This is a genomic window from Micromonospora sp. DT233 (assembly GCF_049841815.1).
GTDB lineage: Bacteria > Actinomycetota > Actinomycetes > Mycobacteriales > Micromonosporaceae > Micromonospora.
Genome location: NZ_JBNCLB010000006.1, coordinates 56,820 through 274,694, shown reverse-complemented (window position 1 = coordinate 274,694; position 217,875 = coordinate 56,820). Strand labels below are relative to the sequence as shown.

Annotated in this window: 170 protein-coding genes, 4 tRNA genes and 2 pseudogenes; 95 read left to right on the top strand and 81 right to left on the bottom strand. The window is 73.6% G+C overall.

Annotation, left to right across the window (positions count from 1 at the left end; translation table 11 throughout):
• The coding region (locus tag ACLQ2V_RS16855) for a hypothetical protein (RefSeq protein ID WP_425719425.1) at positions 1-312 on the bottom strand (312 nt) is incomplete at its 3' end.
• Between the two features lie 213 nt (positions 313-525).
• Between ACLQ2V_RS16855 and ACLQ2V_RS16850 the strand changes: the two genes are divergently transcribed.
• Positions 526-3,198, top strand: coding sequence for a right-handed parallel beta-helix repeat-containing protein (locus ACLQ2V_RS16850; protein WP_425719424.1), 2,673 nt, complete (start codon positions 526-528; stop codon positions 3,196-3,198).
• 59 nt (positions 3,199-3,257) lie between these two features.
• Positions 3,258-3,818 carry a hypothetical protein gene (locus ACLQ2V_RS16845; protein WP_425719423.1) on the top strand — a complete coding sequence of 187 codons (561 nt, stop codon included), beginning with the start codon at positions 3,258-3,260 and terminating at the stop codon, positions 3,816-3,818.
• A 19-nt stretch (positions 3,819-3,837) separates the two neighbouring features.
• On the opposite strand, the gene ACLQ2V_RS16840 is transcribed toward ACLQ2V_RS16845, so the two are convergent.
• The gene (locus ACLQ2V_RS16840; protein WP_425719422.1) at positions 3,838-4,467 is read right to left on the bottom strand and encodes a sigma-70 family RNA polymerase sigma factor; all 630 of its coding nucleotides are present in this window, start codon (positions 4,465-4,467) and stop codon (positions 3,838-3,840) included.
• A gap of 325 nt (positions 4,468-4,792) precedes the next feature.
• Here ACLQ2V_RS16840 and ACLQ2V_RS16835 point away from each other — a divergent pair, with 325 nt between their 5' ends.
• From ACLQ2V_RS16835 to ACLQ2V_RS16825, 3 genes are all read left to right on the top strand, one after another.
• Positions 4,793-6,472 (top strand): transglycosylase SLT domain-containing protein, encoded by a 1,680-nt coding sequence (locus ACLQ2V_RS16835; protein WP_425719421.1) that lies wholly within the window; start codon positions 4,793-4,795, stop codon positions 6,470-6,472.
• A 47-nt stretch (positions 6,473-6,519) separates the two neighbouring features.
• A complete protein-coding gene (locus ACLQ2V_RS16830) occupies positions 6,520-8,310 on the top strand; it encodes a S8 family serine peptidase (protein WP_425719420.1) in 1,791 nt (596 codons plus the stop codon).
• A 139-nt stretch (positions 8,311-8,449) separates the two neighbouring features.
• Positions 8,450-9,532, top strand: a complete 1,083-nt coding sequence (locus ACLQ2V_RS16825; RefSeq protein WP_425719419.1) for a hypothetical protein — start codon at positions 8,450-8,452, stop codon at positions 9,530-9,532.
• 46 nt (positions 9,533-9,578) lie between these two features.
• On the opposite strand, the gene ACLQ2V_RS16820 is transcribed toward ACLQ2V_RS16825, so the two are convergent.
• The 5 genes from ACLQ2V_RS16820 to ACLQ2V_RS16800 form a co-directional block, all read right to left on the bottom strand.
• Positions 9,579-9,965 (bottom strand): nuclear transport factor 2 family protein, encoded by a 387-nt coding sequence (locus ACLQ2V_RS16820; protein WP_425719418.1) that lies wholly within the window; start codon positions 9,963-9,965, stop codon positions 9,579-9,581.
• Positions 9,966-10,039: 74 nt separating this feature from the next.
• The gene (locus ACLQ2V_RS16815) at positions 10,040-13,255 is read right to left on the bottom strand and encodes an amino acid adenylation domain-containing protein (RefSeq protein WP_425719417.1); all 3,216 of its coding nucleotides are present in this window, start codon (positions 13,253-13,255) and stop codon (positions 10,040-10,042) included.
• Positions 13,252-14,022 (bottom strand): amino acid ABC transporter ATP-binding protein, encoded by a 771-nt coding sequence (locus ACLQ2V_RS16810; protein ID WP_425719416.1) that lies wholly within the window; start codon positions 14,020-14,022, stop codon positions 13,252-13,254. Before ACLQ2V_RS16810 ends, ACLQ2V_RS16815 begins: the two co-directional genes overlap by 4 nt.
• Positions 14,023-14,027: 5 nt before the next feature.
• Complete coding sequence (locus ACLQ2V_RS16805; RefSeq protein ID WP_425719415.1) at positions 14,028-14,822, bottom strand: amino acid ABC transporter permease; 795 nt, start codon at positions 14,820-14,822, stop codon at positions 14,028-14,030.
• 79 nt (positions 14,823-14,901) lie between these two features.
• Positions 14,902-15,720: a basic amino acid ABC transporter substrate-binding protein gene (locus tag ACLQ2V_RS16800; RefSeq protein WP_425719414.1), complete on the bottom strand. Its 819-nt coding sequence runs from the start codon at positions 15,718-15,720 to the stop codon at positions 14,902-14,904.
• A gap of 361 nt (positions 15,721-16,081) precedes the next feature.
• On the opposite strand from ACLQ2V_RS16800, the gene ACLQ2V_RS16795 reads away from it, so the two are divergent.
• Both ACLQ2V_RS16795 and ACLQ2V_RS16790 read left to right on the top strand, forming a co-directional pair.
• Complete coding sequence (locus ACLQ2V_RS16795; protein ID WP_425719413.1) at positions 16,082-16,765, top strand: hypothetical protein; 684 nt, start codon at positions 16,082-16,084, stop codon at positions 16,763-16,765.
• A gap of 304 nt (positions 16,766-17,069) precedes the next feature.
• Positions 17,070-17,477, top strand: coding sequence for a DUF3224 domain-containing protein (locus tag ACLQ2V_RS16790; protein ID WP_425719412.1), 408 nt, complete (start codon positions 17,070-17,072; stop codon positions 17,475-17,477).
• 101 nt (positions 17,478-17,578) lie between these two features.
• On the opposite strand, the gene ACLQ2V_RS16785 is transcribed toward ACLQ2V_RS16790, so the two are convergent.
• From ACLQ2V_RS16785 to ACLQ2V_RS16770, 4 genes are all read right to left on the bottom strand, one after another.
• Positions 17,579-17,980 carry a DUF3224 domain-containing protein gene (locus ACLQ2V_RS16785; RefSeq protein ID WP_425719411.1) on the bottom strand — a complete coding sequence of 134 codons (402 nt, stop codon included), beginning with the start codon at positions 17,978-17,980 and terminating at the stop codon, positions 17,579-17,581.
• A gap of 34 nt (positions 17,981-18,014) precedes the next feature.
• Positions 18,015-19,214 carry an NAD(P)/FAD-dependent oxidoreductase gene (locus ACLQ2V_RS16780; RefSeq protein ID WP_425719410.1) on the bottom strand — a complete coding sequence of 400 codons (1,200 nt, stop codon included), beginning with the start codon at positions 19,212-19,214 and terminating at the stop codon, positions 18,015-18,017.
• Positions 19,207-20,715: a class I adenylate-forming enzyme family protein gene (locus ACLQ2V_RS16775; protein WP_425719409.1), complete on the bottom strand. Its 1,509-nt coding sequence runs from the start codon at positions 20,713-20,715 to the stop codon at positions 19,207-19,209. Before ACLQ2V_RS16775 ends, ACLQ2V_RS16780 begins: the two co-directional genes overlap by 8 nt.
• 131 nt (positions 20,716-20,846) lie before the next feature.
• On the bottom strand, positions 20,847-22,619 hold the full coding sequence (locus ACLQ2V_RS16770) for an ArnT family glycosyltransferase (RefSeq protein WP_425719408.1): 1,773 nt from the start codon (positions 22,617-22,619) through the stop codon (positions 20,847-20,849).
• Here ACLQ2V_RS16770 and ACLQ2V_RS16765 point away from each other — a divergent pair.
• From ACLQ2V_RS16765 to ACLQ2V_RS16750, 4 genes are all read left to right on the top strand, one after another.
• A complete protein-coding gene (locus tag ACLQ2V_RS16765; protein WP_425719407.1) occupies positions 22,618-22,854 on the top strand; it encodes a hypothetical protein in 237 nt (78 codons plus the stop codon). The genes ACLQ2V_RS16770 and ACLQ2V_RS16765 overlap by 2 nt on opposite strands.
• Positions 22,855-23,147: 293 nt before the next feature.
• A complete protein-coding gene (locus ACLQ2V_RS16760) occupies positions 23,148-24,437 on the top strand; it encodes a cytochrome P450 family protein (protein WP_425719406.1) in 1,290 nt (429 codons plus the stop codon).
• The gene (locus tag ACLQ2V_RS16755; protein WP_425719405.1) at positions 24,434-25,339 is read left to right on the top strand and encodes a DUF6039 family protein; all 906 of its coding nucleotides are present in this window, start codon (positions 24,434-24,436) and stop codon (positions 25,337-25,339) included. Before ACLQ2V_RS16760 ends, ACLQ2V_RS16755 begins: the two co-directional genes overlap by 4 nt.
• Before the next feature lie 34 nt (positions 25,340-25,373).
• A complete protein-coding gene (locus ACLQ2V_RS16750; protein WP_425719404.1) occupies positions 25,374-26,303 on the top strand; it encodes a DUF6039 family protein in 930 nt (309 codons plus the stop codon).
• A 71-nt stretch (positions 26,304-26,374) separates the two neighbouring features.
• Here the strand turns inward: ACLQ2V_RS16750 and ACLQ2V_RS16745 are convergent, their stop codons facing one another.
• The 3 genes from ACLQ2V_RS16745 to ACLQ2V_RS16735 form a co-directional block, all read right to left on the bottom strand.
• The gene (locus ACLQ2V_RS16745; protein WP_425719403.1) at positions 26,375-27,577 is read right to left on the bottom strand and encodes a cytochrome P450; all 1,203 of its coding nucleotides are present in this window, start codon (positions 27,575-27,577) and stop codon (positions 26,375-26,377) included.
• 66 nt (positions 27,578-27,643) lie between these two features.
• On the bottom strand, positions 27,644-29,341 hold the full coding sequence (locus ACLQ2V_RS16740) for an MFS transporter (protein ID WP_425719402.1): 1,698 nt from the start codon (positions 29,339-29,341) through the stop codon (positions 27,644-27,646).
• Between the two features lie 173 nt (positions 29,342-29,514).
• Positions 29,515-29,883, bottom strand: a complete 369-nt coding sequence (locus ACLQ2V_RS16735; protein ID WP_425719401.1) for a nuclear transport factor 2 family protein — start codon at positions 29,881-29,883, stop codon at positions 29,515-29,517.
• Positions 29,884-30,089: 206 nt separating this feature from the next.
• On the opposite strand from ACLQ2V_RS16735, the gene ACLQ2V_RS16730 reads away from it, so the two are divergent.
• From ACLQ2V_RS16730 to ACLQ2V_RS16660, 15 genes are all read left to right on the top strand, one after another.
• Complete coding sequence (locus tag ACLQ2V_RS16730) at positions 30,090-31,325, top strand: hydroxymethylglutaryl-CoA synthase family protein (RefSeq protein WP_425719400.1); 1,236 nt, start codon at positions 30,090-30,092, stop codon at positions 31,323-31,325.
• Positions 31,316-32,092: an enoyl-CoA hydratase-related protein gene (locus ACLQ2V_RS16725; RefSeq protein ID WP_425719399.1), complete on the top strand. Its 777-nt coding sequence runs from the start codon at positions 31,316-31,318 to the stop codon at positions 32,090-32,092. Before ACLQ2V_RS16730 ends, ACLQ2V_RS16725 begins: the two co-directional genes overlap by 10 nt.
• A 37-nt stretch (positions 32,093-32,129) precedes the next feature.
• Positions 32,130-34,415, top strand: a complete 2,286-nt coding sequence (fabD, locus tag ACLQ2V_RS16720) for an ACP S-malonyltransferase (RefSeq protein ID WP_425719398.1) — start codon at positions 32,130-32,132, stop codon at positions 34,413-34,415.
• A gap of 134 nt (positions 34,416-34,549) precedes the next feature.
• Entirely contained in the window at positions 34,550-36,349 is a 1,800-nt protein-coding gene (locus ACLQ2V_RS16715) for an amino acid adenylation domain-containing protein (RefSeq protein ID WP_425719397.1), read from the top strand.
• Positions 36,346-37,296: a chlorinating enzyme gene (locus tag ACLQ2V_RS16710; RefSeq protein ID WP_425719396.1), complete on the top strand. Its 951-nt coding sequence runs from the start codon at positions 36,346-36,348 to the stop codon at positions 37,294-37,296. The genes ACLQ2V_RS16715 and ACLQ2V_RS16710 overlap by 4 nt, the downstream gene beginning before the upstream one ends.
• 110 nt (positions 37,297-37,406) lie before the next feature.
• The gene (locus ACLQ2V_RS16705) at positions 37,407-38,621 is read left to right on the top strand and encodes an alpha/beta fold hydrolase (protein ID WP_425719395.1); all 1,215 of its coding nucleotides are present in this window, start codon (positions 37,407-37,409) and stop codon (positions 38,619-38,621) included.
• Between the two features lie 337 nt (positions 38,622-38,958).
• Positions 38,959-39,618 carry a Crp/Fnr family transcriptional regulator gene (locus ACLQ2V_RS16700; protein ID WP_425719394.1) on the top strand — a complete coding sequence of 220 codons (660 nt, stop codon included), beginning with the start codon at positions 38,959-38,961 and terminating at the stop codon, positions 39,616-39,618.
• Positions 39,619-39,808: 190 nt separating this feature from the next.
• A complete protein-coding gene (locus tag ACLQ2V_RS16695) occupies positions 39,809-52,783 on the top strand; it encodes an amino acid adenylation domain-containing protein (protein ID WP_425719393.1) in 12,975 nt (4,324 codons plus the stop codon).
• A 40-nt stretch (positions 52,784-52,823) separates the two neighbouring features.
• Positions 52,824-74,597 (top strand): SDR family NAD(P)-dependent oxidoreductase, encoded by a 21,774-nt coding sequence (locus ACLQ2V_RS16690; protein WP_425719392.1) that lies wholly within the window; start codon positions 52,824-52,826, stop codon positions 74,595-74,597.
• A gap of 12 nt (positions 74,598-74,609) precedes the next feature.
• Positions 74,610-75,581, top strand: coding sequence for an LnmK family bifunctional acyltransferase/decarboxylase (locus tag ACLQ2V_RS16685; RefSeq protein WP_425719391.1), 972 nt, complete (start codon positions 74,610-74,612; stop codon positions 75,579-75,581).
• Positions 75,578-75,829, top strand: coding sequence for an acyl carrier protein (locus ACLQ2V_RS16680; protein ID WP_425719390.1), 252 nt, complete (start codon positions 75,578-75,580; stop codon positions 75,827-75,829). Before ACLQ2V_RS16685 ends, ACLQ2V_RS16680 begins: the two co-directional genes overlap by 4 nt.
• Complete coding sequence (locus ACLQ2V_RS16675; protein WP_425719389.1) at positions 75,826-77,088, top strand: hydroxymethylglutaryl-CoA synthase family protein; 1,263 nt, start codon at positions 75,826-75,828, stop codon at positions 77,086-77,088. The genes ACLQ2V_RS16680 and ACLQ2V_RS16675 overlap by 4 nt, the downstream gene beginning before the upstream one ends.
• 11 nt (positions 77,089-77,099) lie before the next feature.
• A complete protein-coding gene (locus ACLQ2V_RS16670) occupies positions 77,100-77,339 on the top strand; it encodes a phosphopantetheine-binding protein (RefSeq protein WP_425719388.1) in 240 nt (79 codons plus the stop codon).
• Positions 77,336-78,580 carry a beta-ketoacyl synthase N-terminal-like domain-containing protein gene (locus ACLQ2V_RS16665; protein ID WP_425719387.1) on the top strand — a complete coding sequence of 415 codons (1,245 nt, stop codon included), beginning with the start codon at positions 77,336-77,338 and terminating at the stop codon, positions 78,578-78,580. The genes ACLQ2V_RS16670 and ACLQ2V_RS16665 overlap by 4 nt, the downstream gene beginning before the upstream one ends.
• Before the next feature lie 33 nt (positions 78,581-78,613).
• Positions 78,614-79,378, top strand: a complete 765-nt coding sequence (locus ACLQ2V_RS16660; RefSeq protein ID WP_425719386.1) for a thioesterase II family protein — start codon at positions 78,614-78,616, stop codon at positions 79,376-79,378.
• Between the two features lie 311 nt (positions 79,379-79,689).
• On the opposite strand, the gene ACLQ2V_RS16655 is transcribed toward ACLQ2V_RS16660, so the two are convergent.
• The 4 genes from ACLQ2V_RS16655 to ACLQ2V_RS16640 all read right to left on the bottom strand — a co-directional run bounded on the left by ACLQ2V_RS16655 (position 79,690) and on the right by ACLQ2V_RS16640 (position 81,173).
• Complete coding sequence (locus ACLQ2V_RS16655) at positions 79,690-79,959, bottom strand: DUF1778 domain-containing protein (protein WP_425719385.1); 270 nt, start codon at positions 79,957-79,959, stop codon at positions 79,690-79,692.
• Positions 79,960-80,029: 70 nt separating this feature from the next.
• Positions 80,030-80,500, bottom strand: coding sequence for a hypothetical protein (locus ACLQ2V_RS16650; RefSeq protein WP_425719384.1), 471 nt, complete (start codon positions 80,498-80,500; stop codon positions 80,030-80,032).
• Positions 80,497-80,805 carry a hypothetical protein gene (locus ACLQ2V_RS16645; protein WP_425719383.1) on the bottom strand — a complete coding sequence of 103 codons (309 nt, stop codon included), beginning with the start codon at positions 80,803-80,805 and terminating at the stop codon, positions 80,497-80,499. Before ACLQ2V_RS16645 ends, ACLQ2V_RS16650 begins: the two co-directional genes overlap by 4 nt.
• Entirely contained in the window at positions 80,802-81,173 is a 372-nt protein-coding gene (locus ACLQ2V_RS16640; RefSeq protein WP_425719382.1) for a hypothetical protein, read from the bottom strand. The genes ACLQ2V_RS16645 and ACLQ2V_RS16640 overlap by 4 nt, the downstream gene beginning before the upstream one ends.
• Before the next feature lie 159 nt (positions 81,174-81,332).
• Between ACLQ2V_RS16640 and ACLQ2V_RS16635 the strand changes: the two genes are divergently transcribed.
• From ACLQ2V_RS16635 to ACLQ2V_RS16615, 5 genes are all read left to right on the top strand, one after another.
• Complete coding sequence (locus ACLQ2V_RS16635; protein WP_425719381.1) at positions 81,333-81,569, top strand: GntR family transcriptional regulator; 237 nt, start codon at positions 81,333-81,335, stop codon at positions 81,567-81,569.
• 200 nt (positions 81,570-81,769) lie between these two features.
• Positions 81,770-82,567 (top strand): ABC transporter ATP-binding protein, encoded by a 798-nt coding sequence (locus tag ACLQ2V_RS16630; protein WP_425719380.1) that lies wholly within the window; start codon positions 81,770-81,772, stop codon positions 82,565-82,567.
• On the top strand, positions 82,564-83,325 hold the full coding sequence (locus ACLQ2V_RS16625) for an ABC transporter permease (protein WP_425719379.1): 762 nt from the start codon (positions 82,564-82,566) through the stop codon (positions 83,323-83,325). The genes ACLQ2V_RS16630 and ACLQ2V_RS16625 overlap by 4 nt, the downstream gene beginning before the upstream one ends.
• Before the next feature lie 47 nt (positions 83,326-83,372).
• Positions 83,373-84,158 carry a MerR family transcriptional regulator gene (locus tag ACLQ2V_RS16620; protein WP_425719474.1) on the top strand — a complete coding sequence of 262 codons (786 nt, stop codon included), beginning with the start codon at positions 83,373-83,375 and terminating at the stop codon, positions 84,156-84,158.
• 135 nt (positions 84,159-84,293) lie between these two features.
• The gene (locus tag ACLQ2V_RS16615; RefSeq protein WP_425719378.1) at positions 84,294-85,601 is read left to right on the top strand and encodes an MFS transporter; all 1,308 of its coding nucleotides are present in this window, start codon (positions 84,294-84,296) and stop codon (positions 85,599-85,601) included.
• A 100-nt stretch (positions 85,602-85,701) separates the two neighbouring features.
• Here ACLQ2V_RS16615 and ACLQ2V_RS16610 read toward each other — a convergent pair whose 3' ends face one another.
• The 8 genes from ACLQ2V_RS16610 to ACLQ2V_RS16575 all read right to left on the bottom strand — a co-directional run bounded on the left by ACLQ2V_RS16610 (position 85,702) and on the right by ACLQ2V_RS16575 (position 95,628).
• The gene (locus ACLQ2V_RS16610) at positions 85,702-86,370 is read right to left on the bottom strand and encodes a DUF305 domain-containing protein (RefSeq protein WP_425719377.1); all 669 of its coding nucleotides are present in this window, start codon (positions 86,368-86,370) and stop codon (positions 85,702-85,704) included.
• Positions 86,371-86,469: 99 nt separating this feature from the next.
• Positions 86,470-87,018 (bottom strand): hypothetical protein, encoded by a 549-nt coding sequence (locus ACLQ2V_RS16605; protein WP_425719376.1) that lies wholly within the window; start codon positions 87,016-87,018, stop codon positions 86,470-86,472.
• A 144-nt stretch (positions 87,019-87,162) separates the two neighbouring features.
• On the bottom strand, positions 87,163-88,269 hold the full coding sequence (locus ACLQ2V_RS16600) for a ricin-type beta-trefoil lectin domain protein (RefSeq protein ID WP_425719375.1): 1,107 nt from the start codon (positions 88,267-88,269) through the stop codon (positions 87,163-87,165).
• Positions 88,270-88,571: 302 nt separating this feature from the next.
• A complete protein-coding gene (locus tag ACLQ2V_RS16595) occupies positions 88,572-89,756 on the bottom strand; it encodes a peptidase M23 (RefSeq protein ID WP_425719374.1) in 1,185 nt (394 codons plus the stop codon).
• Between the two features lie 103 nt (positions 89,757-89,859).
• Positions 89,860-90,474, bottom strand: coding sequence for a hypothetical protein (locus tag ACLQ2V_RS16590; protein ID WP_425719373.1), 615 nt, complete (start codon positions 90,472-90,474; stop codon positions 89,860-89,862).
• Between the two features lie 6 nt (positions 90,475-90,480).
• Positions 90,481-93,936: a protein kinase domain-containing protein gene (locus tag ACLQ2V_RS16585; RefSeq protein ID WP_425719372.1), complete on the bottom strand. Its 3,456-nt coding sequence runs from the start codon at positions 93,934-93,936 to the stop codon at positions 90,481-90,483.
• 8 nt (positions 93,937-93,944) lie between these two features.
• Entirely contained in the window at positions 93,945-94,535 is a 591-nt protein-coding gene (locus ACLQ2V_RS16580) for a DUF7019 family protein (protein ID WP_425719371.1), read from the bottom strand.
• 721 nt (positions 94,536-95,256) lie between these two features.
• A complete protein-coding gene (locus ACLQ2V_RS16575; RefSeq protein ID WP_425719370.1) occupies positions 95,257-95,628 on the bottom strand; it encodes an ArsR/SmtB family transcription factor in 372 nt (123 codons plus the stop codon).
• A 407-nt stretch (positions 95,629-96,035) separates the two neighbouring features.
• On the opposite strand from ACLQ2V_RS16575, the gene ACLQ2V_RS16570 reads away from it, so the two are divergent.
• Positions 96,036-97,343, top strand: coding sequence for a hypothetical protein (locus tag ACLQ2V_RS16570; RefSeq protein ID WP_425719369.1), 1,308 nt, complete (start codon positions 96,036-96,038; stop codon positions 97,341-97,343).
• 83 nt (positions 97,344-97,426) lie between these two features.
• On the opposite strand, the gene ACLQ2V_RS16565 is transcribed toward ACLQ2V_RS16570, so the two are convergent.
• The 7 genes from ACLQ2V_RS16565 to ACLQ2V_RS16535 all read right to left on the bottom strand — a co-directional run bounded on the left by ACLQ2V_RS16565 (position 97,427) and on the right by ACLQ2V_RS16535 (position 102,160).
• Positions 97,427-98,071, bottom strand: coding sequence for a DNA-binding response regulator (locus ACLQ2V_RS16565; protein ID WP_425719368.1), 645 nt, complete (start codon positions 98,069-98,071; stop codon positions 97,427-97,429).
• Positions 98,072-98,085: 14 nt separating this feature from the next.
• Positions 98,086-99,411, bottom strand: coding sequence for a sensor histidine kinase (locus ACLQ2V_RS16560; protein ID WP_425719367.1), 1,326 nt, complete (start codon positions 99,409-99,411; stop codon positions 98,086-98,088).
• Positions 99,412-99,428: 17 nt separating this feature from the next.
• Positions 99,429-100,199 carry an ABC transporter permease subunit gene (locus ACLQ2V_RS16555; protein WP_425719366.1) on the bottom strand — a complete coding sequence of 257 codons (771 nt, stop codon included), beginning with the start codon at positions 100,197-100,199 and terminating at the stop codon, positions 99,429-99,431.
• Complete coding sequence (locus ACLQ2V_RS16550) at positions 100,196-100,921, bottom strand: ABC transporter ATP-binding protein (protein WP_425719365.1); 726 nt, start codon at positions 100,919-100,921, stop codon at positions 100,196-100,198. The genes ACLQ2V_RS16555 and ACLQ2V_RS16550 overlap by 4 nt, the downstream gene beginning before the upstream one ends.
• 211 nt (positions 100,922-101,132) lie before the next feature.
• A tRNA-Arg gene (locus ACLQ2V_RS16545) sits at positions 101,133-101,205 on the bottom strand.
• A 36-nt stretch (positions 101,206-101,241) separates the two neighbouring features.
• Positions 101,242-101,332 (bottom strand) — tRNA-Ser (locus ACLQ2V_RS16540).
• A gap of 570 nt (positions 101,333-101,902) precedes the next feature.
• The gene (locus ACLQ2V_RS16535) at positions 101,903-102,160 is read right to left on the bottom strand and encodes a hypothetical protein (protein WP_425719364.1); all 258 of its coding nucleotides are present in this window, start codon (positions 102,158-102,160) and stop codon (positions 101,903-101,905) included.
• A 58-nt stretch (positions 102,161-102,218) separates the two neighbouring features.
• On the opposite strand from ACLQ2V_RS16535, the gene ACLQ2V_RS16530 reads away from it, so the two are divergent.
• Positions 102,219-103,088 carry a hypothetical protein gene (locus ACLQ2V_RS16530; protein ID WP_425719363.1) on the top strand — a complete coding sequence of 290 codons (870 nt, stop codon included), beginning with the start codon at positions 102,219-102,221 and terminating at the stop codon, positions 103,086-103,088.
• Positions 103,089-103,233: 145 nt separating this feature from the next.
• Here ACLQ2V_RS16530 and ACLQ2V_RS16525 read toward each other — a convergent pair whose 3' ends face one another.
• The gene (locus ACLQ2V_RS16525; RefSeq protein WP_425719362.1) at positions 103,234-104,004 is read right to left on the bottom strand and encodes a CPBP family intramembrane glutamic endopeptidase; all 771 of its coding nucleotides are present in this window, start codon (positions 104,002-104,004) and stop codon (positions 103,234-103,236) included.
• A gap of 166 nt (positions 104,005-104,170) precedes the next feature.
• On the opposite strand from ACLQ2V_RS16525, the gene ACLQ2V_RS16520 reads away from it, so the two are divergent.
• Positions 104,171-105,289 carry a globin domain-containing protein gene (locus ACLQ2V_RS16520; RefSeq protein WP_425719361.1) on the top strand — a complete coding sequence of 373 codons (1,119 nt, stop codon included), beginning with the start codon at positions 104,171-104,173 and terminating at the stop codon, positions 105,287-105,289.
• A gap of 140 nt (positions 105,290-105,429) precedes the next feature.
• Here the strand turns inward: ACLQ2V_RS16520 and ACLQ2V_RS16515 are convergent, their stop codons facing one another.
• On the bottom strand, positions 105,430-106,959 hold the full coding sequence (locus ACLQ2V_RS16515; RefSeq protein ID WP_425719360.1) for a peptide deformylase: 1,530 nt from the start codon (positions 106,957-106,959) through the stop codon (positions 105,430-105,432).
• 322 nt (positions 106,960-107,281) lie between these two features.
• On the opposite strand from ACLQ2V_RS16515, the gene ACLQ2V_RS16510 reads away from it, so the two are divergent.
• Positions 107,282-108,064 (top strand): IucA/IucC family C-terminal-domain containing protein, encoded by a 783-nt coding sequence (locus ACLQ2V_RS16510; protein WP_425719473.1) that lies wholly within the window; start codon positions 107,282-107,284, stop codon positions 108,062-108,064.
• A gap of 100 nt (positions 108,065-108,164) precedes the next feature.
• Here the strand turns inward: ACLQ2V_RS16510 and ACLQ2V_RS16505 are convergent, their stop codons facing one another.
• Positions 108,165-110,051 (bottom strand): hypothetical protein, encoded by a 1,887-nt coding sequence (locus ACLQ2V_RS16505; RefSeq protein ID WP_425719359.1) that lies wholly within the window; start codon positions 110,049-110,051, stop codon positions 108,165-108,167.
• 210 nt (positions 110,052-110,261) lie between these two features.
• Between ACLQ2V_RS16505 and ACLQ2V_RS16500 the strand changes: the two genes are divergently transcribed.
• Entirely contained in the window at positions 110,262-110,972 is a 711-nt protein-coding gene (locus ACLQ2V_RS16500; protein ID WP_425719358.1) for a class I SAM-dependent methyltransferase, read from the top strand.
• A 113-nt stretch (positions 110,973-111,085) separates the two neighbouring features.
• Here ACLQ2V_RS16500 and ACLQ2V_RS16495 read toward each other — a convergent pair whose 3' ends face one another.
• Positions 111,086-111,619 carry a YbhB/YbcL family Raf kinase inhibitor-like protein gene (locus ACLQ2V_RS16495; RefSeq protein ID WP_425719357.1) on the bottom strand — a complete coding sequence of 178 codons (534 nt, stop codon included), beginning with the start codon at positions 111,617-111,619 and terminating at the stop codon, positions 111,086-111,088.
• Between the two features lie 161 nt (positions 111,620-111,780).
• Between ACLQ2V_RS16495 and ACLQ2V_RS16490 the strand changes: the two genes are divergently transcribed.
• Positions 111,781-112,314 carry a hypothetical protein gene (locus tag ACLQ2V_RS16490; protein ID WP_425719356.1) on the top strand — a complete coding sequence of 178 codons (534 nt, stop codon included), beginning with the start codon at positions 111,781-111,783 and terminating at the stop codon, positions 112,312-112,314.
• A gap of 48 nt (positions 112,315-112,362) precedes the next feature.
• Here the strand turns inward: ACLQ2V_RS16490 and ACLQ2V_RS16485 are convergent, their stop codons facing one another.
• The 3 genes from ACLQ2V_RS16485 to ACLQ2V_RS16475 are packed head-to-tail and all read right to left on the bottom strand — an operon-like array spanning position 112,363 to position 114,000.
• The gene (locus ACLQ2V_RS16485; RefSeq protein WP_425719355.1) at positions 112,363-113,595 is read right to left on the bottom strand and encodes a helix-turn-helix domain-containing protein; all 1,233 of its coding nucleotides are present in this window, start codon (positions 113,593-113,595) and stop codon (positions 112,363-112,365) included.
• A complete protein-coding gene (locus ACLQ2V_RS16480; protein WP_425719354.1) occupies positions 113,592-113,738 on the bottom strand; it encodes a hypothetical protein in 147 nt (48 codons plus the stop codon). The genes ACLQ2V_RS16485 and ACLQ2V_RS16480 overlap by 4 nt, the downstream gene beginning before the upstream one ends.
• Positions 113,731-114,000, bottom strand: a complete 270-nt coding sequence (locus ACLQ2V_RS16475; protein WP_425719353.1) for a hypothetical protein — start codon at positions 113,998-114,000, stop codon at positions 113,731-113,733. Before ACLQ2V_RS16475 ends, ACLQ2V_RS16480 begins: the two co-directional genes overlap by 8 nt.
• A gap of 128 nt (positions 114,001-114,128) precedes the next feature.
• Here ACLQ2V_RS16475 and ACLQ2V_RS16470 point away from each other — a divergent pair, with 128 nt between their 5' ends.
• Both ACLQ2V_RS16470 and ACLQ2V_RS16465 read left to right on the top strand, forming a co-directional pair.
• Entirely contained in the window at positions 114,129-114,920 is a 792-nt protein-coding gene (locus tag ACLQ2V_RS16470) for a GntR family transcriptional regulator (RefSeq protein ID WP_425719352.1), read from the top strand.
• Positions 114,917-115,471 (top strand): GNAT family N-acetyltransferase, encoded by a 555-nt coding sequence (locus tag ACLQ2V_RS16465; RefSeq protein ID WP_425719351.1) that lies wholly within the window; start codon positions 114,917-114,919, stop codon positions 115,469-115,471. Before ACLQ2V_RS16470 ends, ACLQ2V_RS16465 begins: the two co-directional genes overlap by 4 nt.
• 167 nt (positions 115,472-115,638) lie before the next feature.
• Here ACLQ2V_RS16465 and ACLQ2V_RS16460 read toward each other — a convergent pair.
• Positions 115,639-115,715 (bottom strand) — tRNA-Ser (locus tag ACLQ2V_RS16460).
• Between the two features lie 371 nt (positions 115,716-116,086).
• On the opposite strand from ACLQ2V_RS16460, the gene ACLQ2V_RS16455 reads away from it, so the two are divergent.
• On the top strand, positions 116,087-116,851 hold the full coding sequence (locus tag ACLQ2V_RS16455; protein WP_425719350.1) for a YbjN domain-containing protein: 765 nt from the start codon (positions 116,087-116,089) through the stop codon (positions 116,849-116,851).
• A 958-nt stretch (positions 116,852-117,809) separates the two neighbouring features.
• On the opposite strand, the gene ACLQ2V_RS16450 is transcribed toward ACLQ2V_RS16455, so the two are convergent.
• Positions 117,810-117,896 (bottom strand) — tRNA-Ser (locus ACLQ2V_RS16450).
• 325 nt (positions 117,897-118,221) lie between these two features.
• Between ACLQ2V_RS16450 and ACLQ2V_RS16445 the strand changes: the two genes are divergently transcribed.
• On the top strand, positions 118,222-119,199 hold the full coding sequence (locus ACLQ2V_RS16445) for an NAD(P)H-quinone oxidoreductase (protein ID WP_425719349.1): 978 nt from the start codon (positions 118,222-118,224) through the stop codon (positions 119,197-119,199).
• Positions 119,200-119,320: 121 nt separating this feature from the next.
• Here the strand turns inward: ACLQ2V_RS16445 and soxR are convergent.
• Positions 119,321-119,752: pseudogene (soxR, locus tag ACLQ2V_RS16440) on the bottom strand (redox-sensitive transcriptional activator SoxR); the annotation flags it as partial.
• An 85-nt stretch (positions 119,753-119,837) separates the two neighbouring features.
• Entirely contained in the window at positions 119,838-120,545 is a 708-nt protein-coding gene (locus ACLQ2V_RS16435) for a glycosyltransferase family 2 protein (RefSeq protein WP_425719348.1), read from the bottom strand.
• Between the two features lie 125 nt (positions 120,546-120,670).
• Between ACLQ2V_RS16435 and ACLQ2V_RS16430 the strand changes: the two genes are divergently transcribed.
• On the top strand, positions 120,671-123,097 hold the full coding sequence (locus ACLQ2V_RS16430; protein WP_425719347.1) for a hypothetical protein: 2,427 nt from the start codon (positions 120,671-120,673) through the stop codon (positions 123,095-123,097).
• 75 nt (positions 123,098-123,172) lie between these two features.
• Here the strand turns inward: ACLQ2V_RS16430 and ACLQ2V_RS16425 are convergent, their stop codons facing one another.
• From ACLQ2V_RS16425 to ACLQ2V_RS16415, 3 genes are all read right to left on the bottom strand, one after another.
• On the bottom strand, positions 123,173-123,682 hold the full coding sequence (locus ACLQ2V_RS16425) for a hypothetical protein (RefSeq protein WP_425719472.1): 510 nt from the start codon (positions 123,680-123,682) through the stop codon (positions 123,173-123,175).
• Positions 123,683-123,793: 111 nt separating this feature from the next.
• Positions 123,794-124,789, bottom strand: a complete 996-nt coding sequence (locus ACLQ2V_RS16420) for a phosphotransferase (protein WP_425719346.1) — start codon at positions 124,787-124,789, stop codon at positions 123,794-123,796.
• Between the two features lie 20 nt (positions 124,790-124,809).
• Complete coding sequence (locus tag ACLQ2V_RS16415; protein WP_425719345.1) at positions 124,810-125,982, bottom strand: thiolase family protein; 1,173 nt, start codon at positions 125,980-125,982, stop codon at positions 124,810-124,812.
• Between the two features lie 129 nt (positions 125,983-126,111).
• On the opposite strand from ACLQ2V_RS16415, the gene ACLQ2V_RS16410 reads away from it, so the two are divergent.
• Entirely contained in the window at positions 126,112-126,558 is a 447-nt protein-coding gene (locus ACLQ2V_RS16410; protein WP_425719344.1) for a PH domain-containing protein, read from the top strand.
• A 259-nt stretch (positions 126,559-126,817) separates the two neighbouring features.
• Here the strand turns inward: ACLQ2V_RS16410 and ACLQ2V_RS16405 are convergent, their stop codons facing one another.
• Positions 126,818-127,729, bottom strand: a complete 912-nt coding sequence (locus tag ACLQ2V_RS16405; protein ID WP_425719343.1) for a rhomboid family intramembrane serine protease — start codon at positions 127,727-127,729, stop codon at positions 126,818-126,820.
• Between the two features lie 65 nt (positions 127,730-127,794).
• Entirely contained in the window at positions 127,795-128,325 is a 531-nt protein-coding gene (locus ACLQ2V_RS16400) for a peptidylprolyl isomerase (protein ID WP_425719342.1), read from the bottom strand.
• Between the two features lie 84 nt (positions 128,326-128,409).
• On the opposite strand from ACLQ2V_RS16400, the gene ACLQ2V_RS16395 reads away from it, so the two are divergent.
• Positions 128,410-129,267, top strand: a complete 858-nt coding sequence (locus ACLQ2V_RS16395) for a hypothetical protein (RefSeq protein ID WP_425719341.1) — start codon at positions 128,410-128,412, stop codon at positions 129,265-129,267.
• A 192-nt stretch (positions 129,268-129,459) separates the two neighbouring features.
• Here the strand turns inward: ACLQ2V_RS16395 and corA are convergent, their stop codons facing one another.
• Positions 129,460-130,602 (bottom strand): magnesium/cobalt transporter CorA, encoded by a 1,143-nt coding sequence (gene corA, locus ACLQ2V_RS16390; protein ID WP_425719471.1) that lies wholly within the window; start codon positions 130,600-130,602, stop codon positions 129,460-129,462.
• 360 nt (positions 130,603-130,962) lie between these two features.
• Complete coding sequence (locus ACLQ2V_RS16385) at positions 130,963-132,057, bottom strand: PLP-dependent aminotransferase family protein (protein WP_425719340.1); 1,095 nt, start codon at positions 132,055-132,057, stop codon at positions 130,963-130,965.
• A 226-nt stretch (positions 132,058-132,283) separates the two neighbouring features.
• On the opposite strand from ACLQ2V_RS16385, the gene ACLQ2V_RS16380 reads away from it, so the two are divergent.
• Both ACLQ2V_RS16380 and ACLQ2V_RS16375 read left to right on the top strand, forming a co-directional pair.
• Positions 132,284-133,114, top strand: coding sequence for a 3'(2'),5'-bisphosphate nucleotidase CysQ (locus ACLQ2V_RS16380; protein ID WP_425719339.1), 831 nt, complete (start codon positions 132,284-132,286; stop codon positions 133,112-133,114).
• 20 nt (positions 133,115-133,134) lie between these two features.
• The gene (locus ACLQ2V_RS16375) at positions 133,135-134,277 is read left to right on the top strand and encodes a hypothetical protein (RefSeq protein ID WP_425719338.1); all 1,143 of its coding nucleotides are present in this window, start codon (positions 133,135-133,137) and stop codon (positions 134,275-134,277) included.
• Positions 134,278-134,344: 67 nt separating this feature from the next.
• On the opposite strand, the gene ACLQ2V_RS16370 is transcribed toward ACLQ2V_RS16375, so the two are convergent.
• Genes ACLQ2V_RS16370 through ACLQ2V_RS16355 form a run of 4 tightly spaced genes read right to left on the bottom strand, consistent with a single transcriptional unit; the run spans position 134,345 to position 137,248 of the window.
• Positions 134,345-135,265, bottom strand: coding sequence for a glycosyltransferase family 2 protein (locus ACLQ2V_RS16370; protein WP_425719337.1), 921 nt, complete (start codon positions 135,263-135,265; stop codon positions 134,345-134,347).
• Positions 135,262-136,227: a sulfotransferase family protein gene (locus ACLQ2V_RS16365; protein WP_425719336.1), complete on the bottom strand. Its 966-nt coding sequence runs from the start codon at positions 136,225-136,227 to the stop codon at positions 135,262-135,264. The genes ACLQ2V_RS16370 and ACLQ2V_RS16365 overlap by 4 nt, the downstream gene beginning before the upstream one ends.
• Complete coding sequence (locus ACLQ2V_RS16360; protein WP_425719470.1) at positions 136,215-136,751, bottom strand: glycosyltransferase; 537 nt, start codon at positions 136,749-136,751, stop codon at positions 136,215-136,217. The genes ACLQ2V_RS16365 and ACLQ2V_RS16360 overlap by 13 nt, the downstream gene beginning before the upstream one ends.
• 56 nt (positions 136,752-136,807) lie before the next feature.
• Positions 136,808-137,248 carry a UDP-N-acetylglucosamine--LPS N-acetylglucosamine transferase gene (locus tag ACLQ2V_RS16355; RefSeq protein WP_425719469.1) on the bottom strand — a complete coding sequence of 147 codons (441 nt, stop codon included), beginning with the start codon at positions 137,246-137,248 and terminating at the stop codon, positions 136,808-136,810.
• 250 nt (positions 137,249-137,498) lie between these two features.
• On the opposite strand from ACLQ2V_RS16355, the gene ACLQ2V_RS16350 reads away from it, so the two are divergent.
• Positions 137,499-138,479 carry a sulfotransferase gene (locus ACLQ2V_RS16350; protein ID WP_425719335.1) on the top strand — a complete coding sequence of 327 codons (981 nt, stop codon included), beginning with the start codon at positions 137,499-137,501 and terminating at the stop codon, positions 138,477-138,479.
• Positions 138,480-138,533: 54 nt separating this feature from the next.
• On the opposite strand, the gene ACLQ2V_RS16345 is transcribed toward ACLQ2V_RS16350, so the two are convergent.
• Positions 138,534-139,466 (bottom strand): hypothetical protein, encoded by a 933-nt coding sequence (locus ACLQ2V_RS16345; RefSeq protein ID WP_425719334.1) that lies wholly within the window; start codon positions 139,464-139,466, stop codon positions 138,534-138,536.
• Between the two features lie 153 nt (positions 139,467-139,619).
• Here ACLQ2V_RS16345 and ACLQ2V_RS16340 point away from each other — a divergent pair, with 153 nt between their 5' ends.
• From ACLQ2V_RS16340 to ACLQ2V_RS16280, 13 genes are all read left to right on the top strand, one after another.
• A complete protein-coding gene (locus ACLQ2V_RS16340) occupies positions 139,620-141,779 on the top strand; it encodes a lipopolysaccharide biosynthesis protein (RefSeq protein ID WP_425719333.1) in 2,160 nt (719 codons plus the stop codon).
• Entirely contained in the window at positions 141,776-142,762 is a 987-nt protein-coding gene (locus ACLQ2V_RS16335) for a DUF3048 domain-containing protein (protein WP_425719332.1), read from the top strand. The genes ACLQ2V_RS16340 and ACLQ2V_RS16335 overlap by 4 nt, the downstream gene beginning before the upstream one ends.
• Entirely contained in the window at positions 142,759-144,246 is a 1,488-nt protein-coding gene (locus ACLQ2V_RS16330; RefSeq protein ID WP_425719331.1) for an O-antigen ligase family protein, read from the top strand. The genes ACLQ2V_RS16335 and ACLQ2V_RS16330 overlap by 4 nt, the downstream gene beginning before the upstream one ends.
• The gene (locus ACLQ2V_RS16325; RefSeq protein ID WP_425719330.1) at positions 144,246-145,475 is read left to right on the top strand and encodes a hypothetical protein; all 1,230 of its coding nucleotides are present in this window, start codon (positions 144,246-144,248) and stop codon (positions 145,473-145,475) included. The genes ACLQ2V_RS16330 and ACLQ2V_RS16325 overlap by 1 nt, the downstream gene beginning before the upstream one ends.
• The gene (locus ACLQ2V_RS16320) at positions 145,472-146,332 is read left to right on the top strand and encodes a sulfotransferase domain-containing protein (RefSeq protein ID WP_425719329.1); all 861 of its coding nucleotides are present in this window, start codon (positions 145,472-145,474) and stop codon (positions 146,330-146,332) included. The genes ACLQ2V_RS16325 and ACLQ2V_RS16320 overlap by 4 nt, the downstream gene beginning before the upstream one ends.
• On the top strand, positions 146,320-147,900 hold the full coding sequence (locus tag ACLQ2V_RS16315) for a polysaccharide biosynthesis C-terminal domain-containing protein (RefSeq protein ID WP_425719328.1): 1,581 nt from the start codon (positions 146,320-146,322) through the stop codon (positions 147,898-147,900). Before ACLQ2V_RS16320 ends, ACLQ2V_RS16315 begins: the two co-directional genes overlap by 13 nt.
• A gap of 65 nt (positions 147,901-147,965) precedes the next feature.
• A complete protein-coding gene (locus ACLQ2V_RS16310) occupies positions 147,966-149,009 on the top strand; it encodes a glycoside hydrolase family 26 protein (RefSeq protein ID WP_425719327.1) in 1,044 nt (347 codons plus the stop codon).
• 142 nt (positions 149,010-149,151) lie between these two features.
• Complete coding sequence (locus tag ACLQ2V_RS16305; RefSeq protein WP_425719326.1) at positions 149,152-151,164, top strand: hypothetical protein; 2,013 nt, start codon at positions 149,152-149,154, stop codon at positions 151,162-151,164.
• Between the two features lie 164 nt (positions 151,165-151,328).
• A complete protein-coding gene (locus ACLQ2V_RS16300; protein ID WP_425719325.1) occupies positions 151,329-151,496 on the top strand; it encodes a hypothetical protein in 168 nt (55 codons plus the stop codon).
• On the top strand, positions 151,493-152,263 hold the full coding sequence (locus ACLQ2V_RS16295) for a hypothetical protein (RefSeq protein WP_425719324.1): 771 nt from the start codon (positions 151,493-151,495) through the stop codon (positions 152,261-152,263). Before ACLQ2V_RS16300 ends, ACLQ2V_RS16295 begins: the two co-directional genes overlap by 4 nt.
• A gap of 80 nt (positions 152,264-152,343) precedes the next feature.
• A complete protein-coding gene (locus ACLQ2V_RS16290; protein WP_425719323.1) occupies positions 152,344-153,075 on the top strand; it encodes a sugar phosphate nucleotidyltransferase in 732 nt (243 codons plus the stop codon).
• Positions 153,063-154,127: an iron-containing alcohol dehydrogenase family protein gene (locus ACLQ2V_RS16285; RefSeq protein WP_425719322.1), complete on the top strand. Its 1,065-nt coding sequence runs from the start codon at positions 153,063-153,065 to the stop codon at positions 154,125-154,127. Before ACLQ2V_RS16290 ends, ACLQ2V_RS16285 begins: the two co-directional genes overlap by 13 nt.
• Positions 154,105-154,827, top strand: a complete 723-nt coding sequence (locus tag ACLQ2V_RS16280; RefSeq protein WP_425719321.1) for a CDP-alcohol phosphatidyltransferase family protein — start codon at positions 154,105-154,107, stop codon at positions 154,825-154,827. The genes ACLQ2V_RS16285 and ACLQ2V_RS16280 overlap by 23 nt, the downstream gene beginning before the upstream one ends.
• Here ACLQ2V_RS16280 and ACLQ2V_RS16275 read toward each other — a convergent pair.
• Positions 154,769-155,176 carry a GNAT family N-acetyltransferase gene (locus tag ACLQ2V_RS16275; protein WP_425719320.1) on the bottom strand — a complete coding sequence of 136 codons (408 nt, stop codon included), beginning with the start codon at positions 155,174-155,176 and terminating at the stop codon, positions 154,769-154,771. The two genes, ACLQ2V_RS16280 and ACLQ2V_RS16275, sit on opposite strands and share 59 nt — an antisense overlap.
• Before the next feature lie 286 nt (positions 155,177-155,462).
• Here ACLQ2V_RS16275 and ACLQ2V_RS16270 point away from each other — a divergent pair, with 286 nt between their 5' ends.
• Complete coding sequence (locus ACLQ2V_RS16270; protein WP_425719319.1) at positions 155,463-156,038, top strand: RNA polymerase sigma factor; 576 nt, start codon at positions 155,463-155,465, stop codon at positions 156,036-156,038.
• A complete protein-coding gene (locus ACLQ2V_RS16265) occupies positions 156,035-157,051 on the top strand; it encodes a hypothetical protein (protein WP_425719318.1) in 1,017 nt (338 codons plus the stop codon). Before ACLQ2V_RS16270 ends, ACLQ2V_RS16265 begins: the two co-directional genes overlap by 4 nt.
• 69 nt (positions 157,052-157,120) lie before the next feature.
• On the opposite strand, the gene ACLQ2V_RS16260 is transcribed toward ACLQ2V_RS16265, so the two are convergent.
• The 4 genes from ACLQ2V_RS16260 to ACLQ2V_RS16245 all read right to left on the bottom strand — a co-directional run bounded on the left by ACLQ2V_RS16260 (position 157,121) and on the right by ACLQ2V_RS16245 (position 161,236).
• On the bottom strand, positions 157,121-157,306 hold the full coding sequence (locus tag ACLQ2V_RS16260; protein ID WP_425719317.1) for a hypothetical protein: 186 nt from the start codon (positions 157,304-157,306) through the stop codon (positions 157,121-157,123).
• A gap of 64 nt (positions 157,307-157,370) precedes the next feature.
• Positions 157,371-158,570 (bottom strand): MFS transporter, encoded by a 1,200-nt coding sequence (locus tag ACLQ2V_RS16255; RefSeq protein ID WP_425719316.1) that lies wholly within the window; start codon positions 158,568-158,570, stop codon positions 157,371-157,373.
• A gap of 438 nt (positions 158,571-159,008) precedes the next feature.
• On the bottom strand, positions 159,009-159,710 hold the full coding sequence (locus tag ACLQ2V_RS16250) for a hypothetical protein (protein WP_425719315.1): 702 nt from the start codon (positions 159,708-159,710) through the stop codon (positions 159,009-159,011).
• A gap of 275 nt (positions 159,711-159,985) precedes the next feature.
• Positions 159,986-161,236 (bottom strand): glycosyltransferase, encoded by a 1,251-nt coding sequence (locus ACLQ2V_RS16245; RefSeq protein WP_425719314.1) that lies wholly within the window; start codon positions 161,234-161,236, stop codon positions 159,986-159,988.
• Positions 161,237-161,260: 24 nt separating this feature from the next.
• Here ACLQ2V_RS16245 and ACLQ2V_RS16240 point away from each other — a divergent pair, with 24 nt between their 5' ends.
• The 10 genes from ACLQ2V_RS16240 to ACLQ2V_RS16195 all read left to right on the top strand — a co-directional run bounded on the left by ACLQ2V_RS16240 (position 161,261) and on the right by ACLQ2V_RS16195 (position 173,044).
• Positions 161,261-162,172 carry an Fpg/Nei family DNA glycosylase gene (locus tag ACLQ2V_RS16240; protein ID WP_425719313.1) on the top strand — a complete coding sequence of 304 codons (912 nt, stop codon included), beginning with the start codon at positions 161,261-161,263 and terminating at the stop codon, positions 162,170-162,172.
• Between the two features lie 273 nt (positions 162,173-162,445).
• A complete protein-coding gene (locus tag ACLQ2V_RS16235; protein ID WP_425719468.1) occupies positions 162,446-164,017 on the top strand; it encodes a sugar transferase in 1,572 nt (523 codons plus the stop codon).
• 51 nt (positions 164,018-164,068) lie between these two features.
• A complete protein-coding gene (locus ACLQ2V_RS16230) occupies positions 164,069-165,292 on the top strand; it encodes a sensor histidine kinase (protein WP_425719312.1) in 1,224 nt (407 codons plus the stop codon).
• The gene (locus ACLQ2V_RS16225; RefSeq protein ID WP_425719311.1) at positions 165,289-166,065 is read left to right on the top strand and encodes a LytR/AlgR family response regulator transcription factor; all 777 of its coding nucleotides are present in this window, start codon (positions 165,289-165,291) and stop codon (positions 166,063-166,065) included. Before ACLQ2V_RS16230 ends, ACLQ2V_RS16225 begins: the two co-directional genes overlap by 4 nt.
• 121 nt (positions 166,066-166,186) lie before the next feature.
• Positions 166,187-166,960, top strand: a complete 774-nt coding sequence (locus tag ACLQ2V_RS16220; RefSeq protein WP_425719467.1) for a DUF5701 family protein — start codon at positions 166,187-166,189, stop codon at positions 166,958-166,960.
• Between the two features lie 262 nt (positions 166,961-167,222).
• Positions 167,223-167,900, top strand: a complete 678-nt coding sequence (locus ACLQ2V_RS16215; protein WP_425719310.1) for a response regulator transcription factor — start codon at positions 167,223-167,225, stop codon at positions 167,898-167,900.
• Positions 167,897-168,955 (top strand): HAMP domain-containing sensor histidine kinase, encoded by a 1,059-nt coding sequence (locus ACLQ2V_RS16210; protein ID WP_425719309.1) that lies wholly within the window; start codon positions 167,897-167,899, stop codon positions 168,953-168,955. The genes ACLQ2V_RS16215 and ACLQ2V_RS16210 overlap by 4 nt, the downstream gene beginning before the upstream one ends.
• A gap of 674 nt (positions 168,956-169,629) precedes the next feature.
• Positions 169,630-170,883, top strand: a complete 1,254-nt coding sequence (locus tag ACLQ2V_RS16205; RefSeq protein WP_425719308.1) for a DUF4153 domain-containing protein — start codon at positions 169,630-169,632, stop codon at positions 170,881-170,883.
• Positions 170,884-170,991: 108 nt separating this feature from the next.
• Positions 170,992-171,381: a hypothetical protein gene (locus ACLQ2V_RS16200; RefSeq protein WP_425719466.1), complete on the top strand. Its 390-nt coding sequence runs from the start codon at positions 170,992-170,994 to the stop codon at positions 171,379-171,381.
• Position 171,382: 1 nt separating this feature from the next.
• Positions 171,383-173,044 (top strand): sodium:solute symporter family transporter, encoded by a 1,662-nt coding sequence (locus ACLQ2V_RS16195; RefSeq protein ID WP_425719307.1) that lies wholly within the window; start codon positions 171,383-171,385, stop codon positions 173,042-173,044.
• A gap of 6 nt (positions 173,045-173,050) precedes the next feature.
• Here the strand turns inward: ACLQ2V_RS16195 and ACLQ2V_RS16190 are convergent, their stop codons facing one another.
• Positions 173,051-173,869, bottom strand: a complete 819-nt coding sequence (locus tag ACLQ2V_RS16190; RefSeq protein ID WP_425719306.1) for a class I SAM-dependent methyltransferase — start codon at positions 173,867-173,869, stop codon at positions 173,051-173,053.
• Positions 173,870-173,884: 15 nt separating this feature from the next.
• Positions 173,885-174,286, bottom strand: a complete 402-nt coding sequence (locus ACLQ2V_RS16185) for a RidA family protein (RefSeq protein WP_425719305.1) — start codon at positions 174,284-174,286, stop codon at positions 173,885-173,887.
• Positions 174,287-174,463: 177 nt separating this feature from the next.
• Here ACLQ2V_RS16185 and ACLQ2V_RS16180 point away from each other — a divergent pair, with 177 nt between their 5' ends.
• Both ACLQ2V_RS16180 and ACLQ2V_RS16175 read left to right on the top strand, forming a co-directional pair.
• Positions 174,464-175,318, top strand: coding sequence for an NAD(P)-dependent oxidoreductase (locus ACLQ2V_RS16180; protein WP_425719304.1), 855 nt, complete (start codon positions 174,464-174,466; stop codon positions 175,316-175,318).
• A gap of 16 nt (positions 175,319-175,334) precedes the next feature.
• On the top strand, positions 175,335-176,288 hold the full coding sequence (locus ACLQ2V_RS16175) for a 3-oxoacyl-ACP synthase III family protein (protein WP_425719303.1): 954 nt from the start codon (positions 175,335-175,337) through the stop codon (positions 176,286-176,288).
• Between the two features lie 6 nt (positions 176,289-176,294).
• On the opposite strand, the gene ACLQ2V_RS16170 is transcribed toward ACLQ2V_RS16175, so the two are convergent.
• The 13 genes from ACLQ2V_RS16170 to ACLQ2V_RS16110 all read right to left on the bottom strand — a co-directional run bounded on the left by ACLQ2V_RS16170 (position 176,295) and on the right by ACLQ2V_RS16110 (position 194,126).
• The gene (locus ACLQ2V_RS16170; RefSeq protein ID WP_425719302.1) at positions 176,295-177,317 is read right to left on the bottom strand and encodes a helix-turn-helix domain-containing protein; all 1,023 of its coding nucleotides are present in this window, start codon (positions 177,315-177,317) and stop codon (positions 176,295-176,297) included.
• Positions 177,318-177,324: 7 nt separating this feature from the next.
• The gene (locus ACLQ2V_RS16165; protein WP_425719301.1) at positions 177,325-178,377 is read right to left on the bottom strand and encodes a MupA/Atu3671 family FMN-dependent luciferase-like monooxygenase; all 1,053 of its coding nucleotides are present in this window, start codon (positions 178,375-178,377) and stop codon (positions 177,325-177,327) included.
• Between the two features lie 5 nt (positions 178,378-178,382).
• On the bottom strand, positions 178,383-179,693 hold the full coding sequence (locus tag ACLQ2V_RS16160; protein WP_425719300.1) for an MFS transporter: 1,311 nt from the start codon (positions 179,691-179,693) through the stop codon (positions 178,383-178,385).
• Complete coding sequence (locus ACLQ2V_RS16155) at positions 179,690-181,249, bottom strand: AMP-binding protein (RefSeq protein ID WP_425719299.1); 1,560 nt, start codon at positions 181,247-181,249, stop codon at positions 179,690-179,692. Before ACLQ2V_RS16155 ends, ACLQ2V_RS16160 begins: the two co-directional genes overlap by 4 nt.
• Positions 181,246-182,361 carry an HAD-IIIC family phosphatase gene (locus ACLQ2V_RS16150; protein ID WP_425719298.1) on the bottom strand — a complete coding sequence of 372 codons (1,116 nt, stop codon included), beginning with the start codon at positions 182,359-182,361 and terminating at the stop codon, positions 181,246-181,248. Before ACLQ2V_RS16150 ends, ACLQ2V_RS16155 begins: the two co-directional genes overlap by 4 nt.
• A 13-nt stretch (positions 182,362-182,374) precedes the next feature.
• A complete protein-coding gene (locus ACLQ2V_RS16145; protein WP_425719297.1) occupies positions 182,375-183,337 on the bottom strand; it encodes a 3-oxoacyl-[acyl-carrier-protein] synthase III C-terminal domain-containing protein in 963 nt (320 codons plus the stop codon).
• Positions 183,334-184,443, bottom strand: coding sequence for an acyl-CoA dehydrogenase family protein (locus ACLQ2V_RS16140; RefSeq protein ID WP_425719296.1), 1,110 nt, complete (start codon positions 184,441-184,443; stop codon positions 183,334-183,336). The genes ACLQ2V_RS16145 and ACLQ2V_RS16140 overlap by 4 nt, the downstream gene beginning before the upstream one ends.
• Positions 184,436-184,717, bottom strand: coding sequence for an acyl carrier protein (locus tag ACLQ2V_RS16135; protein ID WP_425719295.1), 282 nt, complete (start codon positions 184,715-184,717; stop codon positions 184,436-184,438). Before ACLQ2V_RS16135 ends, ACLQ2V_RS16140 begins: the two co-directional genes overlap by 8 nt.
• Complete coding sequence (locus ACLQ2V_RS16130) at positions 184,714-185,562, bottom strand: 3-hydroxyacyl-CoA dehydrogenase family protein (RefSeq protein ID WP_425719294.1); 849 nt, start codon at positions 185,560-185,562, stop codon at positions 184,714-184,716. The genes ACLQ2V_RS16135 and ACLQ2V_RS16130 overlap by 4 nt, the downstream gene beginning before the upstream one ends.
• Positions 185,559-188,984 (bottom strand): thioester reductase domain-containing protein, encoded by a 3,426-nt coding sequence (locus ACLQ2V_RS16125; RefSeq protein ID WP_425719293.1) that lies wholly within the window; start codon positions 188,982-188,984, stop codon positions 185,559-185,561. The genes ACLQ2V_RS16130 and ACLQ2V_RS16125 overlap by 4 nt, the downstream gene beginning before the upstream one ends.
• The gene (locus ACLQ2V_RS16120) at positions 188,981-189,319 is read right to left on the bottom strand and encodes an acyl carrier protein (RefSeq protein WP_425719292.1); all 339 of its coding nucleotides are present in this window, start codon (positions 189,317-189,319) and stop codon (positions 188,981-188,983) included. The genes ACLQ2V_RS16125 and ACLQ2V_RS16120 overlap by 4 nt, the downstream gene beginning before the upstream one ends.
• Entirely contained in the window at positions 189,316-192,279 is a 2,964-nt protein-coding gene (locus ACLQ2V_RS16115; RefSeq protein WP_425719291.1) for a condensation domain-containing protein, read from the bottom strand. The genes ACLQ2V_RS16120 and ACLQ2V_RS16115 overlap by 4 nt, the downstream gene beginning before the upstream one ends.
• Positions 192,280-192,362: 83 nt before the next feature.
• Positions 192,363-194,126, bottom strand: coding sequence for a non-ribosomal peptide synthetase (locus ACLQ2V_RS16110; protein WP_425719290.1), 1,764 nt, complete (start codon positions 194,124-194,126; stop codon positions 192,363-192,365).
• Between the two features lie 589 nt (positions 194,127-194,715).
• Here ACLQ2V_RS16110 and ACLQ2V_RS16105 point away from each other — a divergent pair.
• The 3 genes from ACLQ2V_RS16105 (at position 194,716) to ACLQ2V_RS16095 (ending at position 197,765) form a co-directional block, all read left to right on the top strand.
• Positions 194,716-195,213 (top strand): flavin reductase family protein, encoded by a 498-nt coding sequence (locus ACLQ2V_RS16105; RefSeq protein WP_425719289.1) that lies wholly within the window; start codon positions 194,716-194,718, stop codon positions 195,211-195,213.
• A 114-nt stretch (positions 195,214-195,327) separates the two neighbouring features.
• The gene (locus ACLQ2V_RS16100) at positions 195,328-196,092 is read left to right on the top strand and encodes an ABC transporter ATP-binding protein (protein ID WP_425719288.1); all 765 of its coding nucleotides are present in this window, start codon (positions 195,328-195,330) and stop codon (positions 196,090-196,092) included.
• Positions 196,077-197,765 carry an ABC transporter permease gene (locus tag ACLQ2V_RS16095; RefSeq protein ID WP_425719287.1) on the top strand — a complete coding sequence of 563 codons (1,689 nt, stop codon included), beginning with the start codon at positions 196,077-196,079 and terminating at the stop codon, positions 197,763-197,765. The genes ACLQ2V_RS16100 and ACLQ2V_RS16095 overlap by 16 nt, the downstream gene beginning before the upstream one ends.
• A 16-nt stretch (positions 197,766-197,781) precedes the next feature.
• Here ACLQ2V_RS16095 and ACLQ2V_RS16090 read toward each other — a convergent pair whose 3' ends face one another.
• Complete coding sequence (locus ACLQ2V_RS16090) at positions 197,782-198,030, bottom strand: hypothetical protein (protein ID WP_425719286.1); 249 nt, start codon at positions 198,028-198,030, stop codon at positions 197,782-197,784.
• A 153-nt stretch (positions 198,031-198,183) separates the two neighbouring features.
• On the opposite strand from ACLQ2V_RS16090, the gene ACLQ2V_RS16085 reads away from it, so the two are divergent.
• The 13 genes from ACLQ2V_RS16085 (at position 198,184) to ACLQ2V_RS16025 (ending at position 210,783) form a co-directional block, all read left to right on the top strand.
• Positions 198,184-198,678, top strand: coding sequence for an SRPBCC family protein (locus tag ACLQ2V_RS16085; protein WP_425719285.1), 495 nt, complete (start codon positions 198,184-198,186; stop codon positions 198,676-198,678).
• 58 nt (positions 198,679-198,736) lie between these two features.
• Positions 198,737-199,267: a flavin reductase family protein gene (locus tag ACLQ2V_RS16080; RefSeq protein ID WP_425719284.1), complete on the top strand. Its 531-nt coding sequence runs from the start codon at positions 198,737-198,739 to the stop codon at positions 199,265-199,267.
• Between the two features lie 181 nt (positions 199,268-199,448).
• Entirely contained in the window at positions 199,449-199,850 is a 402-nt protein-coding gene (locus tag ACLQ2V_RS16075) for a DUF485 domain-containing protein (protein ID WP_425719283.1), read from the top strand.
• On the top strand, positions 199,828-201,501 hold the full coding sequence (locus tag ACLQ2V_RS16070; RefSeq protein WP_425719282.1) for a solute symporter family protein: 1,674 nt from the start codon (positions 199,828-199,830) through the stop codon (positions 201,499-201,501). Before ACLQ2V_RS16075 ends, ACLQ2V_RS16070 begins: the two co-directional genes overlap by 23 nt.
• A gap of 180 nt (positions 201,502-201,681) precedes the next feature.
• Entirely contained in the window at positions 201,682-202,659 is a 978-nt protein-coding gene (locus ACLQ2V_RS16065; protein WP_425719281.1) for an NAD-dependent epimerase/dehydratase family protein, read from the top strand.
• 78 nt (positions 202,660-202,737) lie between these two features.
• Positions 202,738-203,970: an LCP family protein gene (locus tag ACLQ2V_RS16060; protein WP_425719280.1), complete on the top strand. Its 1,233-nt coding sequence runs from the start codon at positions 202,738-202,740 to the stop codon at positions 203,968-203,970.
• Between the two features lie 219 nt (positions 203,971-204,189).
• Entirely contained in the window at positions 204,190-205,392 is a 1,203-nt protein-coding gene (locus ACLQ2V_RS16055) for an LCP family protein (RefSeq protein ID WP_425719279.1), read from the top strand.
• A gap of 215 nt (positions 205,393-205,607) precedes the next feature.
• A complete protein-coding gene (locus ACLQ2V_RS16050) occupies positions 205,608-206,573 on the top strand; it encodes an LCP family protein (RefSeq protein ID WP_425719278.1) in 966 nt (321 codons plus the stop codon).
• A 49-nt stretch (positions 206,574-206,622) separates the two neighbouring features.
• Positions 206,623-206,958 (top strand): rhodanese-like domain-containing protein, encoded by a 336-nt coding sequence (locus ACLQ2V_RS16045; protein WP_425719277.1) that lies wholly within the window; start codon positions 206,623-206,625, stop codon positions 206,956-206,958.
• Positions 206,959-206,968: 10 nt separating this feature from the next.
• Positions 206,969-207,754: a glycerophosphodiester phosphodiesterase gene (locus ACLQ2V_RS16040; RefSeq protein ID WP_425719276.1), complete on the top strand. Its 786-nt coding sequence runs from the start codon at positions 206,969-206,971 to the stop codon at positions 207,752-207,754.
• A gap of 104 nt (positions 207,755-207,858) precedes the next feature.
• Positions 207,859-209,313 carry an ATP-binding protein gene (locus tag ACLQ2V_RS16035; RefSeq protein ID WP_425719275.1) on the top strand — a complete coding sequence of 485 codons (1,455 nt, stop codon included), beginning with the start codon at positions 207,859-207,861 and terminating at the stop codon, positions 209,311-209,313.
• Positions 209,314-209,350: 37 nt separating this feature from the next.
• Positions 209,351-209,803 (top strand): ATP-binding protein, encoded by a 453-nt coding sequence (locus ACLQ2V_RS16030; RefSeq protein ID WP_425719274.1) that lies wholly within the window; start codon positions 209,351-209,353, stop codon positions 209,801-209,803.
• Between the two features lie 95 nt (positions 209,804-209,898).
• Positions 209,899-210,783, top strand: a complete 885-nt coding sequence (locus ACLQ2V_RS16025; protein ID WP_425719273.1) for a DUF5926 family protein — start codon at positions 209,899-209,901, stop codon at positions 210,781-210,783.
• A gap of 57 nt (positions 210,784-210,840) precedes the next feature.
• Here ACLQ2V_RS16025 and ACLQ2V_RS16020 read toward each other — a convergent pair whose 3' ends face one another.
• Complete coding sequence (locus ACLQ2V_RS16020; protein WP_425719272.1) at positions 210,841-212,049, bottom strand: arginine deiminase; 1,209 nt, start codon at positions 212,047-212,049, stop codon at positions 210,841-210,843.
• 164 nt (positions 212,050-212,213) lie between these two features.
• Between ACLQ2V_RS16020 and ACLQ2V_RS16015 the strand changes: the two genes are divergently transcribed.
• From ACLQ2V_RS16015 to pheA, 5 genes and pseudogenes are all read left to right on the top strand, one after another.
• Positions 212,214-212,954: a hypothetical protein gene (locus tag ACLQ2V_RS16015; protein ID WP_425719271.1), complete on the top strand. Its 741-nt coding sequence runs from the start codon at positions 212,214-212,216 to the stop codon at positions 212,952-212,954.
• Positions 212,955-213,135: 181 nt separating this feature from the next.
• A complete protein-coding gene (locus ACLQ2V_RS16010) occupies positions 213,136-213,591 on the top strand; it encodes a hypothetical protein (RefSeq protein WP_425719270.1) in 456 nt (151 codons plus the stop codon).
• A 112-nt stretch (positions 213,592-213,703) separates the two neighbouring features.
• On the top strand, positions 213,704-214,087 hold the full coding sequence (locus ACLQ2V_RS16005; RefSeq protein WP_425719269.1) for an ACT domain-containing protein: 384 nt from the start codon (positions 213,704-213,706) through the stop codon (positions 214,085-214,087).
• 223 nt (positions 214,088-214,310) lie between these two features.
• Positions 214,311-214,847: pseudogene (locus ACLQ2V_RS16000) on the top strand (hypothetical protein); the annotation flags it as partial.
• Positions 214,848-215,015: 168 nt separating this feature from the next.
• The gene (gene pheA, locus ACLQ2V_RS15995) at positions 215,016-215,972 is read left to right on the top strand and encodes a prephenate dehydratase (protein WP_425719268.1); all 957 of its coding nucleotides are present in this window, start codon (positions 215,016-215,018) and stop codon (positions 215,970-215,972) included.
• 52 nt (positions 215,973-216,024) lie between these two features.
• Here pheA and ACLQ2V_RS15990 read toward each other — a convergent pair whose 3' ends face one another.
• The 3 genes from ACLQ2V_RS15990 to ACLQ2V_RS15980 form a co-directional block, all read right to left on the bottom strand.
• A complete protein-coding gene (locus tag ACLQ2V_RS15990) occupies positions 216,025-216,747 on the bottom strand; it encodes an AIM24 family protein (RefSeq protein ID WP_425719267.1) in 723 nt (240 codons plus the stop codon).
• An 84-nt stretch (positions 216,748-216,831) separates the two neighbouring features.
• Positions 216,832-217,179, bottom strand: coding sequence for a metallopeptidase family protein (locus tag ACLQ2V_RS15985; protein WP_425719465.1), 348 nt, complete (start codon positions 217,177-217,179; stop codon positions 216,832-216,834).
• Positions 217,180-217,276: 97 nt separating this feature from the next.
• Positions 217,277-217,708, bottom strand: coding sequence for an OsmC family protein (locus tag ACLQ2V_RS15980; RefSeq protein ID WP_425719266.1), 432 nt, complete (start codon positions 217,706-217,708; stop codon positions 217,277-217,279).
• Positions 217,709-217,875 lie beyond the last annotated feature (167 nt).

The following is a 217,875-nucleotide window of genomic DNA, read 5'->3' as shown; positions in this document are numbered from 1 at the left end:
CTCCCGCACCGGATCCCTGCCCGCCGTAAACTCCCGCACCGAACCATCCGGACCCTTAACCGAGAACGACCCATCCGCCCCCCACGAATACACCGACCTCACAGACTCATCATTGCCCACCCACGCATAAATCTCCCGACCATCCGCCCCCACCAACACATGATTACCGTCCGTCGTCGCCACATACTGATCACCGCGATACGTGAACGTCGTCTCCACACCATCGGGCGAGACCTGGCGGATCGCGTTGCCGGACTCGTCGTCGTAGTAGACGGTCGACCCGTCCGGCTTGGTGACCTGCTGAACGGCCATCGACTAGCTCCTCACGAGACCTTGTCATCCGCGCTGGGGGGCGACAGGGCTGGCGCGGGCGCGGGCGCGACTCAGCCTGCCAGACGGTGATGGGGACGCGGCAGTGGCCGATTCGAGCGACCCCGCCGACCCGACGAACGGGACATGAACCATCGCCCGCACGCCGCCGTTTACACGGCCATGACCGCCACCACACCGCCCAGCCTCCCGCCGGTGAGGGGCCGTGGCACCCAACGGGTCGCCGCCCGGGGGTGGGGCAGCCACCGCACCATCACCGCCGCGCTGCGGGCGGCGTCCAGCGGCTCGGTGATCAGCGTGTCCCGGGGCGTCTACCACGAGAACGTCCTGATCGATCGGGACATCAGCATCGTGGCCGACCGCGAGCACGGCCCGGTGGAGCTGGTCTCGACCGACGGGCCGGCCCTGGTCAGCCGGGCAGGCGCGGCCGTGGTGCACGGCCTGACCGTGCGTGGGGCGGTGCACACCAGCGACGGTGCGTTGACGATGGTCGACTGTGACGTGTCGGGCGGCGAGGTGACGGCGGACGGGTGGGCCCGGCCGGTGCTGCGCGACTGCCGCCTCCACTCGACCACGGGTGCCGGGCTGCGGCTGCGCGGGGACGCCCAGGCCGAGGTGGTCGGCTGCGCCATCGAGGAAGTCGACGGCGACGCGGTCGTGGTCACCCAGTCGGCCTCGGCGACGCTGCGTCGCACGACGGTCATCCGCCCGTCCGGCAACGGGGTGGTGGTGTCGGACCGGGCCTCGGTCGAGCTCGACGAGTGCACGGTGACGCACACCGGCGGCGTGGGGGTGCACGCGCAGGAGCAGGCCCGGGTGACGCTGCGCGCGGGGCGGGTCAGCGACACCGCAGGCGACGGCATCCGGCTGGTCGGTGCGCCGCGCGACGCGGACTCCGCCGAGGCGCATCCGGCGGAGGCGGACGCGGGGACGTGCCAGGCCGAGGTGGACGACACCGTCGTCACCCGCAGCGGCGGCAACGGCCTGTCGGCGTACGGGGCGGCGCAGCTCACGGCGCGGCGCGTCAAGGTGGACGACTCGGCGCGCAGCGGCCTGTACGCGCAGTCGGGCGCGCGGGTGGTCCTGACCGGATGCGAGATCGGCACCACGGGCAGCACCGGGCTGGCGGTGCGGGACGCGCGCCTGGAGGCGGTCGAGTCCACGGTCGCCAAGGCCGGCGCGAACGGCATCTTCGCCGACGGTGACACCCGCGCCGTGCTGCGGCGCTGTGTGCTGCGCGACTCCTCGTTCAGCACCGTGCACCTGGCCGGTCACGCCGACGTCGAACTCGACGACTGCACGATCAACGGCACCCCGCAGCACGGGGTACGGGTCACCGGGCGGTCGTTCCTGCGGATGTCCGGCGGTGCCGTGAAGCGCGCCGAGATGACCGGGGTGCAGGTCGAGGAGGACGGCGACGCGACGGTGCGGCACACCACGATCGAGAACGTGGCCGTCGGGATCCGGGTGGAGAGCTCGCACCGGCCGCTCTTCGAGGACTGCACGGTCCGCTCCACGCCCCAGGCGGGCATGGAGGCCGGGCCGGGTTCCGGGCCGACCGTACGCGACAGCCGCTTCTCCGACAGCGGCGGCGCCGGGGTCTTCCTCGACCGGGACAGCGCGGCGACCCTGGAGGACTGCGTCATCCTCGATGCCGGCGGCAGCGGCCTGGTGGTGTGGGACGGCGCCCGACCGGTGGTGCGGACGCTGCGCGTGCGCAACTGCGGCAAGAACGGGGTCTACCTCGGCACGGGCAGCGCCGGCGTGCTGGACGACCTCACCGTCTCGGCGAGCCAGTTCCCCGCCCTGTTCCTGGGCGCGCAGGCCCGCCCCAAGATCCGGCGGTGCCACGTGGAGGACACCGACAGCGACCTGAACCTGGCCGAGGGCAGCGAGCCGACGTTCGTCGACTGCACCACCAGCAACGTGCGGTCGGTCAGCATGCCGACCACGCAGACGCCGACCCGCCGGGTGCTGGCCGCGCAACCGGGCGGCGCGCCGGCGGCGACCGAGGCCGGGCCAGGCTCCGAGGCGGAGGAGCGTCCGAATCTGGAGACCCTGCTGGCCCAGTTGGACGACCTCGTCGGGCTGACCCGCGTGAAGCACGACGTGGGCACCCTGGTCCGGCTGATGCAGATGGTGAAGCGGCGGCAGGAGGCGGGCCTGGCGCCACCGCCGCTCTCCCGCAACCTGGTCTTTGCCGGCAATCCGGGCACCGGGAAGACCACGATCGCCCGGGTCTACGGTCAGATCCTCAACGCGCTGGGCATGCTCACGCAGGGCCATCTGGTGGAGGTCGACCGGGGTTCCCTGGTGGGTGAGTACGTGGGCCACACGGCCCCGAAGACACAGGCCGCGTTCCGGCGGGCGATCGGCGGCGTGCTCTTCATCGACGAGGCGTACGCCCTGGTGCCCGACGGCCAGTCCAACGACTTCGGCCAGGAGGCCATTTCGACGCTGGTCAAGCTGATGGAGGACCACCGCGACCAGGTGGTGGTGATCGTCGCCGGGTACCCGGACGAGATGGTCCGCTTCGTCGCGACGAATCCGGGCCTGTCGTCCCGGTTCAACCGCACGCTGACCTTCGACGACTACGTCCCCGACGAGTTGGTCGACATCGTGGCGCACCACGCCGGCCAGCACGAGTACGAGCTGGCCGATGTCACCCGGCAGGCCCTGGCCACCTACTTCTCGTCCGCTGACGAGGCGGCCAGGTCCGGCAACGGCCGGTTCGCCCGCCAGGTCTTCCAGGAGATGACCGAGCGGCACGCCTACCGCATCGCCGACGACGACGACCCGACCAGGGAGCAGCTGAGCACCCTGCTCCCCGCCGACGTGCCGGAGCAAGCTCAGCCGCGGGAGCAGTGAGACGGCGACCGTAGGGCCGAAAAGACCGAGGAAGACCACCGAGCCGAGAGGAATGTCCAGTGGCTGAAGCGGACACGACCAAACTGACGGACGTCACCCCGCCGAGGGTGGCGATGAACCCTTGGTCGCACCAGCTCAACGGCGAACTGAAGGGCGTGACAGATAAGGAGAAGCCAAGCGACGATTCCTCGCCGGATGTCAACGTCCCCGACGTGCCGGAGATCTCGGTGGCACTCTCATCCCTCGTCGATGCGCAGACGGCCGTCCTGGGGCCCTTGAGAACAGCGGTGGACTCGTACGAAGAGCTGAGGAAATCGTTCAACGCATGCAAGGAATGGATCTTCACCAAGGAGAACGATCGCCCTCTCGGTAGGACCGAGCAGCGGGTCAGCGCGGGTATGGGAGACGGGAGGGGCCTTGGTGGTCTCGAGAACGACAAACAGATCGTCGAGCACGAAAAGCTGAAGGAGATGGCGCCGGAGCTGAGGGCCGGGGTCGACAACGGGTTGCTGGCCATCGCGGACACGTTGTACCTGGTCGGTGAGTTCATCAATATGTTGAACACCGCGGCGCAGATGTACACCAACGCCGACCAGGAATCCTTCGTGCCCACGGAGTGACCGCTCGGCGCTCGGTCGGTCAGCGCTCCTCGCGCCCCCGGACGCCCGGCGTGAACCCGCGCTCGATGAGTTGCTCCCGCAGCGCCCGCAGGGCGTAGAAGGTCCGTGACTTCACGGTGCCGGGCGGCACGTCCAGCGCCTGTGCCGCCTCGGCGATCGAGTACTCCTGGAAGTAGACGGCCACCAGCGCCGTACGCAGCCGCTCGGGGAGGGCGGCCAGCGCCGCGCGCACCTCGCGGGCGTCGAGCAGCCGGTCGATCTCGTCGTCGGAACGGGAAAAGGACTCCATCCGCTCGTCCGAGGTCTCGGCGGGTCGCGCCTGCGCGGCCCGGACCTGGTCGATGGCGATACGCCGGGCGACCGTGAAGAGCCAGGCGCGGCTCCACCGGCCGTCCGCGGACTGGGCCTCGGGGTGCTTCCAGGCGCGCAGCAGGGTCTCCTGCACGATGTCCTCCGCCCGGTGCCGGTCGCCGTTGGTCAACCGCAGCAGGTAGCTCAGGAGGACGGGGGCGTGCGACTGGTACAGGTGACGCAGCGCCCCGTCATCTTCCTGGGGCTGATGTCCCCCGCCGTGCGGGGGTTGTCCCACGACCGTGCCCATGGCCTGCACTACGTGGGAGTACCCCTCAAGGTTCACATCGCCTGACACCCGGAAGAGGATAGTGATCGTCCCTGGGAGGCCCGGGGGCCGCACGCCGAAGCGAAATATCCCTCTTTAATGATTCAAAGACGGCTTTCTAGGTGCTTTGCGATAGTGCACGCCACCCGAAGACGATCATTCATCGTGGCTGACTGATGGACTACGGCCGCCACCAGGCACGTCGGGCTCGGTTATTGTGGCGCCGTTCAGTGAACCGGACACGGGTTTCGCCCGTCGTGCAACCGACGGCACACGCACATGGGGAGAGCGATCCGTGAAGGAAACCGCGTTGCTCGGCCGGCTGGCCGCGTCCGCCAGGACAGTCACTCGTTCGATGACCGGCCCGACCCGGGGCCGGAGTCGCCTGCGCCGCACCGACCTGGTCCTGTCCATGGTGCTGGTGTCGGCGGTGGCCACGGTGGGCTTCCTGCAACTCGCCCCGGCGCAGGCGGACAACGAGCGGCTGGTCGGCAAGCCGGTCCCGGCCGCCGACCTCTCCACCATCCAGAGCGCCGCGCTCTCCTGCCCCGCGCTGACCGGTCCGCGCCTGGCCGCGCAGGTCATGGCCGCCAGCGGTTTCGACTCCGGCACCGCCCGCGCGGCCGGCGGGGTCCGGGGCCTGGCCGGCCTCGACGACACCACCTGGCGCAGGTGGGAGCCGTGGCCGAAGGCGCAGCTGACCGATCGCCGCGCCAACGTCGTCGCCCTCGCCCACCAGACCTGCGAGATGGTCGGTCAGCTCCGGGTCGCCGGGGTCACCGGTGACCCCTGGCGCACCGCCGTCGCCGCCACCCGCGCCGGGTTGCAGGCGGTGCTCGACGTCAAGGCCGTGCCGGCCAGCGCCCAGAACTACGTCGACACCGTCTCCGCGTACGCCGAGTGGTATGCCCGGCAGCCCCAGTTCGGTGGCCTCGACGACGCCGGCACCCCGTCGTCCGACCGCCCGCTGGCCGCCGCGGCGGCCGACGCCAAGCCGCTGCCCGAGCAGTACGTCGCCGACGTTATCCGGGCCGGCCTCATCTGCGCCGCCGTCACCCCGGCACGGGTGGCCGCCCAACTGATGGCCGCCTCCGGCTTCGACCCGAACATGCGCTCCGCCAACGGCGCCCAGGGCATCGCCCAGTTCCTCCCCGAGACCTGGGGGCAGTACGCCGCCGCAGGCAACTCCCGCGACGCCTCGCCCTGGGACCCGAAGGCCGCCATCCCCATGCTCGGCACCGTCATGTGCGACCTCTCCGGGCAGCTCGCCGGGCTGACCGCCGGCGACCCGTACACCCTCGGCCTGGCCGCGTTCCAATGGGGCACCGCCGCCGTCCGCGCGGCCGGCGGCGCGCCCCCGACGCTGCAGCGCGACACCGCCCGCGTGCTGGCCTACGCGGAGTACTACGCCAAGGACAAGCGACTCAGCGGCAAGCCCGCGCCGACCCCCTCGACTTCGGCCTCGGCCTCGAAGTCGCCCTCGCCGTCGCCCAGCCCGTCGGCCGTCGCCCCGTCGTCGCCCACCGCCAAGCCGAGCCCGGCGAAGCCCAAGCCCCCCGCGCCGACCAGCTACACCTTCGAGTCCGGGACGATGGGCTGGAAGGCCGGCCAGAACACCGGTGTGGTCCGGCGGGTCACCACGTTCGAGAACCGCCCGGGCACCTGCTTCTCCGGTGGCTGCCTGGAGGCCGTCGGCCACTTCATCTCCAGCACCGACCCGCGCAGCGTCTACGTCGCGCCGGAGACCCCGATCGACATGTCCAAGAACTCCCTGTTCAAGGTGAAGTTCAACAGCTTCGGCGGGGTGCAGGGCGCGACCGGCTACCGGGCGAGCGTCGCGCTGACCGGCAGCGACGGCAGCCGGGTGATCGCCACCCTCACTCCCCCGGCGGACACCTGGACGACCCTGTCGGTGAGCCTGAAGAACTGGTCCTCGGTGAAGTCGGTGACCCGCATCGAGGTCACCTTCCAGGCCGTCGGCACCTCCTACCCGGGCTGGACCGGAAACTTCCAGCTCGACAACGCCACGTGGTAGGAGTCGAGCGGTCGTGACCTCACCCAGACCAACGCCAAGGACCAACGGTGCTTCCTGACCAGATGAACGACGGCGTACGCCGGGCCGGCGCGACCGGCCCCGGCCACCGGCGTCGCCCGGTGACCGCGGCGGTGCTGGGGCTCGTCGCCGTCGTGGCGAGCCTCCTGCTGGCCGGGCTGCCCGCGGGGGCGGCACCCCCCGCCGAGTACGTGAAGTACTACACCGTCGCGGCGTCCTACCAGGGCGCCCCGGAGACGCTCGGCGGCATCGCCAAGCGGTTCCTGGGCACCGCGGACCGCTCGGTGGAGATCTTCACCCTGAACGTGGGACGCACCCAGCTCGACGGCCGCAAGCTCACCGACCCCAAGGTCCTGCGCCCCGGCTGGCATCTGGTGCTGCCGTGGGACGCGGTCGGCACCGGCCTGCTGTACGGGCTGCTGCCCCAGAAGGCCCCGAAGGCCCCGAAGCCGGCGGCCTCGGCCTCGGCCAAGCCCGACCAGCCGGCCCCCGCCCCGACGCCGGCGGCCGGCGCGGCGCCGAAGGCCGGCAACCCGGCGACGGTGCCCAGCGCCGCGCCCAAGCCCACCTACAAGAAGGGTCAGTGCGCCGCCGCGAGCACCTCCGACTCTCCGTCGAACTGGGCGGCCCTGCGGCTGGCACCCGAGCAGGCCTGGACGCACAGCCGGGGCAAGGGGCAGCTGGTGGCGATCGTGGACTCCGGCATCGACGGCAGCCTGGCGCAGCTGGCCGGGCGGGTGGCCCTCGGCTCGGACGTCGTCTCCGGCAGCGGCCGGGGCAACACCGACTGCCTGGGCACCGGCACCGGGATGGCGGGCATCATCGTGGCCAAGCCCACCGATGGCAGTGCGCTCTCCGGCCTCGCGCCGGAGGCCACCGTGATGCCGGTGCGGATCGTCACCACCAAGGCGAAGGCCCGGGTCTCCGACCAGGTGGCCGGCATCGAGGTCGCCACCTCGGCCGGCGCCACGGTCATCGCCCTCGGCTCGTACGTCAACACCGGCAACGCGGAGGTGGCGCAGGCCATCGCCACGGCCGTCAGCCGCAACGTGGTGGTGGTGTACGGCGCCCCCACCAAGGCCACCCCCGCCGGCCCGGAAATCGTCAAGGGCGGCGGCGGGCTGCTGCGGGTCGGCGGCGTCGGGGTGGGCGGCCAGCCGGCCGCCGCCTACCGGCCCGGCGCGGTCGACGTCGTCGCCCCCGGGCTGAACGTGACCACCCTCGGGGTGACCGGGACCGGGGTGCTGGCCGGCAACGGCACGCCCTACGCGGTGGCGTTCGCGGCCGCCCAGGCGGCCCTGGTCCGGTCCGCCTACCCGGGCCTCGACGCCGCCCAGGTCACCAACCGGTTGAAGGTGACCGCCGACAAGCTCTCCGACGCGGAGCCGGACAACCGCTACGGACACGGCATGATCAACCCGGCCGCCGCCCTCACCCGGGAGCTGGCCGAGGAACGCCAGCCGGTCATCCCGCCCGCCAAGCGCACGCTCGACGACGGCTCCACCCCCGGCGGCCGTACCCTGGCGCTGATCATCGTCGGCGTGGTCGGGCTGGTCGCGGCCGCGCTGCTGGCCCTGCGGGTGCGCCGGTTGGTCAGCCCGGACCAGGACGAACCCGCCGACGGCCCGACGGACCGGGGGCCCGACACCCGGACCGCCCCCGTCGGCGGCCCCCTGCCGGGGAGTCCGCCGCCCGCCGCCGGCAAGGTCGCCGGCAGCGTCGACACCCACCGGCCGGCACCCGGCACGCCGACGGCGGCCCCGGATCCGACCAGCGTGAGCGCCGCGCCTCGGCAGGCCACCCCCGCCGTACGCGAATAGGCAGGACGACGGCCGGGCCCGCAGCAGGGCCCGGCCGTCGTCCTGGTCTCGCCCGCCCCCGATGCGGCCCGGGGCTGCACACCGACGGCCCGCCCCGGCCCACCTCGATCGCCCACCCGGGTTGTGGTCGAATGGGGCCATGGCTGAGTTCCGCAGGGTCGAGCACGGGCCGCAGTTGCACCACCTGCTGCTGCGGCTGGCCGGCCACGCGCCGGCCGACGCGCTCGCGCAGGCGCGGGACGCGCTGGCGCAGGGGCGGACGGCCGACGTGGCCCGCACCGTCGGCGAGATCGCCGCCGCCGCCGGGCTCGCCCCCACCGCCGAGGACGTCGCCCTGCTCACGGCCGTGGACCCGGGATCCGTCGGCGTGCTTCCCGGCGCGCAGCCCGCCCCGTGGCCGACCCCGCCCTTCGAGTTCCGGCCCACGCTGGTCGACGAGTCGGTCTTCGCGCCGGAGGCGGCCCCGCCGCTGCTGGACCTGACCGACGCGGCGGGCGACTTCGTCGATCTGGTCACCGACCAGCTCGACCTCGCCGCCATCGAGGCGGTGCGGCGGGTGCCGGGCGCGACGGCGTTGTGGCGGGCCTGGCGCGTCGGCGGTCCCGACGCCGCAAGCAGCCCGCTCGCCCGGGTGTTCGTGCTGGCCACCGAGGTGCCCGCCGACGACCTTCCGGCGCTGACCGCGCTGGCGCAGGCGCAACTGCGCGCGGCGGGGGCGACCGAGACGCTGGTCGAGGCGTACGCGGCGGGCGACGAACTGCCCCCGTACCAGACGCAGGCGCGCGGGGGCGCCGCGCTGCTGTGGACGGCGGCCCCGGCGTACCCGATCGAGGTGGCCCGCGTCTTCGACGGCGTCGACCCGGCCGCCGGCCCGTGGTTCGACCCCGGGCACCCGCGCCTCGCCGGGGCGGACCGGGAGCGGATGGCGTCCTTCCTGGACGCCGGGCGGCCCGTGCTGACCACGACCCAGCTGATGGATGACGTCGTGGAGCGCTCGCGCGGCGCGGTGGTGCCGCTGTCGTACCGCACCGACGGGGCGTGGGTGTGGACCGACACGGTCACCTACTACCTGCGCACCCACGGGCTGGCCCCCGACCCGGGCCTGCTCGAGCACGCGCGGGCCCTCGGCTTCCGCCCTCCGCCCGTGGACGCGGTCGCCGAGCACCGGGTGCTGGCCGCGCTGTTCCGCCCGGCCGTGGCGGGCCCGCCCCGGGTGGGCTGAGCGCTCAGGCCGGTGGCTCGGCGGCGGGCTCGGGGCGTCGGCCTGCTCAGACCAGCGGCGCGAAGAAGAACGTGTCCCGGCGGGAGAAGGCCGGCTCGTCGTCGGCGAAGGTGAAGAAGTCCGCGAAGCGCAGGGCCACCTCGCGCCCGTCGTGCAGCACCCCGTGGAACTCGCCGTGCACCGCGATCTCGGCCCCCGAGCCGACCAGTGTGCGCAGCGTGTGCCGCCCCTGCCGGATGACGCGCTGCTCGCGGTAGAAGCGTTCCAGCGCCTCGCGACCGACGATCGGGGGGTAGCCGGGGCGGTGGTAGACGGCGTCGGCGGCGAAGAGACCGACGAGCGCCGGCACGTCGCCGCCGTCCACCAGTTCGTAGTAGCGGCGTACCCGCGACTGCCTGACGGCGGACGCCTGGTCGGAGCCGGTGCCTGGCATCGTTCCCCCTCGAGGAGGGCGAGTTGCTCGGCACCGGCGGTCGTCGCTCGCCCTCGGCGACCACCGGGGTCGGCTCAGGTGCCCGCCGTCAGCTCGCGCAGCGCGCGGTCCACGGCGACGAGTAGCTGTTCGGCCTGGTCGTGGCCCATCCCGTCGGCCCGGCGGAGCATGAGGACGTCCCAGGAGGAGTCGGGCTGGGGCACGGCGTGGATCAGCAGCTCCTCCGCAGTGGTCGGCTGCGGCACCCGCACCGACTCGACGGTCAGGCCGGCGGCGAGCTCACCCCGTGGCGGCGGCTGCTGGAGCACCGAGAAGACCTGGAACCAGGGATGCCGCTGCCGGTCCGGTCGCAGCACGCGGACCAGCTCGTCGAAGGGGAGCCGGCCGTGCGCCAGCGCACGGACGGTCGTGGCGGCCACCGCACCCAGCAGGTCGGCGGGGGGCAGGTCCCGCGCGCCCCGGATCGGAACGACCAGCGGGTTGACGAAGTACCCGACGATCGGGTCGAGCGCCGGGTCGAAGCGGCCGGTGGTGACGGTGCCGAGGGTCACGTCCGCGACGTCGAAGGTGCGGGCCAGCGCCCGCCCGGTCGCCGCCAGCAGCGCGCTCACCGGCGGCCCTCCGTGCGCGCGCGCCACCCGGTTCAGCCGGTCGACCCGCTCCGCGTCGACCGGGAGGACCGACTCGACCCGCCGCACCTCCTGCGCCCCGCCCGGGGCGGGCAGGAAGGCGGCCGGCACCCGGGCCAGCGCCTCCCGCCAGAAGGGCAGTTCCTCGGTACGCCAGCGGTCCAGCAGCCGCCGCTCCCACCGGCTGTAGTCGCCGTAGGCGAGGCCCGGCGCGAAGGCGGGGGCCTCGCCGGTGCGCCGCGCCCGGTAGGCCACTGCCAGGTCCCGAATCAGGATCGCCTCGGACCAGCCGTCGAAGGCGATGTGGTGGATCTGCAGGCAGAGCAGGTGCCGCCGGTCGTCCAGCCGGCCGAGCCGCGCCCGGATCGGCAGCTCCTCGTCGAGCAGGAACGGCGTCCGCCACCACTGCTCGGTCAGCAGGGCCGCCGTGGCGGCGGGGTCGTCGCCGGCCGGGGCCGCCACCTGTTCCAGCGTCAGCGCCACCTCGTCGTCGGGCAGGACCCGCTGCTCCGGGGTCTCGCCCACCCACGGGTAGACGGTGCGCAGGGCCCGGTGGCGCAGCACCACGTCGCGCAGCGCCGCCGCCAGGGCGTCGACGTCCAGCGGGCCGGTCAGCAGGTAGGCCTGCACGAGGAGGTTGTCGGCACCGCCGGGGGTGGCCAGCTCGGCCATCCAGAACCGCATCTGGGCGTGGGTCAGGGGCACCGGGCCGGACGTCGGACCGTCCGCCACGGGCATGGTCGGCTCCACGGCGGGGAACTCCCGCCGGGCGGCCAGCAACCCCTCGACGGTACGCAGCCGGTAGACGTCGGCGACGGTGACCCGGGCCCCCCAGTCCGCGCCGACCCGCGCGGCGAGGCGGATCGCGTCGAGGGAGGTCACGCCGGCTTCCAGGTAGTCGTCGGTGGCGGCCAGCAGGGGCAGGCCGAGCACGTCCCGCGCGACGGCCAGCAGCCCCGCCAGCGCCGGATCGGCGGCGTCCGGATCGGCGGCAGGGCCCCTGGCGGCCGGGCTGGCGGCCGGGCGTCGGGCGTCGGCGGCGGGGCCCCGGGCGGCCGGGTGTCGGGCGTCGGCGGCGGGGCCCCGGGCGGCCGGGTGTCGGGCGTCGGCGGCCTCGGCCAGCAGGTGCGCGGCCCGGGACAGGTCGACCTTGCCGTTGGCGTTGAGCGGCAACCGGGGCACGTGCCGCAGCACCGTCGGCACCATGGCCGGCAGCAGGGTGCGGGCCGCCGTGGCGCGGAGCTCCGCCGCGTCGACGGGTCGACCGTCCACGGTGGTGTAGAGGCAGCCGAGCTCCGGCCGTCCGGCCGTGCGTTCCAGCCGCAGCGCGCGGCAGGAGGCGATCCGCGGGTCGGCCTCGATCGCGGCCTCGATCTCGCCGGGCTCCATCCGGAGACCGTTGATCTTGAACTGGCGGTCGGCGCGTCCCCGGTACCGCAGGTTCCCCTCGTCGTCGGCGGCGGCCAGGTCGCCGGTGCGGTAGTGGCGCACACCGTCGATGGTGACGAAGCAGCGCCGGGTCTCCTCGGGGTCGCCGAGGTAGCCGGCGGCCAGGCCGTCGCCCGCGACGGCCACCTCACCGACCCGGCCGGCCTGCACCGGCCGCCCCTGCGGGTCGAGCAGCCGCACGGCGGTACGCGGAACGGGCCGGCCGATCGGGATCTCGGTGCTCGCCTCGGCGACGTCCACCGGCCGGACCACATGGGTGGTGGTGAAGATCGTGCTCTCCGCCGGGCCGTACCCGTTGACCAGGTGCAGCCCGGGGAAGCGGTCGAGCACCCGGCGCGCGTGCGCCACCGAGACCCGCTCCCCGCCCACCAGCAGCAGCCGGAGCCGGCCGAAGAGCTCGGGGGCCTCCTCGACCAGGACGTTGAACAGCGAACTGGTCAGCCACATGCTGTCCACGCCCCGGGCCAGCACCCCGCGCAGCCCCTCGGTGTCCAGCGCCTGCACCCCCCGGCCCAGCAGCAGGCAGCGCCCGCCGTTGAGCAGGGGCGCCCAGAGCTCCAGCGACAGCCCGTCCCACGGCAGCGGGGCGGCCTGGAGGAAGGTCGTCTCCCGGCTCAGCGGGATGGTCGGACAGCCGACCAGGGTGCGGATCGGCCCCCGGTGCGGGGAGACCACGCCCTTCGGCCGGCCCGTCGAGCCCGAGGTGTAGAACACGCAGGCCGCTGCCCGGCCGTCCCGCCCGGCCGCCCCGTCGCCGCCGCCCGGCGGGACCGGCGTGGCCAGCAGCGCGTCGGGGCGCACCTGGCGTACCCCCGGGGTGGGGTCGTGGGCCGGGCGGTCGGTGACGAGCAGCCGGCTGCCGGCCCGGCGGAGCACGTCGTCGACCCGCTCGCGGGGCCACGCCGGGTCCAGGGCGATGTACGCGGCCCCGGCGGTGAGGACCCCCAGCAGCACCGCGACCAGCTCCGGCGAGCGGTCGAGCAGCACCGGGACGAAGTCGCCCTCCCCGACGCCGTGCCCCCGCAGCCCGGCGGCCACCGCGGCGGCCGCCGCGCCCAACTCGGCGTAGCTGAGCGTGCGCTCGTCCTGCTGCACCGCGACGGCGTCGGGGGTCAGCCGGGCGTGGTGGCCCACGACCCGCTCGATGCGCTCGCCGAAGACGTACGGGGAGTCCGTGGCGCCCGCCGTGGGCGAGGTCGCTGCGGTGGTCACCGCGCGACGCGGGTCGGGTCGAGGACGCGGGAGAGGAACGAGCGGGTCCGTTCGTGGCGCGGCGCACCCAGCACCTGCTCCGGCGGCCCCTGCTCGACCACCACGCCGCCGTCCATGAAGACGACCCGGTCGGCGACGTCGCGGGCGAACGCCATCTCGTGGGTGACCACCATCATCGTCATGCCGTCCTCGGCCAGCGCGCGCATGACGGTGAGCACGTCGCCGACCAGCTCCGGGTCGAGCGCGGAGGTCGGCTCGTCGAAGAGCATCAGCTTCGGCTCCATGGACAGCGACCGGGCGATCGCCGCCCGCTGCTGCTGCCCGCCGGAGAGCTGCGCCGGGAACGCGTCGGCCTTGTCGGTCAGGCCGACCCGCTCCAGGTTCTTCCGGCCGATCCGCTCGGCCTCGGCCCGGCCGCGCCGCAGCACCTTGCGCTGGGCGATGGTGAGGTTGCCCAGCACGGTCAGGTGCGGGAAGAGGTTGAACGACTGGAAGACCATGCCGATGCCGCGCCGCGCCGCGTCGATCTCGACGTCCGGGTCGGTCATCTCGATGCCGTTCACCCAGATCGTGCCGGCGGTCGGCTCCTCCAGCAGGTCGACGCAGCGCAGCAGCGTGGACTTGCCCGACCCGGACGGCCCGATGACGCAGACCACCTCGCCCTCGCCGACCTCGAAGTCGATGCCCTTGAGCACCTCCAGCGGCCCGAAGGACTTGTGCAGGTCGCGGATCTCCACGGCGGGGCGGGGCGGGATGGCGGTCGTCATGCGGGTCACCGAGCCTTGGCGTAGCGGAGTTCGAGGCGTCGTACCACCTGGGACAGGGGCAGGGTGATGATCAGGTAGGCGAGGCCGGCCACCAGCAGCGGGGTGACGTTGACCCGGTCGTTGAGCAGGTCCCGGCCGAACTTGGTGACCTCGATGCTCTGCGCGGTCACGCCCAGCACGTACGCCAGCGACGAGTCCTTGGTGAGCAGGATGAGCTCGTTGGTCAGCGGCGGGATCACGATCCGGAACGCCTGCGGAATCACGATCGTGCGCAGCGCGGTGGAGTGCGACATGCCGAGGGTGCGCGCCGCCTCCAGCTGCCCCTTCGGCACGGCCTGGATGCCGGCCCGGATGGTCTCGGCCATGTAGGCCGCGGCGGTCAGCCCCAGGCCGATCGCGATCGACCCGAACACCCCGCCCGGGATCTCCCGCTCTGGGAAGGCGATGGGGATGCCGTACCCGACGAGGAAGAGCACCAGCAGGGCCGGCAGACCCCGAAAGAGCTCGATGTACGCCGTCGCGACCCAGCGGTACGGGGCGACCCGGGAGAGCCGCATCAGCGCCAGCACGGTGCCGAAGACCAGCCCGAAGGCGAACGCGCCCAGCGTGTAGAGGACCGTGTTGCGCAGCGCGACCGTGATGATCGTCGGGAACATCGACTTGATGATGTCGACGCGGAAGAACGCCTCGCGCAGCCGGCCCCAGTCCGCGGCGTAGGCCACCGCGGCGACGACGGCGACGAAGGCCAGGTATTGGAGCCCGAGAGACAGCCGCTCTCGCTGGCGGCGGCGCAGCTTCACGTGGATCGCTCCTTGCCTTTCCGGAAGGTGCCTACGGGCAGGGCGCGCCCGAGGCACGCCCTGCCGCCGTGGGCTCGGATCACGCGCTCGGCCGCTTGCCGATCCACTTCTCGTAGATCGTGTCGTAGCTGCCGTCCTGCCGGGCCTTCGCCAGCACCTCGTTGATCTTCTTGAGCAGCTCCGGGTTGCCGTCCTTCTTCACGGAGAAGCCGTACTGCTCGCCGGTGTCGAACTCGGCCGCGACCACGAAGCCGCCCGGGTTCTTCCTGAGGTACTCGGTCCAGACCGGCAGGTCGTTGACGGCGGCCTCGACCTGGCCGTTGGCCACCGCCTGCTGCAACGCGGCGAGGTCCTCGAACTCGACCAGCCGCAGGTCCTTCTCCTTCTCGAACTTGCGGGCGTAGTCCCGGCCCGTGGTGGCCGCCTGGACGCCGAGCTTCCTGCCCCGCAGGTCGTCCAGCGACTTGTACGGCTTGCCGGCCTTGACGAGCAGCGCCTGGGTCGCGTCGAAGTACGGAGCGGAGAAGTTCATGACCTTCTGCCGTTCCTCGGTGATCGTCATGCCGGCGGCGGCGGCGTCGCACTTGCCGGTGTTCAGGTCCTGACCGGACTTGATCCCCTCGAACGGGGTGTCGACGATCTCCTGGGTGACGCCCAACTCCTTGGCGACCAGGTCCATCAGCTCGACGTCGAAGCCGGTGACCTTGCCGGCGGCGTCCTTGGACTGGAACGGCGGGTACGGCAGGTGGGTGCAGACGGTCAGCTTGCCCTGCTGGATCAGCCGGACCCCGTTGGCCTGGACCTCGCTGTCGTCCTCCTTGGCGCATCCCGCGCCGAACGCCAGGGCGGCGATCGTCACGATGAGGCCGGCGTTGCGGGCTGCGCTGTGGAACCTCACGGTTCTGTCCCTCCGGTTCGGCTCCCGCGGTCGACGGACAGCCAGCTTGGTACAACAGGTATGCCAGGGGAGGCTACCTGGTTTTCCGAGCCGTACTCACAATCATGCCAGGTCATCGCGCCGACGCGGCCACCCGGACCGTCGATGGGGCCCGCCACCGAACCAGCAGTGCGGCCGGACCGTCTTGACACGAAAGCCGAGGCCAGCGATGGTCCTAAGCATTGAGGGCGAGGCGGCTGTGAAAAAGGAAGCTGATCCACTGGTCGAGCAGTGGAAAGACCTGGTGCGTCCACGCGCCATCCACGGTCATCGCCGGAGGAAGGCCCCTCCCCGACCGCTGGTCGTAGCGACTCTTGTCGTGATGATCGTGACGATCGCGGCGGTGACGTTCGCCGGTGGACGGCCACCCAGCGACGACGCCCTCCCGTTGTCCGGTGCGGCGTCGCAGGCACCCGCCGAGCCGGTGCCCATGACGATCGCCGGGCAGACCCCGCAGAGCGGCATGACCGCGACGCCTCGGGCAACGCAGACGGCCAGCCCCTCGGCATCGCCGACGCCATCGACGCCATCGACGCCACGGCCACCGTCGAAACCGCCCGCCTCGCGGCAGGCGCCCGAGCCGAGTCGAGGAGCGGGGGCGGCACCGCACACGACCGCGCCGCCGGCCAAGTTCGTGCCCCTGCGCATCGAGGCCGAAGCTCCGGCCACCCTGCTGACCGGCAACGCCGCCCCCGTTTCGTGTGGCACCTGCTCCGGCGGCGCCCGCGTCCGGTTCATCGACTTCACCTCGAGCGTCGTCTTCGTGGCGAACCTGCCCACTGCCGGCCTGCGGACGGTGCGCGTCACCTACGAGACCGGCGAATTGCGCCAGATCAAAGTCAAGGCGAACGGGGCGTTGGTCGTCACGCGGTGGCTCGAGGGAAGCAACTGGGAGGCGCCGCGCTCGTTCACGTTCACCACGACGCTGCCGGCCGGCCCGCTGCGGCTGACGATCTACAACGACCAGAATCCCTCGCCCGACGTCGACCAGGTGGTCATCAGCTGACGCCCTGGGCCGCCGCGCCACGCCGCGCCGCAGCCCGCTGGCCATAGACCCGACCAATCCCCAAACAACGGATCGTCCACGTCACTCCCATGGGGATCACGACGAGCAGTCGGGGCTGGTCACGGCAGCCAGGTGCGCTTTCCCGACAACCGCGAAGATCATTGTCTGGGCGGCACCCCAACTCATTCCTGACGCGACTTGCACGCGCCTGAAGACCACTTTCCGGTACCGTATCATCGCAATCGACGGCTTCCGTGACCTCCGTCGCGGCACCGAGCCGAAGCCGATGTACGGGAGGATTCGTATGCGAGCTAGTGGCACCTTCAGTGTGAAGAGCTTCGTCCCGACGAACGTGACGCCCGACCCTCCGATCACGACCGCCCTGCCCGTCGGCATCTCGCTGATGGAGAAGCAGTACGAGGGTGAGGTCACCGGGCGCTCGGCCACCCTGTTCACGTCCGCGTTCGACCAGTCGTCCGGCGCCGGTACCTACTTCGCCATGGAATCGTTCGAGGGCAGCCTCGCCGGCAAGTCGGGCAGCTTCAACTTCATCCACTCGGCGGCGACGACCGGCAGCGACCGCACCGACGAGTTCGTCACGATCGTCGCCAACAGCGGCACCGCCGAATTGACCGGCATCACCGGCACCGGCCAGGTGACCGTGGACGAGGACGGCACGCACCGCGTCTCGTTCGAGTACGACCTGCCGTAACCGCGCTCCGGCCGCCGGACACGCCCGGGGCCTTCGGGTCGCGGTGGAAGCATGGGGTCGGCCCGGGGCCACGCTGCCCCGGGCCGACCCCACGCCACCGCTCACCCGGTCGCCGGCAGGCGATACTCGAAGGCGAACTCGTGCCGCCCGTCGACGACGGTGATCGACATGCTGCCGGTGATGCCCGTCAGCTCACCGGTGCCGGTGTCGGGCACGACCAGGACCTCGAGGGTGGCGTCGCCCCGGTCCATCAGCCCCGTGTGCCGCAGCACGAAGCTGCCCGAGCGGCCGCCCACCGAGCCGACGACCCGCTCCACGCCGACGTACGCGGCCGAGCCGGGCACCGGCGACACCGCCTTGATCACGTCGACGCGGCTGGTGCCCTCGATGCCGCCCCGGAACACCTTCTGCCCGGTGCCGTGCAGCAGGCGGCCGCCGTCGCCCTCGTCGTAGGGGCGGTCCTCGGAGGTGATCTCGAAGGTGCCGGTGACGCGCTCGGCCATGCGTGACTCCTTGTCAACGGGGGCGGTGGCCATGTCAGCGGGCCGCCGCCAGCAGCGCCTGCAATTGTGGCGTGTAGAGCTCGGTGGGGGACCGCATCCCCGCCACCGCGTCGAAGTAGAGCTGCGTCAGCTCCGGGCTGTGCCCGATAGCGGCCAGCAGGCCCTTGCGCTGTAGCCGGGCCGCCGCCTGCGCCACCAGCAGCGTGCCCTGGTACGACTCGGTCAGCAGCCGGTCGCGCTCCTGCTCGAACGAGGCCAGTGCCGCGTCGAGGGCGCCCGGGTCGGCCAGCGCCGGCACCACCCGCTCCGCCAGCAACTCCGCCTGGAGGAACGCGTCGCCGATGCCGCGCGCGGTCAGCGAGTCCTTGTGGTGCCCGGCGTCGCCGACCAGCGCCCAGCCGGGGCCGTGCGCGCGGCGGAAGAAGTTCTGCTGGTCGCCGGTGCCCTGGATGGGCTCCAACTGGGTCGCGCCGCTCATCCGCTCGAGGAGCCCGGGCGCGTTGGTCCGCACGTTGTCCAGGTAGTAGCGCTGGGCGTCGTGGCGGACCTCCTCGAAGCGCTCCATCGGGTAGTACGCCGAGACGAGCACCGCGTCGTTGGTCGGCACCGCCGACACCCAGCCGGTGGGCCCCTCGAAGAGCTCGAAGTCGGCCGGGAACCGACTCCAGATCGCGTAGTACGCGCAGGTCAGCTTCGGGTGCTCGATCAGCTTCGGGGCCCCGACCAGGTCGGCGACCTGCGAGCGCATGCCGTCCGCGCCGACCACGAGGCGGGCCCGCACGCGGACGGGCTCGCCGCCGGGGTCGTTGGCGTCGCGGTACTCCACGCCCGTGACGCGGTCGCCCTCGCGCAGCAGCCCGGTCGCCCGGCAGCCCTCGCGCAGCTCCGCACCGGCCGCCACGGCGGCGTCGGCGAGGATGCGGTCGAGCACGAAGCGGCGTGGCGCGTACGCCGCCCGGGAGCCGTCGATCGGGCTCGCGCAGCCCTCCAGCCGTACGTCGTCGAGCTGGTACACGACGCGCTCCAACGGCGGGGCGCCGGAGCGGCGGACCGCGTCGAGCACGCCCCAGCGCCGCAGCAGCGCGACGCCCGGCTGCTGGATGTAGAGGGTGGAGAGCTTGTCCGCCGCCAGGCTCCCGCGTTCGAGCAGCAGCACCCGCAGCCCCGCGCGGGCCAACAGCATGGCGGTCGGGGCACCCGCACAGCGAGCACCGACGACAACGACGTCATACATGGACACCTCCGGAGGCGATCGGGTCTTTCCCGTCGCGTAGAACGTTCTTCAGGACCTTTCCGGTGATCCCCCGGGGCAGCCGCTCGTGCCGCTCGACGTGCCACTGCGGCGCCCCGGCGGGCATCCGCTCGCGCAGCACCTCGGCGACCCCGCCGGGACCGTCGACGTCGTGCCCGGCGGCGGTGACCACGGCCACGCAGAGCCGGGGCGAGCCGTCGTCGGCCGGGTGCCCGTAGGCGGCGGCCTCCAGCACGCCCGGGTGTTCGTAGGCGGCGTGCTCGACCGCCAGCGTGGAGAGGACCCCGGCGGGGGTGTGCACCGCGTCGGCGGCCCGGTCGACCAGGTGCAGGGTGCCGTCGTCGGCGAGCCGGCCGAGGTCGCGGGTGCGGGTCCAGCCGTCGACGTGCACCTCGCGGTTGCGGCGCTCGTCGAGGTAGAGCCGCTTGGGGGCCGGGCAGCGCAGCCAGATCTCGCCCACCGCACCCGCCGGGGCCGCCGTGCCGTCGTCGGCCACGACGCGTACCTCGGTGCCGGGGCCGGGGCGGCCCACGCAGAGCGGTCGGGCCGGGTCGTAGCTGTTGAGCACCACCGCCGGCGCGGCCTCGCCCTGGGCGTAGGCGGTGCTGATGACCAGGCCCGGCATCATGGCGGCGAGCCGGCGGGCGACCGAGGGCGGCAGCGCCGCCGAGGCGATCGCCAGCCGGCGGACGGAGCCGAGGTCGTGCCGCTCGTGCACCCGGGCGTTGGCCAGCCGGATCGCCGTCCACGGCGTGATCATCAGCGACACGACGCCCAGCCGCGCCACCAGCTCCGCCATCAGCTCGACGTCGTCGACCGGGCAGATCGTCACGGTCGAGGTGGTGGTCAGCGAGAGCATGCCGACGGTGCTGGCGCTCGACGGCGTGCCCAGCGGCATCGGCGCCAGCAGCGGCGCACCGCCGTCGAACGAGGCCAGCGCCGCCGGGCCGCGCCCGTACGTCAGGGCGCCGTGCGGGTTGGTGAACGCCTTCGGCCGCCCGGTGGTGCCGGAGGTGTAGAGGATGTCGGCGATGTCGTGCGGGCCGACGGCGACGGCGGGGGCCGGCCCGGTGCCGGCCGCCGTGAGCCCGGCGACGGTGTGGCTGGCCGCCGTCTGCGGGGGGCGCACCCCCGCGCCGACGACGGCGTGCCGGGCCCCGCACTCGCGCAGGCGGTCGGTGAGGTCGGCGGGTTCGAGGGTGGCGGGCAGGTGCACGGCGGTCGCGCCGGTCTTGAGCACCGCCGCGTACGCGACGGCGTAGTCGACCCAGTCCATGCCGCCGAAGAGCAGCGCGATGCGGTCCCCTCGGCCCTGGCCGGCGGCGGCGAGCGCGGCGGCGACCCGGTCGGAGCGGCGGTCCCACTCGGCGTACGAGGGACCGGGTCGGCCGTTGACGGTGAAGGGCACCCGGTCGCCGTGCTCGCGGGCGCGTTGGCGCAGCAGGTCCGGCGCCATCGGAGAGTAGTCGGATGCATCCGGCATGACGCGACGGTAGGCAGGGGCGCCCCGGGGGCGCTGCTCCATAGTGAGCAGTTGGGATCGACGCCCCCAAATGAAGCGCCACCGGGGTGCGGCCGCGCGGCCGCGCCCCGGTGGCGCAGGTGGTGCGACGGTCAGCCGCCGCAGCGGTACAAGGCGATCGCCGGCTTCTGGTCGGCCGGTGCGCCGTACTCCGCCGGCGGCACCACCGTGCAGTTGCCGGTCACCCACGCCTTCACGGCGTCGGTGTTGGGGTTGGGCAGCAGCTTGCCGAGCACGCTGGCGTCGGCGAAGTAGACGAACTTCAGCTCCTTGCGAGCCACCAACCCGCTGAGCTCGTCCGCCGTCGGGGTGTGCGTCCGCCCCGACAGGCCGGCCATCGGCAGCACCGGCGCCTTCTCGGCCAGGATGAACGGCAGGGCCTGGACCTCGGGATAGATGGCGGTGACGAACTTCTCGCCGCTGTTCTGCGAGCGCACGTACGTCAGCAGCGCGCGCTGCTGCGGGGTCAGCTCGGTGGTGGTGCCGAAGATGGGCCGGATGACGTGCAGGATCTCCCGCATCGTGTCGGCGTCCTTGCCCTTCGGCAGGAAGCCCACACCCCGCACCGGCCCGGCCGTGGCCTCACTGACCGTGCCCCGGTACTTCGGGACGACGACCGACGCCGACCAGACCACCGACGGCAGCAGGATCGCCACCAGCGCGACGATGAAGGCGTACCGGGTGGTGGAACCCTCGGCCCCGCCGCGCGCCGCCGCGAGGCCGAGCAGCACCACGGCGACCAGGCCGACGACGAGCACCACCACGCCGAAGCCCGGCAGGAACTCGCTGTAGGAGAGCGTGAAGTACGCCCCCCACGCGACGGTCAGCGCCAGCACGACGGGCAGCGCCCAGGCGCGCGGCCCACCGCCTCTGAACTCCCGCCACAGCAGCACGATGCCGTAGCCGGCCAGCGCGGCGATCGGCGGCGCGAGCGCGGCGACGTACGCGGTGTGCGCCAGGGTGCCGAAGCTCAGCGCCAGCCCGGTGACGACGAGCCAGAGCCCCCACATCACCAGCCCGGCCAGGATCGGGTCGGTGCGCTTGCGGCTGGCCCGGCCCCAGAGCAGGCCCAGGACCAGGCCGGCCAGCGCGACCGGGTAGAGCCACCCGATCTGCGAGCCGAGGCTGCTCCAGAAAAGCTTCACGGGGCTGCCCTCGATCTCGGCGAAGCCGCCGAGCAGCGGCACGATCGCGCCGGGCACGTGGATGATGTCGCCCATCCGGCTGAACCCGTTGAACCCGAACACCTGGGAGAATGCGTTGTCGTTGGTGGTGCCGTCGAGGTAGGGCCGCTCGCCGTGCGGCACGATCACGGTCACCAGCATGTACGACAGCGAGACCAGGATCGCGACCGCGCCGGCGATGCCGACCTGCCCCCAGCGCTTCTTGGCCGAGACCGGCGCGGCCAGCAGGTACGCCAGCCCGAACGCCGGCAGCACCAGCCACGACTGGAGCATCTTGGCCTGGAACGCGATGCCGATCCACACCCCGCAGAAGATCAGCCAGCGGAGGCTGCCGGAGTCGACCGCGCGCTGGTAGCCGTACGCGGCGACGATCAGACCGCAGATCAGGGCCGCGTCCTCGATCTGGTTGCCGAACAGCGCCGCCGTCACCGGGGTGAAGGCGAAGATCCCGGCCGCCAGCAGGGCGGCGTGCAGCCCGGCCCACCGCCGCACGATGGCGTAGATGAGCACGACGCTGATGATGCCCTCGATGGCCTGCGGCAGGATCAGCGCCCAGGGGTGGAATCCGAAGATGGCGGCCGAGACGGCCTGCGGCCAGATGTATCCGGGCAGCTTGTCGAAGCCCGCCCAGCCGTTCGGGTCCACCGCGCCGAAGAAGAAGTTGTGCCAGCTTTCGGTCATGCTGCGCACCATCGGGCCGTGGATCGGCTTGTACTCGCTGCCGCCCATCTGCCAGAAGTACAAGAAAGCGGCCCCGGCGACGATGGCCAGCAGGACGGGGCGTGCCCAGGTCGGGTCCCCCTCGGGCCCCGTCCACAGCCTGCTGATGCTTCTCTTTTGTTGCCCGGGGGGCATTTCGCCCTTTTCCCGCTCATCAGTGTTTGGCGATTTCTGCATGGCTTTAATTACCGTGTGAGGATGTCACGGGTCAAGGGGTAATCGCTTCGGGTCCGCAAACCGTGACCGCCCTATCGGACAATTCACTACGCACGGCGACATGCCAGCTTTGCACCATTTGCAGTGCGGGGCGCCCGGCGGCGGTTGATCATGGTAGGAGCTATCGGACCCACCCCAGAATGCTCAATTTGGGGCAGACAGCGGGCACTGCGGTGATCGACCCTGGTCGAGGCATGCGACATTTCGCGCCGGCGATCCACGCGTTGCTCGGTCACGCCGTCGCAGGCCGGTGCGACACAGAATGGAGGCTTCATGAGCGACACCGAGGCCAATGCGCCGGTCGACTACCCTCCCGGGTTCCGCACCGACCCCTACCCCGCCTATGCGGACATGCGACAGGACGGCGCCGCCTGTCACGTCCGTGAGCCCAATGGCCTGCGCCACTGGCTCGTCGTGCGATACGACAGCGCCCAGGGCGTGCTCGACGACAACACGTCCTTCTCCAAGGACCCCCGGCGCTTCTGGGACCAGCTGCGCGACGCCGGTTACGTCACCGCGCCGCAGCCCGACGAGAACGACTACATCTTCCATCTGATCAACACCGACCCGCCCGACCACACCCGGCTGCGCTCGCTGGTCTCCAAGGCCTTCACCGTGCGCCGGGTCGAGCGGCTGCGCCCGATGATCGAGCGCATCGCGCACGGGGCCATCGACGCCATCGCCGGCCGGGGCGAGGCCGACCTCATCCGCGACTACGCCCACCCGGTGCCCTCCACCGTGATCTGCGAACTGCTCGGCGTGCCGCAGGGCCACCGCGACGACTTCCGGCTCTGGTCCACGGCGATGCTGACCGGGCCCGAGGTGACCGACGCGCCGATGACCCGGCAGGAGGGCAACCGGCTCATGCGCGCCTTCCTCACCGAGCTGCTCGAGCGCAAGGCGGCGACGCTCGACGCCGCGCTGCCGCCGGAGGAGCAGCCCGACCTGCTCTCCGCCCTCATCGTGGCCCGCGACGGGGAGAGCCGACTGTCCCAGCGGGAGCTGCTGGCGATGGCGGAGCTGCTGCTCGGCGCCGGTCAGGAGCCCACCGTCAACCTCATCGCCAACGGCGTGCTGGCCCTGCTGCGCGCCCCCGAGCAGCGCGCGCTGCTCGCCGAGCGCCCCGAGCTGATCACCAGCGCGGTCGAGGAGTTCCTCCGCCTCGACGCGCCGGTGCACCAGGCCACGCTGCGCGTCGCGGTGCGCGACGTCGACCTCGACGGCGTACGGGTGCCGGCGGGCAGCGTGGTGACCGTGGCGCTCGGCTCCGCCGGGCACGACCCGGCCCGCTTCACCGCGCCCGAGCAGCTCGACATCACCCGCGCCGGCCCGGCCCACCTGGCGTTCGGCCACGGCATCCACTACTGCGTCGGCGCACCGCTGGCCCGGCTGGAGGGGCAGGTCGCCGTCGACACGCTCCTGCGCCGCCTGGGCGACCTGGCCCTCGCCGTACCCGAGGACGCGCTGCGCTGGCGCGACACCCGGATCATGCGCGGCCTGACGGCCCTGCCCGTCACGTTCACCCCCGTTCCCACCCGAGCGCAGACTGGAGAGTCCGAATGAGCACCAACACCCCCGCGGAGCCGGCGGCGGTGCCGACCGCCGCGAGTCAGGCACCCATCCCGACCGAGCAGATCGTGCACTCGGCGAACTGCGGCCTGATCATCCACCGGGTCGGGCAGCTCGAGTACGAGTTCGCGGCGGAGGGCCGCCAGTTCGGCCACGACCTGTTGGCCTACCTCAACACGGCGCAGGCCGGCGTGTTCACCACCTTCCTCTACGAGGAGGTGCTCGGCACCCGCGACCGGCTGCACTGGTACATCCACCTGAAGTCGCCGCACGACTACCAGCGGGTGCTGCACATGGTCGACCACGACCGCGACTTCCAGGACATCTCCGAGAACGACCGGCTGGAGGAGAAGGGCGGCGGCAACTGGGAGCGGATGTTCGTGCAGGGCAGCATCCAGGAGCGCATCATCTGCCCGCAGCACGGCAAGACCCACCCCGACGACGGCTTCGACCCGCAGGTGATGTTCCTGCCGCCGGCCCGGCACCAGACCGAGCAGCCGGTCGAGGCGCAGCTCAACACCGCCACCAGCGGCGCGCTGCTGCACCGCACCGCAGAGGTGCGCTACGACGTGCGCGACCCCGCCCGGGACTTCGCCGTCGCCTGGCAGGAGCGGCTCAACCTGGCGCTGCCCGGCGTCGTCACGTCCTTCTTCTACGAGGAGACCTTCGGCAAGCAGGACCGCATCCACTGGCTGATCCACCTGCGCTCGCTCGCCGACTACCCGGCGCTGCGCGAGGCCGCCGCGGGGCCCGGGGCCGAGGAGCTGCTGCGGCGCGAGTGGGTGCCCAAGTCCCGGGGCGGTGGCTCCTGGGGCGGCATGTTCATCCCCGGCACCATCCAGGACACCGTGCTGGTGCCGTACGTCGGTGGCGTGACCCCGCGCCTGCCGCTGTGACCCCCGACGCCCCGACCGCACCCCAGGAGGAGCGATGACCGCGACCAACCACCAGATCCCGTGCGCCCAGCAACAGACGAGCGTGGCGCCCGACAAGATCCTGCACTCGGCCAACGCCGGCGTCATCGTCGAGCGCGTCGGTCAGCTGCGCGGCGACTTCCGCTCGGAGGGCCGCCAGTTCGCCCGCGAACTCGCCGAGTACATGAACACCAACTACTCCGGCCTGGTCACCGTCTTCCTGTACGAGGAGACGTTCGGCACCAAGGACCTGCTGCACTGGTTCATCCACCTGAAGTCGTTCGACGCCTACGACACCCTGCTGAGCATGGGCACCCGCGACGAGGGGTGGCGGGACCTGATCCTGCGCCACCGCATCCCCGCCGAGCGCGGCGGCGGCGGCTGGGAGCGGATGTTCCTCGACGCCGGGCTGCGCGAGACGGTGCTGCTGCCGCAGTTCAACGGCATGTACGGCACCGGCGACCTGGCGCCGACGAGCAACCGGCTGGGCGGGGCGGAGGTCGTGCCGCCGGCGCAGCACCAGACCACCCTGCCGCCCGAGGAGATCCTGCACTCGGGCAACGCCGGCATCGTCATCCACCGGTGGGGCCAGCTGCGCTACGGCCTGCGCGCCGAGGGCCGGCAGTTCGCCCGCGACGTCGCCGCGATGATCAACGAGCAGCAGCGCGGCGAGGTCACCGTGTTCGTCTACGAGGAGGCGTTCGGCCGCTCCGACCGGATCCACTGGCTGCTGCACCTGAAGTCGCTCAGCTCCTACTACTCCATGATCGACATGCGGGCGTTCATGAAGCCCGAGGTCCGCGACGTCTACACCCGCGACCGCATCGCCCCGGAGAAGGGCGGCGGCACCTGGGACCGGATGTTCATGGACGCCACCCTGACGGACCTCGCGCTGACCCCCCAGCACTGGGGCATGCACGCCACGGCGGTGACCAGGCAGTCCTGACGCCGACGCCGAGCGAGGTGCCCCGGGGGCCGCGGCCCCCGGGGCACCGCCGTGTCACCGGCCCGATCGGGTCACCAGGTCACCGGCAGCGCGTGGACGCCGTGCACGCTCATGTCCTCCCGGAACGGCACCTCGTCGAACGGCACCGCCAGGCGGACCCCGGGCAGCCGCCGCAGCACCGCCGGCAGGGCGATCTGCAACTCCAGGTTCGCCAGCGTCCCGCCCAGGCACTGGTGCGGGCCGTGCCCGAACGCGAGGTGCTGGTGGGCGTTGGGGCGGTCGAAGTCCACGGTGTCGGGCGCGGGGAAGACCGTCTCGTCGCGGTTCGCCGACGGCAACGAGATGATCACACCGTCGCCGGCGGAGATCAGCACGTCCCCGATCCGGACGTCCTCGGTCGCCACCCTCGGCACGCCGTCCTTGAGCACCGAGTGGTACCGCAGCAGCTCCTCCACCGCCCGTGGCACCACCGCCGGGTCGCCCATCGCCGCGCGCAGGTGGTCGTGGGTGAGCAGGGTCAGCAGGCTCAGCGCGAGCATGTTGGCCGTGGTCTCGTGGCCCGCGACGAGGAGCAGCCAGGCCATCGTGACGATGTCGTCGTGGCTGAGCCGACCCGCGCGCCCGTGCTCGCGGACCAGCTCGCCGAGCAGGTCCTCGCCGGGCGCCCGCTCCTTGGCGGCCACCAGCTCGTCGAGGTACGCGTACACCTCCGCCCGCGCGGTGCGGGACTGCTCCGCCGTCACGTCGCGGGAGACGATCGCGGTGGCGGTGCGCTCCTGGAAGAAGGCGTGGTCGGTGTAGGGCACCCCGAGCAGGTGACAGATCATCTGGGTGGGCACCGGCAGGGCGAAGTCGCGTACCAGGTCGGCCGGGGGGCCCTTGTGCGCGATCTCGTCGAGCAGCTCGGCGACGACGGCCTCGATCTCGGCCCGCCGCCGCTGCACCGAGCGGGTCGAGAACGGCTGGGCCACCATCCGGCGCAGCACGCCGTGTTCCGGCTCGTCCATCCGGCTGAAGCTGCGCCGCCCGGAGCGTTCGGCCCCGACCAGCAGGCCCGGACTGAGCCGGGGGAAGCGCGGGTTCGTCGCGTCGGCGCTGAACCGGCGGTCCTGCAACACCTGCCGGGCGTACTCGTGCCGGGTGACCAGCCAGGCCTCGTCGTCGTTCCACAGCCGGATCCTGGCGATCGGCTGCTCGCGGCGCAGGTCGCGGAGCTGGTGCGGCGGGTCGAGCGGGCACTCGCGGCGCCCCGGGAGCGGGGGTGGCTGGGACATGGCGGTCCTTCCTGGGCGGGGCCGCACGAGGAGGTCGTCGGGCCCGCCCGGAGGCTGCCGGAGCGCTCAGGCGCCCTCGTGGGCCGCGGCCTCCCGAGGGCCGGCTGCTGTGTCGGTGGCGGGCGCGGGGTCGGTGGGGGTGGGGGTGGGGGTGGGGGTGGCAGCGGTGCGGGCGGGGTCGGTGGGGGCGGGGTCGGACTGCGGGACCTCGCGCAGGAACAGGCTGGCCACGGCGGCGACGAGGGCGATGACCGCGGCGGTCAGGAAGACGGTGTGCAGGGCGTCGGCGACGCCGAGGCGGACCGTGCCGAGGATCTGGTCGTAGAGCGCCGGGCGGTCCGGGGGCAGCGAGGCGCGCATCCGCTCCAGGGCCGCCGGGTCCAGCGCGCTCTGCGGGTCACCCTCGGCGAGCCCGCCCGGCAGCGCCACCCCGGGCGGCAGGCCCACGGTGGAGAGCCGGGCGGCCACGGCGTCGGGCAGCCGCGCCGAGAGCACCGCGCCGAGCACGGCCACCGAGACGGGGCCGGACATCACCCGCCAGAACTGGATCTGGCTGGTGCCCACGCCCAGGTGGCTGCGCTTCACCGCGTTCTGCACCACCGAGGTCGTCAGGGGCAGCAGCACGCCCATGCCGAGGCCGACGAGGACCATGGCCAGGGTCGCCCAGCCACCGGCGGTGCCCGGCCGGGTGTAGGCCAGGATGGTCAGCGCCACCGCCAGCGCCAGCAGCGCGGCGGTCGCCAGGTAGCGGTAGCGCGGCACCCGCGACAGCAGCCGGCCGGTGAGCGTGCTGGTCACGATCAGGCCGAGCATGAGCGGGGCGAGCAGCGTGCCCGAGCGGGTGAGGCTCTGCCCGAGCACGCCCTGGAAGAGCAGCGGCGCGAAGTAGACCGCCGCCATCATGCCGAACGTGGCCAGGAAGGCCACCACGATCGCCAGGGTGAACGGATTGCTGCGGAACAGCCCGAACGGCACCAGCGGCTGGGCCACCACGCGCGTCTCCACGACGTAGAAGCCGACCAGCACGGCCGCGCCGACGCCCATCAGCAGCCACGCCGTCGGCGACGGGCCGCCCTGCCCGGTGCCCGCCGCCGAGAGGCCGATCAGCAGCGGGGTCAGCCCGGCGGCCAGCAGCGCCGAGCCGAGCAGGTCCAGGTCCCGCCAGGTGGTGCGGCCCTGCACGCGCGGCAACGAGAGCGCGAAGGCGAGCGCCACCAGGCCCAGCGGGACGTTGATGTAGAAGACCCACCGCCAGCCGAACTGGTCGGTGACGAACCCGCCGGCCAACGGCCCGAGCACCGAGCTGACCCCGAAGACGCTGCTGGCCACGCCCTGGATGCGGGCCCGCTCCGAGGGGCGGTAGAGGTCGCCGAGCACCGTGTAGACCGTCGCGATGAGCATGCCGGCGAAGACGCCCTGCAGTGCCCGCGCGGCGATCAGCCAGCCCATGCCGGGCGCCGCGCCGCAGAGCCCGGACGAGCCCATGAAGCCGACGATGCCGACGATCAGGAACGGCTTGCGCCCCACCAGGTCGCCGAGCTTGCCGGCGATGGGCACGGCGATCGCGCAGGACATCAGGTACGCGGTGCCGACCCACGCGTACAGCGACAGCCCGTTCAGCTCGGCGGCGACCCGGGGCAGGATCACGCCGATGGCCTGGTCGAGGGAGGCCAGGGCCAGGGCCAGCAGTGCGCTCGCCGTGCCCAGGATGCGCCGGTGGGTGGGCAGCAGCCCGGCGGCGGCCGGCATGGTGTCGGTCGACATCCGTCGTCCTGTCCTTCGCGTGTGCGCAGAACGGGCCGCGCGGGATTACGCGGCCCACTTCGGTGCGTCTTCGTTACGCGGCGACGAACGGCGGAGTGTCGATCTCGGCCGCACCGCGACAGAGTACCGTCCGTGCCGACGCGCACACAATGCGACAGCCGCCGGGGATCCGGTCAGCCCTCGACCTCGTCCCAGTTGCGCATTCCGCCCTCGGAGCCGGAGACCTGCCGCCAGATCAGCCCGTCCTTGAGGACGTACGCGCCGAAGCCGATCTCCTCGACGCCCTTCACGCTCATCACCCCGCGCAGCAGGATCGTGTCGTCGGTGTGGATGTACTCGAGCATCTCCAGGTACTGCATGTTCATCTTCATGTAGTCCTCGAGCATGCCCCGGATCTCGTCGCGGCCATGCAGGATGCCCTGGAAGCGCACCACCTCGGCCTCCGGGTGGTAACACTGCATCAGCCCGTCCAGGTCGTTCTTGGCCAGGTGCTCCGCCTGCTTCAGGAAGATCGGGTGCATCTGCGCCATCTGGTCGCTCATCGGGCCTCCTCGGTCCGGTCGTGGTCCATCGACTGCCACCCATGCTCGCCGGGCGACCGGATCCTGTCTGCGCACTTCTGCGCACTCACCAACCTCGATGGCATTCCCCGCCGCTCTGCGCAGATTTGCGCAGACGGGCGCGGGCACGGTTCGTATCTTGACGGTGACCGACGGCAATGCCGTACCCCGTTCGGAGGACCCCGCCCATGACATCCGTCGGCATCGAGGCGATCAACGCGTACGTCGGACCGGCGTCCCTGGACGTCCGGCAGCTCTTCGAGGCGCGCGGGCTCGACCTGCGCCGCTTCGGCAACCTGCTGATGACCCGCAAGTCCGTCAACCTGCCCTGCGAGGACGCCGTCACCAACGCGGTCAACGCCGCCAAACCCATCGTCGACGCGCTGCCCGCCGCCGCCCGCGAACGGGTGGAGCTGGTCGTCGTCGGCACCGAGTCGGGCCTGGACTTCGGCAAGCCGATCAGCACCTACGTGCACGCCGCACTGGGGCTGGGCCGGCGCTGCCGCTCGTTCGAGACCAAGCACGCCTGCTACGGCGGCACGGCGGCGCTGCAGATGGCCGCGGGCTTCGTCGCCAGCCACCCCGACCCGGACGTACGCGCCCTCGTGGTGGCCGCCGACGCGGCCAGCGTCGCGGCCCGCTCCACGTACTGGGAGCCGTCGCAGGGCGCCGGCGCGGTCGCCATGGTGGTCAGCCGGCACCCGGACATCCTGGCGCTGGACGCCGGCGCCAACGGCTACTACAGCCACGAGGTGATGGACACCCTGCGCCCCCGCCCCGACCTGGAGGCGGGCGACTCGGACCTGTCGCTGCTGTCGTACATGCACTGCCTGGAGCAGTCCTACCAGCACTACGCGGAACGGGTCACCGGCGCCGACATCGTCGACACCTTCGACTACCTGGTGCTGCACACCCCGTTCGCCGGGATGGTCCGCAGCGCCCACCGCACGCTGCTGCGCAAGGTCAAGGCGATGCCGCCGGCCGGGATCGAGGCGGACTTCCAGGCCCGGGTCGCGCCGTCGCTGCGCTACTGCGCCGAGGTCGGCAACGTCTACTCGGCCGCGCTCTACCTCGCGCTCTGCGCGCTGATCGACACCGGCGACTTCGACCGCCCGCGCCGCATCGGGCTGTACTCCTACGGCTCCGGCTGCGCCTCGGAGTTCTACAGCGGGGTGGTCGCCGACGGCGCGGCCCGCCGGCTCGCCGCCCTGGACCTGCCCGGCGCGATCGCCGCGCGGTACCCGCTGAGCATGCCCGAGTACGAGGCCGTCTCCGACGCCAGCCTGCACCGGATGTCCGGCGTGCGCGACCACGTCTTCGACGTCGACGGCTACGCGGCCGTCTACGAGTCGCGGATGCGGGGGCGCGGGCTGCTGGTGCTCGACGAGATCCGCGACTTCCACCGGAGGTACCGGTGGAGCTGACCGCGCCGAACGGCACCCTGCTCCTGCGCTCCGAGGCGGCCGTGCTGACCGTCACGCTGGCCCGCCCCCGCGAGCAGAACAGCATCACCCCCGCGCTCATGGCCGACCTGCACGACGCGCTGGACCGGGCCGAGGCCGACCCCGCCTGCCGGGTGGTCGTCCTGCGCGCGCAGGGCCCCGCCTTCTGCAGCGGCATGGACCTGCACGCCGCCGCGGGCAGCACCGACGACCTGGCCGCGCACGGCGGCGAGCGGTTCCTGGGCCTGCTCAAGCGGCTCACCACCGTCGAGCGCGTGGTGGTCTCCTGCGTGGACGGCCGGGCCTCCGGCGGCGGCGTGGGTGTCGTCGCCGCCAGCGACTTCGCGTACGCCACCCCGGCCAGCCAGTTCGGCCTGCCCGAGGCGCTGTGGGGGCTGCTGCCCTGCTGCGTGCTGCCGTTCCTCATCCGCCGGGTCGGCTTCCAGCGGGCGTACACGATGACGCTGTCGACGCTGCCGATCGACGCTGCCGAGGCGGCCCGCCGGGGCCTGGTCGACGAGGTCGCCGAGGATCCGGGCCCGGCGCTGCGGCGGCTGCTGGTGCGGGCCACCAAGCTCGACCCCACCACGATCGGCGACCTCAAACGGTACTTCCGCCGCATGTGGATCGTCTCCGACGAGATGGAGGCCGAGGCGCTGCGCGAGTTCGGCCGCCTGATGACCTCGCCGGTGGCCCGGGAGCGGATCACCGCGTTCGCCACCGGCCAGCGGATGCCGTGGGAGCGCTAGGACACCCCCAGGCGACAGCGACGAGCAGGGAGGCACGATGCGGGCGGTTCTGTTCCCCGGCCAGGGGTCGCAGCGACGCGGCATGGGCGTCGACGTGCTGGACCAGCGGCCCGACCTCGTCGCCCAGGCCGACGAGATCCTCGGCTACGACCTTCGCGAGCTCTGCCTGACCGACCCGCAGGGCCGGCTGCGCGACACCCGGTACGCCCAGCCGGCGCTCTTCGTCGTCAACGCGCTGAGTTGGCTGCGGTGGCGCGAGCGGGAGCCCGAGCCGGACTTCCTGGCCGGGCACAGCCTGGGCGAGTACGACGCGCTCTTCGCCGCCGGGTGCTTCGACTTCGCCACCGGGGTGCGGCTGGTGCGCCGACGCGGCGAGCTGATGGGCCGGGCCGCCGGCGGCGGCATGCTCGCCGTCGTCGGGCTCGACGCGCAGCGGGTCGCGGCGGTGCTGCGCGAGGCGGGTGAGGACGCGGTCGACCTGGCCAACCACAACAGCGCCGACCAGGTGGTGCTCTCCGGGCCGCGCGAGCGCCTCGAGGCGCTCGTGCCGCCGCTGCGCGCGGCTGGCGGCCGGGGCGTGCCGCTCAACGTCAGCGCCGCGTTCCACTCCCGCTACATGGCCGACGTCGCCCGCGAGTTCGGCGCGTTCCTCGACGGTGTCGCCTTCGCCCCGCCGCGCCTGCCGGTGATCGCGAACGTGACCGCGCGGCCGTACGCCGCCGCCGAGGTCGGCGCGCTGCTGCGCCGGCAGGTGGGCAGCCCGGTGCGGTGGTGGGACTCGCTGCTCCACCTGCGCTCGCGCGGCGTCGACGAGGCGGTCGAGGTCGGGCCGGGCCGGGTGCTGTCGGGGCTCTGGCGCGCGGCGCTGGCCGCTCCCACGCCCGCCACACCGGCCGCCGCACCCGCAACCACGCCCACGACACCGGCCGCCGCTCTCGCACCCGCCGCGCCCGCTCCCGCACCCGCGACCGTGGGGGCCGGTGAGGTGGGGGCCGAGTCGCTGGGCAGCCGCGAGTTCCGCGCCGACTACGGCGTGCGGTACGCCTACGCGGCCGGGTCGATGTACCAGGGCATCGCCTCGACGGCCCTGGTGCGGCGCCTGGGCCGGGCCGGGCTCATCGGCTTCTTCGGCGCGGGCGGCCTGCGCCTCGACGAGGTGGAGGCCGCGCTGCGCGAGCTGACCGACGAGTTCGGCCCCGGCGGCCGGTTCGGCATGAACCTGCTGTACGGGCTGGACGACGGCGACCGCGAGGACGCGACCGTCTCGCTGTACCTGCGCTACGGGGTGCGCCACGTCGAGGCCGCCGGTTACCCGCAGGTGACCGCGCCGGTGGTGCGGCTGCGCTTCGCGGGGGCGCACCGCGACGCCGCCGGCCGCCCGGTCGCCGGCCGGCACGTGCTGGCGAAGGTCTCCCGCCCGGAGGTCGCCGAGGCGTTCCTGCGCCCACCGGCCGAGCCGCTGCTGCGCGGGCTGGTCGCGGCCGGGCAGCTCACCGAGGAGGAGGCCCGCATCGCCCGGGAGCTGCCGGTCAGCGGCGACCTCTGCGTGGAGTCGGACTCCGGTGGCCACACCGACGCCGGGGTCGCGCTCACGCTGCTGCCCGCCATGACGCGGCTGCGCGACGAGGTCTCGGCCCGGTACGGCTACCCGGTGCGGGTGCGCGTCGGCGCGGCGGGTGGCCTGGGCGCGCCGGAGGCGGTGGCGGCGGCGTTCGTGCTCGGCGCGGACTTCGTCGTGACGGGCTCGGTGAACCAGTGCACGCCGGAGTCGGGGGCGTCGGCGGCGGTGAAGGACCTGCTGGCCGGGCTCGACGTGGCCGACACCACGTACGCCCCGGCGGGGGACATGTTCGAGCTGGGCGCGCGGGTGCAGGTCGTGCGCCGGGGCACGCTCTTCGCGGCGCGGGCGAACAAGCTCTACCAGCTCTACCGGCAGCACGAGTCGCTGGACGCGCTCGGCGCCGACGAGTTGGCGACCGTCGAGCGCTACTTCGGCCGGTCGGTCGACGAGGTGTGGAAGGAGACGGAGGAGTACCTGGCCCGTACCAGGCCGGGCGAGCTGGCTCGCGCGGATCGCAACCCCCGGCACCGCATGGCCCTGGTCTTCCGCTGGTATTTCGTGCATTCCACCCGAATGGCCGCCGCGGGCGTCGACGGTCAGCGGGCGAATTATCAGATTCACTGCGGGCCGGCGATGGGTGCGTTCAACCGGTGCGTGGCCGGCACCGAGCTGGCGGACTGGCGGCGTCGGCACGTCGACGTGGTGGCTGACCTGCTGATGTCTGGCGCGGCGCGGTGGCTGACCCGGTACGCGCGTCGATGACCGCCCCTGACAAAACAGCGCGGTTGCGCAAATGTGAGCAGCCGAGAAGCGTCAGGGACGCCTACATTAACAGTGACAGACATCAATGCATATGGATGTCTGAAGAGTTTTTGTCACACGAGGAGGCGGGCAATATGGATGACGTTGGCGCGGCCTGCCTGCACGAGGCGTTCCGCCGGCAGGCCGAAGCGGACCCGGCCCGGACGGCGGTGATCGCGCCGGACGGCCGGCTCACCTACAGCGAGCTGGCCGAGCGCGCGGAGCGACTCGCGAGGCGGCTGCGCGAGGCGGGCATCGGGCCGGACATGACCGTCGGGCTCTCGGCCCGTCGCGGCACCGGCCTCGTCGTCGGGCTGCTGGGCATCCTGATGGCCGACGCGGCGTACCTGTCGCTCGACCCGGACTATCCCCGGCGGCGGCTGCGGTTCCTGCTGGAGGACAGCAAGGTGGCCGTCGTGGTCGCCGACGCCGACGCGGCCGGGGCGCTGCCCACCGAGGTCCCGGTCGAGGTGCTGCCGCTGGACTCGGCCACCACGAGCGGCGCGACCGGCGCGACCACGGCGGGGCAGGGAGCCGCCGACCAGCTCGCGTACGTGATCTACACCTCCGGCTCCACCGGGACGCCCAAGGGGGTACAGGTCGAGCACCACAGCGTGCTGCGGCTGTTCGCACAGACCCGGCCCTGGTTCGGGTTCGGCCCGCAGGACGTGTGGACGCTGTCCCACTCGACCAGCTTCGACTTCTCGGTCTGGGAGATCTGGGGGGCGCTCCTGCACGGCGGGACGCTGGTGGTGGTGCCGACGGAGGCCACGCGCAGCCCCCAGCTCTTCCGCGAGCTGCTGGCCCGCGAGGGCGTCTCGGTGCTCAACCTGACGCCGTCGATGTTCCGCCAGTTGCTGGCGGACGCCACCGAGCTGCCCCCGGCGCTGCGCTGCGTCGTCTTCGGCGGCGAACGGCTCGACCCCGCGCTGCTGCGGCCGTGGGTCGCCCGCTTCGGCGACGAACGCCCCGAGCTGGTCAACATGTACGGCATCACCGAGACGTGCGTGCACGTCACCTACCGGCGGCTCCGCCGCGCCGACCTGCACCGCCCCGGCGCGAGCCCGATCGGCACGCCGATCCCGGACCTGAGCGTGCACCTGCTGGACGCCCAGGGGCACCCGGTCGACGACGGCACGCCCGGCGAGCTCTACGTCGGCGGGCCCGGCCTGGCCCGGGGTTACCTGGACCGGCCCGAGCTGACCGCCGAGCGGTTCGTGACGCTGCCCGTCGACGGCACCCCGCACCGGCTGTACCGCTCGGGCGACCTCGCCGTGCGCGAGGACGGCGAGCTGCGCTACGTCGGCCGGGCCGACGAGCAGTTCAAGGTGCGCGGCTACCGCGTCGAGCCGGGCGAGATCGAGGCGTGCCTGGCCGCCGACCCCCGGGTCCGGGCCGTCGCGGTGCTGCCGTACGACTTCGGCGACGGCGACCTGCGCCTGGTGGCCCACGTGGTGCCCGCGACGGCCGACGCGGCCGGCGCACCGACCGGCGGACTCGTGGACGACCTGGCCGAGCGGGCCCGCCTGGAGCTGCCCGGGCACCTGCGCCCGGCCGCCTACCACCTGCTGGAGCGGATGCCGCTCACCCCCTCGGGCAAGGCCGACCGCGCCGCGCTCGCCGGATACGACCCCCGCTCCGCAGTCCCCGTGCCCGGCCCGGCCCAGGCGGCCGACGACGGGGTCCTCGGCGTCGTCGGCGCGATCGCCGCCGAGGTGCTCGGCCGGCCGTCGGTGGCCACCGATACCGACCTGTTCGACCTGGGCGCGACCTCCCTGGCCTTCATCCGCATCATCGCCGAGGTGAACCGCCGCTTCGGCACCGGACTCAACGGCAGTGAGCTCGGCGTCGCCACGCTGCGGCGGCTCGCCACCTGTATCGAGGAGCAGTCATGACCACGACCGACGAGACCCACCGGTTCGCGCTCAGCCCGCAGGAGCTGGCCGACTTCCGCGAGCGCGGCTACTTCGGCCCGTTCAAGGTGTACGAGATCGACGAGATGATCGGGGCCTGGCGCCGGGAGCGTCTCGCGCTGATGGACCGCTCGGCCGCGGTCTACCAGGACGAGGCGGCGACCTCGGGCAACACCAACATCGCCAACTACGACCGGCACCTGGACTCGGCGTTCCTCGCCGACCACGTCATGCGCCCGCAGATCGTCGACCGGGTCGCCAGCGTGCTGGGACCCGACCTGCTCTGCTGGCGTACGGAGTTCTTCCCGAAGTACCCGGGTGACGAGGGCACCGACTGGCACCAGGCCGACACCTTCGCCAACGCCTCCGGCACCCCGCAGATCCTCTGGCCCGACGACGTCAAGGACTTCGGCGGCACGATCACCGTCTGGACGGCGTTCACCGAGGCGAACGAGGAGAACGGCTGCCTGCAGTTCATCCCCGGCTCGCACCAGCAGATGAACTACGACGAGACGAAGCGGATGCACTACGACCCGACGGCGATCAACGGCCGGGACAAGGACGGCGTGCGACGCGGCTTCTTCGGCTACGACTACCGGGAGTTGCAGGTCGACCCGGACTGGAAGCCCGACGAGTCGAAGGCCGTGTCGATGGTGATGCGGCCGGGCGAGGCGATCCTGTTCTGGTCCACCCTCATGCACGCCTCGCACCCGCACGCCGGCCGCACCGACGAGATGCGGCTCGGCTTCGCCGCGCGGTACGTCCCGACGTCGGTGCGGGTCTACCCGGACACCGAAGCCATCGAGGAGTACGGCGGCCGGGTCTCGCTGGAGCAGTACGGGGCGGTGCTGGTGCACGGCGAGGACCGCTTCGGGCACAACCGCCTCACCGACCGCACCACGCGCGGGCACCGCTTCCAGCGCGGGTGAGCCCGCCGCCGGCCCCGGCGGCAACACGACATCGACAGTGACCACGGCAGGTGCAGACGGCGACGTGCCGGCGGGCCCGTGCGGCCCGCCGGCCCGATGAAGGGTCGGGCGTGATGGAACGGAACGGCGTCGAGGCGGTGACCCGGCTGGCGGAGCGCGTGCTGAGCGTGCGCCCGCTCGCGGGGGTGCTGCCCCCACCGGTCGCCGTCGCCAGCGCGGCCGCGGACCCGGCCGAGGCCGACGCCGCCGACCGGCTGCTGGGGCGGGTCGCCGAGCGGGTGGGCGCGGGTCCGTTCCGGCTGCTGCCGGCCGGCGAGCCGGCCCCCGACGTCTTCGCCGCAGTGGTGGCCCGCCGGTTGGACCTCTCCGCCTCCTGGCTGCGCGCCGCCGCGCCGGCCGCCGTCGACCCGCGCGAGGTCGCCGCCGCCGCCGACGACGTCGTGGCCCAGAGCCTCGCCGCCGCCTGCCGCCGGGCCGAGTTGGTACGTCCCGACGGCGCGCGGCTGACCGCCTACGCCCTCGGTGACCCGGCCGCGCCGGCCGTCGTGCTCGCCTCCGCCTGCGGGATGCCGGTGCAGCTGAGCGAGCGGTGGGTGCGCCGGCTGGCGCAGACCCATCACGTCGTCACCTGGGAGAGCCGCTGGCTCTTCGGCCCGGACGTCGCCGGTGGCGGGGGCGGACCGGCCGGTGACCCGGTGGCCGTACCCGCGCCCGCCGTTGACGTCGCCGCCCAGGCCGGTGACCTGCTGGCGGTGCTCGACCACTTCGGCGTGGCGCGGGCGCACCTGATGGGGCTCTGCGGCGGCGCGGTGATCGCCCTGGACGCCGCCGTGCGGTGGCCCGAGCGGTTCACCTCGATGAGCCTGTGGCACGGGGACTTCGAGCTCGGCCCGGCGGCGCCCAAGACCGACCACCAGCGCAACCTCCAGGCCCTGCTCGACATGGCCCGCCAGGGCCGCGACGGGGCGGCCGCCGTGCACCGGGTGCTCTACGGCTCGCTCGTCGACCGGCTGCCCGAGGACCTGGCCCACCTGGTCATCTACCCGTACGCCACGGGTGAGCTGTGGTACCGCTACAGCCTGCTCAACGGCGCCATCATGACCACCGACGTGCGGGCCCAGCTGCGGCGTGTCGCCCTGCCGACGCTCGTGGTGACCAGCGCCGACGACGCGACCGCCCATCCCGACGGCTCGATCGCGGTGGCGCGGGGGCTGGCGGACACCACCCTGCACATCGCCCCGCACGGCGATCACATCTCCCTGTTCCGGGGCCCGACGGAGCTCATCGACCTGGCCCTGGACTTCCTGACCGGGAGCCGTTCGTGAGCCGCCGCGCGGCGCCGGGTGCCGGCTGTCGGCTGCCGCGATGTCGCGGCACCCGCCGGTTCGGCTCCACCAGCGGCTGGCGCGGAGGGTCCTCGGGGACCGTCCGTCGCCGGCCGCTCTTTCTGTGTGGCATGGCGATCGGCGCTGCTGAACTGCGGCGCGGTCCGCCCGCCGCCAATGCCGTTAGACATTGCCAGATGTAAATTTGCTAAACGCCAGTCATAGTGTTGCTAATCACGCCTGAGCCTGGGTTCGTCCAGGTCCGGTGTCGAGAAGCGCTGCCCAGGATGAGGCGAGTGAGCTTGGGGGCTCCATGTCAAACGGCACGTGTGACGGCATGTCGGAGTTGTTCGGCCAAAAACTGCTGGAGTTCGTGGAGCGGCGCCCGTCCAACGTCAGCAAGGTGACGGTCGAGAAGGGCGACAACCTCTACAACTACGGAAATAGGGCCGGCAACATCTATTTGCTCGAATCAGGACTGATGAAGACGGTCATATACGCAAGAGACGGCAAAAAGTGCCTCCTGTCCATCTTCACCCCCGGCGACTCCCTCGGCGAGCTGTCGATGTTCCTGCCCTTCTGCACGGAGACCGCCTCCGCGATGAAGCGCTCGGTGGTGTGGCAGATCCCGTCCTGCCGCTTCCTCGACGCCCTGGCGGACGACACCCTGGTGGAGGGCCTGATCTTCCACCTGGCCCGCCGCGTCGCCGAGCAGCAGCAGATCATCGCGAACCTGGTCACGATGGACTCCGAGCGCCGGCTCGGGGTCATCCTGCTGAACCTGGCCCGGAAGCTGGGTCGGGCCAATGGCCACAAACTGCTCATCGACGACCGGATCACCCAGGACGACCTGTCCGGAATGGTGGGCACGACGCGCTCGCGCGTGGGCTTCTTCCTCAAGCGGTTCCGGGCCGCCGGGCTGGTGGAGTGCGCCCCGCAGGCGTTTCTCGTCGTGCACGAGCCGTCGCTGGCGGCCTTCGTGGAGGCCAGCGCCTGAGGATGCCCCGGCATGCTCAGTTATGAGCAGGAATATGCCGTAGTGCTGACTAGTATCGAGAACGGTAAATAGGTAAAGACAGTTTTTCATTTCATTCATTCATGTCACCGGCGGGGCGCGAAGATCCCTCGCGCCCCGGGTGCCCACGCCCGTCGCCACCGCGTCGGCCCACATATCGCTGGGGGAAACGATGTCCCAGGACGAGCCGTACGCCGAACTGATCCGCACGACCCTCGCCGGCCTGCCCGGCGGCCCGCAGGTGGACGACGACCAGCCCCTGCGCGAGCACGGGCTCAGCTCGCTGGTCGCCGTCCGCCTGGTGCTCGAGCTGAGCGCCCGGCTCGGCGTCGGGGTGCCGGTCGAGTGGATCACCGGCGGAACCACGATCCGTGACCTGGCCGCCCGCCTCGCCGGCCTGACCCCGTCCCGGCCCGCCGGCCCGGCGCAACCGCCACCCGCCGGCCCGGTGCCGGGGCAGCCCGCCGGCCCGGCGCCGGGGCAGCCCGCCGCAGCCGACGGGCTGCCCCTGAGCCCCGTCCAACAGGCGTACCTCATCGGGGCCGACCCCGACCTGGGTGCCGACCCGGCGGGCTGCCAGTTCTACCGGGAGTTCACCGTCGCCGGCCTCGACGCTGCCACGGCGGCCGACGCCTGGCGGCGGGTCGTCGCCGCGCACGACGCGCTGCGGCTGCGCGTCGGCGACGACTGGCGGCAGCGCATCGCCCCCGCCACCGAGGCGCCGACGGTGGCCGTGCACGACCTGCGCGCGGTGGCACCGGCGTCGTTCGACGCCCACCTCGCCCGGGTCCGCGCCCGGCTGACCGCCCGCGTCTTCGGCACCGGCGACGGCCCACGGTGGGAGCTGGAGATCAGCCAGGGCCCCGACGGGATCGGCGTCGCGCACCTCGTCGTCGACGGGCTGATCCTCGACGGCCACGGGCTGGACCTGGTGCTCGCCCACTGGTGGCGGGCCTACCGCGACCCGGCCGCACCGCCGCCCGCCGACCCGGCCGCGCCCACGCTCGCGTCGTGCCTGCGCGGCCTCGCCGAGGGCGACGGCCACGAGGCCGACCTGGCGTACTGGCGGCAGCGGCTCGCCGGCGACCTGCACGGCCCGGCGGTGCTCGCGGCCGGGCCGCCGCCGGCCGGGGCGCTGCCCCGCAGCACACTGGCCGCCACCCTCACCCCCGCCCAGTGGCGTCGGCTGCGCGAGCGCGCCGCCGCCCTGGACGTCTCCCCCACCTCGCTCGTCCTGACCGTCTTCACCGACACCCTCGCCCGGCACGGCGCCCGCGACCCGTACGCGCTGGTGCTCACCGCCAGCGACCGGGTGCGCCTGCCCGCCACGGCCGAGGCGGTGCCGGGCCCGTTCACCTCCACCGTCGTCTTCGCCGTCGAACCCGCCTCCGGGCCGTTCGACGAGACCGCCACCGCGCTGCACGCCGCGCTCTGGCGCGACCTCGGGCACGCCCGGGTCAGCGGCGTCGAGGTGCTGCGCGACCGGCGGGCCACCGGCGACGGCGTCCTGCCCGTGGTCTTCACCAGCCTGCTCGACCTCCCCACCGGCGACCGCCGGGACAGCTTCGCCGCGCACACCACCCACCGGTGCAGCCGGACCTCCGGCGTGGCCCTGGACCACCAGATGTGGGAGCAGGACGGGGCGCTGCGCATCCACTGGGACGTCACGCCGGCCCGGTTCGCCACCGGCACCCCCCGCACGCTGCTCACCTCGTTCACCAACGCGCTGCGGGCCCTGGCCGCCGACCGGGGCGAACCCGAGCAGCAGCGCCCGCTCAACGAGCTGCAGAAGGCGTACTTCGTGCCCCGGATCAGCGGCCCGGCCCCGTGGGACGGGTGCCAGGTCTACCACAGCTTCACCGTCACCGACCTCGACGTCACCCGGCTGGAGGCGGCCTGGCAGCGGATGATCGAGGCCCACGACGCGCTGCGCTCCCGGCTCTGCTACGACGGCACGCTGCGGGTGCAGCCCCGGGCCGGCGACGGCTGGCACCTGCCCGTGATCGAGCTGGACCCGGCCCGCGAGGCCGAGGAGCTGGCCCGCATCCGCGACGAGATGGCCGGCACCGCCCTCCCGCTGGACCGCTGGCCGCAGTTCGACCTGCGGGTCACCCGGACCGACCGGGCCGAGTCGCCGTGGACGGTGCACTGCGCCATCGACCTGACCATCGCCGACGGCGTGAGCATCCACCGGATGTTCCGCGAGCTGTTCCGGCTCTACGCCGACCCGTCCGCGACGCCGCGTACCGCGCAGCCGTGGCCGGACCAGCAGCGCCACCGCGCCGCCCGGCACCCGGCCGAGGCCCGCGACGCCGCCCGCGCGTACTGGCGGGAGCGGTTCCGGGGGATGCCGCCCGGCCCCCCGGTGGCCCACGCCCCCGACCGGCACCGGGAGCGGCTGACCGGGCGGCTCACCGGCTGGTCGGCGCTGCGCGAGCGGGCGCGGGCCGAGGGGTACGGCTCCGACGCGCTGCTGCTGGCGATCCTCGTCGAGGCGCTCGACGCGGTCTGCCCCGACGACTTCGCCCTGCCCGCGGTCCGCTGGACGCCCGCCGACGAGCCGTTCCGCCCCGGCGAGCACACCGGGCTGAGCTGGATCGCGCGCGGGCCGCGCACGCTCCCCGTCGCCGACCGCGCCACGGCGATCCGCCGGCAGTACGACCGGGACGCGGCCGGCGACGCGGCGAACGGGCTGGAGGAGCTGCGCCGGGTGGTCATGACCCAGCGCCGGGGCGGCGACTACGGCTTCCCGGTCGTCTACACCGGCCTGCTGGAACTCACCGACGAGGCGCTGCCCGACGGGGTGACCCCGGGGCCGTGGATGACGTACACCCCGGACGTCTCCCTCGACTGCATCGCCATGGAGGAGGGCGACACCCTCACCTACTTCTGGGACGCCGTGCCCGGCGACTTCGCCCCCGGCGCCGTCGCGGCGGCGTTCGCCACGTACGAACGCCTGCTGCGCACGCCCGTCCCGTCCGCCGGGACCGCCGCCGCCGAGCCGGTCGGGACCGCCGCCGCCGAGCCGGTCGCGTCGGCCGTCGACGTCGAGACGATCGTCTACGGCTGGAACGACACGGCCGTGCCGTATCCGCCGCCCGAGCCGGCGTACCTGCGCTTCCAGCGGCAGGCGCGGCGGCGGCCCGACGCCGTGGCGCTGCGCCACCGCGGCGGCGAGCTGACCTTCGGCGAGCTGAACCGCCGCGCCAACGGCGTCGCGGCGCGGCTGCGCGAGCTCGGCGAGGGACCGGGCTCGTTCGTCGCCGTCCGGGCGCAGCGGGGGCCGGGGATGGTCGTCGCGGTCCTCGGCGTGGCCAAGGCCGGTGCCGCGTACGTGCCGGTCGAGCCGGCGCTGCCGCCCGCGCGGGCGCACGTCATGCTGCGCGACGCGGCCGTGCGGACGGTGCTGACCTGGGGCGACGCCGCCTGGGAGCCACCCGCCGCCCTGACCGTGGTGGACGTCGAGACGGCGACCCGCCCCGTCGACGCCGACCCCGAGCCGTCCGGGACGCCCGACGACCCGGCGTACGTCATCTTCACCTCCGGCAGCACCGGGACGCCGAAGGGGGTCCGGGTCGCCCACCGCGCGCTGGACAACCTGCTGCGCTGGGCGGAGCGGGTGTACCCGGTCGGGGAGGACGACCTCGGCCTGCAGGTCACGTCGCTCGGCTTCGACCTCTCCGTCTACGACATCTTCGGGCTGCTCGGCGCCGGCGCCGGGCTGTACCTCGCCGACGCCGAGCAGCGCAAGGACGCCGCGCTGCTGCTCGACGTGCTGCTCACCGAGCCGATCACGTTCTGGAACTCCGCCCCGACGACGCTCGCGCAGCTCATGCCGCTGCTGCCCGAGCACGCCGCCGGCCACCCCGGGACCGGGAACCTGCGTCTGGTCTTCCTCAGCGGCGACTACACCCCCCTGTCGCTGCCCGACGCGCTGCGGGCCGTCTTCACCCGCGCCCGCCTGATCAGTCTCGGCGGGGCGACCGAGGCGACGGTCTGGTCCAACCACTTCCCGATCGAGGCCGTCGACCCGTCCTGGCGCAGCGTCCCCTACGGGCGACCGATCGACAACTGTCGGTACTACATCCTCGACGAGCGGCTGCGTCCCTGCCCCGTCGGGGTGGAGGGCGACCTGTACATCGCCGGCGCGTGCCTCGCCGACGGCTACGTGAACCGGCCGGAGCTGACCGCCGAACGCTTCGTCGACGACCCGTACGCCCGCCCGCCGGGGCAGCGGATGTACGCCACCGGGGACCGGGCGGCGTACCGCCCCGACGGGGTCATCGTCTTCCTGGGTCGCGTCGACACGCAGGTGAAGATCCGTGGGTTCCGGGTGGAGCTGGGCGAGATCGAGCACCGGCTGCGCGAGCACCCCGCCGTCGCCGACGCCGTCGTCGTGCCGCGCAGCGACCCGGCGGGCGACACCAAGGTCGTGGCCTACGTGATCGCCGACGGGGCCGTACCGCCGACGCGGGAGCTGCGCGAGTTCGCCGCCCGGACGCTGCCCGACTACATGGTGCCCAACGTGGTGGTGGCGGTGCCGACCTTCCCCGCGACCGCCAACGGCAAGCTCGACCGCGACGCCCTGCCCTGGCCCCCGCCGCCCGACCGGCCGGCGACCGGGGAGACCGCGCCGCCGCACCACCGGCCGGCGGCCGAGGAGACCGCACCGCCGCCGGTGGGCGCGGAGCTGGCCGGGCGGTTGGGCGACGAGCTGGCCGGGCGGTTGGGCGCGGAGCTGGCCGGGATCCTGGCGGGGCTGCTCGGTCAGCCGGCCATCGACACCGAGCAGGACCTCTGGGACCAGGGCGCGACGTCGTTCACGATGGTGCAGGTCGCCGCCGAGCTGCGGCGCCGCTACGGCCGCCGGGTGCCGGTCACCGTGCTGCTGGCCGAGCCCACGGTGACCGCGATGGCCCGCTACCTCGCCGAGACGGGCGCGGCCCCCGCCGCGTCCACCCCTGCCCCGGCACCCGCTGCCGCGCCCACCCCAGCCCCGGCCCCCGCCGAGCCGCCGCCGCCCGTTGCCGCGCCGGCCCCCGCCGCGCCGCCGCCGGTCCCGGTCGGGTCTCCGGCCGCCGAACCCATTCCGGCCGTGCCGCAACCCTCCAGCGTGGACGTCTTCTCCGAGCGGGAGCGGGCCGCGTTCAAGGCGGCGGGGTGGAGCCGCCGCCCCGCCGGTGAAGCCGGCCGCGAGGTCGTCGTCCCGCTCGGGGACGTCACCCCGCCGGCCGCGCACTACCGCTGGCGGGCCACCCAGCGCTCGTTCGCGCCCGGACCGGTCCCCCGCGAGGCGTTCGCCGGGCTGCTCGGGCTGCTCGGCACGCTCCCCGGCGACGCCGAGCGGCGACTGTACCCGTCGGCCGGCGACACCTACGCGGTGCAGGTCTACGTGCGAGTACGCCCGGACGCGGTGCAGGGGGTCCCGGCCGGTCTGTACTACCTGCGGGCCGAGGAGCGCGCGTTGCAACTGATCGACCCCGACCCGCAGATCCCGCGCGGCGTGCACTTCTTCTACAACCGGCCGATCTTCGACGCCGCCTCGTTCGAGCTGTACCTCATCGGGCAGTCGCGCGGCATCGAACCGGTCTACGGCGCCGACGGCGACGGCTACCTGCGGCTGGAGGCCGGGTACCTCGGTGAGCTGCTGATGCTCGGCCAGGCCTCGCTCGGCCTCGGCCTCTGCCCGATCGGCAGCCTCGCCTTCGAGCGGATCCGCGACCAGTTCGCGCTCGACGACGGCCACCGCTTCCTGCACGCCTTCCTCGGCGGTCCCGCCACGCACGAGCCGGCCACCGCCGACGCCGCTCCCGCGTTCGCCAGGCCGGCGGCGGCCGTCGTACCGCACCCCGAGCCGACGCCACCACGAGGCGACGTCGCCGTCGTCGGGCTCGCCGGGCGCTTCCCCGACGCCCCCGACGTCACCCGACTGTGGCGCAACCTCGTCGCCGGCCGGCGCAGCGTCGCCCCGCCGCCGCCCGGCCGGGCCGCCGACGTCGGCGGTGCCCCGCCCGGCGGTTACCTCGACGACATCGACGGGTTCGACAACCTGTTCTTCCACATCGCCCCGGCCGAGGCCCGCGAGCTGGACCCGCAGCTCCGGCTCGCCCTGGAGGTGTCCTGGCAGTGCCTGGAGGACGCCGGGTACACCCCGGCCGGCCTGCGCGCCGCCGCGCCCCGGGTGGGCGTCTACGCCGCCGTGATGTGGCAGGACCACCAGCACGTCGGCGCGGCCGGCTGGGACGCCGGTGGCCCCGCGCGGGTCTCCGGCGTCGCCGCCGACATCCCCAACCGGATCTCCCACTTCCTCGGCCTGACCGGCCCGAGCGTCGCGGTGGACACCTCCTGCTCCTCGGCGTTGACCGCCCTGCACCTGGCCGGGGCGGCGCTGCGCTCCGGCGAGTGCGACGCGGCCCTGGTCGTCGCCGTGAACCTCCTCGCCCACCCGTACCACGCCGCCGTCCTGCGCGGCCTCGACCTGGTCTCCCCCGGCGGCGTCAGCGGTGCCTTCGACGCCGACGCGAACGGCTGGTCGCCGGGCGAGGGCGCCGGCGCGCTGCTGCTGCGGCCCGACGCCGACGCAGTGCGCGCCGGCGACAACCGGTGGGCCGTCGTCGAGGCCACCTGGGCCGGGCACGCCGGCGGCGGCAACCGCTTCCTCGCCCCGAACGTCGCGTCGCTGGCCCGGTCGCTGCGCGAGGCGCTGGCCCGCGCGGGGCGCGGCCCGCACGACATCGCCTACGTCGAGTGCGCCGCCACCGGCGCCGGCATGGCCGACGCCGCCGAACTGCAGGCCCTCGACGAGGTCTTCGCCGACCGCCGCGCCGACCCGGTGCCCATCGGCACCGTCAAGGCCAACGTCGGGCACCTGGAGTCCGCGTCCGGCCTCGCGCAGTTGGCCAAGGTCCTGTTGCAGTTCCGGCACGGCCGGATCGCGCCCACACCGCGCGCCGAGCGGCCCAGCCCGCTGGTCGACTGGGACAGCCTCGCGCTACGGGTCGTGGAGCAGCCCGCCCCCTGGCCGCCGCCCGGCGACGCGCCACGGTCGGTGCTGGTCGACGCCCTCGGCGCCACCGGCTCGTACGGGCACGTGGTGCTGCGGGCACCGGAGCCCACCGGCCCGCCCGCCGCCGCCGGCCCGCTGGTCGTACCGCTGTCGGCGCAGACGCCGGGGCAGTTGCGCGAGGCCGCCCGCCGACTGCGGGAGTTCCTCGCGGACGGCCCGCCGCCGCGCCCCGCCGACGTGGCGTACACGTCGCAGGTCGGGCGGGTGGCCATGCCGCACCGGGCGGCGTTCCCGGCCACCGACCCGGCCGCGCTCGCCGACGCCCTCGACGCGTTCCTGGCCACCGACCGGGCCGACGCCCCGGACGACCCGACCACCCGGCGCTGGCTGGCCGGCGAGGACGTCGACTGGGCCGCCGCGTGGGCGGTGCCGGCCCGGCGGGTGTCGCTGCCCGGTCATCCCTTCGCCCGGGAGCGGCACCGGCTGGCCGTCGAGCCGACGGTGACCCCGCAGCGCAACGGGCCGGCGGTCGACCTGGAGGCCTACCTCTGCGCCCTCTTCGCCGAGGTGTCGGAGGTCCCCGCCGACCGCGTCGACGCGCGCACCCCGCTGGAGCACTACGGCCTCACGTCGCTGATGGTCACCACGCTCAACGCCCGGCTCGCCGAGCGGTTCGCCGACGTCTCCCGGACCCTCTTCTACGAGCACCGCGACCTGGCCGGCGTCGCCGCCGCCCTCGGCCGTGCCGCCGAGGCGCGACCGACCCCGGTCCCGTCGACCGCTGCGATGCCGTCGACCGCTGCGGGGCGGGACCGGGTCGACGACGCCGGGCCGATCGCCGTGGTCGGCGTCGCCGGTCGCTACCCGCAGGCCCCCGACCTCGACGCCTTCTGGCGCAACCTGGTCGCCGGCCGGGACAGCGTCACCCCGCCGCCGCCCGGCCGCCCCGGCCTGCACGACGACGCGGCCATCGGCGGCTTCCTCGACGGCGTCGACCTGTTCGACCCGCTGCTGTTCCAGCTCACCCCCCGCGACGCGGCGCTGATGGACCCGCAGGAGCGGCTCTTCCTGGAGACCGTCTGGCGGCTGCTGGAGGACGCCGGCTACAGCCGGGCCCGGCTGCGGCTGCGGCACGGCGGCCGGGTCGGGGTGTTCGCCGGCACCATGTACAACGAGTACCCGTTCTTCGGGGTCGAGCGGTCCCTGCTCGCCGAGCCGGTCGCCACCGGCTCCGCCGTCGCCGGCATCGCCAACCGGGCCTCCTGGTTCCTCGACGCCTGCGGGCCGAGCCTGACCGTCGACACCATGTGCTCATCCTCGCTGACCGCCCTGCACCTCGCCGCGGCGAGCCTGCGGCGTGGCGAGTGCGAGGTCGCCGTCGTCGGCGGGGTGAACCTGTCGCTGCACCACAACAAGTTCCACCAGCAGCGGGCGATGGGGATGACCGCCGCAGGGGGCCGCTGCCGGCCCTTCGGGGCCGCCGGCGACGGGCTGGTGCCCGGCGAGGGGGTCGGCGCGGTCCTGCTCAAGCCGCTCGCCCGCGCCCAGGCCGACGGCGACCACGTGCACGCGGTGATCCTCGCGACGGCCGTGAACCACGGCGGGCGGACCAGCGGCTACCTGGTGCCGAACCCCGTCGCGCAGGGCGACCTCGTCGCGGACGCGCTGCGCCGCGCCGGCGTCGCGCCCACCACCATCGGGTACGTCGAGGCGCACGGCACCGGCACCGCCCTCGGCGACCCGATCGAGCTCACCGGCCTGCGTCGGGCCTTCGGCGACCTGCCGGTGGGCAGCGTGCCGATCGGCTCGGTGAAGTCCAACATCGGTCACCTGGAGGCCGCCGCCGGCATCGCCGGGCTCACCAAGGTGCTGCTGCAACTGCGCCACGGCGAGCTGACGCCGTCGCTGCACGCGGAGCCGCTAAACCCCAACGTCGACTGGGCCACCAGCCCGTTCGCGGTGCAGCGCGCCCGCGCCCCCTGGCCGGCCGGCGGTACGCCCCGCCGGGCCGCGATCAGCTCGTTCGGGGCCGGCGGCAGCAACGCCCACGTCCTGGTCGAGGAGGCGCCCCCGCAGGTCGTCGCCCGTACCGTGTCGGGCCCGCAGCTCGTCGTGGTCTCCGCCGCCGGGGCCGAGCAGCTGGCCGCCCTCGCCGGCCGCCTCGCCGCGCACCTCGCCGCGCACCCCGACCTGCACCTCGCCGACGTCGCCCACACGCTGCGGGTGGGCCGCGACGCGTTGCGACACCGGGCGGCGTTCGTCGCCGCCGACCTGGACCAGGCGCGGCAGCGGCTGGCGGCCCTCGCCGTCGGCGACCACGGCGGCGTCGCCGTCGGGCGGCTGACCGGCCCGGCCGGCTCGGGCCCGAGCGTGCCGGAGCCGGAGCGGCTGGACCTCGCCGACCTGGCCCGCCGCTGGGTCGACGGCGCGCAGGTCGACTGGGACCGCCTCGGCCGCGCCGCGATCGTGCCGCTGCCCGGCCACCCGTTCGCCCGGATGCGCTGCTGGCTGCCCGACCCGGCCCCGACCGGTCCCGTCGCGCCGCCGACCGCGCCCGCCCCGACCGCGCCCGCTTCGCCGCCGACCGCGCCAGCCGCGCCGCCGGCTGAACTCGCCGGGCCGCCGGCTGGGGTGGTGGACCCGGCCGTGGTGCCGCTGCGTACCCGCCGCTGGTTGCCCGACGAGGCGCCACCGCCGGTCGGCGGGCCGGTCGGCGGGCCGGTCGGCGGCACCGTGCTCTGCCTCGTCGGCGTCGGCGACGACCACCTCGCGGAGCGGATCGCCGCCGCGCTGCCCGGCGCCCGACTGGTGATCGCCCGCACCGGCGGCGACGGGGGCGACGGCCGGCCCGTCGTCGACTCCGAGGCGGCCGGGCTCGCGCTGCTCGACGCCCACCCGGACGTGACCGGCTGGCTGGACCTGTCCGACCTGGACGGCCCCGCCGACGGCGACGGCCGCCCGGAGTCCTGGCGGCCGAGGCTGGCGATGCTGCGACGGCTGCTGCAAGGGCCCCGGCCGGCGGCGCGGATCCTGCACGTCACCCGGGGCGTCCAGCCCGTCGACGGCGCCCCGCCCCGGCTGACCGGCGCGGTCCTCACCTCGCTCGTGCGGGCGCTCGGCGTCGAGCATCCCCGGGTCCGGATCGGCACGCTGGACTGCGACGTGCCCGACCCGGCGGCGATCGCCGCCGAGTTCAGCGCCGGCACCGGGACCGAGGTCTGCCACCGGGCGGGGCGGCGACTGCTCCCCCGGATCGTCGAGGCGCCCGCCCGCGCTGCCGCGCCGGTCCGGCTGCGCGCCGACCGGGCGTACCTGGTCACCGGCGGGACCCGGGGGCTCGGCGCGCTGGCGGCCCGACACCTGGCCCGCCGGGGCGCGCGGCGGCTGGCGCTGCTGTCGACCACGCCGCTGCCGCCCCGGCCCGCCTGGGACGCCCCCGGCCTGCCCGCCGCCTCGGCCGCCGCCGTGGCGACGGTCCGCGCCCTGGAGGCCGCCGGGGTGACGGTCCGCACCTACGCGCCCGTGCTCACCGACCGGGCCGCGCTCGACGCGGCGCTGCGGCGGGTACGCGAGGAGCTCGGGCCGATCGGCGGGCTCGTGCACTGCGCCGGCCGGGCCGGTATGCCGGGCCCGCTGGTCCACCGCGACCCGGACGACGTGGCGGCGACGCTGGCCCCGAAGGTCACCGGGGCGACCGCCCTCGCCGACCTCTGCGCGGCCGACCCGCTGGAATTCGCGGTGCTGTACTCCTCCGTCGCCGCCACGGTCCCCGCGCTCGCCGCCGGGATGGCCGACTACGCGGCGGCCAACGGCTACCTCGACCTGCTGGCCGCGTACCGGGTCCGGATCGGCCAGCCCGCCTACCGCAGCGTGCAGTGGACGGTGTGGCGCGAGTCCGGCGCCGGCCGCGACGCCGCGTCGGCCTGCCAGCGGGCCGGCCTCGGCACGCTCAGCGACGCAGAGGGGCTGGCCGTGCTGGACCTCGCCCTCGCCGGCGCGACCGACCCGGTCGTGCAGACCGCCCCGCCGGCCGCCGCCCGGCCCACCGCCCCCGTGCCGGGGCCGTCCGCGCCCGGCACGCCGGGGCCCGCGACCGGCACACCGGTGGCCGCGACCGGCACGCCGGGGCCCGCGACCGGCACGCCGGGGCCCGCGACCGCGCCGGGGCCCGTCCCGGTGTCCATGGCCGCGCCGGGGCCCGTCGCCGCGCCGGAGGGCGAGCCGCCGCGTTGGCTGGTCGAGATCTTCGGCACCACGGCCGGCATCCCGATCGAGGCGCTCGACCCCGACGTGCCCTTCGGTGACCTGGGCGTCGAGTCGGTGATGCTGGCGGAGCTGGTCACCCGGATCGAGGCACGCCTCGGCCACCCGGTGCCACCGGGCCTGCTGCTGGAGCACCCGACGCTGCGCGCCCTGACCGCCGCGCTGCCCACCCCGGTGCCGCCGCTGCCCGCGCCGCCACCCGAGCCGGTGCCGACGCCCGCCCCGGTGCCCGCGCCGCCGCCGCCACCCGAGCCGGTGCCGACGCCCGCCCCGGTGCCCGCGCCGCCGCCGACGCCCACGTCGGTGCCGCCGCCGCCCGCACCCGCCGCGCCCGCCGCGGTCCGGGAGCCCGCCGGCAGCACCCCCGCCCCCGGCGGTGTCCCCGTGGCGGGCGGCGGCAAGGTGGCGGTGATCGGGCTGGCCTGCCGGCTGCCCGGTGCGCCCGACGCCGCGACGTTCTGGAACAACCTCGTCGCCGGCCGGTCGGCCGTGGGCGAGGTGCCGCCGGACCGCTGGGACGTGCCGGCCCTCTACCCGACGCGCAGCGTCAGCAAGTGGGGCGGCTTCGTCGACGGCATCGAGGACTTCGACGCCGACTGGTTCGGCATCGGCGCGGAGGAGGCCGCCTGCCTGGACCCGGCGATCCGGCTGTTCCTGGAGGGCTCGGTGACCGCGCTGCGCGACGCCGGCTACCGGGACGAGGAGGTACGCGGCCGCGACGTGGCCGTCTTCGCCGGGGCCCGGCTCTCCGGCTACCGCCACCGCGCCGGCATCCGGGGCGGTGCCGCCGGGCTGGGCGCGGACCAGAACTTCGTCGCCGCCCGGGTGGCCGACCTGCTCGACCTGCACGGGCCGAACCTCGTCGTGGACAGCGCCTGCTCCTCCGCACTGGTCGCCGTCGGCCTCGCCTGCGGCAGCCTGCTGACCGGGGAGTCCGAGCTGGCGCTGGTCGGCGGGGTGGAGATCCTCCTCGACGAGGAGCCGTACCTGCAGTTCACCGCCGCCCGCGCGCTCTCCCCGTCCGGGCGCTGCGCGGCGTTCGACGCCGACGCCGACGGCTTCGTGCCCGGCGAGGGCTGCGGTGTGCTCGTACTCAAGGAGTTGTCGGCGGCGATCCGCGACGGCGACCGGGTCCGGGCGGTCATCGACGCGGTCGCGGTGAACAACGACGGACGCACCATGGGGCTCACCACGCCGAATCCGGTCGCCCAGGCCGCCGTCGTGCGCCGGGCCCTCGACCGCAGCGGGTACGACGCACGCGACGTCGGCCTGCTCGAGGCGCACGGCACCGGCACGATGATCGGCGACCCGATCGAGCTGCGGGCGCTGACCGAGGTGTACCGGCAGTCCACCGCGGACACCGGGTACTGCGCGCTGGGCAGCGTCAAGTCGAACATCGGGCACCTGCTCTCCGCCGCCGGCATCGCCGGACTGCTCAAGGTGCTCCTCGCGGTCGAGCACGGCGTGCTGCCCCCGACGCTGCACTGCCACCGGCCCAACCCCCGGTTCGACTTCGCCGCCTCCCCGTTCGTGCCGTGGCCCGCCGCCACGCCCTGGACCGGCCAGCGGGTCGCCGGGGTCAGCGCCTTCGGCCTCGGCGGCACCAACGCCCACGCGATCGTCTCCGCACCGGACGACCGGGTGGCCGCCGCGGCCCGCCGCGCCCCGCTGCCCGCGCCCACGTTCCGGCGGCGGCGGTACTGGCTGGAACGCCAATCCGCCGCCCCCGCGCCGGCGGTCGCGCCACCGCCCACGGCCACGCCCACGGCCACGCCCCCGCCCGTCGACCCACCCCCGCCGCCCGCGCCGGTGTCGTCGTTGCTGGACCTGCGCTTCGTCCCGACCACCACCCCGGCGAACGGTCACCTACCGAGCTGAACACGCCGCGCCGCCCCCCATCGCGGAGGAGACAACAACGATGAACGACCCACAGATCGAGTGTCGGTTGGAGTTGTCGGACACCGATTTCATCATGCGTAACCACCGGGTCCACGGCGTCTCGGTGCTGCCCGGGGTGACGTTCCTGGACATCCTGATGCGGATGCTCGTCGCGCAGGGCTTCGACCCCGAGCGGGTCGAGCTGCGGCGCATCCTGTTCCCGGAACCGGTGGCGACCGCCGAGTCCGCCGCCCGCGAGCTGCGCCTGCGCGTCGGCCCACCCGGCCCCGACGGGGCCCGCCCGGTGACGGCGCAGAGCCGCTGGGCCGGCCGGCCGGACGCGCCCTGGCACGACAACATGCGCGCGGAGCTCGTCCACACCGACCCGCCGCCGGCCGCGCCGCTCGACCTGGCCGCGCTGCGGGCCGGGATCCGGCGCAGCTACCCGCTGGCGGAGCTGTACGCCCGGGCCCGCGCCGAGGACATCCGCCACGGCCCGGCGATGGCCTGCCACGGCGACATCCACGTCGGCGACGGCTACCTGCTGGCGGAGCTGGACATCGACGCCGGGGCCAGCGTCCCCGAGGAGGCGTTCCACCTGCACCCGGCCAAGCTCGACGCCGCCACCATCGCCGCGTACGGGCAGACCGAGGCGGTCTCCCGGGAGCCGTTCATCCCCATGTACATCGACCGGTTCCGGGCCCCCCGTCCGCTGCGCGGCACCACGATCCTCTACGCGCCCCGGGTCGAGACGCTCTCCGCGTCCCGGGACGTCATCGACAACGACTACGGCCTGTACGCCACCGACGGCACCCTGCTGGCCGAGTTCGGCAAGCTCACCTGCAAGCGGATCCGCCACGCCGGGCTCATCTCCCGACTCGTCGCCGACGCCACCCCGACGGCAGGGGCTGCGGCCGCGTCCCCGACGCCGACCCCGGCTGCGCTCCCGACGCCGACCCCGGCTGCTGCCGCGACGCCGGTCCCGGCGACGACCGGGGATGCCGGCGGCGGGGACGTCGCCGCCGGTGGGGACGCCGTGCGGGCCTACACCGGGCACCTGCGTGGGCTCGTCGGGGCGCGGCTCGGCCGGTCGGCCGCCGACGTGCCCGTCGACGCGGGGTTCTACGAACTCGGCCTCGACTCGGTCGCCATGCTCGACCTCGGCAGGCAACTGGAGGAGGTCGCCGGGACCGCGCTGTACCCGACGCTGCTGTTCGAGCACACCGACATCGCCGCCCTCGCCGCGTACCTCGGCACCACCCACGGCTTCCGTCGCGCCGAGCCCGCCGCCGCAGGCCCGGCCGGGCCGGCGGAGTGCGAGGTGACGCTGTGGCGCGCGGAGTGGACCCCGGCACCCGCGTCCGCCGCCCCGGACGGCGGGCGGCCGCTGGTGGTGCTCGGCGCCGACGACGCCACGCTGGCCGCGCTGCGCGCCGCCCGCCCCGGCGTCGACGTGCGCCCCGCCGAGGGCGTCGACCCCACCGACGCCGAACAGGTGGGCCGGCTGGTCGACCGGTCCGGCCCGGCCGCGTACGTGCGCCTCGCGGCGACCCCGGAGACCGGGGACCCGGCGCGGCCCGCGATCGAGATGTGGACCCTGGCCACCGCGCTGCACCGCCGGCACCCCTCGACGCCCGCGCCGTTGCTCTACGTGCACCGGCTGCCCGACCCGGCCGGCGCGGCCGTCGGCGCGCTCGGGCGCACGCTCGGCGCGGAGGCCCCCGCGCTGCGGGTCCGTTCGGTCGGTGTCGCCGACTGGTCCGCCACGGGGGTCGCCGAGGCGGTGTGGCAGGAGGTCGCCGACCCGACCGGCGGCGCCGAGGTGCGCCGCGCCGAGCGGCGGGTGACGCGCGGCTACGCGCCCCTGCCCGCGCCCGCCGGGCCCTCGCCGCTGCGCGAGGCCGGCGTCTACGTGATCACCGGCGCGGACGGGGCGCTCGCCGGGCTGGTCGGCGACCACCTGGCGCAGCGGTACCGCGCCCGGCTCGTGCTGCTCGGCCGCCGACCGCTCGGCGACCCCCTCGCCGGCCGGATCGCGGCGTGGCGCTCCGCCGGTGCCGAGGTGCTGCACGTCGTGGCCGACCTGACCGACGCCGCTGCCGTCCGGCGCGCCGTCGACGGGGGGCGGGAGCGGTTCGGCCGCATCGACGGGGTGCTGCACCTGGCCGGCGTCCTGCGCGACGGGCTCTTCCCGACCAAGCACCGCACCGACTTCACCGACGTCGCCGGCCCCAAGGCCGTGGGCGCCCGGCACCTCGACGCGGCCACCGCGACGGACCGGCTCGCGTTCTTCGCCCTGTTCTCCTCGCTCTCGGCCGTGGTGCCCAACCCCGGCCAGTGCGACTACGCCTTCGCCAACGCGTACCTCGAACACTTCGCCGCCGGGCGGGCCGCCCGCCCGGACCGGCACGGCGCGAGCATCGCCGTCGCCTGGCCGCTCTGGGCCGACGGCGGCATGCGGATCCCCGCCGAGGCGGTGGCCCGCTCCCGGCGCGAGCACGGCGCGGCGCCGCTGCCGACCGCCGACGGCCTGCGCGCCCTGGAGACCGCGCTCGCCGCCGGTGACGGCACCGTCGTCGTCCGCTACACCGAGCCGGACCGGGCCGCCGACGGCCTGCCGCAGCCGACCCCTGCCGCGCCGGCCCCCGCCGCGCCGGTCGTGGACGTCGCGGTCGTCGGCCTCGCCGGCCGGTATCCGCAGGCCGCCGACGTACGCGAGTTCTGGGCCAACCTCGTCGCCGGGCGCGACTGCGTCACGGAGGTGCCGGCGCAGCGCTGGGACCACGACCGGTACTTCGACGCCGACCGGGGCCGGGCCGGGCGCACGTACGGCCGGTGGGGCGGCTTCCTCGACGACGTCGACGTCTTCGACCCCGGCTTCTTCGGCATCTCCCGCAAGGACGCCGAGCGGATGGATCCGCAGGAGCGGCTCTTCCTCACCACGGCGTGGCAGGCGGTCGAGGACGCCGGCTACCAGCCGCAACACCTGCGCGGCGCACCCGTCGGGGTCTACGCCGGCGTCACCTGGAGCCACTACCAGCTCTTCGACGAGGACGGCGTGGCCCCGACGGCGATGCACGCTTCGGTGCCCAACCGGGTCTCGTACACCCTGGGCCTGACCGGCCCCAGCCTGGCCGTGGACACCGCGTGCTCGTCGTCGCTGTCGGCCGTCCACCTGGCGGTGCGGGCGGTCCGGCAGGGCGACTGCGACCTGGCCATCGCCGGCGGGGTGAACCTCACCCTGCACCCGCAGAAGTACCTGCAACTGGCGCAGGGGCAGTTCCTGTCCACGGACGGGCGCTGCCGCAGCTTCGGCGAAGGCGGCGACGGCTACGTGCCGGCGGAGGGCGTCGGCGCGGTCGTACTCAAACGCCTCGACGACGCCCGGCGCGACGGCGACCACGTCTACGGCGTCATCCGCGCCTCCACGCTCAACCACGCCGGCCGTACCAGCGGCTTCACCGTGCCCAGCCCCACCGCGCAGGCCGACCTCGTCCGCGCCACCTGGCGAAGCGGCGGCGTCGCCCCCGAGACCGTCAGCTACGTGGAGGCGCACGGCACCGGCACGTCGCTGGGCGACCCCATCGAGATCGAGGCCCTGCGCGCCGTCTTCGCCGAATCCGCGCCGCCCGGCGGCTGCGCGGTGGGCTCGGTGAAGTCGTCGATCGGCCACGCCGAGAGCGCCGCGGGCATCGCCGCCCTGACCAAGGTGCTGTTGCAGCTTCGGCACCGCACGCTCGTGCCCTCCCTGCACGCCGAGCGGGTCAACCCGCACATCGACCTCACCGGCACGCCCCTGCGCATCCAACGGGAACTGGCGTCGTGGTCGTCCGGCCCGGACGGCGGCCCGCGCCGGGCCGGCGTGAGCGCCTTCGGTGCCGGCGGCGCGAACGCCCACCTGCTGGTCGAGGAGGCACCGCCCGCGCCGCCGGCCGAGCGGGACAGCGGGCCCGCGATCTTCGTGCTCTCCGCCCGCGACGAGGCCACCCTCCGCCGGTACGCAGGGCGAATGGCGGCGGCCCTCGCCGAGGCCCCGACGGGCGGCGCGATGCCGGGCGACGCCGGGGCGCTCGCGGCCGTCACGGGGATCGTCGCGGACCTGCTCGGCGTGGCAGCTGCCACGGTCGGCCCCGACGAGACGCTCGGCGACCTCGGGCTCGACCGCGCGGCGCTGCTGGCCCTGCGCGACCGGGTCGCCCAACGCTGCGGTGCCGCCCCGCCGCCCGCCGAGCCGATCGACGGCTCCGCGACCCCCCGTACCGTGGCCGCCCTGCTCGACCGGGCCGGCACGCCGGACGGCGTCGAGCTGGCCGACGTCGCGTACACCTCGCAGCTGGGTCGGGCGGCCATGGCGCACCGCCTGGCCGTGGTCACCGCCGACGTGGCCGCCCTGCGCGCGGCGCTGCGGGCGGTGGCCGACGGCGGCGAACTCCCGGCCGGAACCCTGCTCGGCGTCGCCGAGCGGGACAGCGGCGACCAGCCGGACGCCGCGCCGCTCGAACCCGGCGGCGACCTGCTGGAGCTGGCGGCACGCTGGGTGCGCGGCGCGGACGTGGCGTGGGAGCGACTGCACCGCCCCGGCACCCGCCGCCGGGTGCCGCTGCCCGGCTACCCGTTCGGCGGCGAACGCTGCTGGGTCGGGCAGTGGCGTCGACGTGGCGCGGGGCCGGCCGGGGACTCGGCCGGACCCGCCGACCTTCCGGGGGCCCTCGTGCGGACGCCGACCGGGCCCGACCGGCCCGCCGATCGTCCGGCGGCCGACGCGCGCCCCGCGACGCCGGCACCGGCCGGGCCGGTGGGCTCCGGTGGCCGGCACCCCGATGCCGACGAGGCCGGGCCGGAGGACCCGGACGCGCCCGTCGACGTGCGGGTGGTCGGGGACGGGGTCGCCGTGGTGACCATGCGCGGGGCCCGGAACATGTTCACCGAGGCACTCGTACGCGGGCTGGAGCAGGCGTTCGCCGAGATCGCGGCGCAGCCGGCCGTCCGGGCGGTCGTGCTCACCGCGTCGGGCCCGGCGTTCAGCATGGGTGGCACCCCCGACGCGCTGGAGCGGCTGGCCCGTGGCGACGGACGCTTCAGCGACGTGCCGTTCCTCTACCGGGGGCTGCTGCGCTGCGACCGGCCCGTCGTCGCCGCGATCACCGGCCACGCCTCCGGTGGCGGGTTGGCCTTCGGCCTGTACGCCGACATCGTCGTGATGGCCCGCGAGGCCTCGTACGCGGCGAACTTCGTGCACTACGGCTTCACCCCCGGCATGGGTGCCACGTTCATCCTGGAGCAGCGCTTCGGCCGGGCCCTGGCGACCGAGATGTTCTACACCGCCCGCGCGTTCGACGGAGTCGAGTTGGAGCGCCGGGGCGCCCAGGTCCGCTTCGAGGACCGGTCGGACGTGCTGCCGGCGGCACTGGGCATCGCCCGCGCCATCGCCCGCCAGCCCGAGACGGCCGTCGCGGGGCTCAAGCGGGAACTCGCCGACCGCCTGCTGACCGCCGTCGACGACACGGTATCCCGGGAACTCGCGCTGCACGAGCGGGTGCTCGGCGACGGCGCTGTCGCCCTGGTCCGCGACCACATGGACCGGGTCAACCGCTTCGTCGGCGGTCCCGCCCCGGCAGCCGCCCACGCGGAGGTCCAGGCCACCGACGCCCACCGGGCGGGCCCGGCCGCCGACGCCGAAGGGGCGGGCCAGGTGGGCGGCCGGTCCCCCGCTCCCGTGTCGGTGCCCGCCGCGCCGGCACCTGCCGCGCCGGTGCCTCCCGCCCCCGTGGCCGTCGCACCGACGCAGCCCACCCCGCCGCCTGCCGCGCCGGGCCCGGTGGCGGGACCGGTCGAGGTGGGGCTCGACCGGGACGAAGTGCTCAGGGTGATCGGGGAGACGCTCGGTGCCCAGCTGTACCTCGACCCGCACGAGATCGACCGGCGGCTGACGTTCAGCGAGATGGGCATCGACTCGCTCGGCGCGGTCGAGCTGGTGCGCGACCTCAACCGCCGGTTCGGCCTCGACCTCGACTCCGTCACCGTCTACGACCACCCGACGGTCGACCAGCTCGCCGATCACGCCGTGGCCAGCGCCGCCGAGGCCCGCCGCCTGGACCGGGCCGGTGCCGAACCGGCCGTACCCACCGAGCCGACCGCAGCCGCGCCGGCCGAGGCGCAGTTCTCGCCCCCGCCGCCGGTTCCGGGCGGCGCGTCGGTTCCGGCCGCGCCGGCACCCACCCCGGCCGGGCCGCCCACCCAGGCACCCGCCCCGGCCGGGCCGCCGCCCACCCAGGCACCCGCCCCGGCCGGGCCGCCGCCGCTGCGGCTCGCCCCGGTCACCCCACCGGCGCCGGCCGCCGCGCCGGAGCGCGCCCCCCGGGCCGCGGCCGCACCGAAACCGGACCTGCCGCCGGGCGCGAACCCGTCGACGGACGCGGACCGGCCGCCGGCCGCAGATTTGTCGTCGGGCGCGAACCCGCCCCCGGGCGCGGACCTGTCGCCGGGCACCGGGCGGAGCGCGCCCTGGGCCCCGGCCGTACCTGCCCCGGCGCGGGGCAGCGCCGTGACCGTCGCGCTGGCCGCCCTGCCACCGCCGCCCAACGGCACCGCCCCCGCGGCCCCGGGCGACCTCGACGGCAGCCGGCCGTCGGCCGACACGAGCGGCCCGGTCGAGCCGGACCGCCTCGACCAGGGCCGGTCGCCCGCCGGTGGCCACGCCGCGACCGCCGACATCGCCGTCATCGGCATGTCGGGGCGGTTCCCGGACGCGCCGGACGTCGAGACGTTCTGGCGGAACCTGCGCGACGGCCGGTGCAGCATCCGCGAGGTGCCCGCCCAGCGGTGGGATCCCGCCGAGTTCTACGACCCGGACCGGCACGCCGCCGGCCGCACCTACAGCAAGTGGGCCGCGCTGCTCTCCGACGTCGACAGCTTCGACGCGGCGTTCTTCCGCATCTCGCCGATGGAGGCGGAGCTGATGGACCCGCAGCAGCGGCTCTTCCTGGAGCAGTCGTGGGCGGCGCTGGACGACGCCGGGTACGCCACCGCCGGCCCGCGTCGCTGCGGCGTCTTCGTCGGCAGCGGCGGCGGCGACTACCTGCGGCTGCTCGAGCGCTCCGGGCAGGACGACACCGGTCAGGCGTTCCTGGGCAACGCGCCGTCGATCCTCGCCGCCCGCATCGGTTACCTGCTCGACCTCACCGGCCCGACGATGTCCGTCGACACGGCGTGCTCCTCGTCGCTCGTCGCCGTGCACCTGGCGGTGGAGAGCCTGCGCTCCGGCGCCTGCGACATGGCGATCGCCGGCGGGGTCGCGGTGATGGTGACGCCCCGGATGCACGTGTGGACCAGCAAGACCGGGATGCTGTCGCCGACCGGCCGGTGCGCGCCGTTCGACGCCTCGGCGGACGGCATCGTGCTCGGCGAGGCGGTCGGCGCGGTCGTACTCAAGCGGCTCGACCGGGCCGTCGCCGACGGCGACCACGTGTACGCCGTGGTGAAGGGCACCGGCCTCAACGGGGACGGGCACACCAACGGCATCACCGCCCCGAGCGCGGAGTCGCAGGCGGCGCTGCTGCGCGACGTGTACGCCCGCAGCGGCGTGAGCCCCGCCGACGTCGGCTACGTCGAGGCGCACGGCACCGGCACCCCGCTCGGCGACCCGATCGAGCTGAAGGCCCTGACCAGCGTGTTCACCGAGCACGCGCGGGGCCGGTCCGGCTGGTGCGCGGTCGGGTCGGTGAAGTCGAACGTCGGGCACACCACCCTGGCCGCCGGGATCACCGGCTTCATCAAGGCGGTGCAGGCCCTGCGGCACCGGGTGGTGCCGCCGTCGCTGTCCTTCGACACCCCGAACCCACGGATCGACCTGGCGGGCGGCCCGTTCACCGTCCCGGTCGCCCCGGCGCCGTTCCCGCCGGGTCCGGCCGGGGTACGCGTCGCCGCCGTCAGCAGCTTCGGCTTCAGCGGCACCAACGCCCACGTGGTCCTCGCCGAGGCGCCCGACGCGCCGCCCCCCGCCGACGGGGCACGCGACGAGGTGGTGGTGGTGTTGTCGGCCGCGAACGAGGGCGCGTTGGCTCGGCGGGTCGCCGGGCTGCGCGACGCCCTGCCCAGCGGGGTGCCGCTGCGCGACGTCGCGTACACCCTCGGCGCGGGACGCGCCCACCTGCCGGTGCGGGCGGCGTTCGTGGTCGGTGGCCTGGACGAGCTGCGCGACCGGTTGGCCGCCTGGACGCCGGTCGAGCCGGTGGGGCGGGCCGAGCCACCGGACGCGCAGACCGTGCGGGCCGACGTGGCGGCGGCGCGGGCCGCCACCGGTCCCGCCGCCCGGCGGACCGCCCTGCACCGCCTGGCCGCCGCGTACGTCGCGGGTGCCGACCCGGACTGGGCGCTCCTGTGGCGCGGCGAGCCGGTGCGCCGGGTGCCGCTGCCCAGCTACCCGTTCGAGCGGGAGACCCACTGGGCGGCACCGGCCCGCGCCGGTGCCGTACCGCCCACGGGGGCCGTCCCGGATCGCGCGGGGGACGCGCCGGCCGACGCGGACGGGTGGCGGCTCGACCCGGCCGACGAACTGGTCGCCGGCCACCGGGTCTCGGGTCGGCCGGTGCTGGCCGGCGCGGCCTCGGCCTGCTGGGCGTTGCTGGCCCGGGGTGGCCCCGCCCGCCTCACCGGCCTGCGGTGGCTGCGCCCCGTGCCGGTGACCGCCGCCCGTACGCTGCGCCTGCGATCGGGCGACGGCGGGGCGTTCACGGTCGTGGGCGAGGACGGCGAGCCGTACGCGGGCGGTGCCGTGGAGCCGTTGCCACCGGCTGCACCGCAGCGGCTCGACCTCGACGCCGTGGCGGCCCGCTGCCCGCAGGTGCGCCCCGGCGCGGAGCTCTACGCCGGGTTCGCGGCCGCCGGCCTCGACTACGGCGAGCCGTACCGGAGGATCGTCTCGGTCCGCGTCGGCGCCGGGGAGGCCCTCGCCAGCCTGGCCCGGCCCGCCGCCCCGGTGCCGGTGGGTCCCGGTCTGACCGCCCCGGCCGGGGGTGTGCTCGACGCCCGCTGCCTCGACGGCGCGTGGCAGGCCGTCGCCGTCCTCACCGACGCCGACGGGGCCGCCGGGCCGCTGGTGCCGTTCGCCGTCGAACGCATCGACGTGCCGCACCCCGACGCGGTGGCCGCCCACGTGCACGTCGAGCGCACCGGCCCGTACGACTTCCGGGTCACGGTCGCGGACGCCGCCGGCCGGGTGGCCCTGCGCTGCACGGGCTTCGCGCTGCGGGCGGAGCGCGACCAGGCCGGGCCGCTGCTGCTGCGCCCGGCCTGGGTCGAGCCGCCGCGCGCCCCCGACGGGCGGGCGCAGCTCGACGGGCGGGCGCTCGTGGTCGCCGCAGCCGGGACCGGGGCGCAGGCCGACGCGCTCGCCGCCCGGCTCGGCCCGGACACCCTCCGGGCCCGGCTCGGCGAGCCCCTGCCCGCCGCCGCGTCCACCGTGGATGCCGCGTACGTCCTGGCCGGCACCGGCAGCGACGACGGGGAGACGACCACGGTGGCGGCGGTGCGCACCGTCCGGGCGCTCGCCACCCAGGTCCCCGCCGGTCGGGCGCTACGGTTGACCGTCGCCGCGGCCGGCGCGGTCGCGACCTGCCCCGGCGACGCGGTCCACCCGGGCGTCGCCGGGGTCTTCGGCGTTGCCCGGGCCGCAGCCGCCGAGCACCGCGCGTGGGCGGTGTCCTGCGTCGACGTCGGGCTCGACGCCGACCCGGCGACCACCGCCGCCCGGGTCGCCGCCGACGCGGGCGGGGTGCCGCTGCTGGCCTGGCGCGACGGTCGGGCGCTGCGCCGCGCCTTCGTCCGGGTCCGACCGGCGGCCCCGGCCGCCGACCGGGACCCGTTCCGCGAGCGGGGCGTCTACCTGGTCACGGGCGGTGCCGGCGGCCTCGGGGCCGCGCTCAGCCTGCTGCTGGCCCGGCGGCGCGCGGCGCGGCTGCTCTGGACCGGGCGGCGCGGGCACGACGACACCGTCGAGGCCGCGCTGCGGGCCGTGCGGGAGGCCGGCGGCGAGGCGGAGTACGTGCGCGCCGACGTCACCGACCCGGCCGCCGTCCGGCACGCGTTGGACGTGGCCCGACGCCGGTACGGGCGGCTCGACGGCGTCCTGCACGCCGCCGGGCTCTGGCGCGACGCGGCCCTGACCCGGCTGGACGACGACGCGGTCGCCGAGGTGCTGGCGCCGAAGCTCACCGGCACCGCCGTGCTGCTCGACGCGCTGCGCGACGAGCCCCTCGACCTCTGCGTGCTCTTCTCCTCCGCCGCGTCCTTCGTCGACGCCGGGGGCCAGGCGAACTACGCCGCCGCGAGCGTCGCGCAGGACGCCTGCGCGGCGCGGGCCGCCGGCCGGGTGGCGTTCCCGGTCACCGTCGTCAACTGGGGGTACTGGGGTGGCGTCGGGGCCGTCGCCGGCAGCGGCTACGCCCGGCGCTTCGCCGACCTGGGGGTGCGCTCGATCGAGCCGGAGGCCGGCTACGAGGCGCTGCGCCGGGTCCTGGCCGCCGGCCTGCCGCAGGCCCTCGTCCTCGACGCCGACCCGACCCGACTGCCCGAGTACGGCATCACCCTGGTCGAGTCCGCGCCCCCCGCGCCTGCGGCGACCCGGCTCGACGCCGCCCCACCGACCGGCCCGGTGGCGCTGCCTGGGGCGGGCCTCGCCGGGACGCCGCAGGCGGACCAGACCGCCACCGCCGGGACGGGCCCGGCAGCCGTCACCGCCGGGACGGGCCCGGCAGCCGCCACAGCCGAGGCCGGCGGCGGCGAGGTGCCCGGCGTGGCGGCGGTGCGGGACTACCTGCGCGAGGCGTTCGCCGAGGTGCTCAAGTGCCGGCCGGAGACCCTGCGGGACCGGGAGACCTTCGAGACGTACGGCATCGACTCGCTCGTCGGCGTCGACATCGTGCACCGCCTCGCCGCCGACCTGGGGGAGCTGCCGGCGACGCTGCTCTTCGAGCACATGACCCTCGACCGGCTCGCCACGCACCTGCGCGCCGAACGCCCGGCCGAGCTGGCGCGGGCGCTGCGCGCCGACGACCCCGGGGCCGGCCAACCGGCGGCGTCCGGCGCGAGGGCGACCGGCGACGAGCCGGGGCCGGCAGCGACCGGCGACGGGCCGAAGCCGGCAGCGACCGGCGCGACGGCGACCGGCAGCGGAGCCGGGCAACCGGCGGCGGCCGCCGCCGGTGACGCCGCCGGTGGGTCGCAGCGCGCGGCGAGCGGGGCCGGCGGCAGCGCCCGACCCGTCGCGCCGGGTGACATCGCGGTCGTCGGCGTAACCGGCCGCTACCCCGAGTCGCCCGACCTCGACGCCCTCTGGCGCAACCTGCGGGCCGGCGCGAACTGCATCCGCGAGGTCCCGGCGTCGCGGTGGGACTGGCGCGAGCACTACGACCCCCGGCGCGGGCGGCGCAACCGCACGTACGGTCGCTGGGCCGGCTTCATCGCCGACGTCGACATGTTCGACGCCGCCCACTTCTCGGTGCTGCCCCGCGACGCCGCCGCGATGGACCCGCAGGAGCGGCTCTTCCTGGAGACCTGCTGGAACCTGCTGGAGGAGACCGGCCACCTCGGGCCCCGCCGGCACGAGCCGGCCACGGGCGTCTTCGTCGGCACCATGTACGGCTCGTACGGCAAACTCGCCGCCGCGACCGGCTGGCCCCGTGGGGAGTTCGCCGGGGCCCACTCGGCGTACTGGTCGTTGGCCAACCGGGTGTCGTACACGTTCGACCTGACCGGCCCCAGTTTCGCCGTCGACTCGGCCTGCTCCTCGTCGCTGACCGCCGTGCACCTGGCCTGCGAGAGCCTGCGGCGCGGGGAGTGCAGGATGGCGATCGCCGGCGGCGTGAACGTGATCATCCACCCGGCCCACCTCGTCGCCCTGTCGGCGATGAACATGCTGGCCACCGGCGACGGGTGCCGCACGTTCGACGCGCACGCCGACGGGTACGTGCCGGGCGAGGGCGTCGGCGCGGTGCTGCTCAAGCCGCTCGCCGCCGCGCTCGCCGACGGCGACCACATCTGGGCGGTCATCAAGGCGAGCCTGGCCAACGCCGGCGGCAAGACCAGCGGCTACACCGTGCCGAACCCCAACTCGCAGGCCGATCTCGTCCGCGAGACGCTGCGCCGGGCCGGCGTCGAGCCGGGCACGATCGGGTACGTCGAGGCGCACGGCACCGGCACCGAGCTGGGCGACCCCATCGAGATCGCCAGCCTCACCCGGGCCTTCGGCCCGCTGCCGGACGGGTCGCCGCCGTGCCCCGTCGGCTCGGTCAAGGCCAACGTCGGCCACCTGGAGGGCGCGGCCGGGATCGTCGGGCTCACAAAGGTGCTGCTGCAACTGCGGCACGGCGAACTGGTGCCCGCCGCCAACCTCGACACGGTCAACCCGAAGATCGACTTCGCGGGCTCCCCGTTCCGTCCCCAACGTGAGCTGGTGCCCTGGCGGCGGGGCGTCGAAGTCGTCGACGGCGAGGAGCGCGAGGTGCCGCGCCGTGCCGGGGTCAGCTCCTTCGGCGCCGGGGGCGCGAACGTGCACGTCGTCGTCGAGGAGCCCCCGGAGGTGACCGGGGACGCCCCGGAGGTGACCGGGGACGCCCCGGAGGTGACCGGGGACGCCCCGGCACCGCAGGGCCCCCGGCTGTTCCTGCTCTCGGCGCGTGCCCCGGAGCGGCTGCGGGCGTACGCGGGCCGGGTCGCCGAGCACCTGCGCGGGTCGGGCGGCGGTGGCCTCGACGCGGCGGCGCTCGCGTACACCTCTCAGGTCGGGCGGCGGGAGTTCGACGAGCGGCTGGCCGCCCGCGCCGAGGATGTAGCCGCGTTGGCGCGGTCGCTGGCGGAGTTCGCCACCGGCGACGCCGGCCCCGACCTGGTGTGCGGGACGGCGTCGGCCCGGCCGCCCGCCGCGCCGGACGACGCCGACACCGAGGCGCTGGCCCGCGCCTGGGTCGGCGGCGCCGACGTGGACTGGCCCGCGCGGTGGGACCGCCGGCCCCGGTTGGTCTCCTTCCCGACGTACCCGTTCGCCCGCCGCCGCTTCTGGCTGCCCGACCCGGCACCGATCGCCGCGCCACCCGCCGCCGACCCCGCCGGCACCACCGAGACCGACCCCGCCGAGGCCGGCACCGTGCAGAGCGCCGCCACCGAGACCGGCACCGTGCAGAGCGGCATCGACCTGGGTGGGGACGGGCCGCACCTGACCGACCACCGGGTGCGCGGGGAGCGTTGGCTGCCGGGTGCCGCGCTGCTCGACGGGGTGCGCCGCGCCGCGGCCGCCGCCGGGGTCACCGGCGCGGACGTCGTACGGGACCTGCGCTGGCTGGCGCCGGTGCGGCTGGACGGGGGCACGGCCCGGCTCTCCCTGCGGCTCGTCCGGGCGGGCGCGGTGACCACCTTCGCCGTCGGCGGGGCGGGTGCCGAGGTGGCGACCGGCGTACTGGAGCCGGCCACCGGCGACCCCGTCGCGCCGGACCTCGACGCCGTGCGGGCCCGCTGCCGGCGTGCCCACGACGTGACCGACTTCTACGCGGCGCTCGCCGACGGCGGCCTCGACTACGGCCCCGGGCTGCGGGTGGTCCGGGAGCTGTGGAGCGGCGACGGGGAGGCCCTGGCCCGGCTGCGCGGCACCCCCGGTGGGGCGGCGGCCGGGGTGGCCCTGGCCGACGGCGCGCTCCAGGCCCTCGCCGCGCTCGGCACCGCCGCCGACGCGCGGGTGCCCGTCGGCTTCGACCGGGCCGAGTACGCCGGGCCCGCCACCGACGCCGGCTGGGCCTGGGTACGCCGCAGCGGCCCCCACCGCTTCGACCTCGACCTGACCGACGACGACGGCCGGCCGGTGCTCGCCGTACGGGGCCTGCGGGTGGCCCCCGCACCGGCCCGCGACGACGCCGGGGTGTGGTACCTGTCCAGCCCCACCTGGAGCCCCGAGCCCCTCGGGCCGGACGGCCGGGCGGCCGTGCCGTCGCTGACCGTGCTGCTGGCCGCCGACGATGCCGCCGCGACGCCCACCCGGGAGCTGCTGGAGCGCCGTGGTGGCCGGTGCGTCGTCGTCGTGCCCGGCGACGCGTTCGCCCGCACCGAGGGCGGCTTCGTCGTGCGGCCGGGCGCCCACGACGACCTGCACGCGGTCGTACGCCGGCTCGCCGCCGAGGGGCCGCTGCCCGACGCCGTGCTGCGGCTGCCCGCCGCCGGGCCGGCCTGGACCGGCGGCGACGACCCGGCGGGGCGGGTCGCCGACGGGTTCCTGACGCTGCTGTGGTTGTGCACGGCCCTGCTGGCCGAACGCACCCCCGGCGAGCTGCGCATCGGGTACGGCTTCGCCTCGGCCAGCCCCGCCGGGCAGCCGCACGACGCGGCCGTCGTCGGCGCGCTGCGCACCCTGGCCCTGGAGCACCAGCGGGTACGCGGGGTGGTGGTCGGCTTCGAGGGCGCCGACGCCACCGCCGGGCCGCAGCGGCACGCCGAGCCGCTGGTCGACGAGCTGCTGATCTGCGGCCCACAGGTCGCGCGGGTGCGCTACGGCAGCGGGCTGCGCCGCGTACGCGGGCTGGACCGGGCCGTCACCGCGACCGCCCCGGCACCCGCCCCCGCCGCGCCGTTGTTCCCGCGACCCGGCGGCGCGTACCTGCTCACCGGGGGCGCGGGCGGGCTGGGCCTGCGCTTCGCCCGGCACCTCGCGGCCGGCGGCGCCGGGGCGGTCGTCCTGGTCGGCCGGTCCCCGCTCGACGCGGCGCGGCGGGCCGCGCTGGACGAGCTGCGCGCGGACGGCACGGCGGTGGAGTACCACGCCCTCGACGTCACCGACGCGGCGGCGCTCACCAGCCTCGTCGCCGAGGTGGCCGGTCGGCACGGCCCGCTGCGCGGCGTGCTGCACGCCGCCGGGGTGACCCGCGACGCGCGGGCCGTCCGCAAGACCCCCGCGCAGGTGGCCGAGGTGCTCGCCCCGAAGGTCGACGGCGCGCTCGCCGTGGACCGGGCCACCGCCGAGCAGCCCCTCGACTTCCTGGCGTTCTTCTCGTCCGTGGTCGCCGAGACCGGCAACCCGGGCCAGGTCGACTACGCCTACGCCAACGCGTTCCTCGGCGGCTTCGCCGCGCTGCGCGAGCAGTGGCGGGGCGCGGGCACCCGCAGCGGCCGTACGGTGGCCGTCGCCTGGCCGCTGTGGCGCGACAGCGGCATGACCGTCGACGCCGCCACCCTCGCCGCGCTGCGTCGGCGGTGGGGCATGGTGCCGCTGGACCCCGCCGACGGGCTGCGCGCCTTCGAGGCGGCGTTGGCGCTCGGTTCGCCCGAGGTGACGGTCACGTCGACGACGGCCGTACGCCCGGCGGTGCCCGCACCGCCCGCCGCCACCGAGGTCGATCCGCCCGCCGCCACCGCCCTGACCGACGCGCCGCACTCCCCACCGCCCGACGCGGCCGGGCCTGCCGACACGGCCGACGCCGCCGCGCCCGGTGCCGACGCGCAGCCCGACGCCGACGCCGGCTCGGCGGACCTGCTGCCGCCGGTGCTGGACGAGTTGCGGGAGCTGGCCGCGTCGTTCCTGCTCGTGGACCCGGTCGAGGTCGAGTCGGGTGCCGAGCTGATGGACCTCGGCTTCGACTCCATCTCGCTCACCGAGCTGATCAACCAGGTCAACGAGCGGTACGGCCTCGACCTGCTGCCGACGGTGCTGTTCGAGTGCCCGGACCTGGCCACGTTCGCCGCGTACCTGGTCACGAACCACCCCGCCGCCATGTCCGCCCGGCATCGGGAGCCCGCCCCGGCCGCTTCGGACGCCTCGACCGCCCCGGATGCCCCGGAGGCCCCGGATGCCCCTGACCTGGATGCCCTGGATGCCTCCGCCACCCCGGATGCCCCGGCCGACTCGGCCGTCGCCGGCTCCGCCGACGTCGCCGCTGGACCCGCCCCGGCCGTGGCGGTGCCCGCGCCCGCGCCCCGGCGGCGGGTGGCGATCATCGGGATGGCCGGGACGCTGCCCGGCAGCGCCGACCTCGACGAGTTCTGGCGGCACCTGCGGGCCGGCGACGACCTCGTCGGCGAGGTCCCCGAGGACCGCGCCGACCTGCGCGCCGACCCCGGCACCCGGCACCTGCGCGGCGGCTTCCTGTCGCACGTCGACCGCTTCGACGCCCGGTTCTTCGGGGTGGCGCCGCGCGAGGCCGCGCTGATGGACCCGCAGCAGCGGCTGTTCCTGCAGACCGCGTGGCAGGCGGTGCAGGACGCCGGGTACCGCCCGTCCGCCCTGGCCGGCACCGCCACCGGCCTGTACGCCGGGGTCTCCACCTCGGACTACCAGGACCTGCTCAGGGCGCACGGGGTGCCGGTCGAGGCGCACACCGCCACCGGCGTCGCGCACTCCATCCTGGCCAACCGGGTGTCGTACCTGCTGGACCTGCGGGGCCCCAGCGAGATCGTCGACACCGCCTGTTCCAGTTCGCTGGTCGCCATCCACCGCGCGATCGCGGCGATCCGGGCCGGCGACTGCGACCTGGCCCTCGCGGGCGGCGTGAACGTGCTGCTCAGCCCCGGTCTGTTCACCGCGTTCACCCAGTCGGGGATGCTCAGCCCCGACGGCCGGTGCAAGACCTTCGACGCCGACGCCGACGGCTACGTCCGGGGCGAGGGCTGCGGGGTCGTCCTGCTCAAGGACCTCGAACAGGCCGAACGCGACGGCGACCACATCTACGCCGAGGTCCTCGGCAGCGCCGTCAACCACGGCGGCCGGGCCTCGTCGCTGACCGCCCCGAACCCGGCCGCCCAGGCGCGGGTCGTCGCGGCGGCGTTCCGCGACGCCGCCGTCGACCCGGCCACCGTCACCTACCTGGAGTCGCACGGCACCGGCACCCGACTCGGCGACCCGGTCGAGATCGAGGGGATCAAGCAGGCCCTGGAGACGTTGTACGCCGAGCGGGGCAGGCCGGTCACCGCCGCGCCGGGCACCCTGGCGGTCGGGGCCGTGAAGACCAACATCGGTCACCTGGAGGCCGCCGCCGGGATCGCGGGGGTGCTCAAGGTCCTGCTGGCCATGCGGCACGGCGAGCTGCCGCCGAGCCTGCACCTGCGCCGCGTCAACCCGCACATCCGCCTCGACGCCACCCCGCTGCGCCTACAGACGCAGCTCACCCCGTGGCCGGGGGTCGCCGACGGCGCACCGGTCCCGCTGCGCCGGGCCGGGGTCAGCTCGTTCGGCTTCGGCGGCACCAACGCGCACGTGCTGCTGGAGGCGTACCGGCCCGCGCCCGCCGCCGACGCCCCGCCGCCGGACTCGCCGTACGCGTTCGTGCTCTCCGCGCCGACGCCCGAGGCGCTGGCCGCGTACGCCGGCCGGGTCGCCGAGCATCTGACCACGGCCGCGCCGGACCTGGCGCGGGTGGCGTGGACGTTGCAGACCGGCCGCGAGGACCTGCCGGAGCGGCTCGCCGTGGTCGCGGGCGACCGGGCGGCGTTCGCCGCCGCCGCTCGCGGTGAGGCGTCCGGGGCGATCCTGCGGGGCACGGTCCGCCGCCGGCCGGCCGGCGAGCCGACGCCCGTGGCCACGGGCACCGACCAGGCCGAACTCGCCCGCGCCTGGGTCGACGGGGCCCGGGTGGACTGGCCGGCCGCGTGGGCCGTGCCCCCGCGCCGGACGCCGCTGCCCGGTTTCCCGTTCGCCGAGACCCGCCACTGGTTCCCCACCCCTGCTGCCGAGCCTTCCACGGAGGTCGCCTTGTCCCAGCCAGCCGAGGCGCCCGCGAGCGCCGCCGTGCCGCCCGTCGCACGCCGACCGAAGCTGCGCCTGACCCGCCCGACGACACCCGCCACGCCGACATCCCCGCCGCCGGCCCCCGCGCCGGCCCTGGCTGCCGCGCCGGCAGCCCCGCCGCCGGCTCCCGCGCCGCCCACTGCCGTCCCGGCACCCGCAGCCGCGCGGCGTGACCCGGCCGCCGTCGCCGAGGTGGTCGTCGGCCGGCTCGGCCAGATCCTCGGTACGCCGACCGACGAGATCCCGCCCGACCAGCCGTTCAGCGATCTGGGCCTGGACTCCATCTACCGGATGGAACTGGTGCGCCTGCTCAACTCGACCTTCGACCTGGACCTGAAGGCCACCGAGCTCTACGAGTACGACACGGTGGACCGCCTGACCGCCTTCGTCGCCGCCGCCGAGCCGGCCCGCCCGGAGGCGGCCCCGCCCGAGCCGGCGCGGCCCGTCCCCACTGGTGCGGGCGGTCCCGCCGACGACCCCGAGGCGGTGCTGGCCGGGGTGATCGACGCGGCCGTGCAGCGGCCCTGGGACCCGGCGGCGACGTTCGTCGACAACGGGTTCACCTCGTTCGACATGCTCCGGGTCGTCGCGGCCCTGGAACGCGGCCTCGGCGCGATGCGCAAGACGGTCCTGTTCGACCATCCCACGCTGCCCGACCTGACCGCGCACCTCGCCCAGCAACACGGTGCCGCCCTGGTCGGCCGGCTGCACCAGGCCGCGCCGCCGCAGCCGCACAGCGTCGCGCCCCGGGTGGCGGACGCCGACGGGCCGCTGATGGTGGTCAAGCGGGAACTGGACCCGCAGACCGCCCGCCTCGTCGCCGAGCTGGAGCAACGCCACGGCAAGGAGGGCGGCCTGCCCGGCCGGGACATCGCGCCGCTGCTCTTCGTCGGCTCGCGCCGTACCGCGTACTTCAACGCCTCCGAGCGCGACGGGGTGCTGCTGGCCTGGAGCTACGTGGGCAGCGCCGCGGACCTCGAGGAGCTGACCGCCGAGTGGGTGGCCTACGCCGAGCGGCACGGCCTGCGCCCCAACCAGCTCTCCATGGTGCGGCTGAGCGAGGTGGCGGGCCGGCCCTTCACCGCCACCCCGTTCGGGGTGGTGCAGCGGTTGGACAAGCTGCCCGAGTTCTCGCTCGACGGCGGCCCGATGAGCCGGGTGCGCTCGCTGGTGCGGCGCTTCGAGCGCGCCGGGCGGGTCCGGCTGGTCGAGTACCGGGTGGGCTCAGACCCGGCGACCGACCGCGCCATCGTCGACCTGATCGACGGCTGGTGCGCCACGAAGGAAATGATCAACCCGTACGTCGGCACGGTGCGCGACGAGATCGGCCGGGGCGTGCTGGCCGAGCGGCACCGGATGTTCCTCACCTACGTCGACGACCGGCTGAACGCCGCCGTCATCGTCACGAAGATCCCCTCGGAGCCGGGGTACCTGCTCGACCTGGAGTTCTATCCGGGCGAGATGCCGCGCGGCGGGCTGGAGTACACCGTCGTCAAGATCATCGAGCGGACCACCGCCGAGGGCAGCACGATGTTCAGCTTCGGCGGCACGTTCGGCGTGCAGGTCACCGCCTCGCCCAACGCCGATCCGGCGGTCGACCGGGCGCTGGTGGAGCTGCGCCAGTCGGGCGTCTTCTCCGGGGAGGGCAATTTCCGGTTCAAGAACAAGTTCCGGCCGGTGAACCTGCCGATCTACCTGTGCCGGCCCGCCGACGCCGACCCCGCCGACGTCACCGCCGTACTCCTGATGATCACGAACCCGTCGGTGCGGCGCGACGACCTGCCCACCACCGCCACCCCGCCCGCGCCGCCGCGACCGGCGGCCCCGCCGGTCCCGACCGCCCCGCCGGTCACGGCGCCACCCGCGCTGCCGGTCAAGACGGCAGCCGCCCCGCCGGTCGCGGCGGCCCCCGCGCCCGGGCCCGCGCGGGTCACGACGGCCCCGCCTGCGGGGTTCCAGCACCAGCTCGACCGGTACGGGCACAACCCGGTGCGGGTCCCCGCCGCCGAGGTCGACATCGACCTGCTGACCGACTCGTGGGCCGAGCTGGACGCCGACTTCGTCCGCGCCGGCACCGCCGCGCTGCGCGAGCGGACGGCCGGCCACTCCGGCGTGCTCGACCTCGGCTCGCGGCCCACGCTGCCCTTCGCCTGCGTGGTGCCGACCGGCTCCGGGCGGGCCGCCGAGGCGCTGCTCTGCCGGGCGTGGCCGAGCGCCGGCCGGTACGTCGTGCAGAACCCGCTCTTCCCCACCTGGGCGCTGAGCCGCCTCGACCGTGGTCTCACCGCGCTGCCGGTGCGCCGCAGCGGCGGGGGTGCCGACCTCGACCCGGCGCACCTCGGCGAGCTGCTGCGGGCGCACCCCGGCGACGTGGCGTTCGTCGCGGTGGAGCTGAGCACCAACGCCCTCGGCGGGCCGCCGGTGCGCCTGGCGAACCTGCGGCGCGTCCGCGAGGTGGCCGCCGAGCACGGCGTCGGCCTGGTCCTCGACGCCACCCGGGTCGTCGAGAACGCGGTGGCCGAGTCCGACCGGGAGCGCCGCGACCCCTGGCCGGTGGTCACGGAGCTGCTCGGGCTGGCCGACGCGGTGACGATGGGGCTGTCGAAGGACTTCGCCGTCGACCGGGGCGGCCTGGTCGCCACGAACGACCCGGCCCTGGCCGAGCGCCTGCGCGAGCACGTGACGATGCGCGGCTGCGAGGCCAACCTCGCCGACCGCCGGCTGATCGAGGCCGCGCTGGCCGACCCCGACCGGGTGGTCACCGGGGTACGCGAACGGATGGCGGCGGTGGCGGCCCTCGCCGCCGTGCTGCGCGACGCCGACCTGCCCGTCGTCGAGCCGGTCGGGGGCCACTGCGTGCTGCTGGACACCGCCCGGATGCCCCGCCTGGCCGGCCTCGCCCACCCCGTGCCGGCGCTGCTGTCGTGGCTGTACGCGGGCACCGGCGTGCGCGGCGGCGCCCACCACGGCGCCGACGACGTCGCCGGGTCGGCGGCCTGGATCCGCCTCGCCGTCCCGGTGGGCCTGCCGGTGGAGCGGGCGACCGAGGCGGGCCGGCGCATCGCCGAGCGGTTCGGTGACCCGGCGCCGGTGCCGGACCTGCTGCTGGTCGAGGGGACCGGGCCGGCCGCGCAGGCCGCGTACCACCCGGTCGACCGGGTGCCCGACGACGTGCGGCAGGCCATGGACGAGGGCCACCGGCCGGCCGACGAGAACTGGGCCGTGCTGCGCGAGCACCAGCCGCTGGTACGCCGGGAGCTGGTGCGCCTGGCCGACGGCGAGGTGGAGGTCTTCGTCGCCGGAGACGAGGGCGGGGACGGGGACGGGGACCGGCCGACGCTGCTGCTCATGCCGCCGTTCAACATCGGGGCCGGCTTCTACGGGCCGCAGTTCGCGGCGCTGACCGACCGGCTGCGGGTCGTCGCCGTGCACCACGCCGGGGTGGGTGCGACGACCGCCGCCGCCGACCTCTCCATCGACGGCATCGTGGACCTCGTCTCGCGTACGGCCGAGGCGTTGGGCCTGCGCGAGCCGCTGCACCTGGCCGGCGCGTCCTTCGGTGGCCTCCCCGCCGCGGCGTTCGCGCTGCGCCACCCGGGGCGCACCGCCTCGCTGACGCTGATCAGCAGCTCCTACAAGGTCGGCAACCGGGCCGGCCAGATGAACCGGTTGTCGCTGGTGGCGGAGGAGGACTTCGACCGGCTCGCCCAGGTGGGGGTGGCCGGCGCGGAGCAGCGCGCGCAGTGGCTACGGCTGCTGCTGCGCTGCGAGAGCATGGACGCCCAGATCGGCCTGCGGTACCTCGACGAGTTCGCGGCGAACCCGGACCTGCTGGGTCGGCTGCCCGAGCTGCGGGTGCCGACGCTGCTCGTGCACGGCCGGCTGGACTCGGTCGTGCCGTTGAAGACCGCGCACCTGCTGCACGGCACCATCCCCGACGCCCGCTACGAGGAGCTGCCCGACGCCGGGCACTTCCCCAGCCTGACCCACTCCGCCCGGGTCAACGCGCTGCTGGCCGAGTTCACCGTCGCCGCCACTGGCCGGCGCACCAGCTGAGAGGAGAGGACGATGGCAGCACCGCCGCCGGTGATGACCGGCGCCACGCCACTGGTCCGGGACATCACGGTGACCCCGGCGATGTGCGGCTACAACTCGTTGTTCGTCGGGCAGGTCGGCGACTGGACCTGGCAGACCGTCAGCGAGCTCTGCGGCACCGACGCGTTCACCGCCCGCGACGAGACGGGCGCGCCGACGTACCTCGCGTTCTACTACTACCACCTGCGGGGCAGCGCCGAGATGCACCTGCGCCGTTTCACGTTCGGCGACCGGCTGCGGGTGCTGTCGGCGGCGTACGGCTACGGCAGCGAGTCGGTGCTGACGCTGCACCGCATCGCCATGGCCGACACCCCGGCGGCGCGGGCGCGTGAGCTGGACCCGGTCGAGTTCTACGAGCGCCCGCGCGCCGACTGCCTCTACGTGGAGACCTTCAACCGCTGGGTGACCCGGAGCGTCGCGCGCAGCAACCGGGACCTGGTGCGCTCGACGCCCGTGGACTTCCGCCACGAGCACCTGCCGACGCTGCCGGAGCGCTACTCGCCGCGCGCCGTGTACCACCGCGCCCGCACCGCCCGCACCTTCGACGAGGACTTCGGCGGGGCAAGCGGCGGCGGCGAGGTAGGCGGCGGGGCGGGCGGCGGCGAGCTGGTCGTCGACGGGCACCGGAGCACCTACCGGGTCGACCCGACGCGCGACCTCAACGGCGTGGGCCTGGTCTACTTCGCCGCGTACTTCTCCATCGTCGACGCCGCCGTGTGGCGGCTGTGGCAGTTCCTCGGCCGGGGCGAGGACGACTACCTCGCCATGCGGATCACCGACGAGCGGCTCTGCTACCTGGGCAACGCCGACGCCGGGACGACGCTGGGCCTGACGAGCAGGCTGCGGCGGCGACCGAGCGGGGCGGAGGTCGTCGACGTGGTCGTCGAGGAGCACGGCACCGGCCGGCTGATCGCGGTCGCCACCCTCCAGGTGGGTGCGGCGTGAGCGCGCCGAGCCGGGAGGCGGTCACCGCCGCCGTGCACGGCGCGATCACCACGATCCTGCCGGGGCTGGCCCCCGCCGACATCGACCACGGCCGGCACCTCAAGGAGCTGGGCGCGGACTCGGTGGACCGGGTGGAGATCATCCTCGCCGTCACGGACCGGCTGGGCGTACGCCGGCCGCTCTCCGACTTCAACGACATCCCCACCGTCGGGGCCCTCATCGACCACCTCTGCGGGGTGCAGCCATGAGCGAGTACGGGCAGGTTCCGGAGCAGATCGGCGTCGAGGCGCTGAACGTCTACTGCGGGGTGGCGCGGATCCCCGTGCCGGTCCTCTTCGAGGGTCGGGGCCTGGACCCGGCCCGGTTGGACAACCTGATGATGAGCCAGCGCTCCATCGGCCTGCCCTGCGAGGACCCGGTGACCAACGCGGTCAACGCGGCCCGGCCGATCGTGGAGGCGCTGACCGCCGAGGAGCGCGCCTCGATCGAGCTGCTGGTCACCTCCACCGAGTCCGGGGTGGACCTGAGCAAGTCGGTGGCCTCCTACGTCCACGAGCATCTCGGCCTGGGCCCGCGCTGCCGGGTGCTGGAGGTCAAGCAGGCCTGCTACGGGGCCACGGGGGTGCTGCAACTGGCCGCCGGCTACCTGGCCGGTGCGGTCTCGCCGGGGGCCCGCGCCCTGGTCGTGGCCACCGACGTGGCGCTGGTCGACGCCCGCACCGAGTACGCGGAGCCGGCGACCGGGCACGGGGCCGCCGCCGTCCTGCTCGGCGACCGGCCCCGGGTGCTCACCCTGGACCTGGGCGCGTTCGGGCTGCACAGCTACGAGACGATGGACTCCGCCCGGCCGACGCCGCAGTTCGACATCGCCGACACCGACCGGTCGCTCTTCGCGTACCTCGACTGTTTCTCGCGCAGCTTCGCCGACTACGCCGAGCGGGTCGCGGACGTCGACTTCGTCACCACGTTCGACCAGTTGGCGCTGCACACCCCGTTCGCCGGGCTGGTCCGCGCCGCGCACCGCAAGATGCTGCGCGAGCACGCCGGCCGGGCCCTGGACGCCGAGGCCGTGGAGGCCGACTTCCAGCGGCGGGTCGCGCCGTCGCTGACGTACCCGAGGCTGGTGGGCAACCTCTGCTCCGGCTCGGTGTACCTGGCGCTGGCCTCGCTCGTGGAGCACGCCGACCTGACCGAACCGGCCCGGGTGGGGCTGTACTCCTACGGCTCCGGCTGCGCGTCGGAGTTCTTCAGCGGCACCGTCGACGCCGGCTCCCGGGCCGCGCTCGCGCCGCTGGGCATCGGCGCCCGGCTCGCGGCCCGCGGCGAGCTGACCTTCGAGGAGTACGCCCAACTACTCAAGGAGAACCTTCGGGTGCTCGTCCCCGAGGCACACCGCGAGATCGACGTAGCCCGCTACGACGAGTACCTGGACCGGGTGCCGGACCGACCGCCGATGCTGGTGCTCACCGGCATCGAGAATTTCCACCGCCGCTACACCTGGCGTTAGGGAGGAGCACGATGGACGACGATCAGGTCTTCGAGCTGGTCCGCAAGAACCTCTGCGTGGTGCTGCCGGAGGTCGATCCCGCCTCGGTGCGGCCGGACATGGCCATGGCCGACCTCGGCTGCAACAGCATCGACCGCACCGAGGTGGTCGCGATGACGATGGAGGACCTCGACGTGGACGTGCCGGTGATGGAGTTCCGGGACGTCTGTGACATCCGCACGCTCGTCGCGGTCCTGCGCCGGCACACATGAGCACCGGGCCCGCCGCCGTCACCGGCATGGGCGTGCGGTGTGCGATCGGCACCGGGGTCGCCGCGTTCACCGCCGCGCTGCGCCGGGGCACCTGCGGCATCACCGAGGTCCGGGACCCGGCCACACTCGGGCCCGCGTACGCCGCGCTGCTCGGTGAGGTGGACTTCGCCGAGGCCCTGGCGGGGGTGCCGGCCCCGGTGGCCCGTCGGGCCGGCCGGGCCGCCGCCCGCGCCCCGCTGGGGCTGCGGGCCGCCGTCGCCGTCGCCGTGCAGGCGTGCCACGACGCGGACCTGCTGGGCGGTGCGCTGGCCCGCGACCGCATCGGCGTGGTCGTCGCCGGGCACAACCTGACCGGCCAGTACGCCCAGCAGGTCGGCCAGACCCTGGCCCGCGCCCCGGCGCGGGTGCCCGGCCGGGCCGCGCTGCGGCTGCTCGACAGCGACCACCTCGGCGTGCTCAGTCACGTGTTGGACGCGGCGGGCGAGGGCTGCCAGATCGGCGGGGCGTCGGCCAGCGGCAACATCGGGATCGTCACCGGGGCCCGCCTGGTGGCCGCCGGCGTCGTCGACGCCTGCGTGGTCGTCGGCGCGCTGGCGGACCTGACGCCGCTGGAGATGCAGGCGCTGTTCAACCTGGGCGCGATGGCCGACCAGCCGTGCCGGCCGTTCGACGCAGGTCACCGGGGCTTCGTGCCGGGCCAGGCCAGCGCCGCGCTCGTGCTGGAGCACCCCGACTCGGCCCGGTCCCGCCGCGCCACCGTGTACGCGGAGATCGTCGGCGCGGGGATCTGCCTGGACGCCAACAGCGGGGCGAACCCCGACGAGCACGGCGAGGTCCGCGCCATGGCCGCCGCGCTCGCCGCCGCCGGTCGTCCGCCGGGCGACGTCGGGTACGTCAACGCCCACGGCACCGGCTCACCGCTGGGCGACCGCACCGAGGCCGCCGCCCTGCTCCGGATCTTCGGCTCCGGCGCGGACCGCCCGTGGGTCAACGCCACGAAGGCCCTGACCGGCCACTGCCTGTACGCCGCCGGCGTGCTGGAGGCGATTGCCACGATCGTCCAGTTGCGCGGCGGGTTCCTGCACCCCGATCCACGGTTGGTGGAATCGATCGAGCCGAGGCTGCGCCTCGTCGGCCGGGAGCCGATCCCGGCGCGGGTCGGCCTGGCGCTCTCCAACGGCTTCGGCTTCGGGGGCATCAACACCAGCGTCGCCATCGCGGTCGACGGAAACTCGCCATGATTCCTCGGACAATCGCATGAGAGGGGGCCGGGCATGACGTCAGCGCGGGTCGGTACGGCGTGGGTGGGTGGCCCCACCGACGAGACGGGGGCGCCGGTGCGGCTGTTCTGCTTCCCCCACGCGGGCGGGGGCGCCACCTCGTACCGCACCTGGCGACAGCCGCTGCTGCCGCACGTCGCGCTGGCCCCGGTCCAGCTTCCGGGGCGCGAGTCGCGGCTGCGGGAGCGGCCGGTGCGCCGGATGGCGGAGCTGATCGGGCCGCTCTGCGACGGGCTGCTGCCGTACCTGGACCGCCCGTTCGCCCTCTTCGGGCACAGCATGGGCGCGGCGATCGCCTTCGAGGTGGCCCACGAGATGAGCCGCCGGGGCTGGGGCGTCCCGACCCGGCTCTTCGTCTCCGGCCGCCGCCCACCCCACCTGCCCGCCCGCCGGCCCCCGCTGCACCTGTTGACCGACGAGCAGTTCCTGCCCGCCGTCAACTCGCTCAACGGCATCCCGTCGGAGATCCTCGACACCCCCGACGTGATGGCGCTGATCCTGCCGGCCCTGCGCGCCGACTTCGAGCTCAACGAGACGTACGTCCCCGGCGACACCGACCTGCTGCGCTGCCCGGTCACGGCGCTGACCGGCGACAAGGACCCGGAGGTGACGGTCGACGAGATGGCCGCCTGGCGGGACACCACCCGCGCCGACTTCGACCTGGCGGTCCTCCCCGGCGACCACTTCTACCTCAGACCGGCGGCCACCGACGTGCTGAACAAGGTCCTGCACCACCTGGCCACCCCTGACGCCCTCTGACGCGCCGTCAATTGTCGAAGGGATTACGCCCGAGAACGTCCTGGAGCACTTCGCGGAGGTTAACCGTTGCTTCCCGTTCCTGGTCTACCGCCACATCAGCAGTCGCACCAATTCTGTCCGCGACAGCCCGGATCTCCGCAGCGGATAGGACGACCGGAACGGACTTGCCGTCCGGCATCTCGAAAACTATCGACACAAGCCGCATGTCTCGGTCCGGGGTCACGCGCATAGCCATCATGCCGAGCCTTCGTTCCCGCAATTGAAGCTCGAAAGATCGTGCTCAGCGCATAACTCCTCTGAAACCCACTCACTCATCGACGAACAAACCGCTGCCTGCGCCTCGCCACGCGCTCCAGCGCCGGTGCTTCATCTGCCTGATCCAGAGAGGAGATCAACTCGTCGAACTGATCGTTCGGCATGATGACGTGATGCACCCGGGTGATCATTCGATCCGCAGCGGCATTCGCTGCGTCCAGAACGAAGGCGGAAACAGTTTGACTGGAAAGACGTGCCGCTTGGGCGATTCGCGCCTCGCTGTCCGGATCGGCCCGCATCTCGATACGTTGAGTTTTGGTAGCCATCGATCACACCTCCCACGTCGCCGTACGGCACTTGTACGGCGCTTTGCGAGCCTTGCGGAAACCAGCCACCCTATGTGATGGCGAAGAGGCGGTCCGTCGGGTCCACGACGACGGGCAGCACCGCGCCGGCCACCAGGGCCGGGCCGTCGGGGCGGATCGTGTCGGCCTCGAACGTGGCGAACCCGGGCCCGCTGATCCGCAGGCGAAGCTCCAGCCCGGGGTCCTCGCCGCCCAGGTGGTGTGCCACCGTCAGGATCTCCGCCGTCGCGGCGACACCGGCGACGGAGAGCCGACGCGCGTCACGGCGCGAGCGGGCCACCAGCCGCAGGCCGAAGACGCCGAACCCGACGCCTACAAGCGTCGCCAGCACGCCACCGGCGAGCAGACCCCAGAAGTCCACGGGTGACAGCCGTGGGTCCAGCGTCCCGGCGACGACGAACAGGACCGGGCCGGGCAGGCAGATGGCCAGGAAGACCAGCCGGCAGAGCAGCGCGCCGATCGGGCCGAGGCGCGCTTCCGCCTCGCGGGGAGCGCTCGTCACCCTCGCACCCTAGCCTTGCTCGGCGTGGCGCGGCGTCCGCCGTCACGGCCACGAGGAGCCCCCGGACCGGTCGATGAACGGGGAGACGGGTTGAGCTTGCGGAGCCCGGCCGGCTGGACGAAGAGCTCCCGCCGGGCGACCGCGTCCCCCTTCTCGTCCAACTGATAGCCCTCGATCCAGATCCACCCGTCGTACGTGATCCGGTCGGTCATCACCCGGATGAGGCGGAAGAGGATCGGCTTGCCGAACTGCACGCTGGCGGCGCTCGTCAGGTGGAGCAGGTCCCCCGCGGCGAGCGCGCTCATCGCCAGCCCAGCAGGGCGCGGTACCTGCGCCACTGCCTGATCCGCTCCCGCGCCGCCTCGGTCATCGGGCAGCACTCCGCCTCGGTGCACACCGGGCAGCGGTGGTGGCGGTGGTAGTCGAGGCAGTACCACGCCGACCGCACCAGGAGCGGCACTTCGAGGCGCGCGAACGCCGCCCCGCCCCGGCCCGGCGCGGGCCGACGGGGACCGGCGGCGGGTTCGGCGGGCGGGGCCGGTTCGGCGGGCGGGGCCACCCGGGTCTCCCCCGCGCCCCGGTACGCCCCGGCCTGCTCCGGGTAGGCGGTGGCCGGCCCTACCCGATCGAGCAGGGGCGGACGGCGGCGGCGCGCGAACGGCCAGAACCTCATGACCCCTCCCAACAGCGGGTTTACCGACACCTACGGAGGGTAGTCCAACCTGTCCTGTCGGTACAACACTTACGGCCGGTATTAGTCCTGTAGGACTACCAATCAGTCTCAGTCTTACCCAACGACCAAGTGAGATCGGGCATCCATAAGGTCCAACGCATGGTTGACGAGATGTCTCCGATCGCGCTCTACATCCAGCTCGCGAATCTCCTGGAGGCTCGGATCAAGTCGGGCGAGTTCCCGCCGCGCAAGCCGATCCCGAGCGAGCCACACATTCAGCAGGAGTACGGCGTCTCGCGGGGCACCGTCCGGGCGGCCCTGCGGCTGCTCCGGGAGCGGGGCCTGGTCGTGACGATGCCAGCCCGAGGCACATACGTCGCCGAGAAGAAGGCCTGACGCGACCCGACCAGCACCCAAGGAGGGAGGGTCGTCGTCTGCGGGTGCAGTTCTTGTCGCCAGGGCGACAAGAAGTGCACCCGATGACCGGGGTCCCACGATGTGAACCGATGGGCTGCGCCATTCGACCGCGGTGATGCCCGCATCCCCCGCGCGTGCGCTTGACCCTGACGCTGGGTCAGCCCTCCATGCTGAGCGTCATGAGCATCCCGACACCGACCAGACAGGTCGAACGCCCCGCCATCGAGGTGCGGGGCCTGGAAAAGTCTTTCAAGCAGGTGAACGTCCTGCGTGGCGTGGACCTCGAGGTGACCCGAGGCAGCATCTTCGCCCTGCTCGGCTCGAACGGGGCGGGCAAGACCACGGTGGTCAGGATCCTCTCCACGCTGCTGCGGGCCGACGCGGGAACCGCCCGGGTCAACGGCTTCGACGTCGCGACGCAGGCCGCCGACGTACGCGAGTCCATCAGCCTCACCGGCCAGTTCGCGGCGGTCGACGAAATCCTCAGCGGCCGGGAGAACCTGATCCTGGTCGCCCGGCTGCGGCACCTGAAGGACCCGGGCGCTATCGCGGACGACCTGTTGCGGCGCTTCTCGCTGACCGAGGCGGCGACCCGGCGGGTGGCGACGTACTCCGGTGGCATGCGCCGCCGCCTGGACATCGCGATGAGCCTGATCGGTGACCCGCCGGTCATCTTCCTGGACGAGCCGACGACCGGGCTGGACCCGCAGGCGCGCATCGAGGTGTGGCACGCCGTCAAGGAGCTCGCCGAGGGCGGCACGACCGTGCTGCTGACCACCCAGCACCTCGACGAGGCGGAGCAGCTCGCCGACCGCATCGCGATCCTGCACGAGGGCCGGATCATCGTGCACGGCACCCTCGCCGAGCTCAAGCGGCTGTTGCCACCCGCCCAGGTCGAGTACGTCGAGAAGCAGCCGACCCTCGAAGACGTCTTCCTCGCCCTCGTCAGCGCCGGAACGACCAAGGAGCAACGATGAACAGGCACTTCCTCGGCGACACCGCCGTCCTGCTGGGGCGCTCGCTGCGCCACGTCGCCCGCAGCCCCGACACCATCATCACCACCGCGATCATGCCGATCGCCTTCATGCTGCTCTTCGTCTACGTCTTCGGCGGCGCGATCGAGACCGGCTCCGACTCGTACGTGAACTACCTGCTGCCCGGCATCCTGCTCATCACGATCGCCTCGGGCATCTCGTACACCGCGTTCCGGCTCTTCCTGGACATGCAGGGCGGCATCTTCGAACGGTTCCAGTCCATGCCCATCGCCCGCTCCGCGCTGCTCTGGGCGCACGTGCTGACCTCGCTGGTCGCCAACCTGGTCTCGCTGGCGGTCGTCGTCGGCGTCGCCCTCATCATGGGCTTCCGCACCGGAGCCGGGGTGCTCGACTGGCTCGCGGTCGCCGGCATCCTGATGCTGTTCACCCTGGCGTTGACCTGGATCGCCGTGATCCCCGGCCTGACCGCGAAGTCCGTGGACGGGGCGAGCGCGTTCTCGTACCCACTGGTCTTCCTGCCCTTCGTCAGCTCGGCCTTCGTGCCCACCGAGTCGATGCCCGGCCCGGTGCGCGCCTTCGCCGAGCACCAGCCGGTGACCTCCATCGTCAACGCGATCCGGGACCTGTTCGCCCAGCGGCCGGTCGGCACGGACATCTGGATCGCCCTCGCCTGGTGCGCCGGCATCCTCGTCGTCGCCTTCGTGCTCGCCGACGCCGTCCACCGCCGAAGGATCGCCTGAGCCGCGTCGACCTGCGCCGGGCGAGGTGAGGGGAGGATCGAGGCACGCTGACGATCGGTCAACTGGCGGCGTACACCGGCGTCACGGTGCGGGCCGTGCGGCACTACCACCAGGTCGGGCTGCTGCCCGAGCCGGATCGGGACGATTCGGGTTACCGACGCTACGGCGCGACGGCGGTCGTGGCGCTCATCAAGATCCGTACCCTCGCCAACGCCGGCGTGCCGCTGTCCCAGATCGGTCGGCTGCTCGAAGCCGACGCGGCCACCTTCGCCGAGGCGATCCGCAGCATCGACGGCCGCCTGCGCGCCGAGATCGAAAGACTTCAGACCAGCCGTACGCAGATCGCGCAACTCGCCGCCGGGGACGCCCTGACGCTCCCGCCGGAGGTGGTCGCCTACCTCGATCGACTCCGGGAGATCGGCGCGTCGGAGCGGTTGGTGAACGGGGAACGGGACGGCTGGACCCTGATCGCGGCGCGCTGGCCCGACCGCGTCAGCGAGTTCATACCGGCGAAGCTCGCGGAGCTCAACGACCCGCAGACGGTCCGGCTCTACCGGGTGCTGTCGGCGATCTTCGACAGCGACGTGGTCGACGACCCGCGTCTGGAGGAGGCCGCCGACATCATGGCCTGCCTGGCCGAGCAGGCATCCGCCGCCGGGGCCGACCTCAGCGACAAGGCGTACGACGATCTGCCGCACGACCTGCTGGACGCGCTCGCCGTGGAGCGCGACCCGAGGACGAAGCGGTTGCAGGAGCTGATGCGCGAGCGCGGCTGGAACGGCTGGAACCGGATGGAGCGGGTGACCGACCCCCTCGACCGACGGTCGCCATGACGGGCGGATCCAGCCTGCCCGCTCTCCTGCGAAGGCGCTGCCCGAGCGCTCGCGCAGCGCCTTGACCCTCCACCTGGTCGAGGGGGCAGGCTGACCGCGCGCCGGGCCCCGACCACCCGGCGGCCTAGGAGCGTCATGTCCCTCGCCCACGCCCACGAGACCACCCAGGTACGTCGGGAGTCCGTCCCACGGCGCTACTGGATCTGGCTGGGCGGGGTGACGTTCTCCCTGCTCGGCTCGCAGGCCATGGCCTTCGGGATGACCTGGTCGGCCGCGCGCTGGGGCGGTGCCTTCGCGGCCCTCGTGCTCACCGCCATCACCCTGCCGAGGGTCGCGCTGCTGCTCTTCGGCGGCGCGCTGGCCGACCGCGTCGGGGCCTGGCGGGTGATGATCACCTCCGACTTCGTCATGGCCGGCGCGACGGTCCTGCTCGGCAGCACGGTCCTGGCGCTCGGCGTCCGGCCCTGGTTGCTGCTCATGGCCGCCCTGGTCATCGGCACCGTGGACGCCTTCTACCTGCCCAGCTCCGGCTCGCTGCCGAGGCGGCTGGTGCCCGGAGCGGCGCTGGCCCGCGCCATGTCGGCCCGGCAGGCGATCGGCCAGCTCGCCGCCTTCGCCGGCCCGTCCACCGGCGGGCTGATCGTGGCGACCGCCGGGCTCGCCGCCGCAGCCTTCGTGAACACCGGCACCTTCGTGGTCATGGCCATCATCCTGATCGGGCTACGCCCCCGGTCCGCACCGGCCGACGCCCCGCCGCCGGCCGGCGGCGGCAGCCTGCGCCGCTCCGCCGACGGGCTGAGGGTCGCCTGGTCCGATCCGCTGCTGCGGGCGACGCTGGGGATCATCGCCGTCGCCGCGGGCTTCCTGCTTCCGGTCTCCGGCCTGCTCGTCCCGCTGCTGGCCAACCAGCGAAACTGGAACGCCGGCACCGGTGGTGCCCTGGCCGGCACCATCGCGCTCGGCATGGTGGTGGTCGCCGTCGTCGTCACCGCCGCCGGGGCGTTCCCGCGTCCCGGCGTGGCCGCCGCCGGCGGGCTCGCCCTCGCGGCGGCGGGCGTCCTCGCCCTGGCGGTCACGCCCAGCACGGTGCCCGCCCTCGCGGCGGCGGCCGTGGTGGGTATCGGCGAGGGACTCTTCGCCACCCACGTCGGGCCGCTGGTCCTCGGCGGCGCACCGTCGACACACCTGGCGCGGGTCCAGTCCGTCCTGGTGCTCGTGCAGAGCCTTCCGCTGCTGCTGACGAACAACGCCCTGGGCTGGTTGCACGACGCGTCCGACGTCGACGTCGTGCTCGTGGTCTGCGCCGCGTTCCTGCTGGTGGCGGCGGCACTCGGGGTGCGTTCGCCGGTGTTGCGTACGGCGACCCTGGCCGCTGCGCCCAGCCGCCGCAGGGCCGGTGACGGAATGCCCGCGACCCAGGTTCGACGGGCACCAGGCCGGTGACGGAATGCCCGCGACCTCGGGCCGACGGGCGCACGGCCAGTGACGCAGCGTCGGCTGACGGGTGCCCGGACGTCGTCCGGCGGCCGGGCACCCGCGACCGTCAGAGCCGGGCGAGGATCTTGTTCATGGTGCCGATCTCGGCCTGCTGGGCCTCGATGATCCGCGCGGCGAGGGCCTTGGCGTCGGCGTTGGCACCGCCCTTCGTCTCGTCCCTGGCCATGGTGATGGCGCCCTCGTGGTGGGCGATCATCATGGTGAGGAAGCGCTTGTCGAAGGCGGTGCCGGTGGCCTCGGCGAGTTTCGCCATGTCGGCCTCGGTCATCATGCCGGGCATCTCGTGATCCATGCTCGGCATGACGTGCGGGCTCGCGCCGTGCTTCATGCCGGCCGACGCGGGCGTGCCCCAGGCGGTCAGCCACCCCGTCATGGTTTCGATCTCCGGCCCCTGGGCGGCCTTGATCTGAGCGGCGAGCTGCTTGACCTCCGGGTCGACGGCGCGGGTGGCAGCGAGGTCGGCCATCTGCACGGCCTGCTGGTGGTGCGGAATCATCATCTGGGCGAACATGACGTCGGTGGCGTTGCCGGTGCCGGGGTTGCCGCCCTGGCTGCTGCTGGCGGTCGGGCCGGCCGGGGCGGGGCTGTGTGCGCCCCCGGTGCTGCCGTGGTCGTCGTCGCCGCCGCAGCCGGCCAGGGCGATGGCGACGGTGAGGCCGAGCGCGGCCAGGACGGTGCGGCGCAGGCTGGTGCGGCGCAGGATGGTGCGAGTCATCGCGGGTCGTGCCTTTCGGTGTCTGGTGCAACTGCGGGCATGAGGCGGGCGCGCGACGCGGCCGACGGAGATGCTCCGCCGGGGCGGCGCGGGGCAGACCTATGTGCGCAGGACCGATACCGAGGCGAGGTGAAGTCCGAGCCGGCGCGCGGGCGGGGCCCGGCACCGTCCGACCCGAGGGGCCGACCAACAGCGGGTACGGGCCCGGCCGGCGCGGGTGACCAGCAGCAGCCCGAGGAGGACCGCGAGGCCGAGGACGGTGAGCACGGCCAGGCACACCTGCCAGCCGGGCAGGTGCCCGTGGCCACCCAGGTAGGCGGAGGCCGACTGCCCCTCGCAGGTCCCGCCGGCACAGCCGGCAGGCAAGGCCAGCACGACAGGCGGGATGAACACGGCAGGCCGGGCCAGCACGACGGACCGGGCCAGCACGGCGGCTCGGCCGAGGTGCCCACCGTCCATCCCGGCGGCCGTACGGCCGTGGTGCCCGGGGGCGGGGCCGACGGTGGTCTGGCCGGGGTGCCCGGCGTCGGCGCGCAGCGCCATGGTGGGGTCGTGGCCGAGGCTGTGCATGGCGGCCAGCCCGACGAGGGTGCAGGCCAGCAGCACGAAGCGGACCAGGGGCCCGGATCGCACTGCTGGCCGTGTCACGCGCCCCACGCTAGCGCGTCGCCGGGCACGCCCCGCCCGTGCCATGCCGGGCGGCCCGTCGCGGACCGGGCACCACCGGCGGACCCGGCGCTACCGGCGGACCCGGCGCCACCGGCGGACCCGGCGCCACCGGCGGACCCGGCGCTACCGGCGGCTCCACTGCTGGTTGGGCTGGCCGTTGCAGGTCCAGAGGACGAGCTTCGTGCCGTTGGCGACGCCCTGGTTGGACGCGTCCAGGCAGAGGCCGGACTGCACGCCGGTGATGGTGCCGTTGGTGTTGACGTTCCACTGCTGGTTCGTCCCGCCGTGGCAGTCGTAGCTGGTGACCTGGGCGCCCGCGCCGCTCCCCGCCGCGTCGAGGCACTTGTTGCCGGAGCCGGTCAGCGTCCTGGTGGACGTGTAGGTCCACTGCTGGTTCGCGCCGCCGTGGCAGTCCCACAACTGCAACTGGGTGCCGTTGGTGGTGGAGCTGCCGGGGATGTCGACGCACCTGCCCGACGGGGTGCCCACGATCGCGGTGGTCTGCCCGCCGCCGTTGCCCGGGTTGCCGATGCTGCCCGGGATCGACTGCAACGCGGCGTACCAGCGGGCGGCCATCTTGTCGTAGCCGGTGGCCGTGGGGTGGACGCCGTCGATCAGGTCGGCGGTGGTCAGGGCGCTGTACATGTCGACCAGGTGCACCCGTTTGCCGGCGTTGACCTTGCTCTGCACGATGCCGGGGATCGCCGCGTTGAAGGTGCGGACGGCGGCGTTCTGGCCACTGTTGGAAAGCGGGGTGAGCTGCGCGACGAGCACCTCGGCGGTGGGTACGGTGGCGGTGATCCGGTCGATCAGGCCGGAGAGCCGGTTCGGCGCGCTGCTGACGTTGTAGTTCTGCAGGATGTCGTTGGTGCCGATGTGCACCAGGACGGTCTGCGGCCGTTGGGTGTTCAGCCAGCCGACGATGTTCGCGTCGATCTGGTCGATGCGCCAGCCGGGATGCCCCTGGTGGTCGTGGTCACCGAGGGCGGCGGGCCCGTTGTACTGCGACCCGACGAAGTCGATGGTGTACCGGCCGGCGGCGAGGCGCTGCCAGAGCCCGATGCGGTACCCGCCCGGCACCTGGGTGCCCTCGGTGATCGAGTCGCCGAGCGGCATCACCCGCACGCCGCCGTTGGACTCCGCGTGGGCCGGACCGACGGGTGTCACCACCCCGGCGATCATGACGCCGATTCCGACGACCGCCGCGAGCCATCTTGCCCTCGTACGCATAGTTTTCTCCCCTGCGGTGGTGGTGGAGCTGGCCGAGGACGTGGGTCGATCGGGACGGCCGCCGTGGCGAGCCGGCGACACGGCCGGGAACGGGCTCGACCGGCCCCGGCGGACACGGCCGCCGTCGTCGCCCGGCGCAGGCCGATCGTCATGCCCGGTGACGATGCGACCTCGGCGCGGGGACGGATGTTCGCCCTCAAGGGATAGGCTAGCGTAAATATTTGCCCCCGGTGCGCAGCGGAGCCGGGAAGGGCCCCGTGGGGTCCTTCCCGGCTCCTAGCGTGATCTCGGGGGTGCGTGCGTCAGCAGGTGCCGTTGAGCGCCTTGGCCGAGCCGGTGTACATGTACGCGTCGGGGATCCAGGTGCCGTCGCTGAGCTTGTTCCACAGGGTGGAGGTGCCCCAGCGGCCGGTCCGGCTGGTGCCGGTCGACGAGCAGGAGACCGTCGCCGTGGCGCCGTCCGCGATCGTGCCGACGATGTCGTACCCGGTGCCGGGCCCGGAGCGTCGGCTGACCGACGTGTCGCCGTTGCCGTCCACGATGCCCTGGGTGAAGCCGAGCGCGCCGTAGTTGTAGAGCGTCCCGCCCACGTTGCGGCGCGTCGAGCCGTGCAGCGCGTACCCCTCGTAGGCCGTGCTGCCCTCTCGCGGCACCCACTTGCCCAGGTTGTGGGTCGCCCACGCCACGTACGCGCTGTTCTGCCGCAGCCCCAGGTGCACGTGCCGGCTGCTGGCGGAGCCGCCGCAGGTGATGTCGGTGCCGGTGTTGCCGAGGAAGGTGCCCGCCGAGACGGACGCGCCGTCGACGCTGATGTTGTTCCACAGGTGGTAGTAGTCCGTGGCGTAGCCCCGGTCGTGGATCACCCGGATCCACCCCTTGCACATCGTGTACGCCGTGCCGGCGCGCACGGCCAGCACCCGCTCGTCGCCGCCGTACAGGTCGATCGAGCTGAACGGTCGCGGCGAGCCGGACCAGCCGTGCGGGCCGCCCCGCAGGATCCAGGACTGGTCGAGGGCGAACGGCAGCCGCATGCCGGTGCGGTAGTCCCCGTTGGCCGACATCGTGCCGAAGCCAGTGAAGGCGGCCTTCTCCGGAGCGGCGACGACGGAGGCGGGCGCGGCCGACGCAAGCTCGGCGAAGGTGGCCTCACCCTCGAAGGCGACCTGCCAGTCACCGCGCTGCTGGCGGGCGACGAAGACCCAGCCGGAGGGGTACTGCCCTTCCTCCTGCGGCGCGACGAGCACGGCGGTGCCGAAGGCCCAGTTCCGGCCGTCCCGGCGGGTGACGTTCACCCGGGTGTCCGCCACCCCGGCGGTGCGGAACGCCTGGTCGGCCGCGACCGCGGCCTCCGCGAGGAGCTTCTGCTGCACGGCGGCGGTGACGTCGGTGGCCGGCGCGGCCTGGGCGCCGCCCGGCGCGGAGCCGAGCATGGTGGCACCGAGCAGGACCGCTGCGGCGGCACCGAACCAGCGTCGAGTACTGATCATGTCTCTCCAGGGGTTGAGAGGCTGACACGTGTCCGACGGACGATATACGAGAGATCAACTACTGTCTATGAAAAGTGATCGACGGGCGTCACGCCCCGCTGGCCTACCGGTCAGGAATGGAGACGCCGTCGCCGTCGAGGGGCGAGCCGTCCAGTGCGCGGTCGGTCTCGACGACGGTCAGCTGCACGATCACGTTGCCGTCGGAGGTCGGGAAGCGGGTGAAGCTCAGCAGGACGAAACCCGAACGCTTGCTGCCCCGCACAGCGTCGTCGAGGGGCCGCGTGCTCACGCCCTCGACCAGCCACCGGTGCAGCGGCTGCGCGTCCTCGTCCCGCCAGCCCCTCAACCGGGCGTGGTGGACCGCCAGGGTCAGCTTCTCGGCCAGGTATCCGGGGTCGCAGACGCTGATGATCGTCAGCTCGAGTGCCTCGAAGCGGTGCGCCGCCCCGAAGTGCCACCGGACCCGCACCTCGCGGACGCCCGGGGTCAGCGGCCGCCCGAAGAACATCCAGTCGTACGCGTCCAGGAAGGGCGCCCGGCTCCTGAGCCAGTTGTCCCGGTCCCGCTCCAGCACCACCCAGGGCGAGGGGACGTCGTTGAACTCGTCGGTCCACACGACCTCGGGGAGCTCCCAGGCGTCCAGCCAGGACCTGACGCGTTCCCGGTTGGCGAGGAACTTCGCCCGCAGTTCGTCGTGCTGGCGGCGGCGTCCGAACATGTTCGATCACTCCCCGTACTCCCAGTCGAAACCCCAGATGCGGACGTTGCCCCGATGGTCGCCGGTGACGACGGTGCTGAAGGAGGCATCGGCGCGTACCGCGTTCACCCGGACGGGGTGGCTGTGCAGCGTCCGGATCCGGTGCCCCGTCCGCAGCTCCCAGACGTCGACGCTCTGCTCTCCCGGGTTGGCCACCACGGCGAACCCGCCGTCGGCGGAGACCGCCACCTCCTCGGCCCCGACGAGGGGACGGGCGGGGTCACCGAGGGCCCTCCCGTCGAAGACCGGATCTCCGCTCGCGGCGGCCCAGACGACGAAGCCCTCCAGGGCACCGATGACCGCCAGGCGACGGGCGTCGGCGAAGGCCAGGGCCATCGCGGAGCTGTGCTTGACCCGATCGAGGTGGTACCGCGGGCGCCTGTCGCCCGGCCGCCACGCGGTGAGGCGGCCCATCTCGGCCAGCAACAGCACGCCGGAGGCGAAGCGGACTTCCGTGTGCGGGTCGACGGGCGTGAACGTCCGCAGGATCTTCCTCGTGTCGATCGACCGGACCTCCACGGTGGTCGTGTCGCCGTCGCGCAGCTGCACGGCGACCGAGCGGGACACCTCGTCGGCCGTGACACCGTCGATCGTTCCGCGCCCGGTGCGGATCGTCGCGACGCAGGTCGCGGCCCGCAGTGACCACACCGTCGCCAGCCCGTGCCCGAATCCGACCGTCAGCAGGTCGCCCGAGATGTCGAGCGTCGTCTCCCCCTCGTCGTGGGGCAGGGCGCCGGCGACCCTGAACCGCGGCCGGAACGTCGCGGTGTCGTGGCAGGCCACCGACCCGTCCGAGTAGCCGATGACCAGGTCACGCCCGCCCCTGGCGAAGTGCAGCGTGGTGGCGGGGTTGCGTTGCTGGAGCACCGAACCCGCCTTCTCGAGGGTCTCCAGGTCGAAGACCTCGACCTCGTCGACGTCGGCGGGAAAGGCGAAGAGCCTCCCGGAGTCGCTGACGTCGAAGGCGCCGTGGGTGAGCATCAAACTCGACAGTTCCTGCTCCACCCAGACGCCGGCCAGCCCCACCCGCCGCAGGTGCCGTCCCGCGCTGCGCGCGGCCCGCCGCAGCCGAGGATGGCGTCGGTGCCCGGGGATGGCCCTGGCCTCCCGGATCGCCTCGGTCGCGCGCCGCCCCTCCCCGGCCGCGATCATCGCTTCGATGCGGGCCATGACCTGCTCGAACGCGCGTTCCTCGTGCGCCAGGACCTCGACCGGGCGAGGCGGCGCGTACGACCAGGGAGCGAGGTGACCGCCGATCGGCATGGGGAGGCGGGACAGCGAGGTCCCGTCGCGGAAGCCGCCCGATTCGGCGATGACGGCGTACCCGCAGTCGCCGCTGAACGCCGTGGCGTCTCGACGCGTACCCCGCTGCTCCCAGTCCTTGGGGAAGGTGCGCACGCAGCGGCGGTTGGCGAGCTCGAGGACCTGGAGGTCGCCGGTCCCGGGATCGAGCAGGGCCCAACCCGCTCGGCCAGAGAGCCCCAGCAGGCGGTAGCCCACGAGCCAGGGCACCTCCCACCGTCGCGGCTCGTCCCAGACCCGCAGGTCCACCGTCATCATGGCGCCGACGCCGAGCCTCAGGACGACTGATCCGTCCGTCGCCAGGGCGGATCTCTGGTCGTCGCCGCCCACCCCGTCGACGGGCAGGTGCAGGCTCCGCATCCTCGTGCGCCGCAGCGGCCACCACTGCTCCACCGTGTGATCGACACCGGAGCCGGGACGCCCCAGCGAGGCGGAGACGCACACCTCGGCCCCCGGGCCGAGGATCACCCGGGTGACCCGGCCCGGGTGGGGCTGGATGGCGACGACCTGTTCCCACCCCTCGGTGCGGAAGACGAGGACCCGGCCGTCCGCCGTTCCCACGGCCGCGAAGCCGCCCTCGGGGCTGAGCGCCACGGCCGTTCCTCCTTCCAGCCGCCCCTCCCGCTCGGCGGTCCCGGCGGCGAGGCGCCACCGCTCGACCACGGAATCCCGGTAGCAGACGAGGACCCGCGCGCCGGCGTGGTCGATCGCGACGTCGACGGGAGCCGGACCGGATTCGGCGAGCTCACCGACCACCCGGCCCTCGAACGCGTTCCAGATCCGCACCCGGCCCGACTTCTCGGCGACCACCACGTGCGTCGCATCCTCGTCGCAGGCCATCGCCACGACCTCGCCGGCCAGGTGCCCGAACACCTCGAGCGTGCCCCTCGGCGTCAACCGGGCGCAGCGTGCGCTGGCGGCCGCGATCTCGGGCGAGCCCGGATGCTTCCGGTCCGCCTCGGCCAGCTTGCTGGCCGCGAGGACCCCGTCGCCGCGTTCCAGGTGCACCAGCGCGGCCAGGTAGTCCGCCTCCCAGGAGTCCCCGGTGGCGCGCAGCTCCGACAGCAGGGTCTCGTCGGTGACGAGGCCGTCGGCCCACCTGATGATTCCGTGGTTGTAGACCGCGCGGACGTTCTGCGGGTCGATCGCCTTCGCCCGCTCGAAGAGCTCGATCGCCCGGCGCTGCTCGCCGAGGTCCCACAGCGACAGCGCCTTGTTGGACAGCCCGTCGGCCTTCAGCGACGGCGAGACCCGGCCGGGACGCGGATAGGGGCTCCCGGCGCGGTCCGCATACACGCCCAGCAGGACCGCCTCCGCCTCGGCGGTGTCGCTGATCCGCGATCGGGGGTCGCGGGCGAGGCAGCCCGCGAGGAGGTCACGCAGCGACGATGGGAGATCGCCGCGCAGCTCCGCCAGCGCGTCCGCACCGTCGGGGCCCCACTGCCAGAGCCGACGCCCGTGCAGCAGCTCGATCACCGTCAACGCCCAGGACCACAGGTCGCTGCCCCGGCCGATCCGGCCCTCCGGATCCATCTGCTCGGGGGAGCAGTACTGCGGGGTGAACCCGCCGAGCGTCGCGTACGTCGTCCCGGCCCCCTGCGGGGAGCCCGGGAGGGGTGCCTTCGCCTTGGCCGTGCCGAAGTCGGTCACCCGCACCGTCTCGCCGTCGTACATGACGTTGGAGGGTTTGATGTCCTGGTGCACCAGGCCCGCCGCGTGGGCGTGCCCGATGCCGCGCAGCATCTGGATCGCGACGTCGAGGGCCCGCGGGAGGTCGCGGCACCGCCCCTCCCGCACCGCCGAGGTCAGGTCGCCGCCCGCGACCCACTCCGCAAAGATCACCGGGTACGCGCCGACGCGCTGCACGTAGTTGCAGCCGACCACGTTCGGATGCGGGTCGAGCTCGGTCCAGGCCTGCGCCTCCTGAGCCAGCAGGTCGAGGATCCCGGGTGCCGAGGCCAGGTCGGGTCGCGGCGTCTTCACGGCGAGGTCGACGCCCCAGGCGAGGTGGTGGGCGCGGTACACGAACCCCATGCCGCCCGTCTCGACGACCTCCTCGATGCGGAACGTGTCGAGGACGGTCTCCCCCGGCCGCCACCGGATCACCTCCCCCGTCTCCACGCCGGGCCCTAGTCCACCAGCGCCACGTAGATCGGGCTGCCCAGCAGCGTGCCGCCCGGCCCCGGCTTCTCGGCCAGCCGTTTGGCGACGAACTCCACCCGCTGCGTCGGCCCCGGGAGCAGGGCGCCGGTCTGGGCCAGCGCCTCGTGGAAACGCTCGTCGTCGAACTCGCCCGGGTCTGCCTGGAGTTCCTGAAGCTTGCGGAACAGGTACGGCGGGACCGAGCCGATCGGTTCGGCAGCACCGCCGCCGATCACGTGCGACGCGGACCCGCCAAGGACGATGATCTGGTCGTCGAGCGTCCCCGCGAAGACCACGATGCCGAGGCTGGGGAAGACCTTCCACCGCATTTCCAGGCAGGCCTGGAAATAGGGGCCCGGCTCGGTCGCGGTGCCGATCTGGTCGGCGTCCTGCAGGTGCCGGATCACCTTCTCCAGCTTGTCGAGGTCGTGGCGCTCGGGCAGGACCGCCTTGCGGCTGTAGCGGACGACCTTGAGGTCCACGGCGATCTCGGTCTCGTGCTGCGCGGAGGAGGCGACCTGTGCCGCGAGGAGCCCGAGCTTGAGGTGCGACAGGTAGAGGTAGTACGTGAGGCTCACAGTTGCCCTCCGGTCACCGGGAGATGCTGAGACTCAGCCTACGTGGCACGCGCTCGCGCCGTCGATCGACAATCAACCATGTCGACCCACCTGCCCGTGGGGTTTCCTCACCCCCTGCGAGTCGGCACCAAATGCTGTCGGTAAGCCGGTGTGTGCTTTCGGGGCCGCCGGACTCGGGCCTGCGCCGGTACGCTCGCGGCCGTGGTGGACACGGCGGCCGTTCAGCAGGCACTGGCCAATTTGGCGACGCGACTGGCAACCCCGGTGGACTTCATCGACATCCACCGCAGGCCCGCGTCCGGGCACAGCCCCAGCCCGGTCGGGGCGGACGGTGGCTCTGGACCACACTGCGGACGCAACGGCTGGGTGCCTACCTGCGCGACGCCAAGGCGGTCCGCAACCGGCTCGCCCACGGGGCCGATCCCCACTCCGCACCGAACACGTCCGGCACGCTCTACGACCGCCAGGGCGGCAAGACCTCCATCACGCTGATGTGGGTAGAGGGCTTCGTGCAGGCGACCCAGGACCTGGCAACGATCACCGCACTCGAACTCACCGCCGACCCCACACTCATCCCCGACTGGCCGGTGCCTCCCCGCACCGGCGTCAGCGCGAACCCTCCCCCGCCCCCGTATTGAGACTTCGACGATTGCTGCCGTCGGCGGCTCGGGCGCTCTGGATGATGTGCAGGACCGGGGCGCTCATGGACCGGCACTTCCGTTCAGCGGGCCTTCTTCGTCGCCCGCTTGCGGGGCGGCGTCAAGAGCTCGGCGATACCCGCGATCGCGGACGGCACCAGGCGGTAGTACGCCCACACGCCACGCTTGTCCCGTTCGAGCAGACCAGCCTCGGTGAGAATCCGAAGATGATGGCTCACGGTCGGCTGGGACAGCCCGAGCGGCTCGGTCAGGTCGCTCACCGACGCCTCGCCATCGGGAGACGACTGGATCAGGCTGAGCAGACGCAGTCGAGCCGGGTCGGCAAAAGCCTTCAGCACTCCCGCGAGCCGCTCGGCATCGGCGCGTTCGATCGGCTCGCCGGCAAGGGGCGAGATGTCAGGCATCATCATGTTGGCGGATCCCACATCCTCCATAGTCGCAACAACACCGCCACGAGGCGGGCAGAACGAGGGACAAATCACGCCTACCTCACGGGCGGCCTGGTCCGAGACCGGCTCGGCGGGACCAGCAACGAGTACCACCGAGCCGCCTGAACGGATCGACGAAACCGCAGGGCAGGGCAGCCGTCGGCGGGACAGGGCCGGGCGGCGGGGATCTCGTCGCAGGAGCACCAAACATTCGCAGGGCCCCTCCATGAACTTGTGCGCCCGAAGGGATTCGAACCCCTGACCTTTTGATCCGTAGTCCGACTCCGCCAGGGGGTTATCCCCCCGCACCAATGCGGGGGAAAGCTGCCTTCTGCCGAACTACCTCGCACTCATAGCGTGAGGCCGATAGAGGGCAGCCGCAGGCGCAGCCCCGCTTTCCTCAGGAGTAGCTCATGGTACGAAAATTGCGCACAGCCCTGTTCGCTTCATTGATCGTCGGCTGTGTGACTGTCGCGTCCGCGGCACCTTCATCCGCCTCCCGTGACGTGGCACCGCAGGCCCGGCCGCGAGCTGACGAGTCGGCTCGGCTGACACTGCCGGCGCCGACCGGGCGGCACCCGGTGGGCACGGTCGACCTACACCTGATCGACCGCTCCCGTATCGACCCGTGGACGGCCACCCAGGCCCACCGCGAGCTGATGATCAGCCTCTGGTACCCGGCCAGGGAGGTGGGCCGCTTCCCGCGGGCGCCCCACATGACGCCCGGCGCGGCGGCCCACTTCGGCAGCGCCGCCGGCGTCGGTGCCAGCCTGTACGGCATACCGGCGGGCTCGGTGGACTTCGCCGCGACCCGCACCAGCGGCCACCGGGGCGCGCCGGTGGCGCGGCACGAGCGGCCACTTCCGGTGGTGTTGTACTCACCCGGTGCCGGCGATCCGCGAACCTGGGGCACCGCTCTGGTACAGGACCTGGCCAGCCGCGGGTACGTGGTGGTGACCATCGACCACCCCTACGACGCGTCCGAGGTGGAGTTCCCGGACGGCCGGGTCGTCGGCACCCTGTTACCGCAGCTCTTCGAGCAGGCGCAGCAGCCCGACGACTTCCAGAGACTGGGGGCGAGGGTGTTCGACACCCGGGTCGCGGATACCCGCTTCGTGCTCGACCAGCTGGCGGCTCTCGACCGGGGCACGAATCCGGACGCGGAGGGCAGGCCGCTTCCCAGAGGCGTCGTCGGCGCCCTGGATCTCCACCGGACGGGCATGTTCGGCGTCTCCGCGGGAGGGCTGACCGCCTTCCAAGCGATGAGCGAAGACTCCCGCATCAGGGCCGCGATCGACATGGGCGGCAGCATCGAGTCGCCGATCATGCCGGATCCCATCCAGCTGTGGCCGGTGGCGCGGCGCGGCCTGGACCGGCCGTTCATGTTCGTGGGCGACCCCGGCACCGACCACCACCAGACGCCATCCTGGCGGATGTTGTGGGACGACAGCAGCGGCTGGCACGTCGACCTGCGGCTCGACGACGCGAAGAGCGAGGACTCCTACAAGGACACCGTGCCGTTGCTTCCGCAGATCGCCCGGCAGCTCGGCCTTCCCGACAGCTTCGTCACCGAGGCCATCGGCAGCATCGAGCCGACCCGAGCCGTCCGCACCGAGCGGACCCTGGTCGCCGCCTTCTTCGACAGGTGGCTACGCGGCCGGGACGGTCATGTGCTGGACGGTCCGTCGCCACGACTGCGCGACGTCACCTTCGTCCCCTGACGCGAGACCCTTCTCGCCGGCCGGCAGCCACTTCGGCTGTCGGCCGGCGAGTACGCGTGAGGTGGGTTGCGGGCCACGTGCCGTCAGCCACCGAGGTGGCGGAGGACGGCCAGGACCCGGCGGTTGTCTCCGTCCGAGGTAGGCAGCCCGAGCTTCGCGAAGATGTTCGCCACGTGCTTCTCCACGACCCCGACGGTGATGACGAGGGCCGCCGCGATCCCGGCGTTCGACCGGCCCTCGGCCATCAACGAGAGCACCTCGTGCTCCCGGGGGGTCAACGACGTCAGCCCGACCGTGTCCCGCCCGGCCCGCATCAGGTGGCCGACCACCTCCGGATCCAGCGCGGTGCCGCCGGACGCCACCCGGGTCAGCGCTTCCACGAAATCGGCGACGTCGGCGACGCGGTCCTTGAGCAGGTAACCGACGCCGGTGGGCCGATCGGCGAGCAGGCGGGTCGCGTACCGGGTCTCCACGTACTGGGAGAAGAGCAGCACACCGACTTCGGGATGGTCGCGTCGGATGTCGATCGCGGCCCGCAGCCCCTCGTCGGTGTGTGTCGGCGGCATCCGGATGTCGACCACGGCCACATCCGGCACGACGGCGGCGACCGCGGACCGTAACGCGTCCGCGTCGGCGACCGCAGCGCAGACGTCGAAACCGCGGTCGGTGAGCAGTCGGACCAACCCCTCGCGCATCATCGCGGCATCCTCCGCGATCACCACCCGCATGCCGTCGCCTCCGTTCACACCTGTGTGGGCAGCTCGATCTCGACCCGGGTCGGACCACCGGCCGGGCTGTGCACCCGCATCAGGCCGTCCACGACGGCGATGCGGCGGGACAGGCCGGTCAGGCCAGGGCCGTCCGGGTTCGCCCCGCCGGCGCCGTCGTCGGTGACGGTCAGCGTCAGGCGCCGGCCGGCTCCGACGACGCCGAGCCCGACACGGGTCGCGCGGCTGTGCTTGGCCGCGTTGGCGAGCAGTTCGGCGGCGCAGAAGTAGGCGATGGTCTCGATCGCGGGCGCCGGACGGTCGGGAAGCTCGACGGTCACGGCGACCGGGACGGCGCTGCTCGTGGCGAGCGTCGCGAGCGCGTCGCCGAGACCGTTGTCGAGCACCGGCGGGTGGATCCCGCGCACCAGGTCACGCAGGTCGGCGAGCGCGTCCTTCGCACCGCAGTGGGCGAGCGCGACGAGCTCGCGGGCCTGCGCGAGGTCGGACGGTGGGCCGTCGGTGCCGAGCTTCTCGGTCGCCATGCCGAGGTTCATGGCCAGCGTGGCCAGCCGGATCTGCGCGCCGTCGTGCAGGTCCCGTTCCAGCCGGCGCATCATCGTGGCCGCGTCGTCGATCGCGCGGGCCCGGCTGACCTGTAGTTCGCGTACCCGCTCGGCGAGCCGGCGCGGGCCGAGCAGCCTCCGCATCGCGGCCACGTCCAGTGTCGTGCCGGCCCGCATCAACCACGGCGCCACCAGCAGCATGGCGAGACCGGCCGCGGCGATGAGGAACGTGCCGGCGAACGTCCGCGCGCCGATGGGGCCGAACGGGGTCAGGCCCCACACCGGCCCGAGGCGCGTGCCGGGTGGGTGGTTGCGGAACAGCGGCCACCACAGCGGGTAGCTGAGGTTGACCGGACCGAACACGTAGCAGAACACGCCGTAACCCTGAGGGACGGCCAGTGGCACCTTCAGCAGGCCGTACCCGACGGCCCGCCAGCCCGGCCCATCGGCGACCAGCGCGCCGAGCCGCCGCGAGGGCCGGGGTGGCGGGGCGTCCACGTACACGCCGAGCAGCCGGTACGCCAGCCGGCGGTGCACTGCTCCCATCGCCCGTCCGATGGGTGCGGCCAGTACGACCAGGAGTGCGACGGTGAGCGGAAACAGCACCAGGAACACCGGCGCGACGGCCGGTGCCGGCTCCCGGGACATGGCACCGGTCAGCCGGAGGTAGAGGACGCCCAGGCCCGGAACGACTGCCGGTACGGCCAAAACGGCGACCGCGCTGCCCACGCCGGCCACGCAGAACACGGCCCGCCTCAGGGCCAGCGTGGTGAACGGAGCACGCAGCGCGATCATCAACCCATTGTGGTCGGTCACGCGTCACGGTGGCGGAGCAGAGCGGCGCCGCAGAGGATCGCCACCGCCGCGTACCCGCACATCACCAACGCGCTGATCCAGCCGGAGAACAGTCCCGTCATGGGCGAGGTGACCGCGATCGAGTTGATCAGCATCAGCAGCGGTACGAATCGGCCGACCGCGATGCCGCTCTCGCCGAAGAGGCCGACCACGATCATCGGGACGAAGATCAGTCCGAACAGGGTGCCGATCGCCGCGCCGGAGTGCCGCACGACCGCCCCGACACCGACCCCGATCAGCGCGGTGGTGGCCAGATAGACACCGGTCAGCAGGATCGCGCGCAGGTTCGCCGGGTCACCGAGGGAAGCGGCGGGAATCGCGGTGCCACGGATGGCGAGCTGCCCACCCAGATAGCCGGCGAGGCTCCCGGCCAGGCCGACGGCGAGAGCCGCGCCGGCGCACACCGCGGCCTTCGCGGCCAGGACGGTCCGACGCCGCGGTACGGCGGCGAACGTCGAGCGGATCATCCCGGTGCCGTATTCGCCGGTCACCACCAGCGCGCCCAGGGCCCCGAGGAGGAGTTGGGCCAGGATGGCCCCGCTGAGGCTGTTGTTCAGGATCTGGGCGGCGGTGGCGACCGGGGTGTGCGACCGGTAGCCCACTCCCACCCCGACCCCGGTCGCCCCCATCGCGACCACCGTCACGGCCGCCAGCCACCACGTCGACCGGACGCTGCGCAGCTTGATCCACTCCATCCGGGCCACCTGCCGGAATCCGTAGCCGTTCATGACACTTCCGTTCCGCGGTAGTCGGTGGCCTGTGAGGTGACCCGGAAGAACGCGTCCTCCAGGTTGTCGTGGCCGGCCGCGAGCTCGGCGACGGTGGTCTCGGCCAGCAGCCGACCCCGGCCGACGACCACGAGCCGGTCCGCGGTCAGCGCCATCTCGGTGATCAGGTGGCTGGACACGAACACCGTCCGGCCTTCCGCGGCGAGCCCCCGCAGCAGGTCCCGGATCCAGCGGATGCCCTCCGGGTCCAGCCCGTTGACCGGCTCGTCGAGCAGGAGGACACCCGGGTCGCCGAGCAGCGCCACCGCGACGCCGAGCCGCTGGCGCATGCCCAGCGAGTACGTACCGGCGCGCCGCTCCGCCGCCTCGGACAGACCGACGACCCGCAGCACCTGCGCGACCCGGGAACGGGGTATGTCGTTGCTCGCGGCCAGCGCGGTCAGGTGCGCGTGGCCGCTGCGGCCGGGATGGAACGCCCCGGCGTCGAGGAGCGCACCGACCGACTTCAACGGCCAGTTCAGGTCCGCGTACCGGACGCCGCCGATCAGTGCCTCGCCGTGGTCCGGAGCATCCAGACCAAGGATCATCCGCATCGTCGTCGACTTGCCGGAACCGTTCGGGCCCAGGAAGCCGGTCACCACCCCCGGCTGGACCCGGACGCTGAGCCCGTCCACGGCGACCCGGCCCCCGTAGCGTTTGGTCAAACTACGTAGTTCAATCACGGCATCGACGCTAGGTAACGCCGTTGCCGCTCAGAAGCCGGAAACCACCCGACTCCGCCTGGTGGTTTCCCCCCATCCGACTGACGCGGGGCGGGCAGATGCGGAGGACCGGCTCGGTTTCCTCTTCGACGCGTAGGCGTAGGGGTGAGCCGTGGGGTCAAAAGGATCAAGGCCGGTCTCCCCTGACAGGAAACCGGCCCTTGATCTGCTGTGCGCCCGAAGGGATTCGAACCCCTAACCTTCTGATCCGTAGTCAGATGCTCTATCCGTTGAGCTACGGGCGCTTGCTGCTCAGCCAGTCTACACACCCGGCTTTCGCGCGGAGACTCCGGGATTCGAACCCGGGAGGGGCTTTAAGACCCCAACCGCATTAGCAGTGCGGCGCCATAGACCAGACTAGGCGAAGTCTCCCTGGTGACCCGTAGACCACCGCGCCCGACAATACAGGCCCGTACCCGTCCGGGGCAAAGCGACTACCCGGGCGGCCCGTCGCCGCCCGGACCCTCGTCGGGGGCGGGGGTGACGACACGTCACAGCCGGGCGGTTTCCCCCCTGTGCGGCGCCGGAATCAGGGCTACGCTCCATCGACATGGAGGAGCAGCCGCCGAGCGACCCGCCCCGTCCCGCCCCTGGTGAGAGCACGCGTCGACGCCGTTCCCCGCGCGCGGCCTTCACGCCACCGACGCCGGTCGACCCCGCCCCGGCTTCGGCCGAGGACACGACCCCGGCCGCCCCGAAGCCCCGGGCGCGCCGGGCCAAGGCCGCTCCCACGGTGCTCTTCCAGCCACCGGACCCCGAACGGCCGGCACCCCCGCTGCCGGCACCGAGGCCCGCGCCGGATCGGTCGGTCCCGGCCTTCGCCGCCCCGGCCGAGCCGAGTCAGCCGGCCGAGCCGAGTCAGCCGGCCGAACCGAGTCAGCCGGCCGAACCGAGTCAGCCGGCCGAACCGGGTCAGCCGGATCAGCCGGCCACAGCCACGGGTCACGAGGGTGACCAGTCACACAGCGCCACCGACGAGGCCCCCCGACCGCCCCGCAAGACCACCGTCCGGAAGACGACCCGGCCGCCGGCGGCAGCGCGGACCACCCCGGCGGAGGAGACCCCGAAGGCGACGCCGACCAGGAGAGCCGCTGCGGCGAAGAAGAGCCCCGCCGATGCCCCTGCGGCGAAGAAGGCGACCCCCACCCGGAGGAAGACCGCCGCCCCGGCCCCGCCGACTACACCGGAGACGACCACCACCCCGACCCCATCGACTTCCCCGGCCCCGCCAGCTTCCCCGGAGACAATCGCCGCCCCCGTGCAGCCGGCCGTCGGCCCGCAGGCCGACACCGGGCCGGGTACGCCGGAGTCGGCGCTCTCCACCCGTACCCCCGCAGGTGATCTGCGTGCCACGGCCCGGCGGGTGCTCGACCACCCGGGCTTCGCGCCCGAGCTGCTGGCCCTAGCGGCGGTGCGGGAGCTCGGCCCGCGCGCCCACGAGTGGGCCGAGTGGCACCGGGCCGCCTACCCCGGCGCGACGCCGGACGGGCTGGCCCGGTTGGCGACCCGGCGGTTCGTCCGGCTGGCCGGGGCGGGCGGGGCGACCGCCGCGCTCGCCGGCCTCTTCGCGCCGGTCGCGGAGCTGGCGGCGGTGCTCTGGGCGCAGGCCGGGCTGGTGCTGCACCTGGCGGCGGCGTACGACCGGGACCCGGCCGACCCGGAGCGGGCGGTGGAGCTGCTGGTGCTGACCCGGGTGCACCCGGACGCGGAGTCGGCGCGGGTGGCGCTGGACGCGGCGCGGGCGGCGACCGGCCCGACCAAGCCGGCCGGCCCGGCCGACCCGACAGCGCAGACCGACCCGACAGCGCAGACCGACCCGACAGCGCAGGCCGGCCCGACGGAGCAGACCGACCCGACAGCGCAGACCGACCCGACAGCGCAAGCCCACCCGGCCCGGCCGGCCGACCCGACGGGGCAGACCGAGCCGGCGTGGCCCCGGGCGGCGGAGGCGGTCTGGCGGTTGGCCGCCCCGCTGGCCGCGCAGGCCGGCGGCTGGGTGGGGCTGCGGGTGGCCTCCCGGCTGCTGCCGGGCGCGGCGGTGCTGGCCGCCGCCGCGAGCGGCTCCGCCGCCGCCGAACGGCTGGCCGCCCGTGCAATCACCGCCTACCGCCCGCCGCGCGCCCGCTGACCCCGAAACGAGGGCTTGATCCACTCAACATGCGGCATCTTGCGGTCTGGAGGCGAGGGGAAGGGCCAATGTGCCGCACACGACGCCGGCCCAGCCGGCAACCCGGACAAAACGCCGGGCCCAGCCGACAACCCCGCACCCGAGGTCAGAGCCAGTCGAACCATGATCTCGGCAGCAGGGCGTACCCGACGAAGGCGACCACGTCGAGCAGGGTGTGCGCGATGATCAACGGCAGCACCCGCTTGGTGCGCAGGTACCAGAGGCTGAACACGACGCCCATCACGGCGTTGCCGAGGAACGCGCCGAAGCCCTGGTAGAGGTGGTACGACCCGCGTAGCAGGGCGCTGGCCGCGATCACCGCGCCGAGCCGCCAGTGCAGCTGGCGCAGCCGGGTGACCAGGTAGCCGACCACGATCACCTCCTCCAGCACCGCGTTCTGCACGGCGGCGAGGATCAGCACCGGGACCGCCCACCAGAGCTCCGGCAGGCCGGCCGGGACCAGGGTGGCGTTGAGGCCGAGCTGCGCGGCGACCCAGAACAGCGCGAGGCCGGGCAGGCCGATGAGCGCGGCGAGGCCCGCGCCCCGGGCCAGGTCGGAGCCGGGCCGGCGCAGGTCCAACCCGAGGGTACGGGCGGGGTCGCCGGGGTCGCGCGCCAGCAGGTGCAGGGCCAGCAGCACGGGTAGCAGCGCGAAGACGATGCCGAGCAGTTGGTACGTCAGGTCGAGCCAGGGGCGGGCCGACTGGGAGGTGTTCAGCGCGGCGGTCTGCCGGGACAGCGGCCCGTCGGCGGTCAGCTTCGCGATGATCGACACGAGCGCGTAGACCGCCGAGCGGCCGAGCGAGAGCCCGAGCACCAGCAGCGTCTCGATGCCGAGGACCCGGCGGGACAGCGGGCGGGCGGGCTCAACGGTCACCGCACCACTCTGCCCGATCCGCCCCCGGACGCCCGCACCGAGTGGAGAGGTGTCGGAAGGGTCGCGGAAAGAACGGTATGAGCCGATCGCACATTCTGTGCGACCAGTGTGCACGCTCCGTGGACATTCTATGGGGGCCCGATCCGCCGTCAGGAGGAGAAGCGCCTTGCAGAACGTCGCGCGGCTGTTGAAGGAGAGCTGGACCCTGGTCGAGGAGGACCGGATTCGGTTGAGCGGCCACTTCTACGCCCGACTCTTCCTCCTCGATCCCGCGTTGCGCCGGCTCTTCCCGGCGGAGATGACCGGCCAGGGCGACCGCATCCTGGACGCGATCGTCACGGCGACGCAGGTGGTCGACGACCCGGAGAGCTTCGACGAGTACCTGCGCTCCCTCGGCCGGGACCACCGCAAGTACCACGTCGAGTCGGCGCACTACGAGACCATGGGCGTCGCCCTGCTGGACGCGCTGCGCAGCACCGCCGGGGACGGCTGGAACCTGGAGTACGACCAGGCGTGGCGGGACGCGTACGCGGCGATCTCGGCGACGATGCTGGCCGGGGCGGCGGCGGACGCCAACCCGCCGTTCTGGCACGCCGAGGTGCTGACCCACGAGCGGCGCGGCCCGGAGACCGCGGTGCTGACCGCCCGCGCCCTGCAGCATCCGTTGCCCTGGCGGGCCGGCCAGTACGTCAGCATCGAGGTGCCCCGGCACCTGCCCCGGGTCTGGCGGACGTACTCGGTGGCGAACGCCCCGAACGACGACAACGTGCTGGAGTTCCACGTCCGCACGCCGCCGGGGGCGGGTTGGGTCTCCGGGGCGCTGGTGCGCCGCACCAAACCGGGTGACCTGCTCCGGATCGCCGCCCCGATGGGGTCGATGACGCTGGACCGCTCCTCGGAGCGCGACGTGCTCTGCGTCGCCGGCGGGGTGGGGCTGGCCCCGATCAAGGCGCTGGTCGAGGAGCTGACCGGCTGCAACGAGACCCGCTGGGTGCACGTCTTCTACGGCGCCCGGCACGCCGACGACCTGTACGCGCTGGACGGGCTCCGGGAGCTGGTGGCCGCGTACCCGTGGCTCTCGGTGACCCCGGCGTGCAGCGAGGACCCGGACTTCGACGGGGAGCGGGGCGACATCTCGGAGGTGATCACCCGGTACGGCCCGTGGACCACCCACGACTGCTTCGTCTCGGGCTCGACCCGGATGGTGCGGGCCACCCTGCGGGCGCTCGCCGAGGACGACGTCCCGCCGCCGCACATCCGCTACGACACCTTCGGTGCGCTGTAGCCGCCGCACCCCACGAGCTTTCCTCCCCCCGAAAGAGGACCGGGTCGCGTGCCCCCGCCCCCTGGGGCGCGCGACCCGGTCCTCGCCCTTCGGCGTCGCGACCCGGCCCTCGCCCTTCGGCTCAGTACCGCCCCTTCGGCTCAGTATCGCCAGGGGTTGCCGGTCTCGCGGTATTCCTCCACCGGCACCAGCGGCACCCCGGGCGTCATCCGGTCGACGTAGAGCCGGCCCTCCAGGTGGTCGATCTCGTGCGCCACGAGGCGGGCCATGGCGAACTCGAACGAGGTGATGATCCGGCTGCCGTCCCAGCGGGCGTGCTCGACGTCGATGCGCAGGGGGCGGGGCACCAGGCCCCGGTGGTCGAAGAAGGAGAGGCAGCCCTCGTACTGCTCGTCGGTGTCGGCGGACGAGTCGACCACCCGGGGGTTGAGCAGGATCACGGGGTCGGCCGTCCGGTCGGGCGGGCGCACCACGGCGGCGGCCCAGGCCACGCCGAGTTGGGGGGCGGCGATGCCGACGCCCTTGCTGAAGGGGTGCAGCTCGTCGAGGTGGAGCAGGGCCGCGCAGAGCTGGTCGACCACCTCGCGGGCGGTGGCCTCGTCGGCGGGCAGGTCGAACTGCCGGCTGGGTCGGCGCAGCAGGTCCTCGCCGCGCTGGACGATGCCGAGCCCGCGCATCCGCTCGCTGGCCCGCAGCCGGACGCCGCCGGCGGGGCCACCTGGGTCGGTCTCCGGCGGCCGGTTGCGAAAGCGCCACTGCAAGCGGTATCGGGCGTTGAGCGGCGGGTCGTCGGTGGACCAGTCGAAGATCGCCCGGCCGTCCTGCTCCTGCCGGGTGATCGGGCGGCGCAGCGGCCCCTCCTCCGCCGAGAGGGAGGTCTCCACCCCCCAGACCTGGGGGTCCAGCTCCGTGGGCAGGTCGAGCCGGACCGCCAGGCGGCGGGTGGGCAGGCGTACGGCCCGCTGGAACCAGGGGCCCCACTTCTCCCGGCCGACCTGGTACGCGTATTCGATGGTGACCCGGTCGCCGGGGTAGAGCGGGAACCGGCCCTCGTCGTTCTCGAAGAGCAGCCAGATCTCCTTGAACGCGTCCCGGTCGTGCTTGGCCCGCCAGTGCATCGGCTCGGGTTCGCCGCCGTCGTACCGGTATGCCTGGAGTTGCAGCTCGGCGAAGGTCAGCGGGTGTTCCCGGTGGTGCAGGTTGGACCGGCCGGGGTCGTTGGGGTAGCGGTCCACGGCGACGCGGACGAGGTAGCGGGCGACCGGCTCGGTGCCGGCGTTGTAGAGCTCCCGGCGGATGACGCACCGGTAGCCGGCGTCGGTGTGGGTGAGGGTCGCCTCCTCGCGCTCCACGATGAGCCCGGTGCCCGGCGGCATCCACTGGCCGGCGGCGGGGTGTTCCCGGTGGGCGGCGGTAGGGCGGCCGTGGCGCAGTTCGTCGTATTCCCGGAAGCGCTGCCAGATCGCGCCGCTGGCCTCCAGGACGGCCTCGGCCCGGCGGGCGAAGTCCTCGGTGGGGCGGTGCCGGCGCCCCTCGACGTGACTGACGTAGGACGGGTCGAAGCCCATCAGCGTCGCCAGTTGCTTCTTGGACAACCCCCGCCCGGTGCGTTGCCGGGCGAGTTCGGCCGCGAACTGGTCGGCGGCCCGCTCGATGGGGGAGGTCGTCATCAGCTTCCTCAGCGCAGGGAAGTATCCATTTTCACGTTCGGTGCGCGAGTACGCACAGAAGTGCCACCTTGCCGACATTCACCTTGACAATCCACCCATGCGGGTCGATGCTTCGCGGCTGACCCGTCCGGCGTTTCCCCGGCCCTGACCGGGGTAGTTCGCCCAGGTGACGAGGTCCCGGCGGGCGGCTCGGCCCGCTGCGGGGCGGGGTGCACGCAGGCCGATCGATCGACGTCTTCCCCTACCTCCGAGCAGAGGTTAGGCTAGCCTTAGTTGCGGGTCGGGCGGGTGCGGGCGAGAGGGGAATCAGGTGACTGCGGTGATGTCGACGCGGGAGACCGCCGCCCCGCTGGCCCCGGTGACCGCCACCCTGCGCACCATGTTCGGCACCGACGACCTGCCCGGCCTCGCGCCGGGGCTGCTGGTGACCGACGACCGCCACCGCTGGACCCCGGCCACCGCCCTGGTCGACGGCACCCTGCTGCCCGACCTGCTGGCCGCCGCCTCCGTGCGCTGGGGCGGCCCGCCGCACGCCTGCGCCGCGCTGGCCTGGAAGGCGTACAGCTACTGGGCGGCCCTGCCGGCCGTGCTCGGCTGGGTGGCGGCCCGCCGGGTGCCGCTGCTCGACCCGGCCGACGTGCTGGTCCACTTCGAGGACCACCGGCCGCTGGTGACCATCGGGCTGCGCCGCTCGACCACGATCGCCGTGCTCCCCGGCGACCCGCTCGCCCACACCGGTCGCCCCGAGGTCCGGGTGGTCGCCGACGAGGCGGCGCTCCTGGCCGAGCTGCGTGCCTCCCTGCTCGACGCCCACTTCGCCCCGCTGATCGCCGCCATCCAGTCGGAGGTCCGCGTCGGCGCCCGTACGCTGCTCGGCTCGGTCGCCTCGGGCATCGCGCAGGGGGTGCTGCTGGCGGCCCGCACGCTGCCCGGCCCCGCCGCCGCGCACGTCGACCCGCTGCTCGACGCCCTCGACATGGCCGACCTGGTGGAGTTGGTGCCCGGCCGGTCCGGCGTGCCCATGGTCCAGCGCCGCACCTGCTGCCTGGCCTTCACGCTGCCCAAGCCGAAGGTCTGCCAGGGCTGCTGCCTCCGCCCCAACTGACCCACGCCCCGTCCGACCCACGCCCCGTCCGACCCACGCCCCGTCCGCCATCGCGCCGCCCGCGCGCCGGTGCCCGCGCCCGCCCGGCCCGCGCGTGGCCTCAGCCCGTCAGCGGGCGGACGTCCCAGATCCAGGCCCCGCCCGTGTACGTCGGTTGGATGCCGGTCAGCGCGGTCATGCCCCGGCGCAGCGCGTCGGCGTGCTCGTGCGCCCCGAGCACCACCACGCCGGCCCGCCAGTACCGCAGGTCCTCCAGCGCCGACCGGCGCACTGGCCCGGTGACCGGCGGGACCTCGCCGGTGCGGCGGATCGTGGCGAAGAAGCTGCTGGTGGGGCGCGGCGGCGCGGTGAAGAGGGCGATCCGCCCCTCGGGCGCGCCGGGGCGGGTGTCCGGCCCGAGGAAGTACCCCCGGGCCAGCGGCAGGTCCAGCCCGGTCACCGCCGACCAGCGCAGCGGGTCGGCGTAGTCGGTGTCGGGCAGCGGCAGGGTCACCACGCTGCGCCCGCCGGCCACGTAGGGCCGCCACGCGCCGGAGGTGACGAAGGCGGGCACGGGGTCGAGCCGGGTCGAGGGCAGCGGGGTGGGGAACGCCGGGAGCAGCGCCATGACCAGCATGGTGGCGGTGGCGAAGCGGATCTGCGGGCGGGCGGCCGGGTGCTCCGCGGCGAGCCGCCGGGACCGCTCCGCGCCGAGCGCGAGCAGCACCCCGACCACGGGGACGGTGGCCAGCGCCCACCGGGTCGGCACCACCGAGTGCAGGATCGGCAGGTCCTCCAGCGCCGCCCAGGGCCCGGGGATGCCGGTGGCCCGCCCCTCGACCTGGATCTCCCGGCCGAGCGAGAGGACGGCGAAGAGCAGGCCGGTCGCGCCCAGGCCGAGCGCCACCGGGCTGCGCCGCAGCCACCACAGCAGCGCGCCCACCAGCACGACCAGCGGCCAGCCGAAGAAGCCGTTCTCCTCGGTGGGGTTCTTCACCAGCTTCGCGTTGGTCTTCGCGTCGCCGGCGATCGACTCCCGCCCGAACTCGGTGAACGCCGCCAGGTCCGTGCGGTAGCCGCGGATCAGTTCCGACAGCCCCTGGTACGCGCCGGGGCCGAAGAACTGCACGTAGATCGGGTACGCCAGCAGGGCCCCGGCGAGGACCGCGGCGACCGCGAGGCCGGCGAGGAACGGCCGGGCCTGGCGGCGCACGTCGGGCCGGCCCAGGGCGAGCGCGCCGACCACCACCCCGAGCCCGATCGCGGTCATCAGCAGGATCTCCAGGTTGATGAACGCCTGCCAGACGATCACCAGCCCGAGCAGCAGCCCGTTGCGCAGCCACCGGCCGCCGTCGGGCAGCCGCAGGGTGCGCCAGACGATCAGCGGCACCACGAACTGGCTGACGATGTTGGGGTGGGCGTTGGCGTGCGAGATCATCGCCGGGGCGAAGGCGCAGACCCCGGCCCCGAGCCAGGCCGGCCCCCGGGCGCCGATCAGCACCCGGGAGAGGACGAAGTACCAGGCCGTCGCCGTGGCGATCAGGCCGCCGGTGAGAAACACCAGGAACGCGATACGGGGGCCGAAGAGCAACGTGACCGGCGTCATTGGCAATGAAATGGACAATACGGATGTATTCGCCATCAGGTTGACGCTCTCCGGCACGTTCATCCGGTCCGAGCCGAACGGATATGCGAAATCGGTCAACACCCGTGCGCCGTGCGCCAGCATCCACTCGAAGAGCGCTTGATCCGACCGGTTGTCCCGAACGCCGTGCGCGGGGTTCACCCAGAGACGCAGCGTCACCCAGAAGGCCAGCAGCGCGAAGCTGAGCACGGCGGCGACGTCGATCCACCGCCCCCGCGACGGCCCCCGCGACCATCCCCGTGACCATGCCCGCAGCCGCGCCGCGCCGCCGGTCGGCCGCCCGTCGGGCCCGCCGGAGGCCGCCGGGTCGGCCCCGCCGCCGCCGGCCGCACCACCGGGGTCGCCCGATTGAGGAGTAGTCATGACAATTCATAGAGTAGTCAGGATAAGGCGCTGGCGTGACATGTTTCGGTGGACTGCGTACTATGTGCCGGGTTCGCCGACCGCCGATCTCGTGCCCACCCCCGACCGCAATTCGGCCATCGCGGTGCCCCGATTTTCCCGCCGCCCGCTTCGGATGGTTCACTCTGTCGGTCCCGGGGCAGGTCGAGTCACACCGTGAGGAATCGACGCATGGCAGATATCACTGGGGATCAGCGCGTGCAGTCCGAGGTGCTCGAAGGCCTCGCGACTGCGGTGAACCACCGCACGTGGTTCGTCGAGTTGGCCATCCCGCACCTCGGTGACAACCCGATCGAGATCGGCAGCGGGCTGGGCGACTACGCCCTGGCGTGGGCGGAGCACTTCCCCCGCTTCACCGCCACCGAGGCCGACCCGGAGCGGCTGGTCTCGCTCAAGGACCGCCTCTCCGAGGTGCCCAACATCGAGGTCCGGCAGATGCTGCTGCCGCACCACGAGCGCGGCGACTACAGCGCCGCCGTGTCGTACAACGTGCTGGAGCACATCGACGACCACGTGGGCGCGCTGCGCAGCATGCGCGACCTGGTCCGGCCCGGCGGCAACATCGTCATCATCGTGCCGGCGTTCCAGTTCGCGATGGGCCCGGCGGACATCGCCACCGGCCACGTCCGGCGGTACACGAAGAAGACGCTGGCCGCCGCGATGACCGAGGCCGGCCTGACCGTGGAGACGATCCACTACGCCAACGCGCTCGGCCTGCTCGGCTACTTCATGGCGACCAAGGTCTTCCGGCTGATGCCGAAGGAGGGCCCGATGGTGAAGGTCTACGACAGCCTGGTGCTCCCCGTGACCAAGGCCGCCGAGCAGAAGGTGCGTCCCCCGTTCGGCCAGTCCGTCTTCGCCGTCGCCCGCGTCCCCTCCTGAGGCTCCCCCGCTCACCGAGGTTGAGGCACCTCGCGCACCGAGGTGCCCAAAGGCCCCCTGGCCACGCTCTTCGCGGCGGCGCAGGGGGCCTCGCTCCTAGCGCACCGGCCGGGTCACTGCGTGACCTGGTAGGTCGGGCGGATGACCGCGCGGGCCAGGGTGTGGAACGCCAGGTTGAACCCGACGTACGCCGGGGTGGCGTCCGGGCCGACGTCGAGGCGCTCCACGTCGACGGCGTGCACCGCGAAGACGTACCGGTGCGGGCGGTCGCCGGGCGGCGGCGCGGCGCCGCCGAACCCGGCCTCGCCGTAGTCGTTGCGGATGCTGAACGCCCCGCCCAGCGCGGCCTCGTCAACGCCCCGGGGCAGCTCGGTCACCGAGGCGGGCAGGCCCACCAGCACCCAGTGCCAGAAGCCGCTGCCGGTCGGGGCGTCCGGGTCGAAGCAGGTCACCACGAAGCTCTTCGTCTCGGCCGGGAAGCCCGACCAGGCGAGCTGCGGCGAGACGTTCCCGCCGCCGACGCTGCCGTGGGCGTGCCGGGCGTCCATCGGCTCGCCGTTGTGCACGTCGTCGCTGGTCAGGGTGAACGACGCCACGGTCGGCAGCAGCTCGTACGGGTCCGGGGCGATCGGTCGTTCCAGGGACATCGGGACGGTCCTTCCGGTAAGCGCTGATTTCCTGCGCACCTTCTTACCCCGCCACGCCGCTCACCCCGCCCCGCCCCGCCAATCGACCCCGCCAACCGACCCAGCCGACCGACCCCCGGCGCGGCGCATCGTCGGCCATGATCGGCCAGTAGCCTCACGTCGTGACCACGACCACTCCCCCCGTACGGCGGTGGCGTTCCCGCGCCGTGGCCGTCGCCGCCGTCGCCTTCGCGGTGGCCTGCATCGGCGCGCCGGCCCGGCAGGCGGTGGTGCGGGCGTTCGAGGCGGGGCGCGGCGAGCAGACGCCGACGGCGGCGGCCCAGTCCTACCTCGCGGCCGTCTTCGAGTCCGGCGACAGCGCCAAGATCAACCAGTGCCTCTGCGCAGACAACCGGGACGAGCTGTTCCGGCAGGCGCGGGACCTGCGCAAACAGGTCGATCAGCAGGCGACCTTCGGCCTCCGGGTCGAGACCTCCGGCTGGCAGTCGATCGGCTCGGAGGAGGGCACGCTCACCGTGCTGGTGAGCCTGCGCACCACCACGATCGACCCGGCGACCGGAGGAGTCTCCTTCCCCGGCGGCGACGCCCACGCGTGGCGGTTCACCGCTAAGGAGGAGGGTGGCCTCACCGGCGACGGTTGGAAGGTCTGCCGCGTCGACGCCCCGCCGCTCTGCGGCACCTACTTCCGCTGCTGACCGCGCCGACCCGGCGGGCTGCCGGCCCAGGCTCGGTCGGCGCCGTGATCATTTCCGCGTCAGGCCGATGGTGGCGGCGAGGCGGGCGACGTCGGCGGTGACGGGTCCGGCGTGGAGGACGGCGGTCAGGGCGGCGCGGGCGGCGGGGCGGGTGCGGGTTTCGTTGGGGGCGATGGTGTCGGCGGTGATGAGGGCTTGGCCGGCGGTGTGGTGGTCGCCGTGGTCGAGGTGGGCGCGGGTGATGTCGATGAGGTGGGCGGCGCGGTGTTCGGCGGGGAGGGTGCGCCAGGCGTCCTGACTGGTGGCGTACTGGTGGATGGTGATGGCGTGTTGGTGGTCGCCGAGGCGCATGGCGGTGAGGGCGCGGGCGAGGTCGACGGTGGTGGGGCCGAAGTCGATGCCGTCGTGGTCGCCGTGGTGGCGGTGGCCGTGTGCGGTGGCGAGGTGGGCGGCTTGGTCGGTGAGTGCGGTGGCGGCGGGGGCTTCGCCGCAGGCTGCGGCGGCGAGGGCGGCCTCAAGGAGGAGGGTTCCGGTGAGGGCGGGTTCCTCGGGGAGGAAGGCGCGTGCGGGTGTGCGGTGGAGGCGGGTTGTGGCGGTGACGGCGGCGGTGCGGGCGAGGTGGCCTCGGCGTAGGGCGCGTAGTGCTTGGGTGAGGGAGACGGTGGCGAGGGCGGCGCGGCGTGGGTCGTCGGCGGCGGCGGTCATGGCGCGGTCGGCGGCGAGCCAGGCGAGGTGGGCTTCGCCGAGTTTGACCAGCACCTGTGCGGTGAGGCGGTAGAGGCGTAGGGGGGTGTCGGCGGCGGCGGGGTCGTCGGGGCGGCCGGCGAGGTGGGCGTCGCCGAGCAGGTCGGGCAGCATCCTCAGGACCTGGGCGTGGTGGCCGTTGCGGTACGCCGTCCACGCGTACCCGACCTGGTCGTCACGCTGCCGCGCCGACGGCGTCGGTCGGGTGTTGGTGCCGGGTCGGGGGGCGTCGTAGCGGGCGAGGGCTTCGCGGACGCGTTCGATGGCTTTGCGGGTGTCGGCGGCGGCCTGCGGCCCCTGCGGGGCCTTGCCGGAGATCAGGATGGCGGGGGTGACGCCGAGGGCCGCGGCGACCGTCTTGATCACCGAGAGGCGATCGAGGGTACGAACGCCGCGTTCGACCTTGTCGACCCAGCTCTTGGACCTGCCGACCCGGTCGGCGAAGACCTGCTGGCTCATGCCCCGGCTGACGCGCAGCTCCGCCACCCGGCGGCCGATCGGGGTGTCGGTGTCGGTGCGTGGTTCGGGCTTGGTCATCGGTCCAGCTCCGTGGGGGGCGGGATGGGGTGGGTGGAGGCGCCGCAGCGCGGGCACCATCGGGACTTGACCCGGAAGGCGAGCAGCCCGAGCAGGAACCCCGGCACCAGCCCACCGAACACGGCCGACACGACTTCAGACATCACGAGCACTCTCACCTTCGGCTGACGGAAGACGGGGAAGTGAGTGGTTCAGCGGGCGAGAGTTCGCCCGCAAGTACTTCGTCACCCGGGCCGCCGCCTCTTCGGCCTGCTCGACGAGCGTGAGCAGCGGGGAGTTGGTCGGCCGGCGCAGCTCGAGCGCGTCCTTCGCCCGCGCGAGCGCGGCTAGGTGAACGCGGCTTGACTCAAGAGCGCGGTTGACCACCTCAATGTCGCGTGCCAGCTCGCCAGCCGAGTCGTCCATGCCGCTGCTCCCGTAGTTGAAGGACTCCGATGGGTAACGTTGGATTGGTACCTACCTTTACAGTCGGACCGTGGCTCGTCAAGACGGTGGCGATAGATTGGTTGGTACGACATCGGAAGGGGCGGCATGTGAAGCAGCCGAAGTACCGCCAGATCGCAAGCGAGCTTCGAGGCCAGATCGTGTCAGGAGCGTTGCGTGAGGGCGACCGGCTGCCGACCGAGCCCCAGCTACAGGAGCACTACGGCGTTTCCCGCAACACGGTCCGCGACGCCACTGCTCAGCTGGTGCACGAGGGGTTGGTACAACGGATGCCTGGGCGCGGTGGCGGCGTGATCGTTCGAAGGAAGATCACGCTGACGTTCCACGCTCACCGGGCCGAGATGCCTGCCGAGCCGATGGCCGAGACGGACGAGTGGCGGTCGGAAGTCGTGACGCAGGGCTACGAAGCTACACAGAAGTTCTCCTTGACGATCCAGGCGCTGACGCCTGACCTCGCCGAACGCCTCCACGTCGAGCCCGACTCGGCGGCCGTGTTGCGGCGCTGCATCCGGTACGTCAACGGTCAGCCATCCTCATTGCAGGACAGCTACTACCCGATGGACCTCGCGGAGGATGTCCGCGAGTTGCTGTCGCCGAAGGACATCCCGCAGGGGACCACCAGGCTCTTGGCCGAACGGGGCCACCAACAAACGGCCTACTACGACGAGTACGTCTCCCGTATGCCGACACCCGAGGAGACCAGCCTGCTCGGGCTGCAACCGGGCACGACGATTCTGCTGCATATCCGCACCGGCTACACCGAACAGCGCCCGGTCCGGGTGTCCTTCAACGTGTTCGCGGGCGATCGGAACCAGATCGTCGCCGTGCAGGGGGACGTGCGGCTGATCGCCCGGTTCCGTCCGGAGGAATCATCCAAATGATCATCACACCTGCGCGGCTGGCGGATGTCGACACCATCATGAGTTGGCGGCGCGAGCGCGTGGCATGGCTCGCGGCCAAGGGCGAAGAGCAGTGGTCCATCCCGTTGCCCCGCTCCGCCGTGGCGTCGTCAGTCTCGGCGGGGCAGACGTGGCTGGTGTGGGACGGTGACGAGCCGGCCGCCACCATCACCCTGACGGCGTACGTGGACGTCGACGGCCTGTGGAAGCCGGACCGCGATCCCGAGGCGCTGTGGTACCCGGAGGACGACCCGGCCGACGCGCTGTATGCGGCGAAGATGATGATTCCACTCGCCCGTGCCGGCGGGAACCTCGGCAGCGAGTTGCTGGACTGGGCCGGCGGCCGGGCGTACGAGGCGGGGCTGACATGGCTGCGGCTGGACGCCTGGACAACTAATCCACGGCTGCACAACTACTACCGCCGGCAGGGTTTCCGGCACGTACGCACCGTCGAGTCCCGCGTCTCCGGTGCATGCTTCCAGCGACCGTCCCAGCCATACCTGAACGGTCGACTCAAGACTGAGACGGTGTGACTACGTTGCGCGCTGCGTGGATGTGTCGACGGGCGAAGGTGCCACGTACCACGAGCTCAGCGAGGCCCGGTTGATCCCCGGACCCGCATCCACGTCGGCCGGCCCGCAGCAGCCCTGGGCAACCCCCGGGCAGATCGACAGCCGCCGCAGCAGCCGTGGGCGAGCGGAGGGTGTGGGAGTCGAACCCACGAAGACATCACTGCCTTACCGGTTTTCAAGACCGCGCAGCACTCGCCCTTGGCCTGCCGCTATGCGAGCGACTGCTGGCCGCACGATACGCAGTCGACACGCAGGACGCTCAGGCTGAGCCCGGCCGCCCCGCCCGTCAGGTCAGCACCCGGCCGCGATGCGGTGGGCCGGCAGCTCGGTCGGCACGCTCGGTCATCTGGCGCAAGGTCGCGTATCACGACTCAAGCTCAGACTGGGCAAATCACCCAGGTTCCATCGTCTCAAATCTGACGAATTGTTCTCAGTCTCGCTGCTCATCGGTATGGTACCTGGTGATCCGCACCATCCCCCGTTTCGCTGGCGCGGATTCCGCCAAGATTGTCAACCCGCCCACCGATCGTCGAGTCAGCGAAAGATGGTCCATTGCCCGGAATTACGTTAAGAAGCATGCCAGATGGGCCGATTCTAAAGCTGTTTGAGGAACTAAAGCGACTACATCGAACTGCCGGCGAACCGTCAATGCGGACGATCGGCGATAAGATCAAATACAGCTACGCGACAGTGCATTCGGCGATGCGCGGGCCGAAGATTCCTCGATGGCCCCCACTTGAGCTAATTGTTGAAGAGCTAGGGGGAGATGTAGACCATTTCAAACAACTCTGGATAGCGGCATTAGACTTCCAGGAGTCACACAATCCACCCCCCTCCGAATCCATCCCTTCTAGCATTAATACAGAGACACCCAAAGCCCGCCAGCTAGAAATTCCCTCCCTGGCCGATCTTCCTAGAATTACCATCGACCGCATCCAAACCACACTTGACGACCTCGGAGTTGGGTACCAAGAGGAGGACGAGGAGTCCGTTCTTGCGCTGTGGCTTCGCCATAGAATGCTTTTCGCCGTCGAAGGGCCCACCGAAGAGATTCTTATGATGCGGGCGCAGATTAATACCACCCTGCCAATAGCAGAATCAGCCCGGGCACGGCTAGCCGTCAATGAGTGGAATCACACACGCCGGTTCATGAAGGCATACGTGGGAGATCCTGACGATGAAAACCGGATCCACATCTACGGCGAAATGCAGATACCCCTAGGCACCGGGGCTACTGACCAGCAGCTCGCGGAACTCATCGACTGCGGTGCCGCGGTCGGCACACTGCTGGCTGAGTGGATGCACGATGAGGGCTGCCTATCCAGCGGAAGTGACGAGTAACGAGCCCTCGCGTGCACGAACAAAGACCTAAAACAGAAGACTGTCAAGATTCGTCAGACGCCGTTAAGCGCTGACATGAAAGCGTCAACAGCCCTGGCGAATTCGTTTGCCTTTGACAGATCACTCTCAACGCACTCGACACTTGAGGCACCGGTAATCCAACCAAGGAGCCTGAGTGGTCGTAGCCTTGATCTCCGAGTTAGCACGAGAGTTCTTTATCCAGGTTGTTGTGGGCTTCTCCTGGATCGCACTAACCGCCGCGACCGTTAATCGCAAGTCCAGAAATGAGCGAAAAGGCGGCGGCGACGTAGAAGACAGGGAATTGCAGTAAAGCATTTCTCGCCATCCCGTCAACTCCTACCCCACCCATGTCGGATGGGACAGGGCTAGCGAGTTGACGGGATGGCTCGCCAGTCTTGCTTACTCCGGTGATGCCGGAGACTGCAGGGCGCGGGGCTCGGTAGCCCCCTATCGAGGGCCTGCGACGTATACGAGAGTGGCGTCATCGCTCTTCATGTTGCGGCCACCGGAGCGCGACCGGGTCGGACTCTTCGAACTGACGTACGCGCCGAAGTGCTTCGCTTGGCCCTTGCTTCTCAAGCAGGTCAATTTCCCTCCAGCTAACGTCGTTGAACATCCACATAAGCCTTGCCGCTCCATCGGTCAACAGGATCGACCGAGTGACGGTTTCGATTGGCACCCGTTCAACGATTGCGTGACTGGGGGCTACCGGAGCCGATGGCCCGGAAACTAAACACCCGGAACTGGTATGGCCTCGCTGTCGCGTTCGTGGACATGAAATGGCCACGTGCCGCCGCGACGCAGCGCAAGAGCATTGCCGACGCGCTCGCCACGGCCACGCTCGCGCTGCTCGCCACGTCGCGCGGCGCACCTGACGACGCCGAGACCCCTGACTGGCGTCCGCACTGGTCAGGGGCCGTTTCTGCTGTCCAGAGAGCGGAGGGTGTGGGATTCGAACCCACGAAGACATCGCTGCCTTACCGGTTTTCAAGACCAGCGCCATCGGCCACTAGGCGAACCCTCCAGGACGCACCCACCGGGCGCGACCGCTGCCTAGTCTGCCAGAAGTCGGCAACCGACCGGGCCGCCCTCCCACCCACTCGGGGACGTACCGGACAGACCGCAGCCGGGACGGCCGGCCACGCCACGGCCGGAACCCGGGCCGGCGCCTCGATCGACTTTGTATGCGGTACATGGTGGTTTCCCCGAGGCGGGAAGCCGCCTTATGCCGCACATCGCGCCGCCGGCACCGCCGCCGCGGCGGCGGCGGCGGCGGTGCCGGCCGGCTACCACAGCGGCCGACGGGAGCCCTGGCGTAGAGAACGGCCCGGATCGGGTAAGACTGGGTCATGCGCGCCATCACGATCCCCACGCCCGGAGGACCCGACGCACTCGTCTGGGCGGAGGTGCCCGACCCGGAGCCCGGCCCCGGCGAGGTCGTCGTGCAGGTGCGGGCCAGCGCGGTGAACCGGGCCGACCTGCTGCAACGGCAGGGCAACTACCCGCCCCCGCCGGGCGCGTCCGCGTACCCGGGGTTGGAGTGCTCGGGGGTGATCGCCGCGGTCGGGCCCGACGTGGCCGGCTGGGCGGTCGGCCAGGAGGTCTGCGCGCTGCTGGCCGGCGGCGGGTACGCGGAGCGGGTGGCGGTGCCCGCCGGGCAGTTGCTGCCGGTGCCCGACGGCGTCGACCCGGTCGACGCGGCGGCGCTGCCGGAGGTGGCCTGCACGGTCTGGTCGAACGTGGTGCAGCTCGCCGGGCTGCGCGGCGGCGAGACCCTGCTGGTGCACGGCGGGGGGAGCGGGATCGGCACGTTCGCCGTCCAACTCGGCGCGGCGCTCGGCGCGACGGTGGTGGTGACCGCGCGGTCGGCGAAGCACGCGCGGCTGCGCGAGCTGGGTGCCGCGCACACGATCGATTATCAGGAGGAGGACTTCGTCGAGCAGGTGCGGCGGGTCACCGACGGCCGGGGCGCGGACGTCATCCTCGACATCATGGGCGCGGCCTACCTGGCCCGGAACGTGGCGGCGCTGGCCACCGGCGGGCGGCTGGTGGTGATCGGCATGCAGGGCGGTCGGAAGGCGGAGCTGGACCTCGGGGCGCTGCTGGCCAAGCGGGCCTCGGTGGCGGCCACCGCGCTGCGGTCCCGGCCGCTGGCGGAGAAGGCGGCGATCGTGGCCGGCGTACGGGAACAGGTGTGGCCGTTGGTCGCGGCCGGGACGGTCCGCCCGGTGGTGGACCGGCGGCTGCCGATGGCCGAGGCGGCGGCGGCGCACCGGCTGGTCGAGTCCAACGACCACATCGGGAAGGTGCTGCTCACCGTCCCGTGACGCCGGCACCGACATTGACGCCGGCACCGCCGACGCCGCACCCACCACCACCGCTAGGTACGCACCCGTCGGGTTCGGCCGGGCCCGATCCGGCCGCGCCGGGGGCCGGCGGGTCGGTGCTCGGCAGCAGCAGCCGCGCCCCGGCGCCCTCGGCGGAGAGCTTGTCCTCCGGGTTGTAGAGGGCGCAGCGCTGCAACGACAGGCAGCCGCAGCCGATGCAGCCGTCAAGGTCGTCGCGGAGCTTGGCCATCAGCCGGATCTTCTCGTCGAGCCGGGCCCGCCAGGCCGTGGAGAGCGCGGCCCAGTCGGTGGCCGTGGGGGTACGCGAGGCGGGCAGCGAGTCCAGCGCGTCGCGGATCTCCTCCAGCGAGACGCCGACCTGCTGGGAGATCCGGACGAAGGCCACCCGGCGCAGCTCACTGCGGGCGTACCGGCGCTGGTTGCCGCTGGTGCGTTCGGCGCGGATCAGGCCGAGGCGCTCGTAGTAGCGCAGCGCCGAGGCCGCGACGCCGCTGCGCGCGGCGAGCTGACCGATGGTCAGGGAATCCTGCATCACGTCGCCTTCAATTGAAGGACATCTCAACTCGCCAGGCTATCGGCCCGGCCGGGTCGACCGCCAGACGCGGGCGGCCGGCGGATCAGCGCTGCGGTGCGCCCAGGGGGCGGCGACGGCTGCGCTCCCGGCCGAGAATCCAGATCGCCTCGACGCCGTCCTTCCAGGTGATCTTCTTGCCCTCCTCGCGGCCCCGCGCCCGGTAGCTGATCGGCACCTCGTACGGGCGGATGCGCCGACGCAGCAGCTTGCCGGTCACCTCCGCCTCCATCCCGAAGCCCCGGGAGCGGATGTCCAGGGAGCGGTACAGGGCGATCGGCATCAGCTTGAAGCAGGTCTCCAGGTCACCGATGTACGAGTTGAACAGCACATTGGCTGCCATCGTGACGCCCTTGTTGCCCATCACGTACCAGAAGCTGTAGGCGCTGTGGCTGCCGAAGGTGCGATTGCCGTAGACCACCGTGGCGCGGCCGTCGAGCACGGGGGCCAGCAGCCGGGGGATGTCCTGCGGGTCGTACTCCAGGTCGGCGTCGAGAATGACCATGTATTCGCCCTCGGCGCTGTCGACCGCCGTCTTGATGGCCGCGCCCTTGCCCGCGTTGCGCTGGTGGGTGATCACCCGCAGTCGCGCGTCGTCGGCGCGGCTGAGGATCTCGCCGGTGTCGTCGCGACTGCCGTCGTCGACCACCACCAACTCGATCTCGCACGGGTAGTCGACCGCCAATGCCTGCTTGAGGGCATCCGCGATGCGTTCTTCCTCGTTGTAGACCGGCATGAGGATCGAGAGCTTCACGGAAATCTCCATGGTGGCGGCAAACACGTCGGCCCTAGCCTAGCCTGGCAGGTCAGCGCAGTGAGGTCCACCGCCGTCGGGCGTCGCGCGCCGCAATATCAGCTGGATGGTGTTTACTTCGCGCCATGTCGGCAGCCGGCTCCCTGCTCGTGGCGGCCCCCATCGCCGCCGCCGTGTCGCTCACCGTGGCGCTCCACCCACGCGGGGTCGACGTGGTCGCCCCGAGACGCCTGGCCGTGGTCCGGGCCGCGGTGGTCACCGGCGCGTTCGCGGTGCTGACGGTGGAGCTGCTCGGCGCGTTGCGCCTGCTCACCCTGCCCGCCTTCGCCGTCGCCTGGCTGCTCTTCCTGGCGGTCGCCGCGACCGCCGCCGCCCTGCGACACCGCCGCGACCGCACGCCCCACCCGGCAATCCCCGCCCCGCGCGACCGCCGCGACGACGCACGACGCGAGGCGACCGCCGGGTTCCGCGCCGACCGCGACGCCGCGCGTGGCCCGGTCGCCGCAGCCCGCGCCGCCCGCGCGGGGCTGGCCCACCGGTGGCGTACGGCGGGGCGGGGCGAGCGGCTGCTCTTCGGCGCGACCGGCGGGCTGGTCCTGGTGGAGTTGCTGATCGCGCTGCTGGCGGAGCCGAACAACTTCGACTCGCAGACGTACCACCTGCCGAAGGTGGAGCACTGGGCGGCCCAGGGTGACCTGGACTTCTGGCCCACCGCGATCCACCGGCAGGTGACCATCCCGCCCGGCGCGGAGTACCTGCTGCTGCACCTGCGGCTGCTCACCGGGGGCGACTGGGCGTACCACCTGGTGCAGTGGGCGGCCGGGGTGGGCTGCCTGCTGGTCGCCGCCCGGATCACCGCCCAGCTCGGCGGCGGCCGGCGGGCTCGGTTGCTCACCGCGTTCGTGCTGGCCAGCACGCCGATGGTGGCGATGCAGGCGACCAGCACCCAGACCGACCTGGTCTGCGCCGCCTGGGTGGCCTGCGTGGCGACGCTGGCGCTGGACGGGCTGCGCCGCCGGGCGGGGTTCGGCACGCTGCTGCTGCTCGGCGCGGCGACCGGGCTGACCGCGGTGACGAAGACCAGCGGGCTGATCGGGGCCGCCCCGCTGCTGCTGCTCTGGGGGATCGGCCAACTCCGGCTGGCGTACGGCAGCGGTGGCGCACCCGGCGACGAGCCCCGCCGGCCGGTGGGCGCGGCCGGAGCCGGGGCGCTGGGCGCGGACGGGACCGGGGACGGGGCGTTGGGGCTGCGGGACGAGGGCGGGCGGGCCGCGCCGGTCGGCGGCGGTACGCCGGACCGGGCGTTGCTGGTCGGTGCGGGCGCGGCCGACCGGCTCGCGTCGGCCGGCGGGCGGGGGCCCGACGTGGCGGCGGGCGCGGCCGTGGGCCGGCCGCCGGCAGCGGCACAGACCCCCGCCGACCTGGGACGACGCGCTACCGCCGGCACGGGGATGGCCCGGACGGCGGGCAGGCCCCGGATCGCGGGGACCGCCCGGGTATTCGCCGCTTCGGTGCTGGTGCTGTTGGTGGCCCTGACCGTGGTCGGGCCGTTCCTGGCCCGGGTGCAGGCCGAGTTCGGCCACCCGCTCGGGCCGCCCCGGCTGCGCGAGTCCATCCCGATGGAACGGCACGACCCGCCGTCGGTCCTGGTGAACGCCCTGCGGATCGGGCACACCGCGCTGGACACGCCCCTCGCGCCGGTCCGCGCCGGCACGGCCGAGGTGATCATGAAGGTGGCCCGGCTGATCGGGGTGGACCCCCAGGACCGGGACATCACGTTCGGCCGGGAGGTCTTCCCGGTGCCGGCCTGGTACCCGGACGAGGATCGGGTGGCGTTTCCGCTGGCCGGCGCGCTGGCGCTGGTCGGCGCGGCGCTGGCGATCGCCCGGCCGGTGCGGTTGAGCCCGACCGCGCCGGGCGCACTGCGCGCGTACGCGGTGCTGGTGGTCGCCGCCGTCGTGCTGCACACTGCGATGATCAAGTGGCAGCCGTGGGGGAACCGGCTGCTGCTCTACGCCCTGGTGCTGGCCGTCCCGCTGGCCGGCCTCTGCCTGGACGCGCTGCTGAACCGGCGACGCCCGCCGTCCCGGCGGTCGGTGGCGGCGGGCCTGGCGGTCACGGTGCTGGCCACGTCCGCGCTGGCCGGGGTGCTCACCCTGGCGTACGGCTTCCCGCGCCGGCTGGTCGGCGACGGCTCGGTCTTCACCACCTCCGAGTGGGACACCCGGTTCGTGCGCCGGCCACAGTGGGCGGCCGAGTTCCGGTGGGCCGCCGACGCGGTGCGGGCCTCCGGGGCCCGGCGGGTCGGGTTGGTGCAGCAGAACGACAACTGGGAGTACCCCTGGTGGCTGCTGCTGCGGCAGCCCGACGGCGGCTCGCCCGAACTGGTGGCGCTGGAGTCGGTGCTGCCGGACCGCCCGCCGGCCGATGCGGCGTCGACCGATGCCGTGGTCTGCACCGGCAACCGCGCGGTCTGCCGGAAGCTGGTGCCGGCCGGCTGGCCGCTGGCCTGGCGCGGCTACGTCGGCTACGCCCTCCCGCCCGAGCGCTGACCCGCGTCGGGCGGTGCCCGTGAGGCGGCACATGTCGGGCGGCGGCGGGGCGGCGGCGGGCCCGGTGGGGATCGGTCAGTGGACCACCACGGGCCCCAGCGCGGTGGGGCGCACGGCGTCCGGCGTGTCGCCGATGGTGGCCACGATCCGCTCCCGCGCCAGCCGCACCCTGGTCCGGAAGCAGTGGTGCAGCAGGGCTTCGAGCTGCCACACCTGCCTCGGATGGGCCAGCCGGATGAGGAACCGCTCCCGGACGCCGTCGATGGCGGTGGCGGCCAGCTCCATCGCGGGCAGCCGCGAGTCGGCGTGCCAACTGACGTCGCTGAGCTCCCGCAGCCCGGCGTTGAGGTGCAGGCGCAGGCGGTGCAGGACCCGGGTCTGCCGGGTGACGACGAGCCGCCGGTGGGTCAGCAGCAGCAGGTATTCGTCGGCCGGGTGCTGCGGCCGACTGCACCGGGTCACCAGGATCGTGGCGTCACCGGCGCCGACGCAGCGGCGGAAGATCGGCATGTGCCGAGTGGCGGTCTGCGCGGCCAACCCGGTGTCGGCGGCTGCGGGCAGGAACGTTCGGGAGAAGACGTCCATGACCAGCCCAACGACGTCGGGCGGCACCGTGATGTGGGTCACCGCCAATCTGCGGAAGTTCCACCGTCGGGTGTCGCACCGGCTGTGCGCGGGCCGCCGACCCGCCCGGCGCTACAGCGGGTCCGGCTCGAAGAGCTCGGCGAGCCAGCCGGGGACCGCCCCGGCGTACTCGGCCCGCGCCGGGTCGGTGGTGTGCAGGGCGCGTCGCCAGGCCAGCGCCCGACTCACCTTCGCCACGCCCGTCGCCAGGCCGGCCGCCGACCGCAGCTCCGCCCGGTCGTGCCGGTCGGTCCACACCTCGAGGTACGCGTCCCGCAGCCGGACCAACGCCGGGTCGCCGGCCGGCAGCGCGAAGGAGTCCGCCACCGATCTCAGCGTCACCAGCAGCGTGCCGAAGGGGTGGGCCACCGAGGCGTCGCCCCAGTCGAAGACCCGGTGGTCGGCCGCGAGGACGTTGCCGTCGTGCAGGTCGTCGTGCTGCACGCCCGGCGGCACCCCGTACGAGTCCAACTTGTGGCAGCGGGCGGCGAACTCCAGCAGCGACGCCCGCAGCCGCCCGTACGTCTGCGGGGTCAGCCCGCCCGGCGTGCCCACGGGCACGGCCTCCCGGTCGTCGAGCAGCTCGGTGAAGTGGCCCGTCATCGCCAGCGGGCGGTGATCCGGCACGCCGAGGGCCAGCAGCTCGCCGACCGCGGGGGCGGTGGCGCGCTGGAGCGCGGCGTACCCGCTCAGGACGCGTTCCCAGACGGCCAGGTCGCGCTCGCGGTCGAACGCCTCGCGCAGGGTCTCGCCGCCGTCGGGCAGCAGCGCCCAGCCCCGGCCAACGTCCACGGCCACCGGCTCGGGGACGCGGCCGGGGGCGATCCGGGCCAGCGCGTCGAGCAGCCCCGCCTCGAAGCGGGTGCCGGCGTTGTTGGCCTTGAACCAGTACGCCCCGCCGTCGGTGGGCACCCGCCACACCAGCGACCAGGGCCGCTGCCGGGCCTGCACCGGGCCGGTGATCCGGCGCCCCGCCCGGTCGACGTGCTCGGCGACCCAGCCGTGGGCCGCCTCCCGCCAGCGCTGGTCGGACCAGTCGGCGGGCGGAACGGCGAAGTCATCGGTCACGCCGGCCAGGGTAGACGTCCTCAGAGCAGCTCGACGATCGTGGCGTTGGCCATGCCCCCGCCCTCGCACATGGTCTGCAGGCCGTAACGGATGCCGTTGTCCCGCATGTGCTGCAACATCGTGGTCATGATCCGGGCCCCGGACGCCCCGAGCGGGTGCCCCAGGGCGATCGCCCCGCCGCGCGGGTTGAGCCGCTCCGGGTCGGCCTCCGTCTCGGCCAGCCAGGCCAGGGGCACCGGGGCGAACGCCTCGTTCACCTCGTACACCCCGATCTCCTCGATGCCCAGCCCCGCGCGGCGCAGCGCTTTCGCGGTGGCCGGGATGGGCGCGGTGAGCATGGCGACCGGGTCGTCGGCGGTGACCACGGCGGTGTGCACCCGGGCCAGCGGGCGCAGCCCGTGCCGGCCGGCCCACTCGGAGGTGGTGACGGCGAGCGCGGCCGCGCCGTCGGAGATCTGGGACGCCGAGCCGGCGGTGACCACCCCGTCGGCGCGGAACGGGGTCTTCAGCTCGCCGAGCTTGGCCAGCGAGGTGTCCCGGCGGATGCCCTCGTCGGCGGCGAACTTGCCGCCGTCGGGCAGCACCACCGGGGTCAGCTCCGCATCGAACGCCCCGGCGTCCTGGGCGCCGGCGGCCTTCTCGTGGCTGGCCAGGGCGAACTCGTCGAGCTGCGCGCGGGAGAAGCGCCAGCGGGCGGCGATCAGCTCGGCGCCGACGCCCTGGTTGAACGGCAGCGGGGAGTCGGCGGCGAAGCCCTCCACCCCCCGGTAGCGGTCGCGGATCTGGTCGCTGAACGGCGAGGCGTCGCCGACGCTGGCACCCATCGGCACCCGGGTCATCGACTCGACGCCACCGGCCACCACCAGGTCGGCCTGGCCGGACGCGACGGCGGCGGCGGCGAAGTGCAGGGCCTGCTGGCTCGACCCGCACTGCCGGTCCAGGGTGGTGCCGGGCACCGACTCGGGCCAGCCGGCGGCGAGGACGGCGTTGCGGGCGACGTTCCACGACTGCTCGCCGACCTGGGACACGCAGCCCCAGATCACGTCGTCGACCTGCGCGGGGTCGAGCCCGGTGCGCTCGGCGAGGACGCGCAGCACGTGCGCCGAGAGGTCCACCGGATGCACCGTGGCCAGGCTGCCCTTGCGCCGCCCGACCGGGGTCCGCACCGCACCGACGATGACCGCGTCACTCATGTTTACTCCCCGGTAACCTGGCTGGCTTCGATACTACGTCCTGCCCCGGCCGACCGGCCGCCCCGCCGCACCGGCCGCCGCCGCACTGCCGGGCGAGCACGATCCGGGCGCGGCGGGCATGCTGTAGGGATGCGGCCAGAGCGGAGCCCCGAGTCGTCGGCGGTGCGGCAGTGGCGGGTGCCGCCCGTGCTGCCGGTGGCGAAGTTGGTCGGTGCGGCGGCGCTGCTCGGGCTCGGGTTCCTCTTCGCCGACGGCGACGTGGTGCGCCTCGTCCTCGCGGCGACGGCCGCCGTGGGGCTGCTCGGCTGGGCGGCCCGCGACCTGCTCGCGCCGGTGCGACTCGCCGTCGATCCGGCGGGGGTCACGGTGATCCGGGGCTTCGCCGGCCGGCGGCGCCTCGCCTGGGGCGACGTCGAGGCGATCACCGTCGACCGGCGACCCCGGCTCGGCCTGACCAACGACGTCCTGGAGATCGACGCGGGCGAGTCGCTGCACCTGTTCGGGCGCTACGACCTGAACGCCCCGCCGGAAGATGTCGCCGAGGCGCTGCGCGCCGCCCGCCCCGAGCCGTCCTGACCGAAACCCAGTGCAGATCTTGGAAGGAAATGGCCCCTGGAGGGGCCCGATTCTTCCAAGCTCTCCGCCGATCCATGGTGCGCTCGTCCGCGCGCCGCTCACGATCGACACGCATCACCATGTACGGCACAAGGCGGCTTCCCGCCTCGACGAAACCACCATGTACCGCACATGAAGTCGATCAAGGCGCGCATCGGCCGACGCCGGCCCCGCCCGCCGACGGATCAGCCGGTGGGCACTAGTCAGCCCGGTGGCCGGGTCAGGCGGGGAGCATCGCCGTGCGGACGACCGCCAGGCCCAGGAGCGCCACCAGCACCAGCGCGACGCCGACGCCCTGGATCAGCCCGCGCCGGGACCGGGGCGCGTACGCCAACAGCAGCGCCACCAGCCCGCCGGTGGCGAGCCCACCGAGGTGGCCGGGAATGGAGATGCCCGGGACGGTGAGGGTGAAGACCAAGTTGATCACCAGGACCGGGAGCACCGAGGAGATGCTCCGCCCCATCCGGCGCTCGATGATGATGAGCGCGGCGAAGAGGCCGAAGATCGCGGTGGACGCACCGGCCGTGGCGGCGTTCTCGGCGCTGAACAGGTACGCGGCCACGTTGCCGCCGAGGCCGGCGACCAGGTAGAGGGCGGCGAACCGCAGCGGCCCCAGGTTGGCCTCCAGTGACCGGCCGAGCACCCAGAGCGCCCACATGTTCAGCAGCAGGTGCACCACGCCGTAGTGCAGGAACATCGCGGTGACCAGGCGGTACCACTCACCCTCGGCGATGCCGTGCACGGTGCCGTCGGGGAAGAGCGCCTGGCCGAGCACCGAGCCCCAGTCGGTCAGCGGGGTGCTGCCGCCCAGCAGGCCGCCGAAGCCGGAGCCGCCGGCCGCCGCGTCCCCGCCCCGGTCGGAGGCGATGGAGAGCAGCATGAGCAGCACGTTGAGCGCGAGCAGGGCCTTGGTCACGTAGCCGTGGCGGCCGACGGTACCGCCGCCGAAGGCGGTACGCGCCGGCCGCACACTGCGGCGTCCCTCGTCCACGCACTCGGGGCACTGGTGCCCGACCGAGGCGTCCCGCATGCAGTCCGGGCAGATCGGCCGGTCGCAGCGCGTGCACCGGACGTACGTCTCCCGGCCGGGGTGCCGGTAGCAGACCGGGGTGGTCGGTGGGGACTCACTCACGGCCGTTGCCTCCGGTGGGCGGCGGGGCGCTCAGTCATGCGAGCAAAGGTACCTCGCGACCCACATCAGCCCGCGACGCGCTCGATCTCGACCCGCTCGATGACGACGTCGGAGAGCGGGCGGTCGCTCGGGTCGGTCGGGGTGTTGGCGATCGCGTCGACGACCTTCACCGACGCCTCGTCGGCGACCTGGCCGAAGATGGTGTGCCGGTTGCTCAGGTGCGGGGTCGGCGCGACGGTGATGAAAAACTGCGAGCCGTTGGTGCCCGGCCCGGCGTTCGCCATCGCCAGCAGGTACGGCCGGTCGAAGCGCAGCTCCGGGTGGAACTCGTCGGCGAACTTGTAACCCGGGCCACCCCGGCCGGTGCCGCTCGGGTCACCCATCTGGATCATGAAGCCGCTGATGACCCGGTGCGAGATCGTGCCGTCGTAGTACGGGCCGTTGCCCGGCTGGCCCGTACGCGGGTCGGTGTATTCCTTGTTGCCCTCGGCCAGGTCCACGAAGTTGCGGACCGTCTTCGGGGCGTGGTTGGGGAAGAGCTCCAGCCGGATCGGGCCAGCGTTGGTGTGCAAGGTGGCGTAGACAGCCTCGGCCACGGGTACTCCTCAGTCGTTGGTCAGTTCCATGCGGATCCTCCCATGTGCCCGATCTGGCAGTGCGGAGGCATCCGAAGGTGGAGGATGACGGAGGAACAACTCCCAGGAGGTGGGACAGTGTTTGGAATTTGGCGGCGGAAGACCCAGGGGCAGCTGGCCAAGGTCGAGCTGAACCAGGGCATCGGTCACCTGCGGCAGGCTGCCACCCACGCGGCGAAGGGCGCCGGTGCCACGGTCGGCCCACGCGTCCAGGCGGCCCGCAGCGCCGTCGCGCCGACCGCGCTGGTGATGCGGGACCGGGCATCGAGCGGCGTCGCGTCGACGGCCGCAGCCCTCGCGCCGCTGGCCCTGGCCGTTCGCAACGCCCAGGCCGAGGCGAGCGGGAAGGTCGTCACCGGTCGGAAGGCCGCCGCCGCCAGGCAGGCCGCGGTGAGCAAGAAGGTCAAGGCCAAGAGCGCCAAGCTCGGCCGGAAGAAGCAGCGCAAGACCTCGCGCGGGATGATGGTCGGCCTGCTGGCCGCCGGGACCGTCGCCGGCCTGGCCGGCGCGATGGCCCTGCGCCGCCGCCGGGAGGAGCAGGATTGGACCGAGTACGAGCCGGTCCGCACGCTGGAGCCGGCCAGTGACGAGGTCGACACCCTGGTGATCGAGACCCCCACCCCCACCCCCACCCCCGCCACGAACGGAGCGAAGGTGACCGACTCGTCCACGATGTCCAGTGACTCGCCGGTGGCCGGCGGCCCGACCGGGGCCGGCAGCTCGGCGGTGGCCGGCGGCGACAGCGCCTCCACCACCACCCCCGGCACCCAGCCGGTGATCCACCCGAACGACAAGGTGCCCTCGGTCGCCGAGGGCGCGCGGGACGTCTCCGGTCGCCCGGCCGACGACCTCAGCAAGGCGCTGGGCGGCGAGAACGCCGCCGGCACCAGCGGCCGCCGCTGACCCTTCCCCCGCCACCCGCGGCGTGGAGACGACCCGTCGTCCCGCGCCGCGGGCGTCTGTCGGCTCCGGCCCGGCGCCGGAGCGACCCCGACCCCGGCCCGTCCCCGCGCCGGGCCGGCGGCTGCGGGGTCAGAGCCGGCGGCTGCGGGGTCAGAGCCGGCGGCTGCGGGGTCAGAGCCGGCGGCTGCGGGGTCAGAGCCAGCCGTTGCGCCGGAACCAGCGGTACAGCGCCAGCGAGATGACCAGCATGATGGCGAGCACGACCGGATAGCCGTACGTCATCTTCAGCTCCGGCATGTCCTCGAAGTTCATGCCGTAGATGCCGGCGATAGCGGTCCAGACCGCGGCGATGGCGGCCCAGGCGGCGATCTTGCGCATGTCGTTGTTCTGGTCGACGGTGACCTGGGCCAGCCGCGCCTGGAGGATCGAGTTGAGCAGGTCGTCGTAGGAGTTGACCTGCTCGACGGTGCGGCTGAGGTGGTCCTGCACGTCGCGGAAGTAGCGTCGCACCTCCTGCGGGACGTCCCGGTTGGCCTGGCCGGTGAGGGTCATCAGGGGCCGTTGCAGCGGCGCGACCGCCCGCTTGAACTCGACCAGCTCGCGCTTCATCTGGTAGATCCGCTGGATGCGGCCGGTGCTCTGCCGGTCGAACACGTCGGCCTCCAGCACGTCCAGGTCGTCCTCCAGCCGGTCGGCCACCTCCAGGTAGAGGTCGACCACCCGGTCGGTGACCCCGTACGCGACCGCCCAGGGGCCGTGCCCCAGCAGTTCGTGCTTGGCCTCCAGGTCGGCGCGGACCGGGGCGAGCCGGCAGGCGTCGCCGTGCCGAATGCTGATCACGAAGTTCGGGCCGATGAAGAGCATCACCTGGCCGGTCTCGACGACCTCCGAGTTCTCGGTCAGCTCGGCGTGCTCGCAGTACCGGGCGGTGCGCAGCACCAGGAAGTTGACCTCGCCGAAGCGTTCCAGCTTGGGCCGCTGCTGGGCCTTCACCGCGTCCTCGACGGCCAGCTCGTGCAGGCCGAAGGTGGCGGCGATGGCGGTCATCTCGCCCAGCTCGGGCTCGTGCAGCCCGAGCCAGACGAAGCCGCCCTCGCGGCGGGCGGCGGCCAGCGCCTCCGGGTAGTGCCAGTCGCCGGGCTGCCGTTTGCCGTCGACGTAGAGCCCGCAGTCCATGATCGCGCTGCGGCCCGGCCCGGCCGGCGCGGGGACGTGGTGGCTGCCGTCGGCGTTGAGGATCCGGGTCATCGCCCGCACCGGGGCCCAGGCCCGGGGCTTGATCACCCGCCCGCCGTCCGGAGCCGTCAACCGGCTCCGCTCCGCCCGGTCCGACATGGCGACCCCCTCCCCGCACTGCCGCGCCGGCCGCGCGCCCACGCGGTAGCAGGGTACGCCCCGCCCCGCGCCGGCCGGCCGGGCTCGGCCGCCGCCCCGGCGGGACCGCAGGCGCGGCGGGCCGGGGCGGGGCCGGGTGGGCCGGGCCGCGTCAGGGGGGTGAGGGGCGACCCGGCCCACCCGGCGCCCTGGGGGTGGGAGTACTGCTGCGCGCGCCCGCCGCTCGGCCGGTCGATGCCCTATCGGGGCAGGTAGACCGGGTTACGTGAGGAACGCTCGCAGCATTGTGGGCCGCAAATCGGCCGGGCGGGAGACCCCACCCGGCCGACATCGCGCTTCTGTCGGGTATCCGACAGAAAATCAGCCGCGAACGGCTTCCACCGCCTCCGCCAGGCGACGAACACCCTCGTCGATGCGGTCCGCCGTGACCGCCGAGAACGCCAACCGCAGGGCGTGCTGCCCGCCGTCGAGCACGAAGTCGCTGCCCTTGACCACCGCCACGCCCCGCTCGGCCGCCGCCGGGGCCAACCGGTCCACCAGCACGTCCTGCGGGAACTCCACCCAGAGGAAGTAGCCGCCGTCGGGCTCCACGAAGCGCGCCTGCGGCAGGTGCCGCCGCAGCGACTCGGCCAGCACCCGCGCCCGCTCGCCCAGCGCCGCGTTGACCGTCTCGATCGACCGGGCGATGTCCCCGGAGACGCAGAACTGGTGCACGATCGCCTCGGAGACCATGCCCGGCGAGATGTAGAGGCTGGTGGCCGTCGTCGCGATGTCGGCGATCATGTCCGCCGGCCCGATCAGGTAGCCGACCCGCACCCCCGGGCAGATCGTCTTGGTGAAGCTGGAGGCGTGTACCACCAGGCCCCGGGTGTCCAGCGAGAGCATCGACGGCAGCGGCTCGCCCCGGAACCGAACCTCGGCGTACGGGTCGTCCTCGAAGATGACGAAGCCGTACTCGGCGGCCAGGTCGAGCAGCTCGCGCCGCTTCTCCAGCGACAGGGTGACCCCGGCCGGGTTCTGGTAGTTCGGGATGACGTGCGCGAGCCTCGGGCGGACCCCGGACTCCAGCAGCTTGCGCAGCTCGGCGGTGTCCAGGCCGTCCGGCTGGATCGACACGCCGTGGATCTCGCCGCCCATCCGCTGCAGGTTCAGCAGGGTCCGGTCGTACGTCGGACGCTCGACCACGACCGCGTCGCCGGGGGAGACCAGGTGGTCGAAGAGGAACGCGTCGGCCTGCAACGAACCGTTGGTGACCAGCACCTGATCGACGTCGACGCCGTGCTTCTCGGCGATCCACCTGCGCAGGGGCGGGTAACCGACGGAGGTGCCGTACGCCGTTACCCCGGCGGGGTCGGCGTCGAAGGCGCGGACGGCGGCGGCCTTGAGCCCCTCGACATCGACGATGTCCAGCGAGGGCGCCCCACGGGCAAAGGAGATCAACTGCTCGGCGGTCATGCGGACGAGCCTAGGGCCTGGCCCGGTCGCTCCGACCGGCATACACGCCAAGTTCAACATGCGGGCAACGGAGCGGCGACCCAACGGACGACGCGGCGGCGGCCGACGTGAGCGACACTTCCGTTGTCGATTATCGGACCGGTGGCTGGCCGGTCCCGGCGCGACCGCCGAAGGTTGGGCGTCCGCCGGGTGCCGGCGGTGGCACCGGAGAAGTGGTGAGGTTCACGTGACCGAGGACGGTACGGGTCGGCTCGACGACCAGGCATTCGCGCAGTGGCTGGCCCGGCAGGCCGGCGCGGCGCTGACCGCGCTCCGCGCGGAGCAGGGCTTCGCCGACCCGGCGGCGCTCAAGAACGCCGGCGACAAGTCCTCCCACGACCTGATGTCGACAGCCCTGGCCCGGTGGCGGCCGGACGACGCGGTGCTCTCCGAGGAGCAGGCCGACAGCCGGCGGGCCTGGGCCGGCGACCCGGCCGCCGGGCAGCGCCCCGATCGGCTCGACGCCGACCGGGTCTGGATCATCGACCCGCTGGACGGCACCCGCGAGTTCTCCGAGGCCGGCCGGGACGACTGGGCGGTGCACGTGGCGCTCTGGCAGCGCTCCGCCGGCCCGGACGGAGCGCTGGTGGCCGGCGCGGTCGGCATGCCGGCCCGCACCGGGGCGGACGGTGAGCCGCTGGTGCTGGGCACCCGGCTGCCGATGCCGCCGCCGGCCGACGGGCCGCTGCGGATCGCGGTGAGCCGCAGCCGGCCGCCCGCGTTCGTGTCCGAGTTGGTCGCCGGCCTCGGTGCCCGCGCCGTGCCGATGGGCTCGGCCGGGGTGAAGGTCTGCGCGGTGGTGACGGGTGAGGCCGACGCGTACGTGCACGCCGGGGGGCAGTACGAGTGGGACTCGGCGGCCCCGGTCGCGGTGGCCCTCGGCGCCGGCCTGCACGCCTGCCGGATCGACGGCTCGCCGCTGCGCTACAACCGGGACGACCCGCGCCTTCCGGACCTGTTGGTCTGCCGCCCGGAGCACGCCGACACCCTGCTGGCCGCCATCGACCGTTACCGTTGACCGCCGATCCGAGGAGCGTCATGAGTCCCGGCCGCACCGCCGCGCCCACGCTCAGCACCGACCCGACCGATCCCGACCCGAGCCGGCCCGCCCGCCGCCGGCCCACCCGGTGGTGGCTGCTGCCGGTGGCGGCCGGCGCGGTGGTGCTCGGCACCACGGTCGCCCTGGCCACCAACGGCGAACTGCCCGGCCAGCCGACCCCGGCGGTCACCGACGCCGCCTCCGAGGGCGCGGGGACCGGCCGGCCCGCCCCGGCCCCCCGGCGGACCCCCACCGGGGTGGAGGGCTTCGGCAGCAGCCCGAAGTCCGCCTCGCCGAGCCCGAGCGCGGGGAAGTCGGCGCCGGCCGGCACCTTCCCGGGCAGCCGGAACACCCTGCCGGGGGCGAGCATCCACCTACAGGGCGGGGAGAGCTTCTCCGCCGGGCTGGCCCGCTCCGACCGCAGCTACGGGCCGCTGCGGATGGTCCGGGTCTTCTACCCGGGGCTGCCGCCGACCTGGTCCGGCAGCCGCGCCGACGTCGCCGACCGGACCGTGGTGGTCTCGTTCAAGGCGCCACCCGGCGAGGTGGCCGCCGGCAAGCACGACGGGCGGCTCGCCGCCTGGTTCCGTTCCGTCCCCCGCGACCTGGACGTCTACTGGACGTACTTCCACGAGCCGGAGGACGACATCGCCCGGGGCAGCTACACCGGGGCGCAGTTCCGGGCCGCGTGGAAGCGCCTCGCCGGCCTCGCCGACCAGGTCGGCAACGCCCGGCTGCGCGCCACCCTGGTCCTGATGTGCTGGACGCTGAACCCGAACTCCGGGCGCAGCTTCGACACGTACTGGCCCGGCGGCGACACCATCGACGTGCTCGGCTGGGACTGCTACAACAGCGGCGGCAAGTTCAACCGCTACACCGACCCGGCGCAGGTCTTCGGCCCGATGATCGCCAAGTCGAGGGCGCTGGGCAAGCCGTGGGGCCTGGCCGAGACGGGCAGCGTCCGCATCGCCGGCGACGGCGGCGCGGGGCGGGCCGGCTGGATCCGGTCGATGAGCCGCTACCTCAACGGGCAGCGACCACTCTGGGTGGCCTACTACGACTACCAGGTCGACGGCGGCGACTTCCGGCTCACCGACGCGCCCAGCCGGGAGGCGTGGCGGGCCTGGTGCGCCGCCAACTGAGCCGGCCGCGAGGCACGCCGGGCCCGGTGCGAGGCACGCCGGGCCCGGGGCCCGCCCCCACCGTCGCTCAGATGCCCCGGCCGCGTCGATGCAGCGTACGCAGGATGCGGTCGGGGTCGACGGTCCGGCTGGCCACGGCCAGGGCCAGGTAGGCGCGCGGCTCCCGGGGGTTGCGGGCCAGCGTGCGCCGGGCCCAGCGGACCGCCTCCCCCCGGTTGCCCAGCGCCGCCTGGGCGAAGGCGATCTGCCCGCTGACCCGGGCCTCGCCGGCCGGCACGGTGGCGAACTCCGGGTACCGGTCGAGCAGCCACTGCAACGCCACCGAGATGGTCTCCCAGCGCTGGGCGAAGTAGGACCGCTTGTGCCAGCGCACCGTCACGTACGGCTCGACGAGGTTCACCAGCGGGGCGTGCCGGGCGGCCCGGAGCAGGAACTCGTAGTCCTCCGCGTAGCTGCCCGGGATCTCCTCGTCGACCAGGCCGATGCCGTCGAGCAGCGCGGCGCGGCGGATCAGGAACGTCGACGGGTGCAGCTCGGTGTGCCGGTCGCGCAGCAGGGCGGCCAGCGGCACCCGGTGCACCGGCAGCACCCGGTCGACCTGGCGGCCGTCGTAGTCGACCCGGATGCCGCAGCTCACGAACGCCCCGTCGGGCGCGGCGGCGAGCGCCGCCACCTGCGCGGCCAGCTTGCCGGGCAGCCACTCGTCGTCGTCGTCGCAGAACGCCACCAGCTCGCCGGTGGCGGCCAGGATGCCGGTGTTGCGGTTGCCGGCCAGCCCCGGGGAGCGCTCGTTGACCAGCACGGTGACCCGGGGGTCGGCGGCCAGCGAGCGGTCCGGCTCGGACTGGTCGTAGACCACCACCACGTCGAGGCGGCCGGGGTAGTCCTGGCCGAGGATCGCGTCGAGGGCCTTGCGCAGCAGCTCGGGGCGGTCGCGGGTGGGGACCACCGCGGTCACCGACGGATGCGCGGTCAGCGGCTCGGTCATGGTGCCTCCGTGGAACCCGGGCGGCCGAGGCCGACGTATCCGTACCGCAGCCGCAGCGGCAGCGTCGCGGCGCTGACCACCGCCCGGCTGCGCGCCGGCAGGGCGGTGCGCCAGGCGTCGTCCTGGCGCACCCGCAGCGGCCCGGCGTTGAACCGCAGCGGGTTGCCGGCGATGCTGTGCGCCCGCACCAGCGGCGCGGGCGACGGGTCGAGCACCCGCAGCGCCGCCGGGTCGTCGACCAGGCCGGCGAAGCGGCGCAGCCGGGCGATCGTGCCGCGCGGGTCGGCGGTGAAGTCCTCGTAGCGCAGCCGCAGCACCGGCGCCCGGGTGGCCAGCAGGTGGAACGCGGCGTTCTGCGCCGTCCAGAGCTTGCTCACCGTCAGCGGCGAGAAGGTCGGCATGTACGCCTCGGCGTCGACCACCTCCGGCCGGCGCACCTGCTTGGCCCACGAGTACGCCACCGCCCGGCTGTCGCGCACCAGGTGCAGCACCCGCAGGTCCAGGTCGTCGGCCCAGCGCAGCGCGAACGCCGTCGAGGCGTGCTTGCTGGAGTCGACCACCAGCTGCGCCCCGGTCACGGCGATCGCCGCCGCGTAGATGCGGGTGTAGAGGTCGGCGTAGCGGCGCACCTGGGCCAGCTCGGCGGCGGGCAGCTCGCCCCGGGCCAGCCGGGGGATGTGCCGGGTGCGGTCCACGGCGTCCTTGAGCGCCAGCACGTCGGCGCGGTCCACGGCCGACCAGCCGCCGAAGGCGTGCTCGCCGATGCGCTGCCAGAAGTCGCAGGCGGTGAAGCGCTCACCGCAGCCGCACCGCTCGTCGCCGCCGAGCGCCCGCTCCCAGAGGTGGACCACCTCGCCGACGGCGCAGACGTCCGGGTGCTGGGCGAGGATCAGCTCCAGCAGCGTGGAGCCGCTGCGGCCCAGGCCGCCGACGAAGAGCACCCGGGCGCTCACCGCCACCACCTGCGCCGCCCCGGCGCCCGGCTGCTGCGGACCAGGTCCTCCACGATCCGGCCCACCGCCGTGGCGGCGGCGGCCCGCGGGTCCGGGCGACCCGGGTCGGCGGTCAGGGCGTACGACAGCGGGTCGGCCACGCCCTTGTCCAGCGCCGCGACCAGGTCGGCCTCGGTCTCGACCAGCCGGACCATCCCGGCCGCGCCGAGCCGGCGGGCGAAGAGCTGCTGGTGGTCGTCGACGTGTTCGCCGCGCGCCGGGTCGCGGGGGAGCACGATCGGCAGGTGCCCGTGCCGGCGGGCCTCGGTGATGGTGGCCGGGCCGCCGTGGCAGACCACCAGGTCCGCCTCGGTCATCGCCCGTTGCAGCTCGTCGTGGGCCAGGAACGGCGCCGCGTCGGGCAGCCGGGGGGCACGGCTGCGCCCGTGCTGGACGACGAGGCGCACCGGCGGGGCGAGGGCGTCACGGCCGGCGTGCCAGCGCTCCAGCCACTCCACGAGCCGGTCGAAGGCGTGCACGTCGGTGCCGACCATGGCCAGGACGGTGCGCCGGGCCGGCGGGTGGGCCCGCTGACGGGGGATCGGTGAGCTCACAGCAGGTTTCCCACCACGGTGGCGTTCGGGTAGAGCCGGCGCTGTTCCTCCCACTGCACGAGCATCGCGGAGAGGAAGGGCCGGCAGAGCCGGGCGGAGAGCGTCGGGGTGTCGATCCGGTCGTACACCTCGATGTAGACCGTGGGGATGCCGCGCAGCCGGGCCACCACCACGAACGGCAGGGCGACCCCCGCGCCGGTGGTGACCACGGCGGCCACGTCGCGGCCCCGGAACACCCGCACGGCGAGCCAGAGGTTGCGGGCCAGGTTGCGCAGGTTGCGGGTGGTCGGGTGGTACGCCCAGACCACGTCCTCGCCGCCGAGCAGCGACCGGGCGTCCGGGGTGTCGAAGGTGACCCAGGAGCGGGCCCGTGCGCCGTACCACGGCTCCAGCGCGACCAGCTGGGCGAGGTGCCCACCGCTGGACCCGACGAGCATGACTTCCCCAGACTCCACGCCATCGCCTCCCACGGCCCCCGGCCGCGCCCCGGGACGCGCCCCGGCGAGGGCGGTCGACCGGGCGGCGCGACGCCGCCACAATGTAACGGCCGCCCGGCCCGGAACAGAAGTGGCTCTCACCATCCGCGCGACTGTCGGATGGTGCACAGCGGGACCTTCCGCCAATGCCCCGTCCCGCCGGCGCGCGCCTAGACTGCCGCTGACATCCACCGGGGCGAAGGGATCGCGGATGACCGACACGGCCGAGGCGGCGCAGGGTGGCGGCACCGGGACGGCCGCCGACCCGGTCACCGTCCTCTACGTCAGCGGGATGCCGCGCAGCGGTTCCACCCTGCTCGACCTGATGCTCGGCCAGTTCGTCGGGCACTGCGACGTCGGCGAGCTGTTCTACCTGTGGCAGTCGGGGGTCGAGCGCAACTTCCGCTGCGCCTGCGGGGAGCACTTCGACGCCTGCCCGTTCTGGGGCGAGGTGGGCCGGCGGGCGTACGGCGGGTGGTCGAACGTCGACGTGGCCGACGTGCGGGCGTTGCAGCGCCGGGTCGACGCGACCGGCCGGCTGCCGCTGATCCTGAGCCCCCGCACCTCCCCGGCCTTCGAACGCGACCTGGACCGCTACACCGAGCTGCTGACCAAGCTGTACCGCGCGGTGGCCGACGTCTCCGGGGCGAAGGTGGTGGTCGACTCCACCAAGCGCCCCTCGCTGGCCTACATCCTGGCCCGCGCGCCGCAGATCGACCTGCGGCTGGTGCACGTGCTGCGCGACCCGCGCGGGGTGGCGTACTCGTGGAGCCAGGTCGTCGAGCTGCCGGAGGGCACCTCCACGAAGGGCCGGATGAACCAGCGCTCGGCCCGGCTGACCGCCCGCCGCTGGGTGACGGTCAACGCGATGGTCGCCGCGCTGGGCCGGCGCGGCGTGCCCCGGGTGACCGTCCGCTACGAGGACCTGGTCCGCGACCCGCGCGGCGAGCTGAGCCGGATCGCCGCGCTGACCGCCGACGTGACCGGGGTGGTGGACCCGTTGGCGTTCCTGCGGGACAACGAGTTCGACCAGGCCGGCTCGCACGCGGTGGCCGGCGGCCGGATCCGGATGCGCAGCGGCCCGATCACCCTGGCCCTGGACGAGAAGTGGCGCCGGGAGTACGCCCCGGGCAACCGCCGGCTGGTCGCCGCGCTGACCTGGCCGCTGCGCCGCCGCTACGGCTACCACTGACGCCGGACCGGCCCCGGCCGACCGCCGGGCGGCGACCGACCGCCGCCGCCCGCCTCACCGCCGGGCGGCGGCGGCCAGGTGTGCGTCGAGGGTGTCCAGCAGCTCGGGGGCGCGCTCGTAGTCGAACTTGCGGGCGAAGTGCGCCCCGCTGGCCAGCGCCCGGGGCAGGTCCTCGGCGGTCAGCGACTTCGGGTGGTTGAAGGTGCTGCCCCGGAAGTCGAAGTACCGCTTGCAGTCGGGCACCAGGGTGAACCGGTCGGCGCTGCACACGATGGTCTGGAAGACCGCCTCCACCGGGGAGAGACAGCGCCGGAAGTACGCCACCACGTCCGGCCGCCGGTCGAAGTACTCCCGCAGGTACGCCACCACCGGCCAGCTCAGCGAGGAGAACGCCGAGCCGCCGTGCAGGCGCAGGTCCGGCCCGAACGGGGTGCGGGCCCGCCGGCCCACCGCCAGCCCGTACGACACGTGCACCCGCACCAGCGGCTGCACCCGGTTGAGCGCCTGGATCGGCCGGAGCAGCTTCTTGCCCCGGGGGGTGAGCGGCATCACCCGGCGGTGCTGGAAGTGGTAGCGGGAGCGGACCCGGCTGCTCGGCCAGTGGCTGTCGGGGCCGAAGGCGTCCCAGTACTCCATGAACCCGTCGGCGCCCGAGTCGACCAGCTCGGCCTCGCACTCGCCCAACGGCCGCAGGGGGTAGTCCTGGCCGGTGAGGTTCACCAGCCAGTCGACCCGTACGCCCTGGTCGTTCAGCCAGTCGACGGCCGCCATGTAGCGGTCGACATGACTGAAGTCACCGTAGCCGCCCGCGTGGGTCTGCACGGTCACGTCGGGCAGGGCATGCAGCTCAGCGAGGTCCAGCGGTGGGCCGGCGGCGTCGTGACTGATGTGCACGACGCTGGCCGGGCTGTACCGCTTGATGGCGTGGACCAGCCGATTCATCTGTTCGGGCGACCGGTGGCTCTGGATGTGGTAGGCAAACCGCACCCGGCCATCCTCCCCCGGACCCGCCCGGCGGGAAAGCGAACCTTCGCCGGCTTCCCCTGGCCGGCCGGATCAGGGAGACTCAGGGTTCCGCCGTGACGCCGCCCGCCGGCGGCCGACTGGCCGGTCCCGGTCCAAAGGAAGCGACACAGCCCGATGCCCTCGCCTCACCACGCCGATCTGCGCGATTCAGACGGCCCCACGCTGACGACCTACCTGGAGTGGCTGCGCCGCCGGTGGTGGATCCTCGTGGTGGCCGCGCTGCTCGGCGCGGGCGCCGGCATGCTGGTCAGCCAGGTGCAGACCCGCACGTACGTCTCGACGACGTCGCTGCTGGTCCGCCAGGTCGGCCCGGACGCCAACGCCGGCACCAAGGTCAACCTCGACACCGAGGCCCAGGTGATCCGGTCCCTCGTGGTGGCCGAGCGGGCGCGGGCGCTGTTGAAGACCACGACCCCACCGGAGGACCTGGCCCGGGCCGTGTCGGTCACCGTGCCGCCGAACAGCCAGGTGCTCCAGATCGTGTACGAGGCCGGCAGCCCGCAGGCGGCGCAGGTCGGCTCGGACTCCTTCGCCAAGGCGTACCTCGACCTGCGGCTGGCCACCGCGACCCGGTCGATGGAGAACGAGACCACCGCGCTGAAGCAGCAGATCGCCGAGACCAACAAGCAGTTGGCCGCGGTCGCGGGGAAGATCGCCGCGGCCCCGGCGAACTCGGCCGAACGGGCCCGCGCCGAGGCCGACCGGAACGTGCTGACCAACCAGCTCGCCGCCCTCAACGGCCGGCTGAGCCCGCTGCTGAGCACCGCGCTCGACCCCGGCGAGATCATCTCTGCCGCGCCGCTGCCGAAGCAGCCCAGCTCACCGAACACCACCCTCAACCTGGCCAGCGGCCTCGGCGCCGGGCTGCTCTTCGGCATCGTGCTCGCCCTGGTGCTGGACCGGCTGGACACCCGGGTGCGGCGCGGCCGGGACATCGCCGACCGGCTCGGCCTGACGATGCTGCTGGAGCTGCCCGCCCAGCCGACCGGCCTGACCATCCTGCCGGCGGCCCACGAGGTCTCCCGCGAGATGGGCCGGCTGCGCAACGTGCTGCTGTCGACCATGCCCGAGTCCCAGCCCGGCCGGGGCCGGCAACTGCTGCTCAGCGACACCTCCCGCGGCTCGGCGGCCGGCTTCGTGGTCGGCAACCTCGCCGCCGCGTACGCCCGCACCGGGGCGCAGGTCGCGGTGGTCACCACCAAGCCGGACTCCCCGCTGGCGGCGATGCTCGGCGACGTGCGGCCCCGGCACACCCTGGCCGACGTGCTGCGTCACGACGTCTCGGCGCTCACCGCGCTGACCCCCGCCCCCAACCTGAACCAGCTGCGGGTGCTGCTCCCCGGCGAGCTGGACACCGAGGTGGAGCTGCCGGTCACCACCATGCTGGAGATCCTGGCCGAGCTGGCCGCCCGCTTCGACCACGTGCTGATCGAGACGGCCCAGCCGACGGCGGCGGTGGAGGCCCAGGCGCTGGCCCGGCACGTCGACGGGGTGATCCTGGTGATCCAGGGCGGGCAGACCCGCAGCAGCGAGGTCACCGCCGCGATGCGGCAGTTCGAGCAGGTCGACGCGGCGATCCTCGGTGCCGTGCTCGCCCCCCGGCTGACCGAGCGCGGCTCGACGCGGACGGCGAACGGGAAGCCGAAGGCGAGCATCCCGCAGGCCCCGACCTCCCCCGCCCCGGCCGCCCGGCGGGACGGCCCGCCGTCGCCCCGGCCCCGGCAGACCCCGGCCGGGCGGCCCCAGCCCGGTGCGCCGGGCATCGACACCACGATGATCCTGCCCCGCGCCGGCTCGCGGGACGGCGACGGGCGAGCGCCCGGCATGCCCCAGGCGGGGCAGAACCCGCCGCCGGGCGGGGCCAAGCCGGGGCAGAACCCGCCGCCGGGCCTGGGCAAGCCCGGGCAGCACCCCCCGTCCGGCATGGGTCACCCCGCCCAGGGCCACCAGCCGGGCACGCCGCCGGGTCTGGGCAAGCCGGGGCAGGCTCCGCCCTCCGGCACGGGCCGCCCGGGGCAGACCCCGCCGCCGCCCGGCATGGGCCACCTGGGTCAGCCGCTGCCCGGCCTCGGCAAGCCGGGGCAGCCCCCGCCGCCGGGCCTGGGCAAGCCGGTGCCGCCGGCCGGGCAGGCCCCGCCGAACATGCCCCCCAAGCCGGGGACCCCGCCGAAGCCGCCCGGCAAGTCCACCGTCTACCGCTCGGCGCGGGACGCCGACGGCCCCGAGGCCGGCCGGTACTCGACGTCGTACGACCCGCACGGGGAGCGCGAGTGAGCCGCCGCAGGGCCCTGGGCGCGACGCTGGCGGCGGTGCTCGTCGCCGCGCTCGGCGCGGGCTGTTCCGACGACCCGCCCGCGACGAACGTGGTGGACCCGGGCGCACAGGGGCCCCGGCCCAGCGCCACGCCGAGCCTGCCGGCCGCGCCGCTCTCCGGGCGGCCGGTCGCCGAGACGGTGGCGACCCGGCAGGCCGTGGCGGTGCCGCTGCGGGTGACCGCCGGCACCGGCCCGCTGGGGCTGGCCGAGGCCGACCTGGTCTACCAGGAGTTCGCCGAGTCGCGCAGCCTGCACCTCACCGCCGTCTACCAGTCCCGCGACGCGGCGCGGGTCGCGCCGGTCACCGAGATCCGGCCGGTGGACATCCGCAGCATCGGGGTGCTGCGCCCGTTCGTCGGCTACGCCGGCGGGCCCACCGGCTTCGTCCGGCAGTTCGAGGCGGCGGGCCTGCCGGGGGTGACCCCGGCGAAGCGCGCCGCCGCGTTCCCGTCCGGCCGGGCGTCGGTGGCCCAGTTACGCAAGGCGGCCCCCGACGGCGGGGCCGCGCCGACCCAACTCTTCGACCACGCCCCCGCCGGCACCCCGCTGGCCAGCAAGGACGTCGTCCCGGCCGGCAAGCTGACCGTCGCCGCGCCCGGCCACCCGACGCAGACCTGGACGTACGACCCGGCCAGCTCGTCGTGGCGCGGCCGGGTCGGCAAGGCCACGGTGAGCGTCGCCACGGTGGCGGTGCTGACGATGGACTACCGCACGATCACCGTCCGCAAGCCCAGCCCTCGCCAGCTGCCCAGCGCCAAGGTCTACGGCTCCGGGCCGGCGGTGGTGGTCTCCGGGCCGGCCAGCGCCAAGGGGGCGTGGAGCAAGCCCGGCCAGAAGATGGTCTGCAACATCACCGACAGCGCCGGCTACCAGGTCCGGCCGCAGGCCGGCCCGGCCTGGGTGATCTACGCCCCGGCGACCGCCAAGGTCAGCGTGACATGACCACGGCCGCACCGCTGCGGCCCAACCCCGGGCCGGAGCCGGCGCGGGCGGGTCGACAGCCTGCCGATCCGCCGCAGCACGCGGCGGGCGGCGAGAATCGCCGCTGGTCGTTGCGGTTGCCGACGGCCTGGCCGGTGACCGCGCTCTTCGTGCTCTACCCGCTGTGGTGGGCGCTCGGCCTGCCCTCGTTCATCTTCGCCATCCTGGCCGTGCCGATGGCCTTCCAGCTCTACCGGCGCGGCACCGTCCGGGTGCCGCCGGGCTTCGGGTTCTGGCTGATCCTGCTGGCCTGGGTGGTGCTCTCCGGGCTGATGCTCGACATCACCGCGCCCAACACGCTCACCCCGAAGGGCTTCGGCCGGTTCATCGGCTGGGGCATCCGGGTGCTCAACTACACGGCGCTGACCGTGACGATGCTCTACGTGCTCAACCTCAGCGAGCGCGAGCTGCCCCGCAAGCGGCTGTTGAAGCTCTTCGGCTTCATGGCCGTGGTCACCGTCGTCGGCGGGTACGTCGGCGCGTTGTTCCCCCAGCTCAAGTTCGTCGCCCCGCTGAACTACCTACTGCCCGCCGTCATCGCCAAGGAACCGTTCGTCTACCGCCTGATGCACGTCGAGGTCGCCCAGGTGCAGGAGGTGATCGCCGGGGCGGCCAGTTCGCCCCGCCCCGCCGCCCCCTTCGAGTACACCAACACCTGGGGCGAGAACATGGCGATCCTGCTGATCTGGTTCATCGTCGGCTGGGTGGCCCTGGCCCGGGGGCCACGCCGGCTCCTCGGCTTCCTGGTGGTGGCCGCCGCCGTCTTCCCGATCGTCTATTCGCTCAACCGGGGGCTCTGGATCGGCCTGGTGGTCGGCGCGGTCTACGTGGCGGTGCGGATGGCGCTGCGCGGCCGGATCGTCGTGCTGGTCGGGTTGGCGCTGGCCACCGGCCTGGCCGGGGTGGCGGTGCTCGCCTCCCCGCTGGGCAACCTGATCAACGAGCGGACGGCCAACGGGCACAGCGACGACATCCGCACCACCCTGTCCAACGGGGCGGTGGAGGCGGCGAACCACTCGCCGGTGCTCGGCTACGGCGGCAACCGGGCGCTGATCGGCAGCAACCGGTCCATCGCGATCGGCAAGTCGGCGACCTGCAAGCAGTGCGGCAACCGGGAGCTGGGCAGCAACGGCCAGTTGTGGAACCTGCTCGTCGGCCAGGGCTGGGTGGGCGCGCTCTGCTACAGCGCGTTCTTCCTCTGGTGCCTGTGGCGGTTCCGCCACGACCACACCCCCATCGGCATCGCCGGCAGCCTGGTGCTGATCCTCATGCTGTTCTTCCAGTTCCTCTACGGCGCGCTGAACACCACCCTGGCGTACGGGCTGATCAGTGTGGCCCTGCTCGCCCGCAACGACCTGGAGTTGCGGGCGCTGCGCCGGGAGGCCCGGCTCGCCGCCGGGCAGCCGCCGACCCCCCTCGCCCTGCCCGAACGGCGGTTCCGCTGATGCTCACCCCACCCCCGGGCGCCGACGCGCGCGGCGCGTACCTGCCCGAGCTGGCCGGCGTGGTCTGGCCGGCGCCGGCCCGACCGGCGCTGCGGCGCGGTGGCCGCGTCGGGTACGCGGTGGTCCCCTCGGCCGCGCGGCCCCGGCTGCTGGTCCCGGTCGGCTCCCGGCGGGCGGCGGCGGGGGCGGTGCGGCACTCCACCGAGGCGCAGGGGCCCAAGGCCCGGCTGCGCCGGGCGGTGCTGGCCACCGCGTTCCGCACCGGGCTGGGCCGGCTGGCGTTCCGGGACCGGCTGGTGGTCGACGCCGCCGCCGACTCCCTCGACGCGCACCTCGCCGCCGTGCTGGGCCGCCCGGCCCTGCTGAGCATCCACATCGGCCCGGCGCGGGCCAACCGCAAGCCGGTGGTCCAGCTCCTCGACGCCGCCGGCGACCCGATCGGGTACGCGAAGCTCGGCGTCGACCCGCTGACCCGTGCCCTGGTCGACGCCGAGGCGGCGGCGCTGGCCCGGCTGGCGGGGCTCGACCTGCCCGGCATCGCGGTGGCGGAGGTGCTGCACCACGGCGGCTGGGGCGGGCACGCCCTGCTGGTGCAGAGCGCACTGCCGGTGGGGCTGCCCCGGGCCGCGCCCGCGCGGGCCGCCGAGGCCGAGCGCGCCGCGATGGTCGCGGTGAGCCGCTGCGTCGGCGTCGACCGCCGGGCGTACGCCGGCAGTGCCCACGCCCGGCGGCTCGCCGACGAGCTGGCGGCGCTGGGCGACCGGCCGGAGGCGGTGCGGCTGCGCGCCGCGCTGGCGCGGGTGTGCCGGGTCGACCCGGTGCTCGACCTCGGGGCGTGGCACGGCGACTGGAACGGCGGCAACAGCGCCGCCCTGGCCGACGGCCGGGTGCTGGTCTGGGACTGGGAACGCTTCGCCGACGACGTGCCGGTGGGCTTCGACGCCCTGCACCGGCGGGTGCAGACGGCCGTCACCCGCGCCGGGGTGGAGCCGCGCGAGGCGGCCGGGCGGCTGATCGCCGACGCCGAGGCGACGCTGGCCGGGTTCGGCCAGCCGGCCGGGGTGGCCGACCTGGTGGCGGTGCTCTACCTGGTCGAGCTGGCGGCGCGCTACCTGCGCGACCGGCAGGCCGAGGCGGGCGCCCGGCTGGGACACGTGGCCGCGTGGCTGTTGCCCGCGGTGGAGGAGCACCTGGCCGGGCGGCCGGGTGCGGAAGGAGTGACGACGTGACGGTGGTCAAGGCACGGGCGCGGCGCGCGGTGCGGTCGGTGAGTCGGACGTACGGGCGGTTGACCGCCGGCTCGCGGCTGGCCCCCGACTTCCTCATCGTGGGCGCCCAGCGGTGCGGCACGACGTCGCTGTTCAAGACCCTGTCGCAGCATCCGGCGGTGCTGCCGGCGGTCTACCACAAGGGCGTGCACTACTTCGACACCGGCTACGACCGGGGGATGGACTGGTACCTCGGGCACTTCCCGACGGTGCGCCGGGCCGAGGCGGTCCGCGAGCGGGTCGGGGTGCGCGGGATCACCGGGGAGTCCAGCCCGTACTACATGTTCCACCCGCTGGCCGGGCAGCGCATCGCCGACGACCTGCCGGAGGTGCGGCTGCTGGTGCTGCTGCGCGACCCGGTGGAGCGGGCGTACTCGGCGCACTCGCACGAGCTGGCCCGGGGCTTCGAGACGGAGGGCTTCGCGCGGGCCCTGGAGCTGGAGGAGGAGCGGATCGCCGGGGAGCGGGAGCGGCTGCTGGCCGACCCGACCGCGCAGAGCCACCACTTCCAGCACAACGCCTACCTGACCCGGGGGCGCTACGTCGAGCAGCTGGAACGGCTGGAGTCGCTGGTCGGCCGGGACCGGCTGCACGTCGTCGACGCCGACGACTTCTTCGCCGACCCCCGGCCGGCGTTTGACGCGGTCTGTGACTTCCTCGGCCTGCCGCACTGCCCGGAGATCGCCTTCGGCAAGCACAACGCGCGGTCCCGCTCCCCGCTGGACCCGGCGCTGCGGGCCCGGCTGGAGGAGCACTTCGCCCCGTACGACGAGCGGTTGGCAACCTGGTGGGGACGCGTGCCGTCGTGGCGACGGTAGCGCCGACCCGGCCGGCCGGCGGTGAGCTGGGCGGGGCTGCCCGGCACGGGGTGGTGAACCTGCTCGGGGTGGCGGTCGCGGCGGTCGCCGGTTTCGGCCTGAACATCGTCGTCACCCGAAGCTGGTCGATGGCCGAGGCCGGCCTCTTCTTCGCCGCCACCAGCGCTTTCATGATCGCGTACGCGGCGGCGCGGCTGGGCACGGGCGTCGGCTCGGTCTACTTCATCAGCCGCTACCGGGCCCTCGGCCAGCCGGAGCGCATCCGGGCGTCGGTGCTGGTCGGGCTGCTGCCGGTGCTGGGCGTGGGCACGCTGATCGCGCTGGCCGGCTGGTGGGCCGCGCCCCGGATCGTGGCGTTGACCTTCGACGAGCCGGTGCCCGGCGCGGTGCGGGCCCTGCGGGTGCTGCTGGTCTTCGTGCCGGTGGCCGCGCTCTGCGACTTCGCGCTGGCCGCCTGCCGGGGCTTCGGCAAGATGCGCCCGCTGCTGCTGGTCGAGCGGCTGGGCCGCACCGGGTTGCAGGTGGCCGGGGTGGGGCTGGTCGCCGCCTTCGGCCTCTCCGCCACCACCGCGCTGCCGCTGGCCTGGGCCCTGCCCTACCTGCCGGCCGCCGGGTTCGGCGCGCTCTGGCTGGCCCGGCTGGTTCGCCGCGCCGAGCGGGGGGCGAGTGCCCCGGCGGCGTCGCTGCGGGCGGAGTTCGCCCCGTACTGGCGCTACAGCGGGCCCCGGGCGCTGAGCGGGCTGGCCCAGATGGCGGTGCAGCGGCTCGACATCGTGCTGCTCGGCGCGCTGCGCGGGCTGGCCGACGCGGCGCTCTACACGGCGGCCACCCGGTTCCTGGCCCTGGGGCAGCTCTCCGGGCAGGCGCTCTCCACCGCCGTGCAGCACCGGCTGGCCGAGCACCTGGCCCGCGACGACCGGGCCGCCGCCGGGCGGCTCTACCAGGCCGCGACGGGCTGGCTGGTGCTGCTGGCCTGGCCGGCGTACCTGCTCTTCGCGGTCTTCGCCGAGCCGATGCTGCACCTCTTCGGCGACGGGTACGCCGCGGGGCAGCGGGTGACCGTCCTGCTCGCCCTGACCATGCTGCTGGCCACCGGCTGCGGCATGGTCGACACGGTGCTCAACATGGCCGGCCGGACGTCCTGGACGTTCTACAACGCGCTGGCCGGCACCGGGATCAACGTGCTCCTCAACGTGCTGCTCATCCCCGACCACGGCATCATGGGGGCGGCGGTCGCCTGGTCGGCGTCCATTGTGATCACCAACCTGGTGCCGCTGGCGCAGCTGCACCACGCGTACCGGCTGCACCCGTTCGGCCGGGGGACGCTGGTCGCGGCCGGGCTGGCGGTGGCCTGCTTCGGGGTGCCGGCGCTGCTGGTCCGCGCGGTGACCGACGCCGGGCCGGTGACCCTGGCCGTGCTGGCGCTGCTCGGCGGCATCGGGTACGCCGCCGGGGTGTGGCGGCTGCGCCGGGTGCTCCAGCTCGACGCCCTGCGGGCGCTGCGGCGCGGCCGGCGACGCCGAGAACCGACCACGACAGGGCCGCAGCCCGGCCACGAAAACGGCTGACGACCGGCCACGAAACGTTTGCCACCGGCGCCCGGTGGCGTCAGCACGGGGAAGGCGCGGAGACAATGAAGCGGTTCCACACGGCGGCGGTGCTCCTGCTGGGGTCGACGCTGGCCCTGACGGCCTGCACCAAGGACGCCCCGGAGTTCGTGCCACCCCCGGCCACGCCGAGCGGTGCCACACCCAGCGGTGCCACGCCGAACGCCGCCCCCCGCGCGGTGGACGGGGTGGTCACCACCGGGTGGGGCCCGCAGCTGCCCGCGAAGGGCGCCTGGCTGGGCGCCTGGGTGAAGCCGGACGTGCAGAACCCGCAGGGCCGGGTCGACGCGCTGGCCGCCTTCGCCGAGCAGACTGGGTCGAAGCTCCCCCTGGCGCACATGTTCCACGACTGGACCGACGACTTCCCCGGCCGCACCGAGGAGGGCTTCCAGGCGGCCGGGAAGCTGCAGATGATCTCCTGGTCCGGCACCGACACCCGGGCCATCCGCGACGGCGTCCACGACGAGCTGATCCGGCAGCGGGCCGAGAAGATCAAGCAGTTCGGGGTGCCGCTGCTGCTGCGCTGGCGGTGGGAGATGGACCGGCCCAACCTGCGGCCCAGCGTGCACTCCCCGGAGGACTACATCGCCGCCTGGAAGCACATCCGGGCCATCTTCACGCAGGTGGGCACCACCAACGCCGCCTTCGTCTGGTGCCCGCACGTGCAGGGCTTCGTGGACGGCGCGCGCAACGCCGCCGCCTACTACCCGGGCGACGACCAGGTCGACTGGCTCTGCACGGACGTGTATCCGGGCAAGGAGTTCGACGGGTTCGCCGCGCAGATGGACACCTTCATGACGTTCGCCGCCCAGCACCCCCGGCCGGTGATCATCGGTGAGTTCGGGGTGACGTACCCGGGCGCGCCCGGCCAGCGCGGCGCGTGGCTGCGCGAGGCCCACACGTACCTCAAGCGGCAGCCCCGGATCAAGGCCGCGGTCTACTTCGCCGCGAAGCAGACCAAGCCGGCGTACGACAGCACCTTCGACGACGACCCGGAGGGGCTGGCCGCGTTCCGCGAGCTGACCGCCGACGCGTGGTTCACTTCGTCACCCCCGGCCACCCCGGGGTAGACGCCGCGCCGCCGATGGTCCAAGGTGTTCACAGACTCTTCGTCCCGGTCGTCGCCTCCCCGACCGGCCCGCACCGACCGGCCCGCCCGGTCCCGCGGAGGCACCCCCCACCCCAGTTCTCCCCGTTCCTCCGGAGTTGCCCGTGACCCGTCTTCCGGCGTTCACCCGCCGACCCCTCGCGGTCCTGACCGCCGCCCTCACCGCCGGCGGCATCCTGGTCGCCAACCCGGCGCCCGCCGCGCCCGACCACACCACCGTCGTCGGCACGGTCCCGTCCGCGCTGACCCCCGACATCACCGACGGCACGGTCTTCGCCATCCACGACGCCGGCAGCAAGGTCGTCGTGGGCGGCTCGTTCAAGTTCGCGCAGAACCGCGACTCCAACACGGACATCCCCCGCAGGGCGGTGCTGTCCTTCGACAAGGCCACCGGCAAGGTCGACACCGCGTTCGCGCCGGTGGTCGACGGCGACGTCCTCGACGTGCTCGCCGGCCCCACCGCCGGCACCGTCTTCCTCGCCGGCAAGTTCAACACCGTCAACGGCACCACCCGCCGCAAGCTGGCCCTGGTCAACCTCTCCACCGGCAGCCTGGTCACCAGCTTCCCCAACCTGGCCTTCAACGGCCTGGTCAACGACGTGGCCCGGGTCGGCTCCCGGCTGCTGGTGGGCGGCACCTTCACCACCGTCAACGGCAAGGCGCGCGGCGGCCTGGTCTCGGTGAACGCCACCACCGGCGCGATCGACGAATACCTCACCGCCAAGCTGACCGAGCACCACAACTACGACGGGGTCGCCGGCGCGACCGCCGGCATCGGCGCGGAGAAGCTCGCAGTCTCCCCCGACGGCACCCAGCTCGTGGTGATCGGCAACTTCAAGAAGGCCAACGGCGCCAAGCACGACCAGGTGGTCCGGCTCGCCCTGGGCAGCACCTCGGCGACGGTCTCGGCGTGGAACACCACCCGCTACGAGGCGCGCTGCGACTACAAGAAGTTCGACTCGTACGTGCGGGACGTGGCCTTCTCGCCCGACAGCCGCTACTTCGTGATCGTCACCACGGGCGGCCCGTACGCCGGGACGCTCTGCGACGCCGCGGCCCGCTGGGACACCGCCTCCACCGGCACCAGCGTCCAGCCGACCTGGATCAACTACAGCGGCGGCGACACGTTCCTCTCGACGGCCATCACCGAGAAGACGGTCTACGTCGGCGGGCACTTCCGCTGGCTGAACAACACCTCCGCCACGAACACGGCCTTCCCGGGGGCGGTCGCCCGGCCCAGCATCGCCGCGCTCGACCCGCTCAACGGCCTGCCGCTGACCTGGAACCCGGGCCGCAACCCGCGCGGGTACGGGGTGGCGGAGCTGCTGGTCACCCCGCAGGGCCTCTGGCTCGGCTCGGACCAGCCGTGGATGGGTAACCGCAAGTACCGCCGGGAGCGCATCTCGTTCCTGCCGCTGACCGGCGGCGTCGCACCGCACTCCACCACCGTCGCCACCCTGCCGGGCAAGCTCTACCAGGCCGGCATCGGCACGGCCAACACCGTGCAGCGCCGCACCTACGACGGGACGAGCGCGGTCGGCACCGCGGCCTCGGTCGCCAACCCCGACGGCACCGCCTGGTCCTCGGCCAAGGGCGCGTTCTGGGTCGGCGGCACCCTCTTCTACGGGCTCAACGGCGCGCTGTGGCGGCGCACGTTCGACGGCACCACGTTCGGCGCGACCAAGCTGGTCGACCCGTACCACGACCCGCTCTGGGACACGGTGGGCACCGGCGTCGACAAGCCGGAGGGCCAGACGTACCGGGGCAACACGGTCAGCTTCTACCCGGAGATCGCGAACGTCACCGGCATGTTCTACGCCAACGGGCGGCTCTACTACACGCTCAGCGGCCAGGCCGGCCTCTTCTGGCGCTGGTTCAGCCCGGACAGCGGCACCGTCGGAGCGGAGAAGTTCACCGTCTCCGGGGCGACCGGCTTCGCCGACGCGGGCAGCGTCTTCGTCGCGGGTTCCCGGATCTACCTGGTGAGCCGCACCACCGGCAAGCTCTCCTCGGCGACCTGGGCCAACGGGGCGCCCTCGGGTGCCTGGACCGTGCGCAGCGGCCCCGGCGTCGACGGCGTCGACTGGCGGGCGAAGGCGGTCTTCACCGGCCCGTGACCCTGGCCTGACGGCGGGCCCGCCCCGCCGACCGGCAGCACCGGCGGCCCGGTCCCCATTTCGGGGGCCGGGCCGCCGTCGTTTCCCCCCTCCGACCCCGCCCGCACCCCGCCGGAACCGAACGGGGCGTCGCCGTTGCGGCCCCGGCTCGCTACTGTCGTGACGTGCCCACCGAGCCTCTCCGCTGCGCCGACGCCCTGATCGTCGACGACGACGGCCGCAGCTTCGCCCCGCGCCGGTCCCCCCAGCGGCTCCCGGCCCCCGACGCCCGGGGCCCCGTCGACACCGAGGACATCGCCCCCTTCCCGGCCCCGCGCCCGATCGGTCGGTGAGCGAGGACGTCGAGCTCGCGCCGCACCGGTTCGCGGGGCTGGTCGCCCCGGCGATCGACCGGGTCTTCGCCGCCGGCATCCTCGCCGGACGCGACTGGGGCGGCGCGGAGCTCAGCCAACGGTACGGCGGGGCGGCCGCCACCAGCTTCCTGGTGGAGTTCCGCACCCGGCTGGCCGCGCCGGGCGGGACGGTGGACCCGGCGGGCTTCGCCGCGGTGACCCGCTACCGGGACGCCGCCTCCTGCAAGCGGGCGCTGGACAAGCAGGTGGCGTACGGGATGCTGCACCGCCGCCCCGACGGCTGCTTCACCGCCACCGAGCGCGGGCTCGCCTTCCTCACCGAGCTGTACCAGGTGCACGCCGAGGTGACCGAGGAACTGTGGGCCGGCCACGACGCCCGGGTGCTCCGGCTGGTCGAGGCTTGCGGCCGGCTGCTGACGTACGCGCTGGTCCGGGCCGAGGAGGACGCCGAGAGCGCGGGCGACGCCTTCGCGGTGACGACCCCGCCGCACGAGCCGGAGGGCGCCCCGCCGGGGGTGCTGCTGCTCAACCGGCTGGGCGCGCTGCGCTACCACCGGGCCGACGCGCACGCGGCGGCGTGGACGGCGGCCGGGCACACCGCGCTGAGCATCGGCGAGCTGGCGGCGGGGCCGGAGCGGCTCGCCATCGAGCTGGAGACCGACCGCCGGGCCGCCGGCCCGTACGTGGCGCTGAGCGCCGACGAGCGGCTGACCGTACTCGCGGATCTGGCCGCGCTGCCGGGCTGAACCCCGGTTGACGGCGGGCCTGGTCGGCGGCGGCGCTATCCTCCACCGGTGACCCGGAGTCGGACGAGGGAGAACGTCGCATGATCGGTTTGGTGCTCGCCGCCGGCGCGGGGCGCAGGCTGCGCCCGTACACCGACACCCTGCCCAAGGCGCTGGTGCCGGTGGACGGTGACATCACCATCCTGGACATCGCGCTGGGCAACCTCGCCGAGGTCGGGCTGACCGAGGTGGTGATCGTCGTCGGGTACGCCGCCGACGCGGTGGTGACCCGCCAGGCGGAGCTGGAGAAGCGCTACGGCGTGACGATCACCCTCGTGCACAACGACAAGGCCGAGGAGTGGAACAACGCGTACTCGCTCTGGCTGGCCCGTGAGCACTTCGCCCGGGGGGTCCTGCTGGTCAACGGCGACACGGTGCACCCGGTGAGCGTGGAGAAGACCCTGCTGGCCGAGCGCGGCCCCGGCATCCTGCTCGCCGTGGACAGCATCAAGCCGCTGGCCGAGGAGGAGATGAAGACCACCTTCGACGCCGACGGCCAGCTCACCCGGATCACCAAGCTGATGGACCCGGCCGAGGCGTTCGGGGAGTACATCGGGGCGACGCTGATCGAGCCGCAGGTGGCCGAGGCGCTGGCCGACGCCCTGGAGGCGACCTGGCGACGCGACCCGAACCTGTACTACGAGGACGGCTACCAGGAGTTCGCCGACCGGGGCGGGGAGGTGCGCGCGGCGCAGATCGGCGACGTCTCCTGGGTCGAGGTCGACAACCACGCCGACCTCGCCCGGGCGCGGGAGATCGCGTGCCACTACTAGCCCGCACGGTGCTCACCCCGCTGCACATCGACGTGCGGCGGGGCGCGGTGGCGGACCTGGCCACGATCCTGGCCGACGGGCGGATCTCCTCCGGCGGGGACGTGGCGGTGGTGGTGGGGCCCGGTCAGGGCGCGCAGATCGCGGAGCTGATCCGGCCGTCGCTGCGTACGGCCGATGTCTTCACCGTCACCGGCGGCACCCTGGACGCCGCCGACGACCTGGGGGGCAAGCTGCGCGCCCGGTCGTACGACGCGGTGGTCGGCATCGGCGGCGGCAAGACGATCGACGTGGCGAAGTACGCGGCCACCCGGCGCGGGCTGCCCATGGTGACGGTGGCGACGAGCCTCGCCAACGACGGCATCGCCTCCCCGGTGGCGTCGCTGATCACCGACGGGATCAAGGGCTCCTACGGGGTGCACATCCCGATCGCGGTGATCGTCGACCTGGACTTCGTGGAGAGCGGCCCGGACCGGCACAACCGGGCGGGCATCGGCGACGTGGTGAGCAACATCAGCGCGCTGGCCGACTGGGAGCTGGCCCGCAAGGTACGCGGGGAGGCCCTCGACGGCCTGGCCGCCTCGCTGGCCCGGATGGGCGCCGAGGCGGTGCTCAACCACCCCGGCGACATGACCGACGACGCCTTCGTGACCGTGCTGGCCGAGGCGCTGATCTCCAGCGGCCTGGCCATGGCGATCGAGGGCACCAGCCGCCCGTGCAGCGGCGGCTGCCACGAGATCATGCACGCCGTCGACGCCCTGCACCCCGGCACCGCCTCGCACGGCGAGCTCGCCGGCCTGGGCGCGCTCTTCTGCACCTGGCTGCGCGGGGACCTGCCGCGCTTCGCGCAGATGGCCGCCTGCCTGGGGCGGCACAACCTGCCGGTCACCCCGGCCGAGGTGGGGTTGAGCGACGACCAGTTCGTCGAGGCGGTGCAGTTCGCGCCGCAGACCCGCCCCGATCGGTACACCATTCTGGAGCACCTGGCGATGTCGCCTTCCGAGACGCGTGGGCGGCTGGCAGACTACGCCGGTGCAATCCGCGACCTTGGCTGAGCCGTCCCGCCCCTCCGTAGCCGACTTCCACCGGGTCAACCGGGGCGGTGGCCTGTTCAGTGAGTCGATCAGCCAGTGGCTGGGCGCGGTCTTCGCGCTGGTCGCCCAGCGTCTCGGCCTGCGCCCCACCGCGCTGACCATCGCCAACCTGTTGCTCGGCCTGGCCACCTCGGTGACGGTGGTGGCGCTCGCCGACCGGGTCGCCGCCGGGGACGTGCCCGCCTGGGCGGTCGGCCTGGTCGCGCTGGTCGGCTGGCAGGTCGCGTACGCCCTGGACTGCGCCGACGGCCAGCTCGCCCGGGTGACCGGGCAGGGCAGCGCGGCCGGCGCCCGGGTCGACGTGCTCTGCGACGTGGCCGCCCAGATCGCCCTGGTCGCCGCCCTGTCGGCGACGGCCGTGGCGCAGCGCCCATCGACGCCCACCTGGCTGGTCGCCCTCTTCGCCGGCACCTGGATGGTGAACCTGGTGACCTCGGTGATGCAGGCCGGCCCGAACGCCGCCAGCATGGTCACCTCGACGAGCCTGCCGGTGCGGCTGGTGAAGCTGGTCCGCGACTACGGCGCGGTGATCTTCGTGGCGGCGCTGGTGCTGGCGTTCGCCCCGGCCCTGGTCTTCTGGGTGATCGTGGCGTTCACGGTGGTCAACGGCGGCTTCCTGCTGGCCAGCATCGCCTTCTCGGCCCGCGCCTCGCTGCGCTAGCCCTCCACCCCACCCGCCCCGCCCCGCCCCGGCCCGGGGCGTTGGGGTGGGGCGGGAGGTCGGTCTGCCTGCCCAGGCCCGTGCCGCGCCGCGATGCCTCGACCACGACGTTCTCGATGACCGCGTACGGCGACGTGGAGCGGCTGATGTTCGGGATCACGTTGAGGTACGTCGTGGCGACCAGGGCCCCGTCCAGTTCGAGCACGAAGAGGTGCAGCCCTGGAGAGTCGAGGATCTGCTGGAAGGCGGCCGCGTCGGAGCCGTCCTCATGGACCGGGTCGTCGGGGTGAAGTTGCCGGTAGAGGCTCATGATCTGCGCAAAGTCGCCGGGCCGAGCCGCACGGAACATGCCGGGAGGGTAACTGCGGCGGCGGTGACTTTCGTCCCGTCGATTGCTGACCACCGGCCCGTACCTGGCAGGTCATGCTTTCCGGCATATCCGGAGCTGAGTCGGGCGGTGGCCGTGGCGACCCGGCCGACATCGTTGGGGGCCAGGCGCTTCTGGTAGGCGGCGTCGTGAACCCGGTCGCGCTCTGCGGGCATAAGCAGGTGTGAGCGCAACGTACGAAGCGAGGGATGTTTCTTTGGGTGAGCCGGCCGGCTCTCGACCGGAGCGGCCCCCTCCGGCGCAGCTCGTGGCACCGTCGCAGCTGGTGGACGATGACCTGTTGTTGCGCGAGTCGGTCGAGTGTCCGGAGCGGTTCGCGACGCTGTTCGACCGGCATGCTGTGGCCGTTCACCGGTATCTGGCGCGCCGGGTCGGTAGCGCTGCTGACGACCTGCTGGCTGAGACGTTTCTGATTGCGTTTAGGCGGAGGTCGACTTATCGATCGCAGGGCGTTGGTCCGCAGGCCTGGCTGTACGGCATCGCCACGAACGTGCTGCACCGACAGGCGCGGCAGGAGAAGCGCCGCTACCGCATGTTGGCCCGGTTGGCCGTCATCACCAGCGATGTGATGTCGAGCGACGATGAAGCCACCGACCGGGCGGACGCGCAGGCCCTGCGCCAGCAGTTGGCTGCCGCTCTAGCGCGGTTGAGGCGCGGGGACCGGGACGTGTTGTTGCTGACGGCGTGGGCCGGGTTGTCTTACGCCGAGATCGCTGCGGTGCTCGCCATACCTGTTGGCACGGTCCGGTCCCGGCTGAACCGAGCCCGACGCCTGACTCGTGAATCTCTCAGCTCCGCAATGATCGACGAGGAGTTGCTATGAACGATCTCAAATTGCTGCGCGAGCACGGTCCGGACGCGCCTCCGGTGTCTTTGTCGGCCCTAGCCAGTGCTCGTCACCGACTGATGGCCGAGATGGCCCCGGCTGCGCCGGCCCGCCGTCGATGGGGCTGGAGTCGCCCGAGTTGGGCGCTTCAACATCGGCGGGTGGGCCTCGGCTTCGCCGTTGCTGTCGTGGTTGCCGCGGCGGCTGGCGGTTCATTCGTGTTGTCGGAGCATCGTGCGCCGGCGGGCCGGTCGACGGGCGTGCAGCTCGTGGCGTTCGACGCGCCGGTGTATCCCCTCGGGCTGCGTCCTCGCCCCGCTGGCCTGGCGGTGCCGACCTTCAGTGGCGGTGTTGGTCGGGACGAGCAGGGCAACGACCGGCCGATGATGACGGCGGTCTTCCTGGCGGCTGATGGCGTCAGCGATGTCTACCTCGGCGTCGACAGTCGGTATGTGCCCCAAGACGCGCCTGAGCGGATCCGGTCTGTTTCGTTGCAGGGCGTACCCGGCTTCGTAGTCGAACATCATGAGCAGTGGGGCACGTCGGTGGTGCTGAGTTGGCAGCGCCGGCCTGGCCAGTGGGTCACGCTCACCGGCCACGGCCGCTTCGGCACTGAAGCGGCGGTGCGGGCGCTGGCCGCGACCGTGGCAGATGATGCCCAGCCGGTGCCGTTGCAGGTGCGTCTCGCTCCAGCAGGCTGGCGGTTGGCGGCCTTCAAGGACAACAAGATCGTGACCCTGCGCGCCCCCGACTCCGGCGAGACACTCGTTGTCAATCTTGTCGAGGCTCCCGAGAGAAATCTGATGGGCTCCGTGATTGGCGCGAAGCGGGTTAGCACGGTGCAGGTCAACGGCAGGGAGAGCGACCTGGTGCAGACGCTCGACGGGTGGTTCCTGCAGGTTCCGCTGCCCGACGGGACCGCTTTCCACCTTCAGGCACCGGCGATGTTTACTGGCGAACAGGTCGTGGCCGTTGGCGCCCAAGTCATCGTCACACCGCACGCTCGTTGAAGCGGCGGGGCTCGGTGGGCGTAGGTGCGCCCGGAGAGCAGCGTTATCAGGGCCGACGAGTCGAGTAGATCACCGCTCGTCCTTCTCGCGGTCGGCCAGCAGCAGATCGAGGGGCGACACATCGGGCGGTACGTCGTAGCGAGGCAACCGGTCGATGTCGCTCGTGGTGGTCGCCTTGAGGCGGATCACCCCTCTGGCCACCAGGGACGAATACCTGCCGAGCGTCCCCGCACCCGACAGCAGCACGGCGATCACGGTGCTCGCACCAGGCCTCCTTGTGCCGACAACACATCACCGTCCTACAACTGGCCCTACCACGTCAGCGCTCCGCTCCCGCAGCCCGCACCGAGGGCTCGTCCCGCTTCTCGCCGGAGCCGGTCGGCACCCGCAGGGCGGTGGCTCCCGCCGCGACGAAGACCGCCAGCACCACCGGAATCCACAGGGCGAGCGGCAGCCCCACCACCGTCGCCGCGGCGCCGATGAGAATGGGCCCGAGAAGGAATCCCAGGTAGCCGATGCTGACCACGGTCGACAGGGCCCGGCCGGCGCGTCTCGGGTCCTGGTTCCCGGCGGCGGAGTAGACCTGCGGGGCGATGCTCGACAGGCCCGCGCCCAGCAGCCCGAACCCGATGACGCCGGCGACCGGATGGTTCACCAGGAGGGCGACGCCGAGGCCGGACGCCGCCAGCGCGCCACCGAGCCGTACCAGGGTGACGGGCCCCAGGGCGCGGGCCAACCGGTCGCCGAAGAGCCGGCCCACCGTCATCATGATCGAAAAGGCGGCGAATCCGTACGCGGCGAAGCCGGGGCTGGTCTCCAGGTTGTCCCGGAGGTACACCCCGCTCCAGTCGGCTGCCGCGCCCTCCCCGACGAGCGTGCACAGCACCAGCACGCCGAAGAAGACCAGCAGCATGGGCCGGCGGGCGGGTTCCTGCTCGGTGGCCATCGACTCGACGGCGGCCTCCGCGCCGGACGGCTCGGTCGGGGCGGTCGAGTCGGTCGCTGCGGGCAGCACCCACAGCGCCGCCCAGAGGGCCAGCACCAACACGGCCGCGCCTACGGTGAGGAAGGTGACGCCGACGCCGGCCCCGCTGCGCGCGAAGAAGCTGCCCACGATGGCCCCGAGGAAGCCGCCGATGCTGTAGATGGCGTGGAACGACGACATGATGGGCTTGCCCGCAGCCCGCTGCACCTCAAGCGCATTGGCGTTCATCGCGATGTTCAACGTCCCGTGCGTCGCCCCGAAGAAGAACAGGGTGACGGAGAGCACCGGCAGGGTTTCGCTGTAACCGGGAAGGACCAGCAGCGCACCTTCGAGGACCGCCGAAGGAACGAGCACCCGGGAGCTGCCGAAGCGATCGGTGAGCCGGCCGAGCACCGCCATGCCGACGATGCAGCCGGCAGCGAAGGCCAGGAGCGCGATGCTCAACCGGCCGTCGCTGAGCCCGAGCTTCTCCTTGACCGCCGGAATGCGCGCGGTCCATACCCCCAGCGCCGTTCCGAACAGCAGAAACGCCAAGGACGTGGCGATCCGCCCGCGACGAATCCGACGGCGCTCCAGTGCTGCGTCTTCCACAGGCCCTCACCCTCAACCGCCCCGCCAGCCCTGGCATTCTGGGTGTTCGCGGTTCACGATCATCGATAGCAGCAGTACATGTCCGGAGCGTAACTCCGGCGGCGGTGACGGTTCGTCCCGTCGGCCGTCGGCCCGGTCCCCGGCAGGCGACGAGGACCCACGTTTCGGTGAACAGTCGGACAGCAGGCAGCGGAGCGGTAGGTGACGCGACGGTGATGGCCCGCCCCGACGGCGATGACGTAAACGGCTCAGCTCCAGATGTGCCGAACCGCAAGTGCCCGAACCTCCCGGCCAGTCAGCTCGCCGGCCGGAGTTCGTCCGCTCCCCGGGCCTTCCACGGCTGGTGTTTGGTAATCCATGACGCACTGACCATTGCTCGTGTCAGCGCCGGACCGGTCGGCCCTGCCCCCGCCGCTGCGACGGCGCGGGAGAGGCGCGGACTGTCCAGGGTCGGGTCTCAAGGACTGGGAGCACCTGGCAACGTGAGGCGATCCAGGCCCCGGTGTCGGGGCATGTCCAACAGGCGAGGTCCAGCGCCTTGGTGTGCAGTTCCTTGAGTGGCCGGTTGTAGATCGGCTCGTGATGGCCGATCCGGTTGCGCAGCTCGTGCAGCTCGGCCAGCGGCCCGTGAATCTCCCGACGCAGGGGCTTGCCTGGCCAGGCGGCCCGCAGATACGGCCACAAGGAGCGGTCGTAGGAACGGGTGAGTAGGAAGGGCCAGAACCCGAAGGTGAGTTCGGCGACGACCCGTCCGGGAGTCTCCTGCCGGCCGTCGCGGGTGGCCTGCTCGCGCGCTGTGGCTATCTGCTTGTGACGACGGCCGTCCAGGACGCCGCCCGGATCGAGATACCAGCGTGGCTCCCCGTGGGTCCGGGTGGACCAGTCCGTCAACTGACGGTGCATGGCATTGCGGATCAGCACCTCGACGTGGCCCAGCGTGATCCAGAAAGCACCGCTCATCGTGGCGTTCCACTCGTAGAGCGTCACCGCTTGATCGAGGTCGCCGCCCACCGCGGCCTGATAGGCACCCAGCCGTTCCGGGGAGAACCGCTGCTTCAGCAGTTGTGCTGTCGCCTCAGACACGCATTCCACTCCAGGGACGGGGGCCAGCGCCCGGATTTCGCGCTGGCACAGCGTAATGCCCTGGTGACGATCGGCGTGGTAGGCGTGCAGGAGACAGGGCGCGGAAAGTGAATGGCGCCCACCCGCATTCGGGAGAGCGCCATTCAAAGTTCACACCAGAACCCTGGTGGCCCTAAGGGCGCCCAAGGCGTTCGCGGACGATTCTACTACACCCACCGTCCCTCGGAGCAGCTTCGAAGACACTCCGGTGGACGAGAGGCCAGCGGGGTGGGCGGTCAGGCCAGCGAGGCGTACACGTCGATCAGTTGCTTGGTGACCACGTCGGGGTGGAAGGTGCGCTCGTAGCGCGCCCGGGCCGCCGGGGCCACCCACGCCGCGCCCGCCCGCGCCACCGGCAGCGCGGCGGCCATCGCGGCCGGCTCCGGGGCGACCACCCAGCCGGCCTCGCCCGCCTGCACCCCGGCGGGCAGCGCGACGCGCCCCTCGCCGGGGGCGGCGGTGGCGACGGCGGCCGGGCCGGTGCCGGCGGGTTCGCGCGGGGTGTCGGCGCCGAGCAGGTACGGGATGCCGCCGAGGGCGGTGCCGAGCACCGGCCGGCCGCTGGCCAGCGCCTCGATGATCACCGTGGGGAGCACGTCGTGCCAGGTGGAGGCGGCGATGATCACGGCGCTGGCCTCGATCGCGGCGCGTACCCCGGCGCGGTCCAGCGGGCCGAGGTAGTGCACGTCGGCGCGCTCGGCGGCGGCGGCCTCGGCCAGCGGGCGCAGCTCGCCGTCGCCGGCGATGCGCAGCGGGCCGAGCGCCCCGTCGGGGTGCTGCCGCCAGGCGTCCAGCAGCAGGCCGAGGCCCTTCTCGGGGGAGAGCCGGGCCATGTAGAGGAAGCCGTCGCCGAGCGGGGCGGGCGCGCCCGGGTCGGGGATGCCGTTGGGCTTGACCACGATCCGTTCGGCGGGGACGCCGTAGTCGCGCAGGTGGTCGGCGACGGCGCTGGTGAGCGCGACGAAGCGGTCCACCGACTTCCAGGTGCCCCGGTGCACGGCCAGCGTGGTGGCCATCAGCGCGCTCTGCGCCCGCGACCCCCGGTAGCAGCGGTGCACGATCGCCGGCACGCCCAGCGCCCGGCCGCGGCAGTCCTGGCAGATCATGCCGTCGCGGAAGTACAGCCCGGAGGAGCAGACCTGCCGGTAGTTGTGCACCGTCTGCACCACCGGCACCCCGTGCTTGTGCGCGGTCCGCACCACCCAGGGCGAGAGCAGGGGGTACGGGTTGTGCAGGTGCAGCACGTCCGGCCGGTGCTCGGTGAGCAGCTTGCTCAGCTCCTGCTGCGCGCGGGGCGCGTAGATCGGGGAGATCGGCAGCAGCGCCTTCGCCGACTTCGGCATCGCCGGGATCTCGTCGGAGCTGCGCAGGAACGGCAGCACCTCGACCCCGGCCGCCGCGAGCTGGGCGATCTCCGCGTCGACGATCGTGTTCTCGCCGGACGGTTGGGCTTCCCGGTACCTGTTGTGCGCCACCACGACTCTCACAGCGAAGAAGGCTACCGTTGACGGGTGCCCGAACTTCCCGAGGTGGAAGCGCTCGCCGGTTACCTGCGGCAGCGCGCCGTCGCGCGGCGTGTCGACCGGGTCGAGGTCGCCTCGATCAACGCCCTGAAGACGTACGACCCGTCGCCGTCGGCCGTGGCGGGCCGCGCGGTGGTCGACGCCCGGCGGCACGGCAAGTTCCTCGACGTGGTCTTCGGCGACGGCCCGGACGAAGGCGACGAACCAGACCGATGCGACGAAACGGACCGAGGCGAGCTGCACCTGGTGGTGCACCTGGCCCGCGCGGGCTGGCTGCACTACCGCGAGTCGTTCCCGAACGCCACGCCGCTGCGCCCCGGCAAGGGGCCGATCGCGCTGCGGGTACGCCTCGACGACGGCTCCGGCTTCGACCTGACCGAGGCGGGCACCCAGAAGAAGTTGGCCGCCTACCTGGTGGGCGACCCGGCGGCGGTGCCCGGCGTGGCGAAGCTCGGCCCGGACGCGCTCGCCGCCGACCTGCCCACCTTCGCCGAGCGGCTGCGCAGCCGCCGGGGGCAGGTCAAGGGGGTGCTGACCGACCAGTCGGTGCTGGCCGGGGTGGGCAACGCCTACTCGGACGAGATCCTGCACGCGGCGCGGCTGTCGCCGTTCGCGCTCACCGACCGGCTGACCGACGACCAGGTGGCCGCGCTGCACGAGGCGACCCGGCGGGTGCTGGGTGACGCCGTGTCCCGATCGGTGGGACACAAGGCGGCGGAGTTGAAGGGCGAGAAGCGCTCCGGGCTGAACGTGCACGCCCGGACGGGGCTGCCCTGCCCGGCCTGCGGCGACACGGTGCGGGAGGTCTCGTTCGCCGATTCCAGCCTGCAGTATTGTCCGGGCTGCCAGACCGGCGGCAAGCCGCTGGCTGACCGTCGGTTGTCGCGGATCGTACGCTGAGTGACGAGATTCGGTCACTACGGAACGGAATGGCCGCGTGAGCGCCGATCATCCCGGTCCGCGCCTCTGGCGGGGTCAGCATCCATCGGTATAGTGGCCCGGTCCCCGGCTTACGCACCTGAGGTCCTGAGGTGGAGCCGGCCGGATCCCAAGCGGCACACCAGGCGCAATGTCCCCCGGGTCGGCGTCCGGTGCGGGCCCCGCGTGGGAAACTGAACGGTGGGCGACCCGGGCCCTCACTGCGAGTGAGCGGCACGCGTCATGCGGGAGGACATGGGTGAGGTGACGACAAGCCTCCAGCGCCCGGTAACCAACACATACCGGAGCAATAACGTGCGGCACGTCGACAGCTTCGAGATCCAGCCGCCGACACCACCGTCGCACAACGGGGTGCCCCGGTCGGCGTGGGCGCGAGCCCGTCGGCGGGTGTCGCGCTGGCACCGGCCGTACACTGCCGTGCTGCTCCTGCTCGACTTCGCGGCCGTGGTGCTCGCGGACTGGATCGCCCAGGAGGCGTTCGGTCAGGCCCGCGCGGGCTTCTACAAGGCCCAGGAGGACCCGACCTGGTTCTACACGGTGGCGTTCGTGCTGCTGCCGCTGGGCTGGTTGATCATCCTGTGGGGCAACCGGGCCTACGACCGGCGCTACCTCGGGCTCGGCCCGGACGAGTTCAAGCGGGTCATCCGGGCCGGGGTGACGGTGGCCGCCACCGTCTCGTTCGTCGCCTTCGCCACCAAGACCGACCTGTCGCGGTTCACCGTCGGCTTCGCCCTGCTCGGGGCGCTGGTGCTGATCCTGTTCGGCCGCATCGTGGCCCGGTCGGCGCTGCACGCCATCCGCCGCCGGGCCGGCCACGCCGGGCACCGGATGGTGCTGATCGGCACCCTGCCGGAGTGCCTGGAGGTCTACACGGCGGTCACCCGCAACCCGGGCGCCGGGCTGGTGCCGGTGGCCATCCACATCACCGACGGGTACGCCGCCGCCCGGGGCATCCAGACCCCCGTCCCGGTGTACGCGGGCCGGGACGTGCTCGCCCTGGTCCGGGAGGTCGGCGGCGACACGATCGCGGTCTGCGGCTCGGCCAGCGCCGAGCCGGGCGAGCTGCGCCGGCTGGCCTGGCAGTTGGAGGGCTCCGGCGTCGACCTGGTGGTCGCCCCGCAGCTCACCGACATCGCCGGCCCCCGCGTGCACATCCGCCCGATCGAGGGGCTGCCGCTGCTGCACGTCGAGGAGCCGACGCTGTCGGGCCCGGCGTTGCTGATCAAGAACCTGATGGACCGGGTCGCCGCGGGCGTCGGGCTGCTGCTGCTCGTCCCGGTCTTCCTGGGCATCGGCGCGGCGATCCGGCTCTCCGACCCCGGCCCGGTCTTCTTCCGCCAGCCCCGCGTCGGTCACGAGGGGCGCACGTTCCGGGTGTGGAAGTTCCGCACCATGTACGTCGACGCCGAGGACCGCCTCGCCGGCCTGGTCGACCAGAACGAGACCGACGGCATGCTGTTCAAGATGAAGCAGGACCCTCGGGTCTTCCCGGTGGGCCGCCTGCTGCGCGCCACGTCGCTCGACGAGCTGCCCCAGTTGATCAACGTGCTCTGGGGCGAGATGTCGCTGGTGGGGCCGCGTCCGCTCCCCGCCGACGACGGCGACTTCCTCGGCGACGTGCGCCGCCGGCTGCTGGTGCGGCCCGGCATCACCGGGCTGTGGCAGGTCTCCGGCCGCTCCGACCTCTCCTGGGACGAGGCGGTCCGGCTGGACCTCTACTACGTCGACAACTGGTCGCTGGCGTACGACCTGAGCATCCTGTGGCGCACCGTGGGCGTGGTGCTGGCCCGCAAGGGCGCCTACTAAAGGCACCCGGCACCACTGGCGCTGCGCTCCGCCAGCGGTCAGGATCTCGGGGTGGCTGGCAACGTCTCCGCCGTCGTCGGCGTGGTCTCGCTCGGCACCGCGTTGGCCGCGGCGCTGTACGCGGTCGTCCGGCTGCGCGCCCGACGGGGCATCGCCACCGCCACCCAGCGGGCCACCTACGCGGTGCTGCACACCGCCGGGCAGGCCGCCGAGCCGCTGCGCGGGGGCCTGAGCGCGGCGGGCGCGGCGAAGGCCGTACGCCATCTGCGGGCGCTGGTGGGGGCGGCCGGGCTGGCCCTGACGGACCGGGACACCCTGCTCGCCCTCGACGGGCGCGGCACCCACCACGGCGACCAGCTGGTCGCGGCGGCCCGGCGGGTCGCCGACACCGGGCGGTCCACGGTGCTGGGGGAGTCGGAGCTGCACTGCGACCGGGTCGACTGCCCGGTACGGGGGGCGGTGGTCGCCCCGCTGCGCGCCGACGGCCGGGTGGTCGGCGCGCTGGTCGCGGTCGCCGACGCCCCGCCCGCCCCCGGCCTGGTGCAGGCCACCCTGGAGACCGCGCACTGGGCCGGCAACCAGCTCGCCCTGGCCGAGCTGGACGCCTCCCGGGAGCGGCTGGCCCGCGCCGAGGTGCGGGCGCTGCGCGCCCAGATCAGCCCGCACTTCGTCTACAACGCGCTGACCGCGATCGGCTCGTTCGTCCGCACCGACCCGGAGCGGGCCCGCGAGCTGATCCTGGAGTTCGCCGAGTTCACCCGGTATTCGTTCCGGGCGCACGGCGAGTTCACCACCCTGGCCGAGGAGCTGCGCTCCATCGACCACTACCTGACCATCGAACGTGCCCGGTTCGGCGACCGGCTCCAGGTGCGGTTGCAGATCGCCCCGGAGGTGCTGCCGGTGACCCTGCCGTTCCTCTGCCTGCAACCGTTGGTGGAGAACGCCGTCCGGCACGGGTTGTCCCGCAAGCCCGGCACCGGCATGGTGAGCATCGAGGCCCGGGACGCGGGTGCCGAGTGCCACATCACCGTGGAGGACGACGGAGTGGGCATGGACCCGACCACGCTGACCGCCGGGATCGCCGAGCTGGCCGGCGCGGGCAGCGACCCCGGCGACGACCCGGGCCAGCACGTCGGCCTCTCCAACGTCGACGAGCGACTCCGCTCGGCGTTCGGGGACCGCTTCGGCCTGGTCGTCGAGACCGGCCTCGGCTCGGGTACGAAGGTGAGCCTGCGGGTGCCGAAGTTCCACCCCGGCGTACGGGCCGACTCGTGACCGAGCGAACCACGACCGGCGGGGCGTTCCTGCGGGTGCTGGCGGTCGACGACGAGCCCCCGGCGCTGGACGAGTTGGCGTACCACCTGCGGGCCGACCCCCGGGTGGCCCGGCTGCACACGGCGGGCGACGCCACCGAGGCGCTGCGGCTGCTCCGCGACGGCGACGTGGACGTGGTCTTCCTGGACATCCGGATGCCCGGCCTGGACGGCATGGAGCTGGCGCGGGTGCTGCGCCGCTTCGCCCGGCCCCCGGCGATCGTCTTCGTCACCGCGTACGACGACGGCGCGGCGGACGCCTTCGACCTGGGCGCGACGGACTACGTGCGCAAGCCGGTGCGGGCCGAGCGGCTGGCCGAGTCGCTGCGCCGGGTGGTGGGCGCGCGGGTGGTCCCGACGCCCCCGGCGGCCCTGGTCAGGGCGGAGGAGGACCCGACCATCCCGATCGAGCTGGCCGGCACCACCCGGATGCTGCCCCGCTCGGCGGTGCGTTGGGTGGAGGCGCAGGGCGACTACGCCCGGCTGCACACCGCCGACGGCTCGCACCTGGTCCGGGTGTCGCTGGCCACCCTCGCCGAGCGCTGGGCCGACGCCGGTTTCGTGCGCATCCACCGCTCGTACCTGGTCCAGTTGAAGCTGATCGCCGAGCTGCGCCTGGTCAACTCCGGGTACGTCGTGGTCGTCGACGACGCGGAGCTGCCGGTCAGCCGGCGCCACACCCGAGAGCTCAAGGACAAGCTGGTACGCGCCGCCAAGCAGGACTGGAACCGCTGACCCGACGGTCCTCAGCGCTGGCGGCGATGGGCCTCGGAGGCTCGGCGGTCGGGGCCCTCCGAACGGTGTCGTACGTTGTACGGTAGAGGTCACGACTTCTCGGGAGGCCGCCGTGACCGTCATGGACCACCGCACCACCGACTCGCACCACACCCCCGCCCCCAGCCCGGCGAGCTCCGCCGCCGGACCGGAGCCCGTCGCCGCCGACCGCCTCGACGCCGGGCCGGAGGCTGCCACCGGTGGCCGCGTCGACGCCGGGGCGGAGTTCGACCGGCAGGTCGACACGCTCGTTCGCCTCGGCTACCCGGCCCTGGCCGGGCTGACCGTCGACGGGTTCGCCGAGCTGGTCGCGCCCCTGCGGGCCGCCGCCGTCGCCGGGGCGACCGAGCTGCCCCCGCCCACCGAGGCCCGGGTGCCCTTCCTGCTGGTGGTAACCGACGACCTGATCCCCGTGCCGGAGCGCCTCGCGTTGCTCACCCTCGCCGGCCGGCGCAAGCCCGGCTTCGTCGCGGAGAACTTTCCCCCCGCCGACGTGCCCACGTTCGAGCCGATCAAGGAACTGGCGGTGCCGGCCGGGCCGGCGTACCTGCTCTTCGACGTCGACCGGGGGGAGGAATTCCGCAACGTGACGCCCGCCGCCGCCGTCGAGGCGATGGCGACCACCGGCCGGCTGCCGATCAGCATCGACGAGGGCATCGCGTTCCTCACCCACTTCCCGGCGGCGCTCGCGCCGAACAGGTGCTTCTCGCTGGTCGGGTCGCGCTGCGGCGACCGCCGGGTGCCCGCGCTCTGGATCAGCCAGGGCGCCCCCAAGCTCGGCTGGTGCTGGCACGGCAACCCGCACACCTGGCTCGGCTCCGCCTCCGCCCGCCCGGACCGGGTCGGCCTGGCCTAACTGCCCCACCCCACCCCACCCCACCCCACCCCACCCCACCCCGCCTGAACCGGGTTGATCAAGAGGTTTGCGTCATCGAGGAGATCGAAATTGACGCAAACCTCTTGATCAACGAGACCCAGGTGGGTCCGGGTGGGTCCGGGTGGGTGGGCGGGCTCGGTTTGGGTTGTCCACTGGGTTATCCACAGGTGTGGAGAGTTCTCCACAGGTTGTTCACAAGCCGCCCCACCGTTCTCCACTGGCGCTGCCTACAGTCCCTGCCATGAGGGAGCGCAGGGTGCTGGTGGTCGAGGACGATCCGACGATCGCCGAGTCGGTCGCCGTCCGGCTGCGCGCCGAGGGCTTCGCCGTTCAGCTCGCCGGGGACGGGCCCGGCGCGGTGACCCGGTTCCGGGACTGGCAGCCCGACCTCGTCGTACTCGACGTGATGTTGCCCGGGTTCGACGGCCTGGAGGTGTGCCGGCGCATCCAGGCCGACCGGCCGGTCCCGGTCCTCATGCTCACCGCCCGCGACGACGAGACCGACCTGCTGGTCGGGCTGGCCGTCGGCGCGGACGACTACCTCACCAAGCCGTTCTCGATGCGGGAGTTGGCCGCCCGGGTGCACGTGCTGCTGCGTCGGGTGGAGCGGGCGGCAGCCGGCGGGCCGGCCGCGCTCTCCATTGGCGACGTCGAGATCAGCCAGGCCGAACGCCGGGTGTGGCGGGGCGGCGTCGAGGTGCACCTGACCCCCACCGAGTTCGACCTGCTGGTGCACCTGGCCGGCCGGCCGCGCACGGTGCTGCCCCGGGAGCGGCTGCTGGCCGACGTCTGGGGCTGGGCCGACGGCTCCGGCACCCGCACGGTCGACAGCCACGTCAAGGCGCTGCGCCGCAAGCTCGGCGCCGGCCTGATCCGCACCGTGCACGGCGTCGGGTACGCGCTGGAGGCGCAGCCGTGACCGACCGCCTGCTGACCTGGCTGAACCGGGTGCTGCCCCGCCCACTCGACCCGGTCCGCTCGATCAAGGTGAAGCTGGGCGTCCTGCTGGTCACCTCGGGCGCGGCCGGCCTGTCGTACTTCTGGTACGCCATCGGCTGGCTGCCCCCGATGACCTCGGCGACGGCGATCGGCCTGGCCCTGCTCACCTCGCAGGTGCTCGCGCACGGGATGACCTCGCCGCTGCGCGAGATGAGGGCAGCGGCCGGGGCGATGGCCCGCGGCGACTACTCCCGACGGGTCCGCGCCACCTCCCGCGACGAGGTGGGCGAGCTGGCCCAGGCGTTCAACAAGATGGCTGCCGACCTCGCCGCGGCCGACCAGCGCCGACGCGAGCTGATCGCGAACGTCTCGCACGAGCTGCGTACGCCGATCACCGCCCTGCGGGGCGTGCTGGAGAACCTGGTCGACGGGGTCTCCCCCACCGAGCCGGCCGCGCTGCGTACCGCGCTGGCGCAGACCGAACGGCTCGGTCACCTCGTCACCGACCTGCTCGACCTGTCCCGGCTGGACGCCGGGGTGGTGCCGCTGCGCCGGGTACGCATCGACCTCGCTGACTTCCTCGACGAGGCGGTGGAGCACGCGGCGGCGACCGCCGCCGGGGTCGGGCGCGACGTCCGGTTCCGGCTCCGCCTCCCCACCGAGCCCCTGACCGGGTACGCCGACCCCGGGCGGCTGCACCAGGTCTTCGCCAACCTGCTGGACAACGCCGCCCGGCACAGCCCCACCGGCGGCACCGTGCTGGTCGCCGCCGAGGAACGCGACGGCGAGCTGCACTTCGAGGTCAGCGACGAGGGGGAGGGCATCCCGGACGCCGAGCGGGCCCGGGTGTTCGAGCGCTTCACCCGAGGCGACCGCTCGGGCGGCGGCGGCACGGGCCTGGGCCTGGCCATCGCCCGCTGGGTGGTGGAACTGCACGGCGGCACCATCGCCGTCCTACCCCCGAGTCCCGATGCCGCCCCCACCCACCCCCCAGGCTGCCGAATCCACGTAACCCTCCCCCACCCCACCCCCTAACCACCCCACCCCACCCCACCCCCACCCCACCCCCACCCCACCCGCGCGTCGATCAAGGAGTCGTGGTGCCCGACAATAGCGATAAGTCAGCATATGGGAACCACCACAGGTCCATGATCGACGCAGCGGGTGGGGGCGGGCGGGCAGCGGGTGGGGGCGGGCGGGTGGCGGGTGGGGGCGGGCGGGTGGCGGGTGGGGGCGGGCGGGTGGCATCGGGGTCCGGGGCTGGGGTGCCGCCGTCGCAGTGGGCGCGGCGTTGGCCAGGGCCGGCCGGGGCCGCCCCTCCCGTGGTGCTGGGGGCGGTGGCCGTCGCCGCCGTGATCGGGGCATCCGTCGTACCCGTCGACCGGCCCGGCCTCGGCTGGCTGGTGGCGGTGCTCGCGGCCACCGCCGCGCTCGTCTCGGCGGTGGCGGTGGCGGTGGGACGCAGGCCCGCGCCTGCCGCTCCCGTGCGGGCCGGGGCGCCCGCCGGTCCCACCGCGCCCGCCGTCCGGCCCGACGCCACGGGGGCGCCGGGCCGGACGGCGGCACCAATGCCGAAGACACCGGCTGTGGAAGGGGCGGCACCGGAAGCAGCGGCGCAGACAGCAGCGGCACAGACAGCAGCGGCACAGACAGCAGCGGCGCAGGCGGGGGCGGGGGCGGGACCGGCGGAGGGTCGCGGGGCGGAACGCGTGGTCTGGGCCGCCCTCACCATCGCCCTCGTCTCGGTCGGGTACGTCCGAGCGGCCGGCTGGCTCTTCGTACTCTGTCTGCTCGCCGCCGTGGTCACCGCGGCGCTCGCCGTGGCCGGCGGGCGTACGCCGCTCGGCATGCTCGCGACGACCGTGCTGACGCCGGTGGCCCCGTTCCGGGCGCTGCCGTGGGCGGCGCGCGGGGTGCCCCGCTCCGGCCCCGGCGGGACGACGATCGGGCGGAGCCTCGCCACCGTCGCCGCCACGGTGGGGCTGCTGTTCGTCTTCGGCCTGCTCTTCTCGTCGGCCGACGCGATCTTCGCCGACCTGATCGGCAACCTGGTACCGGAGGTGTCGTTGGGAGCCACGGTCGCCTGGCTGCTGCGCTTCGCGCTGATCGGCGGCGGTCTGCTGGGCGGGGCGTACCTGCTGGTGGCGCCCGCCGAGCTGGACGGGCTGCGGGCCGCACCGGCGCGGAAGGTGCGCCGGGGTGAGTGGGCGGTGCCGCTGGCCCTGCTCGACGCGCTCTTCGCCGCGTTCGTGCTGGTGCAGCTGACCGTGCTCTTCGGTGGCTCGAAGCACGTGCTGCGCACCGCCGGCCTGAGTTACGCCGGGTACGCCCGGGGTGGGTTCTGGCAGCTCCTCGCGGTCTCCGCGCTGACCCTGCTGGTGATCGCCGGCGCGGCCCGCTGGGCACCCCGGAGCACCCGCGTCGACCGGCTGCTCGTGCGGGTCCTGCTCGGCACGCTCACCGCGCTCAGCCTGGTCGTCGTCGCCTCGGCGCTGTACCGGATGCAGGTCTACGCCGACGCGTACGGGGCGACCCGGCTTCGGCTGGTGGTGGCCACCGTGGAGCTCTGGCTGGGGGTGCTGTTCGTGCTGGTCGGGGTCGCCGCGGTGCGGCTGCGGGCGGCCTGGCTGCCCCGGCTGGTGGTGGGGACGGCGGCGCTCGCGCTGCTCGGGCTCGCGGCGGTGAACCCGGACGGGCTGATCGCCGAGCGCAACGTCGACCGGTACCGGCAGACCGGGATGATCGACCTGGTGTACCTCGCCCGGCTCTCCGCCGACGCGGTGCCGGCGCTGGACCGGCTGCCCGAGCCGCAGCGCACCTGCGCGCTGCGACTCATCGCCGAGGAGCTGCCGGACGAGGGCTTCTTCGCGACCAACCTGGGTCGGGCGGCGGCCCGCGACCGGCTCCGCGAGAGCCCGATCGGCGCCGATGTCGGATCGTGCCCGAGCCTGCTGTCCTGGTAGCGCGGACGAACCGTCCAGCGCGGGCGGGCCCGCGACGGCCGCCCTTGACATTCCTTGCGATCCGGCGAGACTGCCCGGGTGGCGGATGGAACGCCGGGGGCGGCCGGGATGGCGGACGGGACGCCGGGGGCGGCCGGGCGGACGCGGGTGGTGCTGGCCGAGGTGTCCCGGCGGGAGCCGGACGCGCACCGGGCCCGGTCCGAGCTGACCCAGCAGACCCGGGTGGGCGAGGCGCTGGTGCGTGGGCTGGTGCGCGCGCAGTTGGCGTTGGCGCTGCGGCTGAGCCTGGTGGTGCTGATCGGCCTGGGCGGCCTGCCGTGGCTCTTCGCCGTCGCCCCGGCGGTCGGTCGGGTCACCGTGTTCGGGGTCAACCTGCCCTGGTTGCTGCTGGGGGTCGCGTCGTTCCCGTTCCTGATCGCCGTCGGGTGGGCGTACGTGCGGTTGGCGGAGCGCAACGAGCAGGACTTCACCGACCTGGTCCAGCGGCCGGAGCGCTGAGGTGGGCAACGGGTACGTCGTCCCGGCGATCGTCGCGGTCACCCTGGTCACCGTCGGGATCGGCTTCTACGGGCTGCGGCTGGCCCGGACCACCTCCGACTTCCTGGTCGCCTCCCGCTCGGTCAGCCCGACCTGGAACGCCGCGGCGATCGGCGGGGAGTACCTCTCGGCCGCCAGCTTCCTGGGCGTGGCCGGGCTGATCCTGAAGTACGGCGTGGACGTGCTCTGGTACCCGGTCGGTTTCGCCGCCGGCTACCTGGCGCTGCTGCTCTTCGTGGCCGCGCCGCTGCGCCGCTCCGGCGCGTTCACCCTGCCGGACTTCTGCGAGCTGCGGCTCGGCTCGCGCCGGTTGCGCACCCTGGCCACCGTCTTCGTGATCTTCATCGGTTGGCTGTACCTGGTGCCGCAGTTGCAGGGGGCGGGGCTGACCCTGGCCACGCTGACCGGGGCGGCGTACCCGGTCGGTGCGCTGCTGGTGGCCGTGGTGGTCACGGCGAACGTGGCGCTGGGCGGGATGCGGGCGATCACCTTCGTCCAGGCGTTCCAGTACTGGTTGAAGCTGACCGCGCTCGCCGTACCGGTGATCTTCCTGGCGTTGCAGTGGCAGGCCGACGGCCGCCCGGCGGTGACCCCGCCCGACGGGCCGGCGTTCCGGACCGCGACCACCGTCGTGGTCGAGGACCGCGCGACGCTGACGTTCGCGGCCGGCGACACCCGCGAGGTACGCCCCGGCGACCGGCTGCACTTCGCGGCCGGTGACCCGGTGCCGCAGGTCTCCGATGCGGTCACCGACGCCGCGGAGTGGCTGCTGCCGGACACCGCCGGCGACGGCGAGCGGGGCCTCTTCGCCACGTACTCGCTGATCCTGGCCACGTTCCTGGGCACCATGGGGTTGCCGCACGTGCTGGTGCGGTTCTACACCAACCCGGACGGGGCGGCGGCCCGGCGCACCACCCTGGTGGTGCTGGCCCTGGTGGGGGTCTTCTACCTGCTGCCCACCCTGTACGGCGTGCTGGGCCGGATCTACACCCCGCAACTGCTGGTCACCGGCCAGACCGACGCGGTGGTGGTGTTGCTGCCCGGCGCGGCGCTCGGCGCCGGCACGACCGGCCGGCTGCTGGCCGCGCTGGTGGCCGCCGGGGCGTTCGCCGCGTTCCTCTCCACCTCCTCCGGGCTGCTGACCAGCGTCGCCGGGGTGATCTCCACGGACGTGCTGGGACGCGGCTCGGTGCGCAACTTCCGGCTGGCCACGGTGGTCGCGGGGGGCGTGCCGACGGTGCTCGCGCTGAACGTCTCGGGGATGGACGTCTCGCAGGTGGTCGGGCTGGCCTTCGCGGTGGCCGCGTCGAGCTTCTGCCCGCTGCTGGTGCTGGGCATCTGGTGGCGGGGCCTGACCGACGTGGGTGCCGCCGCCGGGGTGCTGGTCGGTGGCGGCGCGGCGATCGGGGCGGTGCTGGTGACGGTGCTGGGCCCGCCGCTGACCGGTTGGCCGGCCACGCTGACCACTCAGCCGGCCGCCTGGACGGTCCCGCTGGCCTTCACCGTGATGGTCGCGGTGTCGGTGGTGTCCCGCCGCCGGCTCCCCGCCGACGTCGCCGGCACCATGCTGCGCCTGCACTCCCCGGAGGCGCTGCGCGCGGAGGGGCGGGGCGACCGGCTGTGACGTCGGTCAGTGGAGCCGGGCCTGTTTCTCGGCGTCCTCCCGCAACGCCGCCGAATACTTCACGGTGCCGCCGGTGGTGCCGTAGTCGCGGCGGCGGGCACCGCTCGTCCGCCGGAGCATCGTGATGCTGTTCTGCGTCAGCTTGTGCGATTCCAGCAGGTTGACGATTTCCAGTTCACCCGGATTCGCCTGCTGGAACTGGCGCAGGTAGCGCAGAATTGCTTCCCCTTCGGGGTAGGTCATGAGGTAATGCATCAACAGCACCCCGCCGTCAGGGTCGATGCGCTCCCAGAAATGCTCGAAGAAATAGAGGCACTCCCAGGCGTCGACCCAGGCGAAGTCGATGACGTCGTATCCGGCCGGGAGCTTCTCCGCGCACTGCCGCACGTCGGAGTTGACCACGGTGACCAGCTCCTCGACGGCCAGCTCCCGAAGCACCTCGAGCACCTGGGGGGCCGAGGAGAACTCGTTGGACAGGTCGTCGACCGCGACCAGGCGGGGATCGTACGGACGGAGGTGGAAGGCCGGCGCCGCGAGCGCCGGCTCCTCGTTGAGCCATTCGTCGCGCAGACCACCGGCGAGGTGCCGCTCGGTCTTCGCCGCCAGCGCGCGGGCCTCGGCGGCGGCCTGCTCCCGTACGTCGGCGAGCGCCGCGACGAGGAACGGGGTGGTGTAGCCCATCCCCACCTCGAGCACCCGGCTCGGCCGCAGTAGGTGAATCAGGTTGACCAGCAGGGGAGCGACCACGTCGGTGCCCATCTCCGGCACTCGGAGGCGGGCGACGACGCGCTGGAACTCCGGGCCGGCGGTGCGATCCACGCGCATCCGAAACCCCGCCGCTCAGTTGGTGCCGACGACGGCGGTGACCTCGATCTCGATCAACGCCTCGTCCCGGAACAGCTTCGACACCTCGACCGTCGTGCTGGTCGGCAGGTCACCGGTGAAGTACTTCCCGCGCACCGCCGCGTAGTCGGCGCGGTGGGCCATGTCGGTGAGGTAGGTCCGAATGTTGATCACGTCGGCGAAGGTCGCGCCGTGCGCGGCCAACAACTGCCCGATGATCTCCAGGGTGCGCTCGGCCTGCGCCGTCATGTCGCCCACGCCGATGATCTCCCGGTTGTCGTCGTCGAGCGCGACCTGACCGGACAGAACGAGCAGGGTGACCTCGCCGAGGCGCACCTCGGCGACCTGGGAGTAGGGCCCCGCCGGCGCGGGCGCCCCCGTCGGGTTCACCAGTCTCATCTGCATTTGCTGCTACCTCGCACCATGATCCGGGGAAACGCCTTCGTCAACATACGGGCTCCGGGGACGCTACCACAACCAGTGGTGAACGCCATTCCCTGTCGGGTTGGTGAGTCACAAGTAGTTGCAATAAATGCGGCGTTGTCTCCCCTTCGCGGCGACGGTTACACTTCCGGAATGCAGCTGCGAATCGCATTCCTCGGGCTCGGTCGGATGGGCCTGCCCATGGCGATCCGGCTGGCCCGCGCGGGCCACGACATCGCCGTCTGGAACCGGACCGCCGAGCGGGCGCAGGAGGCCGTCGCCGCTGGCGCCCACGGTGCCGCCAGCGCCCAGGAAGCGATCGCCGGCCGACAGCTCGTGATCACGATGCTCAGCGACCCCGATGCGGTGCTCGGCCTCCTCGACGGGCTCACCCTCGAGCCGGGCAGCACCCTGGTCGAGATGTCCACCATCGGGCCGGAGACGGTGGCCGAGCTGCGCAAGCGGCTGCCCGCAGAGGTGACGCTGATCGACGCGCCGGTGCTGGGCAGCGTGCCGCAGGCGGAAAGCGGCGCGTTGCACGTCTTCGCCGGCGGGTCGGCGCAGGACGTGGCCCACTGCATGCCGGTGCTCTCCGTGCTGGGCAACGTCGAGCACGTCGGCGCCCTCGGCGACGGTGCCGCCGTCAAGCTCGTGGTCAACGTGGCCACCATCAACTCGGCCGTGCTCCTCGGTGAGGCCCTGGGGTTGGCCGCCCGGCTGGGCATCGCCCGGGAGGCCGCCTTCGACGCGCTCACCCGCACCACGCTGGCCCCGCTGATCGGGGTGATGCGTCCCCGGGTGGGCGCCGCGCAGCAGCCGACGCTCTTCGCGTTGGGGCTCGCCGAGAAGGATCTGCGCCTGGCCGTGGAGTCCGGTGCCCGCCCCGACGGTGTGATCACGGCGGCCCGGCGGGCGCTGGCCGAGGCGCGCGACGCCGGCCTGGGCGACGAGGACCTGAGCGCGATCATCCGGACCCTCGCCGAAGGGCCCACCCGTCAGGCGGGATGAGCGGGAGGAGTGTGGTGTGGCGGCAATCGTCGACTTCGAGGTTCGGCTCCCCACGGGGCGCGCGGACGTACGGGACATGCAGCGGGCGTCCGGGTTGGCCCTGGCCGAGATCCTGGAGATCACCCATGCCGAGCAGTTCCCCGTGCTGGACGAGCACGAGGCCGCCTGGGAGCTCGCGGCCGAGGCCGCCGGCACGGTGCTCAAGCGCAGCGACGTCCCGCCGGACGCCATCGACCTGGTGCTCTACGCCGGCTCCGGCGAGTGGGACCGGCCGTTCTGGTCACCGGCGGCGAAGGTCGCCGCCGAGCTGGGAATCGAACGGGCGCACTGCTTCGAGGTGTCCAACTTCTGCAACGCCGCGATGACGGCGGTCCAGCTCGCGGCCGACAAGATCACTCTCGGGCGAGCCCGATATGCGCTGGTCCTCATCGGGGATCGGCTGAGCCAACTGGTCGACTACCACGATCCCGAGTCGAAGGTGCTGTTCAACTTCGGCGACGCGCCCGCCGCCGTCCTCATCGGCGCCGACGGGCCGCTCGAACTGCTGCACTCGCAGATGCGCACGGAGCCGGGATGGGCCGACTACTACTCGGGAGACATCGAGGACGACCGCATCGTCATGCGCCGGCGCGGGCACCGCAAGGGGCTCGGCGACGCGTACCTGCGCAACTTCGTGGAGCTGACCAACGACACGCTGTCGACCCTGGAACTGGCCCCGGCGGACGTCCGCTACTTCCTCATCAACCAGGGTGACCGGAACATGCACGAACGGGTCCTCGGAGCACTGGGCGTGCCCGCGCAACGCTCGGTGTTCAACTACCACCGCTACGGGCACATGGGCGGCTCGGACCCTTTCATCGCCCTCGGGCAACTCCTGGACGAGGGGCGGCTCGCATCGGGTGACGTGGTGCTGGTGGCGAGCAGCGGGATGGGCTTCTCCTGGGGGGTGACCGCGCTGCGCCGCCGCTGAGCCGGCTCAGCGCTGCCCCGCCGTCACCGGCTGCCCGGTCCTGACCGCGCCCGACGAGGACGGGAACCAGACGAGCGGCTCGCCGGACCAGGCGCCGACCACGGTCGCCAGCCCGGTCAGGTCACGTGGTTGTTCGAGCCGCCCCGCCCACCGTTCCAGCAGTCGCTGCCAGCTGCCCGCCGCCGGCACCGGATGCAGGTGGAAGCGACGGTGGGCGCGCAACCAGGAGCGGACGACCGGCTGCTCGCGGGCGCTCTCCCCGGCGCAGGCGACGTGCACGTCCCACTCCGGCGGCACGCGCGCATCGAGCGCGTCGAAGAAGTCGACGACCTTTCCGGGGCTGGTGCCGGGACTCGTGCCGGGGGTCGGCAGGGCAGCGGCGCGGAGCACGTGGAGCAGGAACTGGCGCCCGGGGTCGTACTCGGCCCGGGGCTCGCCCGCGGCCCGGGTGGTGTGGGCCCGGCGGCCGGGGGCCGACCCCGGCTGGCCTCGCTCCGCCGCCAGCGCCAGGATCCGGTCGCCAGAGGCGATCCGTAGCCCGGCGACCGAGCGGACCGCCGCCGCGAAGCGGGGATCCTGGAAGAGCCGCCAGGTGGCCACCACGTGCGGCCGCAGGCCCGCCGCCCGCCAGAGCCGGGAGACGGCGGTCTGGTTGAGCCCCGCGACCGCCGCCATCGCCCGGGTCGACCAGAGCTCGGCCCCGGCCGGCGGCGCCGTCTGGAGCGTGCGGGCCAGCACCGCGTCGATCTGCGCGGCGGTGATCCGTCGGCCGGCTCCCGGTCGTGGCACGTCGAGCAGACCGGCGAGCCGCTGGTCGACGAAACGGGACCGCCACTTGCCCGTCGTGTGCGGCCCCACCTCCAGCTTCCTGGCGACATCCTGGTTGGACAGGCCCTCGGCGCTGGCCAGCACGATCCGGGCGCGCAGGGCCTGGCGCTCCGCGTCCGTCCGCCCCGCCCACTCCTCGAGCGTGCGGCGCTCACACTCGGAGAGGACCAGCTCGGCCTTCGGTCGACCCCGGGCGTTCATCTGCCGGTCAGCTGGCGTCGGAGGCGAACCGCAGCCGAAGCTCGTTGAGCTGGTCCAGCCCGGCCAACACCGTCTTGTCCGGCAGCCCGAAGTCGATCAGACAGGCCAGCTCGTCGACTCCGAGGTCACGCAGCCGGGCTGCCACGCCGGACGCCTTCTCGACGGTGCCCAGCAGGCCCCCCTCGTCGAAGTACCGCTGGAACGACCGCTCGACCAGGAAGTCCAGCTCGGCCGGGGGCAGCTTGGCCGGATCGATCCGGCGTTTCCCGTCCATCCGGGACCCGAGGATCAAGTGCAGTGAACTGCGGATGTATTCGCTCAGCGCGGGGCGGACCAGGTCTCGCGTCCGCTCCTCGTCGTCGCCCAGGTGGGTGTGCACCATCAGGGCCACGTGGCCGGGCCAGTCGCCGGGCCGGGCGGCGACCGCCTCGCGGTACACGGCGATCTTTCCGGCCAGGTCGTCGAGGTCCTGGCCGAGCAGGTGGGTCAGCAGCCCGGCACCGAGCTGACCGGCGGTGCGGAAGGTCTCCACGGCACCACCGCTGGTCAGCCAGATCGGCAGTTCGGCCTGCACCGGCGGCGGGAAGACGCGCACCTGCCGGCTCTCCCCCACCCCGTCGGTTGCGGTGATCGACTCACCTCGCCACAGCGCCCGGATCTGCTCGGCGTACTCCGCCAGCAGGGTGCGACGGTCGGCGTACGTCTCCGGGCGGAGCACGAAGTCGGCCGCGTGCCAACCCGAGGCGAGGGAGACGCCCACCCGCCCGTTGGAGAGGTTGTCCACCATGGCCCACTCCTCGGCGATGCGCAGCGGGTGGTGCAGCGGCGCGACGACGCTGCCCGCGCGGATCGCCACCCGGCTGGTCACCGCCGCGACCGCCGCGCTGGTGACCGCGGGGTTCGGGTACAGGCCGCCGAACGGGTGGAAGTGGCGTTCGGGCGTCCAGACCGCGGCGAAGTCGTTGGCGTCGGCGAACCGGGCGCCCTCCAGCAGGACGCGGTACCGGTCGTTCTGCCCGGCCCGGCTGTCGTTGGCGAAGTAGAAGAGGCTGAAGTCCATTCGGGTCAGCTCCTGTCGGACGAGAGGGAATCGCCGGCCGGCTCGGGCTCGGGCACGCTCGGCTGCTCCTGCGCCGCGGCCACGCCGCTACGGTTCGCGTCGTGTCGCGCCGCACGCACCACGGCGGGAGCGAGCAGGCCGGCGGCGCACATCACCGCGCCGAAGATCAGCCAACCGGACCAGCCGAGGCCGATGATGAGCACCGTCGCGGCGAACGGGGTGATGGTGGAGCCGAGTTGCGTCGACATGCCGAACAACCCCTGGTACTGGCCGTGGCTGCCCTCCGGAGCCAGCCCGTACGCCAACGACCAGGCTCCCGAGCTGTGCAGCATCTCGCCGAGCACGTGCACGAGGGCGCCGGCCAGCAGGGCTGCCACCGCGGCCCAGGTGGGCAGGCCACCGGCGAGGGCGAAGAGCACGCAGCAGGCGGCGAGCACCAGGCCGGCCCGCCGCCAGGCCCGGGCGCCACCGTCCAGGCGCTCCGCCCCTCGACTGACCCGGACCTGGAGCAGCACCACGCAGATCGTGTTGATCACGAGGATGGCGGGGTAGAGGGCGGTGGGGGCCTCGGTGCGTTGCGCGATCCAGATGGGCAGCGCCACCGTCAACAGCGGCCCGTTCATCACCAGCAGCGCGTTGAGCAGGACGAACGCCCCGTAGGGCTTGTCCCGCAGCACGACGAGGCTGGACCGCGCCTCGGTGTCGCGGGTCGGCGGCACGGTCGGCACCCGCAGGTAGGCCAGGCCGGCGACCGCGAAGAGCAGACCCGCGAGGAGCAGCAGCATGCGGTAGCCCGCCTGGGAGTCGAGGTAGAGCCCGATCCCACCGATCACCGCGCCCAGGCTGATGCCCAGGTTGGCCACGGCCCGGAAGTACGACCAGGCGCGGACCCGTTCCTCCGGCGGCACCACGCCGGCGACCAGCGCCCCCCGGGACGCGTCGGTGGCGGACTCACCGGCCAGCACCAGGCAGGCCACGGCGGTCAGCCACCAGAAGCTGGTGGCGAAGGCGTATCCACAGGTCACCAGCCCGAGGGCCAGCATGGCGAGCACGGTGGCGTTGCGCGGCCCGAAGATGTCGGCCGCGTGACCGGCCGGCACCGCGACCAGCATGCCGACCGCCGCGCCGATGGTCAGCGCCAGCCCGACCTTGGTGGCGGAGATGCCGATCGACGTGGTGAAGTACAGCACGCTGACCGACATGATGATGCCGTGCGCGGCGGTCTTGGCCAGGTTGCTCAGCGACACCACCCGCACGACGCCGGCGGGTGGGACGAGTTCCGCCGTGGCCGCACGCAGCCGGGCAACCGCCGTCACGCCGGGCCCGCCGTGGCCAGTTCCGCCACCGAATCCCGCAGCGCACCCCGGTCGATCTTGCCGTTGGCGTTCAACGGCATGGCGGGCAACCGGTGCAGCGCCCGCGGCACCATGTGCAGCGGCACCTGGCGGCGCAGCCACCGACGTAACTGCGGCACCTCTTCTCCGGTGTAGAAGCCGATCAATTCCGTTTCTCCTGTCCGATTGACCGCGACGACGACGGCCTGGGTCACGGCGTCGTGTCGGCGCAGCGCCGCCTCGACCTCACCGAGTTCGATCCGGTACCCGCGAACCTTCACCTGGTTGTCCAACCGGCCGAGGTGGACGAGATGACCGTCCTCGATCCGGACCCGGTCACCGGTTCGGTAGTAGTACTCATCGGTGAGGGCACCGCCATCGTAAGGTTCGGCGCCGTCCGGACCGAACGCCAGGAACCTGCCGATGTCGTCGTCGGGGTCCAGGTAACCGGCGAACCGCTGCACCCCGCGCACACACAGCTCACCCTCGTCGGAGGCGAGGCCGTCGGCGCCGACGATCACGTGATCGAGGAAGTCGTAGACCGGGCCGATCGGCACGGTGTCGTTGGAGGTCACCGGCCACCGCAGCGGGTCGAGGTCCAGGCGGAACTCGGTGCAGGCCACGGTCAGCTCGGTCGGACCGTAGACGTTGGTGATCACGGCCCCCGGGGCGATCTCCTGCCACCGCTCGGCCTGCCGGTAGGTGAGCGGCTCACCGATGAAGATGCTGTACCGCAGGTCGGTGACCTGCCCGACGGGCAGGGTGCCCAGTTCCTCGCCGACCGAGACCACCGACGGCACGGAGAACCAGTGCGTGATCCGCCGGTCCCGCAGGTAGTCCACGGGGCTGAGCAGTTCCGTGCGCCGTGGGACGGCCAGGGTCGCGCCACCGGCCCAGGTCACGAAGAGATCGAACACCGAGGGGTCGAAGGTGAGATCGAAGGTGTGCGACACCCTCGCCCCGGGACCGACCGCGAAGCGGTCGACGTTGTGCCGGACGTACGCCAGCGCGGCGCGCTGCGCAATCGGCACCCCTTTGGGCCGCCCGGTCGACCCGGAGGTGAACAGGACGTACGCCACGTCGTCCGGTCCCCCCCGGTGGTCGGCGAGAGCGGCGCCGACGCCGGCGGACGCGCGCACCCGGTCGTCGTCGAGCGCGAGCACCGTCGGGGCGGCGTCACCGAGACCACCGTCGAGCTGCGGTGCGCCGGATTCGTCGGCGATGAGCACGTCCGCGCGGGCGAGCTCGCACACCCGGCGGTTGCGCAGCACCGGGTAGCCCGGGTTGAGGGGTGTCACCGCCGCGCCGAGGCGCTGCGCGGCGAGGTAGCCGGCGAAGGCGGTGACGCTTCGCTGGGCGAGCAGCGCCACCCGCTGCGGCACGCGGCCGTGCCGGGCGACGATCTGCTCGGCCAGCCCGAGAGCGCAGCGGTGCAGCTCCGCGTACGTGAGCTCGCCGTCCTCGACCTCCACCGCGACGGCGTCCGGGTCGCGGGCGACGGAGGCGGCGAACAACTCGTAGAGGGTCTCGGCGGTCATGCCGGCACCACCTCCGACCAGGTCCGCAGCCGGGTGTCGGAGTCGGACAGCGCCGGGGCGCGCAACCGCAGCGAGGTCGGCCCGCAGGTGCGCTCGGGACGCAGGTGCAGCCGCTGCACCTCGTCCTCGGTCGAGCGGTTCACCTCGGCCAGGCACTCGCACCCGTCGTCGGTGAACCCGGCGAACCGGTAGGCGATCTCCATGATCCGGTTGCGGTTCGTGGGCCGGAAGTTCGCGACGAGGTGCACGCCGGCCCGCGCGGCCTGGTCACCCAGCCAACGCAGGATGATCGCGCCGGCGCCGAAGGACACGACCCGGCAGGAGGTGGCGAGCAGCTTCAGGTGCCACACCCCGGCAAGCCGGGCCAGCAGCACCACGCCGACCGCGCCGTGCGGGCCGAACCTGTCGGTCATGCTGACCACCAGCACCTCGTGGTCCGGATCGTCGATGAGACCACGCAGGGTGGCGTCGGAGTAGTGCACGCCGGTGGCGTTCATCTGGCTGGTGCGCAACGTCAGCTCTTCCAGCCGGGAGATGTCCTCGTCCCGGGCCCGGTCGATGACCATCTCCAGCTCGAGGCTGCGCAGAAAGTCCTCGTCCGGCCCCTGGAAGCCTTCCCGCGCGGTGTCGCGGCGGAACTTCGCCTGGTACATCTGCCGGCGCCGGCGGGAGTCCACCGTGACCGCCGCGGGGCTGAACTCGGGCCGGCCGGTCAGCTCCGCGACCTGGTCGGCCCGATAGCACCGCACCTCGGGCAGTTGGTGGTCGATCTCGGCCAGCTCCGTCGGCTGGTCGTCGATGAAGGCGATCGTGTCCAGGGCGAACTGCAACTCGTCGGCGATCGCCCGGATCGAGTCGGGCTTGCGCCCCCAACCGATCTGCGGGACCACGAAGTACTCGGCGACGCCGAGTTCCACCAGCCGGGCCCACGCGTGCTCGTGGTCGTTGCGGCTCGCCACCGACTGCAGGATCCCCCGGGCGTCCAGGGCGACGATGGTCTCCCGCACCTCGTCCGCCAGGGTCACCACGCCGTCCTCCAGCAGCGTGCCCTTCCACAGGGTGTTGTCCAGGTCCCAGACGAGACACTTCACCGTCGGCGGTGTCTGGCTCACGATCTCTCCTTCGTCAGACGTGCCAGACCGTGGCCGCCCAGGCCGCCACGGGACTGTTGTTGAGAACCAGGACATGGTCGCCAGGGGCGACGTCGCCGTCGGCCAGCAGCCGATCCAGGTTGAGCACGACGTCCATGGCGCCGAGGTGGCCGTACTCGGCCAGTTGGCGTTGGCAGACCGGGTGGATGGGCAGCCCGAGCAGGGACTGGTAGAAGCCGTACGCGCTCGCCGTCACGTTCTGCATCAGGGTCGCGGCGACGTCGGCCTTGGTGATCCCGGCGTCGGCGAGGACGGTGTCGACCATTCGGCCGAGCCGTTGCCGGCTGTGCAGCGCCAGCTCGAAGCGGTACCGGTCGGGGGAGGCGCACTCCTCGCGCCACTCGTACCAGGGCGCCTGTTTGTAGTCCACCCGGAACAGGTCGTGGAACGTGCCGTCGCTCTCCTGCCGGTGCGCCACCAGGGCGGGGCGGCCGTCCCGGACGATGGTCATCGCGTACGCCCCGTCGCCGATCACCGTCACCGGGAAACGCACCCGGTCGACTCCGGTGGGGCGGCTGGCGTGCGCGATCAGCACACTCTGCCGGGTCGGGTCGGCGACCAGGAGGTCCCGGGCGAGCCCCCAGGCGGCGCTGGAGCCGGTGCAGCCGAGACCGTCCAGGGTGAAGGCGAACGCGCGGTCGAAGCCGCCGTCGAGCTGCAGTCGCCCCGAGTCGGAGCCGAGCAGGACGTCCGGCGCGCGCGACCCCACCATGATCAGCACGTCCGGGTCCAGCGGTGTCGCCTTGCCCAGCTCCTGACATGCCTGGACGGCGAAGTCCGTGGTCGGCGCGTCCGGAAACACCCCGACCCGGTCGATGCCACAGGTCGTGACGAACTCGCGCTCCTCCGTCCGCAACGAGTCGATCTCGGGCAGTTCGGTGACGGGGGTGCCACGCTCCGGCAGGACGCAGCGGACGGCCCCGATGCCCACGCTCACGACCAGGCCGCCAAGGCGTGATCGGCCAGCATCAGCTGGGACATCTCGTTGCTCCCCTCGATGAGCTCCATGAGCTTGGCGTCCCGGTAGGCGCGGGCCACCGGGTGCCCGTCCCGGCTGCCGGCGGACGCGAGCACCTGGACCGCCGTGCTCGCTCCCGCCGCGGCCCGGGTGGCCGCGAAGTGCTTGGCCAGCACGGCGGTGACGACCAGGTCGGACGTGCGCGCGTCCCAGCACCGGCTGGCGTGCTCACACAGTCGGGTCGCGGCCTGTTCGGCCACCGTCAACTCGGCCAGGTGACGCCGGACGAGCTGGTGGGAGGAGAGCGCGGCCCCGCCCTGGACCCGGGAGCTGGCGTGCCGGGCGGCTTCGGCCAGGCAACTGCGGAGGATTCCCACACAGCCCCAGGCCACCGAGAGCCGGCCGTACGTCAAGGCGGTGGAGGCGATCAGGCCGAGCGGCATGGCCGCCCCGCCGAGCACCGCGTCCCTCGGCAGGCGTACCCCGTCGAAGTGGATGTCGGCGTGGCCGGCCGCCCGGCAGCCGAGTGGGTCGGCCACCCGCTCGATGGTCACGCCCGGCGTGTCCGCCGGTACCAGCACCGCGGCCGCCTCGTCGCCGAACCGGCCGAAGACCACCAGCAGGTCGGCGTAGGCGCCGACGGTGATCCACACCTTCCGCCCGTCGATCCTGAGGGCGGAGCCGTCCTCGCTGATCCGGGTGCTCATCGCGGAGAGGTCGCTGCCCGCCTCGGGCTCACTGAAGGCCACCCCGGCGAGGCTCCCGGTGGTCAACGCGGCCAGCTGGGTACGCCGTTGGTTGGCCGAGCCGAGCCGCAGGATGGTCCACGCCGCCATGCCCTGCGAGGTGAGGACGCTCCGCAGCGAGCTGCACCGGGATCCGACGGAAGCGGTCAGCTCGCCGTTGTCCAGGCTGGAGAGGCCGAGGCCGCCGTACTCCTGGGGGATCTGCGCGCAGAGCACTCCCTTGGTGCCCAGCTCGCGCAGGGTCTGCAGGGGAAGCTGGCCGGTGCGGTCCCAGGTCTCCGCACGATCGCCCACTGCGGCGGCGACCAACGCCGCCGCCTCCGACCACCGCTCAGTCATCGGACTCCCCGCGCAGCCGCAGGACCAGCTCGGTCATCCGGTCGACCGTGCGGAAGTTGTCGAGCCGGAGGTCGGGGCCGCCGACGGTGACGCCGAACGTCGACTCGATGTGCACCACCAACTCCAGTGCGAACAGTGACGAGACCAGACCGGCGGCGAAGATGTCGAGCTCCGGCTCGATGGCTCGTTTGGTCTGCCGCTCCAGGAATGCGGTGAGCTGACCACGGATCGATCCCGGGCTCAGGATGTGCTGGTCGGTGCTGGATGAGCTCACTTGATCCCCCTGTGTTCGTAGAATCCGCGCCCGGTCTTGCGCCCGAAGTCGCCGTCGGCGACCTTGGCCAGCAGCAGCGCGGCCGGCTCGTAACCCTGGTCGCCCGTCCGGTCCCGCAGCACCCGCAGCGAGTCGACGACGTTGTCCAGCCCGATCAGATCGGCCGTGGCCAGCGGCCCGGTGCGGTGTCCGAGGCAGCCCGTGAAGAGCGAGTCGATCTCCTCCGGCGTGGCGAGCCCTTCCTCCGCGATGCGGGCCGCTTCGTTGATCATCCGTTGCAGCACCCGGTTGATCACGAAACCCGGTCCGTCGCCGACCACCACGACCTCCCGGCCCAGGCTGGCCAGGAAGTCCCGCGCGAGCGCCAGCGCGGCGCCGGAACTGCGCGGCCCACGGATCACCTCGACGGTCTTGATCAGGTACGGCGGGTTCATGAAGTGGGCGCCGACGGTGCGCTCGGGGTGGACGACCGCCCCGGCCAGCTCGTCCACCGGGATGGCGGAGGTGTTGGTGAGCACCAGCACCTCCGGGCCGATCAGCGCGGAAGCCTCGGCGAGCACCTTCGCCTTGACGTCGGCGAGCTCGGTGACCGCTTCGACGACCACGTCCGCGTCGGCGATCTCGGCGAGTTCCACGGTGGTACGCAGTGCGCCCGTCTCCGTCCCGGCCTGCGCCCCCATCAGCCGGGCCAGCCGCAGGTGGCGGTTGACCTCTGCCCCGGCCCGTTCCAGTACGGCCGGGTCGACGTCGACCAGGGTGACCGGCAGGCCGTTACCGAGGGCAAGGGCGGCGATCGCGCTGCCCATCACTCCCGCGCCCAGCACGGCGACATGTCGCTGCTTCATACCCGCTCCTCGATCGCGGTGGCTTCGTCGCCCCGCCGCCCGGCCAGTTCGGGCAGGAGCGCGGCGAACTCCTCGTGGCGTTCGGCCAGGAAAACCAGGCCCCGGCGCAGTTGCTCGGGGGTGACGGCGGCGGAGAGGCCCTGCTTACGCAGCCAGGACTGCCAACCCCGGACCTGCACGTCGTCCTCGGCCAGCTCGTGACCCTCCAACTCGTAGAGGGCAACGGCCGACATCACCTCGCTGCCGCCGTCCAGCGCCCGTTCGGCCACCCGCCGCTGCCACTGCGGCAACGGCATCGGCTCGGTCGTCAGGCCGGCCCGGCCGAGCATGTCGAACAGTTCCCGGGTGCTGATGGAACGCTCGTCGGCCAGGTGGTAGACCCTGCCGGCCGAGGACGGCGACAGCGCCAGCGACACGACCGCCCGAGCCACCACGTCGACCGGGGAGACCGGTTCGGCGCGCTCGTCGGTGGGGTGGGCGCCGACGGCGAGGCCGCTGGCGAGCATCCGCCAGACCAGGTCCTTGTGATTGCAGGCGCCGCTGTCCCGGGCCGCCATGATCAGACCGGGTCGGAAGACCCGGCCACGCACGCCGACCTCCTCGGCCTTCTCCAACAGCCGCTCGCCGACCCACTTGCTCACCCCGTAGCCACCGAGGTCGGCGTGCAGCGGCTGCTTGCGGGTCTCCAGCCGGACGCCCCCCGTGCCCGCCGCCGCACCGGTCGCGGCCAGGGTCGACACGTAGCTGAAGTCCCGGATGCCGTGCCGGCACATCCAGTTCAGCAGGCCCGCCATCGGCAGGACGTTGTCCTCCCGCAGCGTCCGGTACGGCTCGGTGAAGACCACCCGGGCCGCGCAGTGCAGCACGTGCCCGACCTGCTCGGCGAGCTCGCCGTCGAGGTCCACGGCGCCCGTGCCGGCGAAGTCCCGCAGGTCCGCCGGGACGACCCGGACCAGGTCGGGATCCGGCTCCGGCAGACCCAGCCGCGCGGCGGCCTCCCGCAGCCGCCGCATACCCGCCTGCTCGTCCGGGGCCCGCACCACGCAGTGGATGCGTCCCCGGCCGGCGCGCTGCAACTCGTGCAGGAGGAAGGCGCCGAGGTAGCCCGCGGCCCCGGTGAGCAGCACGTCCCGGCCCGGCGCGCGCCGCTGCGCCATCGGCCCGATCGGCAGCGCCAGGTCCGCGTCGATCAGCTCGCCGTCCCGGTCGGCCGCGCTCTGCCTGTCGGGGGTCACGCCGGCCCGGACGATCTCGGCGAGCCGGCGCACGGTGGCCCGGCTGCCGCCGGCCCGGTGCAGGTTGATCAGGACGCCGTACTGCTGCTGGATCCGCAGCACCATCTGCACCGAGAGCAGCGACGTGCCGCCCAGCGTGCCGAACTCGTCGTCCAGCCCGACGTCCGCCCGGTCGAACAGCTCCCGCCAGATGCCGGCGACGCTCTCCTCGATCGAGTCCCCCGCCGTCGCCCGGTCCGCCTCCGCCGGCGCGGGCGCCGGTTGCCGGCGGAACACGTCGAGGTGGTCCAGCGGCCAGTACCGCTTGCGCTGGAACGGGTACGTCGGTAGGCCTATCCGCCGACCCACCGGGCCGCTGAGCGCCTCCCAGTCGACCGTCACCCCGTGCAGCCAGGCGGTGCTCAGCGCCTCGTCCCAGCCGTCGTCCGCGGCGGGCACCACGACCCCCCGCGAAGCGGTCAGCTCCGCTCCGGCGCCGGTCTCCTCCAGCACCACCGCATACCGGTCGCCGGCGAGGTCGAGCCGGTCGACCACGGCCGAGCCGGGCAGCGCGGCCCGCAGCGCGGCCAGCCTCGCGGCCGTCACCTGCTCCCCCGCCACGACGACCGCGGTGCGGTGGGCGGCCCGCACCGTACGGACGGCCGGTGGGCGAGGCAGCCGCAGCGCCGCCGCGAGGCGCTCCGCCGGGGCGGTCACCACCCGCCGCTCGTCGAAGACCGCCCGTCCGACCCGCAGGGTGTACGCGACGTCCGCCGCCTGCGTGGGATCGCCGTCCAGCCGATCGGCCAGCGCCCGGCAGAGCTGGTCCAGCTCCACCCGGTTGCGGGCGGAGACGTTCAGTCGGACGACCGGTGCGACCGGCGCGGCCGGCCGGGTCGGTGCCGGCGGCGCGGCCACCACCATGGCGGCGTTGGTGCCGCCCACGCCCATGGAGTTGACCAGCACCAACCGGTCCGGATCGGGGCACTCCCGCCGGGCGGTGCTGATGAAGAACGGGCTCTTCTCCAGCTCCGCCGGGTCACGGGCGGTCTCGAAGGTCGGGTGCGGGGGCAGCGTTCCGGTGCCGGCCACATGGACGGCCTTGATCAACCCGGCGATGCCGGCGGCCGGGCCGAGGTGCCCGATGTTGGACATCACCGAGCCGAGACCGCAGTAGCCCACCTCGTCGGTGCTGCGCCGAAACGCCTCGGTGAGGGCCAGCAGCTCGATGTGGTCGCCCAGCGGCGTACCGGTGCCGTGTGCCTCGACGTACCGGACCTCGCCGGCGGAGACACCCGCGACCGACAGCGCTGCCGCGATCACGTCCGCCACCCCGTCGAGATTCGGGGCGGCGTAGCCGAGTCGCGCGCCACCGTCGTTGCCGACCGCCGAACCACGCAACACGGCCAGCACGGGGTTGCCGTCGGCAAGCGCGTCGGCGAGCCGGCGCAGGGCCACCACCCCGACCCCGGAGCCGTAGGTGGTGCCGCTGCTGCTCGCGTCGAAGGACCGGACGTATCCGTCCTCGGAGACCCAGGCCCCGGGGATCGGCAGGTATCCGAGCAGCGGCTCCACGACGGTCGCACCCCCGGCGAGCACCACGTCGCACTCACCGGCGAGCAGACTCAGCATTCCGTAGTGCACCGCGTACAACGAGGAGGAGCATCCGGTCTGGACGCTGACCGACGGCCCCCGCAGGCCGAGCTTGTAGGCCGTCCGCGAGGTCATGAAGTCGGCCTGCCCGCCGACGGTGAGGTCCAGGTCCCCGATCGCGGCGGCCAGCCCCTGGTCGCGGACCTTGGCGGCGAAGACCGCCGCCGAGTAGTTGCCGGCGGCGCTGCTGGCGAACACCCCGGTCACCAGGCGGCCCGCGCCCGGCGTCAGGCCCGCCGACTCCAGCGCCTCCCAGCAGGACTCCAGGAAGATGCGCTGCTGCGGGTCGATGGCGTCGACCTCCCGGGGGGTGTATCCGAAGAAGTCGGCGGCGAAGTCGGCCACGCCCGGCAGGGTCGCGCCGACCCGGACGAAGCCCGGCTGCCGCGTCGCCTCCTCGCTGTGCCCGGCCGCGCGGAGCTGCTCGTCGGTCAGCTCCCGCATGGAGACCGCGCCGGTGTCGACGTTGCGCCAGTACTGCTCGGGGTTCCACGCGTCGGGGAAGCGGCAGGCCGTCCCCACGACGGCGATGTCGGTGTCGGAGATCTCGGTCATGACGGGCGCGTCACCTCCGCCGTCCGGGCCCGGCCGAGCAGGGCGCGGCGCTGGCTGGCGCCGGTCACCTGTGGCCGCGCCTCCTCGCCGACGCCGGCCAGCAGCCGGGCCTGCGCCCGGATCGTGGCGTGCTGGAACAGGTCGGACACCCGCAACGAGCGTTCGGTGAGCTCGTGCAGGTCCTCCCAGAGCATGATGAGCAGCAGTGAGCTGCCACCGGCCTCCAGGAAGTTCTGGTCCGGGTCGAGGCGGTCCGGGTCTTCGACGTCGAGCACCTCGGCCCAGGCGGCCCTGACCCGATCTAACAGTTGGTCCTCCGTCAGGGGGGTGGTCATCGTCCCTCCAGTGGTCGAGCGGTGGGCTGCCGGATGAGGTCGTCCGCCGCGGTGGTGACCGCGTGCAGGATGGTGCGTGCGGTGGCCGGATCGAAGAGGGCTGCGGAGTACACCAGCTCCCACCGCAGGTCCTGTCGCCGGTCGATGACGGTGAGCTCGATCTCGTACTTGAGGTGCAGCGGGTCGAGCGGGCGAATGGTGGCGGTGGCATCCGGCCCGAGGTCCGGGGCCGACAGTTCGCCGTCCTCGGCGCTGAGGTAGACCGGCGTCACCGGGGGCCGACCGAGGTCGCGGTCGGGATGCAACGCGCCGGCGACCGCGTCGAACGGCGCCGCGGAGTGCCGGAAGCTCAGGTTGGCCGCGTCCCGTACCCGGGCGAGCAGCTCCGGCCAGGTCGGCTCGCCGCTGGCGTCGGCGCGCAACACGAGCGTGTCGATGAACAAGCCCACCGCGTCGGCGCGGCGCGCCCCCGTCCGCTGCGACCAGGGGAAGGCGAAGAGGAAGTCGCGCTGGCCGCCGACGCGGGCCAGCGCCACGGCCAGCAGCGCGGCCGAGACCATGAACATGGTGCAGCCGGCGTCGGCGGCGACCTTGCGCAGTCGGTCGGCCCGGGTCGGGTCGAGGTCGCAGGTCAGCCGGCCCGCCCGGGTCTCCTGGTTCTCGCCCCGGCCCCTGTCGTACGGCAGGACCACGTCCACGGGCGCGTCGGTGAGTGCCTGCACCACCGCCCGCGTATCGGACTGCGCGGTGTCGTCGGGATCGGTGTGGCCGGTCTCGGCCACCGGCTCGGGCAGCTCCTCGCCCCGGTACGCCGCCCCGATCTGTCGCATCAGCAACTGCCGCGACCAGCCGTCGAAGACGATGTGGTGGACGACGACGACGAGGGTGACGCCCCGCTCGCCCCGGTCCAGCAGGTGCGCCCGGGCCGGTGCCGCACGGGCCAGGTCGAAGCCCGCCCAGCTCCACTGCGCCACGGCCTCGCCCACCTGCTCGTCGGTCCAGCCGGCGGCGTCGACCAGGGTGACATCACCGGCGGGACCGTCCGTGCGGTGGTAGACGCGGCGCTGCCGGCGGTCGAGCTCGAAGCGTGCCCGCAGGGCCGGATGCCGGGCCAGCACGGCCTCGACGGCGGCGCGTAGTCGCTCGACGTCGATCTCACCGGCGAGGTCCACCACGGTGGGGACCAGGTACGCCTGCCGCAGCCACGGCAGGCGGTCGACGGACCAGAAGCGTTGCTGCGCCGGGCTGGTGACCTGCCGGCCGTCGCTGGACGACGGCGCGGCGACGGCCACCCGAGGCGGCGCCGCCAGCAGCCGGGCCAGGCCGGCCACCGTCGGGTCGGCCAGGAAGTCGCGCGCCGCCAGCACGACGCCGTCCTCGCGTTCGATCCGGCGCAGCATGGTGACGACCAGCAGGGAGTGGCCGCCGAGGGCGAAGAAGTCGGTGGCCGGGGTCAGCCCGGCCGCGATCACCTCCGCCGGCTCGTCGCCGAGGTCGGTCAGCGCCGTGGCGAAGCACTCGGCCGCACGGCGTACGGCCGCCTCCGGCACCGGGGCTGCCGGGGCCGTCGCGGTCACCGGCGTCGCGGTCGCGGCCGGGGCGGTCGTCGTCCAGGCCGGGTCCGGACCGAATCGTTTCAACTCCGCCAGGGGCACGGCGAACCGCTCCGTCACGGTCCCGAGCAACCCGAGGTACGCCTGGGCCAGCGCCGTCACCACCGCCCTGGGGTAGCGGGCCAGGTCGTACTCCCAGCGGGCGTACCAGCCGTCGGCTCGTTCCTCGACGGTGAGCATCAGGTCGAACTTGGCGGTGCCGTTGGGCAGCACCTCGGGCAGCGCCCAGCGCACCGGAACCTCCGGGCCGGGCACGGGGAAGTTCTGCAGGGCGAAGGCGACCTCGACCAGTTCGGTACGTGCCACGGCCGTGAGGTGGTGGTACGGCAGGCGTTGATGGAGCAGGGTCCGGAACGCCTCGCCCCGGGCCTCGGCGCACGACTGCGCGAAGTCCTCCGCCCCGCCCAACCGGGCCAGCAGCGGCACGGTGTTGACGAAGAAGCCGACCACGTCGTCGGCCTCGGGGCCGGGCCGGTTGGCGGCGACGACTCCGTACCGGAAGCTGTCGCGGCCGGACCAGAGGCTCAGCAGCACCTGGAACCCGGTGCCGAAGAGCACGAACGGGGTGATGCGGTGTTCGGCCGCCAACTCGGTGACGCGGTCCCAGAGCCCAGCGGGGAGGACGGTGACCACCTCGCCGCCCGCGCGCACCACGGCGCGGCCCGGTGCGGGGGGCAGCGCCCCGGCCAGGGTGAGCCCGGGCCCGGCGGCAAGGAGTTCCGCAGCCCGCTCCGCCACCGCGGCGCGCGCGTCGGGGCGGCTTCCCGCCTCCCGGTCGCGCCGCGCCAGCTCGATGAAGCGGGTCGCGACAGCGGGCAGGTCGGTTCGCCGGCCGGCGACACCGGCCGCGTAGGCCGTCGCGAGGTCGGCGCAGAGCCGCCCCATCGACCAGCCGTCGAAGGCGACATGGTGCAGCACCAGCAGCACGGCGTCGCCGCCGTTGAGACCGAGGAACGCGGCGCAGCGCAGCACGTGCCCGGTGGTGAGGTCCAGCGGCGCGGAGCTGAACCGACGTACCTCGTCCTGGACGTCGGTCCAGGACCCGCCGGGGGTCCGGACCACCTGGACCGGCACGTCGGTCGCCGGACCGACGAACTGTTCCGGTTCGTCGCCGCGCAGGCGGTAGCCGGTACGCAGTGGCTCGTGCCGGGCCAGCACGGCGGTCAGCGCGGCGCCGAGCAGGGCCGGGTCGACCCGGCCCTGCCAACGCAGCAGCACCGGAACGAGGTAGGTGGCCGCACCGGGGGCGGCGGCGTCGATCAGCCACAACCGCTCCTGCGCGAAGGACAGCGGGCCGCGCTCCGGGCGGTGGGTCTCCGGCATCGACCCGGGCGATCGGGTGTCCATTCGCTTCCTCTCGTCGTCGCCTGCGCTCGCCGAGGTCAGCCCGACGACGGGCTCGGCGCGTGCGCGTGGTCCCCGGTGATCGATCAGTGTGTGCGTTCGAGGGCGGCCCTGATCTGGTCGGCGAGGTGGGTGAACGACTCGGCCAGCAGCACGTCGTGCGGCTCGGATCGGACGCCGAGTCGGTCCTGGACCCGCCCGGCGAGCTGGACCGCCATGATGGAGTTGCCGCCCATCTCGAGAAAGTTGCGGGTCGGGGTGGGCTCGCTGCCGACCACGTCCCGCCAGATCACCCGCAGGGCGGTGGCCACCGGATCGGCCTGCGACCCGGCCGTGTCGGGATCGGCGGCAGGGAGATCGGCGGTGGCCGTGGAGTCGGCCAGCAGCCGGGCGATCGCAGCCCGGTCGACCTTGCCCGTCGGCCCGATCGGCGGTCGGCTGAGCGGAACCCATCGAGCGGGCACCATGTAGCCGGGGACCTGCTCGGCCACCCGCCGGGTCAACTCGGCGAGATCTAGCGCCTCGGCCGCCGGCACGACAGCCACGGCGAGCAGCGCCTGCGGCCCGTCGCCGAGCTTCTCCGCGTACGCCGCGTCGGCCAGGCCGGTGGCGACGACGGCCAGCTCGACCTCGTCCAGCTCGATGCGGAAGCCACGCACCTTCACCTGTCGATCCCGCCGGCCCAGCACCTCGATGACCCCATCGGGGAGCCGGCGGGCCAGGTCGCCGGAGCGGTAGAGCCGGCCGTCGATGCCGGGGCGGGTGACGAACCGCTCCGCGGTCAGGTCGGGACGGCCCAGGTACCCCAGGGCGACACCGGGGCCGCCGATGTACAGCTCGCCGACCTCGCCGGACGGGACCTCGACGAGGCCGGGGCCGAAGACGTGCAGGCTGGTGCGCTGCAGGGGACGGCCCACTGGGACCCGGTCCCGGCCGGCGAGGCTCTCGGCGGTGCAGTCGTGGTACGCGGCGAAGGTGGTGGTCTCGGTCGGGCCGTACCCGTTGACCAACCGCGCGGGCGGCGAGTCGGCGAGCACCCGCCGCACTGCGGACAGGTCGAGCTGCTCACCGCCGACGAGGACGGTGCCGACCGTCCTCAGCGCGGCCGGACGTTCCCGGCTGATCAGGTGGAACAACGAGGTGGTCAGGAACAACGCGTCGATCGACAGGTCGGCAAGGCGTGCCGTCCACTCGTCGAGGGACAGGTCGGTCACCGCGGGCAGGGGCACCACGCAGCCCCCGGCGACGAGCGGACCCCAGACCTCGAAGGTGCTGGCGTCGAACGCCGGGTTCGAGGTGTGGGCCACGCGATGGCCGGGCGCGACGGTGCAGAACAGCGGCTCGACCACCAGTCGTTCCACCGCCCGGTGCGGGACCACGACCCCTTTCGGCTCGCCGGTCGAGCCGGACGTGAACATGACGTAGATCGGGTCGTCCGCGTCGGCCAGCTCCGGGAGCTGGCTCGCGGCGGTCGGGTCCTCGGCGGTCGGGGCCTCGGCGACGGCCGGGTCGACCCGCTGGGCGGCACCGAGCCACGGCTCGTCATGGGCGGCGATCACGACCGAGACGCCCGCGGTCGCCAGCGTCCGGCGCACCCGGTCCACCGGCGCCGCCGAATCGATCGGCAGGTACGCCGCGCCGGCGCGCGCCACCGCGAGCATCGCCACGATCAGCGACCGACCGCGCGGCAGGGAGAGGGCTACCACCGCGCCCCGGTCGACGCCCAACCGGCGGAGGTGCCCGGCCAGCGCCCCGGAGTGCTGCCACAATTCTGCGTAGCTCAGCGTTTCTTGGCAGGTCGGGTCGAAAACGGCTGCACCATCGGGGTGACTGCGGACCCAGCGTTCCACGAGTGAGGGCACTGTCGATGGGCTCTTTGCCGGCAACACATTCCCCCCTGAATGCGCGAGCTCAACGAATGCATGACGACACGCGCCAATGCGTTATCCGATGCGATGCTTGCGACACGCTACCAAGAGATCACTGACGGCAATAGTGACATAGATCACATGGGTGCGGTCTAGGCGCTCGACATCGCGCCCGCGTAAAGGAAACCGCCGCATTCCTTCGCGCCACCACCGGGACGCCATCATCCATCGACCAAGATCACAACAGGCCCTTCTGGCTGCCACGACGTGTCGCCGTCCGCCAGCGCCGCCACCCGCCCACAGCCCTTGCCCGCCCCGATCCCCGTTACGGAAAGTAGTGAGGGCACGGGGAGTGGTCGTCAGTTATCATCACGACAGCTTTGACCTTGCAGCGCGCTCTGACACCGACATTTCCGGACATCATCGAATTGTTCGCCGCACTGCTGGCATTCGTGTCGGCTAAACGCGACGTCCCTGCGGTTGTGGCATTTATTCGGCCAGCCGGCCGATTGCTCCGTGCCCGCCACCAGGCCATCGCGGGCCACGGCGACCGGAACGGGAGAAAAGGCCTGTGAACCCACCCGCCTCAGCGGTCGACAACGCACAGTTCCGCCATGTCCTGGGCCATTTCGCCACGGGCGTGACCACGGTGACCGCCCTCGATCCAAGATCGGGGCGTCCGGTCGGTCTGACCGTGAACTCGTTCACGTCGGTCTCGTTACGCCCGCCGCTGGTTTCCTTCTGTGTCCGTCGGGACAGCCGGAGCTGGCCGCTCATGCGCGTCGCCGAGCGGCTCTGCGTGAACATCCTCGGCGTCGAGCAGCAGGCCGTCTGCGAGCGGATGGCCGGCCCCGGGGCGGACCGCTTCCGCGACCTCGACTGGGCGTTGTCCCCCGGCGGCGCGCCGGTGCTGGCCGATGTGGTCGCATGGGTGGAGGGCACGGTGGACGCCGAACATGACGCCGGCGACCACGTCATCGTGGTGCTGCGGGTGCATCACCTGCACGGGCGGACGGACGGGCAGCCCCTGCTCTTCCTCCGTGGTCGGTACGGCCGCTTCGCCCACTGAGCACAGCGCCCCACCGACCACCGGAGATCCCGGTCGATAACCGGCCGGGAGGAGGCAGCGGCCCTCGGTCGAGAGAGGTCAGTGGCGACGAGGACGAGCGGGTAACGTCGCAACATGACTGTTGAGCACCCCGCACTCGCTCTGCGTGGCCTCGCCAAGCGGTTCGACGGCAGGGTGGCGGTGGCCGGCGTCGACCTCGACGTCCGGGCCGGTTCGTTCTACGGGCTGCTCGGCCCGAACGGCGCCGGCAAGACCACCACCCTGTCGATGGCGGTCGGGTTGCTGCGGCCGGACGCGGGTGTCGCCCGGGTGCTCGGGCACGACGTGTGGGCCGACCCGGTCGGCGCGAAGCGGCTCCTCGGCGTGCTGCCGGACGGCGCGCGGCTCTTCGACCGGCTCAGCGGGGCGGAGCTGTTGGCGTACCACGGCCTGCTGCGCGGCATGGACCCGGCGGTGGTCGACCAGCGGGCGGCGGAGCTGCTCGACGTGCTCGCGCTCGGCGACGCCGGCCGGACCCTGGTGGTGGACTACTCGGCCGGGATGAAGAAGAAGATCGGCCTGGCCTGCGCCCTGCTGCACGGCCCCCGGCTGCTGGTGCTCGACGAGCCGTTCGAGGCGGTGGACCCGGTGTCGGCGGCGCTGATCCGCGACATCCTGCACCGGTACGTCGTCGGTGGCGGGACGGTGGTCTTCTCCAGTCACGTGATGGAGGTCGTGGAGCGGCTCTGCTCCCACGTGGCGATCCTCGCCGAGGGGACGATCAAGCAGGTCGGCACCCTCGCCGAGGTGCGCGGGGACCGCTCGTTGGAGGAGGTCTTCGTCGAGGTGGTCGGCGGGCGCACCGCCACGGGCGAGGAGCTGGCGTGGCTGTCCCGGTGAGCGCGCCCCCCGCCGAGCCGGTCCGGGCGGTCTCGGCCCGGCACTTCGTCCGGCTCAAGCTGCGGGTGATGGGCAACAGCTTCCGTGGCCAGGGTCGGCGGGTCACGCTCTTCCTGGGCGGTGTGCTGGGCGGGCTCTGGTTCGCCACCACCGGCTTCTTCCTGCTGGCCGCCCCCGGTCTGGCCGGCGAGCCGACGTACGCGCCGATGGCCGCCGCGTTCGGCGGCGGCCTGCTCGTGCTCGGCTGGCTGCTGCTGCCGCTGGTCTTCTTCGGCGTCGACGAGACGCTCGACCCGGCCCGCTTCGCCCTGCTGCCGCTGACCCGCCGGACCCTCGTCGGCGGGTTGCTGGCCGCCGCGCTGGTCAGCGTCCCGACGGTGGCGTCGCTGCTGTCGGCCGGCGGGCTGGTCGTCACCGCCGGGGCGCTGGGCGGCTGGCCGGCGGCGCTGGTCGCGGCCGTCGGGGTGGTCGCGGGGCTGATCCTCTGCGTCGCCGCCAGCCGCGCGGTGACCAGCGCGTTCGCCACCATGCTGCGCTCGCGCAAGGTGCGTGACCTGGCGGGCGTGCTGCTAGCGCTGCTCGCCGCGTTGCTGGGCCCGTTGCAGCTGGTGGTGCTGGCCACCGTGCGGCAGGCCGACTGGGATCGGCTGACCGGGGTGGCCCGGGTTATCGGGTGGACCCCGCTGGGCGCCCCGTGGACGATCGGCGTCGACGTGGCCGAGGGCCGGGCCTGGGCGGTCCCGCCGAAGCTGCTGATCACCGCGGCGACCATCGGGGCGCTGCTGTGGTGGTGGTCCCGCTCGTTGGAGTCGGCCATGGCGGGCACCGCCGGCGGCCCGACCAAGGCCCGCAGCGCCCCGGTCGGCGGCCCCGTCGCGCAGCTCTTCCCCCGGGCGGTCGGCTGGCTGCGGCGGGACCGCTTCGGCGCGCTGGTCGCCCGGGAGTGCCGCTACTGGTGGCGCGACGCCCGGCGCCGGGCCAACCTCATCTCGATCCTGGTGGTCGGGGTCCTGGTGCCGGTGATGGTCAACTTCGGCGGGGCGAAGCTCTCGACGAGCGGCGGGCTGGCCTTCGCCGACCCCAACTCCTCGCCCGCGCTGGCCAGCGCCTCGGTCCTGCTCATCGGGGTGCTCGCCTCGGTCACCCTGGCCAACCAGTTCGGCTTCGACGGCAGCGCGTACGCGGCGAACGTCGTGGCCGGGGTGCCGGGTCGGCTGGAGCTGCGGGCCCGCGCGGCGGCCTTCTCGGTGTACGTCCTGCCGATCCTCGCCGTCGTCGCGGTCCTGCTGGCGACGCTGCTGGGCCGGCCGGCGTGGCTGGGCCTGCTGGCCGGCACCCTGCTCACCTCGTACGGGGTGGGGCTGGCGATCAACACGCTGCTGTCGGTGCTGGGGGCGTACGAGCTGCCGGAGGCGAGCAACCCGTTCGCGATGAACAGTGGGGCCGGGATGGCGAAGGGCCTGCTCACCCTGCTGTCGATGGCCGGCACGGCGGTGGCCTCGGTGCCGGTGCTCGTCGCGCCGGCGCTGTTCGGCGACGCGTGGCTCTGGCTGGCCCTGCCGTTCGGCCTCGGGTACGGGCTGGGCGCGGCCCTGCTCGGCACCCACCTCGCCGGGATGGTCCTCGACCGACGGGCCCCGGAGCTGCTGACCGCCGTCACCCCGCGCCGCTGACCCGCCGGCCGCCCGGTCAGCGGCGGCGGAGGAACGCGTAGAAGACCGAAGCGTGTGCGGTGATGCTGACCAGTTCCCAACCGAACTGCGCCAGGTACTCCACGCCCTCCATCAGCTCGGTGACGGCGGAGCGCGTCAGGCCGGTAGCGGAGGCCAGCGCGAGGTGCCGGTGGGGGTAGCCCCGCAGGTCCACCTCGTTGCGCGACAGGGAATCGATGCTGATCACCCGCTTCAGGGCGAGCTGCTGCGGTGTCACTCGGGCCATGCCCGGCACGATACGACCCGCGCGCACCCGTCGCCGGCCCCGAAGACGGCGGCGCGGCAAGGCGGCGGCGCGGACACGACAGCGGCGCGGCAAGGCGGCGGCGCGGCAAGGCGGCGACGGGCGGGGATTGGCGCGCGGGGACACAATGGGCCGGTGCCCGTCGTCGAAGCGGTGATCACCGTTCCCGTCCCGCCCGAGCTTGCCTTCGCCGTGTCGCAGACCGTCGCGCCGGAGCGCTACCGCTGGGACCCGTTCGTCCGCGAGCAGCACTTCACCGACGGCGCGACCCGCCCCGGCAAGGGGGTGCTGACCTTCACCCGGTCCCGGCACGGCCTGGCCATGGTCAGCGAGTACGTCTCCTTCGCGCCGCCCACCAACGTCGGGATGAAGATGGTCCGGGGCCCGTGGTTCTTCGAGATGTTCGCGGGCGGCTGGCGGTTCGCGCCCGGCCCGCAGCCGGGCACGTCGGTCGCCACCTGGCGGTACAACTTCCGCTGCCGCCCGGCGTTCCTGCGCCCGGTCGCCGACCGGGTGGGGGTGTGGCTGCTCGACCGCGACATCCGCCGCCGGATCGCCGGGTACGCGGCCGGCTGCGCCGACCCGGTGGTCCTGGCCGCCGCCCGCCGCGCCCTGTCCACCGAGGCGTGACGGGTCGGTGCCGCCGGCGCGAGCGGTTCCCGGATCGGACCGCCTCCGGGGCGGCACAATGTTTCACGTGAATCATGAGCCGGGTGCCGAGATCCACCACACCGACCCGTTCGCCGTGCCGGCGGGGCAGAAGTCCGGGGCGCGGCGGCTGCGCGGGCGCCTCGCGGCTCCGGTGACCCTGTGGAGCGCCCCGGGGCCGGCGGGGCTGACGGTCTCGTCGACCCTGGTCGCCGAGGGCGAGCCGGACCGGCTGCTCGGGCTGATCGACCCGGAGTCGGACCTCTGGGCGGCCGTGCAGGCGGCGGGGCGGTTCGCGGTGGCGCCGCTGGGCCCGCCGCACCGGCAGCTCGCCGACCGCTTCGCCGGCCTCTTCCCGTCGCCGGGCGGGCTCTTCGCCACCGGTTCCTGGACCGACACCGAGTACGGGCCGGTGCCGGCGGACGCGGGCGGCTGGGCCGGCTGCCGGCTCGACGACGCCCGGGAGTACGGCTGGGCGCTGCTCGTGGAGGCGACCGTCGAGGCCGTCGACCTCGCCGAGGAGACCGCCCCGCTGCTGCACTACCGGGGTCGGTACCACGATCTGACCTGAGCCGGGGGCCGAGGCGGCGTCGACGCCGCCCGCCGGTTAGCGGAGTGACCTGAGTCACTGGGCGCAGGCAGGTAACCGCTCGGCGCAGGGGGTGACCAAGGTCGATATCGCCCTTCCCGGGCGGCCGGCGGGGTTTCTACCGTGCGGCGAAACCCCTATGCCTGTGAAGGTGGTGATCCAGATGTCCACGGACACTCCCGCGTCCGACAAGCCCCCGGCCGCGTCGCCGACGCCGGCCTCCGGCGATTCCACGGCGGAGCGGTACCTTGCCGTCCAGCGGTCGGACGAGTTCGCCGGCCTGCGTCGGTCCCTGCGCGGCTTCATCTTCCCGATGACCGTCGCGTTCTTCCTCTGGTACGCGCTCTACGTGATCCTCTGCGCGTACGCGCGGGACTTCATGGGCACGCGGCTGTTCGACAGCAACATCAACGTCGCCCTGGTCTTCGGTCTGCTCCAGTTCGTCTCCACGTTCCTCATCGCCTGGCTCTACGCCCGGTTCGCCGACCGCAGGATCGACCCGGTCGCCGACCGGATCCGCGCCGAGATGGGGGAGGTGACCCATGAACACGGTCCTCGCGGCTGAGGCGGGCAACACCACCGCCCGCAACCTGACCATCACGCTCTTCCTGGTCTTCGTGGCGATCACCCTGGCCATCACGATCTGGGCCAGCCGGCAGACCAAGACCGCCACCGACTTCTACGCCGGGGGCCGCTCCTTCTCCGGCTTCCAGAACGGCATGGCGATCGGCGGCGACTACATGTCGGCGGCGTCCTTCCTCGGCATCGCCGGCATGATCGCCCTCTACGGCTACGACGGCTTCCTCTACTCCATCGGCTTCCTGGTCGCCTGGCTGGTGGCGCTGCTGCTGGTCGCGGAGCTGCTGCGCAACTCCGGCCGGTACACGATGGCCGACGTGCTGGCCTTCCGGATGCGGCAGCGCCCGGTGCGGACCGCCGCCGCCGTCTCCACCATCACGGTGTCGATCTTCTACCTGCTGGCCCAGATGGTCGGCGCGGGCGCGCTGGTGGCGCTGCTGCTCGGCATCAAGCCCGGCACGACGTTCCTGGGCATGGACGCCGACACCGCCAAGATCGCGACGATCGTCATGGTCGGCGCCCTCATGATCATCTACGTCACCGTGGGCGGCATGAAGGGCACCACGTACGTCCAGATCGTCAAGGCGTTCCTGCTGATGGCCGGCGCGCTGCTGATGACCGTGCTGGTGCTGGCGAAGTACAACTTCAACCTCTCGGAGCTGCTCGGTGCCGCCGCGGCCTCCTCGGGCAAGGGCACCGCAACCCTCGAACCGGGGCTGCGCTACGGCGTCGAGGTGGCTGGCGACGCGACGCAGACCTTCTACAACAAGATGGACCTGCTCTCGCTCGGCATCGCGCTGGTGCTCGGCACCGCCGGCCTGCCGCACATCCTGATCCGCTTCTACACCGTGCCGACGGCGAAGACCGCCCGCAAGAGCGTGCTCTGGGCCATCGGCATCATCGGCACCTTCTACCTGCTCACCCTCGCCCTCGGCTTCGGTGCTGCGGCACTGGTCGGCAGCAAGGCGATCACCGCGCAGGACAAGGCCGGCAACACGGCCGCCCCGCAGCTCGCCGAGGCGCTCGGCATCGACTTCCTCGGCGGCGAGCTCGGCGGGGCCGCCCTGCTGGCGATCATCGCCGCGGTCGCCTTCGCCACGATCCTGGCGGTGGTCGCCGGGCTCACCCTGGCCTCCTCGTCCAGCCTGGCGCACGACTTCTACGCCAACGTGCTCAAGAAGGGGCAGGCCTCCGAGCGCCAGGAGGTCCGGGTGGCCCGGATCTCGGCCCTGGTCATCGGCGCGATCTCGATCGTCCTGTCGATCTACGCGCAGAACCTGAACGTGGCGTTCCTGGTGGCGCTGGCCTTCGCGGTGGCCGCCTCGGGCAACCTGCCGGCGATCCTCTACAGCCTGTTCTGGCGGCGGTTCAACACCTCCGGCGCGGTCTGGGCGATCTACGGCGGTCTGCTGGCCGCGGTGCTGCTGGTGTTCTTCTCGCCGGTGGTCTCGGGCGCGCCGACCGCCATGTTCCCGGACCACGACTGGCAGTGGTTCCCGCTGTCCAACCCGGGCATCCTCTCCATCCCGTTCGGCTTCCTCTGTGGCTGGATCGGCACGATCATCTCCAAGGAGCACGACGAGGAGAAGTACGCGGAGTTGGAGGTGCGCTCGCTGACCGGCGCCGGCGCGCACTGAGCAAGCCGCACCCGCACCGAGCAAGCCGTACCCGCACCGAGCGGGTCGCACCCGCACTGAACGCGGGCCGCACCCGCACTGAGCAAGCTCGGTCCCGCACCGGCCGAGCTGTCAAGGAGAGGGCCCCCTGTGAGAACAGGGGGCCCTTCCTCGCACCTGGAGGGTGTATAGGCTGGCCGCATGAAGGTTGCTCCGCGCTTCGGCCCCGGTCACCGCGTCCTCGTCACCGGCGGCGCCGGCTTCGTGCCGTCGCACCTGGCGGACTCCCTCGTCGCCCGGGGCTGCACGGTGGTCGTGCTGGACAACTTCGTCACCGGCTCGAAGGACAACGTCGCGCACCTGCTGGAGGAGCCGACCTTCACGCTCGTCGAGGCCGACATCTCGGAGGGACTGCCGGCCCACCACCCGGCGTTGGCCGAGCGCTTCGACGCGATCCTGCACATGGCCTCGCCGGCCAGCCCCACCGACTTCGCCACCCTGCCCGTGGAGATCCTCCGGGTCGGCTCGGTGGGCACCCTGCACCTGCTGGACCGCGCGGTCGCCGACGGGGCCCGCTTCCTGATGGCCTCCACCTCCGAGGCGTACGGGGACCCGAAGGAGCACCCGCAGCGCGAGACGTACTGGGGCAACGTCAACCCGATCGGCGTGCGCAGCGTCTACGACGAGGCGAAGCGCTTCTCGGAGGCGGCCACCATGGCGTACCACCGCCATCGCGGGCTGGACGCCGCGATCGTGCGGATCTTCAACACGTACGGCCCGCGGATGCGCCCGGACGACGGCCGGGCCATCCCGACGTTCATCTCCCAGGCGCTGCGCGGGGAGCCGATCACCGTGCACGGCACGGGGAACCAGACCCGGTCGATCTGCTACGTCGAGGATCTGGTGCGCGGGATCCTGCTGCTGCTCGACTCGACGCAGACCGGCCCGATCAACTGCGGCACCGAGCACGAGCTGACCATGCGGCAACTCGCTGAGTTGATCGTGTCACTCTCCGGAAGTACGTCACAGGTGACCTATGTCACCCGCGCCTCGGACGACCCGGAGATGCGCCGCCCCGACCTCACCCTCGCCCGTGAGCTGCTCGGATACGAGCCGTCGGTGACCCCCGAGGACGGCCTGCGACGCACGATCGAGTACTTCCGCGAGCGGCTAGGGTAGCCCGCCGAGGCGATCGCGGCCCGCCGCGCGACCTGCGGTTCCGGGCGGCGCTCGACGTCGCTACGTACCCTCGGGTACATGTCAGCGACCACTCCCGCCGGCGCTTCGCTCCCGCCGCTGCACCGCAGTGCCGGCCGCGCCTCGGTGCCGGGCCCCGGCCAGGGGCACTCCCGGGTGCCCGCCGCCCAGCGGTCCCCCTCGCACGACGACCGGCCGTCGGCCGGTGGCTTCGACGGCCCCGGGGGCCCCACCGGGCCGGGCGGTCCGGGGCGCTCGGGCGGCTCCGGGCGGGCTGGCGGGCCGCGCCCGCGCTGGGCCCGGATCGCCCTGCTGGTCGGCGTGGTGGTGTTGGTGCTCGGGCTGCTCGGCGGGCTGGGTGCCTGGTTCTACGCCCGCAACCTCAACGAGGACCTGGCCCGCACCGACCCGTTCTCGGAGCTGACCGGCGGTCGCCCGCCCAAGGCGGTCGACGGCGCGCTGAACATCCTGCTGGTCGGCACCGACTCGCGGGACCCGGACGCCCCGGTGGACCAGCAGAGCCAGTGGCGGGCCGACACGATCATCGTCATGCACATCCCGGCGGACCACAAGTCCGCCTACCTGGTCTCCGTCCCCCGCGACCTCTACGTGCCGATCCCCGCCAACCCGCAGGCCGAGTGCGGCTCGGGCCAGCGGGCGAAGGTCAACGCCGCGTTCGCGTTCGGCGGTCTGCCGCTGGCGGTCAAGACGGTGGAGTGCTTCACCGACGTGCGCCTCGACAACGTGATGGCGATCGACTTCGCCGGGTTCAAGCAGGTCACCGACGCCCTCGGCGGGGTCGACCTGAAGGTGGAGCGGACGGTCAAGTCGATCCACAAGCCCTTCCGGACGTTCAAGAAGGGCACCATGCACATGAACGGCACCGAGGCGCTGGACTGGATCCGGCAGCGCAAGCAGTTCCCGGACGGCGACTTCGCGCGGATGCGCCACCAGCAGGAGTTCCTGCGGGCGCTGATGGACAAGGCGGCGAGCACGGGCACGCTGAGCAACCCGAAGAAGCTGAACGGCTTCCTCACCTCGGTGACCGACGCGGTCACCGTGGACCAGGGGTTCTCGCTGGTCGACATGGCGGTGCAGTTCCGCAGCCTGCGCGGCGAGAACCTGATCTTCGTGACCAGCCCGAACTCCGGCAGTCAGACGATCAACGGTGAGTCGGTGGTGGTCTCGGACCGGGAGAAGGCGCTGGGCATGTACAAGGCGATGTCGGCGGACACGATGGCCGACTGGATGAAGGCCAACCCGCCGGCCGCCGGGGGCGGCGCGGGGAACTGACCCGACGGCCTTCCCCATTCGACACGCCGTCAGCGCCGGTCGGCGGTCACCCCCATCTCCCAGGGGGTACCGCCGACCGACCGCATTGAATTGACCGTTCGGGCACATTTCCCGGGCAATGGGGGGAAGAACGGCGAATTACCGCGCGACGAACTCGCCTCGACGGGGAGCAAAACGTACAGTGGTGCCGCCCTTCCTCTCACGCGAGCTGGAGCATGCATGCCGGTTCAGACCAGCCGTCGCTCTCCGTCGCTGGAGCCCGTCGGCGCGACCGCACGGGTTTCGTCGGTCGTCCCGCCGCAACCCCGTGGCGGCAGTCGCCGTCCCGGCGGCACCCCGGCGCGGAAGCGGAAGCGGCGCAAGGACCCGCTCTGGGCCCGCCTGACCGTCGTCTTCGGCGCGGTGCTGATGCTGACCAGCGGGGTCGGCATCGTGGGCAGCAAGGCGGTCATCAGCCAGGCCACCGGCAGCATCGAGCAGCGCAACCTGCTCGGCGACGCGGGCAAGAGCTCCGCCGAGGGTGGGTCGAGCCTGGACGGCCCGATCGACATGCTGCTGCTCGGCGTGGACGCCCGGGAGCGCTGGGCCGCCGACGACGTCCGGGCGGACAGCATCATCGTGCTGCACATCCCCGCCTCGCACGACCAGGCGTACCTCATCTCCATCCCGCGTGACACCGAGGCGCAGATCCCGGGCCACGGCGTCGACAAGATCAACGCCGCCTTCCAGTACGGCGCCAAGAACGGCGCGGGCTGGGAGGGCGGCGCGCAGCTCATGGCGAAGACGATCAAGCAGATGACCGGGGTCAGCTTCGACGGCGCCGGGATCATCAACTTCGGCGGCTTCAAGAAGATCATCGACACCCTGGGCACCGTGCGGATCTGCGTCTCCCAGCAGGTCGAGTCGCACCACATGAAGTACGTCGACGGCAAGCCGATGTGGAACGCCGACGCCAAGAAGACCGGCCGGCCGATGACCCCGGTGGTGCACAAGAAGGGCTGCCGGGAGATGGCGGGGTGGGCGGCGCTGGACTACTCGCGGCAGCGCTACGGCCTCGACGGCGGCGACTACGACCGCCAGCAGAACCAGCAGCAGCTCATCAAGGCGATGGCGAAGAAGGCCACCGAGAACGGCACGCTGACCAACCCGGTGAAGCTCAACGCGCTGGTCAAGGCGGCCGGCAAGGCCCTCGTGCTGGACACCGGCGGCACGCCGATCATCGACCTCATCTTCACCATGCGCGGCGTCACCGGCAACGACCTGACGATGCTGCGCACCAACGGCGGGAAGTTCCACTCCACCGCCGACGGCTCGAAGGAGACGCTGAGCCCGCAGACGATGGCGATGTTCCAGGCGGTCAAGGACGACAAGCTCGCCGAGTTCGTCTACGCGAACCCGAGCGTCCTGTCGACCCGCAAGTAGCCGCCGACCCGCAGGTAGCCGGCGACCGCTATTAGCTGTCGACCCGCCAGCAACGCCCGTCCCGCGAAAGCGGCCCGCCGACCCCGACGCCCCCCGTAGCCTGACGTGAGGAACTTTCACGTTCAGCCACGGGGGGCGTCACGGTCAGGCCAGGCGGAGGCGAGCGGGGGCGGCGCGGGCCGGCCCGTCGGGGCGTACCCCGGTGGTGCCGGGTCATGCTCGGGGTCGGCCTGGCGCTGACGCTGCTGGCCGCCGCCGCGGTGGTCGGGCTCAAGACCCTGAGCCAGCGGTACGAGCGCACGGTGACCCGGGAGCAGCTGCTCGACCCGCAGGCGCGGCGGGACCGCACCGACCTCGACGGCGCGCTCAACTACCTGCTGGTCGGCTCCGACCGGCGGGCCGGCAGCACCGGGGGCGACCAGCGCTCCGACAGCATCGTCGTGGTGCACGTGCCGGCCGGCGTGCGACAGGCGTACCTGATCTCCGTGCCGCGCGACCTGATGGTCCAGATCCCGCCCGGCTCGGCGGGGTGGGGCGGGGGCACCGACAAGATCAACGCCGCGTTCGAGCACGGCGGCGGCGGCGAGGCCGGCGTCCGGCTGCTCTCGGCCACCCTCAGCCGGCTCACCGGGCTGCGCTTCGACGGGGCCGCGCTGATCGACTTCGCCGGGCTGCGGCAGGTCGTCGACCTGCTCGGCGGGGTACGCATGTGCGTCGACACCGAGGTCCGCTCGATCCACACCGGCACCCTCTTCGCCCCCGGCTGTCAGCAGATGGACGGCCGCCGGGCGCTGGACTACGTCCGCCAACGCTACGACCTGCCCGGCGGCGACTACGACCGCCAGCGCCACCAGCAGCAACTCCTCCGCGCCATGCTGGACCGGGCCGGCGCGACCGACCTGCGGCGCGACCCGGTGCGGCTCGACCGGCTGATCCGGGCGGTCGGCGCGTCGCTGACCGTCGACACCAACGGCGTGCCCCTGGAGGAGCTGGTGCTCACCCTGCGGGACCTGCCCCCGGACGGGCTGACCGGCGTCCGGCTCCCCTCCCACCCGGAGCTCGTCGACGAGGTCTCCTACGTGGTGCTGGACAACGGCGGCAATGGGCTCTTCGACGCGGTCCGGGGCGCCCGGATGCCCGACTGGGCGCAGGCGAACCCGGCCTGGACCACCCGGCTCTGACCGGCCCGCCGCCCCGCCGGGGCCGGTTGGCGTACTAGGCTTGGTATCCGTGTTCGGACCCCAGGTTCCCACCGTGCCCGTGACCGAGATCGCCGACGACACCTACCTGCTCGACGTCCGTGAGGACGACGAGTGGGCCGCCGGGCACGCCCCCGGCGCGCACCACCTGCCGATGATGGAGCTGCCCGCCCGGCTGGCCGAGGTGCCCACCGACCGGGAGGTGGCCGTCATCTGCCGCTCCGGCGGCCGGTCCTCCCAGGTCGTGGCCTACCTGATGAACAACGGGTGGGACCAGGTGCGCAACGCCGACGGCGGGATGCGCCAGTGGGCCGCCGTCGGGCGACCGGTGGTCGGCGAGGACGGGCAGCCCGGCCAGGTCATCTGAGAGCGACGGCATGGCACCGCTCGTCTTCGCCCACCGTGGTTCCTCCGCCGACCTGCCGGAGCACACCCTCGCCGCGTACCTGCGGGCCATCGACGAGGGTGTCGACGGCCTGGAGTGCGACGTCCGGCTGACCCGCGACGGGCATCTGGTCTGCGTGCACGACCGGCGGCTGGACCGGACCAGCAACGGCACCGGCCGGGTCAGCACCCGCACCCTCGTCGAGCTGGAGGCGCTGGACTTCGGCTCCTGGCACCCGGGCTGCCCCCCGGCCGACGGCGCGGAGCCGCCCGACGCCACGCACACCCGGCTGCTCACCCTCGAGCGGCTGCTGGACGCCGTGCTGGCCGCCGAGCGGCCCGTCCGGCTGCTGATCGAGACCAAGCACCCCTCCCGGTACGGCCCGCAGGTCGAACGCCGCCTGGTGGCGCTGCTGCGCCGCTACGGCCTGGCCGAGCCGGGCGCGGACGACCCGGTCCGGATCACCGTGATGTCCTTCTCGCCGCTGGCCGTGCGCCGGCTGCACGAGCTCGCCCCCGCGCTGCCCACGGTGCTGCTGATGGACGCGCTGCCACGCTGGCCGCGCGGCCGGCTGCCGGCCGGCGCCCGAATCGCCGCGCCGGGAATCGCGCTGGTGCGGGCCCGCCCCCGGCTGCTGCCCGCGCTGCGCGCCGCCGGCCACCAGGTGTACGTCTGGACCGTCAACGAGCCGGACGACCTGCAGTTCGTGCTCGACGCGGGCGTCGACGGGATCATCACCGACCGGCCGGCCCACGCGCTGGCCCGGTTGGGCCGGTGACCGGGACCCAGCCGGCGGGCCGCCCCGCCGGCTCGGCGGTGCGGCCCGACCCCGACGACCGGGCGGGGGTGTCGAGGCGCGGCCCGACCCGGCACACTCGGGGCATGCCGGAGCCCACCGACCTCGCCGCCCTCCTCGTCGGTCACGGCCGGGTGGTCGAGATGATCAACTCTGGTGAGTCCGGGCTTCCGGTGCTGAACCGGCTCCTGCACGTGGTGCAGTCCGCCATCGGGGCGGCCAGCACGGCGTTCGTGGAGTTCACCCCCACCGGCGGCCAGGTGATCGCCGCGACCGGCGACGCCGAGTGGGCCGTCGGCCGGCCGGTGCCGCCCACCGACCCGGCCACCGTCTGCCTGCTCTCCGGCCCCCGCGTCCGCGAGGTGCGCACCGACCGGATCCCCGGCCCGACCGGGGCGGAACTGACCGAGCGGGGAGTGCGCCGGATGGTGGTCGCGCGGGCGGAGATCGGCGGGCTCACCGTCGGCAGCCTGCACGCCCTCTACGCCGACCACGCCGGCTCCGCGGCCCCGGGGCAGCACGAGGTCATCGAATACCTGGCCCTCTGCATCGCGCACATGTACGGCGACCAGAGCGGCCTGCCGGTGCACGGCGACGGCCGGGTGGTGGCGGCGCTGGCCGACGGGCTGGCCGTGGTCGACCGGGGCGGTCACGTCCGGCTCTGGAACCCGGCCGCCGCCCAGGTGACCGGCCTGCCGGTCGACGAGGCGCTGAACCGGCCGCTGTCCTTCCCCCTCCCCGCGCCCGGTCAGGTCCTCGACCATCGGCTCCCCGACGGGCGCTGGCTGAAGATCACCTCGGGGGAGCTGCCCGGCCCCGGCGCGCTGCGCGTGGTCACCTTCTCCGACATCACCGACCAGCAGCGACGCGACCAGGACCGGGACCTCTTCGTCGCGGTCACCAGCCACGGGCTGCGCACCCCCGTCACCGTCATCAAGGGGTACGCCGACACCCTCACCGACCACTGGGACTCGCTGACCGAGGCCGACCGGCGACAGGCCGCCCGGGTCATCGGGCAGCGGGCCAACGAGCTGGCCCGGCTGGTCGACCGGCTGCTGACCTCCGCCACCGAGGGTCGGCCCGGTGCGCCCCCGGCCCCGTTCGACCTCGGCGAGGCGCTGCGCGCGGCGGTCGCCGACCTCCCCGGCGACCTGCGCCGCCGGATCATGCTCGACGTGCCGACCGGGCTGCCGAAGGCGATCGGGGACCGGCAGAGCGTGGCGACGGTCCTGACCGAGCTGGGCACCAACGCCGACAAGCACTCCCCGCCCGACTCCCCGATCGAGATCGTCGCCGGCAGCACCGAGCAGGATGTGCTCTTCCGGGTCAGCGACCGGGGCATCGGCATCCGCCCCGAGCACGTGGAGCGGGCGTTCGACCGGTTCTGGCAGGGCGCATCCGGCGACCGCCAGGGTTACCCGGGCGCGGGGCTCGGCCTGTATCTCGTCCGGCGGATCGTCCAGCAGCAGAATGGCCGGGTATCGCTCCGCCCGAGGGCCGGCGGCGGTACGGTCGCAGAGGTGCGGCTGCCGCGCGGCTGAGCGTGGGCGGTGCCACGCGGGGGCGAGAAGGAGCACGGTGATCACAGGGCCGGCCGAGCGGTCGTGGTGCGTGGTGGTGCCGCACGACGCGACCGGGGCGCGCCTGGCCCGGCACCGGCTCGTGGCCGAGCTGACCGGCGTCGTCCCCCTCGTGCTGCTGACCGACCTGGTGGCCGTCCTGGCCGAGCTGGTCGGCAACGCGGTCCGGCACGCCGACCCGCTTCCCGGCGGGGTGGTCCGGGTGGCCTGGCGGCTGCGTCCGGTCCCCGGCTGCGGGCACGTCGTCCAGCTCCGGGTCACCGACGGCGGGGCCGGCGGCGGCCCCCTGATGCGGCCCGCCACGCCGGACGCGGTCGACGGCCGGGGCCTGCACATCATCGCCGGGCTGGCCGACCGCTGGGGCGTCGACCGGGACGGCCTCGGGCAGAGCGTCTGGGCCGAGTTCGACCCCGTCGACAGCTCCCGCCCGGACCTGGTCGCCGCCGGCTGAACCCCGATCTGGTCGCCGCCGGCTGACCCCCACCCCGCCGTGCGGGGGCGGGTCGTCGGCGACAGCCGGGCCGGCGGCCTCTAGGCTGGTGCGCCGTGAGCAAGCGTCGAAAGAGCCAACGGGCCGCCGAAGCCACTCCGAAGCGGGAGAAGGTGCGCGACGTCTTCGTGCCCCGCCCGTTCGAGGGGCTGACCGACGAGCCGGAGTGGATCGCCCTGCGCGAGCTGGTCCCGGCCGCGTCCGCGCCGCTGCGGCTGGTCGCTGAGCTGGTCGAGGAGCACGGGGACCGGCCGGTCACCCTGGCCACCGTGCTGCCGGGAGCCGCCCCGGCGATGACGAAGGACGACGGCCGGGTCCTGATCGGGCTGCAACGCCACCAGCAGTCCGGCGACGTCTCCCGGGACCTGGCCGAGGCGCTGCTCTGCGCGCTGCGCACCGAGCCGGGCAAGCCGGTCACGGTGCCGCCGCTGCCGGGCCCCGGCCCCCGGCTCCAGGACATCCTGGTCGACGGGCCGCTGGAGATCACCATGCACGAGGGCTTCGAGTTCTGGCTCGACCCGGGCGCGACCGACGACCCGACCGTCCAGGCGTCGCTGGAGCGGGCCAACGCGGCGATCTACCCGACCGTGCGACTGGCCGCCGCGCCGGCCGCGTACTGGTGTCAGGTGCCGGAGAAGGCCCACGTGCGCTGGGTGCTCCCCGACGACGAGGACGCCGCCCTGGACGCGCTGGCCCGGCTGAGCGCGGTGGGCGCGCTCACCCTCGCCGACGACACCAAGTTCGCCGGCATGTTCCGGGCGCACGGCCGCCTGGTGCCCGTCTGGGACCTGCCCGAGGGCACCCCTGCCGAGGACTGGGAGCAGCCGGTGACCCAGTTCGCCAAGCGCTACGCCGAGGCGCTGCACACCGGGGAGCCGCTGGACGGGGCCGGCCGCCGGGCCCGGCACGGGCTGCTCGGCCGCCAGCTCACCCTGCGCTGAGGTCGCCGGGCACCACCGGCCCCTCCCGGCGCACCGGGAGGGGCCGGTGCGGTGTCGCTACCGCAGCAGGGGGGCACGGACGATCGGGCAGGACATGCACCGGGGGCCGCCCCGGCCGGAGCCCAGCTCGGAACCCGCGATCGGAACGACCTCGATGCCGGCCCGCTCGAGCTGGGCGTTGGTCCCGGTGTTGCGCTCGTAGCCGACGCAGAGCCGGGGGGCCAGGGCGAGGGTGTTGTTGCCGTCGTCCCACTGCTCCCGCTCGGCGGTCACCGGGTCGAGGCCGGTGTCGATGACCCGGAGCTGGTCGAGGTCCATCGCGTCGGCGGCGGCGCGCAGGAACGGCGCCGGCCCGTCCACCCGCAGCTCGCCGTCCGGCCCGGCCACCACCGTGTACGCGACCAGCGTGCTGGCCACGTTGGCGTACATCAGCACGGCGTCGACGTCGACCATCGTGCAGATCGTGTCCAGGTGCATGGTGGCCCGCTCCTGGGCGATCGGCACCACCAGGATGGTGTGTGCCAGCCCGGCGGCGAAGACCTGCCGGCCGAGCCGTTCCGCCCCGGCGGGGGTGGTCCGCTCCCCGACCCCGACCGCCAGCACCCCGGGGGCGAGCAGCAGCACGTCGCCGCCCTCCAGGTGCTCCAACTGTGGGTGGTAGACGAACTCCGTGCCGACGAAGCGCGGATGGTGGCGGTAGATCGCGTCGGTGAGGGTGGTCTCCCGGCGGCGGGCCGGCATGGCGAGGCTGGTCACCCCGACCCGGTCGCCGATCCACAGTGAGGAGTCCCGGGTGAAGAGCAGGTTGGGCAGCGGGGCGATGACGAAGTCGTGCCGGTCCATCAGGGCGTAGACGAGCCCGCCCGGCCGCTCCGGGCTCAGTCGCAGCTCCTCGTGGGCGAGCCCGGCGATGAGCACCCCGGCGAGGGCCGCGGGGTCGAGGTACGCGAGGTGCTCGGCGACCCGGCGGCGCAGGGTGTCTCCGAGCCGCGGCGAGCCGAGCACCTCCTCGGTCAGCTCGGCGCGGGCGTCGGGCACGGCGAGGGTCTCGGCCAACAGGTCGGCGAGGTGCAGCACCTCCACCCCGCGCTCGCGCAGCGCGGCGGCGAAGGCGTCGTGTTCCTCCTGCGCCCGTCCAACCCATGGGATGGCGTCGAAAAGTAGGGAATCGTTATTGCGAGGGGTGAGTCGGGCCAGTTCCGGGCCGGGTCGATGCAGCAACACCGTGCCGAGACGGCCAACTTCGCTGTCCACGTAGTGGGTCACCCCGCCTAGGGTAGGGCAGGGTTTGGCGGCATCCGGTAAAACAGCTGTGGATGAATATGGCATTCATCCGCACTCACTCCGGCGCTCCGACTTGCCGACCACCCGGTAGGTCAACGTAGGGTAGTGAGGACATAACTTCGAGGGACCTTTTGCCGGAGGTCGCGATGACTGTCTTTCCCGCACGTCGGGCCGTGCCTGCCTCGCGGCCGGTGTCGCCCGCGTCGGTGCCGCACCCCCGCCCGGAGGGGCAGGGAGGGCTCGAGCCGCTCCGTCCGGGCCCACTTGAGTGGGCCCGCCGACGGCGCGCCGATCGGGGCGCCCGCAAGTTGGAGGCGGCCGGGGCGCGAGCCCTCGGTCGACTCGATCACCTGGGGCCGGCCTGGCACGTCATCGAGTGGCCCCGCACCGACGCCTCGGACCTCCTCCTCGACCAGGGGCAGGACGACCGGGCCGGTTTCCTCGCGATCGGTCCGAGCGGCCTCTTCGCGGTGACCATCGCCGACCACGGCCGGGCCCGGGTGCTCGTGGCGGGTGACGTCGTCCAGATCAACGGCAAGCGCCCGCCCTACGTGGCCGAGACCCGCCGGGACGCCAAGCGGGCCAGCAAGGCCCTCTCCGAGGCCGTCGGGCTGACGATCCCGGTGACGCCGGTGCTGACCTTCGTCGGCTCCGGCGTCATCAGCGTCTACGGCTTGCCGAAGGACTGCCTGATGGCCACCCACCGCGAGCTGGACCGCCTGCTCGTGGCCGGGGGCAACCGGATCAGCCCGGCCACCGCCGAGAAGCTGGCCCGGGTCGCCCAGCACCCGGGCACCTGGATGAACGGCACGTACCGTCCGGCCAACGACTACCGGTGGTACGACGGCGGCCGAACGGCGGCTGACAAGCCGGCCAACCGCCGGTAACGTCTCCGGCGACGCCACGCGGTCCGGTGCCCATCCCGACGCACCGGCCGCGCCGTCGCCGGCCGCCCGGCTCAGGACAACCGGCCACCGGCGACCCGGCGACCCGGCGACCGGTCGCGGTCGACGGTCGTCACGACGGCCGGTTACCGTAGACAGACCGTCGGTGTGCATAGGAGGCGCGGTGGCCCACCTCGAACTTTCGCTCTCGGAAGCGTTCGTGCCCGCCACCCACTCAGCGCTGAGGCCGGAGTCTGACAACTTCGCGCAGTGGTCCGCCACCGTGTTCCGCGCGGCCGAGCCCTGCCTGTTGATCGACATCGGCACCCGCGTCGTCGCGGTCTCCGCAGCCGGCTGCAAACTGCTCTGCCTGAGCTGCCCGGAGAACGTGATCGGTCTTCCCCTGCTCGACGGCTGTCTGCGCCTGCTCGACTTCACCGCCAACCGGGGCGAGCTGACCGAGCAGGAGACCGACAAGATCCCGCCGTTGCTGGCCCTACACTCCGGGCGTCTCGCCCGAGGGCTGCTCCGGGTCCAGGCCACGGCGGGCCAGTCGGACCCGACGGTGGACGCCATCTCCACGCCGGTGCTGACCAACGGCAAGGTCGCCGGCTCGCTCACCTTCTTCTCCGAGGTCTGATCCGCCCGCCCCTTGTCCGGCCGCCCAACATTCGGCCTGAACTGCCCGAATGTGGCCCCGACCGCGCCTTTTGGCGCTGTCACGGGCCCCGCCCAGGCCGTAGGGTTCCCTCATGGTCGATGTCGCTCTGCTGCCGGGCGTGTACGCAGTGTGCCGACTGGCCACCGACGCCACGCTCCGCCCCGCCCTCTGGGGTGAGCTGAGCGACGTCGAGGTGGTCAGCGTGAGCTGGTCCGCCGACGGCATCTCGGTGATCTGCCCCGCGTCGCGCGCCCCGGCCGAGGCCGAGACCGAGTGGCGCTGCCTGCGTGTCGTCGGCCCGCTCGGCCGGCCGGTGACCGGCACCCTGGCCGCGCTGGTCGCCCCGCTGGCCGAGGCGCGGGTCAACGTGGTGGCCTTCTCCACGTACGACACCGACCACGCGCTGGTCCCGGCCGTCCGGCTGGACGAGGCGACCGCCGCGTTGCGCCGCGCCGGCCACCGCCTGCTGGGCTGACGACAGGGCCGCACCGGCCGAGCGCCGGCACCCGCCTGCTCGGCTGACCACACCGCCGCGCCGGCCCCGGCGACTCGGCTGACCACACCGCCGCACCGGCCCGCGCGGGCACCCGGCGGCTCGGCGACGGCGACGCCGGTCGGCCTTCACCGCAGCGTCGGCGGCTCCTACGATGGGCTCGGTCACCAGTCCGTAACGACGTTGTCCGATATAAGGTTCGCTCGTGTCGCCCACCGCACCGCACCGCGCCGCGCGCCGACGGCCGTCCGGCCCGGCCGGGCTCCTCGCCGTCGCCTGCCTCGCCCTGGCCGCAGCCGGCTGCGGCGCACCGCCCGAGCTTCGTCGGCCGGCCCCCACGCCGAGCGCCACGGCGAGCGCCCTCGCCGTCCCGACCCCGTCCGCCACCCCCGTGGCCCCGGTGCCCCCGCCGACGCTGCCCGCCCCCACCAACAGCGCCGCCGACCTGGTCGCCTCCGCCTGCCGGTCGGGCCCCTCCGGTGCTCGGGTGATCACCCTGCTGCGGGGCACCGCCGACGTGCTGCCCCGGTCGGTCGGCGTGCGGGTACGCACCGGCCCGCTCTGCGCCGGGAGCTGGCAGTACACGGTGCTGCGGGTGACCGGGCACGAGGAGCTCCAGGTGGTCACCCGGGGCCGGCCGGGCGCGCTGGAGCTGGTCACCGCCGGCACCGACGTCTGCACCATCGAGGTGCGGGTCGCCGGGCCGGCCGGCATCCGCACGCTCGCCTGCGCCGAGGGTTCGCCGGGGCTGCCGGGCGGCGGCGGCACGCCGGGGCTGCCGGGGACGCCGGGGACGCCGGGGATGCCGGGCACGCCAGGACTGCCGGGGACGCCGGGCACGCAGACGCCGGGGACGGGACTGCCGGGCAACGGCACGAAGACGAGCGTGCCGGGTAAGTAGGCTGACGCCATGCCCGGAACACCGCCCACCCGCTTCGTCTACCTCGGCCCCGAGGGCACCTTCGCCGAGCAGGCGCTGCGCACCGTGCCCGCCGCCGAGCACGGCACCCGTACGCCCGCCCGCAGCGTCGGTGAGGCGCTGGAGAGCGTCCGGGCGGGGGACGCCGACGCGGCGCTGGTGCCGCTGGAGAACTCGATCGGCGGCGCGGTCGGGGTGACGCTGGACGAGCTGGCCGAGGGCCAGCCCCTGGTGATCACCCGGGAGGTGATCCTGCCGGTCGAGTTCGTGCTCGGCGCGCGGCCGGGGGTGACCCTGGCGTCGATCCGCTCGGTGGCGGCCCATCCGCAGGCCTCGACCCAGTGCCGGGGCTGGCTGCGCACGTACCTGCCCGACGCGACCGTGGTCGACGTGCTCTCCAACGGGGCCGCCGCGGCGGGCGCGGCCGGCAGCGAGTACGACGCGGCGATCTGCGCCCCGATCGGGGCGACCCGACACCGGCTGGCCGTGCTGGCCGACAAGATCGCCGACCACACCGACGCGGTGACCCGCTTCGCGCTGCTGTCCCGCCCCGGCCCGCCCCCGCCCCCCACCGGGGACGACGTGACGTCGTTGGCCGTCTACATCGCCCACGACCGGGTGGGCGCACTACTGTCGGTGCTGATGGAGCTGGCGGTGCGCGGGGTCAACCTCACCCGGATCGAGTCCCGCCCGACGGGCGAGGCCCTGGGGCGGTACGTCTTCTTCCTGGACTGCACCGGTCACGTGGCCGACGTCCGGCTCGGGGAGGCGTTGCAGGGGCTGCGCCGGGTCTGCGCGGACGTGCGCTTCCTCGGGTCGTACCCCCGGCACCGCTGGGCCGACGGCGCGGGTGACCGGCCTGTCCCCGCGCCCGCCGGTCTCTCCGACGCCGACTACCTCGACGCGGCGGCCTGGCTGGCACGGCTGCGCGTCGGTGAGCTGAGCTGAGCCGGGGCCGGGGCGCCCGATCCACGGGCGGCCCGGCCCCGGTCGGCCCGGGTCAGCTCAGCAGGCCACCGAGGAGGCCGCCCTGCTGCTCCTGGGTGCCGCTGCCCATGATCGGCGGCTCCTCGGAGGGCTGCACCACCACGAAGCCCTGCCCGGCGAAGCTCATCGTGAACGCCTCACCGGTGGTGCGCCCCAGCAGCGAGCCCAGGCCGAACTGCTCGGCCCGGTGGTAGCCGGTCTGCAGGTTGGCCGACCAGCAGACGGCGGCCTGCGGGTCGACGTACGTCGGCGCGTCGACGTTGAGCACCACCGGGGTGCCCTTCGTGGTGATCGCGATGCGGCCGTAGCCGCTGAAGACGCAGTTGAACAGGCCGGACGAGGAGGCCATGCCGGCGCCGCCGACCATCTTGATGTCGTACTGGAGGGTGGAGTCGAAGGCCAGCACGCTGGAGCCGTTGATGGACAGCGCGTCGCCCGGCTCCAGGTCGATGATGTGCACGTCCTTGGCCAGCTCGGCCAGGAAGACGTCGCCCCGGCCGCTGACCTTCATCAGCGGGACGCCCTCGCCGGTGAGCTTCTGCTTGAGGAACTTGCCCAGCCCGCCGGAGCCGAGGGCCTGGAACTGCACCTGACCCTGGTAGGCGACCATCGAGCCGACCCGGGCCATCGCCTCGCCGTTCAGCTCGATCTTCAACATCTTGGAGTTCTGCAGCCGCATGCCGGGCTGAGTGGACTCCTTCTCCAGGTTCTCGGCCGAGAAGAGCGCGCTGCGCATCGAAGTGCCTCCTGATTAGGGGTGTCTGACCGAAGAATAGGTGGCCAGGTCAATCGGCGTATCGGCCGTGGGCGGAGGTCGGGCTCAGCCCCAGCCGAGGTCGTGCAGGCGCTCGTCGTCGATGCCGAAGTGGTGGGCGATCTCGTGCACCACGGTCACCGCCACCTCGTCGACCACGTCCGCGTCGGAGTCGCAGATCCGCAGGATCGGCCGGCGGTAGACGAAGATGCGGTCCGGCAGGACGCCGGAGTAGTCCCAGCCCCGCTCGGTGAGCGCGTGGCCCTCGTAGAGGCCGAGCAGGTCCTCGTCGCCCGGGGGTGGGTCGTCCTCGACCAGGATCACCACGTTGCTCATCAGCCCGAGCAGCTCCTCGGGCACCTCGTCGAGGGCGTCGCCGACCAGTTCCTCGAAGCGTTCCCGACTCATCTCCACGGCCACGCCCCCCATTCTCCCCGACCCGCCCCGCCCGGCGGGCGCCACGATCGGCACCCGCCGGGCGGCGGCGGCTCAGGGGCGGCTCAGGGGCGGCTCAGGACGCCAGGCGGGCGGTGAGGCTGATCTGGGCGCCCGGGGCGAGCAGCCGCGAGATGGGACAGTTCTCCTTGGCGGTCTCGGCCAGCTTGGTGAACTGGACCTCGTCGAGGCCGGGCGCCTGGCCGACCGTCTCCAGGTCGATGCGGGTCACGGTCATTCCGGCGTCGGTCTTGTCGAAGTGCACCTTCGCGGCGGTCTCGACCCGGGTGCCGGTGACGCCGGCGTCGGCGAGCTGCTTGGACAGCGCCATCGAGAAGCAGGCGGCGTGGGCGGCCCCGATCAGCTCCTCGGGGTTGGTCCCCTCGCCCTCCTCGAAGCGCGACTTGAAGGAGTAGTTCCCCTCCAGCCCGCCCTTTCCGGTGCGGACCGTGCCGGAACCCTCGGCGAGATCGCCCTGCCAACGTGCGGATGCGGTACGGATAGGCATGCCCCGACGCTAACCGAAAGCCGGGTGGCGGGCGAGCGAGTGCCCCCGATTCGGCCGGGTTCGTGCCGCTCCGAGGGGAATAGGGGTGTGCGGCCTGCGTATCGCTCGCTGTCTCCTGTGTCATGATTCGGTCCAGGCCCGCGAACGGCGGAGGCCCAGGCCCGCGG

Coding starts and splice junctions, on each gene's coding strand:
- ACLQ2V_RS16835 (WP_425719421.1), top strand. CDS start 4,793: ATGACCGGCCCGACCCGGGGCCGGAGTCGCCTGCGCCGCACCGACCTG.
- ACLQ2V_RS16825 (WP_425719419.1), top strand. CDS start 8,450: ATGGCTGAGTTCCGCAGGGTCGAGCACGGGCCGCAGTTGCACCACCTG.
- ACLQ2V_RS16820 (WP_425719418.1), bottom strand. CDS start 9,965: ATGCCAGGCACCGGCTCCGACCAGGCGTCCGCCGTCAGGCAGTCGCGG.
- ACLQ2V_RS16810 (WP_425719416.1), bottom strand. CDS start 14,022: ATGACGACCGCCATCCCGCCCCGCCCCGCCGTGGAGATCCGCGACCTG.
- ACLQ2V_RS16795 (WP_425719413.1), top strand. CDS start 16,082: ATGATCGTGACGATCGCGGCGGTGACGTTCGCCGGTGGACGGCCACCC.
- ACLQ2V_RS16790 (WP_425719412.1), top strand. CDS start 17,070: ATGCGAGCTAGTGGCACCTTCAGTGTGAAGAGCTTCGTCCCGACGAAC.
- ACLQ2V_RS16785 (WP_425719411.1), bottom strand. CDS start 17,980: ATGGCCGAGCGCGTCACCGGCACCTTCGAGATCACCTCCGAGGACCGC.
- ACLQ2V_RS16780 (WP_425719410.1), bottom strand. CDS start 19,214: ATGTATGACGTCGTTGTCGTCGGTGCTCGCTGTGCGGGTGCCCCGACC.
- ACLQ2V_RS16775 (WP_425719409.1), bottom strand. CDS start 20,715: ATGCCGGATGCATCCGACTACTCTCCGATGGCGCCGGACCTGCTGCGC.
- ACLQ2V_RS16765 (WP_425719407.1), top strand. CDS start 22,618: ATGCTGCGCACCATCGGGCCGTGGATCGGCTTGTACTCGCTGCCGCCC.
- ACLQ2V_RS16770 (WP_425719408.1), bottom strand. CDS start 22,619: ATGACCGAAAGCTGGCACAACTTCTTCTTCGGCGCGGTGGACCCGAAC.
- ACLQ2V_RS16760 (WP_425719406.1), top strand. CDS start 23,148: ATGAGCGACACCGAGGCCAATGCGCCGGTCGACTACCCTCCCGGGTTC.
- ACLQ2V_RS16755 (WP_425719405.1), top strand. CDS start 24,434: ATGAGCACCAACACCCCCGCGGAGCCGGCGGCGGTGCCGACCGCCGCG.
- ACLQ2V_RS16750 (WP_425719404.1), top strand. CDS start 25,374: ATGACCGCGACCAACCACCAGATCCCGTGCGCCCAGCAACAGACGAGC.
- ACLQ2V_RS16745 (WP_425719403.1), bottom strand. CDS start 27,577: ATGTCCCAGCCACCCCCGCTCCCGGGGCGCCGCGAGTGCCCGCTCGAC.
- ACLQ2V_RS16740 (WP_425719402.1), bottom strand. CDS start 29,341: ATGTCGACCGACACCATGCCGGCCGCCGCCGGGCTGCTGCCCACCCAC.
- ACLQ2V_RS16735 (WP_425719401.1), bottom strand. CDS start 29,883: ATGAGCGACCAGATGGCGCAGATGCACCCGATCTTCCTGAAGCAGGCG.
- ACLQ2V_RS16730 (WP_425719400.1), top strand. CDS start 30,090: ATGACATCCGTCGGCATCGAGGCGATCAACGCGTACGTCGGACCGGCG.
- fabD (WP_425719398.1), top strand. CDS start 32,130: ATGCGGGCGGTTCTGTTCCCCGGCCAGGGGTCGCAGCGACGCGGCATG.
- ACLQ2V_RS16715 (WP_425719397.1), top strand. CDS start 34,550: ATGGATGACGTTGGCGCGGCCTGCCTGCACGAGGCGTTCCGCCGGCAG.
- ACLQ2V_RS16710 (WP_425719396.1), top strand. CDS start 36,346: ATGACCACGACCGACGAGACCCACCGGTTCGCGCTCAGCCCGCAGGAG.
- ACLQ2V_RS16700 (WP_425719394.1), top strand. CDS start 38,959: ATGTCGGAGTTGTTCGGCCAAAAACTGCTGGAGTTCGTGGAGCGGCGC.
- ACLQ2V_RS16695 (WP_425719393.1), top strand. CDS start 39,809: ATGTCCCAGGACGAGCCGTACGCCGAACTGATCCGCACGACCCTCGCC.
- ACLQ2V_RS16690 (WP_425719392.1), top strand. CDS start 52,824: ATGAACGACCCACAGATCGAGTGTCGGTTGGAGTTGTCGGACACCGAT.
- ACLQ2V_RS16685 (WP_425719391.1), top strand. CDS start 74,610: ATGGCAGCACCGCCGCCGGTGATGACCGGCGCCACGCCACTGGTCCGG.
- ACLQ2V_RS16675 (WP_425719389.1), top strand. CDS start 75,826: ATGAGCGAGTACGGGCAGGTTCCGGAGCAGATCGGCGTCGAGGCGCTG.
- ACLQ2V_RS16670 (WP_425719388.1), top strand. CDS start 77,100: ATGGACGACGATCAGGTCTTCGAGCTGGTCCGCAAGAACCTCTGCGTG.
- ACLQ2V_RS16665 (WP_425719387.1), top strand. CDS start 77,336: ATGAGCACCGGGCCCGCCGCCGTCACCGGCATGGGCGTGCGGTGTGCG.
- ACLQ2V_RS16660 (WP_425719386.1), top strand. CDS start 78,614: ATGACGTCAGCGCGGGTCGGTACGGCGTGGGTGGGTGGCCCCACCGAC.
- ACLQ2V_RS16655 (WP_425719385.1), bottom strand. CDS start 79,959: ATGGCTACCAAAACTCAACGTATCGAGATGCGGGCCGATCCGGACAGC.
- ACLQ2V_RS16645 (WP_425719383.1), bottom strand. CDS start 80,805: ATGAGCGCGCTCGCCGCGGGGGACCTGCTCCACCTGACGAGCGCCGCC.
- ACLQ2V_RS16640 (WP_425719382.1), bottom strand. CDS start 81,173: ATGAGGTTCTGGCCGTTCGCGCGCCGCCGCCGTCCGCCCCTGCTCGAT.
- ACLQ2V_RS16635 (WP_425719381.1), top strand. CDS start 81,333: ATGGTTGACGAGATGTCTCCGATCGCGCTCTACATCCAGCTCGCGAAT.
- ACLQ2V_RS16630 (WP_425719380.1), top strand. CDS start 81,770: ATGAGCATCCCGACACCGACCAGACAGGTCGAACGCCCCGCCATCGAG.
- ACLQ2V_RS16625 (WP_425719379.1), top strand. CDS start 82,564: ATGAACAGGCACTTCCTCGGCGACACCGCCGTCCTGCTGGGGCGCTCG.
- ACLQ2V_RS16615 (WP_425719378.1), top strand. CDS start 84,294: ATGTCCCTCGCCCACGCCCACGAGACCACCCAGGTACGTCGGGAGTCC.
- ACLQ2V_RS16610 (WP_425719377.1), bottom strand. CDS start 86,370: ATGACTCGCACCATCCTGCGCCGCACCAGCCTGCGCCGCACCGTCCTG.
- ACLQ2V_RS16600 (WP_425719375.1), bottom strand. CDS start 88,269: ATGCGTACGAGGGCAAGATGGCTCGCGGCGGTCGTCGGAATCGGCGTC.
- ACLQ2V_RS16595 (WP_425719374.1), bottom strand. CDS start 89,756: ATGATCAGTACTCGACGCTGGTTCGGTGCCGCCGCAGCGGTCCTGCTC.
- ACLQ2V_RS16590 (WP_425719373.1), bottom strand. CDS start 90,474: ATGTTCGGACGCCGCCGCCAGCACGACGAACTGCGGGCGAAGTTCCTC.
- ACLQ2V_RS16575 (WP_425719370.1), bottom strand. CDS start 95,628: ATGGAGGATGTGGGATCCGCCAACATGATGATGCCTGACATCTCGCCC.
- ACLQ2V_RS16570 (WP_425719369.1), top strand. CDS start 96,036: ATGGTACGAAAATTGCGCACAGCCCTGTTCGCTTCATTGATCGTCGGC.
- ACLQ2V_RS16565 (WP_425719368.1), bottom strand. CDS start 98,071: ATGCGGGTGGTGATCGCGGAGGATGCCGCGATGATGCGCGAGGGGTTG.
- ACLQ2V_RS16560 (WP_425719367.1), bottom strand. CDS start 99,411: ATGATCGCGCTGCGTGCTCCGTTCACCACGCTGGCCCTGAGGCGGGCC.
- ACLQ2V_RS16555 (WP_425719366.1), bottom strand. CDS start 100,199: ATGAACGGCTACGGATTCCGGCAGGTGGCCCGGATGGAGTGGATCAAG.
- ACLQ2V_RS16515 (WP_425719360.1), bottom strand. CDS start 106,959: ATGACGACCTCCCCCATCGAGCGGGCCGCCGACCAGTTCGCGGCCGAA.
- ACLQ2V_RS16510 (WP_425719473.1), top strand. CDS start 107,282: ATGTCGACGCGGGAGACCGCCGCCCCGCTGGCCCCGGTGACCGCCACC.
- ACLQ2V_RS16505 (WP_425719359.1), bottom strand. CDS start 110,051: ATGACTACTCCTCAATCGGGCGACCCCGGTGGTGCGGCCGGCGGCGGC.
- ACLQ2V_RS16500 (WP_425719358.1), top strand. CDS start 110,262: ATGGCAGATATCACTGGGGATCAGCGCGTGCAGTCCGAGGTGCTCGAA.
- ACLQ2V_RS16495 (WP_425719357.1), bottom strand. CDS start 111,619: ATGTCCCTGGAACGACCGATCGCCCCGGACCCGTACGAGCTGCTGCCG.
- ACLQ2V_RS16485 (WP_425719355.1), bottom strand. CDS start 113,595: ATGACCAAGCCCGAACCACGCACCGACACCGACACCCCGATCGGCCGC.
- ACLQ2V_RS16480 (WP_425719354.1), bottom strand. CDS start 113,738: ATGTCTGAAGTCGTGTCGGCCGTGTTCGGTGGGCTGGTGCCGGGGTTC.
- ACLQ2V_RS16475 (WP_425719353.1), bottom strand. CDS start 114,000: ATGGACGACTCGGCTGGCGAGCTGGCACGCGACATTGAGGTGGTCAAC.
- ACLQ2V_RS16465 (WP_425719351.1), top strand. CDS start 114,917: ATGATCATCACACCTGCGCGGCTGGCGGATGTCGACACCATCATGAGT.
- ACLQ2V_RS16455 (WP_425719350.1), top strand. CDS start 116,087: ATGCCAGATGGGCCGATTCTAAAGCTGTTTGAGGAACTAAAGCGACTA.
- ACLQ2V_RS16445 (WP_425719349.1), top strand. CDS start 118,222: ATGCGCGCCATCACGATCCCCACGCCCGGAGGACCCGACGCACTCGTC.
- ACLQ2V_RS16430 (WP_425719347.1), top strand. CDS start 120,671: ATGTCGGCAGCCGGCTCCCTGCTCGTGGCGGCCCCCATCGCCGCCGCC.
- ACLQ2V_RS16425 (WP_425719472.1), bottom strand. CDS start 123,682: ATGGACGTCTTCTCCCGAACGTTCCTGCCCGCAGCCGCCGACACCGGG.
- ACLQ2V_RS16415 (WP_425719345.1), bottom strand. CDS start 125,982: ATGAGTGACGCGGTCATCGTCGGTGCGGTGCGGACCCCGGTCGGGCGG.
- ACLQ2V_RS16410 (WP_425719344.1), top strand. CDS start 126,112: ATGCGGCCAGAGCGGAGCCCCGAGTCGTCGGCGGTGCGGCAGTGGCGG.
- ACLQ2V_RS16395 (WP_425719341.1), top strand. CDS start 128,410: ATGACGGAGGAACAACTCCCAGGAGGTGGGACAGTGTTTGGAATTTGG.
- corA (WP_425719471.1), bottom strand. CDS start 130,602: ATGTCGGACCGGGCGGAGCGGAGCCGGTTGACGGCTCCGGACGGCGGG.
- ACLQ2V_RS16385 (WP_425719340.1), bottom strand. CDS start 132,057: ATGACCGCCGAGCAGTTGATCTCCTTTGCCCGTGGGGCGCCCTCGCTG.
- ACLQ2V_RS16375 (WP_425719338.1), top strand. CDS start 133,135: ATGAGTCCCGGCCGCACCGCCGCGCCCACGCTCAGCACCGACCCGACC.
- ACLQ2V_RS16370 (WP_425719337.1), bottom strand. CDS start 135,265: ATGACCGAGCCGCTGACCGCGCATCCGTCGGTGACCGCGGTGGTCCCC.
- ACLQ2V_RS16360 (WP_425719470.1), bottom strand. CDS start 136,751: ATGGTCGGCACCGACGTGCACGCCTTCGACCGGCTCGTGGAGTGGCTG.
- ACLQ2V_RS16355 (WP_425719469.1), bottom strand. CDS start 137,248: ATGCTCGTCGGGTCCAGCGGTGGGCACCTCGCCCAGCTGGTCGCGCTG.
- ACLQ2V_RS16350 (WP_425719335.1), top strand. CDS start 137,499: ATGACCGACACGGCCGAGGCGGCGCAGGGTGGCGGCACCGGGACGGCC.
- ACLQ2V_RS16340 (WP_425719333.1), top strand. CDS start 139,620: ATGCCCTCGCCTCACCACGCCGATCTGCGCGATTCAGACGGCCCCACG.
- ACLQ2V_RS16330 (WP_425719331.1), top strand. CDS start 142,759: ATGACCACGGCCGCACCGCTGCGGCCCAACCCCGGGCCGGAGCCGGCG.
- ACLQ2V_RS16325 (WP_425719330.1), top strand. CDS start 144,246: ATGCTCACCCCACCCCCGGGCGCCGACGCGCGCGGCGCGTACCTGCCC.
- ACLQ2V_RS16310 (WP_425719327.1), top strand. CDS start 147,966: ATGAAGCGGTTCCACACGGCGGCGGTGCTCCTGCTGGGGTCGACGCTG.
- ACLQ2V_RS16290 (WP_425719323.1), top strand. CDS start 152,344: ATGATCGGTTTGGTGCTCGCCGCCGGCGCGGGGCGCAGGCTGCGCCCG.
- ACLQ2V_RS16275 (WP_425719320.1), bottom strand. CDS start 155,176: ATGTTCCGTGCGGCTCGGCCCGGCGACTTTGCGCAGATCATGAGCCTC.
- ACLQ2V_RS16265 (WP_425719318.1), top strand. CDS start 156,035: ATGAACGATCTCAAATTGCTGCGCGAGCACGGTCCGGACGCGCCTCCG.
- ACLQ2V_RS16235 (WP_425719468.1), top strand. CDS start 162,446: ATGGGTGAGGTGACGACAAGCCTCCAGCGCCCGGTAACCAACACATAC.
- ACLQ2V_RS16220 (WP_425719467.1), top strand. CDS start 166,187: ATGGACCACCGCACCACCGACTCGCACCACACCCCCGCCCCCAGCCCG.
- ACLQ2V_RS16215 (WP_425719310.1), top strand. CDS start 167,223: ATGAGGGAGCGCAGGGTGCTGGTGGTCGAGGACGATCCGACGATCGCC.
- ACLQ2V_RS16200 (WP_425719466.1), top strand. CDS start 170,992: ATGGCGGACGGGACGCCGGGGGCGGCCGGGCGGACGCGGGTGGTGCTG.
- ACLQ2V_RS16190 (WP_425719306.1), bottom strand. CDS start 173,869: ATGCGCGTGGATCGCACCGCCGGCCCGGAGTTCCAGCGCGTCGTCGCC.
- ACLQ2V_RS16185 (WP_425719305.1), bottom strand. CDS start 174,286: ATGAGACTGGTGAACCCGACGGGGGCGCCCGCGCCGGCGGGGCCCTAC.
- ACLQ2V_RS16180 (WP_425719304.1), top strand. CDS start 174,464: ATGCAGCTGCGAATCGCATTCCTCGGGCTCGGTCGGATGGGCCTGCCC.
- ACLQ2V_RS16170 (WP_425719302.1), bottom strand. CDS start 177,317: ATGAACGCCCGGGGTCGACCGAAGGCCGAGCTGGTCCTCTCCGAGTGT.
- ACLQ2V_RS16165 (WP_425719301.1), bottom strand. CDS start 178,377: ATGGACTTCAGCCTCTTCTACTTCGCCAACGACAGCCGGGCCGGGCAG.
- ACLQ2V_RS16155 (WP_425719299.1), bottom strand. CDS start 181,249: ATGACCGCCGAGACCCTCTACGAGTTGTTCGCCGCCTCCGTCGCCCGC.
- ACLQ2V_RS16140 (WP_425719296.1), bottom strand. CDS start 184,443: ATGACTGAGCGGTGGTCGGAGGCGGCGGCGTTGGTCGCCGCCGCAGTG.
- ACLQ2V_RS16130 (WP_425719294.1), bottom strand. CDS start 185,562: ATGAAGCAGCGACATGTCGCCGTGCTGGGCGCGGGAGTGATGGGCAGC.
- ACLQ2V_RS16125 (WP_425719293.1), bottom strand. CDS start 188,984: ATGACCGAGATCTCCGACACCGACATCGCCGTCGTGGGGACGGCCTGC.
- ACLQ2V_RS16120 (WP_425719292.1), bottom strand. CDS start 189,319: ATGACCACCCCCCTGACGGAGGACCAACTGTTAGATCGGGTCAGGGCC.
- ACLQ2V_RS16115 (WP_425719291.1), bottom strand. CDS start 192,279: ATGGACACCCGATCGCCCGGGTCGATGCCGGAGACCCACCGCCCGGAG.
- ACLQ2V_RS16100 (WP_425719288.1), top strand. CDS start 195,328: ATGACTGTTGAGCACCCCGCACTCGCTCTGCGTGGCCTCGCCAAGCGG.
- ACLQ2V_RS16090 (WP_425719286.1), bottom strand. CDS start 198,030: ATGGCCCGAGTGACACCGCAGCAGCTCGCCCTGAAGCGGGTGATCAGC.
- ACLQ2V_RS16080 (WP_425719284.1), top strand. CDS start 198,737: ATGTTTCACGTGAATCATGAGCCGGGTGCCGAGATCCACCACACCGAC.
- ACLQ2V_RS16075 (WP_425719283.1), top strand. CDS start 199,449: ATGTCCACGGACACTCCCGCGTCCGACAAGCCCCCGGCCGCGTCGCCG.
- ACLQ2V_RS16070 (WP_425719282.1), top strand. CDS start 199,828: ATGAACACGGTCCTCGCGGCTGAGGCGGGCAACACCACCGCCCGCAAC.
- ACLQ2V_RS16065 (WP_425719281.1), top strand. CDS start 201,682: ATGAAGGTTGCTCCGCGCTTCGGCCCCGGTCACCGCGTCCTCGTCACC.
- ACLQ2V_RS16060 (WP_425719280.1), top strand. CDS start 202,738: ATGTCAGCGACCACTCCCGCCGGCGCTTCGCTCCCGCCGCTGCACCGC.
- ACLQ2V_RS16055 (WP_425719279.1), top strand. CDS start 204,190: ATGCCGGTTCAGACCAGCCGTCGCTCTCCGTCGCTGGAGCCCGTCGGC.
- ACLQ2V_RS16050 (WP_425719278.1), top strand. CDS start 205,608: ATGCTCGGGGTCGGCCTGGCGCTGACGCTGCTGGCCGCCGCCGCGGTG.
- ACLQ2V_RS16040 (WP_425719276.1), top strand. CDS start 206,969: ATGGCACCGCTCGTCTTCGCCCACCGTGGTTCCTCCGCCGACCTGCCG.
- ACLQ2V_RS16035 (WP_425719275.1), top strand. CDS start 207,859: ATGCCGGAGCCCACCGACCTCGCCGCCCTCCTCGTCGGTCACGGCCGG.
- ACLQ2V_RS16015 (WP_425719271.1), top strand. CDS start 212,214: ATGACTGTCTTTCCCGCACGTCGGGCCGTGCCTGCCTCGCGGCCGGTG.
- ACLQ2V_RS16005 (WP_425719269.1), top strand. CDS start 213,704: ATGGTCGATGTCGCTCTGCTGCCGGGCGTGTACGCAGTGTGCCGACTG.
- pheA (WP_425719268.1), top strand. CDS start 215,016: ATGCCCGGAACACCGCCCACCCGCTTCGTCTACCTCGGCCCCGAGGGC.
- ACLQ2V_RS15990 (WP_425719267.1), bottom strand. CDS start 216,747: ATGCGCAGCGCGCTCTTCTCGGCCGAGAACCTGGAGAAGGAGTCCACT.
- ACLQ2V_RS15980 (WP_425719266.1), bottom strand. CDS start 217,708: ATGCCTATCCGTACCGCATCCGCACGTTGGCAGGGCGATCTCGCCGAG.